At 66.3% G+C, this 230,686-nt stretch carries 210 protein-coding genes, 3 tRNA genes and 2 pseudogenes (2 of these 215 running past the window's edge); 103 read left to right on the top strand and 112 right to left on the bottom strand.

Translation table 11 applies throughout. The features are described 5' to 3' along the window. The 6 genes from MUN23_RS15290 to MUN23_RS15265 all read left to right on the top strand — a co-directional run. Positions 1-655: the 3' portion of an ABC transporter ATP-binding protein gene (locus tag MUN23_RS15290; RefSeq protein WP_248759552.1), read on the top strand. 308 nt of this gene lie to the left of the window's left edge; the window shows 655 of its 963 coding nt (coding positions 309-963); its start codon lies off the left edge, out of view; the stop codon is at positions 653-655. Beyond that, on the top strand, positions 652-1,518 hold the full coding sequence (locus MUN23_RS15285) for an ABC transporter permease (protein WP_248759550.1): 867 nt from the start codon (positions 652-654) through the stop codon (positions 1,516-1,518). Before MUN23_RS15290 ends, MUN23_RS15285 begins: the two co-directional genes overlap by 4 nt. A 64-nt stretch (positions 1,519-1,582) precedes the next feature. After that, a complete protein-coding gene (locus MUN23_RS15280) occupies positions 1,583-2,869 on the top strand; it encodes a sensor histidine kinase (RefSeq protein WP_248759549.1) in 1,287 nt (428 codons plus the stop codon). Then, positions 2,866-3,498, top strand: coding sequence for a response regulator transcription factor (locus MUN23_RS15275; protein WP_248759547.1), 633 nt, complete (start codon positions 2,866-2,868; stop codon positions 3,496-3,498). The genes MUN23_RS15280 and MUN23_RS15275 overlap by 4 nt, the downstream gene beginning before the upstream one ends. Positions 3,499-3,595: 97 nt before the next feature. After that, positions 3,596-4,621: an ATP-dependent 6-phosphofructokinase gene (locus tag MUN23_RS15270; protein ID WP_248759545.1), complete on the top strand. Its 1,026-nt coding sequence runs from the start codon at positions 3,596-3,598 to the stop codon at positions 4,619-4,621. A gap of 87 nt (positions 4,622-4,708) precedes the next feature. Then, on the top strand, positions 4,709-5,425 hold the full coding sequence (locus tag MUN23_RS15265) for a GNAT family N-acetyltransferase (protein ID WP_248759543.1): 717 nt from the start codon (positions 4,709-4,711) through the stop codon (positions 5,423-5,425). Between the two features lie 40 nt (positions 5,426-5,465). Here MUN23_RS15265 and MUN23_RS15260 read toward each other — a convergent pair whose 3' ends face one another. From MUN23_RS15260 to MUN23_RS15235, 6 genes are all read right to left on the bottom strand, one after another. Next, positions 5,466-6,974, bottom strand: a complete 1,509-nt coding sequence (locus MUN23_RS15260) for a DHA2 family efflux MFS transporter permease subunit (protein ID WP_248759541.1) — start codon at positions 6,972-6,974, stop codon at positions 5,466-5,468. Between the two features lie 3 nt (positions 6,975-6,977). Beyond that, on the bottom strand, positions 6,978-7,415 hold the full coding sequence (locus MUN23_RS15255) for an ankyrin repeat domain-containing protein (RefSeq protein ID WP_248759539.1): 438 nt from the start codon (positions 7,413-7,415) through the stop codon (positions 6,978-6,980). After that, on the bottom strand, positions 7,415-8,497 hold the full coding sequence (locus tag MUN23_RS15250; protein ID WP_248759537.1) for a folate-binding protein YgfZ: 1,083 nt from the start codon (positions 8,495-8,497) through the stop codon (positions 7,415-7,417). Before MUN23_RS15250 ends, MUN23_RS15255 begins: the two co-directional genes overlap by 1 nt. Positions 8,498-8,533: 36 nt before the next feature. Further along, entirely contained in the window at positions 8,534-9,256 is a 723-nt protein-coding gene (locus tag MUN23_RS15245; protein WP_248759534.1) for a flavodoxin family protein, read from the bottom strand. A 74-nt stretch (positions 9,257-9,330) separates the two neighbouring features. Then, complete coding sequence (locus tag MUN23_RS15240) at positions 9,331-9,945, bottom strand: FABP family protein (protein WP_248759532.1); 615 nt, start codon at positions 9,943-9,945, stop codon at positions 9,331-9,333. 170 nt (positions 9,946-10,115) lie between these two features. Continuing rightward, complete coding sequence (locus tag MUN23_RS15235) at positions 10,116-10,883, bottom strand: permease (RefSeq protein WP_248759531.1); 768 nt, start codon at positions 10,881-10,883, stop codon at positions 10,116-10,118. A gap of 347 nt (positions 10,884-11,230) precedes the next feature. Between MUN23_RS15235 and MUN23_RS15230 the strand changes: the two genes are divergently transcribed. The 8 genes and pseudogenes from MUN23_RS15230 (at position 11,231) to asd (ending at position 19,510) form a co-directional block, all read left to right on the top strand. After that, positions 11,231-11,929 carry a response regulator transcription factor gene (locus MUN23_RS15230; protein ID WP_056344481.1) on the top strand — a complete coding sequence of 233 codons (699 nt, stop codon included), beginning with the start codon at positions 11,231-11,233 and terminating at the stop codon, positions 11,927-11,929. A 222-nt stretch (positions 11,930-12,151) separates the two neighbouring features. Then, positions 12,152-13,123 (top strand): mycothiol synthase, encoded by a 972-nt coding sequence (gene mshD, locus MUN23_RS15225; RefSeq protein WP_248759530.1) that lies wholly within the window; start codon positions 12,152-12,154, stop codon positions 13,121-13,123. A gap of 148 nt (positions 13,124-13,271) precedes the next feature. Continuing rightward, positions 13,272-15,521, top strand: a complete 2,250-nt coding sequence (locus MUN23_RS15220; protein WP_248759529.1) for an RNA degradosome polyphosphate kinase — start codon at positions 13,272-13,274, stop codon at positions 15,519-15,521. A gap of 10 nt (positions 15,522-15,531) precedes the next feature. Then, positions 15,532-16,501, top strand: a pseudogene (locus MUN23_RS15215) (NUDIX domain-containing protein). 169 nt (positions 16,502-16,670) lie between these two features. Beyond that, positions 16,671-17,474 carry a thymidylate synthase gene (locus MUN23_RS15210; RefSeq protein WP_248759528.1) on the top strand — a complete coding sequence of 268 codons (804 nt, stop codon included), beginning with the start codon at positions 16,671-16,673 and terminating at the stop codon, positions 17,472-17,474. After that, positions 17,471-18,055 (top strand): dihydrofolate reductase, encoded by a 585-nt coding sequence (locus MUN23_RS15205; protein WP_248759527.1) that lies wholly within the window; start codon positions 17,471-17,473, stop codon positions 18,053-18,055. The genes MUN23_RS15210 and MUN23_RS15205 overlap by 4 nt, the downstream gene beginning before the upstream one ends. A gap of 1 nt (position 18,056) precedes the next feature. Beyond that, complete coding sequence (locus tag MUN23_RS15200; protein ID WP_056344500.1) at positions 18,057-18,275, top strand: NF038396 family protein; 219 nt, start codon at positions 18,057-18,059, stop codon at positions 18,273-18,275. 92 nt (positions 18,276-18,367) lie between these two features. Next, positions 18,368-19,510 (top strand): aspartate-semialdehyde dehydrogenase, encoded by a 1,143-nt coding sequence (gene asd, locus MUN23_RS15195; protein WP_248759526.1) that lies wholly within the window; start codon positions 18,368-18,370, stop codon positions 19,508-19,510. Between the two features lie 87 nt (positions 19,511-19,597). On the opposite strand, the gene MUN23_RS15190 is transcribed toward asd, so the two are convergent. Beyond that, positions 19,598-20,695, bottom strand: a complete 1,098-nt coding sequence (locus MUN23_RS15190) for a winged helix DNA-binding domain-containing protein (protein ID WP_248764097.1) — start codon at positions 20,693-20,695, stop codon at positions 19,598-19,600. A gap of 37 nt (positions 20,696-20,732) precedes the next feature. On the opposite strand from MUN23_RS15190, the gene MUN23_RS15185 reads away from it, so the two are divergent. After that, on the top strand, positions 20,733-21,242 hold the full coding sequence (locus MUN23_RS15185) for a hypothetical protein (RefSeq protein ID WP_248759525.1): 510 nt from the start codon (positions 20,733-20,735) through the stop codon (positions 21,240-21,242). Between the two features lie 2 nt (positions 21,243-21,244). On the opposite strand, the gene MUN23_RS15180 is transcribed toward MUN23_RS15185, so the two are convergent. The 12 genes from MUN23_RS15180 to MUN23_RS15125 all read right to left on the bottom strand — a co-directional run bounded on the left by MUN23_RS15180 (position 21,245) and on the right by MUN23_RS15125 (position 30,684). Next, positions 21,245-22,312, bottom strand: a complete 1,068-nt coding sequence (locus MUN23_RS15180) for a UDP-N-acetylmuramate dehydrogenase (RefSeq protein ID WP_248759523.1) — start codon at positions 22,310-22,312, stop codon at positions 21,245-21,247. A 29-nt stretch (positions 22,313-22,341) separates the two neighbouring features. After that, positions 22,342-23,616 carry a sugar MFS transporter gene (locus MUN23_RS15175; protein ID WP_248759521.1) on the bottom strand — a complete coding sequence of 425 codons (1,275 nt, stop codon included), beginning with the start codon at positions 23,614-23,616 and terminating at the stop codon, positions 22,342-22,344. A gap of 4 nt (positions 23,617-23,620) precedes the next feature. After that, positions 23,621-24,058: a MaoC family dehydratase gene (locus MUN23_RS15170; RefSeq protein WP_058931677.1), complete on the bottom strand. Its 438-nt coding sequence runs from the start codon at positions 24,056-24,058 to the stop codon at positions 23,621-23,623. Positions 24,059-24,060: 2 nt separating this feature from the next. Beyond that, entirely contained in the window at positions 24,061-24,528 is a 468-nt protein-coding gene (locus MUN23_RS15165) for a MaoC family dehydratase N-terminal domain-containing protein (protein ID WP_248759519.1), read from the bottom strand. Positions 24,529-24,572: 44 nt separating this feature from the next. Beyond that, on the bottom strand, positions 24,573-24,797 hold the full coding sequence (locus tag MUN23_RS15160; RefSeq protein ID WP_248759517.1) for a DUF3188 domain-containing protein: 225 nt from the start codon (positions 24,795-24,797) through the stop codon (positions 24,573-24,575). A 22-nt stretch (positions 24,798-24,819) separates the two neighbouring features. Continuing rightward, a complete protein-coding gene (locus MUN23_RS15155; RefSeq protein ID WP_248759515.1) occupies positions 24,820-25,791 on the bottom strand; it encodes a DUF2797 domain-containing protein in 972 nt (323 codons plus the stop codon). Positions 25,792-25,823: 32 nt separating this feature from the next. After that, the gene (locus MUN23_RS15150) at positions 25,824-26,687 is read right to left on the bottom strand and encodes a CoA ester lyase (RefSeq protein ID WP_248759513.1); all 864 of its coding nucleotides are present in this window, start codon (positions 26,685-26,687) and stop codon (positions 25,824-25,826) included. A gap of 145 nt (positions 26,688-26,832) precedes the next feature. Continuing rightward, on the bottom strand, positions 26,833-27,255 hold the full coding sequence (locus MUN23_RS15145) for a low molecular weight phosphatase family protein (protein WP_248759511.1): 423 nt from the start codon (positions 27,253-27,255) through the stop codon (positions 26,833-26,835). Beyond that, positions 27,252-27,923 (bottom strand): arsenate reductase ArsC, encoded by a 672-nt coding sequence (locus MUN23_RS15140; RefSeq protein WP_248759509.1) that lies wholly within the window; start codon positions 27,921-27,923, stop codon positions 27,252-27,254. The genes MUN23_RS15145 and MUN23_RS15140 overlap by 4 nt, the downstream gene beginning before the upstream one ends. Positions 27,924-27,975: 52 nt before the next feature. Further along, complete coding sequence (locus MUN23_RS15135) at positions 27,976-29,361, bottom strand: FAD-dependent oxidoreductase (RefSeq protein WP_248759507.1); 1,386 nt, start codon at positions 29,359-29,361, stop codon at positions 27,976-27,978. Positions 29,362-29,436: 75 nt separating this feature from the next. Beyond that, entirely contained in the window at positions 29,437-29,859 is a 423-nt protein-coding gene (locus tag MUN23_RS15130) for an arsenate reductase ArsC (RefSeq protein ID WP_248759505.1), read from the bottom strand. 150 nt (positions 29,860-30,009) lie between these two features. Then, positions 30,010-30,684 carry a helix-turn-helix domain-containing protein gene (locus MUN23_RS15125; RefSeq protein WP_248759503.1) on the bottom strand — a complete coding sequence of 225 codons (675 nt, stop codon included), beginning with the start codon at positions 30,682-30,684 and terminating at the stop codon, positions 30,010-30,012. A 45-nt stretch (positions 30,685-30,729) separates the two neighbouring features. Between MUN23_RS15125 and MUN23_RS15120 the strand changes: the two genes are divergently transcribed. Continuing rightward, the gene (locus tag MUN23_RS15120) at positions 30,730-31,470 is read left to right on the top strand and encodes an MIP/aquaporin family protein (protein WP_248759501.1); all 741 of its coding nucleotides are present in this window, start codon (positions 30,730-30,732) and stop codon (positions 31,468-31,470) included. A 105-nt stretch (positions 31,471-31,575) separates the two neighbouring features. Then, entirely contained in the window at positions 31,576-31,926 is a 351-nt protein-coding gene (locus MUN23_RS15115; RefSeq protein WP_248759500.1) for a metalloregulator ArsR/SmtB family transcription factor, read from the top strand. A 6-nt stretch (positions 31,927-31,932) separates the two neighbouring features. On the opposite strand, the gene MUN23_RS15110 is transcribed toward MUN23_RS15115, so the two are convergent. The 5 genes from MUN23_RS15110 to MUN23_RS15090 all read right to left on the bottom strand — a co-directional run bounded on the left by MUN23_RS15110 (position 31,933) and on the right by MUN23_RS15090 (position 37,917). Then, entirely contained in the window at positions 31,933-32,901 is a 969-nt protein-coding gene (locus MUN23_RS15110) for an aldo/keto reductase family oxidoreductase (RefSeq protein WP_248759499.1), read from the bottom strand. 84 nt (positions 32,902-32,985) lie between these two features. Continuing rightward, positions 32,986-34,698, bottom strand: a complete 1,713-nt coding sequence (locus MUN23_RS15105) for a glycoside hydrolase family 13 protein (RefSeq protein ID WP_248759498.1) — start codon at positions 34,696-34,698, stop codon at positions 32,986-32,988. Positions 34,699-34,751: 53 nt separating this feature from the next. Beyond that, positions 34,752-35,651: a carbohydrate ABC transporter permease gene (locus MUN23_RS15100; RefSeq protein WP_248759497.1), complete on the bottom strand. Its 900-nt coding sequence runs from the start codon at positions 35,649-35,651 to the stop codon at positions 34,752-34,754. Then, positions 35,651-36,589, bottom strand: coding sequence for a carbohydrate ABC transporter permease (locus MUN23_RS15095; protein ID WP_248759496.1), 939 nt, complete (start codon positions 36,587-36,589; stop codon positions 35,651-35,653). The genes MUN23_RS15100 and MUN23_RS15095 overlap by 1 nt, the downstream gene beginning before the upstream one ends. A 26-nt stretch (positions 36,590-36,615) precedes the next feature. After that, positions 36,616-37,917, bottom strand: a complete 1,302-nt coding sequence (locus MUN23_RS15090) for an ABC transporter substrate-binding protein (RefSeq protein WP_248759495.1) — start codon at positions 37,915-37,917, stop codon at positions 36,616-36,618. Positions 37,918-38,142: 225 nt separating this feature from the next. Between MUN23_RS15090 and MUN23_RS15085 the strand changes: the two genes are divergently transcribed. Then, positions 38,143-39,345, top strand: coding sequence for an ROK family transcriptional regulator (locus MUN23_RS15085; RefSeq protein ID WP_248759493.1), 1,203 nt, complete (start codon positions 38,143-38,145; stop codon positions 39,343-39,345). A 55-nt stretch (positions 39,346-39,400) separates the two neighbouring features. Here the strand turns inward: MUN23_RS15085 and MUN23_RS15080 are convergent, their stop codons facing one another. From MUN23_RS15080 to MUN23_RS15050, 7 genes are all read right to left on the bottom strand, one after another. Beyond that, complete coding sequence (locus MUN23_RS15080) at positions 39,401-40,057, bottom strand: SDR family oxidoreductase (RefSeq protein ID WP_248759491.1); 657 nt, start codon at positions 40,055-40,057, stop codon at positions 39,401-39,403. Between the two features lie 16 nt (positions 40,058-40,073). After that, positions 40,074-40,631 (bottom strand): dihydrofolate reductase family protein, encoded by a 558-nt coding sequence (locus tag MUN23_RS15075; protein ID WP_248759489.1) that lies wholly within the window; start codon positions 40,629-40,631, stop codon positions 40,074-40,076. 46 nt (positions 40,632-40,677) lie between these two features. Beyond that, positions 40,678-41,460, bottom strand: coding sequence for a membrane protein insertase YidC (yidC, locus tag MUN23_RS15070; protein WP_248759487.1), 783 nt, complete (start codon positions 41,458-41,460; stop codon positions 40,678-40,680). A gap of 138 nt (positions 41,461-41,598) precedes the next feature. Beyond that, positions 41,599-41,672, bottom strand: a tRNA-Met gene (locus tag MUN23_RS15065). Positions 41,673-41,734: 62 nt separating this feature from the next. Then, positions 41,735-41,806 (bottom strand) — tRNA-Thr (locus MUN23_RS15060). A 235-nt stretch (positions 41,807-42,041) separates the two neighbouring features. Then, positions 42,042-44,315, bottom strand: a complete 2,274-nt coding sequence (locus MUN23_RS15055; RefSeq protein WP_248759485.1) for a DEAD/DEAH box helicase — start codon at positions 44,313-44,315, stop codon at positions 42,042-42,044. Between the two features lie 409 nt (positions 44,316-44,724). Next, complete coding sequence (locus MUN23_RS15050) at positions 44,725-45,378, bottom strand: MOSC domain-containing protein (RefSeq protein WP_248759483.1); 654 nt, start codon at positions 45,376-45,378, stop codon at positions 44,725-44,727. A gap of 172 nt (positions 45,379-45,550) precedes the next feature. Between MUN23_RS15050 and MUN23_RS15045 the strand changes: the two genes are divergently transcribed. From MUN23_RS15045 to MUN23_RS15030, 4 genes are read left to right on the top strand one after another with little or no spacing between them, the layout of a single operon-like run. Next, positions 45,551-46,144 carry a Tat pathway signal protein gene (locus tag MUN23_RS15045; protein WP_248759481.1) on the top strand — a complete coding sequence of 198 codons (594 nt, stop codon included), beginning with the start codon at positions 45,551-45,553 and terminating at the stop codon, positions 46,142-46,144. Between the two features lie 2 nt (positions 46,145-46,146). After that, entirely contained in the window at positions 46,147-47,358 is a 1,212-nt protein-coding gene (locus tag MUN23_RS15040; protein ID WP_248759479.1) for a glutathionylspermidine synthase family protein, read from the top strand. A gap of 31 nt (positions 47,359-47,389) precedes the next feature. Further along, complete coding sequence (locus tag MUN23_RS15035; RefSeq protein ID WP_248759477.1) at positions 47,390-48,916, top strand: APC family permease; 1,527 nt, start codon at positions 47,390-47,392, stop codon at positions 48,914-48,916. A gap of 9 nt (positions 48,917-48,925) precedes the next feature. Continuing rightward, complete coding sequence (locus tag MUN23_RS15030; protein ID WP_248759475.1) at positions 48,926-50,134, top strand: acyl-CoA dehydrogenase family protein; 1,209 nt, start codon at positions 48,926-48,928, stop codon at positions 50,132-50,134. Between the two features lie 20 nt (positions 50,135-50,154). Here the strand turns inward: MUN23_RS15030 and MUN23_RS15025 are convergent, their stop codons facing one another. Further along, positions 50,155-50,787, bottom strand: coding sequence for a TetR/AcrR family transcriptional regulator (locus MUN23_RS15025; RefSeq protein ID WP_248759473.1), 633 nt, complete (start codon positions 50,785-50,787; stop codon positions 50,155-50,157). A 171-nt stretch (positions 50,788-50,958) separates the two neighbouring features. On the opposite strand from MUN23_RS15025, the gene MUN23_RS15020 reads away from it, so the two are divergent. Next, complete coding sequence (locus tag MUN23_RS15020; protein ID WP_248759471.1) at positions 50,959-54,135, top strand: glycoside hydrolase family 2 TIM barrel-domain containing protein; 3,177 nt, start codon at positions 50,959-50,961, stop codon at positions 54,133-54,135. Between the two features lie 78 nt (positions 54,136-54,213). Here the strand turns inward: MUN23_RS15020 and MUN23_RS15015 are convergent, their stop codons facing one another. The 5 genes from MUN23_RS15015 to MUN23_RS14995 all read right to left on the bottom strand — a co-directional run bounded on the left by MUN23_RS15015 (position 54,214) and on the right by MUN23_RS14995 (position 59,138). Beyond that, the gene (locus MUN23_RS15015; protein ID WP_248759470.1) at positions 54,214-55,539 is read right to left on the bottom strand and encodes an MFS transporter; all 1,326 of its coding nucleotides are present in this window, start codon (positions 55,537-55,539) and stop codon (positions 54,214-54,216) included. After that, the gene (locus MUN23_RS15010) at positions 55,536-56,027 is read right to left on the bottom strand and encodes a helix-turn-helix domain-containing protein (protein WP_248759469.1); all 492 of its coding nucleotides are present in this window, start codon (positions 56,025-56,027) and stop codon (positions 55,536-55,538) included. The genes MUN23_RS15015 and MUN23_RS15010 overlap by 4 nt, the downstream gene beginning before the upstream one ends. 59 nt (positions 56,028-56,086) lie before the next feature. Next, the gene (locus MUN23_RS15005) at positions 56,087-57,247 is read right to left on the bottom strand and encodes a cystathionine gamma-synthase (RefSeq protein WP_248759468.1); all 1,161 of its coding nucleotides are present in this window, start codon (positions 57,245-57,247) and stop codon (positions 56,087-56,089) included. 69 nt (positions 57,248-57,316) lie between these two features. After that, a complete protein-coding gene (locus tag MUN23_RS15000; RefSeq protein ID WP_248759467.1) occupies positions 57,317-58,702 on the bottom strand; it encodes a cystathionine beta-synthase in 1,386 nt (461 codons plus the stop codon). A 43-nt stretch (positions 58,703-58,745) separates the two neighbouring features. Further along, positions 58,746-59,138, bottom strand: a complete 393-nt coding sequence (locus tag MUN23_RS14995) for a VOC family protein (protein ID WP_248759466.1) — start codon at positions 59,136-59,138, stop codon at positions 58,746-58,748. A gap of 131 nt (positions 59,139-59,269) precedes the next feature. Between MUN23_RS14995 and MUN23_RS14990 the strand changes: the two genes are divergently transcribed. The 3 genes from MUN23_RS14990 (at position 59,270) to MUN23_RS14980 (ending at position 62,109) form a co-directional block, all read left to right on the top strand. After that, positions 59,270-60,241 carry a DNA-3-methyladenine glycosylase gene (locus MUN23_RS14990; RefSeq protein ID WP_248759465.1) on the top strand — a complete coding sequence of 324 codons (972 nt, stop codon included), beginning with the start codon at positions 59,270-59,272 and terminating at the stop codon, positions 60,239-60,241. Positions 60,242-60,337: 96 nt separating this feature from the next. Then, a complete protein-coding gene (locus tag MUN23_RS14985) occupies positions 60,338-61,306 on the top strand; it encodes an ATP-binding cassette domain-containing protein (protein ID WP_248759464.1) in 969 nt (322 codons plus the stop codon). Next, positions 61,306-62,109 (top strand): ABC transporter permease, encoded by an 804-nt coding sequence (locus MUN23_RS14980; protein ID WP_248759462.1) that lies wholly within the window; start codon positions 61,306-61,308, stop codon positions 62,107-62,109. Before MUN23_RS14985 ends, MUN23_RS14980 begins: the two co-directional genes overlap by 1 nt. Here the strand turns inward: MUN23_RS14980 and MUN23_RS14975 are convergent. Then, a complete protein-coding gene (locus MUN23_RS14975) occupies positions 62,102-63,784 on the bottom strand; it encodes a LuxR C-terminal-related transcriptional regulator (protein WP_248759460.1) in 1,683 nt (560 codons plus the stop codon). The two genes, MUN23_RS14980 and MUN23_RS14975, sit on opposite strands and share 8 nt — an antisense overlap. Positions 63,785-63,976: 192 nt before the next feature. Between MUN23_RS14975 and MUN23_RS14970 the strand changes: the two genes are divergently transcribed. Next, positions 63,977-64,399, top strand: a complete 423-nt coding sequence (locus tag MUN23_RS14970) for an ester cyclase (protein WP_248759458.1) — start codon at positions 63,977-63,979, stop codon at positions 64,397-64,399. A 116-nt stretch (positions 64,400-64,515) separates the two neighbouring features. Here MUN23_RS14970 and MUN23_RS14965 read toward each other — a convergent pair whose 3' ends face one another. Then, entirely contained in the window at positions 64,516-66,192 is a 1,677-nt protein-coding gene (locus tag MUN23_RS14965) for an AMP-binding protein (RefSeq protein ID WP_248759456.1), read from the bottom strand. 115 nt (positions 66,193-66,307) lie between these two features. On the opposite strand from MUN23_RS14965, the gene MUN23_RS14960 reads away from it, so the two are divergent. Then, on the top strand, positions 66,308-66,586 hold the full coding sequence (locus MUN23_RS14960; RefSeq protein ID WP_058931640.1) for a putative quinol monooxygenase: 279 nt from the start codon (positions 66,308-66,310) through the stop codon (positions 66,584-66,586). Between the two features lie 98 nt (positions 66,587-66,684). Here MUN23_RS14960 and MUN23_RS14955 read toward each other — a convergent pair whose 3' ends face one another. Together MUN23_RS14955 and MUN23_RS14950 are read right to left on the bottom strand one after the other, a co-directional pair. Beyond that, positions 66,685-67,128 carry a co-chaperone YbbN gene (locus tag MUN23_RS14955; RefSeq protein ID WP_248759454.1) on the bottom strand — a complete coding sequence of 148 codons (444 nt, stop codon included), beginning with the start codon at positions 67,126-67,128 and terminating at the stop codon, positions 66,685-66,687. Between the two features lie 105 nt (positions 67,129-67,233). Then, positions 67,234-68,451 carry a DDE-type integrase/transposase/recombinase gene (locus tag MUN23_RS14950; protein ID WP_248759452.1) on the bottom strand — a complete coding sequence of 406 codons (1,218 nt, stop codon included), beginning with the start codon at positions 68,449-68,451 and terminating at the stop codon, positions 67,234-67,236. 198 nt (positions 68,452-68,649) lie between these two features. Here MUN23_RS14950 and MUN23_RS14945 point away from each other — a divergent pair, with 198 nt between their 5' ends. Beyond that, positions 68,650-69,603 carry an ABC transporter ATP-binding protein gene (locus tag MUN23_RS14945; protein ID WP_248759450.1) on the top strand — a complete coding sequence of 318 codons (954 nt, stop codon included), beginning with the start codon at positions 68,650-68,652 and terminating at the stop codon, positions 69,601-69,603. Continuing rightward, positions 69,600-70,403 (top strand): ABC transporter permease subunit, encoded by an 804-nt coding sequence (locus MUN23_RS14940; RefSeq protein ID WP_248759448.1) that lies wholly within the window; start codon positions 69,600-69,602, stop codon positions 70,401-70,403. The genes MUN23_RS14945 and MUN23_RS14940 overlap by 4 nt, the downstream gene beginning before the upstream one ends. 18 nt (positions 70,404-70,421) lie before the next feature. Here MUN23_RS14940 and MUN23_RS14935 read toward each other — a convergent pair whose 3' ends face one another. Continuing rightward, positions 70,422-70,991, bottom strand: a complete 570-nt coding sequence (locus MUN23_RS14935; RefSeq protein WP_248759446.1) for a thioesterase family protein — start codon at positions 70,989-70,991, stop codon at positions 70,422-70,424. Positions 70,992-71,061: 70 nt separating this feature from the next. Between MUN23_RS14935 and MUN23_RS14930 the strand changes: the two genes are divergently transcribed. Beyond that, positions 71,062-71,796: a potassium channel family protein gene (locus tag MUN23_RS14930; RefSeq protein WP_248759444.1), complete on the top strand. Its 735-nt coding sequence runs from the start codon at positions 71,062-71,064 to the stop codon at positions 71,794-71,796. 374 nt (positions 71,797-72,170) lie between these two features. Further along, positions 72,171-73,175, top strand: a complete 1,005-nt coding sequence (locus MUN23_RS14925) for a LysM domain-containing protein (protein WP_248759442.1) — start codon at positions 72,171-72,173, stop codon at positions 73,173-73,175. A gap of 107 nt (positions 73,176-73,282) precedes the next feature. Here the strand turns inward: MUN23_RS14925 and MUN23_RS14920 are convergent, their stop codons facing one another. After that, the gene (locus MUN23_RS14920) at positions 73,283-73,714 is read right to left on the bottom strand and encodes a CBS domain-containing protein (RefSeq protein ID WP_248759440.1); all 432 of its coding nucleotides are present in this window, start codon (positions 73,712-73,714) and stop codon (positions 73,283-73,285) included. A 146-nt stretch (positions 73,715-73,860) separates the two neighbouring features. Further along, positions 73,861-74,058, bottom strand: a complete 198-nt coding sequence (locus MUN23_RS14915) for a hypothetical protein (RefSeq protein ID WP_157769009.1) — start codon at positions 74,056-74,058, stop codon at positions 73,861-73,863. A gap of 625 nt (positions 74,059-74,683) precedes the next feature. Here MUN23_RS14915 and MUN23_RS14910 point away from each other — a divergent pair. Then, entirely contained in the window at positions 74,684-74,830 is a 147-nt protein-coding gene (locus MUN23_RS14910; protein WP_248759438.1) for a hypothetical protein, read from the top strand. A gap of 365 nt (positions 74,831-75,195) precedes the next feature. Next, positions 75,196-77,349, top strand: a complete 2,154-nt coding sequence (locus tag MUN23_RS14905) for an acyltransferase family protein (protein ID WP_371875919.1) — start codon at positions 75,196-75,198, stop codon at positions 77,347-77,349. Positions 77,350-77,704: 355 nt separating this feature from the next. On the opposite strand, the gene MUN23_RS14900 is transcribed toward MUN23_RS14905, so the two are convergent. Then, a complete protein-coding gene (locus MUN23_RS14900; RefSeq protein ID WP_248759435.1) occupies positions 77,705-78,094 on the bottom strand; it encodes a hypothetical protein in 390 nt (129 codons plus the stop codon). Between the two features lie 21 nt (positions 78,095-78,115). On the opposite strand from MUN23_RS14900, the gene MUN23_RS14895 reads away from it, so the two are divergent. Continuing rightward, complete coding sequence (locus tag MUN23_RS14895; RefSeq protein WP_248759434.1) at positions 78,116-78,700, top strand: site-specific integrase; 585 nt, start codon at positions 78,116-78,118, stop codon at positions 78,698-78,700. A 65-nt stretch (positions 78,701-78,765) separates the two neighbouring features. Here the strand turns inward: MUN23_RS14895 and MUN23_RS14890 are convergent. Both MUN23_RS14890 and MUN23_RS14885 read right to left on the bottom strand, forming a co-directional pair. Beyond that, positions 78,766-78,847 (bottom strand) — tRNA-Tyr (locus tag MUN23_RS14890). 182 nt (positions 78,848-79,029) lie between these two features. Beyond that, a complete protein-coding gene (locus tag MUN23_RS14885) occupies positions 79,030-79,284 on the bottom strand; it encodes a hypothetical protein (protein ID WP_248759433.1) in 255 nt (84 codons plus the stop codon). Between the two features lie 225 nt (positions 79,285-79,509). Between MUN23_RS14885 and MUN23_RS14880 the strand changes: the two genes are divergently transcribed. Next, a complete protein-coding gene (locus MUN23_RS14880; protein ID WP_248759432.1) occupies positions 79,510-80,001 on the top strand; it encodes a YajQ family cyclic di-GMP-binding protein in 492 nt (163 codons plus the stop codon). Positions 80,002-80,142: 141 nt separating this feature from the next. Here MUN23_RS14880 and htpX read toward each other — a convergent pair whose 3' ends face one another. Both htpX and MUN23_RS14870 read right to left on the bottom strand, forming a co-directional pair. Continuing rightward, positions 80,143-81,009 carry a zinc metalloprotease HtpX gene (htpX, locus tag MUN23_RS14875; protein ID WP_058931627.1) on the bottom strand — a complete coding sequence of 289 codons (867 nt, stop codon included), beginning with the start codon at positions 81,007-81,009 and terminating at the stop codon, positions 80,143-80,145. Positions 81,010-81,072: 63 nt separating this feature from the next. Next, entirely contained in the window at positions 81,073-82,344 is a 1,272-nt protein-coding gene (locus MUN23_RS14870; protein WP_248759431.1) for an MFS transporter, read from the bottom strand. Positions 82,345-82,422: 78 nt separating this feature from the next. On the opposite strand from MUN23_RS14870, the gene MUN23_RS14865 reads away from it, so the two are divergent. The 5 genes from MUN23_RS14865 (at position 82,423) to MUN23_RS14845 (ending at position 86,853) form a co-directional block, all read left to right on the top strand. Beyond that, the gene (locus MUN23_RS14865) at positions 82,423-83,229 is read left to right on the top strand and encodes a hypothetical protein (protein ID WP_248759429.1); all 807 of its coding nucleotides are present in this window, start codon (positions 82,423-82,425) and stop codon (positions 83,227-83,229) included. 30 nt (positions 83,230-83,259) lie between these two features. Then, a complete protein-coding gene (locus MUN23_RS14860; protein ID WP_248759427.1) occupies positions 83,260-83,742 on the top strand; it encodes a Fur family transcriptional regulator in 483 nt (160 codons plus the stop codon). 7 nt (positions 83,743-83,749) lie between these two features. Then, the gene (locus MUN23_RS14855; RefSeq protein ID WP_248759425.1) at positions 83,750-85,237 is read left to right on the top strand and encodes a catalase; all 1,488 of its coding nucleotides are present in this window, start codon (positions 83,750-83,752) and stop codon (positions 85,235-85,237) included. A gap of 153 nt (positions 85,238-85,390) precedes the next feature. After that, positions 85,391-86,026, top strand: a complete 636-nt coding sequence (locus tag MUN23_RS14850; protein WP_248759416.1) for a DUF2461 domain-containing protein — start codon at positions 85,391-85,393, stop codon at positions 86,024-86,026. 53 nt (positions 86,027-86,079) lie between these two features. Beyond that, positions 86,080-86,853 (top strand): IclR family transcriptional regulator, encoded by a 774-nt coding sequence (locus tag MUN23_RS14845; RefSeq protein WP_248759414.1) that lies wholly within the window; start codon positions 86,080-86,082, stop codon positions 86,851-86,853. A gap of 186 nt (positions 86,854-87,039) precedes the next feature. Here MUN23_RS14845 and MUN23_RS14840 read toward each other — a convergent pair whose 3' ends face one another. The 13 genes from MUN23_RS14840 to MUN23_RS14780 all read right to left on the bottom strand — a co-directional run bounded on the left by MUN23_RS14840 (position 87,040) and on the right by MUN23_RS14780 (position 102,093). Then, entirely contained in the window at positions 87,040-87,768 is a 729-nt protein-coding gene (locus MUN23_RS14840; protein ID WP_371875918.1) for a hypothetical protein, read from the bottom strand. 535 nt (positions 87,769-88,303) lie between these two features. Beyond that, positions 88,304-89,254 carry a sugar kinase gene (locus MUN23_RS14835; RefSeq protein WP_248759410.1) on the bottom strand — a complete coding sequence of 317 codons (951 nt, stop codon included), beginning with the start codon at positions 89,252-89,254 and terminating at the stop codon, positions 88,304-88,306. Next, positions 89,251-89,916 (bottom strand): bifunctional 4-hydroxy-2-oxoglutarate aldolase/2-dehydro-3-deoxy-phosphogluconate aldolase, encoded by a 666-nt coding sequence (locus tag MUN23_RS14830; protein WP_248759408.1) that lies wholly within the window; start codon positions 89,914-89,916, stop codon positions 89,251-89,253. Before MUN23_RS14830 ends, MUN23_RS14835 begins: the two co-directional genes overlap by 4 nt. Then, on the bottom strand, positions 89,913-90,683 hold the full coding sequence (locus MUN23_RS14825; protein WP_248759406.1) for an SDR family oxidoreductase: 771 nt from the start codon (positions 90,681-90,683) through the stop codon (positions 89,913-89,915). The genes MUN23_RS14830 and MUN23_RS14825 overlap by 4 nt, the downstream gene beginning before the upstream one ends. After that, complete coding sequence (locus MUN23_RS14820) at positions 90,680-91,747, bottom strand: zinc-binding dehydrogenase (RefSeq protein WP_248759402.1); 1,068 nt, start codon at positions 91,745-91,747, stop codon at positions 90,680-90,682. Before MUN23_RS14820 ends, MUN23_RS14825 begins: the two co-directional genes overlap by 4 nt. Beyond that, on the bottom strand, positions 91,744-92,721 hold the full coding sequence (locus tag MUN23_RS14815; RefSeq protein ID WP_248759401.1) for a C-terminal binding protein: 978 nt from the start codon (positions 92,719-92,721) through the stop codon (positions 91,744-91,746). Before MUN23_RS14815 ends, MUN23_RS14820 begins: the two co-directional genes overlap by 4 nt. Next, positions 92,721-94,094, bottom strand: coding sequence for an MFS transporter (locus MUN23_RS14810; RefSeq protein WP_248759400.1), 1,374 nt, complete (start codon positions 94,092-94,094; stop codon positions 92,721-92,723). Before MUN23_RS14810 ends, MUN23_RS14815 begins: the two co-directional genes overlap by 1 nt. 173 nt (positions 94,095-94,267) lie before the next feature. Continuing rightward, positions 94,268-95,782, bottom strand: a complete 1,515-nt coding sequence (locus MUN23_RS14805; RefSeq protein WP_248759398.1) for an amino acid permease — start codon at positions 95,780-95,782, stop codon at positions 94,268-94,270. 183 nt (positions 95,783-95,965) lie between these two features. Next, complete coding sequence (locus MUN23_RS14800) at positions 95,966-96,373, bottom strand: DUF779 domain-containing protein (RefSeq protein WP_248759396.1); 408 nt, start codon at positions 96,371-96,373, stop codon at positions 95,966-95,968. Then, positions 96,373-97,395 (bottom strand): alcohol dehydrogenase AdhP, encoded by a 1,023-nt coding sequence (gene adhP / locus MUN23_RS14795; RefSeq protein WP_175417318.1) that lies wholly within the window; start codon positions 97,393-97,395, stop codon positions 96,373-96,375. The genes MUN23_RS14800 and adhP overlap by 1 nt, the downstream gene beginning before the upstream one ends. A gap of 125 nt (positions 97,396-97,520) precedes the next feature. Further along, positions 97,521-99,044 carry an aldehyde dehydrogenase family protein gene (locus tag MUN23_RS14790; protein WP_248759394.1) on the bottom strand — a complete coding sequence of 508 codons (1,524 nt, stop codon included), beginning with the start codon at positions 99,042-99,044 and terminating at the stop codon, positions 97,521-97,523. Positions 99,045-99,168: 124 nt separating this feature from the next. Then, positions 99,169-100,557 (bottom strand): helix-turn-helix domain-containing protein, encoded by a 1,389-nt coding sequence (locus MUN23_RS14785; RefSeq protein WP_248759392.1) that lies wholly within the window; start codon positions 100,555-100,557, stop codon positions 99,169-99,171. 81 nt (positions 100,558-100,638) lie between these two features. Next, positions 100,639-102,093 carry an FAD-dependent oxidoreductase gene (locus MUN23_RS14780; protein ID WP_248759391.1) on the bottom strand — a complete coding sequence of 485 codons (1,455 nt, stop codon included), beginning with the start codon at positions 102,091-102,093 and terminating at the stop codon, positions 100,639-100,641. Between the two features lie 115 nt (positions 102,094-102,208). On the opposite strand from MUN23_RS14780, the gene MUN23_RS14775 reads away from it, so the two are divergent. From MUN23_RS14775 to MUN23_RS14730, 10 genes are all read left to right on the top strand, one after another. Continuing rightward, positions 102,209-103,021 (top strand): hypothetical protein, encoded by an 813-nt coding sequence (locus MUN23_RS14775; RefSeq protein WP_248759390.1) that lies wholly within the window; start codon positions 102,209-102,211, stop codon positions 103,019-103,021. 162 nt (positions 103,022-103,183) lie between these two features. Beyond that, entirely contained in the window at positions 103,184-104,302 is a 1,119-nt protein-coding gene (locus tag MUN23_RS14770; RefSeq protein WP_248759388.1) for a hypothetical protein, read from the top strand. A gap of 216 nt (positions 104,303-104,518) precedes the next feature. Further along, positions 104,519-105,754: a hypothetical protein gene (locus MUN23_RS14765; RefSeq protein ID WP_248759387.1), complete on the top strand. Its 1,236-nt coding sequence runs from the start codon at positions 104,519-104,521 to the stop codon at positions 105,752-105,754. Between the two features lie 295 nt (positions 105,755-106,049). Continuing rightward, positions 106,050-108,770: a hypothetical protein gene (locus tag MUN23_RS14760; protein ID WP_248759386.1), complete on the top strand. Its 2,721-nt coding sequence runs from the start codon at positions 106,050-106,052 to the stop codon at positions 108,768-108,770. Next, the gene (pstC, locus tag MUN23_RS14755) at positions 108,767-109,786 is read left to right on the top strand and encodes a phosphate ABC transporter permease subunit PstC (RefSeq protein WP_104061816.1); all 1,020 of its coding nucleotides are present in this window, start codon (positions 108,767-108,769) and stop codon (positions 109,784-109,786) included. Before MUN23_RS14760 ends, pstC begins: the two co-directional genes overlap by 4 nt. 2 nt (positions 109,787-109,788) lie before the next feature. Next, a complete protein-coding gene (locus tag MUN23_RS14750; protein ID WP_248759385.1) occupies positions 109,789-111,069 on the top strand; it encodes a PstA family ABC transporter permease in 1,281 nt (426 codons plus the stop codon). Next, positions 111,066-112,754, top strand: coding sequence for a substrate-binding domain-containing protein (locus MUN23_RS14745; RefSeq protein ID WP_248759384.1), 1,689 nt, complete (start codon positions 111,066-111,068; stop codon positions 112,752-112,754). Before MUN23_RS14750 ends, MUN23_RS14745 begins: the two co-directional genes overlap by 4 nt. Then, positions 112,751-113,719, top strand: coding sequence for a sortase (locus tag MUN23_RS14740; RefSeq protein ID WP_248759380.1), 969 nt, complete (start codon positions 112,751-112,753; stop codon positions 113,717-113,719). Before MUN23_RS14745 ends, MUN23_RS14740 begins: the two co-directional genes overlap by 4 nt. Positions 113,720-113,745: 26 nt before the next feature. Then, positions 113,746-114,609: a phosphate ABC transporter ATP-binding protein gene (locus tag MUN23_RS14735; protein WP_248759379.1), complete on the top strand. Its 864-nt coding sequence runs from the start codon at positions 113,746-113,748 to the stop codon at positions 114,607-114,609. Next, positions 114,610-115,356: a class F sortase gene (locus tag MUN23_RS14730; RefSeq protein ID WP_248759378.1), complete on the top strand. Its 747-nt coding sequence runs from the start codon at positions 114,610-114,612 to the stop codon at positions 115,354-115,356. It abuts the gene before it with no gap. Between the two features lie 33 nt (positions 115,357-115,389). Here MUN23_RS14730 and MUN23_RS14725 read toward each other — a convergent pair whose 3' ends face one another. After that, the gene (locus tag MUN23_RS14725) at positions 115,390-116,388 is read right to left on the bottom strand and encodes a DNA topoisomerase IB (protein ID WP_248759377.1); all 999 of its coding nucleotides are present in this window, start codon (positions 116,386-116,388) and stop codon (positions 115,390-115,392) included. Positions 116,389-116,481: 93 nt separating this feature from the next. On the opposite strand from MUN23_RS14725, the gene rarD reads away from it, so the two are divergent. Continuing rightward, a complete protein-coding gene (gene rarD, locus MUN23_RS14720) occupies positions 116,482-117,468 on the top strand; it encodes an EamA family transporter RarD (RefSeq protein WP_248759376.1) in 987 nt (328 codons plus the stop codon). 102 nt (positions 117,469-117,570) lie between these two features. Here rarD and gabT read toward each other — a convergent pair whose 3' ends face one another. After that, the gene (gene gabT, locus MUN23_RS14715; RefSeq protein ID WP_248759366.1) at positions 117,571-118,941 is read right to left on the bottom strand and encodes a 4-aminobutyrate--2-oxoglutarate transaminase; all 1,371 of its coding nucleotides are present in this window, start codon (positions 118,939-118,941) and stop codon (positions 117,571-117,573) included. Positions 118,942-119,033: 92 nt separating this feature from the next. Continuing rightward, positions 119,034-120,464 (bottom strand): gamma-aminobutyraldehyde dehydrogenase, encoded by a 1,431-nt coding sequence (locus MUN23_RS14710; RefSeq protein WP_248759364.1) that lies wholly within the window; start codon positions 120,462-120,464, stop codon positions 119,034-119,036. Positions 120,465-120,621: 157 nt separating this feature from the next. Here MUN23_RS14710 and MUN23_RS14705 point away from each other — a divergent pair, with 157 nt between their 5' ends. From MUN23_RS14705 to MUN23_RS14675, 7 genes are all read left to right on the top strand, one after another. Beyond that, a complete protein-coding gene (locus MUN23_RS14705) occupies positions 120,622-122,058 on the top strand; it encodes a PucR family transcriptional regulator (protein WP_248759362.1) in 1,437 nt (478 codons plus the stop codon). Between the two features lie 111 nt (positions 122,059-122,169). Continuing rightward, positions 122,170-122,385, top strand: a complete 216-nt coding sequence (locus MUN23_RS14700) for a hypothetical protein (RefSeq protein WP_248759360.1) — start codon at positions 122,170-122,172, stop codon at positions 122,383-122,385. A gap of 179 nt (positions 122,386-122,564) precedes the next feature. After that, positions 122,565-133,247 carry a non-ribosomal peptide synthetase gene (locus MUN23_RS14695; RefSeq protein WP_248759358.1) on the top strand — a complete coding sequence of 3,561 codons (10,683 nt, stop codon included), beginning with the start codon at positions 122,565-122,567 and terminating at the stop codon, positions 133,245-133,247. A gap of 64 nt (positions 133,248-133,311) precedes the next feature. Further along, positions 133,312-133,524: an MbtH family protein gene (locus tag MUN23_RS14690; RefSeq protein WP_248759356.1), complete on the top strand. Its 213-nt coding sequence runs from the start codon at positions 133,312-133,314 to the stop codon at positions 133,522-133,524. Beyond that, complete coding sequence (locus MUN23_RS14685) at positions 133,521-134,513, top strand: ATP-binding cassette domain-containing protein (RefSeq protein WP_248759354.1); 993 nt, start codon at positions 133,521-133,523, stop codon at positions 134,511-134,513. The genes MUN23_RS14690 and MUN23_RS14685 overlap by 4 nt, the downstream gene beginning before the upstream one ends. Next, entirely contained in the window at positions 134,510-135,310 is an 801-nt protein-coding gene (locus MUN23_RS14680; protein WP_248759352.1) for an ABC transporter permease, read from the top strand. The genes MUN23_RS14685 and MUN23_RS14680 overlap by 4 nt, the downstream gene beginning before the upstream one ends. Beyond that, positions 135,307-136,095 (top strand): 4'-phosphopantetheinyl transferase superfamily protein, encoded by a 789-nt coding sequence (locus MUN23_RS14675; protein WP_248759350.1) that lies wholly within the window; start codon positions 135,307-135,309, stop codon positions 136,093-136,095. The genes MUN23_RS14680 and MUN23_RS14675 overlap by 4 nt, the downstream gene beginning before the upstream one ends. Here MUN23_RS14675 and MUN23_RS14670 read toward each other — a convergent pair. Then, complete coding sequence (locus tag MUN23_RS14670) at positions 136,088-137,713, bottom strand: CYTH and CHAD domain-containing protein (RefSeq protein WP_248759348.1); 1,626 nt, start codon at positions 137,711-137,713, stop codon at positions 136,088-136,090. The genes MUN23_RS14675 and MUN23_RS14670 overlap by 8 nt on opposite strands. 167 nt (positions 137,714-137,880) lie before the next feature. On the opposite strand from MUN23_RS14670, the gene MUN23_RS14665 reads away from it, so the two are divergent. Continuing rightward, positions 137,881-139,104, top strand: coding sequence for an MFS transporter (locus MUN23_RS14665; RefSeq protein ID WP_248759346.1), 1,224 nt, complete (start codon positions 137,881-137,883; stop codon positions 139,102-139,104). A 6-nt stretch (positions 139,105-139,110) separates the two neighbouring features. Then, complete coding sequence (locus tag MUN23_RS14660; RefSeq protein WP_056344716.1) at positions 139,111-139,791, top strand: FadR/GntR family transcriptional regulator; 681 nt, start codon at positions 139,111-139,113, stop codon at positions 139,789-139,791. A gap of 193 nt (positions 139,792-139,984) precedes the next feature. Here the strand turns inward: MUN23_RS14660 and MUN23_RS14655 are convergent, their stop codons facing one another. Beyond that, entirely contained in the window at positions 139,985-140,521 is a 537-nt protein-coding gene (locus MUN23_RS14655; protein WP_248759344.1) for a hypothetical protein, read from the bottom strand. A 228-nt stretch (positions 140,522-140,749) separates the two neighbouring features. Here MUN23_RS14655 and MUN23_RS14650 point away from each other — a divergent pair, with 228 nt between their 5' ends. Then, positions 140,750-141,577: a DUF1206 domain-containing protein gene (locus MUN23_RS14650; RefSeq protein ID WP_248759341.1), complete on the top strand. Its 828-nt coding sequence runs from the start codon at positions 140,750-140,752 to the stop codon at positions 141,575-141,577. A 90-nt stretch (positions 141,578-141,667) separates the two neighbouring features. On the opposite strand, the gene MUN23_RS14645 is transcribed toward MUN23_RS14650, so the two are convergent. Next, entirely contained in the window at positions 141,668-142,849 is a 1,182-nt protein-coding gene (locus tag MUN23_RS14645) for an acyl-CoA dehydrogenase family protein (protein WP_248759340.1), read from the bottom strand. A gap of 123 nt (positions 142,850-142,972) precedes the next feature. Continuing rightward, on the bottom strand, positions 142,973-143,884 hold the full coding sequence (locus MUN23_RS14640) for a LysR substrate-binding domain-containing protein (RefSeq protein ID WP_248759339.1): 912 nt from the start codon (positions 143,882-143,884) through the stop codon (positions 142,973-142,975). Between the two features lie 174 nt (positions 143,885-144,058). Between MUN23_RS14640 and MUN23_RS23675 the strand changes: the two genes are divergently transcribed. From MUN23_RS23675 to MUN23_RS14605, 8 genes are all read left to right on the top strand, one after another. Continuing rightward, complete coding sequence (locus MUN23_RS23675; protein WP_371875917.1) at positions 144,059-144,832, top strand: CaiB/BaiF CoA transferase family protein; 774 nt, start codon at positions 144,059-144,061, stop codon at positions 144,830-144,832. Positions 144,833-144,842: 10 nt separating this feature from the next. Next, on the top strand, positions 144,843-145,313 hold the full coding sequence (locus tag MUN23_RS23670; protein WP_371875916.1) for a CoA transferase: 471 nt from the start codon (positions 144,843-144,845) through the stop codon (positions 145,311-145,313). After that, positions 145,306-145,737 (top strand): thioesterase family protein, encoded by a 432-nt coding sequence (locus MUN23_RS14630; RefSeq protein WP_248759338.1) that lies wholly within the window; start codon positions 145,306-145,308, stop codon positions 145,735-145,737. Before MUN23_RS23670 ends, MUN23_RS14630 begins: the two co-directional genes overlap by 8 nt. Before the next feature lie 41 nt (positions 145,738-145,778). Then, on the top strand, positions 145,779-146,933 hold the full coding sequence (locus MUN23_RS14625; RefSeq protein ID WP_248764096.1) for an acyl-CoA dehydrogenase family protein: 1,155 nt from the start codon (positions 145,779-145,781) through the stop codon (positions 146,931-146,933). 31 nt (positions 146,934-146,964) lie between these two features. After that, positions 146,965-147,741, top strand: a complete 777-nt coding sequence (gene fabG, locus MUN23_RS14620) for a 3-oxoacyl-ACP reductase FabG (RefSeq protein WP_248759336.1) — start codon at positions 146,965-146,967, stop codon at positions 147,739-147,741. Beyond that, positions 147,741-148,940 carry an acetyl-CoA C-acyltransferase gene (locus MUN23_RS14615; RefSeq protein ID WP_248759330.1) on the top strand — a complete coding sequence of 400 codons (1,200 nt, stop codon included), beginning with the start codon at positions 147,741-147,743 and terminating at the stop codon, positions 148,938-148,940. Before fabG ends, MUN23_RS14615 begins: the two co-directional genes overlap by 1 nt. Before the next feature lies 1 nt (position 148,941). After that, positions 148,942-149,394: a MaoC family dehydratase gene (locus tag MUN23_RS14610; RefSeq protein WP_248759327.1), complete on the top strand. Its 453-nt coding sequence runs from the start codon at positions 148,942-148,944 to the stop codon at positions 149,392-149,394. Positions 149,395-149,517: 123 nt separating this feature from the next. After that, positions 149,518-150,894, top strand: a complete 1,377-nt coding sequence (locus MUN23_RS14605; protein WP_248759325.1) for an MFS transporter — start codon at positions 149,518-149,520, stop codon at positions 150,892-150,894. 67 nt (positions 150,895-150,961) lie between these two features. On the opposite strand, the gene MUN23_RS14600 is transcribed toward MUN23_RS14605, so the two are convergent. The 3 genes from MUN23_RS14600 to MUN23_RS14590 form a co-directional block, all read right to left on the bottom strand. Beyond that, on the bottom strand, positions 150,962-152,428 hold the full coding sequence (locus MUN23_RS14600; RefSeq protein WP_248759324.1) for an FAD-dependent oxidoreductase: 1,467 nt from the start codon (positions 152,426-152,428) through the stop codon (positions 150,962-150,964). A gap of 113 nt (positions 152,429-152,541) precedes the next feature. After that, positions 152,542-153,810 carry a uroporphyrinogen-III C-methyltransferase gene (gene cobA / locus MUN23_RS14595; RefSeq protein WP_248759323.1) on the bottom strand — a complete coding sequence of 423 codons (1,269 nt, stop codon included), beginning with the start codon at positions 153,808-153,810 and terminating at the stop codon, positions 152,542-152,544. 217 nt (positions 153,811-154,027) lie between these two features. Beyond that, entirely contained in the window at positions 154,028-154,645 is a 618-nt protein-coding gene (locus MUN23_RS14590; RefSeq protein WP_248759322.1) for a TetR/AcrR family transcriptional regulator, read from the bottom strand. A 75-nt stretch (positions 154,646-154,720) separates the two neighbouring features. Here MUN23_RS14590 and MUN23_RS14585 point away from each other — a divergent pair, with 75 nt between their 5' ends. After that, on the top strand, positions 154,721-155,215 hold the full coding sequence (locus MUN23_RS14585; protein ID WP_248759314.1) for a cupin domain-containing protein: 495 nt from the start codon (positions 154,721-154,723) through the stop codon (positions 155,213-155,215). On the opposite strand, the gene MUN23_RS14580 is transcribed toward MUN23_RS14585, so the two are convergent. The 10 genes from MUN23_RS14580 to MUN23_RS14535 form a co-directional block, all read right to left on the bottom strand. Then, positions 155,212-155,955 (bottom strand): DNA alkylation repair protein, encoded by a 744-nt coding sequence (locus MUN23_RS14580; RefSeq protein WP_248759312.1) that lies wholly within the window; start codon positions 155,953-155,955, stop codon positions 155,212-155,214. The genes MUN23_RS14585 and MUN23_RS14580 overlap by 4 nt on opposite strands. Before the next feature lie 214 nt (positions 155,956-156,169). Next, complete coding sequence (locus MUN23_RS14575; protein ID WP_248759310.1) at positions 156,170-157,135, bottom strand: ABC transporter permease; 966 nt, start codon at positions 157,133-157,135, stop codon at positions 156,170-156,172. Then, on the bottom strand, positions 157,125-157,850 hold the full coding sequence (locus MUN23_RS14570; protein ID WP_058931590.1) for an ABC transporter ATP-binding protein: 726 nt from the start codon (positions 157,848-157,850) through the stop codon (positions 157,125-157,127). Before MUN23_RS14570 ends, MUN23_RS14575 begins: the two co-directional genes overlap by 11 nt. 37 nt (positions 157,851-157,887) lie before the next feature. Further along, complete coding sequence (locus MUN23_RS14565) at positions 157,888-159,024, bottom strand: ABC transporter substrate-binding protein (RefSeq protein ID WP_248764095.1); 1,137 nt, start codon at positions 159,022-159,024, stop codon at positions 157,888-157,890. A gap of 112 nt (positions 159,025-159,136) precedes the next feature. Continuing rightward, complete coding sequence (locus MUN23_RS14560) at positions 159,137-160,303, bottom strand: RtcB family protein (protein WP_248759307.1); 1,167 nt, start codon at positions 160,301-160,303, stop codon at positions 159,137-159,139. Between the two features lie 108 nt (positions 160,304-160,411). Continuing rightward, positions 160,412-161,866 carry a sulfate adenylyltransferase subunit 1 gene (locus MUN23_RS14555; protein ID WP_248759305.1) on the bottom strand — a complete coding sequence of 485 codons (1,455 nt, stop codon included), beginning with the start codon at positions 161,864-161,866 and terminating at the stop codon, positions 160,412-160,414. After that, on the bottom strand, positions 161,867-162,889 hold the full coding sequence (gene cysD / locus MUN23_RS14550; protein ID WP_248759303.1) for a sulfate adenylyltransferase subunit CysD: 1,023 nt from the start codon (positions 162,887-162,889) through the stop codon (positions 161,867-161,869). Next, entirely contained in the window at positions 162,886-163,647 is a 762-nt protein-coding gene (locus MUN23_RS14545; protein WP_371875915.1) for a phosphoadenylyl-sulfate reductase, read from the bottom strand. The genes cysD and MUN23_RS14545 overlap by 4 nt, the downstream gene beginning before the upstream one ends. Then, on the bottom strand, positions 163,644-165,389 hold the full coding sequence (locus MUN23_RS14540; protein WP_058931585.1) for a nitrite/sulfite reductase: 1,746 nt from the start codon (positions 165,387-165,389) through the stop codon (positions 163,644-163,646). Before MUN23_RS14540 ends, MUN23_RS14545 begins: the two co-directional genes overlap by 4 nt. Positions 165,390-165,536: 147 nt before the next feature. Beyond that, complete coding sequence (locus MUN23_RS14535; protein WP_248759301.1) at positions 165,537-166,268, bottom strand: sirohydrochlorin chelatase; 732 nt, start codon at positions 166,266-166,268, stop codon at positions 165,537-165,539. A gap of 61 nt (positions 166,269-166,329) precedes the next feature. On the opposite strand from MUN23_RS14535, the gene MUN23_RS14530 reads away from it, so the two are divergent. Further along, a complete protein-coding gene (locus tag MUN23_RS14530; protein ID WP_248759294.1) occupies positions 166,330-167,037 on the top strand; it encodes a trimeric intracellular cation channel family protein in 708 nt (235 codons plus the stop codon). Between the two features lie 13 nt (positions 167,038-167,050). Beyond that, positions 167,051-167,479, top strand: a complete 429-nt coding sequence (locus tag MUN23_RS14525) for a hypothetical protein (RefSeq protein ID WP_056344779.1) — start codon at positions 167,051-167,053, stop codon at positions 167,477-167,479. Between the two features lie 141 nt (positions 167,480-167,620). On the opposite strand, the gene MUN23_RS14520 is transcribed toward MUN23_RS14525, so the two are convergent. From MUN23_RS14520 to MUN23_RS14495, 6 genes are all read right to left on the bottom strand, one after another. After that, complete coding sequence (locus MUN23_RS14520) at positions 167,621-168,460, bottom strand: type IV toxin-antitoxin system AbiEi family antitoxin domain-containing protein (RefSeq protein ID WP_248759291.1); 840 nt, start codon at positions 168,458-168,460, stop codon at positions 167,621-167,623. A gap of 395 nt (positions 168,461-168,855) precedes the next feature. Then, complete coding sequence (locus tag MUN23_RS14515) at positions 168,856-169,956, bottom strand: polyprenyl synthetase family protein (protein WP_058931582.1); 1,101 nt, start codon at positions 169,954-169,956, stop codon at positions 168,856-168,858. After that, positions 169,953-171,284 (bottom strand): geranylgeranyl reductase family protein, encoded by a 1,332-nt coding sequence (locus MUN23_RS14510; RefSeq protein ID WP_248759290.1) that lies wholly within the window; start codon positions 171,282-171,284, stop codon positions 169,953-169,955. The genes MUN23_RS14515 and MUN23_RS14510 overlap by 4 nt, the downstream gene beginning before the upstream one ends. Before the next feature lie 3 nt (positions 171,285-171,287). Beyond that, complete coding sequence (locus tag MUN23_RS14505) at positions 171,288-172,064, bottom strand: demethylmenaquinone methyltransferase (protein ID WP_246848588.1); 777 nt, start codon at positions 172,062-172,064, stop codon at positions 171,288-171,290. 12 nt (positions 172,065-172,076) lie between these two features. Beyond that, positions 172,077-173,093 carry an L-idonate 5-dehydrogenase gene (locus MUN23_RS14500; RefSeq protein WP_248759289.1) on the bottom strand — a complete coding sequence of 339 codons (1,017 nt, stop codon included), beginning with the start codon at positions 173,091-173,093 and terminating at the stop codon, positions 172,077-172,079. After that, positions 173,090-174,463, bottom strand: coding sequence for an MFS transporter (locus tag MUN23_RS14495; protein WP_248759288.1), 1,374 nt, complete (start codon positions 174,461-174,463; stop codon positions 173,090-173,092). The genes MUN23_RS14500 and MUN23_RS14495 overlap by 4 nt, the downstream gene beginning before the upstream one ends. A gap of 197 nt (positions 174,464-174,660) precedes the next feature. Between MUN23_RS14495 and MUN23_RS14490 the strand changes: the two genes are divergently transcribed. The 5 genes from MUN23_RS14490 to MUN23_RS14470 all read left to right on the top strand — a co-directional run bounded on the left by MUN23_RS14490 (position 174,661) and on the right by MUN23_RS14470 (position 179,526). Then, the gene (locus tag MUN23_RS14490) at positions 174,661-175,374 is read left to right on the top strand and encodes a GntR family transcriptional regulator (protein WP_248759287.1); all 714 of its coding nucleotides are present in this window, start codon (positions 174,661-174,663) and stop codon (positions 175,372-175,374) included. A gap of 27 nt (positions 175,375-175,401) precedes the next feature. Then, positions 175,402-176,745: an isochorismate synthase MenF gene (locus tag MUN23_RS14485; RefSeq protein ID WP_248759286.1), complete on the top strand. Its 1,344-nt coding sequence runs from the start codon at positions 175,402-175,404 to the stop codon at positions 176,743-176,745. Between the two features lie 260 nt (positions 176,746-177,005). Beyond that, positions 177,006-177,806: an ABC transporter substrate-binding protein gene (locus MUN23_RS14480; RefSeq protein ID WP_248759278.1), complete on the top strand. Its 801-nt coding sequence runs from the start codon at positions 177,006-177,008 to the stop codon at positions 177,804-177,806. A 113-nt stretch (positions 177,807-177,919) separates the two neighbouring features. Continuing rightward, positions 177,920-178,711, top strand: coding sequence for an amino acid ABC transporter permease (locus MUN23_RS14475; RefSeq protein ID WP_248759276.1), 792 nt, complete (start codon positions 177,920-177,922; stop codon positions 178,709-178,711). Positions 178,712-178,722: 11 nt separating this feature from the next. Beyond that, positions 178,723-179,526 carry an amino acid ABC transporter ATP-binding protein gene (locus MUN23_RS14470; RefSeq protein WP_058931574.1) on the top strand — a complete coding sequence of 268 codons (804 nt, stop codon included), beginning with the start codon at positions 178,723-178,725 and terminating at the stop codon, positions 179,524-179,526. Positions 179,527-179,652: 126 nt separating this feature from the next. On the opposite strand, the gene menD is transcribed toward MUN23_RS14470, so the two are convergent. Then, positions 179,653-181,347 (bottom strand): 2-succinyl-5-enolpyruvyl-6-hydroxy-3-cyclohexene-1-carboxylic-acid synthase, encoded by a 1,695-nt coding sequence (menD, locus tag MUN23_RS14465; RefSeq protein WP_248759274.1) that lies wholly within the window; start codon positions 181,345-181,347, stop codon positions 179,653-179,655. A gap of 93 nt (positions 181,348-181,440) precedes the next feature. Between menD and MUN23_RS14460 the strand changes: the two genes are divergently transcribed. From MUN23_RS14460 to MUN23_RS14435, 6 genes are all read left to right on the top strand, one after another. Then, positions 181,441-182,532, top strand: a complete 1,092-nt coding sequence (locus tag MUN23_RS14460) for a LacI family DNA-binding transcriptional regulator (RefSeq protein ID WP_248759272.1) — start codon at positions 181,441-181,443, stop codon at positions 182,530-182,532. A gap of 315 nt (positions 182,533-182,847) precedes the next feature. After that, positions 182,848-184,122, top strand: a complete 1,275-nt coding sequence (locus MUN23_RS14455) for a sugar ABC transporter substrate-binding protein (protein ID WP_248764093.1) — start codon at positions 182,848-182,850, stop codon at positions 184,120-184,122. A 23-nt stretch (positions 184,123-184,145) separates the two neighbouring features. Further along, entirely contained in the window at positions 184,146-185,087 is a 942-nt protein-coding gene (locus MUN23_RS14450) for a carbohydrate ABC transporter permease (RefSeq protein ID WP_371876041.1), read from the top strand. 4 nt (positions 185,088-185,091) lie between these two features. After that, positions 185,092-186,030 carry a carbohydrate ABC transporter permease gene (locus MUN23_RS14445; protein ID WP_248759269.1) on the top strand — a complete coding sequence of 313 codons (939 nt, stop codon included), beginning with the start codon at positions 185,092-185,094 and terminating at the stop codon, positions 186,028-186,030. 34 nt (positions 186,031-186,064) lie between these two features. Next, positions 186,065-187,966 (top strand): glycoside hydrolase family 3 protein, encoded by a 1,902-nt coding sequence (locus MUN23_RS14440; protein ID WP_248759267.1) that lies wholly within the window; start codon positions 186,065-186,067, stop codon positions 187,964-187,966. Beyond that, complete coding sequence (locus MUN23_RS14435) at positions 187,963-189,603, top strand: glucoamylase family protein (protein ID WP_248759265.1); 1,641 nt, start codon at positions 187,963-187,965, stop codon at positions 189,601-189,603. The genes MUN23_RS14440 and MUN23_RS14435 overlap by 4 nt, the downstream gene beginning before the upstream one ends. A gap of 108 nt (positions 189,604-189,711) precedes the next feature. On the opposite strand, the gene MUN23_RS14430 is transcribed toward MUN23_RS14435, so the two are convergent. The 8 genes from MUN23_RS14430 to MUN23_RS14395 form a co-directional block, all read right to left on the bottom strand. Further along, positions 189,712-191,787 (bottom strand): PhoX family phosphatase, encoded by a 2,076-nt coding sequence (locus tag MUN23_RS14430; RefSeq protein ID WP_248759263.1) that lies wholly within the window; start codon positions 191,785-191,787, stop codon positions 189,712-189,714. A gap of 157 nt (positions 191,788-191,944) precedes the next feature. Beyond that, the gene (locus tag MUN23_RS14425) at positions 191,945-192,961 is read right to left on the bottom strand and encodes an o-succinylbenzoate synthase (RefSeq protein ID WP_248759262.1); all 1,017 of its coding nucleotides are present in this window, start codon (positions 192,959-192,961) and stop codon (positions 191,945-191,947) included. A 45-nt stretch (positions 192,962-193,006) separates the two neighbouring features. After that, positions 193,007-193,237, bottom strand: a complete 231-nt coding sequence (locus tag MUN23_RS14420) for a helix-turn-helix transcriptional regulator (protein WP_248759259.1) — start codon at positions 193,235-193,237, stop codon at positions 193,007-193,009. After that, positions 193,237-193,875 (bottom strand): hypothetical protein, encoded by a 639-nt coding sequence (locus tag MUN23_RS14415; RefSeq protein ID WP_248759258.1) that lies wholly within the window; start codon positions 193,873-193,875, stop codon positions 193,237-193,239. Before MUN23_RS14415 ends, MUN23_RS14420 begins: the two co-directional genes overlap by 1 nt. Before the next feature lie 84 nt (positions 193,876-193,959). Then, complete coding sequence (locus MUN23_RS14410; RefSeq protein ID WP_248759256.1) at positions 193,960-194,976, bottom strand: magnesium and cobalt transport protein CorA; 1,017 nt, start codon at positions 194,974-194,976, stop codon at positions 193,960-193,962. After that, on the bottom strand, positions 194,960-195,472 hold the full coding sequence (locus MUN23_RS14405; protein ID WP_248759254.1) for a GbsR/MarR family transcriptional regulator: 513 nt from the start codon (positions 195,470-195,472) through the stop codon (positions 194,960-194,962). Before MUN23_RS14405 ends, MUN23_RS14410 begins: the two co-directional genes overlap by 17 nt. Next, complete coding sequence (locus MUN23_RS14400; RefSeq protein WP_248759252.1) at positions 195,469-197,100, bottom strand: ABC transporter permease; 1,632 nt, start codon at positions 197,098-197,100, stop codon at positions 195,469-195,471. Before MUN23_RS14400 ends, MUN23_RS14405 begins: the two co-directional genes overlap by 4 nt. After that, positions 197,093-198,130: an ABC transporter ATP-binding protein gene (locus tag MUN23_RS14395; RefSeq protein ID WP_248759250.1), complete on the bottom strand. Its 1,038-nt coding sequence runs from the start codon at positions 198,128-198,130 to the stop codon at positions 197,093-197,095. The genes MUN23_RS14400 and MUN23_RS14395 overlap by 8 nt, the downstream gene beginning before the upstream one ends. 119 nt (positions 198,131-198,249) lie before the next feature. On the opposite strand from MUN23_RS14395, the gene MUN23_RS14390 reads away from it, so the two are divergent. Next, positions 198,250-198,660, top strand: coding sequence for a DUF6855 family protein (locus tag MUN23_RS14390; RefSeq protein WP_248759248.1), 411 nt, complete (start codon positions 198,250-198,252; stop codon positions 198,658-198,660). A gap of 38 nt (positions 198,661-198,698) precedes the next feature. Here MUN23_RS14390 and MUN23_RS14385 read toward each other — a convergent pair whose 3' ends face one another. Then, the gene (locus MUN23_RS14385; protein WP_248759246.1) at positions 198,699-199,100 is read right to left on the bottom strand and encodes an Hpt domain-containing protein; all 402 of its coding nucleotides are present in this window, start codon (positions 199,098-199,100) and stop codon (positions 198,699-198,701) included. Between the two features lie 189 nt (positions 199,101-199,289). On the opposite strand from MUN23_RS14385, the gene MUN23_RS14380 reads away from it, so the two are divergent. From MUN23_RS14380 to MUN23_RS14365, 4 genes are all read left to right on the top strand, one after another. After that, complete coding sequence (locus MUN23_RS14380) at positions 199,290-199,622, top strand: helix-turn-helix transcriptional regulator (RefSeq protein ID WP_058931565.1); 333 nt, start codon at positions 199,290-199,292, stop codon at positions 199,620-199,622. Between the two features lie 14 nt (positions 199,623-199,636). Continuing rightward, positions 199,637-200,143 carry an SRPBCC family protein gene (locus MUN23_RS14375; RefSeq protein ID WP_248759244.1) on the top strand — a complete coding sequence of 169 codons (507 nt, stop codon included), beginning with the start codon at positions 199,637-199,639 and terminating at the stop codon, positions 200,141-200,143. Between the two features lie 145 nt (positions 200,144-200,288). Beyond that, a complete protein-coding gene (locus MUN23_RS14370; protein ID WP_248759242.1) occupies positions 200,289-201,503 on the top strand; it encodes an MFS transporter in 1,215 nt (404 codons plus the stop codon). A gap of 140 nt (positions 201,504-201,643) precedes the next feature. After that, on the top strand, positions 201,644-202,741 hold the full coding sequence (locus MUN23_RS14365) for a LacI family DNA-binding transcriptional regulator (RefSeq protein WP_248759240.1): 1,098 nt from the start codon (positions 201,644-201,646) through the stop codon (positions 202,739-202,741). Positions 202,742-202,845: 104 nt separating this feature from the next. Here MUN23_RS14365 and MUN23_RS14360 read toward each other — a convergent pair whose 3' ends face one another. Genes MUN23_RS14360 through MUN23_RS14345 form a run of 4 tightly spaced genes read right to left on the bottom strand, consistent with a single transcriptional unit; the run spans position 202,846 to position 207,660 of the window. Beyond that, positions 202,846-204,360, bottom strand: a complete 1,515-nt coding sequence (locus MUN23_RS14360) for a glycoside hydrolase family 32 protein (protein ID WP_248759238.1) — start codon at positions 204,358-204,360, stop codon at positions 202,846-202,848. Between the two features lie 26 nt (positions 204,361-204,386). Beyond that, the gene (locus MUN23_RS14355) at positions 204,387-205,268 is read right to left on the bottom strand and encodes a carbohydrate ABC transporter permease (RefSeq protein WP_104061758.1); all 882 of its coding nucleotides are present in this window, start codon (positions 205,266-205,268) and stop codon (positions 204,387-204,389) included. 8 nt (positions 205,269-205,276) lie between these two features. Next, positions 205,277-206,242 (bottom strand): carbohydrate ABC transporter permease, encoded by a 966-nt coding sequence (locus MUN23_RS14350; protein ID WP_248759236.1) that lies wholly within the window; start codon positions 206,240-206,242, stop codon positions 205,277-205,279. Next, complete coding sequence (locus MUN23_RS14345) at positions 206,239-207,660, bottom strand: extracellular solute-binding protein (RefSeq protein WP_248759235.1); 1,422 nt, start codon at positions 207,658-207,660, stop codon at positions 206,239-206,241. Before MUN23_RS14345 ends, MUN23_RS14350 begins: the two co-directional genes overlap by 4 nt. A 191-nt stretch (positions 207,661-207,851) precedes the next feature. Between MUN23_RS14345 and MUN23_RS14340 the strand changes: the two genes are divergently transcribed. Continuing rightward, positions 207,852-208,760 carry a phosphatase PAP2 family protein gene (locus MUN23_RS14340; RefSeq protein WP_248759234.1) on the top strand — a complete coding sequence of 303 codons (909 nt, stop codon included), beginning with the start codon at positions 207,852-207,854 and terminating at the stop codon, positions 208,758-208,760. A gap of 86 nt (positions 208,761-208,846) precedes the next feature. On the opposite strand, the gene MUN23_RS14335 is transcribed toward MUN23_RS14340, so the two are convergent. The 3 genes and pseudogenes from MUN23_RS14335 to MUN23_RS14325 all read right to left on the bottom strand — a co-directional run bounded on the left by MUN23_RS14335 (position 208,847) and on the right by MUN23_RS14325 (position 210,585). Then, a complete protein-coding gene (locus MUN23_RS14335; protein ID WP_248759233.1) occupies positions 208,847-209,035 on the bottom strand; it encodes a hypothetical protein in 189 nt (62 codons plus the stop codon). A 44-nt stretch (positions 209,036-209,079) separates the two neighbouring features. Continuing rightward, positions 209,080-209,778 (bottom strand): annotated as a pseudogene (locus tag MUN23_RS14330) (helix-turn-helix domain-containing protein); the annotation flags it as partial. Positions 209,779-209,844: 66 nt separating this feature from the next. Beyond that, the gene (locus tag MUN23_RS14325) at positions 209,845-210,585 is read right to left on the bottom strand and encodes an alpha/beta fold hydrolase (RefSeq protein ID WP_248759232.1); all 741 of its coding nucleotides are present in this window, start codon (positions 210,583-210,585) and stop codon (positions 209,845-209,847) included. 73 nt (positions 210,586-210,658) lie between these two features. Between MUN23_RS14325 and MUN23_RS14320 the strand changes: the two genes are divergently transcribed. Beyond that, a complete protein-coding gene (locus tag MUN23_RS14320; protein ID WP_256468623.1) occupies positions 210,659-211,357 on the top strand; it encodes a YafY family protein in 699 nt (232 codons plus the stop codon). 43 nt (positions 211,358-211,400) lie between these two features. Beyond that, positions 211,401-211,631, top strand: a complete 231-nt coding sequence (locus tag MUN23_RS14315) for an ATP-binding cassette domain-containing protein (RefSeq protein ID WP_248759230.1) — start codon at positions 211,401-211,403, stop codon at positions 211,629-211,631. A 142-nt stretch (positions 211,632-211,773) separates the two neighbouring features. Here MUN23_RS14315 and MUN23_RS14310 read toward each other — a convergent pair whose 3' ends face one another. Beyond that, a complete protein-coding gene (locus tag MUN23_RS14310; protein ID WP_248759228.1) occupies positions 211,774-212,385 on the bottom strand; it encodes a TetR/AcrR family transcriptional regulator in 612 nt (203 codons plus the stop codon). 111 nt (positions 212,386-212,496) lie between these two features. Between MUN23_RS14310 and MUN23_RS14305 the strand changes: the two genes are divergently transcribed. Beyond that, positions 212,497-213,399, top strand: coding sequence for an MBL fold metallo-hydrolase (locus MUN23_RS14305; RefSeq protein WP_248759227.1), 903 nt, complete (start codon positions 212,497-212,499; stop codon positions 213,397-213,399). 71 nt (positions 213,400-213,470) lie between these two features. Here the strand turns inward: MUN23_RS14305 and MUN23_RS14300 are convergent, their stop codons facing one another. The 5 genes from MUN23_RS14300 to MUN23_RS14280 form a co-directional block, all read right to left on the bottom strand. Then, entirely contained in the window at positions 213,471-213,626 is a 156-nt protein-coding gene (locus MUN23_RS14300) for a zinc transporter permease (RefSeq protein WP_248759226.1), read from the bottom strand. A 437-nt stretch (positions 213,627-214,063) separates the two neighbouring features. Further along, positions 214,064-214,828 (bottom strand): ABC transporter permease, encoded by a 765-nt coding sequence (locus MUN23_RS14295; protein ID WP_248759224.1) that lies wholly within the window; start codon positions 214,826-214,828, stop codon positions 214,064-214,066. Continuing rightward, a complete protein-coding gene (locus MUN23_RS14290; RefSeq protein WP_248759222.1) occupies positions 214,825-215,610 on the bottom strand; it encodes an ABC transporter ATP-binding protein in 786 nt (261 codons plus the stop codon). Before MUN23_RS14290 ends, MUN23_RS14295 begins: the two co-directional genes overlap by 4 nt. Further along, positions 215,607-215,972, bottom strand: a complete 366-nt coding sequence (locus MUN23_RS14285; protein WP_248759220.1) for a DUF1048 domain-containing protein — start codon at positions 215,970-215,972, stop codon at positions 215,607-215,609. Before MUN23_RS14285 ends, MUN23_RS14290 begins: the two co-directional genes overlap by 4 nt. Before the next feature lies 1 nt (position 215,973). Then, a complete protein-coding gene (locus MUN23_RS14280; RefSeq protein ID WP_058931552.1) occupies positions 215,974-216,303 on the bottom strand; it encodes a PadR family transcriptional regulator in 330 nt (109 codons plus the stop codon). A gap of 325 nt (positions 216,304-216,628) precedes the next feature. On the opposite strand from MUN23_RS14280, the gene MUN23_RS14275 reads away from it, so the two are divergent. From MUN23_RS14275 to MUN23_RS14240, 8 genes are all read left to right on the top strand, one after another. Next, entirely contained in the window at positions 216,629-216,727 is a 99-nt protein-coding gene (locus MUN23_RS14275; protein ID WP_248759219.1) for a potassium-transporting ATPase subunit F, read from the top strand. Between the two features lie 7 nt (positions 216,728-216,734). Continuing rightward, positions 216,735-218,402, top strand: a complete 1,668-nt coding sequence (kdpA, locus tag MUN23_RS14270; protein ID WP_248759216.1) for a potassium-transporting ATPase subunit KdpA — start codon at positions 216,735-216,737, stop codon at positions 218,400-218,402. Further along, a complete protein-coding gene (gene kdpB, locus MUN23_RS14265; protein ID WP_248759215.1) occupies positions 218,399-220,528 on the top strand; it encodes a potassium-transporting ATPase subunit KdpB in 2,130 nt (709 codons plus the stop codon). The genes kdpA and kdpB overlap by 4 nt, the downstream gene beginning before the upstream one ends. 9 nt (positions 220,529-220,537) lie before the next feature. After that, a complete protein-coding gene (gene kdpC / locus MUN23_RS14260; protein WP_248759214.1) occupies positions 220,538-221,161 on the top strand; it encodes a K(+)-transporting ATPase subunit C in 624 nt (207 codons plus the stop codon). A gap of 30 nt (positions 221,162-221,191) precedes the next feature. Continuing rightward, positions 221,192-223,882: a DUF4118 domain-containing protein gene (locus MUN23_RS14255; protein ID WP_248759212.1), complete on the top strand. Its 2,691-nt coding sequence runs from the start codon at positions 221,192-221,194 to the stop codon at positions 223,880-223,882. Continuing rightward, a complete protein-coding gene (locus MUN23_RS14250) occupies positions 223,879-224,556 on the top strand; it encodes a response regulator (protein WP_248759211.1) in 678 nt (225 codons plus the stop codon). Before MUN23_RS14255 ends, MUN23_RS14250 begins: the two co-directional genes overlap by 4 nt. A 144-nt stretch (positions 224,557-224,700) precedes the next feature. Continuing rightward, positions 224,701-226,683 (top strand): amino acid transporter, encoded by a 1,983-nt coding sequence (locus MUN23_RS14245; protein WP_248759209.1) that lies wholly within the window; start codon positions 224,701-224,703, stop codon positions 226,681-226,683. An 11-nt stretch (positions 226,684-226,694) separates the two neighbouring features. Then, a complete protein-coding gene (locus tag MUN23_RS14240) occupies positions 226,695-228,164 on the top strand; it encodes a TrkH family potassium uptake protein (RefSeq protein WP_248759206.1) in 1,470 nt (489 codons plus the stop codon). 92 nt (positions 228,165-228,256) lie between these two features. Here MUN23_RS14240 and MUN23_RS14235 read toward each other — a convergent pair whose 3' ends face one another. After that, on the bottom strand, positions 228,257-229,729 hold the full coding sequence (locus MUN23_RS14235) for an APC family permease (RefSeq protein WP_248759205.1): 1,473 nt from the start codon (positions 229,727-229,729) through the stop codon (positions 228,257-228,259). 205 nt (positions 229,730-229,934) lie between these two features. On the opposite strand from MUN23_RS14235, the gene MUN23_RS14230 reads away from it, so the two are divergent. Both MUN23_RS14230 and MUN23_RS14225 read left to right on the top strand, forming a co-directional pair. Beyond that, on the top strand, positions 229,935-230,414 hold the full coding sequence (locus MUN23_RS14230; RefSeq protein ID WP_248759203.1) for a carboxymuconolactone decarboxylase family protein: 480 nt from the start codon (positions 229,935-229,937) through the stop codon (positions 230,412-230,414). Positions 230,415-230,609: 195 nt separating this feature from the next. After that, on the top strand, positions 230,610-230,686 hold the start of the coding sequence (locus MUN23_RS14225; RefSeq protein WP_248759202.1) for a hypothetical protein. Its footprint extends 415 nt past the window's final position; the window shows 77 of its 492 coding nt (coding positions 1-77); the start codon lies at positions 230,610-230,612; its stop codon lies beyond the right edge, outside the window.

The raw sequence follows: 230,686 nt of genomic DNA, 5'->3' as shown, positions 1-230,686 counted from the left end.
CGACTCCGGTGAACTCAGGGTTTCAGAGGCCCTGCGGTCACTGGCTGCCTGTTTCCCGGCGCCCCGGCCGGTGGACGAGGTCATTGAGGCCGTGGGGCTCGGGGGCAAGGGCGGCGTCCGGATCTCAACCCTTTCGGGCGGCCAGCGGCGCCGGCTGGACGTGGCACTGGGGATCATCGGCAACCCGGAGGTCCTGTTCCTGGACGAACCCACCACAGGCTTCGATCCGGAAGCCCGCCGGCAATTCTGGGACCTCATCCGCCGGCTGAGCAGCGGCGGCACCACCATTGTCCTCACCACGCACTACCTGGACGAGGCCGAGCAGCTGGCGGACCGGATCGGCGTCATCAACCACGGGCGTCTTATCGCCGAAGGCAGCCCGCAGGAGATCGGCGGCCCGGGCCTCCGGGTTCCCCGCGTCCGGTGGCAGGATGCTTCCGGCCTTCGCGAAGTGGTGACCGAGCAGCCGGCTTCCCTGGTCGCGTCGCTGTCCGACGGCGGCGCGATAGAGCCGGCGGAGCTCGCCGTCGTCCGTCCCAGCCTTGAGGACATTTACCTCCAGCTCATCGGCGCCGCGGACGGCGCCGAACCCTCTGCCGAACCATCCGCCGCACGATCTACGGAAGCATCGTCCGTTTCAGGAGCCCTCCGATGAGCACAGCAGTCCCCGCATCCGTCTCCCCCGCCACCGGCCGCCCGGCCTGGCGCCCGTCAGTCCTGCGCTTGGGACTTGGCCGGGTCCTGCTGGAGATCAAACTATTTAACCGTGACGTGCTATCTCTGGTCCTGGTTCTCTTCTTCCCGATCCTGATGATGTCCCTGTTCGGGACTGTTTTCGGTGACGAGCCGGTCTTCGGCGCCGGCCCGGACGGCCAGGGCGGCATCACCCCGGCGCACTACTACCTGCCCGGCATGCTTGCGCTGAGCACCATCCTGAGCGGGTTCCAGAACCTCAGCAGCTACGTGGCCACCGAGCGTTTCAACGGCACGGCGAAGCGGCTGGCCGGTACGCCATTGCCCGCAGCCTCGTACTTCATCGGAAAAACAGGCCAGACCCTCTACCTGATCGTGGCCCAGACTGTTCTCCTGCTGCTCGCGGCAGCCGTCCTGTTCGACGTCCCGCTGCCCCGGGACGCCGGGCAGTGGGGCACGGTGGCGCTGCTGATGATCCTGGCCACGGCTGCCTGGGCCACCGTGGCCATCGCGTTCACCGCCTTGCCCAAGTCGGCACAAAGCGCGTCCACCCTGGCCGTCCTGCCGGTACTGCTCCTGTCCTTCACCTCGGGTGTGTACTTCCCGTTCTCGCAGCTTCCGGACTGGCTGCAGTCCGTGACCAATTTCTTCCCCCTCCGCTGGACGGCGAGCGCCTTCAGGTCTGTTTTCCTGCCTGCCGGCTTTGAAGCCGTTGAGCCCGGCGGCACCTACAACCTGCCGCTGACGTTCCTGGTCCTGGGCATCTGGGTGGCCGCGGGTGCCGTGCTTGCCCGGTTGGCATTCAAGTGGCCGCCGCAGAAGTAGCCGGCTCCGTGCCTCACCAATCGTTGACCTTGGTGGCCCGGCGGCACGCGGATAGGGTGCAGCCATGAGCTATATGAGCGGACGGACCGAGCGGCTGCTGCCGGCACGGTCCGTATGGACAACCTCCATGGTCTGGTGGCACGCCGGGTTCTACGCCGCACTGGCCAGCGTGTCGTATTTCGCCATGTTCGGCAACGAGCGAGAGTCCGGGACGCCCCTGGTCATTGGTGCGCTGGTGCTCCTCGGGGCCGCGTACCCTTTCCTGACCCGGACCAAGGATCTCCGGACACTGCGGCCCACCATCTACGTGGCACTGCTGGTGGCTGTGGTGGTGTTCCTGTCCTTTGTGTACGACGGCGCCGGGGTCCTGCTGTTTGTGGCCTTCCCCCAGGTCTGGATGTTCACGTCCTCCCAGCGCCAGGGCGTAGCAGCCACCGCCGTACTCTGCGTCGGCGTGGCCGTTGGCCAGATCAGCCGCTGGGGACTTGCCGGCACGGAGGTGTACGGCATCACGGCCCAGCTGGTGACCTCGTTTGTGGCCAGCTGCATGATCGGACTCTGGATCTCGAAAGTCATTGAGCAAAGCGAACAGCGCGCCGAACTGCTGGCTGAGCTTGAGGCCACCCGCCACGAACTGAACAACGCGGAACAGGCACGCGGTGCATTGGCTGAGCGTGAGCGGATGGCACGGGAAATCCACGACACCCTGGCCCAGGGGTTCACGTCCATCGCCATGCTCTCCGAAGCGGCACAGGCCCAGCTCAGGGCGCAACCCGAGGCCCCCTCCGGACTGGTGCGCAGCCTCACCGCTATTTCGCGGACGGCCCGAGAGAATCTGGCCGAAGCCCGTGCCCTGGTGGCCTCAGGCGTCCCGTCGGATGTCCAGGGCGGAGACCTCCTGGCGGCACTGAAGCGGCTGCCGGACACGCTTCACCTGGACAGCGTCCGGCTGACCGTGGAGCTGCCCGACAGCCTGCCCCCGCTGCCGTCCACGCAGCAGGTGGCACTGCTCCGGACGGCCCAGGAGGCACTCAACAACGTCCGCAGGCATTCCGGAGCCACGGCCGCGGAGGTCCTGATGGATATCCCTGCCGGCGGCCCGCCGCTGCTCCGGCTGACCGTCACGGACAACGGGCAGGGCTTTGACGTCTCGGCGGATCACCAGGGGTTCGGCCTGAAGTCGATGGCTGCCCGGCTGGACGAAATCGGTGGCCGGCTCCAGGTCACTTCCGCGCCGGGCGCCACCCGGCTGCTGGCGGTGGTCCCCACCGGGGCCCTCGGGCCCGGCGGCACGGACACCGGGCCAGGGACCCGCGGTGCGGACGCACCCCTGCCCGGAGCCGTGACATGAGCCTCCCGGAAACTGTGACTGTTGTCCTCGCCGATGACCACCCCGTGGTCCGGAGCGGCCTGGCCGCGCTGCTGGACACCGCGGACGGCATCGACGTGGTGGCCGCCGCGGCCAACGGCCAGGAGGCGGTGGACGCTGTCAGCCGGCTGCGCCCCGCCGTCGTCCTGATGGACCTGCGGATGCCCGTCCTTGACGGCGCCGGCGCCACGGCGCAGATCCGGGACCGGTTTCCCGACACCAAGGTGCTGGTGCTGACCACCTACGACGACGACTCCGACATCATGCGCGCCGTGGAGTCAGGGGCGGTGGGCTATCTCCTGAAGGACACGGCCGGGGACCGCATCATTGAGGCCGTGCGCGCTGCAGCGCGTGGTGAGACGGTTCTCGCTCCGCCGGTGGCGGCACGCCTGGTCTCGCGGATGCGCGCGCCTGAACTGCCGCGGCTGACAGCCCGGGAGGTGGAGGTTCTCCGCTGCGTGGCGCAGGGACTGAGCAATCCCGAGGTGGCCACCGCGCTCCATATCGCCGAGGCGACGGTCAAGACGCACCTGCTGCGGATCTTCAACAAGCTGGACGTGGACGACAGGACCCGTGCCGTGGTCCTGGCCATGGAACGGGGCCTTTTGTAACCGGTTTGTGTCGTAACGCACACCGCCGACTACAATCTAGGTGAGCTCAGCGTGGCGCTCTGCCTGTAAACCTTCACACCAGGATTTGAGCCGAGACATGAAAATTGGAATTCTTACCAGCGGCGGCGACTGCCCCGGACTGAACGCTGTCATCCGCGGAGCCGTCCTCAAGGGCATCGCCATCCACGGCCACGAATTCGTGGGGTTCCTGGACGGCTGGCGGGGTGTCGTCGAAGGCGACATCATCGACATCCCCCGCAGCATGGTCCGCGGCATCGCCAAGCAGGGTGGCACCATCCTGGGCACCTCCCGCACCAACCCCTTTGAAAACGGCGGCGGGCCGGAAGTCATCAAGGCCCACATGGACCGCCTCGGCATCGACGCCATCATCGCTATAGGCGGCGAAGGGACCCTCGCGGCCGCGAAACGCCTTACCGACGTCGGTCTCAAGATCGTGGGTGTCCCCAAGACCGTGGACAACGATCTTGACGCCACCGACTACACCTTCGGTTTTGATACGGCCGTCCAGATCGCCACCGAGGCCATCGACCGGCTCCGGACCACGGGCGAGTCCCACCACCGCTGCATGATCGCCGAGGTCATGGGCCGCCACGTTGGCTGGATTGCCCTGCACGCCGGCATGGCCGCCGGCGCCCACGCCATCCTGATCCCCGAGCAGAAGGTCAGCATCGAGCAGATCACCGAATGGGTCCAGGAAGCCCATGACCGTGGCCGCGCCCCGTTGATTGTTGTTGCCGAGGGCTTTGTTCCGGACCACATGGAATCCCCGCACTCCGAGCGCGGCCTGGACACGTTCGGCCGGCCCCGGCTGGGCGGCATCGCGGACCAGCTCGCCCCCGAGATCGAAGCCCGCACCGGCATCGAGACCCGTGCCACGATCCTGGGGCACATCCAGCGCGGCGGCGTCCCGTCCGCGTTCGACCGTGTGCTCGCCACCCGCCTGGGCATGGCCGCAATCGACTCTGTGGTGGAGGGCTACTGGGGCACCATGGTGGCCCTCAAGGGCACCGACATTGAGCACGTGAGCTTCGACAAAGCCCTGGGCCAGCTGAAGACCGTACCGCAGAACCGCTACGACGAGGCTGCGGTCCTGTTCGGCTAAGCCTGATCAGCGCGAACGGACACTTGAGGCCCCCTTGGGTTCCTCAAGTGTCCGTTCGCGCTTCCCGGTGCTGGGTAGGCTGGGGATATGACTCTTGACCCCGGTTCCGCCGCCATCATCCAGCTCGCTTGGGCCCGGCATTTGGGGCTCGACGACGGCGCTTTCGCTGCGTCGCTGAGTTCCGGTGAGCGGATGGTCCGGGCCGACGCCGCTGCAGAGATTGTGGAGTTCGTCAGGCTGTTCGGCAGCTCGGCGCTGGTGGGGCCCCAATGGGTGATTGACGCCGCCGCGGGAATTCCGGACGAGGAGATGGCCCAGCATGTGACCCTGCTGACCCTGACCAGGGCCCACGGAGGCCACGGCCTGGGTGCGGCGGCCCTGTTCTTCGCCGACGACCTGCCCCTGCGACAGCCCTCCGAAGAGCTCACCGTGTCCCACGGAAACCCGGAGGCGATCGAGCTGGAAGGCCTGTGCCCGCCGGACGACGTCAACGAAGTGCACCTGTCAGAACTCGAGAACCGCTACACGATCCTCCACGAGGTCGACGGGCGCCGCATTCCCGTGGCCTGCGGTGCCTACGGGGAATGGGAAGGGCTTCTCGCGCAGATGGGCGTCCTGGTGGACCCCGGGTGGCGGCGCCGCGGGCTGGGATCTGTGGCGGCATCCATCGCCGCCCACGAAGCCCTCGCGGCAGGCCTCACCGTCCAGTGGCGCGCCGAAGTCAGCAACACCGGCGCCGTGGCCCTGGCGCGGCAGCTGGGCCTGTCCGCCGGCGGCATCCAGACCAGCGTGCTCCTGGGCTGACGCCGCCTCCGACGCCGCCTAGGACGTAGGACACCTGGCCCTAGGACGCCCTGTTGGCTTTGGCGCCCTCTACGGCCGGCGCCGCCGGCTGACCGCTCCAGCCCGCCACCGCCTTGGGCTTGGCGAAGAACAGTGCCACGGCAGCGCCAACCAGGATCACACCGGCAGGAAGCAGGATGGACTGTCCCATCGCCGTCGAGAATCCCTCATGGAGCGACTCAGGCAACTGGCCGGAGAATTCCATTCCGCCCGCCCCGGGACCTTGCGCGGGAAGCTCCGCGGCCAGGCGCGCCTGGATGAGCACGGCGATGGCCGCGCTGCCCAGTACCGCGCCGATCTGGCGGGTGGTGTTGTAGACCCCGGAACCTGCCCCGGCCTGGCGCGGGGGCAGATTGCGCGTGGCCGTGGAGCTCAGGGGCGCCCAGATGCCGGCATTCGCGAACCCCAGGACAGCACTGGGCAGGAGGAAGAGCAGGATGGGGGTATCCGGGTGCATCAGGGCAGAGTTCCAGAACAGCGCCACGGCCATCAGGACCAGCCCGCCGGCAGTGATGAACTTCGGATCGATCCGGTCGATGATCTTGCCCACCACGGGAGCCAGGCCACCGGAGATGAGGGCCATGGGAACCATCATGAGCGCCGATTCGGTGGGCGTCATGCCCCGCACCAGCTGGTAGTAGAAAATTAGCGGCAGCGCGAAGGCGGTCACGGTGAAGCCAACGGTGGTGATGCCGATGTTGGCCAAGGAGAAATTCCGGTCCCGGAACAGGCCCAGCGGCAGGAGCGGCTCGCCCTTGTTGAAGCGCTGCCAGAGAATGAACGCCCCCAGCACCACCACGCCCGTGATGATGAGACCCCAGACGCTGACGAGGCCCACGATGGTCCCCCAGTTGTACGTCTCGCCTTCCTGGATGCCGAACACCAGGAGGAACAGCCCGACGGCGCTGAGCAGCACGCCCGGGATGTCGAACTTATGGGGGTGCGTGCTGAGGGTGGGGACGAACCGCCAGGCGAGGATAAATCCAACGATGCCGACCGGCACGTTGATGAAGAAGATCCACTCCCAGCCGAGGCTGTCCACGAGCAGGCCGCCCAGGATTGGTCCCACCAGCGTTGCCAGGCCCGCGGTGGCGCCCCACAGGCCCATGGCGGCGCCCCTGCGGTCCGGCGGGAAGATCCTGGTGATCACCGCCATGGTCTGCGGCGTCATGATGGCGGCGCCCAGGCCCTGGAAGATCCGCGCCATGATCAGCGTCTGGACGTCACCGGCCAGCCCGCACCAGAGGGAGGCGAGCGTGAAGACCACGAGGCCGGAGAGGTAGAGCTTCTTGGGTCCGAAGCGGTCGCCGAGCCGGCCAGTGATCAGCAGCGGCACGGCGTAGGCCAGCAGGTAGGCGCTGGTCACCCAGATCACGGCGTTGATGTCCGTTCCCAGTCCCTCCATGATGCTGGGGTTGGCCACCGACACGATGGTGGTGTCGATCAGGATCATAAAGAACCCGATGACCAGGGACCAGAGGGCTGGCCAAGGCCGCGCTACATTTTCCAAGCCTCAGTTGCCCAGCAGATCGAGGATGTCCGTGCGGGCGAACATCTGCGCGGCAGCACGGGCGGAGGGGCTGCCGGCGTCGGGATCTGCACCGGCGTCGAGCAACACGCGGGACACGTCCGTATACCCCTTGAATGCTGCACCGGCCAAGGGGGTCTGGCCGCGGTCGTTGGCCGTGTTGGCCTCTCCGCCGTGCTCAAGGATCAGCTGTACCGTCTCAGCGTGGCCGTGGTAGGCGGCCAGCATCAGCAGGGAATCGCCCGCGGTGTTGGTCATGGTGGCGGGCGCCCCGGCCTCAAGATAGGTGCGCAGCAGACCGGTGTCCCCCTCCCGGGCGGCTTGGAAGAGCCGGTGGGCCAGTGCCACGGCTTCGTCGTTGGTCGTGGCCTCGGGTTTGGCGGCGCCGGGCGTAGCGGCGTCGGGTGCGGTGTTCTCGGTCATTAGCGGGTCCCCCTCAGGAATCCAGTCTGGCGCCCCACCACCTGGCCGGCGTCGGGAGCAACAATTACTTCCTGGGCAGCGATGTAAGGCTCCTCGCCGTCCAGCACGGTCAGCATTTCATCCGGTGCGACGGACCGTTTGATGACGGCCAGCGCCACCGGGCCCATTTCGTAGTGCTGGGCAACGGAGGTCACTGTCCCGACCCTCCGCTCGCCCAGCATGACCTGGCTGCCGGGCGCCGGCATGGTGTGCTGCGAACCGTCCAGCTGCAGGAACACCAGGCGCCGCGGCGGATGGCCCAGGTTGTGGACGCGGGCGATGGTCTCCTGGCCTTTGTAGCAGCCCTTGGACAGGTGCACGGCGGTGCGCAGGAGGTCCAGTTCGTGCGGAATGGTTTTGTCGTCGGTTTCGGCGCCCAGCCTGGGGCGCCACGCGGCAATGCGGAGGGCTTCAGCCGCCATTACGCCGGCGAGCGGGCGGTCTGCCAGAGTTTCCTCAAGTTCAGCGGCCGGCACCAGATACTCGATCCAGGGCCGCTCCAACCCCGGGTGTCCTTCTTCCGGAACCACAGCATAGGAGTAGCCGCCGGCGCCCACGTGCGGCCAAGGATCCCGCCAGGCCAGCAGTGCGGACCATTCCTCCACAGTCTTGGTGGACCCGAGAACTGCCCAGTCGGCGGAGACGTCGGTGACCTCGACGCGCAGCATGAACTTCATTTTGTTCAGCCACTCAGCCAGCCGTGCAGCCTCGGCGGCCTCAACAATCAGCCAGGTGGTCCCGCCGTCGTCCACTACACGGGCGTCAAACTCGATGCGGCCCTGGACACTCAACAGCAGCAACTCGCTGGACTCCCCAGGCTGCAGGCCGGTGACCTGCTGGGAAGACAGGGTGTTCAGCCAGGTCAGCCGGTCCGGACCGCTGACCGTCACCACGCCGCGGTGGGAGAGGTCGACGACGGCGGTACCGGCTGCGAGGGCGCGCTGCTCACGCAGCGGCTCACCGTAGTGGGATGCGACGCCGGCGTCCGCGCCGGTGGCCTCGACGGCGCCCGGGCGCGACAGTAGGGGGCTGGGAGTAGTCATACTGGGGGAACGTCCTTAGGTCGGTGGGTATTCCGGTCAGCGGTATTCCGGGTTCTCGAAGTCGAAGCGTGTTCCGGCTTTCCATTCTTCAGGAAGGTTGCCGTAGGCAGGAATTCCGCCGGCGTCCTTAAGCATCCGGGCGAAATGCAGCAGGTTCCATGTCATAAACGTGGTGTTGCGGTTGGTGAAGTCGGATTCGGGGCCGCCGGAGCCTTCGTCAAGATAGCTCGGGCCGGGGCCAACCGGGCCGATCCAGCCGGCGTCGGCCTGGGGAGGGATGGTGAAGCCGACGTGCTGCAGGCTGTACAGCACGTTCATGGAACAGTGCTTGATGCCGTCCTCGTTGCCGGTGATCAGGCAGCCGCCAACTTTGGGGTAAAACACCCATTGGCCCTTGTGGTTGAGTTCCCCGGAATGCGCGTAAAGCCGTTCGATCACCTTCTTGGTCTGGGAGGAGTTGTCGCCCAGCCAGATGGGACCGGCCACCACCACAATGTCGGCCTCTTCAACAGCCGGGTACAGTTCCGGCCACTCATCGGACGGCCAGCCGTGCTCGGTCATGTCCGGGTAAACACCGCTGGCGATGTCGTGATCGACAGTCCTGATCACGCGGGTGCTGACGCCCTGCTTCTCCATGATGAGGCGGCTGACATTGATCAGGCCCTCGGTGTTGCTGGTCTCCGGCGACCGTTTCAGAGTGCCGTTGAAGAACACAGCCTTCAGGTCGCTGTAATCCATGGAGTCCTTCGGTGCAGCCATGATGCTCCCTTGATTCACTCGCCGGTGTTGCCCAGGATGCCCAGTCTACTGATGACCGGTGACACGGCAGGGCGTCAGGAAACCTTTTTCAGGAAGGCCGAGGCGTGCGCTTCGAGGCCCTTGCCGGGCTGCGATGTTCCGCCGGTGGCCACGTCCCAGCGCCAGAGCAGGTTGCCGTCCACCAGTCCGAAGATCCGGGTGGCCGCGCTGTAGTCCTTGGAATGGCTGCCGCGCATCACCATGTCGGTGGTCAGCTGGATCTGCGGGCCCTTGATCTGGCCGTAGTACAGCTCAGAGATCCCGCCGGGATGTGAGATGGACACCGAGATATCGAACCCGCCGTCTTTATTGCGGAGCGCTTCGACTTCATCGGCGCTCTTGAGGGCGGGAACAATATCGGCCGGAATCAGGCCCGGTCCGCCGTCGGCATCAAGCTGTTTGCGCTCCAGCGCCCAGAAACCGGTCTCAACTGTCAGCGGCCGCAGGCGCGTGCCGTCGTCGTCCGTTAACCAGCTCTCCGCGCGGTACTGAAGGTACGGCAGGCCGTTGTGCGTGAAGTTGACATGCTGGAGGAAGTGTTCCGAGTCCTCGTCCCCGCTGCCGAGCCGGCCGCTGCCTTCCCACTCACCAATGAGCCAGGAAAGCGGAACAAGTTCGGGTGTCAGGTCTGTAGGAATTTCTATCGGCACGGCAATAACCTCAGGAAAATGCTAGCTCGTTGAACGGGTTTACTTCTGGCCTTTGAAGAGGCGGTAAACCACAAAGCCGGCGAACCAGGCCATGGACAGGCTGGCGATGCCGAGCAGGACGAGGAAGAAGATTTCAAATGCAAGTACGGACATGATGCCATCCTAACCGGTTAGTAGATGAGTAGTTTGTCTATGAAGTAAGCCAGGGAGCCCACGGCCGAAACCGGCGCAAGGCCCATGCTAACCGCAGCCAAAAGATTCAGCGGACCGCCGCGGAGTGTTACGAGTCGGCGGAAGCTGACCAGCACGGCGCCCACCACAACACCGAAGATCGCCGCCGGCAGAACGGCAATGTCGGAGAAGACCAGTCCGGCGAGCGGCCCGGCAAGGCCTGCCATCACGATGCCGAGGGGGGCCACGATGCTGTCCGGCCAGCGGATCAGGCCGGCCAGCAGCGCCACGGCAGCGCTGATGGCTGCCACCAGGAGCATCTCGCGGACGCCGTTGAAGCGCACGCCGGCGACCCAGCCTGCTCCCAGGCAGGAGAGGAGCACACCGGCGCAGCAGCCCAGGGTGGATTCAAGCCGCTGGGCCTGGCCGGTGCCTCGGATGAGCTGCACCACAAACACGGCCATCATTCCCAGCGCCATAAATGCAGGCGTCCAGTCCAGGAAACCCGGAGCGGGGACAAAGCCGGCCGCGAGCGCGGATCCGACGCCGGGCAGCGCGATGACGGCTGCAAGGGTCTTTTTCGCGGGGATGCGGAGAAAGTGGGGCCAGCCGATGCCTACCGCCACAGCAATCACCGCGGCGACGCCGATGAGTGCCTCTCGTGAGATGTAGACGCCGGCGATGATCGCTACGAGTCCCGCCACCCCGACAACACCGATGACCCACGAGCCCAGTGACTTTGCCGGGGCCTGCACCTCGGCGGTCATCGGGAACCCGGCCGGCCGGTTCGCTTCGGCTTCGACTCTGCACTCAATCTTGGCATCCCATTCTGGCTGTGGACCCGGCGGCTCGGCCTTCGGTGTCAGGGCGTTCTGCCCGACGGTTCAATCCTGCCTTATGTGACCCGGATATGTCGCAAAACGAAGGTTTGACGGGGTGGAATCCGTGCTGTCGCGCAGGCCGGTGGGTATACTCAGAGTTCAGCTACGCTTCCTGCTACGGATGCCGGCCGGATAGATTCTTAGCCGGCCAAGTCCGCTGCAGTGAGATAGTACCGGCCGGTGAAAACCCGGTTCAGTCGCCCGAAGATGCGCGGACGCCCCTTGGAGGAACAATGTCGCACATCCTGCTATTGACGAACAGCACCGGTTCTTCGGTAGACATTCTGCCTGCCCTGGAATTGCTGAACCACCGCGTGCACATTCTCGCCGCGGAACCCACAGCCCTGCTGGAGACCGATCCCTGCGATATTGTGCTTCTCGACGCCCGCAAGGACCTGGTAGGCGCCCGCTCCCTCACCCAGCTGCTCAAGGCCACAGGTCTGAGCGCACCCCTGGTCCTGATCCTGACCGAGGGCGGCATGGCCGCAGTTTCTTCAGCCTGGGCCGTGGATGACATCGTGCTCGATTCAGCCGGTCCCGCCGAAGTGGAGGCCCGCATCAGGCTCTCCGTGGCGCGTGCAGTGCCGGACAAGGATGACGCCCCCACGGAGATCCGGGCGGCAGGCGTGGTCATCGATGAAGCGAGCTACACTGCCCGCGTCAACGGCGCCCCGCTGAACCTGACGTTCAAGGAATTCGAACTCCTCAAATACCTGGCCCAGCACCCCGGCCGGGTCTTCACCCGCCAGCAACTGCTCACCGAGGTGTGGGGCTATGACTACTACGGCGGCACGCGCACCGTGGATGTCCACGTCCGGCGGCTGCGGGCCAAACTCGGTGCGGACCACGAAAACCTGATCAGCACGGTCCGGAACGTCGGCTACCGCCTGACCCTGGTGCGGCAGCAGGAAGACGAACTGACGGAAGCCTGACACCGTTCAGACAGCAACAGCGCCGGACCAGTGGTCCGGGGCTGTTCCTGTATTAGGGTGCTGTATTTGTGGAGGACATACGGGTCGAACGTATCGAGGCCACCCCACTGGTGGATCCCCCTCGTTCCCACCGTTACCGGCGGGTGAGATATCGACTATACGTGCCCGCCCCGGGGCCATCAAATCGGAGCGCCTTCCGGCCGGGGCGTATAGCCTAGCCTCATGAGTCCTGCGCACCCGGAAAAATGGCCCGTCCTTATTGTCCACGGCGGCGTGGAACAACAGCTGCTGAAGGACTGCGTGGCGCTCCTGGCAGCTGCCGAGGAGTCTGACGGCAACCCCTCACTTTCCGAGCAAACAGTGGTGACGCTCCGCGCCGGTGACTCTGCAGAGCATTCCCTCCTGACCCTGGCGCTCTACGCGCCGGACGAGGATTCCGATCCCTCCTCAGGCCAGGACCTGGCCGGGTTTGCCGTTGTTGTGGAGGAGCCGGACGGCAGCGGAGTGCTGGAAATTGCCGTCCACCCCAGCTACCGCAACCAGGGCGTAGCGGACCGGCTTGTCGGCGCACTCCAGTCGGGGCGAGGTCTGGATGGGCTGAAGGCCTGGTCCCACGGCAACCATGAGGCAGCCGCGGACCTCGCCGCCCGCTACGGCTACGGTCCGGTGCGCGAACTTTGGAAGATGAGGCTGACCACCGCCACGGCAGAACTGCCCGACGTCCGCCTGCCGGATGGCGTCACGCTCCGCCCCTTTGTACCGGGCAGGGACGAGGACCGCTGGCTGGCTGCGAACCGCGCCGCATTTGCCCACCACCCCGAGCAGGGATCGATGTCCCGCGCGGACCTGGATGCCCGCATGGCCGAGGACTGGTTTGATCCCGCCGGCTTCCTGTTGGCCGTGGACGCCGAGGACCGGTTGCTGGGATTCCACTGGACCAAGGTGCATCCGCGCCACGGCGCCCACCCGGCGATTGGCGAGGTCTACGCGGTGGGTGTCACACCGGCCGCGCAGGGTATGGGCTTGGGTAAAGCCCTAACGGTGGCTGGCATCAGGCATCTGCAGGGCCTGGGGCTTCACGCCGTCATGCTCTACACGGATGCCGACAACACCGCTGCCGTTTCCCTCTACCGGGGCCTGGGCTTCACACGCTGGGATATGGACGTGATGTACGGACCGCTGGCCTCCGTTTAGTGGCACCCGGGTGAGTTATCCCACTCGTGTGACTAACGACTTCGGGTGGCCCGAAATCTAGGGCTTGTGGACCCTGATTGATTGTAAGGTTGGTAAAGAACCGCGCCGGCCGAGGGCCAGCATCAAGCGCCAGGTAAAAGGAGAGACCATGAAACCGGAACCCGCCGGAACAGTCACGTCCGAGGGCGCTTCAGCGCCGGTGCGCGCGCGCTTCGGCTCATCCGAAGTCCCTGCCTCGCGCGCAACGCAGGACCGGATCGACATCCCCGAGTTTGCGCCCAGCCTTGTGCCCGAAGGGGACATCCGGCCGGACCGTTTCCTGGACCGCGAACTCAGCTGGCTGGCTTTCAACTCCCGCGTCCTGGAACTCGCCGAAGATCCCTCGCTCCACCTCCTGGAACGCGTGGGGTTCCTGTCCATTTTCGCGTCCAACCTGGACGAGTTCTTTATGGTCCGCGTGGCAGGCCTGAAGCGGCGCATCGCCACCAACCTCGCCGTGCCTTCGCCTGCCGGCCTCAGCCCTGTGGAGGTGCTGGAGAAGATCGGCGACGAAGCCCACCGCCTCCAGCAGCGCCATGCCCAGGTCTACGCCGAACAGATCCGCCCCGCCCTGGCCTACGAGCACATCCACCTGATGCACTGGGACGAACTGGACGACGCCGCCAAGCAGCAGCTCAGCGCCATGTTCGCCGAAAAGGTCTTCCCGATCCTGACGCCGCTGGCCGTGGACCCGGCACACCCGTTCCCCTACATTTCGGGCCTCTCCCTCAACCTGGCCGTGGTGGTCCGCAACCCCGTGAGTGACAAGGAACTTTTCGCCCGCCTCAAGGTTCCGGACCAGCTTCCCCGCCTGATCTCCATCGACGGTCCGCGGGCCGGGGCCGTGGCGGGACGCGTGGCGCGTTTCATCGCGTTGGAGGAAGTCATCGCCGTCCACCTGGACAAGCTCTTCGCCGGCATGGAAGTCCTGGAACACCACATCTTCCGCGTCACCCGCAACGAGGACCTCGAAGTGGAAGAGGACGACGCCGAGAACCTCCTGCAGGCGCTGGAGAAGGAACTGCTGCGCCGCCGGTTCGGCCCGCCCGTCCGCCTCGAGGTCACCCACGACATCAACCCGAACATCCGGGCCCTGCTCATCCGTGAGCTCGGAGTGGACGAGTCCGAGGTGTACTCGCTCCCGGCTCCGTTGGACCTCCGCGGCCTGTCCGTCATTGCCGGAATTGACCGTGCCGACCTTCACTACCCCAAGCACATGCCGCACACGTCCCGGTTCCTCAACGAGTCCGAGACGTCCAAGGCCGCCAACGTTTTCTCGGCCATGCGCCGCCGCGACATCCTGCTTCACCACCCGTACGATTCCTTCTCCACCTCCGTTCAGGCGTTCCTGGAACAGGCGGCCGCGGACCCCAAGGTCCAGGCCATCAAGCAGACCCTGTACCGGACCTCGGGCGACTCCCCCATCGTTGACGCCCTGATCGATGCCGCCGAGGCCGGCAAGCAGGTGCTGGCCCTCGTGGAGATCAAGGCCCGGTTCGACGAGCAGGCCAATATCTCCTGGGCCCGCAAGCTGGAACAGGCGGGCGTCCACGTGGTCTACGGCATCGTGGGCCTGAAAACCCACTGCAAGCTGTCGCTGGTGGTCCGCCAGGAAGTGGACGGGCTCCGCCGCTACTGCCACATCGGCACCGGCAACTACCATCCCCGCACGGCCCGCTACTACGAGGACCTTGGCCTGCTGACCGCCAATGACCAGGTGGGCGAGGACCTTTCCAAACTGTTCAACCAGCTCTCCGGCTATGCTCCGAAGTCCACGTTCAAACGGCTCCTGGTTGCTCCGCGCTCTGTCCGCTCCGGGCTGATCGACCGCATCGAGACCGAGATCCGCAACGCCCGGGCCGGACTGGCCGCCAGGGTGCAGATCAAGGTCAACTCCATAGTGGACGAAGCCATCATCGACTCCCTTTACCGCGCGTCCCAGGCCGGCGTGATGGTTGACGTCATTGTGCGCGGCATCTGCTCGCTGCGTCCCGGCGTTCCGGGCCTCAGCGACAACATCACCGTGCGCTCCGTGCTGGGCCGATTCCTGGAACACTCCCGGGTGTTCGCCTTTGCCAACGGCGGCGATCCTGTGGTTTACATCGGCTCGGCGGACATGATGCACCGGAACCTGGACCGCAGGGTCGAGGCCCTGGTCCAGCTGTCCAATCCCGACGACATCAGCTACGTCCTTAACCTGTTGCGCCGCTACATGGATCCGGAGACAGCCAGCTGGCATCTGGATAGCCAGGGCATGTGGAACCGGCACCACATTGCCGACGACGGCAGCCACCTCGACGACATCCAGTCCTGGCTGCTGGCGTCGCGCACCCGCCAGCGCAGCCTGAGCCGGCGGTAGGGCTACGGCGTTGGCGAGCGACATCCTCGTAGCAGACCAAACAGACCATCCCGGCGAGGCAGTCGCCGTCGTCGCGGCCGGGGCACTGCCCTGGCGTATCAACTCCGAAGGTCTCGAAGTCCTGCTGATCCATCGTCCGCGGTATGACGACTGGTCCTGGCCCAAGGGCAAGATCGACGCCGGTGAGACCCTTCCCGAATGCGCGGCCCGTGAGGTGCAGGAGGAGATCGGACTTGATGCGCCCCTGGGCATTCCGCTGCCGCCGATCCACTACCGGGTACCGACGGGACTGAAGGTGGTCCACTATTGGGCGGTCCACGTCAACGGCGCCCGCCTCATTCCCGACGGCAAGGAGGTGGACCGCGTGGTGTGGTGCGCCCCTGAAACGGCCGCGGGGCTGCTGTCCAATCCGACCGACGTCGTTCCCTTGGAGTATCTGCGGGCAGCCCATGGCCGGGGTGACCTCAACACGTGGCCGCTGATTGTGGTGCGGCATGCAAAGGCCAAGCCCCGCTCGTCCTGGTCCAAAGCCGAGGGTGAACGGCCCCTGGCCGCGACGGGAATCAGGCAGGCGCAGGCCGTCAGCCGGCTGCTGCAGGTCTGGAAGCCGCCGCGCGTGGTGACGAGTCCCTGGCAGCGCTGCGTGTCAACCGTGGCCCCATACCTGAGGGCAACAGGGGCCAAGGTCAAAGTGGTGGAAGCGCTGACGGAACACCGGCACGCCAGGACTCCCAAAAAAAACCGCTGCCGCCATTGAGTCGCTCCTGGAGAAGGCACGGCCCGTCGCCGTCTGCACGCACCGCCCCGCCCTGCCCACCATCCTGGGCCAGCTGGGCAAGCACATGCCAGGCCGCGTGCGCGCGCTCCTGCCGGACGCCGATCCGTACCTGTCCCCTGGTGAGCTGGTGGTGTGCCACGTGGCCATCGACAACAGGCGCCGCATCGTGGCAGTGGAGCAGTTCAAGCCCTTCGACGACTAGGTTTTCGGCACGCCCGGCCGCGACGCCCGGCTCACCGATGAACTGCTGCTCGATCTGGTCCGCGGCAAGCTGAGGAAGGGCTGATCCGATGCGCGGCCGGCGGCCAACGCTGAGGCCGGCCGCGGGACGCTTGCGCGGTCGGCAGGGCTTGGCCCGGTAGACTTTAGCCGTGAGCATTCCGACTCCTTATGAAGACCTCCTGCGCGATGTCCTGGCCCATGGCACGCACAAATCCGACCGCACGGGCACCGGAACCACCAGCGTTTTCGGCCGTCAACTGCGCTTTGACCTTGGCCGGAGCTTCCCGCTGATCACCACCAAACGCGTGCATTTCAAGTCCGTGGCGGTGGAACTGCTGTGGTTCCTGCGCGGCGAATCGAACGTCAAATGGATGCAGGACCAGGGCGTGAGCATCTGGAACGAGTGGGCTGACGCAGACGGCGAACTGGGCCCCGTCTACGGCGTCCAGTGGCGCAGCTGGCCCACCCCTGACGGCGGCCATGTTGACCAGATCGCCGAGCTGGTGGAGAACCTCAAAACCAACCCGGACTCCCGCCGGCATATCGTGTCTGCCTGGAACGTCTCGGAGCTCAAGGACATGGCGCTGCCCCCGTGCCACGCGTTCTTCCAGTTCTATGTGGCTGACGGCAAACTGTCCTGCCAGCTGTACCAGCGCTCGGCGGACATGTTCCTGGGCGTGCCCTTCAACATCGCCTCCTACGCCCTGCTCACCTGCATGATTGCGCAGCAGGTGGGGCTGGAGCCTGGCGAGTTTGTCTGGACAGGCGGCGACGTCCACATCTACGAGAACCACATGGACCAGGTCCTGAAGCAGCTGGACCGGGAGCCGTATGAATACCCGCAGCTGAAGATCACCCGGAAGCCGGCGTCGATCTTCGACTACACGCTCGAGGACTTCGAAGTGGTGGGGTACCAGCACCACCCCACAATCAAGGCCCCGATCGCCGTATGAGCACCGAGAACGCAGCAGACCCCCAGGACTTCACGCAGGAACTCGCCGGTTCCGTGACCGGCGTCGGCCTTGTGTGGGCGCAGACGTCCGGCGGTGTGATCGGCAAGGACGGCGACATGCCCTGGCACCTCCCTGAGGACCTCAAGCACTTCAACCGGCTCACCATGGGGCACCCCGTGATCATGGGCCGCAAGACGTGGCTGTCCTTCGCGGACAAGTACCGTCCCCTGCCCGGACGGACGAACATTGTGATCACCCGGCAGAAAAACTGGGGCCAATTGCCCGAGGCGGAGGGCGCCGTCGTGGTCCCCTCCCTGGATGATGCGCTCCTTGAGTCGCAGTTCGTCGACGGCGGCGGGACTGTCTGGATCCTGGGCGGCGGCGAAGTCTTCCGCCAGTCCACTGAACTCGCCAACGTCGCGGTGGTCACCACCATCGATGTGGAGGCCGACGGCGACACGTTCGCTCCGGAGCTCGATGAGACCTGGGAGGCGGCGGCGTCCGTCCCGCCAGACGGGTGGCTGACGGCGGCCAACGGAACGCGCTACAGGTTTACTAAATGGATTAGGACGCAAGGCTGAGATGTTGAAAAAACCGGAAACACTGTTTGTGCTGGGCTACATGCTGCTGCCGCTGCTCGCGCTGCTCTCTGCGATCGTGGGCCTGACCATGATCCTGGGCGGCAACAAGATCGCCGGCGCCATCGTGCTGGTGGTGGTGACGCAGGTGTTTGCCTTCGGTGCCTTCTACGCGTTGCGCCTCCGTAAAGCCGCGGTGCTGGAGGAAACCAACCGCAGCTGACGCCAATTTTCCCCCGCACGCCGTCGTACGCTTCCCCGCGCGAGTGACGTAACCGACTGCGCCCTGCGCGATCCGGCGTCTAAACTGGACGAATGACTACAGCAGCTACCCCCTCCGTCGGCCTGGTCGGATGGCGCGGCATGGTCGGCTCCGTCCTGATGCAGCGCATGCAGGACGAGGGCGACTTCGCCAACATCAACCCGGTGTTCTTCTCCACGTCAAACGCGGGAGGTGCCGCCCCGTCGATTGCCGGTGCTGCCGCTGGCGCCGCCGGCAAGCTTGAGGACGCGTTCGACGTCGACACGCTGGCTAAGCTGCCTATTATTGTGACCGCCCAGGGCGGGGACTACACCAAGCGCGTGCACACCGAGCTGCGGGGCCGCGGCTGGGACGGCCTCTGGATCGACGCCGCCTCGACGCTGCGCATGAACGACGACTCGATCATCGTGCTGGACCCGATCAACCGCGACGTCATCGACAAGGGCCTGGTCAACGGAACGAAGGACTTCATCGGCGGCAACTGCACCGTTTCCTGCATGCTCATGGGCCTCGGCGGGCTGTTCAAGAACGGCCTCGTCGAATGGGGCACGTCCATGACCTACCAGGCTGCCTCCGGCGGCGGCGCGCGGCACATGCGCGAACTGCTCAGCCAGTTCGGCACGCTGAACGCTGAGGTCAGCTCGGAACTGGACGACCCGGCGTCGGCCATCCTGGAAATTGACCGCAAGGTCCTGGCCCACCAGCGCACCGACATCGATGCCTCCCAGTTCGGCGTGCCGCTGGCCGGCTCGCTGATCCCCTGGATCGACGCTGACCTGGGCAACGGGCAGTCCAAGGAAGAGTGGAAGGCCGGGGTTGAGACCAACAAGATCCTGGGCACCTCGGACGAAAACCGGATCGTCATGGACGGCCTGTGCATCCGGATCGGCGCCATGCGCTCCCACTCCCAGGCCCTGACGCTGAAGCTCCGCGAGGACCTCTCCGTGGCCGAGATCGAGAAGCTCCTCGCCGAGGACAACGAGTGGGCCAAGGTCATCCCGAACACCAAGGAAGACTCCATGGCAGGCCTGACCCCCGTGGCCGTGTCCGGCACGCTGGACATCCCCGTGGGCCGCATCCGCAAGATGGAAATGGGCCCGGAGTACATCAGCGCCTTCACCGTGGGCGACCAGCTGCTCTGGGGCGCCGCCGAGCCGCTGCGCCGCATGCTCAACATCGCCACCGGGAACCTGTAACTCTCCCGCTCCTTCAGAACACAGAATCGGTCCGGGGACACCCTGAATTCAGGTATCCCCGGGCCGCTTCTGCGTCTTTCGCCCGGCTCAGCTGTCCAGGAATGCGAGATACTGCCCGGCGGCCTTGCTGAACACGGCCTGCGCAGCGGGTCCAAGTGGCTTGGCTTCGTCGAACAGTTCAGGCACGACGGCGGCGCTGCGGCTGGTGCCGGCCCGCGCCCATGTGCCGGTCACCTCTCCCCCGGCCACGACGGTCTTCTTGAACACTCCGTTGCCGCCCGGGACGATCTTGTTGGCGTGCTCAGGGGCCAGCACCAGGCTCCGGTCCATGTAGCCCAGCACAAACTCGTCGAAGCCCGGCAAGAGGAGGACGGACCGCTGGCCGGGCACACCGTCGTCGAGCATTGACGCAGTCTCCGGTGACATCCAATAGCTGGCACCCCCGAATTCCAGCTCCACCAACTGCCCGCTGACCAGTTCAAACGCCGCACGCACGTCGGTCAGCGGAATCTGCGTCCACCAGGCGAAGTCGCGGACGGTCGCAGGGCCGTGGCTGCGGAAGTAGCGAAACATGAACTCGGCGATCGCTTCCTGCCGCTCAAGGCCCCGCGACACCGGAATCCAGTCATCGAACGCCACCAGCAACTGTTGGTTACCGGCCAATGGCCCTTGAACCAGCCAGGCGTGCCGGCACAGCGTCCCCAGGAGGTGGATCCCCCGCTGGCCGGTGGTGGGCTGCCCGGCTGCCTCAAACACCTCGAAGAGTTCGGTCCGGCTCACGGGACCGCCGGCCGCAATCCGCTCCAAGGCAACGTCGCGGCACTTCTCGATGTCCGCCCAGGTGATGTCCAGTTCCCGATGCCGGCCGGCAATGATGCGGCTAAGACGCTCGGTGGTGAGGTCCAGCATCCAGCGCAGATCCTCTGGAGCCACCAGGTGCAGGGTGCCGCGCATCGGCCAGGACCGGACCACCCTTCCGCTGTCCAGCGCGGCGCGCACGTCAGTCAAACCTGCGTCCGGAACTCGGAGGCCCATGGCCCAGAGCGCGGCCTGCAGGTCCTGAGCCTGCGTGGCCGTCATCCAGCGGACCGCGGCCTCTACGGAGCCGAGTCCGGGACCGAGCAGTCCTTGAGAGGCAAGGCGTAACCTGCCCATCACATTGGGGCTTACGCGGTTCACTGCCATGTCCTCATCGTAGGACCTGGCCCGATAGGGTGTAAGCATGACTTTGGGGAGTTTGTGGCATTTGTTCGCGCGCGGAACACAGGCATGGCTGGTGGCAGGGACCGTATCGGTCCTGGCCGGCGTGGCCATCGGGCTGGTCCCGGCCATTGGTTTCCAGCCCCTGGGATTCCCGGGAGGCGGCGGCGAGGCACCCCTGGAACTCCTCTTGCCTTCCCTGTTCCTCTCGCTCGGCGGAGGGTACGCCGTGCTTTTTCCCGGTATCCGGGTGGGCCGCGGCGAGGTCCGCATTGTCCGTGACTGGAAGCTCTATCCCGTCAGCGGCCGGCTGCTCTGGATCCTCGCCCAGGCCACCGGCGTGATCGGTTTGGTGGTTTGCATCCTCGCAGCCGCGAACCACCCTGCGGTTCCGGGACTTATGGTCTGGCTGTTTATGGGTCCATATTTGGCGCTGACCGGTTGGGCCGCCGCCCTGCTCGGCATGGCCACCAACGTACGGCTGACAGAGGCCTTTGATGGGCCCATGGCGCCGGTGACGCGAGCCAGCTGACCCTAAAGCGTCACGCCGATGAGCAGCGGTTCCGGGTGCAGTTCAATGCCAAAGCGTTCGACGACGCCGGCGCGCACCTCGCGCGCGATGGCCAGCATGTCCTTGGCGCTGGCCGAGCCGCGGTTCGTGATGGCCAGCGTGTGCTTCGTGGACAGTGACGCCCGGCCGCCGGAGGCGCTGCCCTCCTCCAGGCCATAGCCTTTGCCGAATCCTGCCTGGTCGATCAGCCACGCGGCGGACAGCTTCACCAGCCCGTCCGCCCCGGCGGGGTACTGAGGGGCGGACTCCGGCAGCGTTGCCGCCACGTCCACGGGGACTATGGGGTTGGTGAAGAAGGACCCGGTGGAATATGTGTCCCGGTCCTCGGGATCCAGCACCATACCCTTCGAACCCCGCAGCCTCAGGACCTCCCGGCGGACATCGTTGGAGTACGCACGCTTGCCTGCCTCGACGCCCAAGGAGCGGGCCAGTTCGGCGTAGCGGATGGGTGCGCTCATCCGGCCCAGCGGGAGCTGGAATTCCACGGTCAGCACCACGTAGCGCGGTGAGCCCCCGACGGTGGTCTGTTTCAGGATGGAATCGCGGTAGCCGAACTTCAGCTCGGAGTTGGTGAACGTCTGGACCGCGTTCCGGGTCCGGTCCCAGGTGCGGACCGCCGCGATGGTCTGGGAGACATCAGAGCCGTAGGCCCCGACGTTCTGCACGGGCGTGGCGCCCGTGGCGCCCGGGATCCCAGAGAGTGCTTCGATGCCGGACCACGCATGCAGCACCGCATGCTCCACCAGGGCATCCCAGTTGTGGCCGGCCTGGACCACCACCGCCACGCCGCCGCAGGAGTCCTCGGCGTTGACGGTGAACCCTTCCGAGGCGATCCTGATCACGGTGCCGGGGAACCCGTCGTCGGAAATCAGGAGGTTGGAGCCGCCGCCGATGATGAGGACCTGCTCCCCCGCAGCGTCAGCCGTGCGGACGGCGTCGATGATCTCCGCCTCGGTGCTGGCCTCAACATATTTGCCGGCGGGTCCTCCGACGGCGGCCGTGGTCAGGGCAGAAAGCAGGGTGGAAGTCACCAACTTAGACTAACTAACTTCCGTCAACACTATGCAACTCTGCGGGCAACCGGTGAGAGCAGGAAGGTGGCCACCAGCATCACCATCACGGCCAGCAGCGAGTGCAGGATGCCCACGTGTTCGGCCAGCAGCCCCAACAGCGGCGGCCCGCACAGGAAGGCGCCGTAGCCGATGGTGGACACGACGGAGACGCGGGCCGCGGCCTTGGCGGGATCATCCGCGGCGGCGGACATGCCCACCGGGAACCCCAGCGAGGCGCCGAGTCCCCAGATGGCCAGGGCCACAAACGCGAGCCAGGGTACGGGGGCAAACACAAACAGTCCGAGCCCGAACACCGCCAGCGCGGCGCACCAGCGCATCACCGGAACGCGGCCGAAACGGTCCAGGACCACCGTGCCGGCGAACCGTCCGATGGTCATGAAGGTCACGAAGAGCCCGTAGCCGGCGGCTCCGGCGGCGTCGGTCTGGCCGTGCCCGTCGGCAAGGGCCAATGCCACCCAGTCCCCTGCTGCACCTTCGGCCAAGGCTAGCCCCAGGACCATGACCCCGAGCAGCAGCGTGCGTTTGTCGCGCCAGGCCTCCGCGATCTTGCGCTTGTTGTCCAGCGGGGCACCGGCGCTGTCAGCGGGCGCCCCGGCGGTGACAATGGGGATCGGGCCGGTGAACGGGTCCTCGAAGTTGTCCTGTACATACGTCCGCTCCCCCGCGACCGGGGTGACATCCGCACGGAACCAGGCTGCCGCTGTCGTCACCGAGACGGCAACCACGACGCCGGCCGCGGCCAGGTGCCAAAACACCGGGACGGAGGCAGCTGCGGCCCACGCCCCAAGGCCTGCACCTGCCACGGTGCCGAGGCTGAAGGCGCCGTGCAGCCGGGGCATGATGTGCCGGCCCACCGCGCGTTCCACCGAGGCGCCCTCGACGTTGGAGGCCGTGCTCCAGCTGGCGGAGCCGAGCCCGATGACGGCAAGTCCCACGGCCACCGCGAGCGGCGTGGCCAGGACCGACGTTCCAAATCCGGTGATGGCCATGCCGCAGGCCACCATGATGGCGCCGGTGCGGATGGTCCGTTTGGAGCCCAGACGGAGCACGATCAGCCCCGATGCGGACACCGAGACGAACGATCCCAGGGTCATGCACAGCAACAGCAAACCGACCGTGCCGGGGGTCAGGTCCAGCCCGTCGCGGATCGCCGGAAGCCGGGAAACCCAGGACGCGAAGGCCAGTCCGCTGCCGGCGTAGGCAACCACCACGGCATGGCGCCAGGCAGTGACCTCGGCAGCGGCAGCTGCGTTGACGGTCAAAGGATCATGAAAGCCTGACGACGGCCTGGGCCTTCATCAGCACTTTCTGGCCGGCAGCAACCACGGTGAGGTCAACGCGGGCGGTGCCGGCATCGGCGTCGAGCTTTCCAATGGCGCCGCTGACCTCGATGGTGGCTCCGGCGTCCGTGGTTCCGGTGGTGTCCGTGACCAGGACCGGCTTGGTGAAGCGGGTCTGGAAGTCGACGACGGCGGCGGGGTCGCCTGCCCAGTCGGTCACCAGCTGAACGGCGGCACCCATGGTGAACATGCCGTGGGCGATCACACCGGGCAGTTCCACGCCGGTGGCGAAGGCTTCGTTCCAATGGATGGGGTTGAAGTCGCCGGAGGCGCCGGCGTACTTGACCAGGTCCGTGCGGGTGACCTCGATGGTGCGGCTGCCGATGTCCTGGCCGGCGCTGAGTTCGTGGAAGCTGGGGCTCATGGTTACTGTCCCTCTCCGCGGACGAGGATGGATGACGTGGTGGTGGCGACTGCCTCGCGCGGTCCGTTGCCGCCGTCGGTCAGGGCGAAAATTTCCTGGCGGGTGGTGATCATGGCCCCGCCGCCCATGGCACGGACACCGTCAACGTGCAGTTCGGCAACGAGGCGGTCGCCGGCGAAGATGGTGCGGTGGTGGATGAAGCGCTGGTCGGCGTGGACCACGCGAGAGAAGTCGATGCCGGCGTCCGGATCCTCGATCAGCTGGGCATCGGCGCGCTGGGCGATGATGATGGCGAACGTGGGTGGTGCCACCAAATCCTTGTGTCCGAGGGCCTTCGCGGCCTCGACGTCAAAATGGGCTGGGTGCGTGGCCTTGACCGCGCGGGCGAACTCGCGGATCTTCTCGCGGCCGACGTCGTAAACCTCTGCGGCAGGGTAGCTGCGGCCCTGCAGGTCCGGATTGATAGTCATGGCCTCAAGCCTATCGGTCTGCCCCGGGACACCCGGAATTCCGGCTACTTGCGGAGGTTCTTCCGGATGGTCTGGCCCCGCACCACAATCCCTGCGATGTGCAGCAGGAGGCCTAGCCCAATCAGCGGCAGTGACGCAGTGGCGAGGCCCTGGTTTCCGGACGTGTTGCCGATCAGGTTCAGGATGATGCCGACGGCGATGAGGCCCATGGCGCCGAAGACCAGGACTTTGTACGAGGTGGGCGCTGACTCCCAGAATTCTTTGAGCACCGTGACAGTCTACCGAGCAGGTTCAGAACAGCGGTTCCTGCACGGCCGGCACCTCCGAGGCGAAGTCCCCCAGGACGATGGCCCGGGCAGCCAGCCGGCCAAGGTTCACCACAAAGGCCGCGTCCGTTCCGGCCAGGCTGGCGAGGGCGTTGCTCCCGCTCAGCGCGTTGATGCCGAATCCGTGCTTTCCCTGCTCCACCGGATGCGGGTAGGCGTGGCGCGCCGTGGTGGCGCAAAGCCCTGCCGCCTGCGCAGGGCGCACCCACAGTTCGTCCACGATGCTGAAACCTTCTGGGCTGAAACTTTCTGGGGTGAAACCTTCGACGGCGGCCTGGCCCAGCAGCGTGCGGACCGCTGCTGCGTGCCGCTCATTGATGCCGTCCAGGGCGGCCGCCGGCAAGGGCCCCGCGAGGGCTTCGGCTTTGGCGGCGGAGCGGACCTGCTGGGCGAGGCCTGCCTCGCGCGTCACCATGTCCTCGAGGAGCCGCACCACCCGGCCGTCCTCCGCCCTGGCAACGTACCGCGCCACCACCGCGCCCTGTTCCGCGAGCCGGTTCCATTTCCGCAGGTGGGACGCTGTGCCCACCTTACTGGCGCCTCCCGCGAACGTGGCCACGTAGAGCCAATGATCCTGCAGAAGGTACGTGCGCAGCCCGGCCGGGACGCGGCCGCCCCGGTGGAAATCGTGGATGAGGCGGGAATCGTCCATCACAAAGCAGCGTTCGCACTGCTTGCCCTTCACGGCGGGGGCGCTGGCCGGGCCCAGGATGTGGTCGCGGCTGCTGGCTGAGTGGACTTTGTGGTGCCCCAGGCAGAACCTGCCGTGATGGGCCACCGCGAAACCGAGCCTGGCGCCCGCCTCGAGGCTGACCTCGCGGAGATCCACGGACTGTGACTGGAGGCGCAGAACCGGGCTGCCGCCGTCGTGCCTTACCGTCTGCGCCGGGGCGCCATCCCAAAAGACCCCGTGAACCAGATAGCGGGTATCGGTCACGGGGCCTCCTGTGCTTTGGGTAAACGGTGGCGCTACAGCGCGGGCTGCACGCCGAACGCTACCGCGAGCTTCATGATCTTTTCGGCGCGGCCCAGGCGGGGCAGGTCCGAGCCGTCACGGATGACGCGGCCGTTGGCCTCGAAGTCGGACATAAAGTCCGTGGCCCAGGCGACGTCCGACGGGGTGGGGCTGATGACCTCGTTGATGACGTTCGTCTGGTCGATGGCCAGGCACAGCTTGCCGGTCATGCCCATCATCACGGTGATGCCGGTCTGCTCGCGCAGGATGGGGTGGTTGGTGCCGACGGTGGGGCCGTCAATGGGGCCGGGCAGGTTGCCGACGCGGCTGGCAACCACCAGCTTGGCGCGGGGGTAGGCCATGGCCTCCGGGGTGGCCGCCATGCCGGTGTCGCGGCGGAAGTCGCCGGAGCCGAAGGCCAGGCGGAAAGCACCCTGGGCCTTGGCGATGTTGTTGGCTTCCTCGATCCCCAGAGCGGATTCCACGAGCGGGATGACAGGCGTCTTGCCGTCCATCCGGTGGAAACTTTCGGTCACCTGGTCAGCTGATTCGGTCTTGGCGAGCATCACGCCGAGCAGCCCGGGCGTACCGCGCAGCCCTGCAAGGTCATCGGCCCAGAACGCGCTGGTGGCATCGTTGATGCGGACCCAGGCCTGGCCGCCGCCGCTGAGCCAGTCAATCACATGTCCGCGCGCCTCGTCCTTTTGCGACGGGTCCACGGCGTCCTCGATGTCCAGGATTATCGAGTCTGCGCGCGAAACAGCCGACTGGTCAAACAGGTCGGTTTTCATGGCGTTGACCAGAAGCCACGAACGGGCGATTTCTGCTGGGATGTTGCGCTTGGGGCGTAATGTCTCGGTGGCGGTGGGTGACGTCATGCTACTACCGTATCTGCCCGGGCACCGCCAGCGCTAAGCCATGGCGCCGGACGTGCCGAACAATACAGATACGACCGGCCGGAGCCGGTGGTCGAGCCAGTCGAGACCAGGGTTTCGACAAGCTCAACCACCGGTTTGGACAGGCTTAGTTCCCTGTGAGTTCCGCATGGAGCTTTCGGACGCGGGCGTTGATGTCGTCGCGGACGAGGCGCATGCGCTCCGTGCCTTCGATGCCCCGGGTGGAAGGTTCGTCGGTTTCCCAGGTTTCGATGCGCGTGCCTTCGCGGGGTTCGAGCTTGGCTTCGGTGCCCAGAACGATCACGACGTCGACGGCGTCAAGCACCTCGTCGGTGACGGGCTTAGGGTGTTCCCCCGTAATGTCGATGCCGAGTTCGTTCAGGGATTCCACGGCCTCGTTGTTCAGGCAGCTGCCCGGTTTGGTGCCTGCCGAGTAGACGGTGACGTCGTCGCCGGCGAGGTCCCGCATGAGACCGGCCGCGAGTTGGGACTTGCCGCCGTTCTTGCTGCAGACGAACAGGATACGGGGAGTCTTGGTGCTTTCGGTCATGAGTTGGTGTCTTCCTTCTGTTCTGCGGCCATGAGTGAGCCGACGAGGGTTTTGATGCGCGCCTGGATTTCGTCGCGAATGACCCGGACCGTCTCCAGGGACTGACCGGCGGGGTCGGTCAGGTCCCAGTCTTCATAGCGTTTCCCGGGGTAGATGGGGCATGAGTCACCGCAGCCCATGGTGATGACGACGTCAGATGCCCGCACGACGTCGTCCGTGAGTGGCTTCGGATAGTCCTTGCCCAGGTCCAAGCCCATTTCGGACATTACAGTCACAACGGTTGGATCCAGCTCAGCTGCCGGCATGGAGCCTGCCGACCGGACGCGGATCCTGCCCTTGGCTTCAACGTTGAGCAGCGCGGCAGCCATTTGTGACCTTCCGGCGTTCTGCACGCAAACGAAGAGGACCTCCGGGACCTCGGAGACCACCGACCCTTTGGATTTGGCCAGGGCGGCCAGCCGGTCGTTGGCGAAGTGTTCCGTGGTGGCAGGCAGGTAGGCGCTGATCTTCGCTGTCCGGGCCAATGCCGTGTAGGACTCGAAGACGTAGCGTTCGACCGTCTCGACGGCGAACACCCCGGTGAAACGCTCGGCGAGGCGTTCGCTGATCCGGTGCAGGATTTCAGTGTTGTCCTGCAATCCCAGCGTCGTTTTCTGGTGTTCGGTCATGGCATAACTCCCTTGGCGTGCGTCCGGAACGGTGCGTTGTGGTTGGTTGTGGTCAGTGTTCCCCGGAGCGGCCGTGGGCCAGCCCGGTGGGGAATCCAACGAGGACCGGTTCCGGGGCGGCGCAACAGCCGCTCTCCGCCGATCCGTCAGTGTCTGCTGTTGAAGCCGCGGGGACGTCGCAGCTGGTGCCGGCGTCGGTGGAGCATACCCCGGTTTCGGGCAGTTCAAGGTGGACGGTGTCCGCCGCGGCCTGGTCGCCGGAGAGTGCCGCGGCGACGGACCTGACCTGTTCGTAGCCGGTAGCTAGCAGGAAGGTCGGCGCACGGCCATAGGACTTCATGCCGACGATGTAGAAGTCCTTTTCCGGGTGGGCGAGAAGCTTGGCGCCATGCGGCTGGACCGTGCCGCAGGAATGGAATTCGGGGTCGATCAGCGGACCCAGCTCGACCGGCGCCTCGACGGCGGGGTCAAGGTTGAGCCGGAGCTCGCGAAGGATGTCCAAGTCCGGCCGGAAGCCTGTGCAAGGGATGATGACGTCGGCGTCCAGGGTGCGTCCGTCGACGGCTTCGACGCTCACGTGGGTCTCCAGGGTCTTCAGTGAGGAGATGCCAAAGCCGGTGCGCAGTTCGATGGTTCCGGCCTCAACGAGTCGGCGGAGCCGGGCGCCTAGTTGGCCGCGGGCGGGCAGGCCGTCAGCCTCTCCGCCGCCGTAGACCTTTTCAGCAGATGCTCCGCGTACGGCCCACAGGATGGTGGTTCCGGGTTCTTCCTTGGCGAGGTCTGCCAGATTGATCAGTGTGTTCGCGGCCGAGTGCCCGGCTCCCACGACCAGGACGCGGCGGTTCGCGAAGGTGGCCCGGTCCCGCCCTGTGACGTCCGGCAGGGGCGAGGAGATCCGGGCGGCGGCCGCGTCTTCGCCGATGGCGGGCAGCCCGGAGGTTCCGAGCGGGTTGCGGGTGGACCAGGTGCCGGACGCATCGATCACGGCGGCCACGGTGTGGTCGCGCACTTCTCCGCCGTCGTGTTCGACGCGGACGGTAAAGGGTGTGGTTTCGCGGTCCCGGACGTGGGTTTTGTCCATGCCCTGGCGTGTAACGGCGATGACGCGTGCGCTGGTCTGGAGCCGGGAGGAGATCTCCGGGGTTGCGGCCAGCGGGGCGAGGTAATTGTCGATCAGTTCCCCGCCGTACGGGAGTGCCGTCAGGCGGGGGGCCACCCAGCCGGCGCCTTCCAGCAAACGCACGGCCGCGGCGTCGAGGTTGAACCGCCAGGGTGAGAACAGCCGGATGTGGCGCCACTGTTCGATGGCCGATCCCGCCGTCGGGCCTGCCTCGAAGATCAGCGGCTCGAAGCCGCGTTCGAGCAGGTGGGCTGCGGTGGCGAGTCCGATCGGGCCGGCGCCGATGACGGCGACGGGAAAGTTCTTTGCTGGATCCATGCTGTCCTCTGTTTCATCCGTTGGTGTGCGGTTCGATCGGGTGCCTCACCCCCTCTCCCTAACCGCGGGATGTGGTCACTTGGCGGCCGGGATCAGCGAGTCGATGAGCCCTTCGATGCGCGCCTTGATCTCGTCGCGGATGGGGCGGACGGCGTCCACGCCCTGCCCGGCGGGATCCTCCAGGACCCAGTCCTCGTAGCGCTTGCCGGGGAAGTAGGGGCATTCGTCGCCGCAGCCCATGGTGATCACGACGTCGGACTCTTTGACGGCCTCGGTGGTGAGGACCTTCGGGATCTCGGCAGACATATCGATACCCAGTTCGGCCATGGCCTCGACGGCGGCCGGGTTGACCTTATCTGCGGGCTGCGATCCGGCGGAACGAACCTCAATGCCACCCTTCGAAAGGGTGGTCAGGAAGGCGGCTGCCATCTGGGAGCGGCCGGCGTTGTGGACGCAGACGAACAGGACGGAGGGCTTCTTGGCGGTTTCGGTGATCACGTGGTTTCTCCTGGAATCAGTTCGGTGTGAACGGTTTGGTTGAGGTTGTGGCGCCTGTACCGCCCTTGCCAACATCACATTGATGATTGTCGATGCATGCAGTATCGAGCGAAAGATTGATGATTGTCAATATTTGAATCCGCCGGAATATCAGGCAGCGCGCAGGCGGGGCACGAGGTCTTTGACACGATGGAAGATGTCAGCAAAGGCGCCCTCAAAGGCCTCCCTGGTGTTCAGCCGCAGCGGATCCGGGACAGACCAGTGGATACCCCGAAGGCCGGGGAGTTCCTCGTGGGCGTTGTCGCACACAGTCACAACGAAGTCTTCATCGCGCCCCACGTCATCCAGCCGGCGCGGGGAAACGTCCGCGAGAGCGACGCCGTGGCGGCGGGCTACATCAATGGCCCCCCGGGCAATACTGTCCGCGGGATGAGTTCCGGCCGAGATCGAGGGGATTCCGCTGATCTGATTCCAGAGCGCGGCGGCCAGTTGCGACCGGGCGCTGTTCCTCGTGCACACGAAGAGGACGCGACTGGCCCCATACTCAGCCCCCGGCACCAGCCCTTCGAGCGCCCCGGCGGCAAGCCGGAAGTAGCTGCGCCGCCTGTCCGCTTCCGAGCGGTGACGGATGGTCAGCCCGGCACCCTCCAACACGCGCAGGTGGTGGGACAGCAGGTTAGAGGGCATCCCGAGCTCAGCCTGAAGCTCCGTAGGGGCAAGATCCCCCAGCGTCAGCAGGTCCACAATGCGCAGCCGCGCGGGATCTGCGAGGGCGGCATGTTTTGCGACCCGCGCCTGAAAGCCCTCAACTGGGTCAGTATTCATTGATTCAATTTTGACTGAGTTAATTTCTTGCGTCAAGCTGTTGATATGACTTCACATCAGCCGCCGCTGTGGCGCCGCGCCGTCGCCGAACTCCTCGGAACCGGCCTGCTCGTATCCATCGTCGTCGGCTCCGGGATCGCGGCACAGCAACTCTCCCCCAACGACGTCGGCCTGCAGTTGCTCCAGAACAGCACCGCTACCGTCCTGGGTCTGACGGTGCTGATCCTGGTGTTCGGTCCCGTCAGCGGCGCGCATTTCAACCCCGTAATCTCGCTCGTGGACTGGGTCCTGGGCAGGCGCAGCGGAACCGGGCTGACCCTGCCGGACCTCGGTACATACGCGGTTGCCCAAACCGTTGGTGCAATAGGCGGCAGCGTGGTCGCGAACGCCATGTTTGAGGTGGGAACGTCCATCTCCGTCAAGGACCGCGCCACCACAGGGCACCTGCTGGGTGAAGTCGTCGCCACCGCGGGACTCGTCCTGCTGATCTTCGCACTGGCCACCACCAACCGGGGCGTCCTCGCAGCCCCCGCCGTGGGTGCCTACATCGGCGCCGCCTACTGGTTCACGTCCTCGACGTCGTTCGCCAACCCCGCCGTGACGGTAGGCCGCATCTTCAGCGACACCTTCGCCGGGATCGCGCCGGCTTCTGTCCCCGGCTTCGTCGCCGCTCAGCTGATCGGGGCGGCAGTAGGCCTCGGGCTCCTCGTCGTCCTGTTCCCCTCCGCCGCCCGCAGCGCGGACGACGTAGTCCTTGCGCACTCCTCAGAAACGACCACCTCCTAGCACTTAGCAGGCCACGACAGCCCGGCTGTTGCAGTGCTGCCGGACCGTCGTCGACCGCGAAGTCCCATACATTGATGACGGTCAATATTCGGGCATAATGGGTACATGAAAACGCTGCCCGTTCTCGCTCCGATCACGGACGACGCCTGCTGCGCCCCGGCATCGGCGCCGGCCCTTGGCGCAGAAGAGGCCAAGCAGAAGGCCCTGGTCTTCAAAGCCCTGGCCGACCCCAACCGGCTGCGCCTGCTGTCCATTGTCAAGGCCGAATCCTCCGGTGAATCCTGCGTCTGCGACCTGACCGATCCCCTTGACCTGGGCCAGCCCACGGTCTCCCACCACCTGAAAATCCTGGTGGACGCCGGTCTGCTGCACCGCGAAAAGCGCGGAACCTGGGCCTATTACTCCCTGGTTCCCGGGGCCTTGGAGCGGACAGCCGGGCTTCTGGCAACCCTCTGACCGGCCTCAGGGGAGGGTGCCGCCCCTTGCTGCGATCCACAGCCCGTACCAGTCGGCCCGGGTCATGGCCTCCGCCACCCGGGCGGCATCCGCGCAGGCCGCGATTCTCGCCGGATTCACGGTGCCGATCACGGGCGCAATGCCGGCCGGATGCTTCATCAGCCACCCCAGGAGGACGGCCTCCCCCGTGGTGCCGTACCGACCGGCAAGCTCCGCAACCATCGCAGCCGCGGCAGTCTCCGCCGCCGTCGGGTTTTCCGGAACTGCCCCCGTGTACAACCCCTGCGCCAGCGCACCGTAAGCCTGCACGGTAACGCCGTTGCTGCTGCAGTACTCCAGGGTCCCGTGCGGGAAGCTGTAGTCCAGCGACTCCGGATGGTTCACCAGGACCTGGCTCTCCAGCCAGGACCGCTTCAGCAGGCTCATCTCCAGCTGGTTGGCCACCACGGGCACCTCCAGCCGCTCCTGCAGCGCCTTGATCTGCGCGCCGGACATGTTGGACACCCCAAGCGCCCGAACCTTGCCGTCGGCCAGCAGTTGCCCGACGGCGGCCGCCACCTCCGCCAGGTCCGTCAGGGGATCCGGGCGGTGCAGCAGGAGGACGTCCACGTAGTCCGTCCGCAGCCTCTTCAGGCTGCCGTCCACGCGTTCCAGGATGGATTCCCGGCTGAGGTCATAGTGTGTGGCCAGCCCGCGTTCGCGGAGCCGGATCCCGCACTTGGTCTGCAGCCGGATCCGGTCGCGCAGGCCCGGCGAAGACGTAAGGACTTCGCCGAACACCGCCTCGGACTTGCCGCCGCGGTAGATGTCCGCGTGATCGAACAGCGTGATGCCGGCGTCCAGCGCGGCCTCGACGGCGGCAGCGGCCTCGTCCACATGCTGCACCTGATGCGGTTCGTCGGTCCAGCTGCCGCCCAGGCCCATGCAGCCGTAGATGAGTTCCTGCGTGGAGGATGGAACGTTGTTTTCGGTCATTGCTTCACTCTTTCATGAGCCGGGGCAGACACACAGGTGGCGGGGCCTGGCAGGGCCTCGCCACCTGTTTGATCTTGAGTTATGTCAGCGCAGCCAGGCAGTGCTGTTGGCGCCCAGTTTGCCGTCCACCAGCTGGGCACTACTGACCAAGACGGTTCCTGCCGGCAGGTCGACGGCGGCGTCCCCGAAGTTGGTAACGGACTGCCAGCTACCGGGGCGGCGGAAGTGCAGGACCTCCGGGTTGCCGGTCTCCACCCACTCCAGCTCCTCGCCGGCCTGCAGTTCGCGGCGCAGCTTCAGGGCCGTGCGGTACAGCTCCAGGGTGGAGTTTTCGGTGCCGTCCTGCGCCTCCACCGCGTACTTGCTGAACCAGTCCGGCTGCGGCAGGTGCGCGCCGCCGTCGCCAAAGCCGAAGGAGGTCCCTTCAACCTTCCAGGGCAGGGGCACCCGGCAGCCATCACGGCCCACCTCAACGCCCCTGTTCCGGAAGAACGCGGGATCCTGGCGCTCGGAGTCCGGAATCTCCGCCACTTCCTGCAGGCCCAGTTCCTCGCCCTGGTACAGGTAGGCCGAGCCGGGCACAGCGAGCATCAGCAGGGTGGCGGCGCGGGCACGGCGCTCGCCAAGGTCCACGTCGAGTTCCTCCTTGGGGCCGCCGGCCAGCAGCCAGCCCTTCCCGTCCTGGCCCTTTGCGTGCTTCTTGCCCTTGGACGCCTTGGGCAGGCCGTAGCGCGTGGCATGCCGGACGACGTCGTGGTTGGAGAAAACCCAGGTGGAGGACGCACCTGTCGCGGTTGCCTCGGCGAGGTTGCGGGTGATGATTTCGCGGAAATCCTCGGCATCGAAGTCGGCCTGCAGCAGGTCGAAGTTGAAGGCCTGGCCCAGGCCCTCCGGGCTGGCGTAGCGGGCACGGCGGGTAGCGTGCACCCATGCTTCGGCGACGGCGGTGCGGGGCGGGTTGTATTCGTTGAAGACTTCGCGCCATTCGAGGTAGATGTCGTGGACGTCGTCCCGGTCCCAGAAGGGGTGCGAACCGTCGTCGAACCCGTCCGTCCCCGAGTTGGCCTCGGTCAGCTCCAGCTTGGAGAGCAGCGGCTCGGTGAGATCCTTGGTGAGGGCATGCGCCACGTCCACGCGGAAGCCATCCACGCCGCGGTCGGACCAGAAGCGCAGGGTCTTGAGGAAGTCATCGCGGACCTCGCGGCTGGACCAGTTCAGGTCCGGCTGCTCCTTGGCGAAGATGTGCATGTACCACTGGCCGGGGGTGCCGTCCGGCTCGGTGATGCGTTCCCAGGCCGGTCCGCCGAAGACGGAGTCCCAGTCCGACGGCGGGAATTCGCCGTTGGGGCCCTTGCCGTCACGGAAGATGTAGCGCTCACGCGCGGCGGAACCCTTCGGCGAGGCGAGCGCCTCCTTGAACCATTCGTGCCGGTTCGAGGAGTGGTTGGGGACGATGTCGGCGATCAGCTTGATGCCGGCGGCGTGCAGCGCCTTGGCCATCTCGTCGAAGTCCGCCAGCGTGCCCAGCTTGGGGTCCACGTCGCGGTAGTCGTCCACATCGTAGCCGCCGTCAGCCAGGGCTGACGGGTAGAACGGGCTGAGCCATACGGCGTCGATCCCCAGGTCGTTCAGGTACGGGACCTTGGCTGTGATGCCCTTGATGTCACCCATGCCGTCACCGTTTGAATCGGCGAAGCTGCGCGGATAGATCTGGTAGACCGCGGCCTGGCGCCACCAGTTGGGATCGGCCAGACGGTCGGAATCGGACAGGGTTGCCAGCGTGGCAGTGGTGGACAAAGGATGATCCTTTTCTCTTGTTTGGGTTGTTCTTGCTGGGTGGATAAGTCTGGCTATTTAACGGCCCCGCGCATGACTCCGGACAGTACCCAACGTTGGGCCAGGATGTAAACCACCAAGGTGGGTGCCATGGCCATCAGGTATGACGCGAACGCGAGGCTGTAGTTGGTGTTGAACTCGCCCTGGAACAGCATTTGGACCACGGGGAGGGTCTGCAGCGCCGGGTCGGCAATCATCATCTGCGGCAGCAGGAAGTCGTTCCACGAACCCAGGAAGGCGAAGATGCCGACTGTGGCGTTCATGGGGGCCAGCAGCGGGAAGATGATCTTGCGGAACACCTGCCAGGTGGTGGCGCCGTCCATCCGGGCCGATTCCTCCAGTTCCACCGGAATGGAGCGGACGAAGGCGATGTACAGGAGCGCGTTGAACGAGATTCCGCCCAGCACGTGCAGGAATACGACGCCGGCCGGGTTGTCCAGGCCAAGGAGTGCTGTCTGCTTGATCAGGGGAAGGATGATCACCGGAAACGGGATGAACATGGCCGACAGCAGGTACACAAAGGAACCGCGGAAGAACCTGTGGTTCCAGTTCCGTGCGATGGCGTAGGCCACCAGCGAGCTGCAGGCAAGCGAGCCCAGGACGCTGAAGACAGTGACGAAGGCCGTGGACATAAAGGCCCGGGGGAAGTTGGTGGCGACGTACGCCGCTGCGAAGTTCTCCCAGTTCATCGGGTTGGGCCAGGCCAGGCCGGTCCCGGTGCCGATCTGGTCCGGTGACTTCAGTGCCATGGCCACGGTGAAGTACAGCGGCAGCAGGACTGTCAGGGAGGCGACCAGCATCAGGGCGGTGAGCCACCAGTTGATCTTGAAGCCCTCGCGGCTGGACCTGCGGTTCCTGCGGGCTGTTGCCTTCGTTGCGGCGGGCGCTGAGCGGGTGAGAGTTGGTGAAGTCATTAGAGAGATACCCCCCGGCGCTGGATGAGGCGCAGCTGGATGACGGAGATCAGCAAGGTGATCAGGAAGTAGATGACCGCATTGGCCATCTGGTAGGAGTAGTCGCCGCCCGTGAAGCCGGAGAAGATGCGCATGGCCACCGACTGGGTTGCCATGCCGGGCCCGCCGCCAGTGAGGCCCACGATGATCTCGTAGGTTCCCAGGAATCCCTTGAAGCCGAGGATCACATTGATGACGAGATAACCGAGGATGAGGGGCAGTGTGAGGCTGAGGAACTGCCGGAAACTGCCGGCGCCGTCCAGGTCAGCGGCTTCATAGACTTCGGCTGGCACGCTCTGGAGGCCGGCAAGGTAGATGATGGTGGCGCCGGGCGCGGCCTGCCACACGGTGACGAGCACAATGGCCAGCCAGGCGAGGTTTTCGTTGGCCAGGATGCTGGTGGCAAGCGGCGTGAAGCCGAGCCGTTCAGCGAGCACCGGCAGGGTGTTGGAGAACAGGTAGTTGAAGACAAACGACACCACCAGGGCTGAGAGCACCATGGGGATGAAGAACACGGTGCGGATACCGGTGCGCCACTTGATTTTCGCATTCAGTCCAAGGGCGATCGCGAGGGCCACGACATTGACCACTACGGTGGTGGTCAGCGCGAAGACAAACGTGAAGATGTAGGACTGCAGGACAGCCGGGTCCTTGAAGATGTTGACGTAGTTGGACAGGCCGATGAATTTCCAGTCGCCGTAGCCTGCGTAGTTGGTAAGGCTGAAGAACACACCAACCAGCGCCGGCAGGGTGATGAAGAAGGCGAAAAGTGCCAGGACCGGCACCACCATCCAGTAGTAGGTGGAGTCGATCCGGCGCTTGGACCGGATGGCGGGCGCGTGGGACGGGTCCTGTCTCGGGGAGGGGGCTGTCTCGGCCGCCAGGGAGGTTGCGGTCATGGGGGCTCCTGGGATCGGGGTGGGCATCAGACCGCTGTCCGCTCGGCGACGCGGCGCCATTCGTCGTCGACCGTAGTCAGGAACTGTTCACCGTTCTTGTTGAAGACGAAGGACTGGATGTAGTTGTTCATGGGGACGGACGGCGGAAAGTACGTTCCGGCGCCCTGGTAATAGCGGCCTTCGCCCACGTGGGCGGCAACACCGCTGAGATGGGGATTGCTAACGGCAGGGGCGCCCAGCAGCGGCGAGAAGGCGGCGTTCTTCTCGTTGTAGGTGTTGACCACAGACGGTTCCAGGAGGTAGTTGAGGAACCTCTCCGCCGCAGCCCCTTTGCGCGTGTTCCGGGTGATGGAGAGCGCCATGTCCACGTTGACGCGCACCTTTGTCTGGTCCGGGTCATTGGTGACGGGCAGCGGAAAAGTGCCCAGCTTGATGTCCTTGTTGGCTTGCACAAGCTGGGACAGCGCCCACGGCCCCTGCAGGTACATGGCGGCCTGGCCCTTGCCGAATGCGGCATTTCCGTCGGAGTAGTTCTTGCTGGCTGCCCCGTTCTGCGAAAAGGATGCCAGCTGAAGGATTTTCGGCAGCGAGGAGCGGTAGTGATTGCTGAATGACTCGGGGGCGGACGGCGGGATGTTGGCCCCCTTGGCCATCAGGTCCTTGAAGAACCCGCCGACGTCCAGCATTCCGCCGGTGACGTAGTCGAAGGCCCCCTGGCGGAGGGTCCAGGCGTCCTTGAACGTCCCGTAGATGGGCGTGATGCCTGCTGCCTTGAAGGTCTCACACGCGGCTATGAAAGCGTCCCATGTGGTTGGTACAGCCACACCGTGGGCTGCGAAGATGTCCCGGTTGTAGATGACCCCGGCCGCGGCAATGGAAAACGGCAGGGCGCTGGTTTCGTGCCCCTTGTATTGCCCCCAGGAACTGATGAGGTCCTGGAACTTCGGATCGATGGTCTTGGCCACGGGAAGGCCGGACAGGTCGGCGAAGATTCCCTTCCGGACGAACTCGGCCGTTTCGGTGGCGAACCCCCGGGTCACGACGTCCGGCGGATCGTTGCGGACCAGGCCGGGGACGAAGTTGCCCTCATTGAAGTCCTGGATGACCCGGATATCCGGGTTCAGTGCTTCGAAGTCCTTGATCACCTGGTTGAAGTAGTCCACCACCTCAGGCTTGTTCTGCATAAACCGCAGGGTGGTGACGCCAGCCTGCTGCCCTGTGCCGGCGGCGCAGCCGGTGAGGGGAAGGATGGCGGCTGCTCCCGCCAGGCCGGCCGCCCGGAAGAGGGAGCGCCTGCTGGGCAGCGTTGCCGGAACAGCGGCTTTCACAGGGCGGAGCCTGACGTACGGGAATGACGGGCCCGCTGTTTGGGCGGGGGTGGGCAATGCTTCGGGATGCGGTTCACGGTTGCTCCTTTGCAAAGGCTGGGTGAAGGGCTGGGATGCAAGTGGTCGGCGGCCGTCCGGCCCACATAGCCTGGAGTGTATTTATTTGGAATCTAAATTTAGTTCCTCAAGTATTATGTGGTGCAGAGCACAGAGAGGTCAACACCCATGACTGAAATATCCGTGGCAACGCCCCAATTACTACGCCGAGTGAGTGCCGGAGCCGTCCTTGACTTCATGCGCGCCTCAGAAGCGGTGACTGTCACCGAAGTCATGGAGGCCACCGGACTCACGCGGGCCACGGCCATTGCGGTATGCGAGGACCTCATGCACCGAGGCTGGATCCGGGAGCTGGAAAACCAAAGGGCTTTCGGCGGCTACCAGAAAGGCAGGCCGGCGCGGCGGTTCGAGCTCAACGAACGCGCCGGCTACGTGCTGGGCATGGACGTGGGTGTCTCCAAGGCCACCGTGGTGGTGTCCGACCTTCGCGGAAAGGCCCTCGGCAGGTCCAGCCAGCCCTTCGCGGCAGCAGACATCCCGGCCGAGGAACGCATCGCCGTCATTGACCGCACCGCCATGATGGCACTGCACAGCGTGGGCGCGTCGCCGGATTCCGTCCTGGCCGTCTGCGCCGGCATTGCGGCGCCAGTGGACCGTAACGGGGAGGTCCTGGTGACGCAGCACTTCTGGGGACTGTTCGACGTCGGCCTGAAGGCTGCGCTGCGGGACCGGCGGGGCTGGACCGTACTGCTGGAAAACGATGCGAACCTGGCCGCCCTGGGCGACCGCTGGCGCGGCGCCGCTGCCGGGGTGGATGACGTCGTGGTCATCCTCGCGAGTGAGCGCTTCGGCTCGGGAGTGATCGACGGCGGGCGGCTGCTGCACGGCCGGGGCGGAGGCGCCGGCGAGCTCGCCTTCCTCGACATGGTGGAGGGTGTGGGAGATACCTACGGCATCGCCACATTGGCAAGGACGTGGGCGACTGACGCCCTTGCCGGCAAGGCCAAAACATCCCTCCGGGAGTTTGCCGCCGAAGGAGTCGAGGCGGAGCAGGTCTTCGCGGCTGCTGCCGACGGAGATGCCGTGGCGCGGGCGATCCTCGAACGGCTCGCCGACAGGATGGCCAGGGTCATCGGGGCTGTGTCCACCATCATCAACCCGGAACTGGTGGTCATCGGCGGCGCCGTGGCCAAGTCTGCCGGCGTGCTGCTTGGGCCGATCGCCGAACGCCTGAAGGAATACACTGTCACTCCCGCGCGGGTGGCGGTTTCCCCGCTGGGCGATTCGATCGTGACCGTCGGCGCCGTACGGTGCGCCCTCGACTACGTGGAAAGGAACACCCTGGACCTGGAGCTCGCGGTTCCGGACTAAGCTGCGTGCTCCACCGGCGAGCTGTGCTATTCCAGCGTCGCGGCCGGCACCACGGCTACGGCTGCGGCTCCAGGGCGGCGGCAATCGGGAGTGTGCCGTCACGGAATTCGATGGTCCGCCCCGCCGTTTCGGGCAGGTCCAGCACGGCGGCGGCCACACTGGCCGTGTTGCTGCGGGACGTTGCCCTGCTGCCGTCCGTGCCGGGGTCCACTTCGATGAGCCCTGTCCCCGGCTGGTCCGTCAGCGTCCCGGGACCCAGGATGGTCCAGGCCAGTGCGGTGCCGCGCAGGTACTCATCCGCCGCAGCTTTGGCGTCCGCGTAGGCAAAGAAGCTGTTCTCCGCCGGAACGCCATGGTCCGGCCCCGCGCCCAGGTAGGACACCATCACATAACGCCCGACGCCGGACTCCGCCGCCGCGTCCATCGACCGGATGGCCGCGTCACGGTCCACCGCATAAGTGCGCTCCGGGCTTCCTCCCCCGGCCCCGGCGGACCAGACCACGGCGTCATGGCCCCTGAGGGCGTCGGCGATTGCCGCCGTCGTCGAATTCTCAACGTCCAGGACCGACGGCGTAGCGCCGGTAGCCGCGACGTCAGCGGCATGGTCCGGGTTGCGGATGATGGAGGTGACGCTGTGACCTTCGGTTGTAAGAAGCGTGGACAGGTGGAGGGCCACTTTGCCGTGGCCGCCGATGATAACGATGCTGGTCATGCCCCCATTCTGCCCCCTATGCCCGTGTGCGGTAGCGGAGGTAGGCCACGCCGTTTCCAAAGGTGTGCTCTTCGAGGAGGTCCAGCCGCAGGCCCAGCCCGTCCGGGAGGAAGCGCAGGCCTCCTCCCACGGCCACCGGATTGAGGAACACGCGGCATTCGTCCACCAGCCCGGCGGTGAGCGCCGCAGCGGCCAAGGTGGGGCCACCGATGCTGATGTGCGCGTCCGTGGCGTTCTTGAGGTCCCGGACGGCGTCGTGAACAAAGGTCCGCTCGAGCCTGGTCTTGGCCGTGGATGCGGCGGTGAGAGTGGTGGAGTAGACAACCTTGTCTGCCCCTTGCCAGATCCGCGCGAAGTCCCGGATGTAGTCCGGCTGATCGGGGGTATCGAAGGTTTCCCACGCAGACATGACCTGGTACATGCGGCGGCCGAAAAGGTAGGTGCCCACATCGCGCTCGAGATCATTGACGAACGTATGGACTTCCTCGTCCGGCTCGCTCCAGCTGAAGTTACCGTTGCGGTCCGCGACGTATCCGTCCAGTGACGCGATTGCTGAGTAGATGAGCTGGCCCATGCGGCCCATTGTGCCGCCGTCGGCACCGGATGGGTAGGCGCACCCTTCATTTGACGGTGAACTGCTGCGCCATGGTCCAGAGGTTGGTGGTGGTCCAGTAGATCAGGACCCCGATCGGGAAGAGGACGCCGCCAACACCGAAGACGAATGGCAGGGCATACAGGATCACCCTCTGCTGGCGCGCGAGGGGATTGTCTGCGGCCTCGTCAGGCATGGTCCTGGCCATGATGCGCCGTTGCGTGATGAACTGCGCGGCCGTCATGGCCAGGATCATCAGGATGGTCAGTACTGCGACCGCCGCGGGGTCGCCACCACTGCCGTGCAGCACGGACGCTGACAGCGGGGCGCCGACAATGCTTGATTCGTCGAACTGCACAGCCTGTTCGTGGGTCATCGCTCCGATGCCGCGGGCTTCCCTGGCTGCGACTGGGATGCCGGAGAGTACCTGGAAAAGCGCGAAGAAGAACGGCACCTGGATGAGCATCGGCAGGCAGGCGGAGAACGGGTTGGTCCCATGTTCCTTGTAGAGGGCCATCTGTTCCTGGGCCATGGCCTGCCGGGACAGCTGATCGGTCTTGCCCTTGTACTTGTCCTGCAGCCTCTTCAGGTCCGGCTGCAGGAGCCGCATCCGGCGCTGGGCGCTGACCTGCCGCAGGAACACCGGAATCAGGGCGGCACGGATGATCAGCACCAGGCCGATGATGGACAGAGTCCACGTCCAGCCGCTTGCCGCAGGCATGCCCATGCTGCTCAGGACGTCATGGATTCCGACCATGACGGCGGATACAAGCCAATTGAACGGACCCATGATGGTTCCGAAGAAGTCCACTGCAATCCCCCATCGCCACGTGCAGCAAAGCTACGGCGAAAAGGAGCACTTGTCACGGCCTCGCGCCGCCGCAAACACACCGTCGTGCGGGGAAACAGAAAAGCCCCCGGAATCCGTGGATTCCGGGGGCTTAGCCTGTAGCGGTGGGGAGGCTCGATCTCCCGACCTCACGATTATGAGTCGTGCGCTCTAACCAACTGAGCTACACCGCCACGAATGAGAAAAACCTGCGCCAAGCCGGTCAAAAACCGCCTTGACACAGGCCCTCATCCAGAGCCCCCCACCGGAATCGATCCGGTGACCTCGTTCTTACCAAGAACGCGCTCTACCACTGAGCTAGGGGGGCAACGAGTAAATACTCTACCGGAAGATTTGGTCACCAACAAATCGGCTCCAGAACGACGCCCGCGGCGCCAAAAGTGCCGGAAATTCGGGCTTCCTGGGCCCTCCGGACGGCCCATAAATCGGCCCGGAGACGGATCCCTGAAGGGATGTGACCAAGCGAACTTAAGCAGCAACCTTAAAGCAGAACGGGCCGGCAAGAAGCCGGCCCGTTCTCAGTTCACTTTAGGATGCAGTGGTTACCACTTGTTGCGGGGCTTGAAGCCGCCTTCGGTGCGCGGCTTGCGTGCCGCATCGGTGCCCACGCTGCGCTCGTTACGGTCGCTGAAGGAGCGGCCGCCGCGGTCAGCTGAGCTACGCTCGCCGTCCGTCTTGCGGAATTCCTTCTTGAACCCGCCGTTGCCCTTGAAGTTGCCGCCACGGTCGCCGCCACCGGCGCCACCGCCGGAGTAACCACCGCGGTCGCCACCGCCGGAGTAACCGCCGCGATCGCCGCCGCCACGGTTGCCCTGGTAGCCGCCGCGGTCGCCGCCGCCACGGTTGCCCTGGTAGCCGCCACGCTCGCCGTCGCCGGAGGGCTTGCGGCCGTTGTCCAGCTCGAGGTGGATCAGCTCGCCGCCGATCCGGGTGCGGGACAGAGCCTTCAGCTGGTCGGCACTGAGGTCCGCCGGGAGCTCTACGAGGGAGTGGTCGGCCCGGATGTCGATGCCGCCGATGTTGGCCGAGGAGATGCCGCCTTCGTTGGCAATGGCGCCAACGATGGAACCCGGCATGACGCGCTGGCGGCGTCCGACGGCGATCCGGTAGGTGGCGTTGCCCTCAGTGAGCGTACGGGTGGGGCCACGTGAGCCGAAGCCGTCCTTGGAGCGCTCGCGCTTCTGGAAATCGGGAGCTGCAGCCAGTTCCTTGACCAGGAGCGGCTGTCCGCCCTGGGCCATCACGGCCAGCGCGGCAGCGATCTCCGAGGCCGGCACGTTGTGCTCTTCCTCGTAGGAGGAGATGAGGTCGCGGAACGCGGCAACGTCCTCGGACTCGAGGGTCTCCGTGATGCGCTCGGCGAACTTGCCCAGGCGCAGCGTGTTGACGGTCTCGGCCGTGGGCAGGTGCATCTGCTCCACCGGCTGGCGCGTTGCCTTTTCGATGGAACGCAGCAGGTACTTCTCCCGCGGCGTCATAAACAGGATGGCGTCACCCGAACGGCCTGCACGGCCGGTGCGGCCGATGCGGTGGACGTAGGACTCGGTGTCGTGCGGGATGTCGTAGTTGACCACGTGGCTGATGCGCTCAACGTCAAGGCCACGGGCCGCGACGTCGGTGGCCACCAGGATATCGATGCGGCCTTCCTTCAGCGCCTCGACAGTGCGTTCGCGCTGCTGCTGCGGGATGTCGCCGTTGATGGCGGCAGCCTGGAAGCCGCGGGACTTCAGCTTGTCAGCCAGGTCCTCGGTAGCCATCTTGGTGCGCACGAAGGCGATAACGCCGTCGAACTCTTCAACCTCGAGGATGCGGGTCAGGGCGTCGAGCTTGTGCGGGCCCATAACCTGCAGGTACCGCTGGCGGGTGTTGGCGCCGGTGGTGGTCTTGGACTTGACCGAGATCTCGGCCGGGTTGTTCAGGTACTGCTTGGACATCCGGCGGATCTGGCTCGGCATGGTGGCCGAAAACAGTGCCACCTGGCGGTCCGACGGGGTCTGCTGGAAGATCTGCTCCACGTCTTCGGCGAAGCCCATGCGCAGCATTTCGTCGGCCTCATCCAGCACCAGGTACTGGAGCTCGGACAGGTCCAGGGAACCCTTGGAGATGTGGTCGATCACACGGCCGGGAGTACCGACAACAACCTGGGCACCGCGGCGCAGGCCGGCGAGCTGGGGGCCGTAAGCGGAGCCGCCGTAGACGGGGAGGACGGTGAAGTCATCGATGTGCTTGGCGTACGAGGTGAAGGCCTCGGCTACCTGGAGCGCAAGCTCGCGGGTCGGAGCCAGAACCAGGGCCTGGGTCTTGCGGGACGGGCCGTTGAGGTCGTGGAGCTCGGCCAGGCGGGACAGTGCCGGTACTGCGAATGCTGCAGTCTTACCGGTACCGGTCTGGGCGAGGCCCACAACGTCGCGGCCTTCAAGCAGCAGCGGGATGGTTGCTGCCTGGATGGGGGAAGGCTTTTCGTAGCCGACGTCCATCAGGGCGGCGAGGACGCGGGCGTCGATGCCGAGATCGGCGAACTTCACGCCCTCGTCTTCGGTTTCCTCAGCCTTGGCGGGTGCTTCCTCGGTCTTCGCTTCCTCAGCCTTGGCTACGGGAGCTTCTTCAAACTTGGCAGCAGGCGCCTCGGTCTGAGCGGCAGGCGCTTCTTCGACCTTGGCGGGGGCTTCTTCAGCGGGAGCGGCGGGCGCTTCAGCTTCGGTGGCGGCGGGCTCTGCTGCGGGGGCAACGGCCTCGGTGAATTCGACGGCGACGGTTTCGGCAGTTACTGCTTCGGCGGTGATAGCTGTGTCGTCGTTGGTCTGATTTTCAGGCATAGGGAAATTCCTCATCCATAGGGGGCCAGGCGGCACAACCCGAGGTGAGCGGAGCCGCAGTACAATGTGCCGTGGGTGCCGGGCATACATTGACCGGCCGGTCACTTAGAAGTCCGGCGCTTTCGCAATCCCGTGGCAGGACTTCCCGCTGCATCTCTTGGCTGCTATCCCAGCAGTCTGTACAGCGTTTTCTTTAGCCGGCTCTCCCTATGAAAATGCCCGCATCACAATAGCGGGCCCCAACACTTGCCAGTCCTGCCTCAAAAATTGGGCAGGAATAAGGGATTTCCGGAGTGGGGGATGTTTCAAGTGTAAGGTACAGATCCGCTTTGCGGCTAATTGAACGTACGACGGCGGCGGTGAGCTTGCGCACATGGCCGTCGGGTTCCATCCGGCTAAGGCCGTGACGCTACCGTCCCAGCCGCCGCAGCAGCGCCTCAAAGGTGTCGTGGTAGTCGGACTGGAGGCGGATCTCGCCGTCGGCGTCGGCATCCCGCAACGCTTCCATGGCCTCAAGGTCAGGTTCGCTGAACCACTTTCCGATGGTGATGCCGTGGGTCGGCACGAAAAGCTGGTGGATGTGGTCGCCGGCCTGGACGTTTCCGGTGCGGATCACACGCAGGTAGGTACCAATCCGGCCCGCTTCCGTGAAGCGCTTGACCCATTGCGGCTCCCCCATCCGGCGCTGGAAGGCGGCGCACGGGACGCGCGGCGAAGTGACTTCAACTTCGACGTCGAGCCCGATCTTCCAGCGTTCCCCGATCACTGCCCCGGTGGCCTCGATGCCGGACACGCGAAGGTTTTCCCCGAAGATCCCGGGCGGGAGGTCGCGTTGGAGCTCCTTCGCCCAGTAGTCGGCATCATCCTGGGAGTAGGCGTAGATGGCCTGGTCCTCCCCGCCATGGTGGATCCGGCTCGCCTGGACGTCACCGTGGAGGCCGAGTTTGTGGACTTTGACGGGACCTTCCACCGGCCGCTTGTCGATGGCGGTGACTCCCACGCTGCCTTCATCGGGAAGAAGCTGGTGGACACGGCAGACGGCTAGCACTGATGCGGTTTCCATGGCTCCAGTGTAGGGTTCCCGGCGTTACAGCCACCGTTGGAACCGGAGATTGGCAGTTCTCTCCCGTTTCGAGCTCGCAGCCGGACCGGGCAGAGACTACGCTGATTTCAGGATTGAGCTTCCGGCGCACAGCTGCGCCCACATTCAGCATGGACTACCAAGGGGGGACGTCATGGACCCGGAAAAGGACCAAGGCAACGGTCCGGACAAGGACCAGGCCAAAGGCCAGGGCACCGGTCAAGGCAAGGACCAGGGAGCGCCGAAACCGCCCCCGTGGCAGGTTCCCAAACCTGAGCTGCGCCCCGAACTCCTGAACGAACCCATTCCCACGGTTGATCCCTTCGCCCGGGACCGCGAGCGCCAGACCCATGATGCGGCCGCGCGCAAGAAGCGTTCCCAGCGGCGGACCGTTGTGGTGGGGTTGGGAGTCACGGCCCTCCTCGCCGGCACCATCACCGCCGTCGTGGCCAGCAACCAGGATGAACCCGAGTACGCCCAGGTCTGTTTCAACGACGAAACCGGCGAACGCGTCGAGGATACGCAGTGCAACAGCTCGGCCGGCCGGAGCGGCGCACTATTCGCGTGGTACTTCTACTCCCGCGGCGCCAGCGTGCCAGCGGTGGGGCAGAACCGGTCCTCATATCCGAGCTATACCAGCACCATCCCCAGCGGCGCCAAGGCATCCACCGGGTACAGCACCAAGGGCGGCACAGTCAGCAGGGGCGGCTTCGGCAGCAGCTCCAAGGGCTCAAGTACGGGGGGTTAGGCGTGAAGCGGTTGTTATCAGAGCCCAGGCCCGGCTGGAAGCAGAAGATCGAAGAGCAGGGCCTGGTCTTCTCCACCACCACCATGCCCGACGGTAAGAAGATCGAATACTGGAACGAGTCCGCCTACTACGAATTCACCATGGACGAGGTGGAGACGCTGGAGGTCACGGCCGAGGACATGCACAAGATGTGCCTCGAGGCAGCCAAGTTCCTGGCCACGGGCGCCATGGGGAACATCGGCATCGGCCCGCAGGCACTGGAGCTCGCGACGGAGTCGTTGCAGGCCGCGGACATGGATGTCTACGGGCGCTTCGACTTTATCTATGACGGCCAGGGCGGACCGGCCAAGATGCTCGAGTACAACGCCGACACCCCCACCGGCCTGATCGAGGCCGCCGTCGCGCAATGGTTCTGGCTGCAGGACGTGTTCCCGGAGAATGACCAATGGAACGGCATCCACGAGGCCCTGATCCGGCAGTGGAAGAAAATGCAGTACCGCACCGGCATGAGCACGCTCCACATAGCCCATTCCGAGGCTGAGGAGTCCGGCGAGGACTGGATGACGGCCGCGTACATGCGGGACGTGGCCAGCCAGGCGGGCTGGACCACCATCGGCATCAACATGTCCGATATCGGCTGGGATCCCAACCTGAACCGCTTTGTGGACCTGGACAACTTCATGATCAGCACCATGTTCAAGCTGTATCCCTGGGAGCTGATGATGAAGGAGCCGTTCGGGCACCGGCTGCTGCAGCGCGCACACAATCCCCGCTGGGTGGAGCCTGCGTGGAAAATGCTGCTCTCCAACAAGGCCCTGCTGGCTGCTCTGTGGCACCTGTACCCGGACCACCCCAACCTGCTGCCGGCCTACCTCAACGAGCCCGGACCCCTGAAGGAATGGGTGGCCAAGCCGCTGCATGGGCGCGAAGGCGACAACATCAAGATCCATGCGCCGGGCATCAGACTGGAGCAGCCGGGCGGGTACGGCCGTGAGGGCTGGTGCTACCAGCAGTTCCATGCGCTGCCCGACTTCGACGGCAACCACCCCGTCCTCGGCCTCTGGGTGGTGGACGGAGAGTCCGTGGGCTGCGGGATCCGCGAATCGGATGGCCCCATCACCGATTACTTCTGCCGTTTTGTGCCCAACACCATTGACGCCCCGGCGCCGCTTTCAGCGCAGGCCCACTCCAGCAAAGCAGGTATCGCACTATGAGCACCCTGATATTCCAGAGCCCGGTGACCGGATGAGTGCGGAGACGACGACGGCGGGCGGCGCTTCCGGCGGACCGTCCGGCGGTGCCGTCCCCGACAAGGGGCTCCGGGCGGGGATCCTGGACCTCGGCGACTCGGTCATGCTGGGCCTGGCATCCACGGCGCCCGTGTATTCGCTGGCCGCCACGCTGGGCCTGATCGTGGCCGTCAACGGAAACTACACTCCCCTGATCCTGATCCTCGGGTTCATCCCCGTCCTGTTCATCGCGTACGCCTTCCGGGAGCTGAACAGCGCCATGCCGGACTGCGGCACCACGTTCACCTGGTCCCGCCGGGCGTTCGGCCCGTGGGCCGGCTGGCTGGGCGGCTGGGGGGTTGCCCTGGCCGGCATCGTGGTCCTGGCCAACCTGGCACAGGTGGCCGGCCAGTACCTGTGGCTGCTGATCGGCGACGGCTCACTGGCGGAAAACAAGGTGGTGGTCACCGCCACGGGTGTGCTGTTCATTGTCTTTATGACCCTGGTGAACTACCGGGGCATCCGGCTGGGCGAGCATGTCCAGCGGGTTCTGACCTACGTGCAGTATGTCTCGCTGGGCATCTTCGCGCTGGCCATCATTGTGCGGATCGCGGGCGGGGCTCCGGAAGGCCAGGCGTTCGATTTTGAGTGGTTCAACCCGGCCGGCGCCTTCGCGGACCCGTTCGCCGTGGTGCACGGTTCGCTGCTTGCCCTGTTCATCTATTGGGGCTGGGATACCTGCCTGGCTGTGAACGAGGAGACCGAAAACCCGACCACCACGCCGGGGCGCGGCGCCGTCATTTCGGCCTTTGTCCTGGTGGTCATCTACGTCTCGGTGGCCCTCCTGGTCATGATGTACGCCACGGTTGGCACCGAGGGCATTGGCCTGGGCAACGAAGCGAACCAGTCCGACGTCTTCCTGGCCATGAAGGACGTGGTCCTGGGCCCGTGGGGCTGGCTGATTGTAGTGGCCGTACTGGCCTCGGTCCTGTCGTCCACGCAGACCACCATCCTGCCCACGGCTCGCGGCACACTGTCGATGGGCGTGCACGGCGCGCTGCCGCCGAAGTTCGGCGAAGTCCATACCCGGAACCAGACCCCTGGATTCTCCACCCAGGTCATGGGCGCAGCGGCCGTCGTGTACTACGTGGCCATGAGCTTCCTCAGCGAAAACGTGCTCTCCGATTCCATCAGCGCCATCAGCCTGTTCATCGCCTTCTACTACGCACTGACGGGCTTTGCGTGCTTCTGGTATTTCCGGGGCACTTTCCGGGAATCGGCCCGCAACCTCTGGTTCCGGGGCATCCTTCCGCTGCTCGGTGCACTGCTCCTCACTGCGGCGTTCTTCATTTCAGCCGTCCAGATGTGGGATCCGGCCTACGGGGACACGCAGATCTTCGGCGTCGGCGGGGCGTTTGTCAGCGGCGTGGTGCTCCTGGCCCTGGGTGTCGTCCTGGCCGTTGTCTGCCGGTTCCTGCCGTCAACGCGGGAATACTTCACCGGGAAGCCGCCGGCGGCGGCTGCCACACCGACGTCGGCCTAAGATACTCAGATGAGCGACGCTGATGTCACTGCCGAAGTACTTGCCGCACCGGACCCATCGGACATCCTGGCCCTTGATGCGCTGCTGAGCGCTGACGAACGTGCGCTCCGTCAGCGGATCCGCGACTTCACCGACCAGCGGATCAAGCCGAACATCGCCCGCTGGTATGACGACGCCGTTTTTCCGCTGGAGCTCGCTCCCGAACTCGGCGAGCTGGGCGTCCTGGGGATGCACCTGGAAGGCTATGGCTGCCCCGGCCGGTCCGCCGTCGAATACGGCCTGGCCGCGATGGAACTCGAGGCCGGCGATTCCGGGATCCGGACTTTCGTGTCGGTGCAGGGGTCCCTGGCCATGACGGCCATCCACAAATGGGGTTCGGAGGACCAGAAGCAGGAGTGGCTCCCCCGGATGGCCGCCGGCGAGGTGATCGGCTGCTTCGCCCTGACCGAGCCCACGGCAGGCTCCGACCCGTCCTCCATGACCACTTTCGCCCGCCGGGACGGCACCGGGGACAGCGCCGGCTGGGTCCTCGACGGTGCCAAGCGCTGGATCGGACTGGCCTCCGTGGCCGGGGTGATGGTGGTGTGGGCCCAAACCGACGACGGCGTCCGGGGCTTCCTGGTGCCGGCCGGTACGCCGGGCGTGACCGCCACGCCCATCACCCAGAAACTGTCCATGCGCGCTTCCATCCAGTGCGATGTGGTGTTCGACGGCGTCCGGCTGGGACCGGAGGCCATGCTGCCGGCTGCGCTGGGCCTGCGCGGGCCGTTTACGTGCCTGAACGAGGCCCGCTACGGGATCATCTGGGGTGCTATGGGCGCCGCACGTGATTCCTACGAGGCCGCCCTGGCCTATTCCCAGGACCGGCTGCAGTTCGGCAAGCCGCTGGCCGGGTACCAGCTGACGCAGGAGAAGCTGGTGAACATGCTGCTGGAGATCCAGAAGGGCACCATGCTGGCCTTCTATCTGGGGCGCCTCAAAGACGAAAAGAAGCTGCGGCCCGAGCAGATCTCGCTGGGCAAGCTGAACAACGTGCGCGAGGCCATCAAGATCGCCCGCGAAGCCCGTTCCATCCTCGGCGGCAACGGCATCACGCTTGATTATTCGCCGCTCCGGCATGCTGCCAACCTGGAATCAGTCCGCACCTACGAGGGCACCGACGAGGTCCACATGCTCGTCCTGGGTCAGCACATCACCGGCCTTGGCGCGTTCCGGTAAACCCACCCGCCCCTCCCTCCCTAGTTGGGATGATGCGTGGTGCTATTCGGGGAGATGACCAGCTCAAGGTAGCCACGCAGGCACCCGGCCATGTCCACGCTCTCGGGCGATAGCAGCCACTGCGTCTGGATGCCGTCCCACAGCGCAATCAATGATGCCGCCGCGGTTTCCGGTTCGACGCCGTCGCGGAGCCGCCCCTCGTTGGCCAGTTGGGTGAACCGACGCGCGTAGCTCCGCCGCAGCCGTTCAAATCGTTCGGTGAAGAATTCGCGACCCGGGTGGCCGTCCGTGACGGATTCCGCACACAGGACGGTGTACAACTCAATGACGCCCGGGATCTCCTCATTGAAGCGTGCCTGGCGGATCACGGCGTCAACGAGCGTTTCCCCTGGATCGGGAGGCGTTGTGCCATCTCCGGTGATCGAGTCGCGCCAGTTGAGCACGGCCAGCAGCAGATCGCTTTTGGACGGGAAGTAATGCAGGAGGCTCGTCTGGCTCATTCCGACGTGGTCGGCAACGTCCTGCAGGGAGCCTCCGCGGTACCCGTGGGCCGCAAAGACGGCGTGGGCGGCAGCAAGGATCGCGTTCCGGCGTTCCGTCGACTTCGCGTACGGTCCCCGCCGGGAGGGCCTGCCCGACTCGTTTGTGGTCATGGCAAGCCAGTGTACAGCCGGATTTGTGCGACAAACCTAAACTCGAGTGACCACTCGAGTTTTGTGTTAGCCTTTCTCGTATCGGTCCCGGATGTGCCGGACCTCACAGTCTTGCCATGGTGGTCTGCAGCGTTTCCGGCGCGGCGGACTTACAGAAGGAGCAGTTAAGTAATGTCCCAGTCCACAGCATCCGGGCGCACCGCCGATGCCTCCTACATCATCGACCGCGGACCGGGTTCGGGCCGGCGGACAGCCGCCCGTTCCTGGCTCCACAGCAATGCTCCCACCCGCTCGCTCAACGGCAACTGGCGCTTCCGGCTCCTGCCCGGCGCACCGGGAACCCCCGGGGGCCGCGGCGCGCTTCCCGCCGGCGAGGCTGTCGAGGGCATCGCCGAGGAGGCCTTCGATGACTCGTCGTGGGACGAGATCGCCGTCCCGGCGCATTGGGTACTGGAAGGCGACGGTCGCTATGGGCGGCCCATCTACACGAATGTCCGCTTTCCCTTCCCCACCGATGCGCCCAACGTTCCCGACGAGAATCCCACCGGCGACTACCGGCGCACGTTCGACCTGCCGGAGGCATGGACCGAAGCCGAACGGATCCTACTGAGGTTCGACGGCGTCGAGTCGCGGTACAAGGTATGGGTCAACGGGGTGCCGATCGGCGTCGGCGTCGGGAGCCGGCTGGCCCAGGAGTTCGACGTAACCGATGCGGTGCGCCCGGGGACGAATGTGGTGGCGGTCCGTGTGCACCAGTGGTCGGCGTCGAGCTACCTCGAAGACCAGGACCAGTGGTGGCTGCCTGGCATCTTCCGCGACGTGACGCTCCAGGCACGGCCGGCGGGCGGCATCGATGACGTCTGGCTGCGCACCTCGTTCAGCGGCTCCGGTGATTCCGGGACTCGTGATTCGGGCGCCGGCACCATTGACCCTGAAATCACGGCAAACGGTGACGCCTTTCCGGTGACGCTGTCCGTGCCGGAGCTGGGCGTGGACGTCACGTGGAACTCCGCTGCGGACGTCGCCCCGGTGGCGATCGACGCCGTCGAACCCTGGTCTGCCGAGATCCCGCGGCTGTATGACGCAACGGTGAGCAGCGCTGCCGAAACGCTCTCCCTCCGGCTGGGGTTCCGTACCGTGGAAATCGTGGGGGACCGCTTTTTGGTGAACGGCCGGCGGGTGGTGTTCCACGGCATGAACCGCCATGAGACGCATCCCGACCGGGGCCGCGTCTTCGACGAGGAGCTTGCCCGCGCCGATCTGGCCCTTATGAAGCAGTTCAACGTCAATGCGATCCGCACCAGCCACTATCCGCCCCATCCCCGGTTGCTGGACCTGGCCGATGAGATGGGGTTCTGGGTGGTGCTTGAGTGCGACCTCGAAACGCACGGATTCCATGCCCAGCAATGGGCCGGCAATCCCAGCGACGATCCCGCCTGGCATGACGCCTTCGTGGACCGCATCGAGCGAACCGTCGAGCGCGACAAGAACCACCCCTCCATCATCATGTGGTCGCTCGGCAACGAGGCCGGCACGGGCGCCAACCTCGCCGCAATGGCCGCGTGGGCCCATGCCCGCGACACCGGACGCCCGGTCCACTATGAGGGCGATTACAGCGGCGCGTACACGGACATCTATTCGCGGATGTACTCCTCCGTCCCCGAGACCGAGGCGATCGGGCGCGACGATTCCGGCTCGCTGCTGCTGGGCTGTTCCGCCGCAGAGTCCGCACGCCAGCGGACCAAGCCCTTCATCCTGTGCGAGTACGTTCATGCGATGGGCAACGGCCCCGGCGCCATCGACCAGTATGAGGACCTCGTTGACCGCTACCCACGGCTGCACGGTGGGTTCGTTTGGGAATGGCGGGATCACGGCATCCGCACACGCACGGACGACGGAATCGAATTCTTCGCCTATGGCGGCGATTTCAACGAGGTCATCCACGACGGCAACTTCGTGATGGACGGAATGGTCCTCTCCGATTCGACACCGAGCCCGGGACTGTTCGAATACAAGCAGATCGTGGCGCCGATCCGATTGCGCTTCGGCACCAAGGTGCCCAATGGAACAGCGTCCGACGGCGGTGCGCGGCCGTTCATCACAGTCGCCAATCTGCGGCACTCGGCGGACGCCTCCGACGTTGTGCTCCAGTGGCGGACCGAAGTGGACGGCATCCGCAGTGACTCGGGCGAGCTGGCAGTGGCCGGCACGTCCGGCAAGGCCCTCGCGGCCGGAGAGTCGGCGCAGCTGGAGCTACCGGCGTTTGCTTTCTCAGGTAAAGGAGAGCACTGGCTCACCGTTGAAGCCGTGCTCCGCAAAGACACCGACTGGGCTCCGGCCGGGCACGTGATTTCAGCCGCCCAGCTGGATCTCTCGGAGCATGCGGCACCGGTTCAGTCGCCGCGCCCGCTGGCTTCCGCAGGCCGGACCGGCTCCCTGGGGGCCGAGTCTGCGGGTGCCGAATCCTCGGCAACCAGAAAGGTAACCCTCGGACCGGCTGTCTTCGAGGAGGGCCGGCTCGTGTCGCTGGGCGGCTTATCGGTGGCCGGTCCCCGCTTGGAGCTCTGGCGCGCACCGACGGATAACGACGGCGGAGCGGGCCACGGCAGTTACGATCTCGCCGACCCGTGGCTGAACAACGGAAACGGCGTGCCGGCCCCGCCGTCGGCCGAGGTGTGGCGTAAAGCCGGTCTGGACCGTCTGACCGCCCGGGTGGAAAAGATCTCGGCGAACGAATCAGCCGTGGCGGTCCGGACACGGTACGCGCCGGCCGACAGCGCAGACTCCGTGACGGTCGAAGAACAATGGCAGCTCGCCGATGGGGAGCTGTGGCTGCGCCTGGACATCGTCCCCAGTGCCGGTTGGGACATGATCTGGCCGCGCATCGGGGTCAGGTTCGATCTGCCCGGCTCCGTGGACGGCGCCTCCTGGTTTGGTGCCGGGCCCCGGGAATCGTATCCGGACAGCATGCACGCGGCACTGATCGGGCGGTACTCGGCAGCCATCGACGACCTCACGGTGCCGTACGCGAAGCCCCAGGAGAGCGGGCACCGCAGTGCCGTGCGTTCTCTCGAGCTGAACAACGCGGGCGCGCCCTGGCTGAAGATCGAGACGGTGGCGGATGCCCGCGGCCGCCGGCCCGGCTTCACCTTGGCCCGTCACACCGCACAGGAGGTCAGCGCAGCGGCCCATCCCCACGAGTTGCCCCCGAGCGAGCACAGCTACCTCTACCTGGACGCCGCCCAGCATGGGTTGGGTTCACGGGCCTGCGGGCCGGACGTCTGGCCGGACTTCGCTCTTCGTCCGGAGGCCCGCACGCTGACGCTGCGCCTCGGGACGGCCGGGTAGCCGCCGAGATGGCATTTCGCGGCAATGTCAGGCGCCGCGACTGCCGCGAAGTGCCATCTCGACGCGTTCCGGACCGGGTTACGCAGCTCCGACCGGGACGGGTTCCTTGGCGCCTGCGTCCTTGCGGATGGTCGCACTGATCACGGCGGCGATGGTGCACATGGCCGCCGCGCCGAACCAGGCGTAGGTGTACTGGCCGGTGGCGTCCCGGATGGCACCGGCGCCGAGGGCAGCAGCGGCCGCGCCCAGCTGGTGGGCGGCGAACACCCAGCCGAACACCACGCTGCCGTCTGCGCCGAACGTTTTCCGGCAGATTGCCGCGGTGGGCGGTACCGTCGCCACCCAGTCCAGGCCGTAGATCACCACAAAAACGATCATGCTCGGCTGGACGGTGGCGCTCAGGAGCAGCGGCAGCACCAGCAGGCCGATCCCCCGGAACTGGTAGTAGACGGCCAGCAGGATTTTGGGGTTGTATCGGTCGGTCAGCCAGCCGGAGGCGATGGTGCCCAGGATGTCGAAGATCCCGACGACGGCGAGCAGCCCGGCCGCGGTGGTTTCGGGCATGCCGTGGTCGTGGGCTGAGGGGATGAAGTGGGTGCCGATCAGGCCATTAGTGGTTGCCCCGCAGATCGCGAAACCGGCCACGAGCGCCCAGAAGGTCCGCACTTTGCTGGCACGCTTGAGCACCTGAAGGGCGCGCACTGCGGCGTTGCTGCTGCTCCCGCTTTCCACAGGCTCCCCTGCGGCAGCGGTGGACTCAGCCGTTCCCTCCTCAGGTGCCGTTTCACCGTAAGGCAAGGCGCCGACGTCGGCCGGTGAGTTCTTGAGGAACTTCAGCACCAGCGGCACCACCGCGAGCGCGCCGGCGGCGATCAGCAGCGAGGCCTGCCGCCAGCCGGGATCCTGGGCCAGCATCGCGATGAACGGCAGGAAGACCAGCTGGCCCGCGGCGCTGCCGGCGGTCAGGATGCCGATCACCAGGCCCCGGCTCTTGGAGAACCAGGTGTTGGCGATGGTGGCGGCAAAGACGAGCGCCATGGAGCCGGTGCCGAGCCCGATCAGCAGTCCCCACGTCAGGAGGATCTGCCAGGACTGGGTGACAAGGACCGTGAGCGCGCTGCCGGCGCCGATCATCACCAGGGCGGTGGCGGTGACGGCCCGGATCCCGAACCGTTCCATCAGGGCCGCGGCGAAGGGAGCGGTCAGGCCAAACAGCACCAGGTTGATGCTGACGGCTGCGGACAGGACGGTGGTGGACCAGCCGAACTCCTGCTGCAGCGGCACCATCAGCACACCCGGGGCGGCCCGGAATCCGGCGGCTCCCACAAGGGCAAGGAAGGCGACGGCAGCGACGATCCAGGCCGGGTGCAGGCGCCGGCGGCGGCTGGTTTCGGTGGCGCTCATGCGGCGGCCGTTGCGAGTGCGACGGGCGCGTCCGTCCGGGTGAGGCTGTGCCAGCTGGTGTTGGCGGCCGTGAGCCGTTCCCCGCAGCCGGTGCAGGTGTCCGCGGAGCTGGTCCGCTGGCCGCAGCCGGAATGGATCACGAACATGTGGGCCTGTTCGGAAGGTGCCGGGAGGTGCTTTTCCGCCCACATCACCACGGCGTTCAGCACCGGGAGCGCATCCTCACCCTTAGGAGTCAGGACGTACTCCTGGCGCGGGCGCCCGCCGTCGTCGTACGCCTTCTTCTCGAGCAGCCCCGACTCCACCAGACCCGCCAGGCGCCTGGTGAGCACCGAGTCCGCGACGGCGAGCCGGGACTTCATGGCGTCGAAACGCCCGTTGCCGAAAAAGACCTCGCGGAGCACAAGCATGCTCCAGGGGTCACCTAATATGTCGAGACCGCGTGCCATGCTGCAGTTGCGCTGGGACCAGTCGGAGCGGAGTACCATAAAGGCACCCTAGCTAACTTTCTTGAAGAAAGCCAGGGTGCCTTAGATGGAGCGCGGTGCTACTTCAGGAAGGTGAAGGCCCGCTCCAGGTCCGCGATGAGGTCTTCCACGTCCTCGATGCCGCAGGAGAGCCGGATGAGGTTGACGGGAACCGCAAGTTCCGTGCCCTTGACCGATGCGTGGGTCATCTCGGACGGGTAGTTCATCAGCGATTCGATGCCGCCCAGGGATTCCGCCAGCGTGAACACCGACGTGTTTTCCGCGACCGTGCGGGCCGCCGCCTCGCCGCCCTTGAACTGGACGGACACCATGCCGCCGAACTTCTTCATCTGCTTCTTCGCCAGCTCGTGGCCGGGGTGGGAGGGCAGGCCCGGGTACAGGACGGCCTCCACCTCCGGGCGCTCGAGCAGCCATTCGGCCACGGCCTGGCCGTTGTCGCTGTGCCGGTCCATGCGCACGCCGAGTGTCTTCAGGCCGCGGGTGGTGAGGAAGGCGTCCATAGGGCCGGACACCGCACCCACGGCGAACTGCACAAAGCCGATCTTCTCCGCGAGGTCCGCGTCGTTGACCACAATGGCGCCGCCCACCACGTCGGAGTGCCCGCCGATGTACTTCGTGGTGGAGTGAACCACGACGTCGGCACCCAGGGCGAGCGGGGTCTGCAGGTAGGGCGACGCGAAGGTGTTGTCCACCACGAGGAGGGCCCCGGCGTCGTGCGCTACCTCGGCGAGTGCCTCAATATCGGTGATCTTCATCAGCGGGTTGGAGGGGGTTTCCACCCAGACGAAGCGGGTCTTGTTCGCGGCCACGGCTTTGCGGACCGCGTCCAGGTCAGCCATGTCCACGGGGGTGTTGCCGATCCCCCAGTCGCCGAGCACTCGGTCGATGAGCCGGTAGGTGCCGCCGTAGGCGTCGTTGCCGAGCACAATGTGGTCGCCGGGCCGGGTCAGCGCCCGGATCAGGGAGTCCTCCGCCGCGAGGCCGGAGCTGAAGGAGTAGGCGTGGCTTCCGCCTTCGAGCGCGGCGAGCTGCTCCTGCAGGGCATCACGCGTGGGGTTGGTGCCGCGGCCGTATTCGTAACCGTCGCGGAGCCCGCCGATGCCGTCCTGGGCGTACGTGGAGCTGAAGTGCACGGGCGGAACCACGGCGCCGGTGCGGGGCTCGAAGGCCTGGCCGGCGTGGACGGCGCGCGTGTTGAAACCCTGGTTTTCTGCAGACATTGAAGGTCCTTTCATGCGGTGATCGAGCTTGTCGAGATCCTGGTTTCGACAGGCTCAACCACCGGAAAATTAGTTGCTGAGGTAGGCGAGGAGGTCGTGGCGGGTGAGGATTCCCACGGGGGCGCCGACGAACGTCACCATTACGGTGTCCACGTCGGAGAGCAGCTCGCGGGCTGCGGAGATGGTTTCCAGCGAGCCGATGACCGGCATGCGGGGGCCCATGTGCTCGGAGATCTTGTCCGTCAGCTTGGCCTCGCCGCGGAACAGCTTGGAGGTCAACGTGCGCTCGTCCACGGCGCCGAGGACCTCGCCCATCACCACCGGCGGTTCCTGCGAGAGGACCGGGATGTGGCTGACGCCGAACTCGTTCATGATGTTGATGACGTCGCGGACGGTCTCGTTGGGGTGGATGTGGACCAGGTCCGGCAGCTCGCCGGTCTTGGACTTGATGACCTCGCCCACGGACGCTTCCTCGCCGCCGGAGAGGAAGCCGTAGGAACGCATCCACTGGTCGTTGAAGATCTTGGCGAGGTAGCCGCGGCCGGAGTCCGGGAGGATGACCACCACCACGGCGCTTTCCGGGAGGTCGCGGGCGGTCTGCAGCGCAGCCACCACCGCCATGCCGGACGAGCCGCCCACCAGCAGCCCTTCCTCGCGGGCCAACCGCCGGGTCATGGCGAAGGAATCGGCGTCGGTGACGGCAATGACGTCGTCCGGGACGGATTTGTCGTAGTTCGCCGGCCACATGTCCTCGCCCACGCCCTCGACGAAGTACGGGCGCCCGGTGCCGCCGGAGTAGACCGAACCTTCGGGGTCCGCCCCGATCACCTTGACCCGGCCGCCGTCGGCCTCCGGACGGTCCGCCGAGATCTCCTTGAGGAAACGGCCGGTGCCGGTGATGGTGCCGCCGGTGCCGGCGCCGATCACGCAGTGCGTCACGGTGCCGTCGGTGTCCTGCCAGATTTCCGGCCCGGTGGTCTCGTAGTGGCTGCCGGGGGCGGCCGGGTTGGAGAACTGGTCAGGCTTGTAGGCGCCCGGAATTTCCGTCACCAGGCGGTCCGAAACGCTGTAGTAGCTCTGCGGGCTGTCCGGGGCCACGGACGTGGGCGTGACGACGACTTCGGCGCCATAAGCCTGAAGCACGGCGCGCTTGTCCTCGCCAACCTTGTCCGGCACCACAAAAATACACTTGTAGCCCTTTTGCTGGGCCACGAGCGCCAGGCCCACGCCGGTGTTGCCTGACGTCGGCTCAACGATGGTCCCGCCGGGCAGGAGCTTGCCGGTCCGTTCGGCCTCTTCGATCATTTTCACCGCGATGCGGTCTTTGATGGAACCGCCGGGATTGATGTATTCCAGCTTCACCAGGACAGTGGCTTTGAGGCCTTCCGTCACGTGGTTGAGCTTGATGAGCGGCGTGTTTCCGATGAGGTCCAGGACGGACTGCGCGTACTTCATAGGTACAAAGTTACCGCCTGCCACCACAGGTCCTGCCCGGGGCTCAGCTCCCTGCCGAGGAATCTGTGTGCCAGAGGCCCAGGGTGTTGCCTTCGGTGTCCTTGAAATAGGCGTAGTAGCCCATGCCCGGAACGGCGTCCTTTGCCTGGGCGACGGTACCGCCGGCGGATTCGACCTGCGCCAAGGCGGCGTCAACGTCCTCCACATCGATGGTGATGACGGGGGTCTTGAGGTTGTCCGTGCGCGGGGTCAGGGCCCCGTTGATGGCCCCGGGCGCGCTTGGCATGCCTGTCTGCTCGTCCGACGGCGTGGTGATGGCGATGGTGTAGTCCATCTCCTGCATGGGGGTCAGGGTCCAGCCAAACGCACTTTGGTAAAAAGTGTTGGCGCGTTCCTTGTCATCGGAGGGGATCTCGAAATGCACAACTCCAGCCACAGCATGCTCCTTTGAATGCGAGGGGAAGGCGCGGACTCCCCGCGCCACACGATGGAGTCTAGTCCTGGCATCTTCGGTCTGAAAGGGGCTCCGGAAGCGGCGTTGTCAGCCCACCGTGGGACCATGAATACATGACCATCCTTGACGCTCCGGCCCGGCTTGCCGCCGCCGCGGATGCGTCCCTGCGCTGGCATCCGGACGGCCCGTACAGCCTGCACCAGACGCTGGGAACGCTTCTGCGGGGTACCGGAGATCCGTCGTTTTCGTTCCGGCCTGACGGGTTATGGACGGCGTTTACGACGCCGGAGGGCCCGGTCACGCTGCGCCTCACCGCTGCCGCGGATGGGGCTGTTGACGCCCAGGCCTGGGGTCCCGGTTCCGCCGCCGGACTCGCCGGCGTGCCCCGGCTCCTGGGCGCCGGGGACGACTGGTCGGCCTTTGACGAACCGGACTTCCACGCCACGCTCCCCCGGATGGTCCGTGACGCCCGACGCCGGAACCTGACTGTCCGGCTGCCCTCCACCGGGCGGGTGGTTGATTGCCTCGTGCCCACCATCCTCGAGCAGAAGGTCACCGTTATTGAGGCCCGCCGCGGCTACCGGTACCTGATGTACCGGTTCGGCCCGCCGGCTCCGGCGGCCGGAACCGCGGCGCCGGACGGGCTCCGCCTCCAGCCTACGCCTGAGCAGTGGCTGCGCATCCCCTCGTGGGAATGGCACCAGGCCGGCGTTGGACCACAGCGTTCGGCGACCGTCATGCGGGCGCTGCGATCCGCCGTCGCGCTTGAACGGCTGGCCGCCCTGCCGTCCGCGGAGGCGGCAGCAAAACTGCAGGTGATTCCCGGTATCGGGGTGTGGACCGCGGCCGAAGTGGTGCAGCGGACCCACGGCTGCCCGGACTCCATCGCGGTGGGCGACTACCACCTCGCCGCCTATGTGGGCGCCGCGCTGACCGGCCGCCGGACCGACGACGCCGGCATGCTGGCCTTGCTTGAGCCATGGACCGGGCACCGGCAGCGGGTGGTCCGGATGATCGGGCTGAGCGGCTTCCGCAAACCGACGTTTGGGCCGCGGATGACCATCCAGGACCACCGCCGGCACTGACGGTTCCGCCGTGGACTCCAGCTTCAGATGGGTATAGCGTGGCGCCATGGAGCCCGCACCAGAGCCCCGGAATTCCGAAATTCTCTGGAGTCAGCCATGATCCACACTGACAAGCTAACCAAGACATTCACCGTCAAGAAGGAAACGGTAGAAGCCGTCAAGGGAGTCGACATCGATGTTGCCCCGGGCGAGCTTGTGGCGTTCCTTGGCCCGAACGGCGCGGGCAAATCCACCACGCTCCGCATGCTCACCACGCTGCTCCGGCCCACGTCCGGCACGGCAACTGTCGCGGGTGTGGACGTCGCCGCGGATCCGGCCGGGGTACGCGCCCGGATCGGCTATATCGGCCAGGGCAACGGCGGCGGCCACAGCTTCCGGGTCATCGACGAACTCGTGATGCAGGGCCGCTTCTACGGTATGAACTCCACGGATGCCGCCGCCCGGGCGCAGGAGCTGCTGAAATCCCTGGACCTGGCCGACCTCGCCAAGCGCACCGTCATCAAACTGTCCGGCGGGCAGCGGCGGCGGATGGACGTGGCCCTCGGGCTGATGCACTCCCCGCGGCTGCTGTTCCTCGATGAACCGTCCACCGGCATGGACCCGCAGAACCGGGCCAACCTCTGGGAGCACATCATGCGGATGCGCGCCGAGCATGGCACCACCATCGTCCTGACCACGCACTACATGGACGAGGCCGATTTGATGTCCGAGCGAGTGATTGTGATTGACCACGGGCAGATCATCGCCGATGACACAGCCGCCCGGCTGAAGGCCAACCTGGCCGGTGACCTGCTCGCCGTCGAGGTTGCGGCGGATTCCGCCGCGGGCGTGCGCGGGCTGCTGGCGCGGGCCGCCGCGGGCGGTGAGGTCAACGAAAACTTGTACGACGGCGTGGTCCGCTTCCGCCTCCGGCTCACCGAAGGCGCACGGCTGGCACCGGCGCTGTTGCAAGAAATGAACGACGCCGGCGCTCCCGCCCAGTCCCTGGAGCTGAAACCGCCCACCCTGGACGATGTGTTCCTGGAGCTGACCGGCCGCAATCTGCGGGAAGGAGCAAACCGCTGATGGCTGTGCAAAGCACCGAGGTCCTGGAAAAGCCGGGCCTGATCCAGATCCTGCATGACACCAGATTCGTCTTCTGGCGCGAGATGCTGCTGCCCCTGCGGGACCCCTTCTCGCTGGTCTTTTCGCTGCTCCAGCCGCTCGTGTTCCTGGGCCTTTTCGGACCCTTGCTCGGGGCGGCCGTGGGCGCACCGGCATTCGGCGGCCAGTCCACGCTGCAGTGGTTCCTGCCCGGCGTCGTGGTCATGATTGCCCTGTTCGGCACGTCCATGACCGGCTCCAACCTGCAGTACGAACTGATGACCGGTTCCTATGAGCGGATACTGGCCACGCCGCTCTCCCGCTCGTCGCTGATGATCGGGCGGGCGCTGAAGGAGTGGGCGCCGCTGGTGGTGCAGGGCCTGCTGATCGCCCTGGTCTGCATCCCGTTCGGCTTTGTCTTCTATCCGCTGCACGTACTGTTCGGCCTGGTCATCCTGGGCATTTTCGGCATCGGACTCGGCGCCCTCTCCTACGCGCTGGCCCTGGTATCGCAGAACAAGGAGTGGATCTTCTGGGGTGTGCAGCAGACGCTGCTCTTCCCGCTGATGATCCTGTCCGGCATCATGCTGCCCATCGAGGCCGGGCCGGACTGGATGAAGACCGCCAGCCTCTTCAATCCCCTGACTTACCTGGTCAACGCCGAGCGGGAACTGTTTGCCGGCGGCGTCGGGACCGACACGCTCCTGGGCCTCCTCGCCGCATCGGTGACAGCCGCCGTCGGGCTCGTTGTGGGTGTGCGGACCATCAACCGCAACATCAATTAGGGCCCCTGCGGGCGGCGTAAGCAGCGGCTTCAGCACGGTTGCGAAGGCCGAGCTTCTCTAGCACGCTGCTTACATGGTGGGCCACTGTTTTGTGGCTGATGAACAGCTGCACCGCAATTTCAGGATTTGAATAGCCCTCCACCAGCAGCCCCAGGATTTCATGCTCTCGCCGGGTGAGAATGCCTGCCTCGCGGGGAACGGACCGGCCCCCGGCGCCCCACGATCGCAGCAGTGCCGCTGCCGTATCGGCATCGTGGGACGCCCCCAGCTTGTCCAGCGCTGACAGTGCAGCGCGGGCTTCGGAGATGGCGAGCGTGGGCTGGCCTTGGGCTAAAAGACGCGCAAGTTCCAGTCGCGTGCGCGCGGCTTCCAGCGGAAGTTCCAAGTGGCCGAACCACTTGAGGGCGTCCTCAAAATACAACGTGGCAGGCTCCAGCCGGCCCTCGGCGGCTGCAACCCTGCCCCTAGCCAGGGCAGCATGCGCGGACACCAAGCGGACTCCTCCGGCGCTGGCGTCAAGGTCGCCAAGGTGCTCGGCGGCCACTGCAGCGGCAGCGGATTTTCCTGCTGCCAGCTGTGCCTCCACCAGAAGGCTGCGTGCGCCCGCTGTTTCCAGGGAGGTCCGGTGCCCACCGGCGTGCAATGTAGGAACGACCTCGCCGGTACCCTCATTTTCTGAACGAAGCCAACGCTCTGCCAGGGCCACGGCCGCCACGGGTTCGTTGCTTCCGAGGGCCAGGCCCGCCGCCACCAGGCTGGTCTCGACCGGAGCGCCGATCCTCTCGATCAAGGCCCTGGCCTCGTCGAAGTGCCCTTGGCGCACACGGAGCTCGGCGAGGCTCGCGATGGCCCTGTGGAACATGCCGGGGAAGACGTCCCTTGTACTCGCCGCCGCCCGCTGCAGCTCGGCCTCGGCTTCGGCCCAATGACCCGTCAGCAGGAGCACCCGCCCGTGGACCATGCGGCACTGAGCGTATAAGTATGGACAGCCGTAGGTCCTCATATAGTCATCTGCCGCCAGCGACCACTGGGTAGCCCGTCCGAGGTCGCTGAGCAGGTCGCAGACCGTCAGCATCGAGCAACTCGCCATGACCACCGTGTAGAACGTCGTTCCGTCGCCACCCAGGGCGCTGGCCATGGCCTCGTCAACACACCGAAGCCCGGCTTGGACTTCTCCCTCCTTGACCAGGACAACGCCACGCTCGGCCAGGGCACAGACGCCGAGGTCCGGGTCGCCCAATTCATGCGACGTGGCCAGCGCGCGCTCGATCAGGTCGCGGCAGCGATGGGCATCCGTAGCCAGCAGCGCCCCACAGTAATCAACCCACGCAAGGGACAGTCCGTCGTCCGGCCCGGACATGCTCTCCGCGCGGGCAAGCCAGCCCCGCGCCGCCGCCTCGTTGCCGAGGGACATTCCATAGACGAGGCACAGCCACACAGCGGAGTCGATGGCCTCCGGAACATTGCCCGCGCGGCGGCTGGCGGCGTAGGCGCGTTCACGGCAGCGGACGCTTTCACTGAGCTCACCGAGGAAAAAGAGGGCGTCGCCCAGGCCTGCGAGCGCGCCCGACGATCCGGTGCCTGAGAGGACCTCCTCAAAGGCGGCGCGCGCATCCGCCCACCGCCCCGCTTCCAGTGCCGCGTAGCCCCTCGCTGTCACTTCCTCCAGCGTCACGCTTCAATTACAGCACTTCACACTGCCGTTCCCTAGGACGGAACTTCGGGCGCGGCCGAACCGAATCCGCCTGATGGGCGCTGCCGGCATCGGCCACAAAATGGGTCAGTTGACCCATCCGCCCGGCCTTGGAGCCGGGCAGTCTGAAGTTGTCCCGAATAACGGACAACAGGACCGATAAAGGAGCAAACGATGAGCGCGGACGCAATTGCCAAGTCAGTAGAAGCCCTTAACTCTCACGATGCGAAGGCCTTTGCGGCATTCTATGCCGCGGACGCGGTTGTCCACGACCCGAGCTACCCGCAGCCGCTGAAGGGGCGGGACGCTATTGAGCAGGACATGGTGGACCTCCTGCGGGCCTTCCCGGATGTCAGTCTCACCGTGGGGCCCGTGCTCCAGGATGGCGAGACGTTCGCAGCCGAGTACACTCTGCGCGGAACGCACCAGGGACCGTTGGCATCGCCCGGCGGCGAGATTCCCGCCACCGGAAAATCCATAATCAATAACGCCGGCGTCTTCTCGACGTTCAATGCTGACGGGGAAGTCACGGAGGAAAGCCGCTACTACGATGTAGCCGGCCTCATGGCGCAGCTTGGGGTGACCCCGGCAACCTGAGCTCGAAGCCCCGGGCCTCAAGTGTCCCGTTCGCGCTCAACGAGGGGCTCAGACAGCGCGAACGGACACTTGCGGCCCCACGTCGAGGTCTTGCTGCCCACGATCGTCAGACCCTGTCAGAGGCCCAGCCGGGCCACGGCTTCCTCTCGCATCTCGACTTTGCGGATCTTCCCGGAAACGGTCATGGGGAAACTTTCGCGGACGTCCACGTATCGGGGGATCTTGTAGTGGGCCAGTTTCCCGCGGCAGAAGTCGGCGATGGCGGCCACGTCCAGCGGGTCCGCGCCGGGCTTGAGGATGATGCAGGCCATGAGTTCCTCGCCGTACCTGGCATCGGGCACCCCGATCACCTGCACGTCCTGGATGGACGGGTGGCTGTACAGGAACTCCTCGATCTCACGCGGGTAGATGTTTTCGCCGCCGCGGATCACCAGATCCTTGATGCGGCCTTCGATGACCACGTAGCCCTCGTCGTCCATCCGGGCGAGGTCGCCGGTGTGCATCCAGCGTTCGGTGTCGATGGTCTCCGCGGTCTTGTCCGGCTGGTCCCAGTACCCGGCCATGACGGCGTAGCCCCGGGTGCACAGCTCGCCGATCTCGCCGCGCTCCAGCACCTCGCCGGTGCCAGGGTCCACGATCCGGTTTTCCAGCCTGGGCATGGTGCGGCCCACGGTCTCGGTGCGATGCTGCAGCGTGTCACCGTTACGGGTCATGGTGGACACCGGGGAGGTCTCGGTCATGCCGTAGCAGATGGCGACATCCACCATGTGCATCTCCGAGATCACCCGGTTCATCACATCGATGGGGCACACCGATCCCGCCATGACGCCTGTCCTGAGCGTGGCCAGGTCGTAGGAGGAAAAGTCCGGCAGGGCCAGCTCGGCGATGAACATGGTGGGCACACCGTACAGCGATGTCCCGCCAAAGTCCTGGACCGCCTCCAGCGCGGCCGCCGGCGTGAAGCCGCGCCCGGGGATGATGGTGGCCGCACCGTGGCTGAGGGCTGCCAGGTTGCCGATCACCATCCCGAAGCAGTGGTAGAACGGCACCGGAATCACCACCCGGTCGTGCTCGGTGTAGCCCAGCAGCTCACCGATGGAGTAGCCGTTGTTCAGGATGTTGTGGTGCGTCAGCGTGGCACCCTTGGGGAAGCCCGTGGTCCCGGACGTGTACTGCAGGTTAATGGGATCGTGCGGGCCCAGCTCCGCCATGCGGGCCTTCAGTCCGGAATGGCCGACGGCGTCAGCCCGCTTGAGCAGCTCGGCGTACGTCAGCTCACCGTCACTTTGGGGGTCACCGGCGTCGAGCCCGTCCAGGCCATAATCCGGCAGGAACACCAGTTCCCGGAGGTCAGGACAGCCGGCAAGCGCCAGGCGGGCCATCCCCACGTAATCGCTGTTCCGGTCCGACGGTGCCGCCACCAGCATCCGCATGCCGTTCTGCTTCACCACAAACTCCAGCTCGTGGCTCCGGTAGGCCGGGTTCACGTTCACCAGGATGGCACCGGCTTTGGCCGTGGCGTACTGCAGCAGCGTCCACTCGGCGCAGTTCGGGCTCCAGATGCCCACCCGGTCGCCCTTGGCCACCCCCGAGGCGAGCAGTGCACGCGCGAGGCGATCGACGTCGTCGTTCATTTTCGTGTAGCTCCAGCGGCGGGCGTCAGCGCCCGGGACCGGCGCGGCCTCGATCAGCGCGTCGTGGAAGGGGAACCGGGCCACCGCCCGTTCAAAGTTCTGGCCGATGGTTTCCTCGAGGAGCGGGACGTCAGTGTCCCCGGCTGTGTAAGCGCGCATGGTGGCACGCTACCGTCTGGCTCCCGGCAATGAAAGCGCAAGAGAAGCGCAACAGGAGGGTGTCCGCGCGTAAACAGGGCGGGCGTGCATCCCGAGTCCCGGTATTGTGAAATCCATGAGTGCACCCATCGACCTGCAGGCAACGTTCATCCCCAACGACGGCGAGTTCTTCCGTGTGAAGCTCGCCCTGGAAATCGCCATCGACGAGGTGGTCAACGAACCCGGCTGCATCCGCTACGAGCTGACCGAAGCCACCGAAGAGAAGCTGGTCCTCACGGAACAGTGGGAATCCGAGGAACTGCTTGCGAAGCACTCCAAGGGCACCGCGGTCCAGGACCTGAACGAATCCCTGAGCGCGCTGCTGGCCGAGCCCGTGCAGCTGGACCGCCTGTAGCCTTCGCTTTAACCATCGACTGCTCCGTAAGGGCCCTATTGAACGTTCAAAAGGGCCCTTACGGAGCAGTCGATGGTGTTTAAGGGGGCTAGGAGCGCTTACGCCCCGGGGATCTGCGAACCGTCCTGCGGGCCCGAGCTCTTGGTGACGGCCGGGGTGCTTGCCGCGGCCGCTGCCGCTTCTGCCTGCGAGCGCGCCACATGGGCGTGAACCTCGTCCATGTCCAGGGCCTTGACCGCGTCAACAACCTGCTCCAGCTGCTGGGCGTTCAGGGCGCCGGGCTGAGAGAAGACCAGAACTTTTTCGCGGAAGGCCATCAGGGTGGGGATGGACGTGATGCCGGCCTCGGCGGCGAGCTGCTGCTGGGCTTCGGTGTCCACCTTCGTGAACAGGACGTCGGAGTGCTTCTCCGATACGGCGCTGTATGTGGGCCCGAACTGCTTGCAGGGACCGCACCATTCAGCCCAGAAGTCCACCAGGACAATGTCGTTGCCTTCGATGGTCGATGCGAACTGTTCACCTGTGATGTCTACGGTAGCCATGCCTTCAACGGTACGCGAGGCGCAGGCGGATGTCCCAGCCGGGTGCGCCCTGTTCGCTCCCCGCGTCATCGGGAATATCCGCCGGCAGCCGCCCGGGGAATCATGTCAAGATGCCCGCGTAGCCCTTATCGAAGAATCATTTGATTGTGCCCGGATGGTCGGTTGGCTTTTGGGGCCTTGCTTTGTCGTGGTCAAGGTGAGCAGCTCGGAGCAGAGGGCTTGAACTTGACGTTGGATTGCGGCTGGATTCAAGGGCTTGTTCTCCCTCTTCAGCTTGGCCTTCACGACTTTCCGGACGGTGCCCTCGTCGGCCAGGACCCGTTCGTATGGGGTCGCCGGCAGGTCATACTTCTTGGTGATCTTTGGGCCGGTTCGGATCTTCTGGACGAGTTTCTGCTGGGGTCCAAAGTGGTTGGTCAGCTGCCCTTGCAACGCCCAGATCCGGTTCAGCAGCTCCAGCTCCGCCGCTGTGTCGTAGCGGTGATATCCGACGGTTTGCCGGACAACATGCCAGTTCTTCTGTTCCACATGGGCGCCGTCATTTTTGTTCCCGGGCCTGGACCGGGTGAAGGTCAGTTGCTCCTGCTCACACCACCGCAGCAGCTCCCAATTGATGAACTCGCTCCCGTTGTCCGAATCGATCCCGACGATCGGGAACGGGAACGCCGCGGTGGCTTCCTTGATCGCGGCGAACACCCATTTCTGGGCCTTGTTCCTCACCGACCGGGTCTCGGTCCACCCGGTGCAAATGTCAGTGATTGTCAGGGTGAAGCAGAACTCACCCAAGGAATTGCCGCCCTCGTGGCCGACCAGATCAATCTCCACAAAACCGGGCACCGCATCGTCCCATTCGGCCCAGGTCCGCATCGGGATGGAGTCTTTGAGCAGTGTTCCGGGCTTGGTGTGGGAACGGCCCCTTGGGTCGAGTTTCCCCCGGTCTGGCTTGAGCCGGCGGTCGATGGTGGCCGGGGCGATCTTCAGCAACAACGCCGCCGTCCCGTCCTCGATACTCAGCTCCTTGAACCGGCGCAGCCGCGGAACCAAATCCGGCAGCGCTGCTGCCAGCAGACGCCCGCACGGGGTGCCCTGGACGGCCCAGCAGAACCGCAACGCCTCGATCACGTCGTCGCCGTAGACCGGGGCCCTGAGCGGCCGGGCCTTGACCTGTCTGAGCACCAAGGCCTGCCGCAGGGCCTTCCGCGCATGGTCACGGTGCCAAAGCGTCAGGGCGCACAGCTCGTCCAGGATGGTCTTCTTGGCCGCACGGTCCGACCGGGCATATCGGAGGGCAGTGGTCTTCGTGACGGCCTTGCGTTCGCTCATCGAAAGCTCCATGGCTCACAGTGCCGGGCCGGCAGATACCGCCCCAGCAGACGCGCCGCTACGCGGGCATTACCAAATGATTCTTCGATAGCAGCTACGCGGGCATCTTTGATGAGTCAACGCGAGCCGTGTACACCGGGCACGGCGGGGCCTACCCTTGGGGTCATCAGCCGCTGACTGCCGTATACAGGAGGGTTCATGGCCCAGGCTATCTCCACCCGGTCCCTCACCAAAAAGTTCGGCCGGCGCGAGGTGCTCCACGGGGTGGATTTCAGCGTCGAAGCAGGCTCCGTGTTCGGCGTGATCGGCCCCAACGGCGCGGGCAAGACCACCACCATGCGCTGCCTGCTGGACATCATCCGCCCCACGTCCGGGGAGGTCCGCGTCCTGGGCAAGGACCCCCGTGCTGGCGGCCCGGAGCTCCGCCGGCGGATCGGTTACCTTCCCGGCGAGCTGTTCCTCGAGGGCCGTGTCACGGGCCGGACACTCCTGGCGCACTACCAAGCCATCAGTGGTCCAGTGGCCCCGGGCAGGATCGATGGCCTTGCCGAACGGCTTGGCCTGGACCTGGACCGCCACACGCGCAAACTGTCCAAGGGCAACAAGCAGAAGCTCGGCCTGGTCCAGGCGTTTATGCACGATCCCGATCTCCTGGTCCTTGACGAGCCCACCAGCGGCCTGGATCCGCTGGTCCAGCAGGAATTCCATGCGATGGTCCGCGAGGCGCAGCACAACGGCCAGACCATCTTCCTCAGTTCCCACGTCCTTAGCGAGGTCCAGCAGACGGCAGACACTGTGGCGATCCTCCGCGACGGCCGGATCATCGCCGTCGAGTCCGTGAGCGGGCTCCGGGAAGGTGCGGTGCGCCGGGTCCGGTTCACCGCGAACGGAATAACAGCGCACGACGCCGGCGCGCTGCTGGGCCGGGTGCCCGGCGTCGGGCATTTTGAGGTGCTGGAGTCCGACGGCAGCATCACCCTTTCGGCCACCGTGGAGGGGGCCATCCAGCCGCTGGTCAGGGCCCTGGGCACCCTGGAGCTGACCGACCTGGTGCTGGGGGAACCGGACCTTGAGGAGTCTGTGCTCAAGATGTACTCAACTCCCGCAGCCACGGACCCGGCATTGCCCGGCACGGCGGAGGCCGCGCGATGAGCACCACCACCTTGCCGCTGTTCCGCCGGGCCTTCTTTGATTCCTGGCGCTCCACCGTCGCATGGGCCGCGGGCCTGGCCGCCGCCACGTTCCTGTACCTGCCGCTGTACCCGTCCATCGGCGGGAGCGCGCAGATGCAGGACATGATCGACGCCCTCCCGGCCGAGATGACCAAGGCGCTGAACTACGACCAGATCGCCACCGGTCCCGGGTACACCCAGGCCACGCTGTTCGGGCTGATCGGCTTCCTGCTGATGACCATCGCTTCGGTGGGGTGGGGCGCCGCCGCGGTGGGCGGGGACGAGGAATCCGGCCAGCTGGAACTGACCCTCGCGCACGGGGTGACCCGCGTCCAGGTGGTGCTGGAACGAGCGCTGTCCCTGTTCCTGCGGGTAGTGCTGCTCGCGGCCTTCGTTTTTGTGCTGGTCCGGCTGCTCAACGATTCGGCCCAGCTGAATATCCGGCCCGAGAATCTCTTCGGCGCCGCGGTGCTGTTCGCGGGGCTGGCACTGCTGAGCGGAACGGCCGCGCTCTGCGCCGGGGCCGTGTCCGGCAGGCGGACGTTCGGGCTGGCCGCGGGCGCCGCCGTCGGCGTTTTTGGTTACGTCTTCAACGCCGTCGGCCGGCAGAGCGAGGACGTGGAGTGGCTGCTGGACCTGAGCCCTTACCACTGGGCTTACGGAAATTCCCCGATGGCCAACGGCGCGGACTGGGCGGCCGCCGGGTGGCTCTGGGGAATTTCGGCGGCGCTGGTGGCCGTGGCCGCGTTCGCGGTGAACAAGCGCGACGTCGGCACGTAGCTTCCGGGTGACCGGCGCTCAGGCCCTGGTTTCCGGGGTGAGGCTGTCCCAAAGGTGCGGCGCCGGCGTCCGGCTGCCGGGCAGGGCGTTGGTCTCGCGCCATTCGTGGATCCATCCGGGCAGCACCAGGTCCGCCGGGGGCTGGCCGAACTCCCGCAGGATCTCCTCCTGGCTGACCGGTCTGCCCTTGTTGACCAGGCGGGTGGCGATGTAGGCACGCGCGTAAATCTCGCCGTCGGACACCATGCGCTGCTCAAAGTAGATGGCCTTGGCATCCAGGCCGATGATCTTTGATTCGATAGTGTACTGCTGCCACAGCTGCAGCGACTTCCGGAAGGCGATGGTCTCCCCCGCCGCCACCGGGCTCCAGCCGCGTCGGCGCATCGTCTTCCACACGCCGCTGCGGACCATCAGGTCGAACCGGCCCAGGTCCATGAGGGAAAAGTACATGCCGTTGTTGACGTGCATGGCGATGTCGATATCGGTGGGCAGGACGCGCAGCGGCAGGGACGACGCGTCCCAGATTGTCAGTGCGGAGCGGCGGGCGGACGTGAACAGCATCAGGAGGGTTCGCAGAAGCAGGTGCATTCCTCAATGTTACCCATCAGTAACTTGCTGGCAAGTCCGTAGGTCCGGCCCGCCACGTAGGATGTGGCGCATGACGCAACAACGCTACCGGGACCTCGCCGAGTGGCCCCTGATGGGGACTGCACTGGTTTTCCTGGCGGCGTACGCGTGGCAGGTGATTGGCCGCGTCGACGGCAGCGGCGCGGAATGGCTTGAGACGGTGATGTGGCTGACGTGGGGTATTTTCGCCCTTGATTTCGCCGCCAACCTGTGGCTGGCCACGGACCGCCGCCGCTGGTTCCTCTGGAACCTGCACGAACTCCTGATCGTGGCCCTTCCGTTCTTCCGGCCGCTGCGCCTGCTCCGGCTGGTCACGCTGCTTTCGGTGCTGCACAGGACCATCGGCGAGACCCTCAGGGGCCGGGTGGTCACGTACGTGGCCGGGTCAGCGGCGCTGCTGGTCTTTGTGGGTGCGCTGGCTGTGCTGGACGTTGAACAGTCGGCCCCGGACGCCAAGATCCTGACGTTCGGCGATGCTCTCTGGTGGGCCATCACCACCATCACCACGGTGGGTTACGGCGACATGTACCCCGTGACGCCGATCGGCCGGCTGGTGGCCTCGGCGCTGATGATGAGCGGCATTGCCGTGCTGGGTGTGGTCACCGCGTCCATCGCTTCCTGGCTTGTCCAGCGTGTAGAGGAGTCCACGGAAGCCGCCGCGGAGTCCGTGGAGGAACCGTTGCGGGCAGAGCTCGCCGGCCTGGCCACGGAGATCGCTGCGCTGCGGCGCGAAGTGGCCGAGCTCAAGGACCGCCCCTCGTTGTAAGGGATGTCCCGGTAGAAATGTCCAGCGGGGCAGCCGGCTGGACACCGAGTAGTCGCCGCCGCGGGGCCAAGTATTCGGCGGAAAAATTCAGGTAACGCCTACTGGTGCAGTGCCTGGCGCAGCTTCCTAGACTCGAAATTCCTAGGGCCAAAACAAAGTTGCCGGCGCATCCTCCGAGCTGGGGTGGATGATGCCGCTTCATAGCGGGCATCCGTATCTTCTGGGTATGCGGGCGCTCCCATCATGCGCGCTTTCCGTGCGCGGTTCCGTCATAGACCGGCACCGCGCAGCGCATCACTCCTCGATCCGTCCTGCATTGGAACTCGCGGCACCACTGCCGCCCTGTTGCCGGACCGACCTGCGATGGGCCACCCATGTTCCAGTTGACCGCACCTACTCCCGAACCACCCCGCCGAAATTTCGAAACCGATGTCCCGCGGGCCGATCTCCTGACACCGGGGCGCGGGCCGATCAGCAACAAGCTGTGGGCCGGCATGGCCACCGCCGCCGTGATTTCCGCCTTCGGAGTCGGCGCTTTGGCCGGCCCCGTCCCCACGGCAGAGATATCCGCGCCGCCGGAGGCCATCACGACGGCGGCGTCGCCAGTTGTGCGCGTTGCCCGGCCTTTGGCCGCGGTGCCGTTGGATGCGCCCTATGTTGGGTCCGTTGAGTTTGGCAGTGCGGGAGCTGGCACTGCGCAGCCGGAAGTCGCAGAAGCTGCGGTGCCTGCGGCGCCTGCCGAGGCTCCCCCACCACCGCCAGCGCCCGAACCTGCTCCGGCACCCGCCGGCGACCCCAACCTCTACACGGTTGTCCCCGGCGATACCGTGGGTGGGATCGCCGGCCGGTACGGCGTCGACACGAACGCAATGCTGGCCGCCAACGGGCTGGGCCTTTACAGCATCATCGTCCCGGGCCAGACGCTGAAGCTGACGGGGCCCGCCGTCGAGGTTTCCGCCCCGGCACCGGCGCCGGCAGCGGTTGCGGCGGCACCCGCTGCTGCTTCACCGGCCTACATCCCCGCCACGGCGCCGGTCCAGGCCGCGCCCGCTGTCCGCACCATCTATGTCGCGGGCGCTGGCGGACAGGCCATGGTGGACGCGTGCATCGGGCCGATCCACTACACACCCAACGACGGCTACTCGCTGTTCATCACGGAGCACGACTTCTGCGGCGGGTGGGCGCGCTTCTCCGGCATCGGCGTGGGCGAGACCGTCAGCATTCCGGGCTACGGGACATACACCGCGACGGCCCGGGGCCAGGTCCCCAACCCGGGAACCACCAACGATGTCATCGCGGTATTCGGCGGATTCCCCCGGGCCATCCTGCAGACGTGCATCCCGGGGACCAACCAGATGCTCCTGATCGCCCTGAACTAGGCTCTGGTCCGGCCGGGTTTCGCGGTCCAGAGTTTCCAAAGCTTGTTCGCGGTTCCGAACCTACAAGGCAAGGAGCCGCGAACAAGGCCATGCGGAAATTAGTCAGACTATGCAGACATAGGGTGGCGTTCCGAAATGTGCTCCACCAGTTCGCCCACGCGCTCCTCGCTGTAGTTGCGCGCAATGTCACCCTGGCTGATGATGCCGACCATCTTGTGGTCGACGATGACCGGGAGCCGCCGGATCTGGTGCCTCTCCATGATTTCGATGGCTGCGTCAACACTGGCGTCGGCGTCCACCCAGTAGGGCTTGCCGTTGGCCAGTTCGCTGGCCAGCATCTCGCGGGGATCACGATCGGCAGCAACGCACCTGAGCACGATGTCGCGGTCGGTGATCATGCCCTTCAACTTGCCGTCATCGCCGCAGATCGGCAGCGATCCACAATCCAGATCCAACATCATCCGAGCGGCATCTGCGAGGGACTGATGCTCCTTAATACACTGTGCATCCGTGGTCATAAATTCACGTACAACGCTCATGGTTCTCCTTCATCGATTGATGTATCGACGCAGGGCATCGGGGTCACATGCGCCGATGGTGCCAGCCTACGCCGGGCCCAACGCTGATGTCGACGGCGGTTTCTCCCCTTTGGTCAACTCCCCTGCACGCGCGCCAAAGAGTGCCGCTAGTTATGGATATTGGTTTCGATATATCGGGTGAGCCATTCTTGAAGCTGCGCGGTGTCCCAGCTGGGTGTGGCAACGAGGAGTACTTCGCGGTCTTCGCGGACCACGCCGGTGATCCCGTCCTCCTTCGCGAGGGTTTTGACCAGCCGGTCCACCTCCCGGGAGTACTCGTTGGCGATGTCCTCCCGCAAAGACACCTCAAGCTCCCGCCCGCGGAGTGCGTCTTCGCCTAGGTCCTCGACCTCGATAAGCGGTTCGTCCTCAACGACTGTTTCTCGTCATTACCGTTCAGCTGCTTGATGGCGGCGGCTGCCATGCGAGCCAGCTTGTCATCATCTGAGGGGAGCCGCCCGCTTGCCTGTCCTCGGGCAAGGCCTGGAACCAGGTCAGCCAGTGGAACCTCCTGGTTGTCGTGCACGAGCACTGGGTGGTTCTGCCAGATGTAGGACTTGATCCGGTTGTAGCCGACCCGCCATTCCGCTCTGGGTGCTCCTTGCTCCACGACGCTGCACAAGTAGGAGATAACCCCATCGATGATGGCAATTGACTCTGGCGACAGGGTCGGCTCTATGCAAATGTCGTAGCGGAGCCACGACGGGCCGGTCGAGGTATCAGACTCAGCGGTTTCCGCCGTTCGCTCAGGTACTCGACTCGCACCTTCGCTGAGCACGCAACGACGATTCCGTCGCACGAGATATTGAAGTTGCAGGACGCGGTTTCCTTGCAGCGTTTCTCTCCAGGTCCGCAGCTTGCTGGCGGATTCCCTAAGGGACATTTGTTGCCGCAGCTGCACTTAGGAGCCAATGGGCTGAGGTTGCTCCCTTGCACAGCGCCCGCGAGAGCCGCGGTAAGAACGCTGTTCCCCTGAATGCTGCCGCCGCAGATCTGCGTTTGCGCTTCCTGACCCTTGGCAACCGCGTCTCCGGGTGGCGCCGACGACCCGGCTACTCCGACGGCCGCGAGGGCTGAGATAAGAGTTGCTCCCGATGCCAAGCGACGAACACTGTTTATGACTTGCTCACGATTTCCATAGGTCAGACGATAAGGGACCGGGACTCAGTGGGTCCGGTCCACGGGGCGGGTGAGCGTACTGGTATTTACGCCCGCAGCAGCGCGGATTGAAGCGGACTTTCGACGCCGATCGAGGCGAGCAAGTCGGGTCAGCATCAAGCTGGAGGCGCCCGATTTCTGAGAAAATTGCCGGGCGAGGTCAAGAATTTTTGCCCACTTCACGACCGCACGCCTATCTTCGGGGAAATGCATTGATTCTGGCCGCAAAGAGCGCTACTGTCGGCCGCACGAGCCGGTAGGAGACGTCGGGCCAAAGGGGCGACATGATGCATCTGGCCAGTGGATTGCTCAATGGAAACCACCTTGACGCGCGTAAACCCCGACGCCGTCTGCTAACGAGTAAGCGTGCCACGAAGGGAGCCGATCGCTCTTCATCCGTTCCACGCACGTTCCGTCCGGACATAGAGGGTCTTCGCGCGATCGCAGTTCTACTGGTCGTGCTGGACCATGTAGGCGTGCCGGCGCTGCAAGGAGGCTACGTCGGTGTCGACGTCTTCTTCGTGGTCTCCGGCTTCCTCATCACCGGCCTCCTGCTCAAAGAAGCTGAACGGGGTAGGCGGATCTCCCTCTTGTGGTTCTATGCACGACGGGCTCGGCGAATCCTGCCTGCCGCGACTCTTGTCCTCGCCGTCACAGTAGTCTCATCCTTCGCTTTGATCGGCGGTACGAGTGCTGCTCGAACCGCCGAAGACGGGCAATGGGCCGCGCTTTTCGCCAGCAATTTTCGCGAAACCTCACAAGGGACGGACTACTGGGCCAGCGACCTTTCTCCATCCCCGTTACAGCACTATTGGTCACTGGCCATCGAAGAGCAGTTCTACCTGTTATGGCCAGCCTTAATGATGGCGGTCGCTGCGATCGGATGGAGAGCTCCGCTACGCACGCGACTGACGGTTCTCCTCGCTGTCACGATTGCAGTCTCCCTCATGTGGTCGGTGTACGCGACGACGGAGAACGCGAGTGCGGCCTACTTCTCTCCCTTGACGAGGACCTGGGAACTTGCGGCTGGCGCAATTCTTGCCGTGCTCACACCGACGATCATGCGGCTGCCGGTTTTTCTTGCTGCCGTTACGAGTGTGTCCGGACTCATCGCGATTGCGGCAGCAGCGCTCACGCTGGACGAGTACACCAGGTACCCAGGGTCCGCTGCTATTCTTCCGGTTGGCGGAACGGTTCTTGTGATAATCGGCGGGACAATCACACCGAAGCGAGGAGCCGAAGTGCTCCTGCAGTGTCGACCTCTGCAATGGCTTGGCAAGCTCTCTTATTCCCTGTACCTGTGGCACTGGCCCGTGCTGATCCTCCCCGCGGCATCGCTCGGGACCGAACTGGCGATGACCACCAAGCTTGCCTTTGTCGGTGTGGCGCTGGCCTTGTCTGTCGTTACCTTCAAGTATGTGGAATTGCCCGTACGGAACTCCAACTGGCTCAAGGCCCGCCGGCCGTCAGTCAGCGTGGCTTTCGGCGCCGCACTGGTGGCGCTATCACTTGGCCTCACGAGCAATCTGGTGTCGATCCTGCCCAAGCCTTCCCCCACAGACAAAGTAGGCGATTTTGCAGTTGCCCCTGGCAGTGACCTACCGACGGCTGACGAAGTGGCAAAGGCCGTGGCTGACAGCGTAAACGTCGCAGGGTGGCCGCCGGAGCCGCCTGTTGGGAGATTCCTCTTCAACCAACATGCCTGTCTAAGGGGCCTAGATGCCCCAACAGGTAAAGTCACATGCAGTTATGGTGACGCCAGCGGCGGCGAGACAGTCGTGGTTTATGGCGACTCGCACGCTCAGATGTGGGAAAGTCCGCTCGGCGTGACAGCCACTGAACTTGGGCGGCGCTTCGAAGTCTTTTCGATGTTCTCGTGTCCGCCAGCCGACTTTTCGGTCTACAACGCGAAGCGCAAGGGTGATTATCCCGAGTGCAATGCATTCCGTGCTGACTCGCTGGCGAAGATCGAGGCACTTCACCCGAGCGTCGTCCTCATCTCGGGTCAGCGCCAGGGTACTTGGCTTGAGAAGGATGGGCGCCCTGACAAAGAAAACACGGAGGCCGCCTGGGAGGAGGGTCTCGCCTCGACCATAAAGTCATTGAGCGCGATAAGTGGTCGTGTGGTCGTGATCGGGGACATCGCGTACTCGGAAAAGGATCCCGAGGACTGCGTCACATCGAATTCCGACGACGTCCGTCGCTGCCACACTCAGCGGAGTTACGCGGTGGACACCGAACACAATGAGATGGAGAAGCGCGTCGCCGAGGCCGGTGGCGCGGAATACGTGGACGTTGTTCCGTGGTTGTGCGCGGAGGATGTCTGTCCCGCGGTTGTCGCGGGATATGCAACCCATATGGATGCTCAGCACATCTCCACCAACTACGCCCTGTGGTTGCGTCGGTCTCTTGCTGAGGCGGCCGCCTTGCTTCCCTGATGTGGCGTCAGCAGCGTTGTGCGCGCCGCCGGTGGGTTGGCGTTTGGGTGTCAAGCAAGCCTCCGTAACGAAAAGGGCGGCCTGTGACCGATACATGCGTCATCTGAAGGAGCCAAGATCAATATCAACAAAAATCGACTGTAGTCTTTCCATTCGTCCGTTGGTCAGCGGTAGGCAGACGTGGCGGGCTCTAATACTTTCAAAGTGCTTTAAAACCGACGCGACCATTGACTCGGCTTTGTTATTAACAGGGCGGCGTCAGCATGCCCTCGACCCGTCGGCAGGAAGCCAGGGCCAGATGAACAGAGACCAGATGTTGGCCCCAGATGCCGGTTCTTTCCCCAGCGGTGATGGCCTAGGTGCAGCACAATACCAGGAGGGCGCACGGGCGGCACAGCTCGGCTGCCCGTTGCTGGAGACGATGGTCTTCGGCCATCCATTCGGTCCCTCCGTTGCATGGCAGCGTGGCTCGGACCTGGGCGTTCATGAGGGCGCTGAACTCGGGCACGCTGGCCGCGGTGTCCTTGAATCGGCGGGGATTAGTCACGAGGGCCCCGATTGGGTTGTGGCGGGATTCCCGGGCGTGGATGGTGGGGTTGTAGGCGGACCATTCCATCGGCAGTCCGGCGAGGGTTGCCGCTAAGGCGAAGGCGCCGTTGGGTAGGTAGAGTCCTTCGGTGTTCCGCTCGTAGACGTGCTTCCAGTAGTAGGTGGAGCGGTCGTCCTGGACGCCGCCACTGAGCACCGGCTGGGCGCACTGTTTGAGGTGGCCATCCTCTCCGGTATGCGCCGCGGTGAACTGTGCGGCCTCCGCTGGCAGGACGTAGACCTTGCCGCCCGCCGCCTGGTTATCTGTGTGCAGCTTGTACAGGTAGGCAAGGAAGTAGTGGAGGGCACAATCAAAACGGATGCCGGACAGGACCGCGTGGTCGCACTGTCAGACCGGGACGTCGCCGCTCTTCTGACGTGGCAGTTCCAGCAGGGGCAGGAACGCGAGGCATGGGCAGACGCCTATCAGGACTCGGGCCGCGTGTTCACGTACGAGGACGGCAGCCAGCTCCGCCCGGGCTACCCGTCCAAACTCTTCGAGCTGATGGTGGAGAAGCTGGGCCTCCCGCACATGCGCTTCCATGACCTCCGCCACCTCCACGCGTCTCTAATGCTGGCCACGGGGCAGGACATGGCCATTGTGTCCAAGACCATGGGACACAGCAACAGCCAGATCACCCGCGACCTGTACGCGCACATGGTGGGAGACGCCGCCCACAACGCCGCGGAAGGTGCGTCCTCACTGCTGCCGATGTCAAAGAAAAGCCAAGGTGTGCTCACAAGTGTGATCACCGGGAAGTAAAAAAGACCCGCCCGCACCTCCGAAGAGATACGAACGGGTCTAAATTCCCCTAGAATCCGGGGCGGTGGCAGATGAGGGATTCGAACCCCCGTAGGCGTTGCCAGCTGATTTACAGTCAGCCCCCTTTGGCCGCTCGGGTAATCTGCCGAACTTCAAAAGAAGATCACCCCCGGCTGCAGTGGTCAGAACGTTCGTTTCCGGGCCGTTCCGCTTCCAGTAACCGCGGGCAAGACAACTTTACAGAACTTCTGCCGAAACATCGAATCGGGGCTGCGTACGGTCCGAAAGCAGCCCAAAAGGCCCGTGATTCCGGGGATTTCGACGGAGGATCAAGCGTCGCCGAGAATCCGTCCGGCCAGCCGCGCCTCGAACTTCACGGCCTGCTCCTCGGTGATCTGGTTCAGCTGGACCGCCCGCAGCAGGTCCTCGCTCACACCCTCCATGCGGGCCGAGGCATCCGGGACCGGACTGAAGACGATGGAGCCTGCCAGGGCTGCAGCGGCGACTGACGTGGCAGCAGTGGCAACGGCGCCCGCGGCTGCGGCGGTGGTTCGGGTGACATAACGGACGGCTTTGTGTTGCATGGCTTTCCCTTCGGCCTGTTTCCAACTCGTTCAACTCTCGCCTGCCCGGCTTCGTTCCCGCAGTGCGTTCGCTATGAGGGAACTGTGAATCAGTAACAGCGCCGAATCCACGCCAGCGCCACACACGCACCAGCGCCACAGGCGGGCGATCCGTATTAGGCTGGAATGCAGAGATCCACGCCCTGCAGAGCCAATGTCAGGGCAACCACCGGCACAAGGAGAATCATGGCAGGCGAGTCAACGTTCGACGTCGTAAGCAAAGTGGACAAGCAGGAAGTGGCCAACGCGCTGAACCAGGCACAGAAGGAACTCGTCCAGCGCTACGACTTCAAGGGCGTCGGAGCCGAGGTCGACTTCAGCGGCGAGAAGATCCTGATGAAGGCGAACTCGGAGGAACGTGTGCTGGCCGTGCTGGACGTCCTCCAGTCCAAGCTGATCCGCCGCGGCATCTCCCTGAAGTCCCTGGACACCGGCGAGCCTTACCCCTCCGGCAAGGAATTCCGTCTGGAGGCCTCCATCAAGGAAGGCATCGAGCAGGACCTGGCCAAGAAGATCAACAAGCTGATCCGCGACGAAGGCCCCAAGGGCGTCAAGTCCCAGATCCAGGGCGACGAACTCCGCGTCTCCTCCAAGTCCCGCGATGACCTGCAGTCTGTTATGACGCTGCTGAAGGGCTTCGACGAGGCGGACCTGCAGTTCGTCAACTTCCGCAGCTAGCGGACCAAGCGCTCGTTTTCGAGGCGCAAAAATTCTGCCGCTGACAAAAGACGCCGGCGCTACCGGAATACGGGCAGCGCCGGCGTTTTTGCGTGTCCCGGGCGAAAGTACGACGGCGGCACCCGGGTCGGCCAGTCAGCCTCAGTTCAGCGGCCGGCCGGCAATCCGTTCCAGCCGGGCGATCCGCTCCTTCATCGGCGGGTGCGTGGCGAACAGTTTGGTCATCGCCCCGCCCCGGAACGGGTTGGCGATCATGAGGTGCGAGGTGTTGACCAGCTTCTGCTCCTGCGGCAGCGGCGCGATCCGGACTCCCTGCTCAATCTTGCGCAGGGCTGAGGCGAGCGCCAGCGGATCGCCAGTGAGCTGCGAACCGTCCTCGTCGGCGTCGTACTCCCTGGTCCGGGAGATGGCCAGCTGGATGAGCGAGGCGGCAAACGGTGCCAAAAGGGCCATCGCCAGCATGGCCAGCGGGTTGGAGTTGCGCCGGTCGCCGCCGAAGAACAGCAGCATCTGGCCCACGGACGTGATGACGCCGGCCACCGCGGCCGCCACCGAAGACGTCAGGATGTCCCGGTTGTACACGTGCATCAGCTCGTGCCCCAGGACCCCGCGCAGTTCGCGGGCATCGAGCAGCTGCAGAATCCCTTCGGTGCAGCACACGGCGGCGTTTTTGGGATTCCGGCCCGTGGCGAACGCGTTCGGGTTCATGGTGGGTGAGAGGTAAATGCGGGGCATCGGCTGGTTGGCCCGGACGGAGAGCTCCCGGACAATCTGGTAGAGCTGTGGCGCCTGGGCCTCCGTGACGGGGTAGGCCTGCATGGAACGGATGGCGATCTTGTCGCTGTTCCAGTAGCCGTACGCGGTGGTGGCCACGCCGATCAGGGCCATGATCCAGATGGGCGCTGAACTCCGGGTATTGATCCCGATCAGTCCGCCCAGGCCCAAGAGCACCGCCCACAGGACGCCGAAGAGCGCCGCAGTTTTCAGGCCGTTGTAATGCTTGTGCACGTCCACTCCTCCACGTCGCCCTGGCAAAGTTGCCCCGACAAGTTGCCCCAACAAGGCATGGCCCTAAGGCACCGGGTCGCGGGCATCGTACTGCCGGAAGCCCGGCTGCAGCTGTGCCGCCAGCCAGGCCACCGCGATGCACAAAGCCCCGCCCAGAAGCAGGACCCAGCCCTCACTGAGAATCTTAGTCCCGCCGCCTGCCAGCAGGTCACCCACGCGCGGCCCACCGGCCACCACCACAATGAAGACCCCCTGCAGCCGTCCCCGCAGGTGGTCCGGCGCGGCGGCCTGCAGGATGGTGTTGCGGAAGACGGCACTGATGGAGTCGACGATTCCGGCCAGAGCGCAGCACAAAGCCGCCGGGACCAGCCAAACTGTGGCCCCGCCGTCGTCCGTCCGTCCTGCCAGGAGCACCACCACACCGAAACCGGCAATCGAGGCGCCCCAGCCCATCACCGACCAGACCACGGCACTCCCCTGCCACCGGACATGGCCGAGCGGCCCGGAGAACAGGCCGGCCAGGAATGCGCCCACCGCGCTGGAGGCCAGCAGGATGCCCACCGTGGCTTCGCCGCCGCCGATCATCAGCGCACCGATGGCCGGCATCAGCGCGCGCGGCTGGGCCAGGATCATGGCGACGAGGTCGATGATGAAGGTCATCCGCAGGTTGGGCCGGGTGCCCAGGAACCGGAACCCTTCGGCGACGGACCGGATCCCGGCCCGCCCGGCGCTTCCCGACGGCGGCATGGACGGCAGCCGGAAAACGGCCCAGAGCACAAACGCGAAGCTGATGAAGTCGATGGTGTACGTCCAGCCGAAGCCCACCCACGCCACCAGCACCCCCGCCAGCAGGGGTCCCACCGTCAACGCCAACCCGAACGACATCATGCTGAGCGCGTTGGCCGCGGGAAGCAGTTCCTTGCGGATAAGCGTGGGGATAATGGCACTGCGGGCCGGCTGGTTGATGGCCTGGGCACCGCTTTGCAGCGCCACCAGGAGGTAGAGAATCCAGACGTTTCCCAGCTGCAGCCAGGACTGCAGCGCGATCAGGCCGGTGGTCAGCCACAGGACGGAGGTTGCCAGGAGCGCCACCGTGCGGCGGTTGTGGGAGTCGGCGATGGACCCGCCCAGCAGGCCGCCGAACACCAGCGGCACCAGCGCAAACACACCCAACAGACCCACATAGAAACTGTCCTGCGTGAGCCGGTACACCTCCAGGCTCACGGCCACCAGCGTGAGCTGGCTCCCCACGGCCGAGACGGCGGAACCCAGCCAGAGCCGGCGGAAGGCCGGGCTCTCCCGGAGCGGTGTGATATCGGCCAGCAGTTTCCCCACCCTGCAACCCTAATGGCGCAGCAGTGTCCTGTTCTGTCACACGCTTGGTATCCTCAGGCGGGGGAAAGGAGTCGGCTTATGCATGTGTCCAGGCGGCTGCTTTTTGCCTCGGCTTTCTGGGAGATTGCCCGGCCCCGGACCGCCCTGAACGCCGGCCATCTCCTAATCAGGCTCACGAATCCGGCCATGGCGTTCGATCTCCGCTCCGCCACCGACTGGCTCCACTGCCACAACATTGCCCGGCAGGCCCTCGCCGAAGTTCTGGGCGCCGGACGCTGCACCGTGGTGTTTGCGCACCAGTGGCACCCCATCGGAGCGGCCATCGGCGAACCGGAAGCGGAATCCTCCACGCCCACGTTCCACGTCTTCGGGCGCTGGGACGCCGAGCCGGTGACACCCGGCGAACAGCTGCGCCTTCCCATTCAGCGCCGCGTGCCGGCCGCAGCGGAAGAACTCAAAGAGTACGACGGCGGCCTCCGCACCGCCCTGCACCGGCTGGCTTTGGAGCGCCCGGGGGACGCGAGATGGCAGTTCACGGCAGTGTCGGGCGGCGACACTGCCGTGAACTGCCATCTCGCGGAGCCGGACCCCGACATCACGTCCAGGGCCCCGCAGTTCAAGGCCGGGGCGCACCACACCGTGCTCGCGCCGGCGTTGCCGCCGGCGTCGGGCGGTCCCGGCCTGACACCCGGCCACCTGCTGGCGCTGGCCGCCGCCGTCGAGAGCCAGGCAACCCGCCCCGGCGTGACCGGGCTGAGCTGCGTTGTGCCGGAGCCCGGACCCGGCGGCCTGGAAGTCCATGCCATGGGCCGCTCGGCAGGAGAATCCCGCAACCCCATGCAGGAATTCCTGGATCTGCCGAAGGTAAGCCAAGCCTTATTGTGATCGACTCATAATAAGTGCTTCAATAGAGGCATGACGGAACACTTTGGCGGCCACGATGCATGGGCTGCCGCCCTGCGCGCCCACGGCCGCCGGGTGACCAAGCAGCGGCTCGCCGTGCTGACCGCCGTCGAACATCATCCGCACTCCCCTGCGGAGAGCATCCTGGCCGCCGCGCGCACCGAACTTCCGGAGCTGACCGCGCAATCGGTATACGTGGTCCTCGGCGACCTGACCGATCTGCACATGCTGCGCCGCTTCGAGCCACCGCATTCCCCCGCCCTGTACGAGACCCGCGTCGGTGACAACCACCACCACGCCATCTGCATCAGCTGCGGCCGCGTGGAGGACGTCGAATGCGCCGTCGGGCACGCCCCCTGCCTCACCCCGCACTGGGATGAGAACTCCAAGCCGATGACCATCCAGATCGCCGACGTGATGTACCAGGGCATCTGCCAGGACTGCCAAGCATCCCAAAAACTTCCTTCTAAAACATCCCAAGTAATCGAGAAATAGGAGAAAAATGACTGCGAACATCTCTACAACCCAGTCCGGCGCGCCCGTCACCTCTGACGCGCACGCACAGTCCGTCGGCGCCGACGGCGCCATCATCCTCACGGACCACTACCTGATCGAAAAGCTCGCCCAGTTCAACCGCGAGCGCGTGCCGGAGCGCGTAGTGCACGCCAAGGGCGGCGGCGCGTTCGGTACGTTCAAGGCCACCTCGGACATCTCCAAGTACACCAGGGCCGCGTTCCTGCAGCCGGGCGTTGAGACCGAGATGCTGATCCGCTTCTCCTCCGTCGCCGGCGAGAACGGCTCCCCGGACACCTGGCGCGACCCCCGCGGTTTCGCCGTCAAGTTCTACACCTCCGAGGGCAACTACGACCTCGTGGGCAACAACACCCCCGTCTTCTTCATCCGCGACGGCATCAAGTTCCCGGACTTCATCCACTCCCAGAAGCGCCTCCCGGGCACCCATCTGCGCGACGCCGACATGCAGTGGGACTTCTGGACCCTGTCCCCCGAATCCGCACACCAGGTCACCTGGCTCATGGGCGACCGCGGCCTGCCGGCCTCCTGGCGTGAAATGCAGGGCTACGGCTCGCACACCTACCAGTGGATCAATGCCGCGGGCGAGCGCTTCTGGGTCAAGTACCACTTCAAGTCCAACCAGGGCGTCAAGACGATCTCCGGTGACCAGGCTGAAGAGCTGGCCGGCTCGGACGCGGACTTCTACATCCGCGACCTGCAGGACAACATCGCCGAGGGCAACTTCCCGTCCTGGGAACTGCACGTCCAGGTCATGCCGTACGAAGACGCCAAGGGCTACCGCTTCAACCCGTTCGACCTCACCAAGGTGTGGCCGCACTCGGACTACCCGCTGATCCACGTGGGCACCATGGAGCTGAACAAGAACCCGGAGAACTACTTCGCGCAGATCGAGCAGGCCACCTTCGCGCCGTCGAACTTCGTGCCGGGCATCGCCGCTTCCCCGGACAAGATGCTGCAGGCCCGCATCTTCTCCTACGCCGACGCACACCGCTACCGCGTGGGCACCAACCACGCGCAGATCCCGGTGAACCAGCCCAAGAACCAAGTCAACAACTACAGCCAGGACGGCGCCGGGCGGTACCACTTCAACGCCCCGTCCGTACCGGTTTACGCCCCCAACTCCTTCAACGGCCCTGCAGCCGTTGAGCCGGCCTCCCCGGCCGGCGGCTGGGAGAACGACGGCGAGCTCACGCTCTCCGCACACTCCCTGCACGCCGAGGACGGCGACTTCGGCCAGGCCGGCACCCTGTACCGCGAGGTGTTCGACGACGGCGCCAAGGCCCGCCTGCTGGACACCATCACCGGTGCGGTGGGCGGCGTAAAGAACGCCGAAATCAAGGAACGCGCCATCCAGTACTGGACCAACGTGGACGCCGAACTCGGCGCCAAGCTGCGCGCCAACCTGGGCACCGGCTCCGCTGACTCCGACGCCGAGGCTGCCAACAAGATCGGCTAGTTCCTCTGCCCCTGTGGTGCAAGGTCCGCCCCGTCACGGTTTCCGTGGCGGGGCGGGCTTGTTTCCACATAGCTCTTGTTCCACACAGCTCTTGTTTCCACATACGAGCCTGCCGCTCTGGCCGGGCTGCCCGGTGGTCCCTAGGATCACTGCATGAGTACATTCCAGGGCATCCCTGCAGGGGCATTCGCGTTCTATGCCGAACTTGAGCACAACAACAACCGGGAGTGGTGGCTGGAGCACAAGGACAACTACAACACCTTGGTGCGGGATCCGGTCACGGCCCTGCTGGCCGAACTGGAGCCGCGGTTCGGCCCGGGCAAGATCTTCCGTCCCAACCGGGACATCAGGTTCTCCCCGGACAAATCGCCCTACAAGACTGCCCAGGGAGCGTTCGCGTCGTCCCAGGAAGGCGTGGGGTATTACGTCCAGGTGAGCGCCGAGGGGCTGCTGGTGGGCGGCGGCTGCCACACCAGTTCGCCGGCCCAGCTGGCCCGCTTCCGGAACTCCGTGGATGCGTCCGGGACCGGCGAATCGCTGCGGCACATCGTGGAGACCGTGGCTGCCGCGGGCTTTGCCGTGGAGGGCGAAAAACTCAAAACCGTGCCGCGCGGTTTCGACAAGGACCATCCCCGGGCGGAGCTGCTGAAGCACAAGTCGCTGTCCGCCGGCATCGAACTGGGCCAGCCGGAGTGGCTGGATTCGCCGGCGGCCGTGCAGGAAATCGAGGCGCTGTGGGACAAGCTGCGGCCCTTGGTGGACTGGGTGGGCCGGCATGCGGCCCCGTGATGCCGTACTTCCTGTAGATGGGATTGCTCCCTATACGTGGGATAATTGGGGGCATGGAAGCTAATCCCGCAGGGGCCCGCACGCTGGAGCGCGGACTCAGCCTGCTCGACCATGTCGCTGCGGGCGCCCACCGGCTCGAAGACATCACCCAGGCCTCGGGTCTCAGCCGCTCGGCGACCCACCGCATGCTGACCACACTCGTGGCAGGCCGGTATCTCAGCCAGCAGCCGGACCACAGTTACCACCTGGGCATCAAACTGCTGGAGCTCGGCACCAAGGCGGAGGCTAAGATCAGCCTCCCCGACACCGTGCAGACCATCCTCGCCGGGATCGCCAAAACCACGCAGGACACCACACACCTGGGCATCCTCAGCGGCGACGATGTCCTGTACCTGGCCAAGGCCCGCGGCCATCGCGGCATTGAAATGGCGTCCCGCCCCGGGGCACGGTTGCGGGCGCAGAACACGGCGATGGGCAAGGCCCTGCTGGCAGCCCAGTATGGAAATGACGAGGCCGTCCGCGCCTTCGATACGGCGGCGATCGCCACACCCCGCTCCATCCAGGATGTTGACGCGTTCCGGGCGGTGCTGGACGGGGCCAGGGCTGACGGCTACGCGCTGGATGACCAGGAGAACGAACTCGGCATCACCTGCGTCGCCATCGCCATCCCGGACCTCCTCGGCAGGGTCGCGGCCGCTGTCTCCATCTCAGCCCCCAGCGTTCACATGACCCAGGAACGGATTGAATTACTCGTGGCGCTGCTCCAGGACGTGCAGCCTGAGCTCAGCCGCTGCCTGCCGCCAGGATTTGAAAGGGCCTGGATCTAGCGCCCACGCGGCGATCCAGGCCATTTCTCGCGGGTCGACTCGTCATGGGTCGGCCCGCGAGGTTGTTCGCGTCTGGGGCGGGTCTCAAAACCCTAGCGTTTCGAGACACTGAGGCTATGAGACACCCAGGTGGGTTCAGAGAAGGAGTCGGCGCCCGCTGGCTGGCTCATCTATCGCATCAGCTGGTCACTTGCCGGACCTAAACACTATCGAGTCGAAGACGGCGCGTGCCTCGCTCGTCAACTCCGGATTGATCGATTCGTGGAATTGGACCACCCAGATCACACCGCGCTGGCCGTTGAAGTCGACCACCCGGTAGGTTTCGCGCTCAGCGGCGCTCGAGTACCAGCGTGTGCATTCGTTTGAGAGATCTGAGTGGATGCAGAACGTGCCGCGGTCGCAGGCTGCGATGTCCACGTCGCCTTCGACGGAGTGGTCGAACTCGAAGCCGGAGTAATCGCCCAACATGACCTCGACGGGAGGAGTGCTCGCCGTTGACGTCTGCGCCGTCATCGCGTCAACGAAGACCTCAGGCGACGGACCGACCTCGACGAGCGCGTCCTGCCACGCGCATGCGTCCGTCGGCACATATTTGGCGGGCCACCAACCCACGAAGACCCCCCATTCATCAGGGTGATCCGGGTCGTCCTTGGCCAGACCTTCGCCGTCGGTGCTCGACCAGCCGTCTGGGACGGTGATCTCGAAAAGCGCCGTGAAGCCGGTGGCGGGGACGAGGTATGTGCCGGCGGCGATGTCGCCATTCTCCGGCAGTGGTGGGACCCTGCCGGTGTCGCCGCCGTCCGGCAGCGGTGGGACCGTGCGAGCCTCCGTAGTCGGCGAACTGGCGGACGGGAGCGAGACATCATTGGACTCATACTCGCATCCGCCGAGACATCCAATCAGTGCGATAGCCACAAGGGACAAGAGATAACGCGACCGCTGAGCGGCCTTTCCTAGGGGTGCCATGGAGCTCATCGATCCACCAAGCCGCGACAGGGTACTGTGAGGCCCCGCAGCCAGGTGGCCCCGCGGGCGGCTCGAGATGGGATGCCGTCGCCTCAAGTCTCCTCCGGCGCAGAAACCGTGACAATGATGAGTTGTACGGCGATCAGTTTCGACTCAAGTAACCTCCCATATGGCAGGAGCGCGCTGAAGCAGTGTTAAAGAAACGCCGAATTTTGGGAAGCTTTTCACCGCCCTGGGTTTAAGTAGCCCGAGAGATCCGGCGGTACCCTACGTGTCGTAACCCCTGGGATACGAGACGTCTCACCGACTGAGCGACCACGGCGACAGGAATGCCTTGATTTTCGTGGGATCGTTTGTCACTTTCAGAAGCTGATTGCGCAAAGCTCCCCGTGTTTTCGGGGTTGTGCAGATGGCTTGTGAAAGTGACACAGGCTGCGGGTTTCAGTTCCGGTTAGGCTTAGCCCCGGCTGCCGTCAACCCCGGCTCAGCGTGCCACCGGTTCCGTGGCGTCCAGCATGGCCAGCTCGTGCCGGCGCGGCATGCCTTCCCAGTCGCCGGGGACCAGGCAGGCAAAGGCTCCCGTGCGGACCGCGGTCAGCAAACGCTCCTGCACCGAGGCGCCGGCCAGCAGGTCCGAGATGTAGCCGGCCACAAAGGCATCGCCGGCCCCCACGGTGTCGATGGCGTTGACGCGGACGGCGTCCTGCACGTATTCCACTCCGTCGATCACCGCGGCACAGCCGGCGGCACCGCGCTTGATGACCGTCTGGCTTGGCCCGAGGGCCGCGACCCGGCGGGCAAGCTCCAGGGAGTCGTCGGACTTTCCCACCGCGATGGCGGCTTCGTCGTCCCCGGCGAACACGATGTCCGCCTGGGCAATGAAGTTCCGGAAAACGTCGCGGGCGTCGTCGGCGGACCACAGCGCGGCGCGGTAGTTGAGGTCGAACGAGACCAGGACGCCTGCCTCACGGGCAACGTCCAGCGCATATTGCGCCGCCCGGGCTGCCTCCGGTGACAGCGCGGGAGTGATGCCCGTGAGGTGCAGCAGACGGGCGTTGGAAATCCGCTCGGCCGGGATGTCCTCCCGGGACAGCCGGGAGCCCGCGCTGCCGGCCCGGTAGTACCAGACCTTGAGCTGGTCCATGGTGCGCCGCTCTTTGATCATGAGGCCGGTGGGTGCCGACTCGTCCCGCAGCGGGTCAACCACGATCCCCTCCGCGGCGAGCTCGCGCAGGACGAGTTCACCAAGGCTGTCGTTGCCGACGCGTCCCACCCAGGTCACCGAGGTGCCCAGGCGCCGCAGCGCGATGGCAAAGTTGCTCTCGGAGCCGCCCATGCCCAGGCTGAGCGAGGACACCTGGGCCAGCGGGCCGGGCGTCTCGGCCTTCATTAGGCCCATCGTTTCGCCGAGGGTCACGACGTCGGTGAAGGTCACCGGGAACCCCTCGCCCGGACGGCGTCCGCCACCACGGAGCTCAGCTGCCGGGCGCGGGCGGTGAGGGCGGAGAGGTCGCCGCCGGAGAACGCATCACGGAGCAGCGGTCCGCCCAGGCTGACGGCAAGCGCCCCTGCGGCGATCCAGTCCGCGGCGTCATCGATGCCGATGCCGCCGGACGGAATGACCCGCATGTCCGGAAAGGGCCCGCGCAGCTGCCCGATGTAGCCCGGGCCCACGGTGGAGGCGGGAAACAGCTTCACGGCCGTTGCCCCCGCCTGCATGCCGGTCAGCAGTTCGGTGGGCGTCAGGCCTCCGGGGAACACCGGAACGCCGGCCGCAACCGCGGCGCGGATCACATCCGTCACCATGGCGGGCGTCACCAGGTAGTCCGCGCCGCCGTCGAGCGCCTGCGCGGCCTGGTCACCGGAGGTGACGGTGCCGACGCCGATTTCCGCGTCGGCGCCGAACTGCCGTTTGATGTCCGGCAGGAAGTCGAAGACACCATCGGTGCTGAGCGTCAGTTCGATGGACCGGACGCCGCCCTTGACCAGGGCGTCGATGACCGGCGCATATTCCCGGGCATGCCGGGCACGGAGGACGGCCACCACAGGGTTCTCCTGCAGGATGGCGGAAACGGGAGGGCTCTGGAGCTCGCTCATCGGGCCAGCCACCCGCCGTCGACCGGCAGTACAACGCCGTGGATGTAGTCCGCGGCCGGGGAGGCCAGGAACACCACCGCGCCGGCGAGGTCGCCGCCGGTGCCCCAGCGTGCCGCCGGGATCCGCACGGAAATCTGTTCATGGCGCTGGGCGTCTGCCAGCAGCGCCTCGTTCATGTCAGTGGCGATGTAGCCCGGCGCAACCGCATTGACGTTCACGCCGCGGGCCGCCCATTCGTTGCACAACGCCTTGGTCAGCTGCGCCACGGCGCCCTTTGACGCCGCGTAGGCCGGAACGCGCAGGCCGCCCTGGAACGTCAGGAGGGAAGCCATGTTGATGATCTTGCCGCCACCCCGCTCCACCATGGGGGTGCCGAAGCCCTGGCACAGCTGGAACACGGCACGGGTGTTGATGGCCATCACACGGTCGAAGTCTGACAGCGGGAACTCGGTCGCGTCGTGCCGGATCTGGGTTCCGGCGTTGTTGACCAGGATGTCGATCCGGTGTCCCGCGAGGGTTTCGGCTGTGGCGGCTGCTACGGATTCTTCGCTGGCCAGGTCCACGTGGACCGCGTCGGCGCTGACGCCCGCCTTGTCCGCGGCGGCGGCCAGTTCCGGGGCCAAGGGGCCGCGCTGGAGTGCCACAACGCTGGCGCCAGCGTTGACCAGCCCGAGCGCGATACCCAGGCCGATCCCGCGCGAGGCGCCGGTCACGGCTGCGGTTTTGCCGCTGAGGTCAAACGGCGATTTCTCTGCTGTGGGGTTCATGAGCTTTCCTGGGTTGTCGCGGCGGGCGCCGCGGCTGGGCTGACAAAGACTTTGAGGACGCGTCCGGACGCCATCGCCTGGTCAAAGGCCTGACGAGTGTCTTCCAGGGCGAACACCTGGGTGGGAATGCGGTCCAGCCCCAGCTCACGGCTCTCGATGAGTTCTACTGCTCGTTCCACGGCGGCCCTGGTGTAGACCCGGACGCCCACCACGGTGTTCTCGGCGAACGTCAGGGCCTGGAGGTCGACTTCGACGGGCTTTTTGTAGACGCCGACCAGGACGATGGTGCCACGGACACGGACGGCCCTGGGCAGCATCGCCGCGACCGAGGGGTGGGCGGCGGAGTCGAAGACGATGTCCGCGCCGTCCCCGCCGGTGGCGGCAAGGATGGCATGGATGGGGTCGTCCCCGGGTGCCACCGTGGCGAATCCCAGTTCTTCGGCCACCTGGCGGCGGGCCTCGGAGGGCTCCGAAATGAGCACGCTGCCGGCTCCGTGGTGGCGGGCCACCAGGGCTGTCAGGATGCCGATGGGCCCGGCGCCGAAGATCACCACCCGCTCGCCGCCGGTCAGGCCGGCCCGGGAAACCGCGTGGACGGCCACGGCCAGGGGTTCGGCGAGGGCGGCCTCCTGGAGGGGCACGGCGTTGCTGACCGGGATGAGCGCGGAGGCAGGCAGGGCCACGTATTCGGCGAGGGAGCCGGCGACGTCGATCCCGTACAGTTTCAGCGCCCGGCAGACGTGGGTGTCCCCGCCGCTGCACGGGTGGCATTCGCCGCAGTGGATGAGGGGCTCCACGGTGACCCGGGTGCCCGCTGCCGGACCGGTCTCCGCCGCGACCTCCACGATGCCGGTGATCTCATGGCCCATGACCAGGGGAGCTTCGGCGCGGGGGTGCGTTCCGTGCAGGATGGAAAAATCGGAGCCGCACAGTCCGGTCATTTCCGTCCGGATCAGGGCCCAGCCGGCGGGGATTTCAGGCACGGGCAACTGCCGCGGTTCAATCGTGTCCGGCGCCGTCCATACGGCGGCGCGCATGGTGCTGTTCAGGAGTGCTGCGCTCATACCAGCACCCCTGCGTTCATCACGTTGCGCGGCATGCGTCCGGCGCATACCTCGAGGACGTTTTCGAGGGTGCGGCGCTTCAGTTCCGCATAGGATTCCTCGCTGTACCAGGCAGCGTGCGGTGTCAGCACGGCGTTTTCGCAGCCGATCAGCGGGCTGGTCAGAGCCAGGGGTTCCTCTTCGAAGACGTCCAGCCCGGCGCCGTAGAGCTGGCCGCTGGCCAAGGCGTCGGCAACTGCAGCGGTGTCCACCACTCCCCCGCGGCAGGTGTTGACCAGCACTGCGCCGCGTTTCATCTGCGCGAGCACGCCGGCGTTGATCAGGTGGTGTGTATGGGAGTTGAGCGGAACGTGGAGGGACACCACGTCTGCCCGGGAAATCACTTCCTCAAACCCGACGACGGCGACTCCCTCCGCCGTCGTCGTACCGATTTCAGCGAGCGGGTCAGATCCGATCACCGTGTAGCCCAGCCCCTTGGCCTTGCGGGCGGTGGCCGCACCGATCAGGCCCAAGCCCACCACGCCGAACACCCTGGTGGACATCCGGTGCAGTGGCTGGACCGGGAGCAGCGAGTGTTCCCCGCGCCGCAGGCCGCGGTCCAGCCGGGTGATTCCGCGGGCCAGGCTGACGGCCAGGGCAATGGCGTGGTCGCTGACATCCTCGGTGCCGTAGTCCGGCACATTGCAGACGGCAACGCCGCGCGAGGTGGCTGCGTCGACGTCGAGCGTGTCCACGCCCACGCCGTACCGGCCGATCGCCTTCAGCTGCGGCAGGGCCGCGAGGACGCGGTCCGTGATGGGGGCGTACTGGACCACGATGGCGTCGGCACCGGCAGCGGCGGCAATAACGTCCTCTTCGGTCCGGCACTGGGCAAGGACCAGTTCCACACCGGCGGCGTCGGCAACGGCCTGCTCGATGGCGATGGAGTCGTGGTCGCAGTCGGTGATGACGATGCGGGCGGGCGTGGCTGGCATTACTTGGCGTCCTCTTCTGTGAGCAGGTCACGATCGACGGTTTCGGGGGCTTTGATGGTGGTGACCAGGCTGATGCCCATCATGGCCATCATGTAGAGGGCAACGGGGATCCAGGAGCCGCTGAACGCGGTGACCAGCGCCGAGCAGATGAGCGGGGCGATGCCGCCGCCGAAGACGGAGGAGAACTCCCGGCCAAGGGCGACGCCGGCGTAGCGGTAGCGGGACCCGAACAGTTCGGGGAAGTACGCTGCCTGGACGCCCACGGAGCCCTGCGCGGCGAAGATGAAGCCGAGCACGATCACGAGCGAGATCAGGAACAGGTTTCCGGTGTTCAGCAGCAGGAAGGCCGGAACGGGGAAGACAAACAGGAATGCCGTGATGATGAGGTACATCCGGCGGCGGCCGAAGCGGTCGGACAGGGTGCCGAAGGCGTAGGCCGAGACGCAGGCGAAGAGCGCACCGACAAGCAGGACCTTGGGAATGAAGGTCGCGTCAATCTTGAGCTGCGTGATCAGGTAGGAGCCCAGGAAGACCTGGAAGATGTACGAGTGCGCGTTGGCGCCCACGTTCATGAAGAAGACCCGGAACAGGCCCGCCCGGCCGTTCTTGACGACGTCGGCCACGGGGGTGGCGCGGATGACGCCGGCGATCTCTTCCTTCTTTTCCTCAAAGACCGGTGATTCCTTCAGCTTGCGGCGGATCACGTAGGCGGCGATGGTGACGAAGATCGACGAGAAGAACACAAGCCGCCAGCCATAGGCTTCCAGGGCTTCGCGGGGCATCATCTGCACCAGGATCCAGACAACGGCGCCCATCGCGGTGCCGGCGGCGGCACCAACGAAGACGAGCGAGGCATAGCGTCCGCGGCTGCCCTTGGGCGCAGTTTCCGCCACCAGGACCACGCCGCCGGCCTGTTCAGCGCCGGCGCCGAATCCCTGGAGGAAGCGGCAGGCAACCAGCAGCACCGGGGCCCAGATGCCCGCCTGCTCGTAGGTGGGCAGCAGGCCGATGGCAAATGTGGCGATGCCCATCAGGAAGAGCGTGGCAACCAGCACCCACTTGCGTCCCAGCCGGTCACCGTACTTGGAGAAGAAGAGGCCACCGAGGGGGCGTGCCCCGAAGCCGACGGCGTAGGCACCGAAGGCGGCGATGATGCCGATGGCGGGGTCGATGTTCGGGAAGAAGATCTTGTTGAAGATGATCGCCGATGCGGTTCCGTAGATCACAAAGTCGTACTGTTCGAGCGCGGTGCCGATCAGGCCGGCCCAGGCGGCCCTGCGGACGGGCCCCCTGTCCGCGCTTCCGTTTGCTGCCTCATTGCCTTGGGGGTCCAGGACCGCCGACTTACTGCGAACAACATCGTTCTCAGCCACAGTTCACCATTTCTCTTTGGTGCCGAAGCACATTCCGATTATCGGGACGCTATCCCGAAAACTTCAAGCACGACTATATAGGTCTTATCGGCCAGATCACAAAAGGCGGCTTAAACGGCAGAGGCACCCGGCCACCAAAGGGGTGGACGGGTGCCTCTGTCTTGTTTGCAGGCCTAGGAGAGCGCGGGCTCCTTGGCCTCCACGGCGGACTTGGCTTCGGCGAACTTTTCGTTCAGGCGGGAGTGCCGCTGGCCGTAGGCGAAGTAGATCACGACGCCGATGACCAGCCAGCCGGCGAAGAAGATCCACGTCTCCACGGCGAGGTTCGTCATCAGGTACAGGCACAGGACGGCCGAAACCACCGGGAGGACCTTGCCGAACGGGACGCGGAAGGACGGCTTCAGGTCCGGGCGCTTCTTGCGCAGCACCAGGATGCCCAGGCTCACCACCACAAACGCCGACAGCGTGCCGATGTTGATCATTTCTTCCAGCAGGTCCACGTTGGTCAGGCCGGCCACAAGGGCTACGGCGGCGCCGCAGATGATCTGGAGGCGGACCGGCGTCGAACGTTTTTCGCTGGTCTTGGACAGTGAGCGGGGCAGCAGTCCGTCGCGGCTCATGGCCAGCACCACGCGGGACAGTCCCATCAGCAGCACCATGATGACGGTGGTGAGGCCGATCAGGGAGCCGAAGGCGATGACCTTGGCCGCGGTCGTGTTGCCGACGGCCTCGAACGCGGTGGTGAGGGTGGGCGTTTCTGCTGCCGCGAGGTCCGTGTAGGACACCATGCCGGTGAGCGCGAGGGACACCAGGATATAGAGCAGTGTCACCACGGCCAGGCCGCCGAAGATGCCGCGCGGCAGGGTCTTCTGCGGGTTCTTGACTTCCTCCGCGGACGTGGCCACGACGTCAAAGCCGATGAAGGCGAAGAACACCAGGGCCGCGCCGGCGAAGATCCCCAGGGTGCCGTACTGGGCAGGCGCGGCGCCGGTGAGGAAGCCGAAGAATGACTGCTTCATGACGTCCGCGGCGCCGCCGGCGGTGGGTTCCGCGGCAGGCACGAACGGCGTGTAGTTCTCGAACTTCACGTAGGTGAAGCCCACCACGATCACGAACAGCACCACGGCGATTTTGATCAGGGTGAAGATGTTGCCCACGCGGGCGGAGAGCTTGGTGCCCAGCACCAGGAGCACGGTAAAGACGGCAACGATCAGGAACGCGCCCCAGTAGAGGTCCACACCGCCGAGCGACAGCGCCGGCGGCACGTCGGCCCCCATCAGCGCAAACACCTTGCTGAGGTAGATGCCCCAGTACTTGGCGATCACGGCCGCGGCGGTGAACAGTTCCAGGATCAGGTTCCAGCCGATGATCCACGCCAGCAGTTCGCCCATGGTGGCGTACGTAAAGACGTAGGCCGACCCGGCGACCGGAATGGCGGTGGCAAACTCGGCGTAGCACATGATGGCCAGGGCACACGTAACGGCGGCAATGGCGAAGGACAACGTCACGGCGGGGCCGGAGAAGTTGGCCGCAGCCTTGGCGCCGACCGAGAAGATGCCGGCGCCGACAGCGACGGCGACACCCATGATCATCAGGTCCCAGCTGCTGAGCGACCGCTTGAGCTTGCGTCCGGGTTCATCGGCGTCGGCGATGGACTGCTCGATGGATTTGGTCCGGAGAAGGTTCATAAGGTTCCACAATCCTGATTTGTGTTGGAAACAGACCCATCAACGATACTCGTCCACCCACTGGACGTTCACACCCGTCCCGCATGGTGAGACTTTCCGCCCGCCCCGGTTAAGCGCGAACGGACACTTGGGGCCCTCGCCGGGAGGGCCTCAAGTGTCCGTTCGCGCTGGTGGTTCGGGTGCCTAGCCGGGCCAGTCCATCAGCTTTGACCGGATCAGGAACCGCTTGCCTTCCGGCGACTCAACCGAGAACCCGCTCCCCCGGCCCTGGACCACGTCCACGGTCAGATGGGTGTGGCTCCAGTAGTTGAACTGCTCCTTGGACATCCAGAACTCAAGGGGCTGCGGCTTCAGGCCTTCGGCGATGTCGAACAGCCCCAGGAGGACGTCCGCTTCCGCGGTGATGAACTCCCCGGCCGGATAACACATAGGCGAGGACCCGTCGCAGCAGCCGCCGGACTGGTGGAACATCAGGGGCCCGTGCTGCCCCCACAACTTCCTGAGCAGTCCCAGGGCCTCGGCGGTGAGAGCCACGCGGGAGATGTCCTCCCCGGGCAGCGTCACCGCCGCGTCAAGCCTCGCCTCCATCATCAGTACTTGATAACGACGCGGCCGTCGATCTTGGCGTGTTTCATCTCGTCAAGAACGGCGTTGACCTCGGAGAGTTCCCGGGTGGAGACCGTGGGGTGGATCTTGCCCTCGGCGTAGAATTCGAGGGCTTCCTCCAGGTCCTGCCGTGTCCCCACGATCGAGCCCCGGACGGTCAAGCCCTTGAGCACAATCTCGAAGATCGGTGCCGGGAAGTCGCCCGGCGGCAGGCCGTTGAACACAATCGTCCCGCCCCTGCGGGCCATGCCGATCGCCTGGCCAAAAGCAGACGGGTGTACTGCGGTGACCAGGACTCCATGGCAACCTCCGGTTTCGCGTTGGATGACTTCGACGGGATCCTCGTGCAGCGCGTTGACGGTGAGCTCGGCGCCGTGCTTCTTGGCCAGGGCGAGTTTGTCGTCCGCGATGTCCACGGCAGCAACCCGCAGTCCCATGGCAACCGCGTACTGGACGGCAATGTGCCCGAGTCCGCCGATGCCGGAAATGGTGACCCACTGTCCGGGCCTGGCTTCGGTCATCTTCAGGCCTTTGTAGACCGTGACGCCGGCGCAAAGCACCGGGGCGACTTCTACGGGGTCCGAGCCCGCCGGGATGCGGGCGGCAAAGCGCGTGTCCACGAGCATGTACTCCCCGAAGGAGCCGTCCACACTGTAGCCGGCGTTCTTCTGTGCTTCGCAGAGTGTCTCCCAGCCGGTGCGGCAGTACTGGCAGTCGCCGCAGGCGGACCAGAGCCAGGCGTTGCCGACGAGGTCGCCGACGGCCAGGTCAGTGACACCTTCGCCCAGGGCAACCACTTCGCCTACGCCTTCGTGGCCGGGGATGAACGGCGGAGTCGGCTTGACCGGCCAGTCGCCCTCAGCCGCGTGGAGGTCCGTGTGGCAGACGCCGGTGGTGATGACCTTGACCAGCGCCTCACCCCGGCCCGGCGTGGGAATGGGGAGGGTCTGGATCTGAAGATCCTTGCCGAATTCGGTTACTACTGCTGCTTGCATTGTCGTCGTCATTGGCGAAATCCTTGCGTAGATAAAGCGTTCGTGCGGTGGAGGTGGTGCTGCCTTCCTGAGGGGTGGCCAGGACGGTGCAGGCGGGGACGGACCAGTGCTGATCCGTCCCCGCCCGGGCTAAGGGCTTAGAAGAAGCCGAGCTTGTTCTCGTTGTAGCTGACCAGGAGGTTCTTGGTCTGCTGGTAGTGGTCCAGCATCATGGAGTGGTTTTCACGTCCGATGCCTGAGGACTTGTAGCCGCCGAACGCGGCACCAGCCGGGTAGGCGTGGTAGTTGTTGACCCAGACGCGGCCGGCCTGGATCTCGCGGCCGGCACGGTAGGCCACGTTGCCGTTACGCGACCAGACGCCGGCGCCGAGGCCGTAGAGGGTGTCGTTGGCGATGCCCATCGCGTCGTTGTAGTCGCTGAAGCGGGTCACGGAAACAACCGGGCCGAAGATTTCCTCCTGGAAGATCCGCATCTTGTTGTGGCCTTCGAAGATGGTCGGCTGGACGTAGTATCCGCCCGCCAGGTCTCCGGGCATGTCGGCCCGGGCGCCGCCGGTGAGCACCTTGGCGCCCTCCTGCTTGCCGATGTCGATGTAGGAGAGGATCTTTTCCAGCTGGTCATTGGAGGCCTGGGCGCCAAGCTGGGTGTCGGTGTCCAGCGGGTTGCCCTGGATGATTTTCTCCACCCGGGCAACGGCGTCGGCCATGAAGGAATCGTAGATGTCCTCCTGGACCAGGGCGCGGGACGGGCACGTGCAGACTTCACCCTGGTTGAAGGCGAAGAGCGTAAAGCCCTCCTGCGCCTTGTCGTAGAACGCGTCGTTGGTGTCCGCGACGTCGTTGAAGAAGATGTTCGGGCTCTTGCCGCCGAGCTCCAGGGTGACCGGAATCAGGTTCTGGCTGGCGTACTGGCTGATCAGGCGTCCCGTGGAGGTTTCGCCGGTGAAGGCGATCTTACGGATCCGCGGGCTGGAGGCGAGCGGCTTGCCGGCCTCGACGCCGAAGCCGTTGACCACATTGAGGACACCTGCCGGCAGGAGGTCGCCGATAAGCTCCATCAACACAAGGATGGACGACGGCGTCTGCTCGGCTGGCTTGAGGACCACGGCGTTGCCGGCGGCGAGGGCCGGGGCAAGCTTCCAGACGGCCATCAGGATGGGGAAGTTCCACGGGATGATCTGGCCCACGACGCCGAGCGGCTCGTGGTAGTGGTAGGCGGTGGTGTCGTCGTCGAGCTGGGACAGCCGGCCTTCCTGGGCGCGGACGGCCGAGGCAAAGTAGCGGAAGTGGTCCGCAGCGAGCGGAATGTCCGCGTTCAGGGTTTCGCGGATGGGCTTGCCGTTGTCCCAGGATTCGGCGACGGCCAGCATTTCAAGGTTTTCGTCGATGCGGTCGGCGATCTTGTTCAGGATGGCGGCGCGCTCGGCGACGGAGGTCTTGCCCCAGGAAGGTGCGATCTTGTGGGCGGCGTCCAGGGCCAGCTCGATGTCTTCCGCGGTGCCGCGGGCCACTTCGCAGAAGACCTTGCCGGTGACGGGTGTGATGTTCTCGAAGTACTGGCCCTTGACGGGGGCAACCCACTCGCCGCCGATCCAGTTCTCGTAGCGGTCCTTGAACGTGACCTTCGAACCCTCGGTACCGGGCTGTGCGTAAACAGTCATTGCTAGCTCCTTTGCTGTGCATGAAAGGTGGCGCCTGATGATGGCGGCCGCCGTTGGTTTCAGCGTAGGAGGGTGAAGGTTGCAGTCAGGTTGCGCCGCTGTGAGCGGGATCACGTCCCGGCGGCTAGGCGCTCAGTTCCGCTTCCAGCCGCTCAAGATCGGCGACGACGGCGGCCCGCTTGGGCGAGCGCGCCGGCAGCAGCTTCAGGGCGACGGTCCGGACGTCGACGTCGTCCTTCGCCTCCGGCAGGGCCGCGTACTTGAGCAGCGTCTCGGCGCTGCCGTCCGTCAGGACCGCTTCGCGCATGAGCGAGGAGACCCTGTCGCGGAGGTCGATGATGCCCGGCGCTTCGGAGCGCGGCAGCACCGCGCCGCGGTAGATTTCCAGGGCGATGCGGTGGGCGCCGCGCTGCAGGCAGTTCAGCACCTGCCCGCTGTCCGGGACCAGGTTCATGGTGAGTTTGTATGGCCGGGATTCGGGGACGGCGGCCGGGTTGAGCTGCTGGAGTATCTTGCGCAGCCGGACCATTTCCGCGCGGAGCGTCATGGTGGGGCCGTCGCCCGGGTAGAGCAGGACACTGAGCTCCTCGGCGCTCAGCCCGTCCGGGTGGGTGCTGAGCAGGGCGAGGATTTCACTGTGCCGGGCGGACAGCGCCACCGTTTTGCCTTCGATGCTGAGCAACGCCTGGTCACGGCCCAGAAGCTGCAGGCTGTTGCGGTACAGGCTACCTTCCTTCGCGCCGCCGGCTCCCCCGGCCCGCGCCGAATCCGACCTGGCCGCCGAACTGGCGTTCCGCCGTCGGGCCGGCCGGCTGGCAAGGGTCGCCGCCAGCTGAAGCCGCTCAACACGGAGCTGCGCCTGGGCGGCAGCGACGGTCGCCTCGACGAGCGACAGCGTGTGGGGCGCCACCGCGCTGGCTTTGCCCGTGATGTCCACAACGCCCAGCAGCGCACCGGAATCCGGGTCGTGGAACGGGACGGCGGTGCAGCTCCACGCGTGCACGGACCGCTGGTAATGCTCGGCCCCGGAAATCTGGATGCCGCGGCCCAGGGCCAGGGCAGTGCCGGGAGCGCTGGTGCCCACGGTGGCCTCTGACCAGTCGGCGCCCGGCACGAACATCATGCCTTCGGCACGGCGCTGCAGGGCCGGATCGCCTTCCACCCAGAGCAGCCGGCCCACTTCATCACCCACGGCAACGAGCAGGCCGCTGTCGTGGCTGGGCTGGACCAGGAGTTTGTGGATCACGGGCATGATGCTGGCCAGGGGGTGCTGCCGCCGGTATTCCTCGAGCTCGTCAGTGTCCAGGGCAAGGGGCGCTTCGGGGTTGTCAGGATTGGCTTTCAACCGGGCGGACCGCTGCCAGGATTCCCGGATCAGCCGCCGCAGGCCGGGCAGTTCCGGCGCGTCTGGAAACGCATGGGCATCGAGTTGCTCATGGGCGGCCAGGGCATGCCGCTGTGCCAGCGCAGTAGCTTCGCCGCCGGACGTCGGCGGCAGGATCAGGTTCCTCATCGAACTCCCATCGGTCCTGCAAGTCTACTGGCCGCCGGCGCGAACCCTCCAGCCAGCCCCACTTGCGTGGGTGACGCTGGGTCAGGCGCGGGAGATGCTGATCATTTCCTCGCGCGGGACTACTTTGATGCGTTCACGCACGACGGCGGCGGTTCCGTCGGCGCCGACCTCGCCTTCTGTCCACGCGGCGCCGAGGGCTGCTTCGTGCGCGTCCAGCTTGATCCAGCCCTCCCAGGTGGTGAACTCGATGCCGCGCTCCTGCAGGAGGTTGATGATGGCCTGCGGGTCAGGGTTCTGGGCGGGTGGCAGGGTGAGCCGGTCCTCGAGCAGGAAGCCGATGGTCTCCAGGGCGTCGCCCTTGGTGTGTCCGATCAGTCCGACCGGGCCGCGCTTGATCCAGCCGGTGGCGTAGATTCCGGGGACGGGAGTGCCGTCGGCGCCGAGGACGCGACCGCCCTCGTTGGGAATCACTCCGCGTTTGGCGTTGTATTCCAGCTCGTCCAGGGGCGAACCGTGGTAGCCGATGGCGCGGTACACGGCCTGGACGGGGTAGTCCACAAACTCGCCGGTGCCCTTGACGTTGCCGGTGCCGTCCAGCTCCATGCGCTCAAACTTGATGCCGGCCACCCGGCCGGAGCCGCCGTCGTCGGGGTCCTGGTAGATCTCCACCGGGCTGTGCAGAAAGTGCAGGTGCAGGCGGCGGGAGGACGGCTCTTCCGCTTCGGCGTGCTCCTCCACGAGCCAGTTGGTCAGCGTGTTCACCATGGTTTTGATCTGGTTGTTGCTGCGGATGGCGTCATCGGAGGCTTCGTCGAACTCGAAGTCCTCCGGGTACAGGACAATGTCCACGTCCTTCATGTGGCTCAGCTCGCGCAGTTCCAGCGGCGTGAACTTGACCTGTGCCGGGCCGCGGCGGCCGAAGACGTGGACGTCCGTGACCGGGGAGTTCTTCAGGCCCTGGTAGACGTTGTCCGGGATCTCGGTGGTGAGGAGTTCATCGGGGTGCTTGACCAGCATCCGGGCCACGTCCAGCGCCACGTTGCCGTTGCCGATCACGGCGATTTCCTTGGCATCCAGCGGCCAGTCGCGGGGCACGTCCGGGTGGCCGTCGTACCAGGACACAAAGTCGGCGCCGCCGAACGAACCGCCGAGATCAATGCCAGGGATGGCCAGGTTCGCGTCCTTGATGGCGCCGGTGGAGAAGATCACGGCGTCGTAGAAGGCCCGGAAGTCATGGAGGGTGAGATCGCGGCCGTACGTGACGTTGCCCAGGAAGCGGATGTCGCCGCGGTCCAGGACCTTGTGCAGCGCGTTCACGATCCCCTTGATGCGCGGGTGGTCAGGGGCCACGCCGTAGCGGATCAGGCCGTACGGGGCGGGGTAGGCCTCAAAAAGGTCGATACTGACCTCAAAATCGCCGTCCTTGACGCCGTTGGACTTGGTCAGGATATCCGCCGCGTAAACACCTGCCGGTCCCGCACCCACAATGGCAACGCGGAGTGGACGCTTGGAGGTGGTTTCGCCTGGGTTGGACACCGGGAGCCCTTCTGGAAGGAGGATTTCGCGCCGGAGGCGCTTAGTGCAGTGCACAGTGCAGTTGCGCACAATGTCCCATTCTAAATGTGCCCACCGCCGGACGCGGCATCGTGCGATGCCAGACGTTCAGCTGCCCGTCACTCTTCCTTTACCTGTGCCACCCCGGCTGGCAACCATCCGGCTTGAGCCTTATCACGACCGCATGGGCGGCGTCCAGTCACAGGATCCCTGGGGAGCCATCATTTCCAATGAACGCATTTCCTTCACCTCTCTTGTCAGTCAGGCCCTTCCTGCGGCGACCCGCTGGAAGGAGCGCGAACTCGCCGTCTTCAGCGCTGGCGTTCAGCACGGCCATGTTTCCGCGCTGCCACCACTTAACGTGCGGCAACGGTTGACCAATCCCGTTGAACAGCCAACCGAAGTCCTGGCACAGGCAGTCCGCCTGCCGGCCATCCACCAACTGGTGCGCCGGATGGATCACTTCAACCAGCCACTGGTCGTCTGGCGCCTGATCTCGGGCAACCACCGGGAACTCGGCCGGGGGGTTGGCCTCTTCCCGAGCTATGCGGTGGCGGCCGCGAATGCGACGGCCGCTCAGAAGGCCGCCCAGGACCTAACCATTACCTTCGTCCAGAACCAGCAGGCCCGGGACTACGGGTGGTACGTCAGCCTGCGCGGACGCCCCGTGTTGATGGCCAGCGCCTGGTACCCCACCATCCGGGACCGGGACCGCAGCGCCCTGGCGGCACTGGACCTGCTCGGCGGCGCACGCCTGCTGGAAACAGTGATCCGCCACGGACACCGGCATCTTCCGGTTGAGTTCCCGCCCGAGCTCCTGCGTGCGGGAGCTCCCGGCGTGGAACGGCTGCCCGAAGCCCCTTTGCCGGCGCTTTCACCAAACGTTCACCTGATCGCAGGTTCTTCTTAGCCAAGCAATTCGAAATGCCGGGCAGCGCCGCCGCAGACTCATAGCGGCAGGCACTGTCCTGACTACTCCGGCAGCCGCAGACCGCAGCGGCAGTGCCCGCACTGCGCCGTGGCCCACCTGCACCAGCTAATCCACTCGGTACCTAAGATGGGGAATCTTGACATGAAATTGAAGTCCTTCCAGGCTGTCGGCGCTATCTGCGTGACCGCCTTGGCACTCGGCCTGATCAGCTCAGCCAGCGCGTCTGCGGAGCCCACGACGCCGGACCGCCCGCTTGCGGCCGTTGGTTCCGACACCATCCAGGATGTCTGGAACGCCCTGACCAACGCGGGCCCCATCAGGACAGTGGCCTCCTACGACGCCTTCGGCACGCCGGCGACGATCGTGACCAAGACCGGCGTCACCGCGTTTACGCGTCCCAACGGTTCCGGTGCCGGCGTCAAGGCCCTGAGCGCCAGCCTGAACCCGCTGAACCATGTTTACAAGGACTCGGCCAACAACACCTTCACGCTGAAAAGGAACGACGTCGACATCGCCCGGTCCTCTTCCTCACCCAGCGTGACGGGCACCGACCTGACGTTCCTGCCGTTCGCACGCGACGCAGTGACCGTGGCCGTCAAGGACTCCACGAACACGGCGCTGAACCTGACCACCCAGCAGATCGCCAACATCTTCAGCTGCACGGCGGGCGACGGCGTCACCATTGACGGCACCACCGGAAAGCCCGTCATCGGAACCATGACCTTCACGCCCAAGCTGCCCCAGGCCGCTTCGGGCACCCGCGCTTTCTTCCTGAAGGCCATTGGCGTCACCCCGAACACCACCTGCATCCCCAACGTCGAGCAGAACTACCCCGAAAACTCAGGCGCAGCCCTCATCAATGACGGCGACATCATCCCCTTCTCCGCCGCACAGTGGATCGCCCAGAAGAACGGCGCCATGAACAACACCACCGCTGACGGTCAGGTGCTGGCGAACATCGATGGACTCAAGGCCATTGACCCGGCCACCACGGCTCCGGCCCTGGCCCCCGGCGACCTCTACGGCAACGCTGCCGTGGCTCCCGCCAGCGGCAAGGGCACCTTCGCACGCGACACCTACAACGTGGTCGCCAGCTCCACCCAGACCAGCAAGCTCATCTACAGCCTGGTCCTGAGCAACGCCGTGACCACCAACCTGAAGACGATTGGCAGCAAGGTCATCATCAACAAGTTCGGTTTCAAGACGCTCTCCTACGTGGGCGACTGGACGATGGGCAAGAAGTCGGGTTACACCAACTAACAATTCCTCCGGCCGGGTCCTGAATTCCGTTCATAAAGAATTTACTTTCAGTACCGGCCTGCTTTACTTTGCCACGCGCGCAGAATTCGACTGATGACCCAGACTGATCGGTAATTCTTCGCAGCGATTTTCGCTGGTTGGCCGGTGGATTTAATTTCCCGGCGCCGGTCAACACCGCAGCAGTAGACACGTTTACCTGAGAAAGAAGAAATGATTATGGCTAACGCCACGACAATGAAATCCCGCTGGGGCCTGAACGCCACGGCCGCCGTTGCCGGAACCGCCCTCCTGCTGGGCGGTGGAATCGCTGTTGCCAACGCGGCCCTCCCGGCTGGCTCGGCAGGAACCGTCACGGCCAACCCGACCAGCGGCAACTGGAGCGCCCTGAGCCTGTCCGTGCTGAAGCTGCACAGCGACATGGTCTGCCCCACCACCGGCAACATCCTCGAGGGCGCGCTGATCTTTATCTCCGAGCCCGGGCAGGAAATCCAGCCGGCGCTGAGCAGCACCGTGGAAGCGCAGACGGTCTACCCCCTGACGCAGGATCCCCAGTACGCGATGTCCCTGAATGCCAACGGCACGATTGCTGACGACAACACGCTGGAATCCGGTTTTGTGAACAGCAGCAAGGCACCCATTGCTGACATGACAGCCGTGGTACAGGCCAACCACACGTACAGCATTGGTTACGTCTGCACCGTCTCGAACGAGAGCGTCACCACCGCCAAGATCAACCCGGTCGCGGGCAAGTCCGTAGCGTCGTGGGCCACGCTCACCACCGACGCGTCGAAGAACTGGACCATCAGCCAGCCGGTGGTGGCCACCCCGACGGCGACCGCCACGCCGACTGCCACGGAGACCTCAACGCCGTCACCCAGCGCCACGCCCACCGAGACGGAAACGGCCACCCCGACGCCGACCGCCACGGAGACCCCGTCGGCCACGCCGTCGGCGAGCGCAACGGAAACGGCAAATCTGCCGGCCACCGGCAAGGGCCGGGCGACCAGCGGTTCAGGCGTCCAGCCGCTGACCGCCGGTCAGGAACTCGTCGAAGGCCAGAAGCACATGGTCACTGCCCCCGCCGGCACTTTCGTGGCCGGTGAGACGGTCTCCGGTGAGATCCACTCCGAGCCGGTTGTCCTGGCCGAAACCGCTGTGGCAAACCCCGACGGTTCCGTCAGCTACGCCTTCACCGTTCCCGCAGGCCTGCCGGCCGGAACGCACACCCTGATCCTCAAGGGTGCAGCCGGCGCAACGTTCGAGGTCACCGGCCTGACCGTGACCGCCGGATCCAACGCTCCGTTCCTCGCTGACACCAACTGGTTCGGCGCTGCCGCGGCCAACCCGGCCAGCACTGCGGGGCTGGCCGCCATGGTCATTGGCGGACTGACCCTCATGGGTGTAGGCGGCGGGATCTACATTTCCCGGCGCCGCAAGGCCACCCGCGCCTGATTCACCAGGAATTGCCCGGATCCCGCTGGGGTCCGGGCAATTTCGCTTTCAACGCCAATTCCTTTTGTTCACCTCCCGGAAATCCCTCCTTAGTCAGGCCACAGAGGATCCGGGACGGTTTAGGGAAATAATAGTCCAGCAGCTTCCGCTGCCACCCGGCTGGACCTTCCACTGACAGGTCTGAACAATCGGCCCGCAGGTTTGATGACCGACCCGGAATATTGAAAAGAAAGAATTCATGCCGCTTCCATGGAATACCCGACAGGCCGGCGCCAGGCCCCGACAGCGACACGGCGTGCGGTGGGCTTCCCCTTTGGCCGCTGCGGCCGCTGTGGGCGCCCTCCTGCTGGTCTCCCTTCCGCCCAGCTCGGCAGATCAGACCCTTCCGGGCTCCGACTGGGGGCCGCGCGGCTCCATGGTCAGCGACACCGCGGCGACCGTCACGTGGGCCAACACTGACAATGCCCCCGAGAGCACGGTTCACCGCGGAAACCAGCAGCAGCTGCCGCACACTGCCGGGAAGACGTACGACGACGTCGATCAGCGGCTGCGCGATTCAGCGACCCGTGCCTTCGGCCCGGGCAACGGGCTGGGCGGCCTGTCCGTGAGCGTCTCCCAGACCAGGAACCTGCAGAACCAGTCAGTGACCGTCAGCTTCACCGGAGCGGATCCCGCCGCCGGCAGCAACGGTGCCAGCACGTCCTATCTGCAGGTGTTCCAGTGCTGGGGCAAACCGGGCACGGACAACAAGCCTGACCCCGCGGCCACCGAGCCCGACCCCTCCACCTGCCAGTTCGGCGCGACCGGACTGGACGGCGATATCTCCAGCACGGCCCACCAGCGTTCACTGCTCAACGATCCCCTGGTCCGCGGCGGGGACTGGGAATCCCAGGATCCCTCCTCCCCCACCATGAACCTTCCGGCCCCCTTCCAGGCTGTCACCGGTGAACAAACGCGGATCACGGACGGGTTCAACCTCAGCGAATACCGCAACCCCTTCTTCAGCCGGACCAGCACCAACGAGTTCTCCCGCTTTATGTCCTCCGAACAGGGCGCAGGCTCGCGCACCTTCGAGGTTCAGAGCGGCGCAGAAGCCTCCGGAATGGGCTGCGGCTACCGCCCGGATGCACCCAGCGTGGCCAAATGCTGGCTGGTTGCCGTACCGCGGACAGCCGCGATGGACGCCATTCTGCCGGCCGGACCGCTGGCCCCCAGCCTGTGGGCGATGCGCCTGCAGGTCCCGCTCTACTTCCAGGACGTCGCGGCAGTTTGCCCCACCGATCAGGCGGCAACCCTCAGCGTCGGCTCCGAAGCCCTCAGCGCGGCGATGAAATCCTGGATTCCCGCCGTGTGCGACACGAAGAAGTTCACGCTGGGCTTCTCACCGCTGGCTGACCTGCAGGCCCGCACGCAGCTGCAGCAGCCCGACACCCTCGCTTTCATCACCCGCCCCGCCGCCGGTGACCTCAACGCCCTCTATGTGCCGACGGCGCTGGCCGGGGTGGTCGTCGCCATGACCATTGACAATGCCTGCACGGCAGCGTTCACGCAATACACCCTGGCCGACTGCGGTTACCAGGACAAGGCAGAGTGGGAGGCCGACAAGGCACGCAGCGCCGGTCTGGTGCGCGACCTGAAACTCAATGCCAGGCTGCTGGCCAAGCTGCTCACGCAGAGCTACGTGCAGCACACTGCCCCGGCTTCCGCCGTTGAGGCCCCCTTCACGAAGCCCGGCACCACGGCCTATGGCCAGCCTATGACGTATTCCATCCAGAATGATCCGGAGTTCAGGGCCCTGAACCCGAAGGGCCTGGGTTCGTCCGGCAACCTCAGCCCACCCGTGGTGGAGGGCCTGCGCTCCGATGCCGCGTCCGCTGTCTGGGACTGGCTGCTCAACGACAAGGATTCCCGGGCCTTCCTGAACGGTTGCCCGGATCCGTCCGGCATGACCATCAACCCGTTCTACTCGACGCGGACCTACAGCGAATGCCAGGAAAAGGCCACCGAACTGGACCAGCAGGCCGCCCGGAAGGTCGCCGAGACCAAAACTCCTGACGGGTTCACGTACGCCCGCCAGTCCTACCCCTCCGAAGGGGCGGCGTACCCGCAGGTCTACTGGGCGCAGAAGCAGGCCGTTATGGCCGGCGACGGTTCCATCGCCGAGCCGGCCCTGACCGTAGGCGACCAGTATTCCCGCGTCCAGGACATGGCCGCGGCGGCCCAGAACACCGTGCGCGCCCAGCCGGCGTCCACCACGTCCTGGTGCGCCGACTGCAGCCCGCCCGCGTACAAATCCGTGGCGCGTCAGGGCTACGGCAGCCGCAGCGTCCTGTCCATTACGGACGCGGCCTCGGCAGCGAAGTTCCAGCTGCCCACCGCGCAGCTGTGCAACGTCAGCGGCTCACAGTGCATTGGCGCCACGGCCAGCAGCCTGCAGGCAGCAGCCAGCCAGTTCGAACCCACCGGTACCCCCGGCGCCATGCAGCCTGCCAGTGTCCCGGACTACACCACCGCGTATCCGCTGACCCTGCCGATCTACGGCGTGGTGAACCTTGCCTCGGTCAGCCAGACCCAGGCCGCAACGTTCGCCCAGCTTTTCTCGTACATCAGCACCGAAGGCCAGAAGACCGGCTTCAGGAGCGGGATGCTGCCACCTGGCTACGCGCCACTCACACCGGCGCTGCTGCAGTTGGCCGCCGCCGGCATCCAGACCCTGCAGGGAATCCAAGGGCCGCAGCAAGCCGCGGCCGCCACCACCGACCTGATGCCGATGGAGTCCGTGTCCGGTGAAAACGTGGTGCCCGCAGTCCTGGCACCGGCCGCACCGGCCGCTGCCGCAGCAGAAGTCGTCCCGGCGGCAGCACCTGCGGCTGCCCCCGCGGCCGCCGCTGCGGTGCCCAGCCGGACCGCGGCCACCAGCAGCGCCTGGCCCCAGTACACGCTGGTGATCGGACTCGTGGCAGCATTGGCAAGCGCTGCCGCCGCGCCGCTGCTGGCACGGGGGCGGCGTCGATGAGCACGGTACTGCCCCGTTCCCGCGCCGATGAAGCGCAGGACACTCCCCGCACCCTCCACCAGCAGCTGGAACAACAGGACTACCTGTTCCGGACCGTCACCCGGATCGGCGGCGGAATCGTCCTGGCCATCATGGTCCTGGTGGGCCTCTTCCTGGCCGGCAACGGCGTCGGCGCCATCAGCGAGGTGGGGCTGGGAAAATTCCTGACCACCCAGAACTGGGCGCCGGAAACCAACGACTTCGGCATCGCCGCTGTTCTGTGGGGCACCGTGCAGATCGCCACGGTTGCCTTGGCCATCGCCATGCCGCTGGCCCTGGGGACGGCACTGTTCATCACCGAAGTCGCCACCGGCTGGATGCAGAAGGCACTGACCAGCCTGATTGACCTCCTGGCCGCCGTGCCGTCGGTGGTCTTCGGCCTGTGGGGCGCCTACATGCTGCAGCCCAACGTGGTGGACTTCAGCAAGTGGCTGTCCACGTGGTTCGGCTGGATACCGTTCCTGCAGGTGGACGGCGTTGATCCGGGCAGTCCGCTCCGGGACACCGTGCCGTTCACGGCCTCCGCCTTCATCGCCGGTCTGGTGGTGGCCATGATGATCGTCCCCATCCAGACCTCCATCATGACGGAGTCCTTCCGGCGTGCACCAACGGGTGAGCGTGAGGGCGCCTACGCCCTGGGCGCCACCCGGCTGGGCATGATCCGGACCGTGGTGCTGCCCTTCGGACGCGGCGGCATCATCGGCGGCACCATGCTCGGGCTGGGACGGGCGCTCGGCGAAACCATCGCCATCTACCTGATCATCAGCCCGGTCTATGCCATCAATTTCCATGTACTGGAAAAGGGCGCCAACTCGATCGCCGCCATGATTGCCCTGAAGTACTCCGAATCCAACGAATCTGCGATGAGCGCGCTGATGGCCGCGGGACTGACGCTGTTCGTGATCACCATGCTGGTCAACATCACGGCCTCAGCCATCATGGCGAGGTCCCGGTCCGGCGCAGAAAGCGAGGGCTGACCATGACTACCACCGACGACGGACCCGCCACCTTCGAAGTGACCGATCTGCCTGCCGATCCCGGGCCACGTCGCCCGGCCACTGAGCTTCCGCAGCTGCCCAACACTCCGGGCGCCCCGGACGAAGTCCGGGTACGGCTTGGCGTTGGGCGCAACCACGTCCTGTCGATGGCCGGCGCGGCCGCCGGCGGGCTGGCCATGGGACTCTTGCTGACCGTTGCCCTGGGACTGATCCCCCTGGGCTGGCTGTTCATCGTCTCCTACCTATGGTTCCTGCTGTTGTACACCGCCCTGACACACCTGCGGCAGCCGGCCCCGGCAGTCCGCAACGGACTGGTGACGGTCCTGCTCAGCTCGGCGGGCGCCGCCGTCGCCGGCACCCTTGGCCTGGTGGTCATGTTCACGTTCGCCCGCGGCCAGGAAGCGCTGTTCCACCTCAACTTCTTCACCACCGACATGACCGGCGCCGGGCCCCTGTCCGGCCTGGACCAGGGCGGCGTGCTGCATGCCCTGGTGGGAACGCTGGAACAGATCGGCATCGCCCTGGCCATCACCATTCCGCTGGGAATGACGACGGCGGTATTCCTCAACGAGGTGGGCGGGCGCCTGGCCCGCATCGTGCGCACAGTCGTGGAAGCAATGACGGCGTTGCCGTCCGTTGTGGCGGGCCTGTTCATCTACGCGGCGGTGGTTATGGCCATCACGCATCAGACCAATGGTTTTGCCGCTTCGCTGGCCATCACCGTCCTGATGCTGCCGATCATGATCCGTTCGGCCGACGTCGTCCTCCGGCTGGTGCCCGGAAACCTGCGCGAGGCAGGCCTGGCCCTGGGCGCCGGCCAATGGCGCGTGGTGTGGCACATTGTGCTGCCCACAGTCCGCTCCGGCCTGACCACCGGCGTCATCCTGGCCACTGCCCACGGCATCGGGGAGACCGCCCCGGTCCTGCTGACGTCCGGCTTTACCGGCGTGATGAATGCCAATCCGTTCTCGGGTCCGCAGACACCGCTTCCGCTGGCTGCCCTGGACTACGTCCGCTCCCCGGTGCCGGAGATGGTGGCTCGCGGCTTCGCCACCGCGGCGTTCCTGCTGTTCGTGGTCCTGGTGTTGTTCATCATCGCCCGCATCATCGGCGGCCAGGACGCCGGCAAGCAGACACAGGCCCAGGCACGGCGCGCGGCCGCCAGGTCCCGGCGCGACCTGCCCCGCATTGAACGCAACCACGCCCAACTGCTGGCGAGCCTGGGCGCAGCACCTACCGACAACATGCAGGAGAAACCATGATCCGCCCCCTTTCCAAGCGACGGACCGTTCCGGCGGTCCTGGGAATCCTGCTGTCACTCGGTATGGTGCTGGCTGGCCTGGCGCCTGCCCAGGCGGCCAACTACCTGCGCATCGGCGGCTCCGGATCTTCCTGGGCGGGCAACGCGCTGCAGGACTGGATTGCACGGGTCGGCGCCCAGGGCGTGACCGTGGACTACGAGAACAAGGGTTCCTCCACGGGGCGCAAGGAATTCGCCGACCAGATGAAGCAGTTCGCCGTCTCGGAAATCCCCTACACCGGGGACACCGCCGACCCGCGCGACAACAGCATGCCCGGCTTCGCCTACGGCATGCTGCCCGTGGTGGCCGGCGGTACCGCCTTTATGTACAACCTGAAGGCCGGCAGCTCACGGATGACCAGCCTCAAACTCTCGCAGCCGGCCATCGCCAAGATCTTCACCGGCCAGGTCACCCGCTGGAACGATCCGATCATCACCGCCGACAACCCCAGCGTTGCCCTGCCGGACGCCACCATCAACGTGGTGGTCCGCTCCGACGGCTCCGGCGCCACGGCCCAGTTCACGCTCTGGCTGCTGCGCCAGTACCCTGCCGACTACGCCAAGCTGTGCGCCGTCACCGGCTGCGATCCGCAGCACGCCACGTCCTTCTACCCCACCCAGGGGCTCAAGAACTTCGTCGCCCAGAACGGGTCCCAGGGCGTCACCACGTACTCTGCGAACAACCAGTTCACCATCAACTACGACGAGTACTCCTACGCCCAGGGCATCGGCTTCCCGGTGGCACAGGTCAAGAACGCTGCCGGCTTCTACACGCTGCCCACGGAGCACGCCGTGGCGGTGGCGCTGACCCAGGCGAGCATCAACCAGGACAAGGGGTCCGCGAACTACCTGTCCCAGGACCTCTCCAAGGTGTACGGCTACAAGGACCCCCGCACGTATCCCATGTCGGCGTACTCGTACATGATCGTCCCGACCCAGGCCACCAATGCCCTGAACCCGGCGCAGGGAGCCACCCTGGGCTTCTTCGCGAACTACGCCCTGTGCGAGGGCCAGCGCCCCATGGGCCAACTCGGATACTCGCCGCTGCCCATGAACCTGGTCCTCGCCGGGATGGAACAGATCCGCAAGATACCGGGCGTGGACCAGGACACCATCCGCAAGATGGACCAGACCCGCGACAGTGTGTCCGGCGGTTCGGCGCCCGCCTGCAACAACCCCACGTTCAAGCCGGGCGACTCACCTTCGGCCAACCAACTCGTGCGGAGCGCACCGTTCGACAAGGCCTGCGACGCTGCCTGCCAGGTACCCTGGCGCGGTGCCGACGCAGCCGTCAACCAGGGCCCGGCAGGGGCCCCGGCCGCAGCAGGAGCCGAAGTTCCGGCTGGCACCGCCGAAGTGACTGACCTGGCCGACGCCGGAGCGGCCGCCGTCGATCCGGCCAGCGAAGCGGCAGCCTGTGACCCCGACAGCGGCACCTGCACAGCCGTTGCGGCCGGGACCGCCGTCGGCGTCGCCGGGCCGCTGACGCCCGTCACCACCACGCTGGCGTCCAGCCGCGGCTGGGGCCAACCGCAGAACCTCCTGCTGATCATCGGCGGCCTCGTGGGCCTTCTGGTCCTCGTCCCGCCACTGACCGCCGGCGCCCTGGCCAGGCGTGCGGGGAGCAAGCGCGGCACAAAACCATGACCGCGACACTCACCGGCCGGCGCCAGACCGGCCCCAGTTTCCTGCACCGCGGCGCGCTCGCGTGGCTCCGCCGTACGGCACGGAACAGGCGCCGGGCCACCCCCGTCAGGCTCCCGCCGTCGCCCACGAACAAGGCGATTTCGCTGGGTCTGGCGATGGTCTCGGTGATCCTCTTCGGCCAGATCATCAACATTGTGATCATCTCGCACGTGCAGCACGCCACCACACAGACCCGGCTGTTTGAAGAGCTCCGGACCGGCCTGGCGGAAGGCTCCGCACCCCTCGGCCAGACTGACCACACGGGCGCGCTGGTGGCCCCGGGAACACCGCTGGCCCTGCTTTCGATTCCCGCCCTAAACCTCCAGGAAACGGTAGTGGAGGGAACCACGTCCCGGGAACTGATGGACGGCGTCGGCCACCGGCGGGACACTCCCCTGCCAGGCCAGAGCGGCACCAGCGTCCTGATGGGCAGGGCCGCCGCCTACGGTGGCCCTATGGGCCAGCTGACCCGCCTCGCACCGGGCGAGCGGTTTACGGTGACCACCGGGCTGGGCGTGGCCGAGTTCGAGGTGACCGGCCACCGCCGCGCCGGCGACCCTGGCCCGTCCATCCCCACCGGCGACGAAGGGCGCCTGACCCTGACCACCGCCGCCGGCGCCGCCTTCCTTCCCGACGGCGTGCTGCGGGTCGACGCCAAGCTGGTGTCCAGGGCTTTCCCGAAGGCCACACCGGTCCTGTATCCGGCATCCCTGGAGGCCGCCGAGCTGCCCCTGGGATCTGACACCTCGGACCTGGTGGGACTCCTGGTGTGCCTGGAACTGCTGATCCTGGCCGCCATGGCCGCCGTCTGGTCGTGGTACCGCTGGGGTCAACGCGAGACCTGGCTGGTGTTCCTGCCGATGCTGGGCGCGCTGTCAGTCCTGACCGGTACGCAGGTCAGCCTCCTGCTGCCCAACCTGCTTTAGTGAAAATCTCCACAGAAGGAACCCTGATGACCACGCAATCATCCTCCGGCCACGCACTGGCCGTGTTCGATCCGCCCGAGGGCGAGGGCTTCCCGGACCCGTTCGCCGGGAGCGAGGCGGCCGAGCTCGACGCCAGGGCGGTCAGCGCCTGGTTCGGCGAGCGCAAGGTCCTGGACCGTGTCTCGCTGACCATGGAAGCGGGACAGGTCACGGCCCTGATCGGCCCTTCGGGCTGCGGCAAGTCCACGTTCCTGCGGATCCTCAACCGGATGCACGAAATGGTGCCAACCGCGTCGCTGGCGGGGCAGGTGCTGCTTGACGGGGCCGACATCTACGATCCGGGCCGGCGCGTGACCCTGGCGCGCCGCAACATCGGCATGGTCTTCCAGAAAGCCAACCCCTTCCCGGCCATGTCCATCTACGAAAATACCGTCGCCGGCCTGAAGCTCGCGGGCATCAAGGCCAGCCGGCTGGAGAAGGACTTCCTGGTGGAGGATTCACTCCGCAAGGCATCCCTGTGGGACGAAGTCAAGGACCGGCTGCACCAGCCGGGCGGCGGACTGTCAGGCGGCCAGCAGCAGCGGCTGTGCATCGCCCGATCCCTGGCGGTTTCCCCCCGTGTACTGCTGATGGACGAGCCATGCTCCGCCCTGGACCCAACGTCCACCCGCCGCGTCGAGGAGACCATCGCGTCGCTGCGCGGACTTGTCACGATCGTCATCGTCACCCACAACATGCAGCAGGCCGCGCGTATCTCGGACACGTGTGCCTTCTTCCTGGCGGCACACAACGCGCCCGGGGCGATCGTTGAGCACGGCCCCACTGACGCCATGTTCCAGTACCCGCAGGACCAGCGCACCAGCGACTACGTCAACGGACGCTTCGGGTAAATGCGACGGGCCCCCAAATCCGCCGCCCGCAGGCGCCGCCGCTTTCGTAACCTTGCCGCCGTCGGTCTGACCGGGCTGGGCCTTGCCGTGGTGCTGGTGTACGGAATCCCGCTCCTGACGGGGGCCCAGCCGCTCCTGGCAGTCCCCGGGCAGGCCACGGAATCTGCGCCGCAACGGCCGGACTCCGCCGCCACGCCAGGCGCCGGCGCCGGCGCCGGCGCCCCGCTGGTGGTGGAGACGCCGGCAGAGGCTGAGGCGGTGGCCGGCCGGGAACTGGCCCGGACTCCTGCGGGGCCAGGCCAGCCGGTGCGGGTGCAAGTGCCGCGGCTCGGCATGGACATCCCCGTGTTGCCGATGGCCCTCCCGGCCGACCGCCGGGTCAACCCGCCGTCCAATGGATTCGCGTACTGGATCAGCGACTACGGACCGGCCGGCGCCGGGGCCACCAACACCACGTACCTGGCCGCCCACTCCTGGAACCTCGGCTACTCGGCATTCAACGGTCTGATGGACATCCAGGCCGGCACGGGCCGGGCACAGCCGGGCGACGCGGTGCTGGTCACCACGCCGCAGGGCGTCACGAGATACACGGTCACGGGGGCGGCCGGCTATGCGAAGACCAGTCTCGGGCAGCGGGATGACCTGTGGGCTGCCGTGCCCGGGCGGCTGGTGCTGGTGACGTGCTTCCAGCTGAACGACGCCGGCGCCACCGAGAACTACGTTGTGTACGCCGAGCAAACGGGCTGAGCAGGCGGCAACAACCGGCAGCAACGACGGGCCTCAGCCGCCCTGGCGCAGCGGCACCACGTCGCCTTCCCGGTACAGCAGGGCCCGGAGCTCGGCTTCCGCGGAGTCCAGGCGTTTGGGGTCGATGGTCTCCCCCGCGGCAAAGTGGTCCAGCAGCCGGGGATCAACATAGCTTTTCCGGGCGATCGACGGCGTGTTCCCCAGCACCGCAGCAGCCTCCAGCATGGCCACGCTGATGGCGCCCTTCCGCGCGGCAACGGTCGGTTGCGGGCCACTGCGCGCCAGGCTGACGGCGGCCGCCACCGTCCCGTGCAGCGTGCGGAAGTCCTTGGCGGTGAAGTCCAGGCCCGTCCGCTCCTTGACGTAGGCATTGATGTCCGCGCTGGTGACCGGCCGCCAGGTCCGGCCCTCCTTGAACGCCAGGAGCCTGGCATTTCCACCGCGGCGCTTAAGCGTCCGCACCAGGGCGGCCAGGTCGGCGTCGTAAATTTCCGACTCCCAGTCCTTGCCGCTCTTGGCCGGGAACTTCAGCTCCAGGCACTCCTTCCGGACGTGGACATGCGCACACAGGAGCGTGGCCAGGCCGCGGCTGCCGTTCTCGTTGGTGTAGCGCTCGGAACCCACGCGCAGGGACCCGCTGTCCAGCATCCGGAAGGCCGCCGCCAGGACGCGTTCACGGCCGGGACCGTCGCTGCGCAGGTCCAGGGTGACCAGCCGGCGGGCGGTGGGCAGCGACTCGGCCAGCTGCAGGGCGCGGCTGAACTTCACGCGGTCTTTCCGTTCGCGCCAGGCGGGGTGGTAGATGTACTGCCGCCGGCCCACCGCATCGAGGCCGGTCGCCTGGATGTGCCCGTTGTCGAACGGCGCAATCCAGACGTCGGTCCAGGCCGGCGGGATGCCGATGCTTTCCAGCCGGTCCCGGACCGGCCCCGGCGGCAGCGTGGAGCCGTCCAGGTCCCGGTAGCTGAACCCCGTCCCGGCGGGCACTCGACGGTAGCCGCGGCCGTTCGCGTTGCTGCGGCGGAGCCTCACGGGACGGCAACCTGCGGGGTCTTCGGTTCCATGAAGGAAAGCGTACTGACTCTTGACTGGAATACGCGTCCAGCACCTGGTGTTAATGGTTAGGTGCCTACTCCCCCTGAAACTACTGCCTTACCCACAACCGCCGTTACCGCGCCAGCAGGCCCCAAGGCTGTGGACAAGGAGACGACGGCGGGAGTCCTGTTCGGTTTCGGCGCGTACGGGTTGTGGGGGCTGCTCCCCCTGTACTTCTTCGCGCTGATGCCCGCCGGTGCGGTGGAGATCGTGGCCAACCGGGTGGTGTGGTCGCTGATTTTCTGCGTCCTCCTGATCACGGTCACCCGGTCCTGGCGTGCACTGGCCGCAGCGTTCCGCGACCGTTCGGTGTTCGGCACCCTCGCCATCGCCGCGGCCCTCATTGCGGTGAACTGGCTGACATATACCTACGGCGTCACCACCGGCCAGGCCGTCGAAGCCGCACTGGGCTACTTCATCAACCCCTTGGTCTCGGTCCTCCTGGGTGTGTTCGTCCTCAAGGAGAAGCTGCGTCCCCTCCAGTGGGCCGCCGTCGGAATCGGTTTTGTAGCGGTGGGCGTGCTCACGGTGAGCTACGGCAAACTGCCGTGGATCGCCCTGACCCTGGCCTTCAGCTTCGGGCTGTACGGGTTCGTGAAGAAACGCGTTGGGCCGAAGGCGGACGCGGTGACCAGCCTCAGCGTGGAGACCATGGTGCTGGCACCGATCGCGGCGGCCACCATGGTGTTCCTCGGCGTCAGCGGCTCGGCCACCCTGGCCAGCCAGGGCCCCGGACACTTCTGGCTCCTGGTGGCCTCCGGCGTGATCACCGCGGTGCCGCTGCTGTTCTTCGGCGCGTCGGCCCGCCGGCTGCCCATGACCACCATCGGGCTGCTGCAGTACGTTGCCCCGCTCCTGCAGTTCATCGTGGCCTTGGTGGTGTTCCAGGAAGCCATGACCACCAGCCGCTGGATCGGCTTCGGTGTGGTGTGGCTGGCCCTGCTGGTGCTGACTGTCGATATGCTGCGGATGGCAGGCAAGAAATCGAGGGCAAGGAAGCGCGCCCGCACCTCATAAACGAGCACCTTAAAAACCAAGCGCGAACTGGCAGCTAATGACGTCAAATCCGGGATTTGAGGTCATTAACTGCCAGTTCGCGCTGTGCTGTGTGGCGGCGTCCTAGGCGTTGGCCTTGATGGCCGCGGCCAGGACGTCCAGGCCGTCGTTCAGCAGGTCGTCGGTGATGACCAGCGGGGGCAGCAGGCGGATGACGTTGCCGTAAGTGCCGCAGGTAAGGATGATGACACCCTCCTTGAGACAGGCAGCGGCCACGGCCTTGGTCAGCTCAGGGTTCGGTTCCTTGGAACCGGCCTGGACCAGTTCGATGGCCAGCATGGCGCCGCGTCCGCGGATGTCGCCGATCACGGGCTTTCCGGCGCCGGCCAGTTCCGTCTGCAGTTCCTGCAGGCGGCCGGTGGCGAGCGCTTCGATGTGGCGGGCGCGGCCGGCGAGGTTGTATTCCTCCATGGAGCCAATCGCGGCCAGTGCGGCAGCGCACGCCACCGGGTTGCCGCCGTAGGTGCCGCCAAGGCCGCCCGGGTGGACGGCGTCGAGCAGGTCCGCGCGGCCGGTGATCGCGGACAGCGGCATGCCGCCCGCGATGCCCTTGGCCATGGTGATGATGTCCGGGACAACGTCCTCGTGGTTGACGGCGAACCATTCGCCGGTGCGGCAGAAACCGGACTGGACCTCGTCGGCGATGAACACCACGCCGTTCGTCTTGGCCCAGGCGGCCAGTGCCGGCAGGAAGCCCTCGGCGGGGACAATGAAGCCGCCCTCGCCTTGGATGGGTTCGATGATGATCGCGGCAACCTGGTCGCCGCCGATCTGCTTCTCGATCATGGTGATGGCGCGCTTGGCGGCCTCGGCACCGGTGATCGAGGGGTTCTCCTCGCGGTACGGGTAGCTCATGGGCATGCGGTAGACCTCGGGCGCAAACGGGCCGAAGTTGGTCTTGTACGGCATGGCCTTCGCGGTCAGCGCCATGGTCAGGTTGGTGCGGCCGTGGTAAGCGTGGTCAAAGGCGACGACGGCGTCACGCCCGGTGGCGAGGCGTGCCACCTTGACGGCGTTCTCCACTGCCTCGGCGCCGGAGTTGAACAGCACGGTCCGCTTCTCGTGGTCGCCCGGGGTCAGGCGGTTGAGCTGCTCCGCGAGTGCCACGTAGCTTTCGTACGGGGTGACCATAAAGCAGGTGTGCGTGAAGTGCTCCACGGCTTCCTTCACGGCTCCGACGACGGCGGGATCGGACGCGCCGACGCTGGTCACCGCGATGCCCGAGCCGAGGTCGATGAAGGAGTTGCCGTCGACGTCGTGGATGATGCCGCCGTCGGCGTCCGCAACGTAGACCGGAACGGCGGAGGCGACACCCGCGGCGACCACTGCCTTGCGGCGCTCGGTCAGGGCGATGGACTTGGGGCCCGGGAAGTCAGCCTGGACACGGCGCTTCTGTTCCAGGCGGAAGGTGATTTCACTTGCTGTGGTGCTCATGGGAGGGCCTTTCTTGAAAGCGTGGCGGGGTCTCGGTGATTGAGCTTGTCGAAATCTGGTTTCGACAAGCTCAACCACCGACAGGAGTGTATTTAAGCGTCGAGAGCGCTCATGACGTGCTTGATGCGGGTGTAGTCCTCGACGCCGTACATGGAGAGGTCCTTGCCGTAGCCGGACTGCTTGAAGCCGCCGTGCGGCATTTCGGCCGTCAGGAGGATGTGCGTGTTGATCCACACCGCGCCGAAGTCCAGGTCGCGGCTCATCCGCATGGCGGTGCCGTGGTCGGATGTCCAGACGCTGGAGGCGAGGGCGTATTCGACGTCGTTCGCCAGCTCGAGCGCCTCCGCCTCGGAGGAGAACTTCTGCACCGTGATGACCGGGCCGAAGGTTTCCTGCTGGACGACGTCGTCCGTCTGCTTGGCGCCGGTGACGATGGTGGGTTCGAAGAAGAAGCCCTTGTCCCCGGCGCGGTGGCCACCGGTGACAACCTTGCAGTTTTCCGGCAGGTGCTCCACCACGGAGGTGACGGCGTTGAAGTGGTTCACGTTGTTCAGCGGGCCGAAGTAGTTGTCTTCGTCGTTCTGCGAGCCGGTGTGCAGGGTCTTGGTGTGCTCCACCATGGCCGCCACGACGTCGTCGTGGACTGAATCCTCCACCAGCACGCGCGTGATGGCGGTGCAGTCCTGGCCGGCGTTGAAGAAGGCGAACTCGGCGATTGCCGCGGCACTCTTCTTGATGTCGGCGTCCTTGAACACGATGGCCGGGGCCTTGCCGCCGAGCTCCAGGTGGGCGCGCTTGAGGCCCTTCGCCGCTCCGGAGGCCACGGCGATGCCGGCCCTGACGGAACCCGTGATGGAGACCAGGCCGGGGACCCGGTGTTCCACCATCATGGCGCCGGTTTCGCCGGTTCCCAGCACCACGTTCAGCACGCCGGCAGGCAGGATGTCGCCGGCCAGGCGGGCCAGCACCAGGGTGGATTCGGGGGTGGTGTCGGAAGGCTTGAGGACCACGGTGTTGCCGGCCGCGAGCGCCGGGCCGATCTTCCAGATGGCCATCAGGAACGGGTAGTTCCAGGGCGCAACCTGGGCCACAACACCGATGGGTTCGCGGCGTACGTAGGAGGTGTGGCCTTCGAAGTACTCGCCCGCGGACTTGCCTTCCAGGATGCGTGCGGCACCGGCGAAGAAGCGGAGCTGGTCGGCGCCGGCGGCAATTTCCTCGGAGGCAATCAGGGAGCGGACCTGCCCGGTGTTGCGGTGCTGGGCCTCCACAAGTTCGTCGCTGTTGGCTTCAACGGCGTCCGCGAGCTTGAGCAGCATCAGCTGGCGCTGCCCGGGGGTGACGTGCTTCCAGGTCTTGAAAGCGTCCTTGGCCGCGGTCATAGCGGCGTCGACGTCGGCCTGGACGGAGACGGGAGACTGCGCCACTACCTCGCCGTTGGTGGGATTGACGATGTCCAGCAGAGCGGTGCCCGCGGGCGTGACGAACTCACCATTGATGAAGTTCTGCAAGGTATGAACCACGGTGTACAACCTCTTTCATAGGGAACATCAGCTGCGAAGCGGATGGTTGCGACTGCCTTGAGCCTATGCCAGCACCTTCCCCCCGGGGAATAGCCACCTGCACACCCTTGGCCGCAATGTTTAGTGCGGTTGACCAGCGTCCGTCTATCCTTGGACCATGGCCATTTCCCTCGCCACCCTGCTCGGCGTGCACTCCCTCCACCTGTCCAATGCAGGCCTTGCCGAGACCACCTGGCACGAGGACATCAACTGGGTTGCCGTCACGGAACTGGAGGACCCGCAGCGTTTCCTCAGCGGCGGCGAACTGGTGCTCACCACCGGCATGCGCCTGCGGTCCGCGCCCGAGCAGCGGCGCTTCGTCCGGCAGGTCCAGCGTGCCGGAGCCGTGGGCATTGGTTTCGGGACAGGTCTGACGCACGACACCGTCCCGCCGGCCCTGATTGCCGAGGCCAACCGCTGGGGGCTGCCGATCGTCCAGGTGCCTTACGAGACTCCGTTCATTGCCATCGGCAAGCTGGTGGCGGAAGCGCAGGCCGCTGATCATGTCTCCAAGCTGGAGCGCCTGATCGCGGGCCACCAGATCCTGGCCCGCGCCCTGCTCACCGGCGGTGGCCTCACCCAGCTCCTGAAGCATCTGGGCGGGATGCTGCGGACTGAGATTGCCCTCACCCAGTTCACCGCCCACCTGTACAACAGCGGCGCCGAACTCCCCTCCGCTGACACGTGGGCGTCCTACCCCATCCCCACCGGCCGCCGCGATGCCTGCACGCTGTGGGTCCGCCAGCCGTTCGAGGATTCGGGCATCATCGGCTACGCCCAGAACCTGATCAGCGTGGAGCTGAACAACATGGTCAAGCAGCGCCAGGCCCAGCGTGCCCTGTGCGGCCAGGTGCTGGAGGACGTCATCCACGGGGCCCTGGAGACCAGCGAGGCCCAACGCCGGCTCGCCGGTGTGGGCCTGAACAGCACACGCAAAAACGTGGTGCTGCTGGCGGTGTCCGCCGCCCATCACAAGGCCCTGGTGAGCACCTCGGTGCCGCAGCCGCTGGAGAAGGCGGTGGCCGCCGTCGTCGGGAAGGACCTGGTGGTGGTAATTAACGACGACGGCGGCGCGGCACCTGCGCTGGCCAGGCGTCTCAGCGACCACCTGGCTGAGGCCGGGATCCACGCCACGATCGGCATCGGCGGCGCGTACACCAAGCCGAACGGCCTGCGCTGGAGCTACTTCGAGGCCCGCGACGCGGCCAGCCACGGGCTCCCGGTGAACGAGCCGGAACGCCTGAGCCTGACCTCCCTGCTGCTGGCCAGCGAAGACGTTCCCCTGGCCGACATGGCCCACGAGTCGCTGAACCCGCTGCGCGCGTTCGACGCCGCCCACGGCGCGGAACTGGTGACCACCCTGGAAAGCTACCTGAACAACAACGGTTCCGTGGCCGCCGTCGCCGAAGCCCTGACACTGCACCGGAACACCGTGAGGTACCGGCTGGCGCAGATCACCGAGCTGACCGGCTACGATCCTTCGGTCACGGCGGACCGTGTGCAGCTGTGGCTGGCGCTCGCCGTGTCGCGGCTCGGGGCGCGGCAGGCCAGATAAGCCAGGCCAGGTAAGCCAGGCAGGCCCATCCGGATTCCGAACAGGTCCGAATACTCCTATGACACCTTCGTGGTGCGTGGAAACTATTTGGCTACCTAACTGGAGATGAACGTGAATAAGACCTTCAAGACCGCAACCCGGATCGCCGCAGGATCAGCACTGGCACTCTCTGCCTTCGCCGTGAGCTCCCTGCCTGCCCATGCCGCCGGGAACGAACCCACTTTCGGACCGCTGGTTGACGGCGGCGTGGTCAACGGCCCCGTCGTCGATGGCCCCCTGGTGGACATGAGCGACACCGGCCCGTTCCAGTTCGGCCAGTTCCAGTAATCCTCAGCTGACAATCCTGTCCTGATCCTCCCGCAGGCCGGCCGCGACGGCCGGCCTGCGGGAGCCCCTTTTATGCCCCGCCCCGCCATGCGGGTCCATTTGGCGTGCCCGGATGTTCCCGTCCGGATGCTTTGGCGTGCCCGGATACCTTTCCCTGCAGCAGAAACCCGAGAAGGAACATGTCCCCGAACTCCTTGAACTCCCCCACCCACGACGCCGAGGCAAGGCTGGAACTGACCCCGGCCCAGCGCGGCATCTGGTACGCCCAGCAGCTGGCACCGGAGAACCCGATGTTCCAGATCGGGCAGTTCATTGAAATCCTCGGACCATTGGACGTGGAGGTGCTGGCCGACGCGCTGCACCAGGCGGTATCCGAAACCGACGCCCTCAACATGGCCTTCGCCGAGGATGACCGCGGGCCGTTCCAGTACCCCCAGCGCAAAGCGGCGGCACTGGACATCACCGATCTGGGCAAGGCCAACGATCCGGAGGCCGAGGCCAGGTCGCTGATGGACTCCGATCTGGGTCTTCCCCGCAACGCCGCCACGGATGAGCTGCTGCACACCGAGCTGATCAGGCTCTCTGCGGAACGCCATTTCTTCTACCAGCGGGTGCACCACCTAATGCTGGACGGCTACTCGGCCGTGCTGGTCCTCAAGCGCGTGGCCGGGCTCTACAACGAACTGCTGGACGCACAACCGGACAGCGCACGGCTGGCCGGTCCCGGTTCCGGTACCGGTACCGGTACCACTGACAGCGAGCCCCGCTTCGGGCCGCTGGATGAACTCCTCGCCGCCGAAGGCAGCTACCCGGAATCCTCCGCCGCCGCGGCAGACCGCACCTATTGGGACGCGCATCTGGCCGATGCCACGCCAGCGGCCGGGCTGGCCGGCAGGCCCGACGCCGCCGCCACGTCACTGGTGCGCGCCAGGCGGGCGTTGCCCGCGTCAGCCGCTGCCGCCCTGGCGTCGGCAGCCGGCAGCGCACCCGCGTTGGTCCTCACCGCGGCGGCACTTTACCTGCACCGGATCACCGGCGAACGCGACGTTTCCGTGGCCCTGCCGGTGACCGCGCGACGCGGCAAACTGGCCAAGTCCACGCCGTCCATGCTGTCCAACATCGTGCCCGTCCGGCTGGGCGTGGATCCCGGAGCGACGGTGCGGGGAACCATCGAGGCAGTCGGCGCAACGTTGCGCCGCGCCCTCGTCCACCAGCGCTTCCGCTATGAAGACCTTGGCTCCCAGGGCGGCTACCTTGGCCCGTCGGTGAATATCCTGCCGGTCCTTGACGAGATCAGCTTCGGCGCCGCCCGGGGCACCATGAATATCCTCTCCACTGGCCCCATCGATGACCTTTCGATCGTTATCCACGGGCTGGGCGCCAGCGCCGGCGCAACCCAGGCGACCGTCCAGTTCGAAGGCAACGCCGCCCTCTACGGCACCCGCCGGCTCGAGGACCACCTGGACCGGTTTATCCGGCTCCTGGAGCACGTGGCCACCCAGCCTGACGCCCGGCTGGCCGATCTGGCCGTGACCACCGAGTCGGAGGAACGCGCGCTGCTGGCCGCCGGGGAAGCGGCTGACCTGGCCCTGCCGCGGCACACCATCGTGGAGGAGTTCCAGCTCAACGCCGCAGTGGACGGCGCCCGGACCGCCGTCGTGGCTCCCGACGGCGAGCTCAGCTTCGCCGAACTGGAGGCGCATTCCAACCAGCTCGCCAGGTTCCTCCGCGGCCACGGCGCGGGCCCGGGAAGCACCGTTGCGGTCCGGCTGGACCGCGGTGTCCTGCTGCCGGTCGCCATCATAGCGATCCTGAAGTCAGGTGCCGCGTACCTTCCGCTGGACCCGGACTACCCGGCCGGCCGGGTTGAGGGAATGCTCGACGACGCCGCCCCGGTCCGCCTGCTGACCACCTCCGCATTCGTCGGAGAAGGCTCCAGCCACGAGGAGCTCAGCACCGACGTGCCCGTCACTGTCCTGGACTCGGCCCTGATGGCCGCCTGTCTGGACGGCAAGGACGCCTCCGCGGTTGCCCAAACCGCGGGCCAGCAGGACCTTGCCTACGTGATCTTCACGTCCGGTTCCACCGGGCGGCCCAAGGGCGTCGGCGTCGAACACCTCGCCTTGCTGAACCTCTACACCTCCCAACGGGACAGCATCTTCCTCCCGGCGGAAGCGCGGCTGGGCCGGAAACTGCGGGTGGCGCACACCGCCGGGCTGTCCTTCGACGCCTCGTGGGACCCCATCCTGTGGCTCATCGCCGGGCACGAACTCCACCTCGTGGACAACCAGACCCGCCGCGATCCCGAAGCGCTCAGCAGCTACCTGGCCGGCACCGGCATCGACTCGATCGAAACCACGCCGTCCTTCGCCAAGGTGCTGCTGGCCGGCGGCCTGTTCGACCAGGACATCCACCCGTCAGTGGTGGCCCTCGGCGGCGAGGCCGTCGATGCCCCGCTTTGGAGCGCCCTGGCCGAGAAGGACGGGGTGGTGGCCTACAACTTCTATGGCCCCACCGAGACCACCGTGGATTCGCTCACCGCCGTGATGGAGCCCGGCACCGAACCAACCCTGGGCGGCTCGGTCAACAACAGCCGCCACTACATCCTGGACTCGGGCCTGAACCCCGTGCCCGTCAGCGCCGTCGGCGAACTGTACGTCGCCGGCGTCAACCTGGCCCGCGGCTACCTCGACCAGCCCGGCCTCAGCTCCGAACGTTTTGTGGCCGACCCGTTCGCGCTGGACGGTTCGCGCATGTACCGGACGGGCGACGTCGTCCGCCGCCTCCCGAACGGCACCCTTGAGTTCCGGGGGCGCATGGATGCCCAGGTCAAGATCCGCGGTTTCCGCATCGAGCTCGCCGAAATCGAGGAGGTCCTCCGCGCCCTGGACGGCGTAGAACACGCGGCCGTGGCGGTGAGCAAGAACCGCGCCGGCTACGACCAGCTGCTGGGTTACGTCACCGCGGGCAACCCCGACAAGTCACTGGACGCGGTGGAACTCCGCAAGCAGGCGCGCCGGCAGCTGCCGGACTACATGGTGCCTGCGGCGATCCAGCAGATCCCGGCAATCCCGCTGACGCCGAACGGCAAACTGGACACGCGCGCACTGCCCGCCCCGGCCCAGGAAGCCGCCGCCACCGAACCGCGGAACCGCCGTGAGCGGATCGTGGCCGACGCCTTCAGGGAAGTCCTGGGGCTCCAGGCCGTGGGGCTAGACGATGACTTCTTTGACCTCGGCGGGCACTCATTGCTGGCCACCCGGCTCGTGGCGCTCCTGCGGGACAGGACAGGTGTGGCACCGGCGCTCCGCACCGTGTTTGAAAAGCCCACGGTGGCGGCGCTGGCTGAATCGCTTGAGCTGGGCGCCGGAAACGCCCATCCGCTCGAACCGGCGGAACGCCCGGCCGTGGTGCCGCTGTCTTTCGCCCAGCGGCGCCTGTGGTTCCTGAACCGGTTCGACCCCGAATCCGGTGCCTACAACATCCCGGTGGTGCTGGACCTCAAGGGTTCCCTGGATGTGACGGCGCTGGAAGCAGCCATCGGCCGCGTGGCCGGGCGCCACGAGACCCTGCGGACCATCTTCCCGCTGGTGGACGGCGAACCCGCGCAGCAGATCCTGCCCGCCGGCGCCCGCCCGCCCGCAATACTGGCCGTGCAGTGCACCGCGGATAGCCTGGCCGGCGCCCTCGAGGCGGAAACCAACCGCGGCTTTGACCTCAGCCGCGAACTGCCGCTGCGCGCTGTCCTGTTCCAGCTGGCCCCGGACCACCACGTGCTGGCCATTACCCTGCACCATATTGCCGCCGATGGCTGGTCCCTTGCCCCGCTGGCACGGGACCTTTCCGAGGCCTACAACGGCCTGGCCTCCGGCAAGGACATCCCAACAGCTCCCCTGCCGGTCCAATACGCCGACTACACCCTCTGGCAGCGCGCCGAGCTGGGCAGCGAGGATGACCCGGAGAGTGCCATCTCCCGGCAGCTCGACTTCTGGACCCGCGAACTGCGCGGCGCCCCCGAGGAACTCCGGCTCCCGTTCGACTACAGCCGCGGCGCACTCGGCGCAACAGGGCCGGCGTCGTCCGTTCCCCTGGCCATCCCGCCGGAAACCAGCACCCGGCTGAACGCCCTGGCCCGGCAGCACAACGCCAGCCTCTTTATGGTCCTGCAGGCAGCGCTCGCGGCCCTGCTCACGAAGTCCGGCGCCGGTGACGACATCCCGCTAGGCACGCCCGTGGCCGGCCGGACGGACACCCAGCTCAACGACCTGGTGGGCTTCTTCGTCAACACCCTGGTACTGCGAACGAACACCTCCGGCAACCCCACGGCCGCCGAGCTGGTGGAGAGCGTCCGGTACACCAACCTGCACGCCTACGCCAACCAGGATGCGCCCTTTGAACGCGTGGTGGAGGAACTCAACCCGGCCCGTTCCCAGCACCGCCACCCGCTCTTCCAGGTCATGCTCACCCTGCAGAACACCGCCGCAGCCGGACTCGCCATGGACGGGCCGGAGGCCACCGCTGACCTCAGCCAGGAGCCCGGCGGGGCCAAGTTCGACCTGCTCCTGGACCTTGCCGAACTCCTGGACCTTGCCGAAACAGAAGGATCCTCGGCAATCCGCGGCTCCCTCGCCTACAACCCGGCACTGTTCACCCGTGCCACGGCCGAGCAGCTGGTGGAAGGCTACCTTGCCGTCGTCGAGCAGTTCGCAGCGGACCCCGGCATCACGCTGGACCGCCTCCGGATCCAGTCGCCCGGCAAGCAGCAAATCGCCGTGGAGCAGAGCCTCCGCACCATCGTCAAGGCCCCCGGCTCGGAGGCCGAGCAGCCTGGGACCGTGGTCGATGCGTTCTTTGCCACGGCGGCACGGACGCCCAGGGCGTCGGCGCTCATCGATGCGTCAGGGCCGGACCACGGCATCAGCTTCGGCGAGCTCCACAGCCTGGTGGCCTCCGCTGCCAAGGGGCTCGTGGCCTCGGGGGTGGAACCGGGCGACCGTGTTGCCGTCCTGCTGCCCCGCACCGCCGACGTTGTGGTTGCGGCCCTGGCCGTCCTGGCCGCCGGGGCCGTCTACATTCCGGTGGACCTGAGCTATCCGGCGGAACGGATCGGCATGATCCTGGCCGACGGCGCCCCGGCAGTGGTGATCGCCGCGCCTGACAGCCGGGGCGCCGGAGCCGCGGGAACGGACGCAGGGCCGGACGCCTTTGGTTCCGGCGGGCGGCGGACCTTCAGCATGCAGATGCTGCACGACGCCGGCAGGGACGTCCCGGACGCGGCGCTTGAACAGCTGCTCCCGGCAGCAACGGACCTGGCCTACGTGCTCTACACATCGGGCTCAACCGGGCGCCCCAAGGGCGTGGCCGTGGAGCACAGCGCCCTCGCCAACCTCTACTTCCACCATCACCGCACGCTGTACACCCCGCGGTTCAGGGCGGCAGGCGCTGGCCCGGTGTCCGTGGCGCACATCGCCGGCCTGGGCTTCGACGCCGCCTGGGACCCGATGCTCTGGCTGGTGGCCGGGGCGGAACTCCACGTGGTGGCGGACGAGGTCCGCAGCGATGCGGAAGCGCTGAGCGGCTACTGCCGCGAGCACGCCATCGACGTCCTGGAGACAACCCCGTCCTACGCCGCCCAGCTCCTCCAGAGCGGCCTGCTCGACGCCGGACGGGACCAGCCTCTGCTGCTCGCCCTCGGCGGCGAAGCGGTCCCGGCGGAGCTCTGGACCCTGCTCGCGTCCACGCCACAGGTGGAAGCCCACAACTTCTACGGCCCCACCGAGTTCACCGTGGATTCCCTCACGGCAAGGGTCATCGGAGACGCACCCAGCATCGGCCGCGGCATCGCCAATACGGATACGTTTGTGCTGGACCAGTACCTGGCACTGGTTCCGGCCGGCATCCCCGGTGAGCTGTACCTCGCCGGACCTGGCATGGCACGCGGCTACGACCAGCGCCTCGCCGAAACCGCGTCCCGCTTTGTGGCCAATCCGTTCGCGGCCGACGGCAGCCGGATGTACCGCACCGGGGACCTGGTCCGGCGCGCCCCCGACGGCTCGCTGGAGTTCCTCTCACGCACGGACGAGCAGGTCAAAATCCGCGGGTTCCGGATCGAACTCGGCGAGATTGAAGCCGTGCTTTCCGCGCACCCCGGCGTTGAGCGGGCCGTTGCCCTTCCCGACGGCGAACCGGCCCACCGCGTGGTGGCCTACTACACGGGAACCACAGCTCCCGAGGACCTCCGACGCCTGGCCGCGGACAGGTTGCCGGACTACATGGTCCCGGCCGTCCTGATGCAGATCCCCGCGATGCCGCTGACGCCGCACGGCAAGCTGGACCGCAGGGCCCTTCCCGCCCCGGTCGCCTCCGGCAGCGGCCTGGGCATCGCGCCGGCCACCGTTGACGAGCGCACCATGTGCGGGATCTTCGCCGAAATCCTGGGCGTGGAGAACGTCTCCATGGCGGACGACTTCTTCGTCCTGGGCGGCCACTCCCTGCTGGCCATCTCCATGATGGGCCGGATCAGGGCTGAATTCGGCACTGAGTTGCCGCTGCGCACCCTCTTTGACGAGCCCACCCCTGCGGGGCTGCTCGGTGCCGTGCGCGGGCCGGTACGGACCGCAGCTTCCACGCGGTCCGCCGGGTCCGCCGCATCCGGGGCATCCGGGGCATCCGCAGCATCTGTCGCAACGGAGAGCGGCCTCGAAAAGCAGGACCTGCCCACTCCCCTCCCGGACTGGCTGGTCGGCCCCGACGCCGTCCGTCCCGGCCGCCTGGAACTGTCCTATGCCCAGTCCCGGATGTGGTTCCTGAACCAGCTGGATCCGGGCTCCGCCGACTACAACATCTCGCTGGCGGTCCGCCTGTCCGGTGAGCTTAACGATCCGGCCCTGGCCGCCGCCGTCGAGTCCTTGTTCCAGCGGCACGAAGTCCTCCGGACCGTCTACCCGGCGACCGGCGGCGTTCCGGAGCAACTCATCCTGGACCCGGAAACGAACACCGCCGGCATGGGCCTCGCCGTCAGCACCGCGGCCTCGGACCACGAAGTCCGGCAGCTCCTGCGGGACGACGCCGAACGCGGCTTTGATGTCCGCACCGACCTGCCGCTGCGTGCCCGGCTGATCCGGGTCGGGCCCGACGGCGGTGCGCCCAACGGCGGTCCGTCCCAGTGGGTCCTGCACCTGGTGATGCACCACATCGCCAGCGACGGAGCCTCCCTGGCCCCGCTGGCACGTGACCTCACTACCGCATACGAGGCCGCGCTCGGCACGGGTCCCGTGGCTGGCAACGGTCCGGCGGTTGGCACGGGTCCGGCGGCCGGACCTGCCCCGCTTCCCCTGCAGTACGCGGACTTCAGCACCTGGCAGCGCCAGCAGCTCGACGGTACAGCCCTCGCATCCAGGCTGGAACACAGGCGGCGCACGCTGGCCGGGATCCCGGCCGAGCTCACGCTGCCCGCGGACAACCGCCGCCCCCGCGAATCGCGCCAACCCGGCGCACAGCTGGGGTTCCGGATCAGTTCCGCCAGCGTCACGGCCCTCAACACCCTGGCCTCGGCGTCGAACGCTTCCCTCTTTATGGCGCTCCACGCCGGACTCGCCTCCTTCCTGCACCGCACCGGCGCCGGCGACGATCTGGTAATCGGCTCCCCCACCGCCGGCAGGACGGATCCTGCCCTGGCCCAGCTTGTGGGGTTCTTCGTGAACACCCTGCCGCTGCGGGTCACTGCCGCCGGGGATCCCAGCCTCCGGACCATGCTCGGCCGGTCGAGGGAGAGCATCCTTGATGCCTTCGACCACGACGACGTCCCCTTCGAACGGCTCGTCGAGGCCGTGAACCCGGAGCGGGAACTCGGCCGGCACCCCCTGTTCCAGACCATGCTCACGGTGGACAACGAGGCGCCGCCCGTCCCGCAGCTGCCGGGCGTCACCGTGACCCCGGAACCGGAGACCGCGTCCGGGGAGGCCAAGTTCGATCTGGCCTTCACCTTCCGGCCCGAGGACGACGGCGGCCTGGCCGCCACCGTTGACTACAACGCCGCCATGTTCAGCACCGAAACGGCCCAACGGCTTGTGGAAGACTTCGGCCGGCTGCTTTACCTCGCGTCCATGTCCCCCGACGTCCCTGTTTCCGCGCTCCCACTGGTCGGGGAAGCGGAAGCGGCCCTCCTCATGGCCGCCACCGCCGGGTCCCGCTCGGACTCTGCCACTGCGGCTGCGTTGTGGGACGACGAACCCGGAATCCTGGCTGCCTTCGCCGCAACTGTCAGGGCCACGCCCGACGCCACCGCGCTGGTCGCCGCGGGTGCGGACGGTCCAGGAAAAGAGCCCGACGGCGGGACCTTGAGTTTCGCGGGCCTGGCCGCATCGGCGACCCGGATCGCCGTCGGGCTTGCAGCAGCGGGAGTCAGCCGCGGCGACGTAGTCTCCGTCATGCTGCCGCGCTCGCTGGGAACGGTGCAAAGCCTGCTGGGTGTCCTGTCCGCGGGGGCCGTCTACAACCCCATCGATACCGAATACCCGGACGATCGCGCCGGGGCCATCGTTGAGGATGCCGCACCGCAGGCAATCCTGACCACCGAGGCGCTGGCTGGCAGGGTGGCGGGGATCCTTGACGGCCTCACCGTCCGGCCCCGAGTCCTCCTCCTTGATGAGCTGGCCGCCGAAGGAGGGCACGGCGAGGTTCCGGTCCACCACCCCGACCCACGGGACCTGGCCTACGTGATTTTCACGTCGGGCTCCACGGGCCGCCCCAAGGGCGTGGAAGTCAGCCACGGCGCCTTGGCCGCGCTGCTCGCCTCCCACCGGGAGACGCTGCTGCGGGGAATTGGCCGCCGGCGCGTGGCCCACACCACGGGCGTCGGCTTCGACGCGTCCTGGGATCCGATTCTGTGGATGGTGGCGGGCCACGAGCTGTACGTCATCTCCGACGACACCCGCCGGGACTCCCGGCAGCTCGCCGGCTACTTCGCCAGGCACCGCATCAACGCCTGGGAAACCACCCCCGGCTACCTGCGCCAGCTCCTCACCGAGCCGGAGTTCGCGAGTCTCCTGGCCGGACACGCCGGCGGCGCGGATGCCTTCAGCCTGGCCCTCGGCGGGGAAGCGTTCGACGCCGGGCTCTGGGCAACCGTCGCGGCGCACCCGGGCGTCCGGGCCTGGAACCTGTACGGACCTACCGAGGCCGCCGTGGACACCGTGGTGGCGCGGGTGGGTGACACGGAGGCACCCGTCCTGGGCCTGCCCACCGCCGGAACACGGCTGTACGTCCTCGATGCCAGGCTGCAGCACACCCTGCCCGGCGCGGCCGGCGAGCTCTACGTTGCCGGCAGCCAGCTGGCCCGCGGCTACCGCGGCATGCCCGGACTGACCGCCGAAAGGTTCGTGGCCGACCCCTTCGCGGGCGGCGGCGACCGCATGTACCGCACCGGCGACGTGGTCTTCCGGCACGCCGACGGCCGGCTCGTTTTTGGCGGCCGCAACGATGACCAGCTGAAGATCCGCGGCTTCCGGGTGGAACCCGGAGAGGTGGAGAACGCACTGCGCAGCGCGCCCGGCGTCGGCGAGGCGGTGGTCCGCGCTGTCGGGAACAACGACGACGGCGGCCTCCGCCTGATTGCCTACGTGGTGCCGGCGGCCGGTGCGGAACCCGGCGGCGGTGCCCTGCCCGACGTCGTCCGCCACCACGTGCGGGGGCTGCTGCCGGACTACATGGTGCCCGCCGCCGTCGTGGTTATTCCTGACGTGCCGCTGACACCGCACGGCAAGGTGGACACCGCCGCGCTCCCGGATCCCGGCACCGCAACGCGAAGCGCGGGGCGGAGTCCGCGGACCCCGCGGGAAGCGGCCGTGGCCGGCATCTTCGCCGAGGTGCTGTCCCTGGACCGTGCCGGAGTGGACGAATCGTTCTTCGAGCTGGGCGGCCATTCATTCCTGGCGCAGCCGCTGGTTGCCAAGGTCAACGCCGCGCTGGGGACGGAACTGCAGGTCCAGTCGCTGTTCCGGGCCCCCACCGTGGAGGGGCTGCTCCTGGAGGCCTCGAAGGGGGCCGGAGAGAGCGCTGCGGACAGCCTCCGGCAGCTGCTGCCGCTGCGCACCACGGGAACCAAGCAGCCGCTTTTTGCCGTGCACCCGGCGTCCGGCATCAGCTGGGGCTATGCCTCGATGCTGGGCCGGCTGGATCCGGAACGCCCCCTGATCGGGCTGCAGATGCCCGGGATGGAGCCGGGCCGGACCCACCCGGTCCAGGCGGCGACGCTGACCGGGCTGGCCGATGACTACATCGCGCAGATCCGCTCCGTACAGCCCGCGGGCCCCTACCACCTGATGGGCTACTCGTTCGGCGGGTCCCTGGTCCACCGGCTTGCCACCAGGCTGCAGGAGCTCGGCGAGGAGGTGGCGTTCCTGGCCATCCTGGACGCTTTCCCCGGCCAGCAGGACAACGCCGACGTCGGGACAGGACCGGCGCTGTGGGCCAGCTATCTCGACGCGCAGGGCTACGATCTGTCCGGTGAGGACCTGCAGGCCCTCGACGCCGAACGCACCCAGGAAATCCTGCGCGAAAACCACAATCCGCTGGGCAACGTGCCGCTGGATTCGGTCGGGGCCATGGCGGGCAACTTCCCGGCGCTGGCCGGGCTGATCCGCCAGGATCTGCCCCAGGTGTTCGCTGGTGACCTGTTGTTCTTCCGTGCCACCGACGACGTGCCGGCAGGCACGCCCGGAAGCGCGGCGTGGGCGCCCTACATCACCGGGACCATCACCGATGTGGCTGTGGACACGCGCCATTCGGAGCTCTTAAGTGACCGGGCTCTCAGCACAATCATGCCCGCGTTGGCCATCCGGCTGGGCAGCGGAGCCGAATAACCAGTGATGCTCCTGTTACACAAGGGGAGCCCATCCACCCGACAGAACAGACAGGAAAGTCACCATGACGAATCCATTCGATGACAAGTCCGCAACGTTCTCCGTCCTGGTCAACGACTATCAGCAGCACTCGCTCTGGCCGGCCTTCGCCGCCGTTCCGCAGGGCTGGGTCACCATGTTCGGCCCGGACAACCGCGAGGCCTGCCTGAACTACGTATCCCGCACCTGGACTGACATGGCTCCGCGCAAGGTCGCCGAGCTCGCCGCCGCGCATTGATCCGGGTCGAGAACGTCACCAAGAGTTTCGGCAGCTTCAAAGCCCTGGACGGACTCTCCCTGCACGCCCGGGAGGGGACCGTCCTGGGGCTGCTGGGACCCAACGGTTCCGGCAAAACCACTACCGTCAAAGTGCTCACCACCCTGCTGTCCCCGGACGGCGGCGACGCGCGGGTGGCCGGCCACTCGGTGCTGGCGGACCCGGACCTCGTCCGCCGGAACCTGGGCCTGTCCGGCCAGTACGCCGCCGTCGACGAGAAACTCACCGCCTTCGAAAACCTGCACATGGTGGGCCGGCTCTATGGCATGAACAGGCGCACCGCCTCGGCCCGGGCCAACGAACTGCTGGAAAACTTCAGGCTGACCGACGTCGCCGGAAAACGTTCCGGCACCTTTTCCGGCGGCATGCGCCGGCGGCTGGACCTTGCCGGTGCCATCGTGGCCCGGCCCAAGGTAGTGGTGCTGGATGAGCCCACCACCGGGCTGGACCCGCGCGGCCGGCTGGACACCTGGGACGTCGTGTCCCGCCTTGTGGCGGACGGCACCACCGTGCTGCTGACCACCCAATACCTGGAGGAAGCGGACCGGCTGGCAGACCACATCGCCGTCATCAACCACGGCCGCGTCATCGCCGAGGGGACCGCCACGGAACTGAAGCAGAACGCCGGATCGGAACGGATCGACGTCGTCATGCGCAACGCGGCGGACCTCACCGCCGCAGCCGCAGTGCTGGAACAGGCGGCGGGGCCGGACTGCCGCCCCGAACTGGATCCGCAGAACCTGCGCGTCTCCGTCGCCACCGCCGGCGGCCACCGCCTTCTGGTCCGGGTCCTCTCGGAACTTGATGCCCGCTCGCTGCCTGTGGAGGAAGCATCCCTGCGCCGCCCCACCCTGGACGATGTGTTCCTGCAGCTCACCGGCCACGCGGCCGCCGAGAACGAGGCGGCCACCAACGAAGCCGCCACCCAGACGGAAGGGGTGCCCGCATGAGCGCCATCACCGCAGCCGCCCGGGACAGTTCAGTCATTGCCCGGCGCAACCTCCTCAACGTTCTGCGCACACCCGGCGCGCTGGTCACTGGAATCGTGCAGCCCGTCATGTTTGTCCTGTTGCTGGGCTTCGTCTTCGGCGGAACCCTCGGCGGGGACCAGTACCGCAGTTTCCTGAACGGCGGCATCCTCGCCCAGACCCTGACGTTCAACGCCTCGTTCACGGCCGTGTACCTGGCCAAGGACCTGCAGCTCGGGCTGATCGACCGGTTCCGGTCCCTGCCGATGTCCCGCGTGGCCGTCATCCTGGGCCGCACCTCCTCGGACCTGTTCACCAGCGTGCTGTCCGTGCTGGTGACCATGGCCTGCGGCCTCGCCATCGGCTGGCGGATCACCACCGGTCCGGCCCCGGCGCTGGCGGCTCTCGCGCTGCTGCTGCTGTTCGCCTTCGCAGTCTCGTGGATCGGGGCCGTGATTGCCCTGACAGCCCGCAGCGTCGAGGTGGCGCAGAGCCTGGGCCTCGTCTGGCTGTTCCCGGTCACGTTCGTTTCCGGCGCCTTTGTGTCCGTGAACTCCTTGCCCGGCCCGCTGCGCACCATTGCCGAGTGGAACCCCGTAACCGCGGTGGCGAGTGCCGCCCGCGAGCTGTTCGGCAATCCTGCCCCCGCCGGCTTCGGTGTGCCGAGCGGCTGGCCCGCGGAGAATGCCGTGCTGTACTCGGTGCTGTGCAGTGTGGGCATCATTGCCGTCTTCGCCCCGTTGGCGATCGCCCAGTACCGGCGCATCAGCAAACGGTGACGGCCGACGACGACGGCGCGGGCCGCGGCGTCGGCGCCCGGACCGTCGTCGGCAGCGGCGCCCTGACCGGCGTAGTGTTCCTCAGCGTCCTGTCCAGGAAGCTGGAGTCGGGGTGCGCGCCGGCGGGCGGGCTTGGAGCGTTTCTGTCCCCCGCGGAAGTCACCGCCGCTGGCCGGTTCCGGCGCGTGGAGGACCGGCTGGATTATGCCGCGTCCCATGTCCTGTTCAGGCTGCTGGCGGCGCGGTGGCTGGGCCTGCCTCCGCTCGCCGCCGCCGGTTTGGGGGTGACCCGCCTCTGTTCCGGCTGCGGCAGCACCCAGCACGGGAAACCGGCGGTGGAGGGCGTCAGCCTCAGCCTGTCCCGCAGCCACGGTGCCATGATTGCCGCCGCGGGACCGGCCCGAACACCGGTCGGCGCGGACATCGAACGGCTTCCGGACAGGCTGTTCGACGGGTTCGACGAGTTTGTGGCAGCGCCCGGCGAGCGCGGGCAGCTCCCAACTCATGATGTAGCCGGCCGCCTGCGGCTGTGGGTTGCCAAGGAAGCCGTCCTCAAGGCGGCCGGGCTGGGCCTGGCCGTCGAGCCCTCCTCCGTGCACCTCACCCCGGCCGGCTGCTCCCTGTTCGTGGCCGATTGCCCCGGACAACCCAAAGTCCATGGCCTGACGGTTGGCCCGGTTCCGGTGCCGGAGGGTTACCTGGCTGCCGTGTCCGCGGGCTCTGGACTGCCGCCGGTTTCGCTCTCCCTGGCCGACGTGTTTGGTGCCGGTCGGCTGCCTAGATGACCTTCCCCCGGAGGACCTTGAGGGACTTCTTGCGTTCCTTCAGGTACTCAGCTTCGGCGTCGGCCGCGAGCTGCACCTGCCGGGTATGCAGCGTGACGTAGGCTGACGCGACGGCCTCGGGCAGGTCCGGCGCCGCCGCCAGCTTGGCCAGCAGGTCCCGGGCCACCACGCTGTCGTGGAAACCGCCGAGGATCTGCTGCTGGCGGCGCGCGGCCTTGGCGATTTTCGTGGCGTGCTTGCCGTGGACCGGCTCCACGGACTCCGCCACGTGCCGCAGCCGCTTGGCGTCCTTGCGCACCTGGTGCAGCGCCGTCTCGTGCTCGGCTCCCCTGTGTGTCCGCTTGGCTGTCCTGGCTGCGCGCTCCAGCCTCTTGGCTGCCTTTGCCACCAGCTTGCCGGCCGCCTTGCGGGCGGGGGCTGCGGCGCCCGGGCGGACCGGCGGGTTGTCAAGGAAAGCCTCGAGGCCGTCCAGGAGTTGGAAATAGCGCGCGGAAACCATCGCCATCTGGAGTTTCCGGTGGGCTGCGTCCCGGCTCGCTCCCAGGTCATCCTCCAGCCGGTCCTTCACCGCCGAGGCCAGTACCGGGGGCAGCTCCGCTATATGCCCGCGCAGGCGGTCCAGCATAACTTCAGCGTCCCGCGGCACGCCCAGCACGCGGCCAAGCCATTTGAGCTCGGTACCGAGGTGCCGCACAGCCAGGGCATTGTAGAACCGCCGGTAGGCTTGCAGCGCCGAACGGGCCCGGCGGGTGGCCGACCGCAGGTCGTGCACAGCCTCGGGTTCCTCCAGGCGGACGCCGGGATCGTGCGCCAGGATCTCCCTGGTCTGCTCAGCCAGGTAGGCGGTCAGGAGGTCCGACACAGGCCCCTTTTTGCCAGGACTTTTTGGGCCCGCAGCGGCACCGGACCCCCTGGCCGGCAGTGCCAGGACTTTTGCCAGCTTGGACCCGTGCTTGGCCGGGAGCGCCCCGGCGGCCGCCAGGATTTCCTCAGCGGCCGGGAACAGTTCAGGACTCCCGTGCACCAGCTCGAGCTCCCATTCACGCCACTGCCGCGTCCGGGCCTCTCCCCCGGGCGCTGCCGCGTCCCCCGCCGCGGCGTCACCCGCGCCGCCCGCAGCGCCGAGCATCTCTGCGCTCACGCGGTCATCCGCCAGGTCCGCCAGATGGACACCGTCCTCGCCATATAACGCATAGGTGGTCCGCTGGGTTTTCAGCCGGACCACCGGGGCTGCATCCTCGCCGCGGAGGTAGGCCAGCACGTGCGCCAACAGGCTGTCAGGAACGACGCCGGGCTGGCCCAGCGGGGCGTGCAGCTCGCGGCGCCGCCGGGGTTCCGAGCCGGAGCCGCCGGCTGCGTCGCCAGACTCCTCGTCGGGTCCGGGGCCCTCCGCGGTCAGCTTCAGGTGCCAGCCAGCGTCGACTCCGCCGGTGCGGCGGCGAAGCGTGATGTCACGGGAGGCGAGCGTGTGGGTTTGCGTGTCGAAGTACACCGCTTCCAGGGTGTCCACGTGGGGCTCCCCTACCCGGGTGACCCCGGGGATCTCCGCGAGCGACGGCACCTCGGCGTCCTGACCGACGTCGTACTTCTTTTCGACCTCAACTGCCTGCGAAGCCATGACCGGCCGTCCTTCCACGTTGATGGGCGCCAGATCCTGCCGGGCGAGTTCCCGTGAGCCCGTGGGCTGAACTCTGGTGGCCCGAGTCTATGCCCGCAACATTAACGGCCGCGAGAGGTTCACCACAGAACCCTAGACATCAAACGTCAAACGTCTAACCTTAAGACATGACTGTTGCCCCTTCAGATGCCCCGATGCTGTCCGACGCGCCGCCCAAACCGCGCTCCGCCGTCGTCTTCGGAGTCATTGCGCTGGTGCTGATTGGGCTGAACCTGCGGGCGGGGATCGCGGGCGCGTCTGCCCTCCTCCATGATTTTCAGCAGGTCCTGGGCTACGGACCGCTGGTGGCGGCGATCATTCCGTCCATCCCGACGCTCTGTTTTGCGGTGGCGGGCGCGGCGACGTCGTGGCTGACCGGACGGCTCGGCGTCGAGAAGGCCATCCTGCTGGCACTTGGATTCCTGGCCGGCGGGCTGCTGCTCCGCGGGATCCCGGCAACGGGCATGCTGGTGGCGGGCACCGTGGTGGGGATGTCCGGCCTGGCGGTCTGCAACGTGGCCATGCCGTCATTCATCCGCGAGCATTTTGCCCACCGGACGTCGGCGATGACGGCGCTGTATACCGTCACCATGACCACCGGCGCCACTGTCACCGCCGTCGCCGTGGTCCCGCTGGCCCTGACGCTCGGCTCGCCGTCCGCCGCGGTGGGCGCGATCGGATTCCTGGCAGTGGCTGCTTTCCTGGGCTTCCTGCCCGTCGTTCTGCATGCGCACCGCAACAGCGTCCGGAGCACGGCGCCCCGCATCTCCCCGTGGCCACTGCTGCGTACCCGGAAGGGCCAGCTGCTTACCGCCATTTTTGCCCTCCAGGCGCTGCTCGCCTACTCGCTGATCAGCTGGTTCCCGTCGATGCTGATCGGCATGGGCCTCAGCTCAGCGGACAGCGGCCTGATGTACGGGCTGATGCAGCTGGTGTCCGTGCCTGCCGGCATGGTGCTGCTCGCCATCGGCTCGCGGCCCCGGATGCTCCGGCCGGCGCTGTATCTGGTCAGCGTCACCATGGTGGCCGGCCTGGCGTCACTGCTGGTGGTGCCGGTGGGCCTGGCCATCATTCCCACCGTCCTGCTCGGTTTCGGCCTGGGCATTTTCCCGCTGGTGATGGTGATGATCAGCCGGAGCGGGACAAGCACCGCCGAGACCACGGCCCTGTCCACCCTGGCGCAGTCCACCGGCTACTTGCTGGCCACGGCAGGCCCCTTCGGCGCCGGCCTGCTGTTCAGCGGCACTGGCGGCTGGTCGCTTCCCGTGGCACTCCTGCTGGGCCTTGCCGTGGCCCAAGTGGTGGTGGCCCACCTGATCTCACATGCCCCCTTGTCCGGCCTGAAGAAGTAGGACGCCATGACCCTGAGCACCTCACACCGCCAGCCCCTCGCCGACGAGGTCACCGCCAAACTCCGGCAGATGATCCACTCCGGCGAGTGGCCCCTTGACCAGCGCATCCCCGCCGAGCCGGAACTCATGCAGGGCCTGGGCGTCTCGCGCGGCACGTTGCGCGAGGCCATCAGGGCCCTGGCCCACAGCGGGATGCTGGAGGTCCGCCGGGGCGACGGCACCTACGTCCGCGCCACCAGCGAAATGTCCGGCGCCGCCCGGCGCATGTACCAGGACCACTCGGACGAACACATCCTCGAGGTCCGGCTGGGGCTGGACACCCAGGCCGCGCGCCTGGCCGCCCGGAACGCAACGGCCGACGACGTCGCCGCCCTGCGTGCCGTGCTCGCCACCCGGGAGGTCGCCTGGAACGCCGCGGACTTCGAGGGGTGGGCCCGGGCGGACTGGGACTTCCACGCGCGCGTGGCCCAGGCCACCGGGAACCCGCTGCTGCACGAGCTCTACGTCAGTTTCGGCGACGTGTTCCACCAGGACCTGCTCAAGCAGCAACGCAAGGGCCGGCTGGACGGCCTCACGTACGAGGGCCACGGCGCCCTGGTGGACGCGATCGAGGCCCACGACGCCGACGCCGCGGTGGCCAGCGTCAACCAGAACCTGAACACCTGCGCGGAGTGGCTGCGGGCGTAGGTTGTGGCCGTCAACGCGCAAAGCCATTTTCGAGGCGCAAAGTCGCTGGCGCGCTGGAAATATCGGGTGCGCCAGCTCTTCTGCGCGTCGCCAGCCGCTTTGCGCGTCGCAACAACAGCGCCCGACGACGGTCCGGCACCTGGGTGCCGAACCGCCGTCGGGCGTTACCGCGTCTTAGTGCTGCCGCTGCCGCTTAGGGGCGGAGGCCCTGGAACACGTTCTTGGGCCGCTGCATCTCGCCGTGCTTCGCGCCGAGGATAATCACGGCCGCGGCGAAGGCGGGAATGGCCCACTGCAGCACCTTGAGCTGCTCCTGCGCTGACTTCAACTCCTCCGAGGCTCCCGGCCTGGGTTCGGTGGCGCCCTCGCTGCCCTGGTCCGCGAGCTTCTCCACCTTCTTGCCAAGGATGCCGGCGTAGAGCGTCACGGCGGCGCCGGCGACCGTCACGGCAGTCTTGATGGCGGTGTCGCGCGCCACTCCGTCCTGCTTGGCGATGCGTCCCTTGTTCTCCCATGCGATGGCGAGGTCAGCCACCAGGTGGGAGGCGAAAGCCGCCGTCTGGACCGGAGCCCACTTCATCCAGCCCGCACTGGAAAGTCGGGTGCGTTCCGTCGGATCCTTGGCCTCCGCCGTCGCCCCGTTCAGGCCGATGGCGCCCATCAGCGCGCCGCCGAACCATGCCGCAGCGCTCAGATCGTGAATGGACCGGGCAAAAAGATTTCCTGCCATGTTGTGGCTTCCTAACGTCGAACTTGCTTCCGAGATGCCGCTGGTGCGGTCTGTACTGGCCTTTGTCCCATCGAAGTCATGGTTGTGCCATCGTAAGCACACTTAGTAATATTGCGAAAGCCCGACTTTCAGCTGGGCTGCGCGTAATATCGTCGCCATGCATGACGCACATGACCTGGCCGCGTGTGCAGGCACCGTGCGAGCCAGGAAGCCGGCGAACCGCTAGCCATGGCAGACGGGGAATCAGCCATCGGCGAGGCCGCGGATGCCGTCGAGGAGGCGTCGGACACCAAGGCGCTGGACGTTGTGGCGCGCTCGGGATTCGGTGTGATGGCCCTGCTGCACATCATTGTTGGTGCCATTGCCATCGCCGTGGCCTTCGGTCAGCCGGGGCAGGCGGAAGCCACCGGTGCCATCGAGCAACTGGGCGCCAACCCGTGGGGACCGGCTGTGCTGTGGTCCTGTGTGGTGGCGTGCACCGGCCTGGCGTTGTGGCAGCTTAGTGAAGCCACCCTGCGTGCCCGGCACCTGCCCAGTGCGAAACGCTGGGGAAAACTGATCTCGTCAGGATGCCTGGCCGTTGCCTACGGAAGCGTGGGGCTCAGCTTCACAGGATTCGCCGTGGGAATTCGCGCGGACTCCGGAGATACCACCCGGGATGTCAGCACCGCGCTGCTTGCTGCCCCGTTCGGGCTGCCCGTGCTGGTGGCGGTGGGCCTGACCACGATGGGCGTGGGCGTCTACTTCGTAGTCAAGGGGCTGCGGCGCGGGTTCAAGGACGAACTTTTCCGGTTCGAGGGCACCCGCCGCGGCAAGCTCATCGACGCCCTCGGCGTCACGGGGCACGTGGCTAAAGGAATCGCCCTGAACCTGGCCGGACTGCTGTTTGTTATCGCCGCCGGGAAGCAGAGTCCCGAGGAATCCACCGGTCTGGACGGCAGCCTGAAGGCGCTCCGCGACCATCCGTTCGGCCCGCACCTGCTCGTCGCCATCGGGGCGGGCTTCATCTGCTACGGCCTGTTCGCGCTGGTCCGGGCCCGGTTTGGCCGGATGTAACCACCAAGGAAAAGGAAAGCCATGTCAATCGTGAGCCAACTGGTCAACTCCCCGGCAGAGGACGTCTGGAACGTGGTCGCCGACTGGTGGCTAGCGGAACGCTGACACGCCCGTAATGTGGTTGCCAAGAATCAGTGTGTGCACTTCGTCTGTTCCCTCGTAGGTGCGGACAGATTCGAGATTGTTGGCATGCCGCAGCGGTGAATAGTCCAGGGTGATGCCGTTGCCTCCGAGAATGGTCCGCGCCTCCCGGCAGATGGCAATGGCTTCGCGGACGTTGTTCAGCTTCCCCACGGAGACCTGGACCGGTTCCAGCGCTCCCGCATCCTTCAGCCGGCCGGTGTGAATGGCCAGCAGCGTGCCCTTCTGGATTTCCAGCAGCATGTTCACCAGCTTCTCCTGCGTAAGTTGGTAGCCGGCCAGCGGCTTGCCGAACTGCATTCGCTCTTGCGAGTAGCCCAAGGCGACTTCGTAGGCATCGCGGGCAGCACCCAAGGCGCCCCAGATGATTCCGTAGCGCGCCTCGTTGAGGCAGGAAAAAGGCCCCCTGAGTCCCTTGGCTCCCGGCAGTATTGCCGTTCCCGGCAGCCGAACGTCTTCGAGGGTGATGTCGCATTGGATCGAGGCCCGCATGGAGAGCTTCGACCCAATGGCGGTGGCGGTAAACCCGGCCGTGTCCGTGGGTACGATGAACCCGCGGATCCCGTCGTCGGTATTAGCCCAGATGACAGCAATCTGAGCCACGGACGCGAGGCCAATCCAGCGCTTTGCACCGTTGATGATCCATCCGCCGTGACCGTCCGGCCGGGCCACGGTGGCCATGCTGGAAGGATCCGAACCTGCCGTGGGTTCGGTAAGTCCGAAGCAGCCGATCACTTCACCGCGGGCCATCGGCGGCAGGTGCTCGTTCTTCTGCTCCTCGGATCCCCACTTATGGATGGCGGTCATGGCCAGGGATCCCTGGACGCTGACGAAGGTTCGCAGACCGGAATCGCCGGCTTCCAGCTCCATCGCGGCGAGACCGTATTCGACGGCGGTCCGGCCGGGACATCCGTACCCTTTCAGATGCATGCCCAGGACGCCGAGCTCTCCCAGCTCAGGCACAAGGTCCAGCGGGAAATGGGCGTCTTCGTACCAGGCGTTGATGTTGGGTCGGATGCGCTCTGCCACAAAACCGCGGACTTTGCGGCGGAGTGCCAGCTCGTCAGTGGTCAGCAAGCTGTCCAGGTTGAGGACGTCATCGTTCAGCGTTGCGGTCGCAGCTGTGGTCACAGAATTCTCCTGGGGTGGGGCGGCAACCCGGTCGACTCCGGGTAGCCAGCGAGTGCTCACCACTGTGCCAGCCGAATTACTGCGGATCCAATACTTAATGGGACATCTACTGATACCGCGAAGTCATGAACGGGGTGACGACCCGGGTGTCGGCAGCACTTCTTCCGAGAGCCTCAGCACTTCGCGCAGCGCGGGGCTGTTATTGTCTTTGCGCCAGGCCAGCCTCAGCTGGATGGGTTCCACGGGGTCGTCCAGCGGCAGGAACACCACCCCTGGGTATTGGAAATTATCCGGAACCGAGGAAACCGTCAGCGCCACTCCGATTTCTGCGGCCACAAGTGCCATCAGCGTTTGGGAATCCGGGGCCATATGCACTATTGCCGGAGCGTAGCCGGCGCCATTGGCCAGGCGGTGGAGAAAGTCGTGCAGGATGGCTCCCGGGTGCTGGGGCAGCGTGACAAAAGGCTGTCCCTCCAGGTCAGACATCAGCAGCGAAGTACGCTGGCTCAGCGGGTGCGCCGCGTGCAGGGCAATGACCAGCCGTTCGTTGGCCACGATCCGTGATTCCAGGGCTGCCGGAATGAAGTTCCACCGGCCGAGTCCAACTTCCATGGCGCCACTAATCACTTTGTCCATGGCCGGCAACGCGAAATTTGAACTGTAGAGCTGAAACTCGATGCCGGGATGGGTCTCCCGGACGAGCTTGGCGAGTTTGCCAATCAAAACGTGCGATGAAACTCCTGCGAACGCCACCCGCACGCGTCCCGTTTCACCCTTGCCCACCGATGCCACCGCAACGGCGGATCTCCGGCAGGCATCCAAGATGTCCCGGGCAGGTGCCAGCAGGGCCTCCCCTGCCGCCGTTAAATGGACGGTCCGGGTGCTGCGGATAAAAAGTGGGGCCTTGAGCTCGTGCTCCAGCCGCTGGATTGCGCGGCTCAGGGGCGGCTGCGCCATGTGCAGTTTCGCTGCGGCTCGGCCAAAGTGCAGCTCTTCGGCGACGGCCAGGAAGGCCCGGATTTGGTGTAATTCCACTGCCTGGCTAGCTCCGGGCCCGGCAAACGACATTGTTCATGTGCCCAACATACCCAACAGTCCGCCGTCGTCGTAATGACCCTGGGGTATCAATTCAACACTGAATACGTATTGGACGTGCATCAATAGTCTTGCGAGGGTTGGGTGACGTAGACCACACACCGTAGGAGACAGATGAAACAGCCGATCACCGACCCAACGAGCCGCGAAGGTGCCGGCCGTGGGGGCTCGCGAAGCAGACGGGGAGTTGATGAGGTTTTCGGCCGGTCAGGTTCCGGTCCGCTCAGCGGGATCGTCATCGCGGATTTCAGCCGCGTGCTGGCAGGCCCATACGCCACCATGCTCCTGGCAGACATGGGGGCAACAGTGATCAAAGTCGAGGGCGCGGATGGTGATGACACCCGCACATACATGCCACCGGTACGCGATGGTGAAGCCACCTTCTTCCTCTCCGTAAACCGCAACAAGCACTCCATTGCCCTTGACCTGAAGGACCCCAAAGACCTTGAGGTTGCACGGGATCTGGTGAGGGCCTCGGATGTGATGATTGAAAACTTCAAGCCCGGAAATATGGAACGGCTTGGGCTGGACTATGCTATAGCGGCGGAGCTGAACCCGGAGATCATCTACACGTCGATTACCGGCTTCGGCACTGGCGCCGGAGCCCACATCCCCGGCTACGACCTGCTGGTGCAGGCAGCCTCGGGCATGATGAGCCTCACCGGGGATCAGGACACGCAACCGTTTCGTGCTGGAGTGGCTCTCTTCGACGTCATCACGGGCCTGCACGCGGCTATCGGAATTCTGGGCGCCCTGCACCACAAGGACCAGACAGGCGAAGGCCAACTGGTGGAACTGAACCTCCTGAACTCCGCCCTTTCCGGCATGGTGAACCAGTCCGCGGCCTACGTCACGGGGGGGCGTGGTGCCAACCCGGATGGGAAATGAGCACCCCAGCATGTACCCATACGCGCCTATGCAGACGGGCGACGGCATGATCATCATTGCCACCGGCAATGACGCCCAGTTCGCGAGACTCTGTGCAGCGTTGGCAATGCCGGAAGTGGCCACGGACCCGAAGTTCGCCAAGACGCTGCAGCGCAATGCCAACCGGGACGAGCTCCGCGACATGCTCCACAGCCGGCTGGCCTCCCAGTCTGCCGATCAGTGGTTCACGCAGCTCTCCGACGCAGGGCTGCCGTGTGCCCCCATTCAGGATGTCCGCGGCGGCATCGAATTTGCCGAGCGGCTCGGCCTGGAACCGGTGGTTTTGGCGGGTACGGGATCGCGCAAGATTCCAACGGTCCGGCATCCAGTGGCCTACTCCCGCACACCCGTTGACTATGAGCTGGCGCCGCCGGAGCTGAACAACGGCTCGGAACTGATCCGCGGCTGGCTCCAGTCGCAGAAAGCCCTGGCCCATGCCTGAACCGTTCCGAACGAAGGTCTGCCCGCGCTGGTCTGACCAGGATCTCAACGGCCATGTTAACCATGCCGCCGTCGTCACACTCCTGGAGGAATCGCGGATTCGCTGGCGGTCGGGGCATCCGTGGCCGGCGGGCGCTCCCACAGTGGTGGCCGCGCTTGAGCTGAACTACCGCAGACCCGTGACCCATGGCGAGGACCTGACCGTGGACCTTTGGGTTACCAGGATCGGTTCGTCTTCCTTCACCCTCAACTGCGAAGCCAGGCAAAACGGCCTGCTTGCTGTCGACGGACGGACTGTACTCGTTTCGGTCACCCCGGAAAACGGAGCTCCGCGGCCGCTTGAGGAACCGGAACGCCGCTGGCTTGAAGACTTCCAAACCGAAGCGCACCAGCATTCCACCCGCAAACCAATGGAGCAGATGTGATCACACCCGACCAAGCCGACAGCGGCACGGATTTCTACCTGATGGACGAGTTCCTCACCGCCGAAGAGCGCGAGCTGAGGAGCCGGGTCCGGAATTTTGTGGACAAGGATCTGCTGCCTGTCATCAATGGCTACTGGGAACGGGCAGAGTTCCCGTTCGAACTCATACCCAAACTGGCGGCGCTCGGAATCATCGGGTCCACCATCCAGGGCTTCGGCTGCCCAGGACTTAGCCGGCTCGCCGCCGGCATGGTGGCCACCGAAATTTCACGCGGTGACGGGTCCGTTAACACCTTCCTTGGAGTCCAGTCCGGTCTGGCCATGGGCACAATCAACATGCTGGGCAGCCAGGAACAGAAGGAGCGCTGGCTCCCGGAAATGGCTGCGCTGGGAAAGATCGGCGCCTTCGCGCTGACCGAGCCGGACCACGGGTCAGATTCGGTGGCCCTGGAAACGAGCGCCCGGCGCGAGGGCGACAGCTACATCATCTCCGGGCGCAAACGCTGGATCGGCAACGCCAGCATGGCCGACGTCGTGATTATTTTTGCCCGCGATGAGGACGACTCGAAGGTCAAGGCCTTTGTGATGGAAAGGAACGACGACGGCACATACCCTGCGGGGTACAGCACCGAGTTGATCACCGGCAAGATCGGCAAGCGCGCCGTCCTGCAGCCGGACATCACCCTGGACAACCTCAGGGTGCCCGCGCGGAACCGGCTGACTGAATGCCACTCCTTCAAGGACGTGACCCGGGTGCTGACGTCCACCCGCAGCGGGGCCTCCTGGGAATCGCTTGGTCACGCAATTGCGGCATACGAAGCGGCCGTGGCGTATTCAAAATCCCGCCATCAGTTCGGCCGGCCCATTGCCAGTTTCCAGCTCGTGCAGAACAAACTGGCCAACATGCTGGCCGAGCTCACTGCCATGCAGCTGATCTGCTTTCGGTTGGCGGTGCTGGCCGAGGACGGCCGCATGACCGGCCCGATGGCCTCGCTGGCCAAGATGCACACGGCACAAAAGGCACGGTGGATCTGCTCGGAAGCAAGGGACATGCTGGGCGGAAACGGTGTGCTGCTGGAAAACCACGTGGCGCGGCATATGACGGACATGGAAGTGGTCTCCACGTATGAGGGCACCGATTCCATCCAGTCCCTCTTGGTGGGCCGTGAAATCACCGGGATCTCAGCTTTCAGCTAGGCCCCGTCCAAACGCAAACAAAGGAAAAGCCATGAGCAGATTCAAGAACAGGGTGGCAATTGTCACCGGCGGCGCGCAGGGAATCGGCGCCGCCACCGCACTGAGGCTCGCCGCCGAGGGCGGCACCGTAGTGGTTTTGGACCTCAACGAGGACGGTGCCAAGGCAACAGCGCAACAGATTTCCGCCCACCAGGAGGTGGTGACAGCGGGCGGCCAGGCCGTTGCCGCCGTCTGCGACGTAACGGATGAACTTGCCGTTGAACGGGTTTTTGAAGAAATCCACAACGAGTTCGGCCGCCTGGACATCCTGGTGAACAATGCCGGCATCACCCGCGACAATCTCTTCTTCAAGATGAACCTCTCCGAATGGGACGCCGTGGTCACCACGAACCTGACCAGCGCCTACCTCTGCTCACGGGCCGCGCAGCGTTACATGGTGCCGGCCAAATACGGCAAGATCGTCTGCCTGAGCAGCCGCAGCGCACTGGGAAACCGCGGACAGGCCAACTATGCCGCGGCCAAGGCCGGCATCCAGGGCCTGACGTCAACGCTTGCCATTGAGCTGGGCCCGTTCAACATCAATGTCAATGCGGTGGCCCCCGGCTACATTGCCACGTCCATGACCGCGGCAACAGCGGAGCGCGTTGGCAGCAGCCCGGCCCAGCACCAGGAAGAGGTGGCCGCCCGGACTCCCCTGGGACGCGTCGGCCAGCCCGGGGAGATAGCGTCAGCCGTCGCCTTCTTTGCCAGCGACGACTCCTCCTACGTTTCGGGGCAGACCCTCTATATCAATGGCGGTGCCCGCTGATGACGGAAGCCTTTCTCATCGGCGGCGCCCGCACGCCTGTTGGCCGCTACGGAGGCGCCCTCTCCGCAGTCCGGCCGGACGATCTGGCCGCCCTGGTGCTTCGGGCGGCCGTCGCCAGGGCCGGATTGGATGCGTCATGCGTCGATGAAGTCATCCTCGGGTGTGTGAACCAGGCGGGAGAGGACAACAGGAACGTCGCCCGGATGGCCTTGCTGCTGGCCGGATTCCCGGACACGGTCCCCGCCGTGACCGTCAATCGTCTCTGCGCCTCCGGACTGACCGCCATCAGCATGGCCGCCCAGTCTGTGCGCAACGGTGACGCAGACATCGTGGTGGCCGACGGTGTGGAATCCATGACCCGGGCACCCTGGGTGCTGGCCAAACCAGAGAAGCCCTTCGCCAAACCCGGTGAACTCGCGGATACCTCCATCGGTGCACGGTTCGTCAATCCGCGGATGAAGGAGCGGCCCAACGCCACCATGACGATGCCGGAAACAGCTGAGGAAGTGGCGGCACGGGAGCGCATCTCCCGGGCGGACGCGGACGCCTTTGCGTTGCGCTCCCATGACCGGGCGCACGCCGCGATCGACGCCGGCCGGTTCCAGGATGAGATTGTGCCCGTACCCGTACCTGGCCACCGAGGTGGGCCCTCGCTGGTTGATAGGGATGAGGGGCCGCGGCGCGGTTCCGACCTGGATGCCCTCTCCGCGCTGCGGCCGATCGTGAAGCCTGGCGGCATTGTGACGGCCGGGAATTCGAGTTCCCTCAACGATGGCGCGTCGGCCATTGTGGTGGCCAGCGGCGAGGCTGTTGCACGCTGGGGGCTGACGCCGAGGGCAAGAATAGTCACCAGCCAGGTGGCGGGCGTTGCCCCGGAAGTGATGGGCATCGGGCCGGTACCGGCAACACAGAAGGCACTCGCGAAGGCGGGGTGGACGCTTGACGGTATTGGCGCCGTCGAACTTAATGAGGCTTTTGCCTCCCAGTCGTTGGCCTGCATGCGTTTGCTGGGGCTGGATGAAGGAACTGTAAATAACGACGGCGGCGCGATCGCTCTGGGGCATCCGCTGGGTTCCTCCGGATCACGGATCGTGGTTACGCTGCTGGGCCGGATGGAACGCGAAGGCTCCTCCCGGGGCCTGGCCACGATGTGCGTGGGCCTTGGCCAGGGCGTGGCTATGCTGCTGGAAAGGGTATGAGATGAGGATTTTCGAGAACGCCGCGGAGCTTGAGGACGCGGCGGGACAGGAGCTCGGGGTTAGCGGCTGGCACCAGCTGCAACAGGAACAGATCCAGGCGTTTGCGGATGCCACGCTGGACCATCAGTGGATACACGTTGATGCTGAGCGCGCAGCCAGCGGACCCTTCGGTGCCACAGTGGCACACGGGTACCTGAGCCTGTCCATGCTTCCGTATCTTGCGGCCCAGGTGTACAGAGTCCAGGGCGCGGCGATGGTGATCAATTACGGGCTGAACAAAGTCAGGTTCCCTGCTCCGGCCACGGTCAATTCGCGTATCCGGGACCGGCTCACGTTGAAATCCGTGACCGCCACAGAGCATGGGCGGCAGCTGGTCTTCCTGCATGAGATCGACCTTGAAGGCTCGGCCAAACCTGCCTGCATCGCGGAGACCGTTGCCCTGCTGAGGCGCTGACCCGGCGGCAGGACCGCAAGACATTACTGCCCGCGAGGTGGATTTTCCGCTCGCCCGGGCCACATCCGAACAATGACGTTACGGCAGAGCCTGCTAACTGGCTCGTCGCTAAGGAGAACCTTCGTGGCTACAGAAAACCTGCAGTTAAGAAATGCGGCCTCACTACCGCAGACCACCGTCCAGGAACCGAACGTGCCTCCGGCTGAACTTCGCCGCACCTCCATCTCCTCGTGGCTTGGCTCGGCGCTGGAGTACATGGACTTCACGCTCTACACGCTGGCGGCAGCCCTGGTTTTCGGGCCGCTGTTCTTTCCGAACGCGGACCCGGCCATGGCGTTGCTGGCCAGTTTTGCCGCCTACGGTTCAGGATTCCTGGTCCGGCCCCTCGGTGGCATTTACTTTGGCTATCTGGGTGACAGGTACGGCCGGAAGTTCGTCCTGATCATCACGCTGGCCATGATGGGAGTGGCCACCCTGGGCATGGGCCTGTTGCCAACGTACGCCCAGATCGGCGTCGGGGCGCCGATCATGCTGGTGTTGCTGCGTTTGATCCAGGGGTTCGGTGCGGGCGCGGAGCTCTCCGGCGCTTCACTGCTGCTGGTGGAGTCCGCGCCCAACGGACGCCGCGGCTTTTATGGTGCTGTGGTGGCCATGGGGACCGCCACCGGTGTCCTGCTGGCCAGCTCCATGTGGCTGTTACTTTCACAACTGCCCAAAGACCAGTTCCTGAGCTGGGGCTGGCGCATTCCGTTCCTGCTGAGCATCGTCACTACCCTGATGGCCCTGTACCTGCGGCGCTCCATCAGTGAATCCCCGGTCTTCGAGATAATCAAAAAACGCAGGGCGGCGCTGCGTGCGGAAGAAAAGCAGCAGGGCGTGTGGCGGGATGTGGCGGATGCCCGGAAACCGTTCCTCGTGTCCTTGGGCATCAAGCTGGGTGAGAACGGCTCGGTGTACCTGGTAAAGGGCTTCCTGATCGGATGGACCGTGTCTGTGGTCAAGATGGACGCCAACGTCGTCACCACGGGCGTGATGCTCGGTTCGATAATGGGCATCGCCACGGTCCTGCTGACAGGCAAGCTCACGGACAGGTTCGGCCGCAGAAAAGTATGGCTATGGCTTTCAGCGTTCCAGTTTGCGTTCACCATTCCGGCCATGCTCCTCATTGAAACCCGGAACCCCATACTCGTGGCACTTGTGTTCGTGATCTACGTTGGCGGCCCCCTTCCCAATATGTACGGCGTGGAGTCCACGTGGCTGGTGGAAATGTTCGGTTCCAAGCGCAGGTTCTCCTTCATGACCACAGTCAAAGAAGTGGGATCAGTGCTCTCCGGCGGGCTTGGCCCCATCATTGCCGCGGCTGTGGTGGCCGCCACCGGCCCCGGCTGGCTTCCGGTTGCCGCCATACTCATGAGCTACGCCGCCATCGGCTGGATTTCCGGGTACTTTGCACCGGAGACCAGAGGGCGGGACCTCAACTCGGAAGCGGATGCCTGCTGACGCCGTCGACGGTTAAACGAAGCAGCGCGGGGCCGGTGTGGCCCCGCGCTGCTTGCTTGTTCAGAAACTAGACGTTCGCGGCTACGCCGTCGCGGGAGATGGCAACCATGTCCTCGCGCGGCACTACCTTGATGCGCTCACGCTTGACCTCAACACCGTGCGAACCGCCGGCCTCCGTCGCCGCGGCACCAAGGGCGAGCTCGTGCGCGTCCAGCGCCAGCCAGCCTTCCCAGCTGGTGAACTTCACGCCGCGGGCGTCGAGCAGTTCGACGACGGCGTCCGCCTCGGGAACAGCGGCGACCGGCAGGTTTTCGCGGTCCTCCAGCAGGTACGTCACGGTCTCGAGGGCGTCGCCCTTGGTGTGGCCGATGAGGCCCACCGGTCCGCGTTTGATCCAGCCGGTGGCGTAGATGCCCGGCACGTGGGTGCCGGCGGCGTCCAGGACGCGGCCGCCGTCGTTCGGTACCACGCCCTTCTTGTGGTCGAACTCGATCTCCGGCAGCGCCGAACCGAAGTAGCCGATCGAGCGGTAGACGGCCTGGACGGGGTAGTCCACGAACTCGCCGGTGCCGCGGGCGTTGCCGGTGCCGTCCAGATCGGTGCGCTCGAACTTCATGCCGGCCACCTTGCCCGGCGTCGCGGCGTCGTCAAAGATTTCCACCGGGCTGTGCAGGAAGTGCAGGTGCAGGCGGCGGGAGGCGGTCAGCTCGGAGAGGTCCTCAGGCTGCTCGGCGATCCAGTTGGTGAGCGTGCCCACCATGGTCTTGACCTGGTTGTTGCTCTGGATCAGGCGGTCCGATTCCTCGTCGAACTCGAAGTCCTCGGCGTAAAGGATGATGTCCACGTCCTTGGAGTGGGACAGCTCGCGGAGCTCCAGCGGGGTGAACTTCACCTGAGCCGGGCCGCGGCGGCCGAAGACGTGCACGTCCGTGACGGGCGAGTCCTTCAGGCCGGCGTAGACGTTGTCCGGGATTTCGGAGACCAGCAGGTCATCGGCGTGCTTGGACAGGACACGGGCCACGTCCAGGGCCACGTTGCCGTTGCCGATCACGGCGATTTCCTTGGCGTCCAGCGGCCATTCGCGGGCGACGTCGGGGTGGCCGTCGTACCAGGAGACGAAGTCCGCGCCGCCGTAGGAGCCGTCCAGCTCGATGCCCGGGATGTTCAGGTCCGCGTCCTTGATGGCGCCGGTGGCGAAGATGACGGCGTCGTAGTGCGTGCGGAGGTCCTCGATGGAGATGTCGGTGCCGTAGTCCACGTTGCCGAAGAAGCGGATGTCGCCGCGGTCCAGGACCTTGTGCAGGGCGTTGACGATGCCCTTGATGCGCGGGTGGTCCGGGGCCACTCCGTAGCGGATCAGGCCGTAGGGTGCCGGGTAGCGGTCAAAGAGGTCGATGCTCACGGTCAGCTCGCCGCTCTTGACGGCTTCGCTCTTGGTGAGGATGTCCGCGGCGTAGACGCCGGCCGGGCCGGAGCCCACAACGGCAACGCGCAGCGGACGCTCGGCAGATCCTACGGAGGTGCTTGATGACACGGCTGTGTTCCTTTATCTTCTGCATCGATTGCTCCGTAGGTGCCCTTTTGAGCCTTCATAAGGGCAGTTGCGGAGCAATCGATGGGTTTAAGGGGTTAAACGTGGGTGGGTGGCTAGGTGGTGAGGGCTCTTGCGGTGGTGCGGGGGCTGTTCGGGGTGGTGGTGCTGTAGTCCGCTGTCCTGAAGTGCGACGGCGCGAACGGGCTGACGCGGACAACGTCACCGATCACAATCACGGCAGGATTTGCGACGCCGGTGGCTTCCGCCTGGTCGGCGATGGAACCGAGCGTGCCGATCGTCACGCGCTGATTCGGCAGATAGCCGTTCTCAACGATGCCAACTGGAGTGTCCTGAGGCAAACCGGCGCCGGCCAGGGCAGCGGCCGAATCCCGAAGTGCGGCCACGCCCATCAGCAGGATGATGGTGTGATCTGCCCGGGCGGGGACCTCGGACAGCTCCTCATGGCCGGTGACCACACTGAAGCCCTTGGCCAGGCCGCGGTGCGTCACCGGGATGCCGGCGGCGGCCGGGACGGAGATCGCGGACGTCACGCCGGAAACCACTTCCACCTCGACGCCGTGCTGCCGGCAGTATTCGGCCTCCTCGCCGCCGCGGCCCAGGACGTACGGATCGCCGCCCTTGAGCCGGACCACGCGGTGCCCCTCCAGGGCTTCGTCCACAAGGATGCGGTTGATCTCGGACTGCGGAACGGGATGATGGCCGGGGGTCTTGCCCACCTCGATGACGCGGACGTCGGGCGCAAGTTCGTTAAGCAGTTCGCGCGGGCCGAGGCGGTCTGCCACTACGACGTCGGCCTGGCCCAGGAGCCGGCGGCCGCGGACGGTGATGAGGCCGGTGTCGCCGGGCCCGCCACCCACCAGGGCCACGGAGCCGCGGTGGGCACGCTTCCGGCGGAGCGGGAGGTCCCCGGTTTCGAGTGCGGTGGCAACGGCGTTGCGCAGGGCCATGGCGCGGCGCGGGTCTCCCCCGGCGTTCACGGCGATCTGTACGTCATCCACCACGGCGACGGCGGGCGTCCACGCGGCTGAGGCTTCATGGTCGGAGGCGTTGACGCACCAGATGCGCTGCGCCTCGGCGTCGGCCGACACCTGGGTGTCCACGGCGGGATCGCCGGTGGCCGTCTGGACGAACCAGACGCCGTCGACGTCGGACGGAAGGTAGGTGCGCGGCGCCCAGGTGAGGAGGCCGGCGTCGGCCAGTTCGCGGAGCGCGGCGGAGGCAACGGGAGCCACGACGGTGACCCGCGCACCGGCGTCGAGCAGGCCCTTGGCGCGGCGGGCTGCCACGGGGCCGCCGCCCACCACCAGCACGGGACGGCCGAGCAGCCGCAGTGCTGTGGGGTAAATATCCTGAATTGCCATGAATCAACGGTAGGGCCGCGCCGTTTCACCAACAACGGCAGCGGAAACACCAGTTCACGTAAGGTAACCCTGCGTCACATATGCTCGGGCCGCCGCGGGCCGCCATCGTGGGGCCGCGGGCCGCCATCGTGGGGCACATTGGCCGCGATAAAGGCCATACCCGGCTCGATCGCCGGCGCGTCCGTGTCAAAGTGCCCCACGACGGCGGCTGGCGGGGCTAGTCCTCAGCGGGCGGAGCTCCGTGCTGCAAAGCCTGCTGGAGAAGGGCTCGGGCGGTCCAACGCTGGGAGGCCACGGCCTCGTCGCGGCTCAGGCCGCCGATGTCCGTCAGCCAGACCAGCGATTCGATGCCGGTGGCGCTGCGGATTGCCAGGATCAGCCGATGGATGTCCTTCTCCGCCATCTGACCCTGGAGCGGCGACAGTGCCTCGGCGATCCAAACGATGGCCCGGCCCTGGCGCAGGGGCAGGCTGCGGCGCTCGTCAGCCGTCTGCTCCAGTGAGAGCCTCAGCATGGTCCGCTGCTGCGCTTCAGTCTCGAGGATCATCCGGGTGAACTCCCCCACGACGGCGTCCAGCCGCTCCGCGACGTCGGCCGGCGGATTCTCGGGCAGCAACGACGTGGCGGCGGTTTCCGGATGGGCGGCGGCCAGCAGCTCCCGCTGCCCCGGAAAGTACCGGTACGCCGTGCTGCGGGCAACCCCGGCCAACAGCGCGGCGTCGTCCACTGTAGGCGCGGCGCCATCCGCCACTAGCTGGCGCGCCGCAGCAACCAGCGCATCAAGGGTGCGGCGTTTCTGGCCCGTGCGGCCGACGTCTGCGTAGGGTCTTGACATGCTCTTCATGGTACCCCAGTCTTGTTATGAGACAGCAGTCCCATAAGTCTTCCGACCACTCTCGAGGCGACCCCCATGAAGACGAAGAACTCAGCATCCGCCGTTGTCCTGCAGCCCGGCGAAGGGGCCAGACGCTGGTTCTTCGGCGGCGGAGTGCAGACCTGGAAGGCCACGGAGGAAGACACCGCCGGGGCGTTCCTGCTCTTCGAAGATGAGATGGCCTTGAACAAAGTAACGCCGATGCACACCCATCCGGACTCCGACGAGACGATGTACATCCTCGCCGGCGAGATCCTGATGAACATGGACGACACGGAGCACCGGGTCGCGGCGGGTGGCGTGACCATTGCGCCGAGGGGTGTCCCGCACGCGTTCAAAGTCCTCCAGGAGGGGACCCGCGTGCTCTGCCTGCACACCCCCGGCGGGGCCCAGGCCTTCTACTTCGGCGCCAGCGAACCGCTCAATGACGGCGAAGGAACAGGACTTGTGGACTTTGACCGCATCCGTGAATCAGGGCAGCTGAACGGCGGCATCGAGATCGTCGGGCCACCGCCGTTCCCGGAGGGTTAAGCCTTCTTCAGCCGCAGGTAGTGTTCCCGCGCCGGCTTGTCCAGGTGTTCTATCGCGTAGCGCAACGCCGTCCGCGGCATCGTGGCCGCGTGAACGTCGAGGAATTCCAGCAGCCGGGGCCGGTCGCTCCTGCCGGCGTCGCGGAGCCAGCCACCAGTAGCCTTGTGGATCAGATCCTCTTTGTCGTCCACGAGTAACTCAGCGATGGCGAACGTATCGTCCACGTCGCCGGTCCGCAGAAACCACGACGTCGCCACAATGGCCGTCCGCCGCTCCCACAGGTTTGCCGAGCGGGCCATTTTGTAGAGGATGTCGCGGGGCTTGTCGACGAGCCACCCGCCTACAACCCGTCCGGCGCCCAGGTCCACGAGGTCCCAGTTGTTGATCCGGTCGTGTCGGCGCAGGTACAGCTCATAGAGACTCCGGCGGAGGTCCTCGCTGGCCTTTTTGCCCGACGCCTGGAGTGCCATGATCTTGACGGCGCCGGCCCTCGCCTCATGGATGTCCTGGTCCAGGAGTGCCTCGATCTGCGGCAGATCCATCGCGACGAACTCCTTGCCGAGGTCGAAGACCTGTCCCATCCGCACGCCCATGAAAAAGTCGCCTTCGGCGTAGTCTCCCGGGCCCATCCTGAAGTAGCGCCCATACTTCCGTTGTTCGGCGTCGGACCGCAGCTCCTGGAGCCGAGCCAGGAACGCGGCGGCGGCAAAGTGGGCGGGCGCTGGAGATCCGGAGGCCATGGCGCCAGTCTGCCAGACGCGGTGCCACGCCGTCGTGGGGCACATTGGCCGGGATTCAGGCGCAGACCATCCCAGACCGCGGCGTGTCCGTGTCAATGTGCCCCATTTCGGAGGGTCGCGCCAACAAAATAGCCGCCAGACAGCAGAGCCCGACGGCGGGACTCGCCGTCGGGCTCTGCTGACAGTTTTCTGCCGCTTGAGGATGCTGCCTGGGCTAGCGGGTGCTCCCGGCCAGCAGGCCGCGGCTGCGCAGGAGGCGCTTCTCGATCGGCCCGAACACCAGCAGTTCGATGAGGATGCCGACGGCCAGGATCAGCAGGATCGCGGCCATGACAACCGTCATGTCGGACAGGACCCGGCCCTGGTCAAGCAGCGAGCCGAGTCCGAAGCCGATGGTGCCGCCCACGGCGATGATTTCCGCGGCCATGAGCGACCGCCAGGAGAATGCCCAGCCCTGTTTGAGCCCGCCCAGGTATCCGGGAAGTGCGGCAGGCAGGACAATCTGCACGGCCATCTGGAAACGGTTGGCACCCAGGACCGTGCCCACGCGGCGGTACTGCGGCGGGATCTGGTCCACGCCGGAGATCAGCCCGTTGATGATCGAGGGGATCGCACCCATAAAGACCACGAAGTAGACGGTGGCATCAGTGAGGCCGAACCAAATGATGGCCGCAGGCACCCAGGCTACGGACGGCAGCACCTGAAGGCCGGAAATCAGAGGCCCGAAGGCACGGCGCAGCGGCGCAACCTGGGCCAGCAGCAGCCCCACCGGCGTGGCGATGGCAACGCTGATCAGGAACCCGACCAGCCCGCGCTGCAGCGAGGTCCACACCGCTTCCTGCAGCTTGGCCTCGCCCCAAAGCACGCCGATCTGGCCCAGGACGTCCAGCGGACCGGGGACCAGGTCGCGGCGCTTCACGCCAAGGGAAACGTAGAACTGCCAGATCAGGACCAGGACCACCAGGGCGGCCACCGGCAACAGGATGCGGCTCCAGTCGATCCGGTGCTTGCGCGCGGCGTCGGACTGGAGCGAATCCAGCCCGGCCTCGAGCTCTCGCAGGTCCTCATGCCCGGTGGAAGTTCGGGTCAGGGCGGCGTGGACTTTGCGGGTTTCCGGCTTGGCCTCGACCGGTTCGGCCACCGGTTCGGTCTCGGCGAGGGGCGTGGGGTTATTTGGCATGGCGGCGAATCTCCTCCCGCAGCCGGGCGGTGATGACCCCGGTCAGCTGTCCGGCCAGGCCGGCGTCGGTTCGGTGTTCCTCGGTGACGGCCCATTCCTGGACCACGCGGCCGGGCCGGGACGACAGCAGCAGCACACGCTGGCCCAGCCGCACGGCCTCGCGGACGTTGTGGGTCACAAAAACGATGGTGCGCCCGGTTTCCTTCCAGATGCGTTCCAGCTCGTCGTGCAGCAGGTCGCGGGTGATGGCGTCCAGGGCCGCAAACGGCTCATCCATCAGCAGCAGCTGCCGGTCCTGCGACAGGGCACGGGCCAGTGCCACGCGCTGGCGCATGCCGCCGGACAGCTCGTGTGGGCGCTTGTCCCCAGCCTCGCCGAGGTGCACCAACTCGAGCAGCTCGTTGGCCTTGATCCGGCGTTCAGCTTTGCCCACACCGCGCAGCTTCAGGGCCAGCTCGATGTTCTCCCGCGCCGTCAGCCAGGGGAAGAGGGCAGCGTCCTGGAACATAAAGGCTGCTCCGTCGCTGGGCACTTCGAGGGCGCCCGACGTCGGGACCTCCAGTCCCGCCATGATGTTCAGCAGGGTGGATTTGCCGCAGCCGGAGGCACCGAGGAGGGCTACGAATTCGCCCGCGCCGATGGTGGCGTTGACGTCGTCCAGCACCGGGGCGCCGTCGCCGAAGCGCTTGCCCAGGTTTTCCAGTACGACTGGCATGGTCCCGTCCTTAGGTAGGTGGTGCGGTAGGTGGCGGTCAGTCCTGGCCGAGGCCGGCGGCAGAGACCCGTTCGGCGGTCCCGGTGACTTCGTTCAGGGCACGGAGGTCGAACAGTCCGGTGATGTCCGCCTGCTTGGTGGTGCCGGCTTTCACCCCGTCTTCGAGGAGCTTGGGGTAGGTTCCCGCGAGCGGATCCACCGTGAACACCACGTTCTGCAGGGCCCGGTCAAGGACGTCGGCGGGTAGCGCCGCGCCAGCCGATTCCTGCAGGGCGCCGTTGATGACGCTTGTTTTCTCGGCGGCGGGTGCTTCATTCAGCCACGCCACGGACTCCACGTGGCCGCGCAGCAGAGCCTTCACGGTGTCCGGGTGCGCGGCGGCAAACTTCTTGTTCACAATCAGAATGGTGGTGGGAAACTCGCCGGCTTTGCCGGAGAGCGATCCGTCCCAGAGATCCTTTTCGTCCACCAGGACCTTGGCTCCGGCGGTGAGCACCAAACGGGACGCCCACGGCTCAGGCAACCACGCGCCGTCGAGCTTTCCATCCTGGAACAGTTTCAGCGTCTGGGCGTTTTCCGTGGGGTTGATGGAAACGTCGCCGCTGCCGTCCACGTTGGTTTTGTAGCCCTGCGAGCCGAGCCAGGCGCGGAGCGCCACGTCCTGCGTGCCGCCCAGCTGAGGCGAGGCCAGGGTCTTGCCCTTCAAGTCCGACGCCGAGGTGATCTCTGGACGCACAACCAACTGCGCCCCACCCGCTGCGGCGCCCGCGATGACGCTGACGGACTCCCCCTCGCTCTTGACAAACGAGTTGATCGCGGGATTTGGGCCGATGTAGGCCGCGTCGATGGCGCCGGCGTTCAGTGCCTCGATCGCGGCTGGCCCGGCGTTGAAAGTTTCGGTGCTGAGCTTGGTGTTGCCCAGGTTCCGGGCGAGGATCCCCTGCTTCACCCCCACCAGGGCGGGGGCGTGGGTCAGGTTTCCGAAGTAGCCCAGCTTCAGTTCTGCGGCCGGAGTGGGCGCGGGGATGGATGCCTCTGCCGCCGTATTACGGGAAATGGACGACGCCACAACGGCACCGGCGGCGATCAGGAACACGAGCCCGATGGCCAGGGCCGCCTCGATGGCACGCTTGCGCTTGGGTTCTGCGCTTTCGCCTGCCACGATGCGGGTCATCCCGGGCTTGGAACTAGTCATTGTTTCACCATAGGGAGTGACCTAAACCCATTCAATGAAGCAGAAACGGGGGGTCACGCGGGTTCATGCAACGTCACATTCCGGGCCCGGCTCAGTCCCCCTTGACGTTGACCAGCTGCCGCAGTTTGTGCCGCACCCTGACAAGGTCAGCAGCGTCCCGCATCACCACATCGATGGGCTTGTACGCCGCCGGAATCTCGTCGATGAACGCCTCGGTGGCCCGGAACTCAATGCCCTGCATGGCCGTCTTCAGCTCGGCCATTGTGAACGTTTTGCGGGCAGCCGTCCGGGAGTACTCGCGCCCGGCCCCGTGCGGGGATGAGTTCAGCGAGACGGGATTCCCCAGCCCCTCCACCACGTACGACGCCGTCCCCATGGACCCGGGGATAAGTCCCGGATCGCCGTTCTCGGCTCTGATCGCCCCCTTCCGCGATACCCACACGGACTTGCCGTAATGGGTCTCCTGCTGTGTGAAGTTGTGGTGGCAGTTGATCCGCTCGCGCTCCTTGACATGGCCGCCCACCCAGTGCCCGAACTGAGTAATGACGCGGTCCATCATTTCCTCGCGGTTCAGGAGGGCGAAGTGTTGCGCCCAGCGTAGTTCCTTGATGTAGCGGGCGAACTCGCTGGTACCCTCCTCCAGGTAGGCGAGGTCCGGGTCGGGCAGCCTCGTCCCGCGTTTGCGGGTCACCTGCTGGGCGACGCCGATGTGGTGCTGCGCGATCTTGTTGCCCACGCCCCGCGAGCCCGAGTGCAGGAACAGCCAGACGGCGTCGGTTTCGTCGGCGGAGACCTCGATGAAGTGGTTGCCCGATCCCAGCGAGCCCAGCTGAAGTTCCCACTTGGCCAGATACTGGGCCGGGTTGAAGCCGGCCTGCCCCGCCAGCTTCCGGAGCTCGGCAAGGCGCGGCTCGGCAGTGGCCATGACCCGCCGGTTGTTGTGCCCGGCGGACAACGGAATGGCCCGTTCGAGGTCCTCGCGCAGCCGTTTGCGGTCTTTGGGCAGGTCCTTGACCGAGTACTGGGTCCGCACGGCGATCATGCCGCAGCCGATATCCACACCGACGGCGGCCGGGATGATCGCGCGCAGGGTGGGAATCACCGAGCCGACGGTGGCGCCCTTGCCGAGGTGCGCGTCCGGCATCAGCGCCAGGTGCGGGTAGATGAACGGCAGCGTGGACGTGGCAAGAGCCTGGTCAAGGGTCTTGGCATCCAGGATCGAGGCCCAGCTGATGAGCTTGGGGTTGATGGTTTCCACGCTTCGCCTCCCACTGTTAAGGATACGAAAACGACGAAACCGCGGCTTGTTCGCAATCCGGCCCGTGAAGGCCAGGATCTGCGAACAAGCCGCGGTTTCGGCAGAAACTCAGATGGAGTAGCGCTCGTCCTCATGGTCGCCCGGGTGGTCCTTGACCAGGCCCGCGGCCAGCGTGTTGCCGTCCAGGGGGTCGATGACGAGGAACGCGCCGGTGCGGCGGTGGTGCAGGTAGTTCTCCAGCGGCAGCGGCGCGGCGAGCCGGAGCTGCGCGTGGCCGATGTCGTTCAGCTCCAGGCTGGACGCGCCTTCGAGCTTGAAGGTGGCCAGGTCCAGCTTGCCGCTGACGCTGCGGACCAGAGCCTGGACCGTGCGGGTGCCGTGCTTGACCAGCACCTTGGCACCTTCCCGCAGCGGCTTCGGCGAGAGCCAGCACAGCGCGGCGTACAAGTCGGCGGTGGACTCGCGGACAGTGCCGGCGGCGGCGATGGTGTCACCACGGGCGACGTCGAACTCCTCCGCCAGGCGGAGCGCCACGGACTGCGGCGCGAACGCTTCCTGCAGGGACTCGCCGGCGAAATCAATGCCGGTCACCGTGGTGGTGCGGGCGGCCTGGCCGGGGGTCAGCACTGACACGCAGTCCCCCACCTTCACCGACCCCTCGGTGATCTGGCCGGCATACGCCCGGTAATCGCGGTAGGCCTCCACGTCCAGGCCACCGGCCACGGCGTCGGGAGCCAGCGCACCCTGCGGCCGGATGACCAGCTGCACGGGGAAACGGAAGCTCTCCAGCTGCGTGTCGATCTCGTCCGCGGCCGGCAGGGTCTCGAGGACCTCCAGCAGGGCCGGGCCGTCATACCAGGGGGTGCGCTCGGACCGGTCCACCACGTTGTCGCCGTCGAGGGCGGACACCGGGATCACCAGCAGGTCATCGATGTGGTCCGCGCTGCCGAGCTCGGCGGAGCCGATGCCCAGTTCGCGGGCCACCTGCTGCACGTCGGCCTGGATCTCGCGGAACACGGACTCGCTGAAGTCCACCAGGTCGATCTTGTTCACGGCCACAATCACGTGCGCCACCCGCAGCAGCTGCAGCACGGACAGGTGCCGGCGCGTCTGCTCCAGGACACCCTTGCGGGCGTCAATGAGTACGACGACGGCATCCGCCGTGGACGCGCCGGTCACCGTGTTTTTGGTGTACTGGACGTGCCCGGGGCAGTCCGCCAGGATGAAGCTGCGGCGGTCCGTGGCGAAGTAGCGGTAGGCCACGTCGATGGTGATGCCCTGCTCCCGCTCGGCGCGCAGGCCGTCGGTCAGCAGCGCCAGGTCAATGCCGCCAGCAGAGCCGCCGAAGCCGCGGTCCGCGGAGGTGCGGGCGACGGCGTCGAGCGTGTCCGCGAGGATCGCCTTGGAATCGTGCAGGAGGCGGCCCACCAAAGTGGACTTCCCGTCGTCGACCGATCCGGCGGTGGCGAAACGGAACAGGGTGGTAGGCAATGCCTCGTTGATTGAGCCTGTCGAAATCAGGGTTTCGACAGGCTCAACCACCGGCGTATTAAGAGTGCTCATTTAGAAGTAACCATCCTTCTTGCGGTCTTCCATGGCTGCCTCGGAGATGCGGTCATCTGCACGGGTGGCGCCACGTTCGGTGATGGTGGAGGCGGCAACTTCGATCACAACGTCGCTCACGGTGGCTGCGTCCGACTCAACGGCACCGGTGCAGGACATGTCGCCCACGGTGCGGTAGCGGACGGTTTTGACGATGACTTCCTCGTGCGGCAGCGGCTGGGAAACCTCGCCCACCGCACGCCACATGCCGTCGCGGGCAAACACTTCGCGGTCGTGGGCGTAGTACAGGCCCGGCAGCTCGATGTTCTCGCGTTCGATGTAGCGCCAGATGTCCAGCTCGGTCCAGTTGCTGATGGGGAACGCGCGGACATGCTGGCCCACGGTGTGGCGGCCGTTGTAGAGGTTCCACAGCTCGGGGCGCTGGTTGCGCGGATCCCACTGGCCGAATTCGTCGCGGAGGCTCAGGATGCGCTCCTTGGCGCGGGCCTTGTCCTCGTCACGGCGGCCGCCGCCGAAGACGGCGTCGAACTTGTTCTGCGAGATGGCGTCCAGCAGCGGGACGGTCTGCAGCGGGTTGCGGGTGCCGTCGGCACGCTCGGCCAGCTCGCCGCGGTCGATGAACTCCTGGACGCTCCCGACGACGAGCTTAAGTCCCAGCCGCTCCACCGTCCGGTCGCGGAAGTCGATGACCTCGGGGAAGTTGTGGCCGGTATCCACGTGCAGCACGGGGAACGGGACCTTGCCCGGCCAGAACGCCTTGGTGGCCAGGTGCAGCATCACCACGGAGTCCTTGCCGCCGGAGAACAGCAGCGCAGGCTTCTCGAACTCGGCCACAACTTCGCGGATGATGTGGATCGCTTCGGACTCGAGTGCGTCCAGGCTGGAAAGCCTTGTCACTGCTTCTCCACGCGGCTTAGACACACTCGCTCGTTCCTCGCTCGCGCGATGCGCCGCTTTCGGAGAATCAGCGTCAAGTTCCAGCACAGACAGCTCCAGGTCCTCGTTGGTGGTTTCGATGCTCATACGTGTAGTCCGCATTCTGTCTTGTCGGTGCCTGCCCAGCGGCCGGCGCGGGGGTCGTCTCCGGGTGCCACCTTGCGGGTGCAGGGCTGGCAGCCGATGGAGGGGTAACCCTGGGAAAGCAGCGGGTTGACGGGCAGGAGGTTGTCATCGGAGTACTGGACCAGCTGGTCGAACGTCCATGCGGCCACGGGGTTGACCTTGACCAGGCCGTTGACCTCGTCCCAGGTCACCAGCGGGGTGTTGGTCCGGGTGGGGGCCTCGTCGCGGCGGACGCCCGTGAACCAGAGTTCGTAGCCGGCCAGGGTGCGGCGCAGCGGGGCCACCTTGCGGAGGGCGCAGCACTGGGCGGCGTCGCGGGCAAAGAGGTCCTTGCCCAGGAGCCGGTCCTGCTGTTCCACGGTGTTCTCGGGAAGCACGTCCACCACGTTGACGCGGAGGTTCGCGGCCACCTCATCACGCGTGGCGTAGGTTTCCGGGAAGTGGTAGCCGGTCTCCAGGAACAGGACGTCGACGCCGGGCATCTGGTCCGCGACCAGCGCCGGCAGGACGGCGTCGGCCATGGAGCACGCGACGGCCACCGCTGACAGGTCGAAGTTGCGCTCCACCCAGGCGATCACGTCGCGGGCCGGGGCGTCCCAGCCAAGCTCGGCGGCGCCGGACTCGGCGATGGCCTTGAGCTCGTCGTGGGTGCGGAGGGTGGCAGGCGATGCGGCGACCGGGGTCTCGACAGGCTCGACCACCGGGTCGGTGTTGCTCACTGGAGGGCCTCCTCGTCTGCTGCGTGGGCCCACTCGGCGAAGGTCTGGCCTTCGGCGCGCTGGGCCACGAACGTGCGGACGACGCGTTCCACGTAGTCCGGCAGGTCCTCGACGTACACCTTCAGGCCGCGGACAGTGCGTCCCAAACCTGCCTCTTCGCGGCTGTTGGAAGCCAGCCCGCCGCCCAGGTGGACCTGGAAACCCGGGGAGGGGTCGCCGTCGGGCGTTGGAAGCATCATGCCCTTCAGACCGATGTCCGCGGTCTGGATGCGGGCGCAGGAGTTGGGGCAGCCGTTGATGTGCAGGGACAGCGCGTGCGGCAGTTCGCCGGACTCCGCGAGGTCCGCCAGGCGGCGTTCCAGGTCAGCGACGGCGGTGGCGGCCGTGACCTTGGTTTCCACGATGGCCAGCTTGCAGTATTCGATGCCGGTGCAGGCGATGGTGCCGCGGCGGAACACGGACGGGCGGGCGGAGAGGCCCAGGGCATCCAGCTCGGCAACCAGCGGTTCCACGTGATCCTTGGCAACGTCCAGCACTACGAGTTTCTGGTGCGGCGTGGTGCGCAGGCGGTAGGAGCCGCGGGCCTCGAGGGTGTCCGCGAGCTTGATCAACTGAGCGCCGGACAGGCGGCCGGCCAGCGGGGTGGCGCCGATGAAGAACTTGCCGTCCTTCTGCTCGTGCACACCGATGTGGTCGCCCGGAGTGGTGGGCTTGGGCGCGGCGGGACCGTCGGCCAGCTTGTAGCCCAGGTATTCGTCCTCGAGGATCTGGCGGAATTTCGCCGGTCCCCAGTCGGCCATCAGGAACTTCAGGCGGGCCTTGGTGCGCATGCGCCGGTAGCCGTAGTCGCGGAAGATGCTGGTGACGCCGAGCCAGACTTCGGCGGCTTCCTCGGGCTTCACGAAGGCACCGAGGCGCTTGCCGAGCATCGGGTTGGTGGACAGCGCGCCGCCTGCCCAGAGGTCGTAGCCGACGCCGAGTTCGGGGTGGCGGACGCCCACCAGGGCGAAGTCGTTGATCTCGTGGACCACGTCCTGGCTGGGGTGGCCGGTGATGGCGGTCTTGTACTTGCGCGGCAGGTTGGACAGCAGCGGGTTCCCGATGAATCGCTCGCCCAGCTCCGCGATGAGCGGCGTGGGGTCGATGATCTCATCCTTGGCGATGCCAGCCACGGGCGAGCCCAGGATGACGCGGGGCACGTCGCCGCAGGCCTCGGTGGTGGACAGGCCAACACCCTCAAGCCGGTTCCAGATCTCGGGGATGTCCTCCACGCGGATCCAGTGCAGCTGGATGTTCTGGCGGTCCGTGAGGTCGGCGGAATCCCGGCCGAAATCAACGGAAATCTGGCCGATGACGCGCAGCTGCTCGGTGGTCAGCGCACCGCCGTCGATCCTGACCCGGAGCATGAAGTACTTGTCTTCCAGCTCGTGCGGCTCGAGCGTGGCGGTCTTGCCGCCGTCGATCCCGGGCTTGCGCTGGGTGTACAGGCCCCACCAGCGGAAGCGGCCGTGGAGGTCCTGGCTGGGGATGGCGTCGAAGCCGTCCTTGGAGTAGATGGTCTCGATACGCTCACGCACGTTGAGGCCGTCGTCTTCCTGTTTCCAGGTTTCGTTGGCGTTTAGCGGGGTTTTGCCGTCCACTTTCCACTGCCCGTGCGGCTTTGCAGCGGGGCGGGAGGCACGCGCGGGGCGCTTGGCGGCGGCAGGGTCCACGGACGCTCCGGCTAGAGCTGTATCAGTCATGCATCGACTGTAGGTGCCCGCCGAACCGCGTCACAAAGGTCCGGAAACGGGAGGTCACCTAGGGAAACAATTCGTCACGAACCGCCGGAGAGCCTTGAAGATGCCCGCCCGCTGTGCTTGGTTCCTGGTGCCCGGGCGGGGCGGCTATTAACCGCGTACGACGGCGGCGTCGAACCGTTCCAGCGCGATCTCGGCGAGGACCGGCGACGGCAGCAGTGGTTCCGTCACGAGATCGGCACCGGCTTTGGCCAGCTGGTCGTGGAAGAACCCCGGCGCGAGGAGGTAGGAGGCAATCACCACGCGGCCGCCGTCGTCCACGGCCCCCGCGGACTCCCCCGCCCCGGCGCCTCCTGCCAGTTCCAGCCGAAGGATGGCGACGGCGTCAGGCACCGACGGCTGGGCCGAGGCACCGTAAGCGGGCAGAATCCGGTTGCGCCGCAGCGCCCTGAGCTGGTCGGCGAGCTCTTCCACGCTGACGGCGGCATTGGGATTGGAGGACCCGGCGGCGGCGAGGACAATCGCGTCGCGGTCCGTGACGCCGGCCTCCCGGAGGCGCTGGTCCAGCAGGGCAGCGAGCCGCGGGTCCGGGCCGAGCGGCGCTGCGGCGAGGCTGCCCGGCCGGCTCTTCACAGCCCGGGCGATGTCCACCTTGACGTGATATCCGACGCTCAGCAGCAGAGGGACAACGACGGCCTTGTCCTCTTCGGGCAGGCCTTCCACCACGTCCACGAGGTCCGGCTGCTGGACGTCCACGTAGGCCTCGCGAACGTCAAGGCCCGGGCGCAGGGCAGCGATGGCTGCGCGCAGGGCGTTGACCTCCGCGGCGCCTTGAGTGCTGGACGTCCCGTGGGCGCAGGCGATCATGATCGGGTTGTTCATAGGGGCTAGCGTAACGTTGGAGCCGCCCTGTCCGCCCACCATGAAACCGCCGGGACGCCACATGACATCGCCGTTCGACACTTTGCCGTTCGACATCGACCTGGTGTGGCTGGACCTGGCCGGAGTGTTCTTCTTCGCCGTCTCCGGATCGTTGTTGGCGGCACGGAAACAGTTCGACCTGGTGGGCTCGCTGCTGCTGGCGTCCCTGGTTTCCCTCGGCGGCGGCGTCATCCGCGACATCATCCTCAACACCGCGCCGGCAGCCTTCTCCAACCCTGCCTACCTGGTTCCCCCGGTGCTGGCCGCCGTCCTGGTGTATTTCCTGTACTCCAGCGTGCAGCGGTACACCTCGCTGCTGGTGCTGTTCGACGCCGGCGGGCTGGCCCTGTTCTGCATCACCGGAACGCTGAAGGCCCTGGCGCTGGGGATGAATCCGGTGGCTGCCGTGCTGCTCGGCGTGACCACCGCGGTGGGCGGCGGCCTGCTGCGGGACATCACCGCCAACGAGGTGCCCCAACTGTTCAACCCCCGCGACCTCTACGCGCTGCCGGCTTTCAGCGGGGCGGCTTTGACCGCGCTGCTGTGGGTCACCGGGGCATTCAACGTGCTGACGGCGTGCGCCGTGGCGTCCGTCGTGTTCGCTTTCCGGGTGGTTGCCTGGCGCCGGTCCTGGTATGTTCCGCTCGCCGTGCACGGCTTGCACCGACAGGGCCCCGGTGGCGGTGGGGCTGATGGGGCTGGCAGCGGCTCGGGAGCAGGCCGCAGTTAGCTAGGATATGAGCATGACTGACATGTTCCTCGAGAAGTTCCGCGCGCTTGTTCCGACCTATCTCGAGGACGAATGGCAGGAAGAAGACGGCCTGCCCGCAGACGAACTGGACGCGGCCCTCGCCGAACACCAGTTCCAGGTACCCCTGGTCCTCCGCGAGTTCTACCTGGCGGTGGGCGGCTGCGAGGACATCATGGAGGCCTACCACTACTTCTGGGATCCCGAAGAGCTGGAAGTGGATGACGAAGGCTTCCTGATGTTCCTCGAGGACGAGGAAGAACAGTTCACCTGGGGCTTCCGCGTCGGCGACCTCGGCATCCCGGACCCCATCGTGTACCGCCGCAACAACGCCCGCGGACAGTGGAAGAGCGAAGAAGGCACCTTCTCCGAGTTCGTCTTCGACATGTTCGAGTGGGCCTTCAACGACGAGGAAGAAAACTAGGGTCCTCCCTGCCGGCTTGTCGTTCCACCGCCCGCCTTCTGTGGTTTGCTCAGCCAAAACGGGGCACTTCGACACGAACACGTCGTGCACCGAGCCTGTTTCGCCGGTTACGTCGCGCAAAGTGGCCCACGACGGCGCGACTTAGCTCCCGCCGAAGGCTCCCTGTCGGCACAGCTCCAGTACCGCCAACACTTGGCTCACCATCCGCTCAGGGTGATGGACAACGTCGTCATAGCCGAATCTGAGGCCAAGCCGTCCGCCGATGACTGTGGCATTGTTGCGCTTTCGGTCCTTTTTTACTTGCCGTGGTTCCAGATGCGTACTGCCGTCGGTTTCCACCACGAGCCACTCCTCAATAAGGAAGTCCACTTCTCCCACTCCCGGAAGCTCAACATGCCTTCGGACATGGAGGCCCGCTCGCCGGAAGTGGTAGTTGGCCAGCACCTCCAGGATGGAATCCGCCCTGGGGACCACGCTGTCGAGGACGGACCTGGCGCGGGCGTTCCGGTTTCCGGGGAGCTTCCGCCGCAGGAAGTCCATGCTGATGTCGCCCCGCTGTGCTGCGCACTGAAGCATGACCAGCGATTCCACGTCGGGCAGGCACCGCAACGCATGAATCAGGACGTCGGCCAAGCCTGCCACTGGCAGCCACGGAAGGTGCGGGTGGGGGCATCGGCCATGGGTCAGCGTCCCCGGCGGTGTCTTCTTGTGCCCTGGACTCAGGTGCACGGAACTTGGTTCATAAAGCGTCCACAGCCGGTACGTGGGGGCGGCCGACAAGCACGTCAGCAGAGCGTTGTGCTGAAGCGCCAGGGCTAACACGCCTGCCTCACGCGGCATGCTGTAGATGCCTCGTCGAATCCGCACAATTCGCCCGGCCGCCAGTGCTTTGTCGAGGGAAGTTCGGGAAAATCCGGCCTCTCGGAGCGTCGAGGCCCGGGCTACGCCTGCCCGCGCGCCGAGAAAAGTCTCAATATCCATTACTCCACGGTGCACGTGGACCACAGCAAAGGGCAGACCCAAGATGCCGCATGTGGACAACCGGGCCGTCGTGGGGCACTGCGACTCGGACACGCCGTCTCTGCAGCCCGGAAGGGCCCTCGGATGCCTCAATGTGCCCCACGAAGGAGATGGAGCAGGACGGGAGGGATGTGACACGCGCAGTAACAGCAGGTTTGCATCCTGTGACAAACCTGTCATAGACTGTTCACGGATCCGCTAAACGCCTCCGGCGGGTCTGATGCGAACGGAGATATAGCCCCGGTTCGACGCAACGTGTGACTCGTAACGTTGCTGAGAACCGGGGCTATTGCATTTAACGAGCGAGGGCCCCGGCCAGGTTCACCCCGCCGAGGCCCCGCTCCCAAAGAAGAGAATCAGCTGGCGCGGTCCACCACAGCCAGGGCGAAGTTGGACAGCGAGGACTTCACAACACCCTCAGGAAGCGGCGCCAGTGCGGCAATGGCTTCGTCGGCCCAGCGGCGGGCAACCACCCAGGACTCAGCGGTGACGGGGTGCTCGCGGAGCCCGGCCACGGCGGCAGCCAAGGCAGCGTCGGAGGTCAGGTCCCCATCAATGAGCTTCAAGAGTTCGACGGCGGACTGGTCACCGGCCGCAGCATCGCGCCGCAGGAACAGAACGGGCAGCGTGGGCACACCCTCGCGGAGATCCGTGCCTGGGGACTTGCCGGACTTCACCTTGACGCCGGTGACATCAATGACGTCGTCGGCGAGCTGGAAGGCCACGCCCACCTTCTCGCCGTACTCCACCAGGAGGTCCTCGTAAGCCTCGTCGGCACCGGCGAAGATGGCACCGAGCTGGCCGGAGGCGGCCACCAGGGAACCGGTCTTGTCCGCGATGACGGACAGGTAGTGCTCCACCGGATCCTCGTCCGGACGCGGGCCTACAGTCTCGTGCAGTTGGCCCAGGCACAGCCGCTCGAACGTCCGGGCCTGGATGCCCAGCGCCCGGGAACCAAGCTCGGACACCAGGATGGACGCGCGGGCAAAGATGAGGTCGCCGGTGAGGACAGCCACGGAGTTTCCCCAGACCTCGTGGGCCGTGGGGGCGCCGCGGCGGAACGGGGCCGAGTCCATGACGTCGTCGTGGTACAGAGTTGCCAGGTGGGTCAGTTCCACCACCACGGCCGCCTGCACCACGGCGGGAAGCGAGGCGTCGCCAAGGTGGGCGCACAGCAGCGTCAGCAGCGGCCGGATGCGCTTGCCGCCGGCTTCCACGAGGTGACGCGACGTTGCGTCAGCCAGGGGGTCCGAGTTGGCAATGGCTTCGCGCAGCTTCTTTTCCACCCGCGCCAGGTTGTTGGTGATGGCGGGGCCCAGCTCGGCGTCCTCCGCGATGGCCGCAAAGCCTGCGGGCAGCTGCAGTCCCGTGGCAATGGCAGTGGTATTGAGGCTGGGTTCGGAGTCCGGCAGGCCGTGCCCGGCGTGCGTCCAGCTGTGGTCTGCGGAGTTAGTCACTGGTTAACCCTAACTTTTTGTTGCGGATACCGCTGGTTCGTTGCCGGTGGGGTGTTGGAGGTGGCGGGAACCAGCGATTCCAGGACGCGGATAACCCGGTCCTCGAAGCCTTTCGCGGCCGGGTCGGTCAGGTTTGCGAGCAGCCGCACCACAAAGCGCATGAGCACGGGAATGGGCATCCCGGTCCGCAGCGCGAGCTTCATGACGGCGGGTTTTCCGATCAGCGCGGCAAATGCCCGTCCCAGCGTGAAGTGCGATCCCCATTGGCCCCGCACATAGTCCGCGTACCCCGCGAGGTGCGCGTCGGCGTCGTACATTGCCCCCGCAGCAGAGGAACGGGCGGACGCGTCAATGATGAACTCCGCCGCGAACCGTGCCGATTCCATCGCGTAGGAGATGCCCTCGCCGTTGAACGGGGAGACCATGCCGCCGGCGTCGCCCAGGAGCAGGAGGCCGGGCGAGTAGTGCGGGGTGCGGTTGAAGCCCATGGGCAACGCGGCGCCGCGGATTTCGCCCACCTGGTTCTCCGGGGTGAAGCCCCATTCGACGGGCATGGCGGCGGTCCATTCGCGCAGGACCTGCTTGTAGTCGAGCTTGCCGAATTCCTTGGATGAGTTCAGGATGCCGAGGCCCACGTTGGACGTGCCGTCGCCGACGCCGAACACCCAGCCGTAGCCGGGGAGCAGTTTTCCGTCGCGGCCGGGGAGCTCCAGCCAGCCTTCCATCCAGTCGTCATCGTGCCGGGGGGACGTGAAGTAGGTGCGGACGGCGACGCCGAGGGGGCGGTCGTCGCGCTTGTGGATGCCCAGCGACACGGCGGTTCGCGTGGAGTTGCCGTCTGCGGCGAGTACGACGTCGGCGCTGAAGTCGCGTGACTCCCCCGTCTTGCGTCCGGACTCGTCCAGGAGCGCTGCGCGGACACCGGTCACGCGGCCGTCTTCAGACCGCAGGGCTTCGGTGACGCTGTGCCGCTCGAGGATTTCGGCGCCGGCGGCCTGGGCGTGGCGGGCCAGTTCCTCGTCGAAGCCCAGGCGGGTGCGGATCAGGCCGTACTGCGGGAAGTCGGAGACCTCGGGCCAAGGCAGTTCGATGGTGCGGCCGCCGGCAATGAGGCGGAGGCCCTTGTTCCGGCGCCAGCCGTCGGCTTCAGGGTGCGGCAGGCCGAGCTTCTGGATTTCGCGGACCGCCCGCGGAGTGAGGCCGTCACCACAGACCTTCTCGCGCGGGAAGCTGGTTTTCTCCAGGACGGTCACGCTGATGCCGGCCTTGGCAAGGTAATACGCGGCGGTGGAACCGGCTGGCCCCGCGCCGACAATCAGAACATTCACAGGTCAGCGCTGGATGTTTCGTCGGAGTTTGGCCACGGGGCCCTTGTGCGCGGCGATGGCCTCCGCTGCGCCCTCCGGCGTGGATTCCAGCGGCTTCGTGGCACGGTGCACGGCCACGATCCCGCCGGTCAGGTTGCGGTACGTGACCTTTTCCCAGCCGGATTCCTGCAGCCAGGCGGCCAGGTGGTCCTGGTCCGGCCAGGCGCGGATGGATTCGGCGAGGTAGACGTAGGCGTCCGGGTTGGAGGCCACCTTGACAGCGATGGCCGGCAAGGCCCGCATGAGGTATTCCGTATACATGGTGCGCCACAGCGGCACCACGGGCTGGGAAAACTCGGCGATGACCAGCTTGCCGCCGGGCTTGGTGACGCGGAGCATCTCGGCCAGCGCCTTCTTGGGCTCATTGACATTTCGGAGGCCGAACGAAATGGTGCTGGCGTCGAAGCTGTTGTCCGCGAACGGCAGGTTGGTGGCGTCGCCGGCAACGAAGTTGATGTCCGGGCGGCGGCGCTTGCCCACCTTGAGCATGCCGAGGGAGAAATCGCAGGCGATGACATCTATGCCTGCATCGGCATATGGCTCGCTGGAGGTGCCGGTTCCCGCGGCCAGGTCCAGCACCCGCTGGCCCCGCTTCATGTCCATGGCGTCCACCACGATCCTGCGCCAACGGCGGGTTTGCCCCATGGAGAGGACATCGTTGACGACGTCGTACTTAGGTGCGACGTCGTCAAACATCGTGGCTACTTCGTCCGGACGCTTTTCCAAGGATGCTCGGTTCACCATGCAATTGTCTCAGACAAACTTGAGAAGGACTTTCGACGAGCCCGTCCGGCGGTCCGAAGCCACGGCAAACGCCTCGGCCACGTCACCGGCGTCGAACGTGTGCGTCAGCAGCGGCTCAACGTCCAGCCCGTCCGCCAGGTACGCGAGGGCGTCATCCAGTTCGTCCGCGAAACGGAAGGTCCCGCGGTAATCAATCTCCCGGAAAACGAGTGCGGCGAGCTCGGCCGTCACGGGACCGGCTGGCAGGTTGCCCACCTGGACCACGACGCCGCCGCGGCGCACGGCCGCGAGGACACCGCCCAGGGCACGGGCAGCGCCGGAGGCCTCGAACGCAACATCCACCTCGGGAAGCTGCGCGCCGGAACCCACCAGCACAACGCCGTCGGCTCCCATCCGCTTGGCGATCGCCAGCGAAGTCTCCGAGAGGTCACTGGCGACGACGCTGGCCGCGCCGGCGCGCCGGGCGGCGGCCACCAGCAGCGCGCCGATGGGCCCGGCGCCGTTGACCAGAACGTCCTTGCCGGCGAGGCTGCCGGCCCGGCCGACGGCGTGGATCGCCACAGCGAGCGGCTCGGCGACGGCGGCCTGCCGGGTGGTGACGCCGTCGGGCAGGCGCCGGAGCTGGCCCGCCGGGACGGCCTTGCGGGAGGCGAAGGCGCCGTCCGTGTGCGGCCGGTGCGCGGCGCTGCCGTAGTACGTAACCTGCGGGCAGAGGTTGGTGCGTCCGGCGAGACAGTCGGTGCAGTCGCCGCAGTACACGGCCGGGTGGACGGTCACGGCTTCGCCCACTGCGAAGCCAATGACGCCGTCACCCAGAAGGGAAATCCGGCCGGCCACCTCATGGCCCAGCACCATGGGGTCGGCCAGGAGGCTCAGCCCGGAGGCGCCGTGGGCGACGTAGTGCAGGTCCGAGCCGCATATCCCGCCGTATTCGACGTCGACGATCACCGAGCCCGCCGGGCAGGACGGGTCAGTGCGGTCCTCGAGGCGCAGGTCTCCGGCGGAATGGACAACTACGGCTTTCATACGGCGTCCTCCACGAGGGTCAGGTCGCGTCCCTTGGTTTCAGGGGCGAAGAACGTGGCCACAAAAGCGATGGCGGAGTAAAGGACCATCATTCCGGCCACCGGCCACCAGGAATTGGTGAACAGGGCCAGCAGGCCGGCGGCGATGATAGGAGCCAGGCCGCCGGATAGCACACCGCCGATTTCCTTGGCCATAGCCAGCTGGGTGTAGCGGTTGCGGGAGCCGAAGAGTTCGTTCACGTAGGCGGACTGGACCGAGAACATGCCCAGCACGGAGACGGACAGGCCGATGATCAGGGCCAGCGAGACGAGGAACGGGTCGCGGGACTGCATCATCAGCAGGGCCGGGATGGCGAAGCACATCTGGAAGCCGGACAGGGCGCGGTACATGCTGCGGCGACCGAACTTGTCGGAGAGCCAGCCGGCCAGCGGAACCGTGGCAAAGCCGAGGAACGAGCCGATCAGCAGCGCGAAGGTGCCCACGCTCTTGTCCATGCTCAGGCCGGTGACGATGTAGCCGATGAGGAAGGTCTGGATCATGGCCGAGTTGCCGGATTCGCCGATCCGCAGGGCCATCGCCAGGAAGAAGGCCTTGCCCTTGCGCTTGGTTTTGGCGGCCGGGACGGACTGCCCGACGGCGGTGCCGGACTCAGCGGCGAAGGCGGCGGCAGCAGCGGCGTCGGCGATTTCCTGCGCACGGGCGGCCTCGAAAACGGGGCTTTCTTTCAGGTTGCGGCGCATCCAGAGGGCGTAAAGCGTGATGCCAATGCTGGCGATGAACGGCAGGCGCCAGCCCCAGCTCACGAGTGCTTCCTCGGGCAGGAGCGTCAGCAGGACCCACAGGCCGGAGGCCAGAAGGGTGCCGGAGTTGGTGCCGAGGCAGACGAAGGAGGCGATCAGGCCGCGTTTCTTCGGCGGCGCATATTCGGCCAGCATGACCGATGCGCCGGAGAGCTCAGCGCCGGCGCCGAAGCCCTGGGCGAGGCGGAGGAACACGAGGATGATCGGCGCGGCGAGGCCGATCTGGGCGTAGCCGGGCAGGAACCCGATGAGCATCGTGGACACGCCCATCATCATGATGGTGATGACCAGGACCTTCTTGCGGCCCACGCGGTCACCCATGCGGCCGAAGAACCAGGCGCCCACCGGGCGGGCCAGGAAGCCCACGCCGTAGGTCATGAAGGCGATCAGCAGGCCCACTACAGGGTCGAAGTTGGGGAAGAAGATTTTGGGGAAGATGATGGCGGCTGCCAGCGAATAGAGCTGGAAGTCCATGTATTCCATGGCAGTTCCGAGCCAGCCGGATACTGCAGTCCTGATCAGGTCCTTGGATGAGCGCTGGGTGGCGCCTACCTGGATTGTTGCCGTCATGAACCCCTCTGTTCTACGGGTCTGGCGGATGCACAGCTTCAATGATGCGGCATGGCCAGACGTCTTTTCTTGTCCCTTCATCGGGACAACGACTGCCATTCAAGCACTGCCATACCAGAGTGTCAACAGATGACGGCTTCATTCCTGGACCCTTGTGGACTGTGCCCGAGGCCAGGCGGCGCGGCTACTGTGGAAGCATGGCCGCCCCCGACACCACCCCGCGCATCTCCGCCCGGATGATGGCGTATGCGCAGATCCGCGAGCGCATCATCTCCGGCGAGGACGCGCCCGGGACCCTCCTCTCCGAGAACGAGCTCGCGCACCACCTGGGCACCAGCCGCCAGCCCATCCGCGAGGCACTGATGCTCATCGCGCAGGAAGGGCTCGTGGAGATCCGCCCGCAGAGCGGCACCTACGTGACCTACCTCGACCCGGATATCGTGGCGCAGGCACAGTTCATCCGCGAGGCCATCGAGGTGGCGTCGCTGGCTGACTGCGCCCGCAACATCACCCCTGAAAACGCAGCCGCGCTCTACGAACTCCTGGACCGGCAGGACGCCTGCACCACCCGCGAGGAGTTCTACCCGCTGGACGAGGACTTCCACCGGACCCTGCTGGCCATCGCCGGCCACGAAACAGCCTGGGCCACAGTTTCCAACGCCAAAGGCCACCTGGACCGCGCCCGTTATCTGGGGCTCAGCGGCTACCGCGGCATCACGGAGTACGCCGCCGACCACCGCCACGTGCTGGACGCGATCCTCGCCGGTGACCTGTCGGCTGCGGAAGACGGGCTGCGCAGCCACCTGCGCTTCATCCTGGACGACGTCGCGAGCATGCGCGCCGCACGGCCGGACCTGTTCTCCGCCCCTGCCGTGCCCGAGCGGCGCACGGGGCGTCCGGCCCGGGTCTGACACACGCGGGAGTAGTGTTGTCTCATCATGACGAGCACGTTCCGCACCCTCACAGTCCCCCTGGATGGCAACGCAACTGCCGGCGGACTGCCGCAGTTCCTGGTCCGGGACGACGTCCTCTGCTGGACCCGCCGCGAAGCCGGCCTGGTGGGGTTCGGCGAGATCGCCCGCTTCACGGCCACCGGCCCCGAGCGCTTCCTCGAAGCGGACATCTGGTGGCGCCACCTGGTACTCGAAGCGGACATCACCGACTCCGTGGAGCTGCCCGGCACCGGCCCGGTGGCTTTCGGCTCCTTCGCGTTTTCCAAGAAGTCCGCCCACGTATCGCGGCTGATAGTGCCGGAGATCGTGGTGGGTGTCCGCGACGGCCGGTACTGGCTCACCCAGTTGACGGTCGACGACGGCGAACTCACCGAAGTGGGCGCCCTCGCCGCCCTGGCCGGCTGGCTGAGCGGTGGCAGCACCTCCGATGACGTCCCCGCCGAACCGGCCGGCGCCGTCATGCGTCCTTTGCCTTCCGCCGACGGGGCCACCCTGCACACCGGCTCGCTCAGCGAGGAGGACTGGATGGCCGCCGTCGCCGCCGGCGTGGCGGAGATCCGGACCGGTGCGCTGGAGAAACTGGTGCTGGCGCGGGACATTGTGGCCACGGTGCCGTCGGGCGTGAACGCCGCGCAGGTGCTGCGCGAGCTCGCCGTGCGGTACCGCGAATGCTGGACGTATGGCGTGGACGGGCTCGTGGGCGCCACCCCGGAGATGCTCATCCAGGTGGAAGGCCGCACCGCCCAGGCGCGCGTGCTGGCCGGGACGCTGGACCGCCGCGACGCGCACGGCGAGTCCGGGATTCCCATGGATTACGCCGAGCGGGTGCTGGCCGGATCCGAGAAGCAGCGGCACGAGCACGAGATCGCGATCCAGTCGCTGACGTCGCAGCTGGCACCGTTTTCCGAGGCCATGAACGCGCACGACGAGCCGTTCATCCTGGAGCTGCCCAACGTGTGGCACCTGGCGTCGGACGTCAAGGCGGAGCTCGCCGAGGTGGAGGGCCATGTGCCCACGTGCCTCGCGCTGATCAACGCACTGCATCCCACGGCCGCGGTCTGCGGTACGCCCACGCTGGTGGCGGGCGCCCTGATCCGCAAGCTTGAACACTTGGACCGCGGCCCGTACGCGGGGCCGGTGGGCTGGCTCGACGCTGCCGGAAATGGCGAATGGGGCATCGCCCTGCGTGGCGCAGTGATTGAGGATCCGCATACCGTGCGGTTATATGCCGGTTGCGGCATAGTGGATGGCTCCCAACCGGAGGCCGAGCTGGCGGAGACGTGGGCGAAGTTCCGGCCGATGCTGGAGTCGCTGGGGATTTCCAACTAGGGTCACCATCCCATCCACCTGACTGGCACTTAAACGTCATGGAACCGTGTCGTGAAACCGCGTTTTCACGACGCTGTCTGCGAGCTAGATTGGTAGTGTGTCCGGAATTCCAGACACAGGCCGCCTCCCGGGTCTTGATTTAGCCTGTGATTTAGTTATCCAATAGTGAAACTAAGTTTCATGTGATGCACATCTCTCGTTCGGCGATACACTATGAACCGATTTAGTACCGCACACCCCTGCAACAAAAGGTAAAGAACATGCAGCTCAAGTCCCTGGCCCAGGCCAAGATCGCCGCCAAGGCAGCCGCAATCCTGGCCGCCGGCGCGCTCACCCTCACTGCCTGCGGCGGCAGCACCACCCCGGCTGCGACCGAGGGCGGCATCCAGCTCATCAACGCCGGCAAGCTCACTGTCTGCTCCGACGTCCCCTACGAACCCTTCGAATTCCAGAAGGACGGCCAGATCGTTGGCTTCGACATCGACATCGCCAATGAAGTAGCCAAGGACCTCGGCGCCGAACTGAGCATCGTGGATAGCTCCTTCGAGGCCATCGAGACCGGAACCGCCCTCACCGGCTGCGACGTCTCCATCTCCTCGATTTCCATCACGGATGTCCGCAAGTCGGTCATGGACTTCTCCGACCCGTACATGGACGATGACCTCACCCTCGTGGCCACCACGGCGTCCGGGATCACGGACATCAACAGCGCCAAGGGCAAGAAGGTGGGTGTCCAGCAGGCCACCACCGGCGCAAAGTACGCGGCGGAGAACGGCATCGACGCCCAGCAGTTCGAGGACAGCGGCCTCCTGGTCCAGGCTCTCCAGGCCGGCACCATCGACGCTGCCCTGGGCAACCAGTCGATCCTGGCCTACGCCATCAAGGATGACGCCAAGTTCGAGCGTGTAGATGACTACGCCACGGGCGAGAAGCTGGGCATCTCCATCAAGAAGGGCAACACCGCCATGGCCGAGAAGGTCAACGGAACCCTGAAGCGCCTGACCGACGACGGCAGCCTGACGAAGTTCGAAACCACCTGGTTCGGCGAGACCGCCAAGTAGCCGGCACCCCGGACTGACCTTCACAGCCCTGAGAACCACGCCGCTGGGGCCCCGCACGGACTGCGCTGCAGCCCGTCCGGGGCCTCAGCCACGCAAATGAATGTGAGCACCCCATGGCAATGACCGCACGTCAACGGGCCAAAGTGAGCCTGTATGTCCAGATCGGCATCTTCGTCGTGGCAGTGGCCGCGCTGGTCCTGGCCACCGACTGGAAGACAATCGGCAACAGCGTCTTCAACTTCGCCAAGATCGGCCCGATGTTCCCGGACATCTTCCTTATTGGCCTCAAAAACACCCTGGTTTATACGTTCCTCGGCTTCGTGGTGGGCCTTTCCGGCGGCCTCCTGCTGGCCCTGATGAAGCTCTCCACATTCCCGCTTTACCGCTGGATCGCCACCGGCTACATCGAATTCTTCCGCGGAGTTCCGGCGCTGCTGGTGTTCATCGCGTTCGGCTACGGTGTCCCGCTCGCGTTTGGAGTTCAGTGGAACGTTACCCTTATCGTCATGATTTCGCTGGGTATGGTGGCCTCGGCATATATCGCCGAAACCCTCCGCGCCGGACTGCAGGCTGTGCCCAAGGGACAGCTCGAAGCCGCACGTTCGCTGGGCATGCCGCAGTGGCGGGCCATGGTGTCCATCGTGATTCCGCAGGCGTTCAAGATTGTGCTCCCGCCCCTGACCAACGAGGTCATCCTGCTGACCAAGGACTCCTCGCTGATCTACGTCCTGGGCCTGACCGCCTCGCAGTATGAGCTCACCAAGTTCGGCCGCGACGGCATCTCCAGCCTGGGTGCCGGCCTGACGCCGCTCCTCGTAGCCGGCGCCTTCTACCTGGTCATCACCATCCCGCTGAGCCTCCTGGCCCGGAAGTTCGAAAGCCGCTCCGCGCGGACCAAGCGATAGGCAGGGAAGCCATGAACGACGTCGTAAATTCCTCCGCCGGCAACACCGGCACCATCAACGCGGCCGGAGTGTCCATCAAGGACCTCCGCAAGTCCTACGGCAGCAACGAGGTCCTCAAGGGCATCAGCCTGGACGTTGCCCCCGGCGAAGTGGTGTGCCTGATCGGCCCGTCCGGCTCCGGCAAATCCACCCTCCTGCGCTGCGTCAACCTCCTCGAGCAGCCCAACAAGGGCGCCATCCACGTGGGCGGCTTCGAAGCTACAGACCCCGACGTGGACATCGACAAAATGCGCCGCAAGGTGGGCATGGTTTTCCAGCAGTTCAACCTGTTCCCGCACCTGGATGCCAAGCGGAACTGCACCATCGCGCAGACGAAGGTCCTGAAGCGGTCCCAGGAAGAGGCCGACAAGGTGGCCCAGCACAACCTGGACCGCGTGGGCTTGGGGCACCTGTCCGACCGTTTCCCGGACCAGCTTTCGGGCGGCCAGCAGCAGCGTGTTGCGATCGCCCGGGCGCTGAGCATGAACCCCGAACTGATGCTCTTTGACGAGCCCACCTCCGCGCTGGACCCCGAGACCGTGGGCGATGTCCTCTCGGTCATGCGGAACCTGGCCAAGGAGGGCATGACCATGCTGGTGGTGACCCACGAGATGGGCTTCGCCCGCGAGGTAGCCGACCGCGTGGTGTTCATGGACGGCGGCGTGGTGGTGGAGGAAGGTGTGGCCGAGCAGGTCATTTCCGCACCCACCCAAGCCCGCACCAAGGAGTTCCTGCGCCGGGTCCTGGACCCGACGCACATCGAGATCGAGGAGTAGCCGCTTTCGACGCGGCGCCTGCCTGTCGACGCGCATATGCCCTGTCGCTATCGGAAATTCCGGTAGCGACAGGGCATATGCGCGTCATAGGGTCTTCCGCGCGTCAGCTAGCCGATAGCCCGGACCCTACGCTCCGACTGCGGACACTGCGGCGGCCACGGCGGCCTTGATGCGCGTGTGGAGGGCGCGGAGGCCAACACGGTCGGTGCGGACTTCGATGATGCTGCGCCCCGTCAACGGTGCGGCGAGCGCCTCGGCCAGTCCCGCCGTCGTACCTACCGAGCAATGCCCGACGCCGTACGCTGCGGCGAGTGCCGCGATGTCCACGCTGTGGGGGGTGCCGAAGAGCCGCTCGACGGCGTCCGTGTAGCGTCCGGATTCACGCACAGCCCCGTGCTCCAGCAGATCAAAGATGGCCCCGCCGGCGTCGTTCAGCACCACGATCCGCAGGTCCGGCGAAGGTTCGCCGGACCCCAGGAGCAGGCCGCCGGCGTCATGCAGGAAGGTGACGTCGCCCAGCAGCAGCGTGGTGTACTGGCGGCCGCCGATGGCAATCCCGGTGGCAGTGGAGATGGTGCCGTCGATCCCGGCGAGGCCGCGGTTGGCGTAGACAGTGGCGGCTGGCTCGGCGGCGGGCAGGCCAGCCAGGTCAACATCGCGGATGCCGTTGGAGGATCCCAGCATCAACTGGCCTCGGGCGTGCTGCCAGACCTGGGCGCCCACGGAGGGTCCGGAAGCGGCGGGCTCGGCGGCCAGGACGCCGTCGAGGGCGTGCTGTGCGGCGGCCCCGGCCAGCAGCCAGGTATCCAGCCAGTCGGACGGGCCGCGGCCGGCGAAATCGGCGAGATCGGCCAGGTTCTCCAGCGGAAGTTCAGTGCGCCGGCCGGGCTGGTACCAGGCCACGGGAACCGGCTGGTACAGCGCGGACGGCACGTCGGCACGCTCCAAAAGCGCGGCAACCGGACGGGACAGCGTGGGCCGGCCGAACATCACCACCCGTTCGATAGGCAGCGCGGACGACGTTCCGAAGTGTTCCAGCAACAGCCGGTACGGGCCCACGGCGTTGGGGCCGAAGCGGGCGTTTGAGGATGGCTCCGCGAGCAGCGGCAGGCCGTGAGCGCGGGCAAACGCCTCGGCGACCGGCCCGGCGTCGTGCCCTGCCAGCACCACGGTGCGCCTTTCCTCCAGCGAGGCAGGGGCGGGCGGCAGGTTCATGGTGAGCGGGTCGGTGCCGATCCGGAACCTGGGATGCCCGGCCGCCGTCGGAAGCCCCTCCCCCGGCGCGGGAAACAGCGGGTCGCGGAACGCCAGGTTCAGCTGGACGGGCCCGGGTGCGAGGTCGGAAAACGCTCCGGTGGCCGCGGCCAGCGCCGTTTCCACCGCGCGCAGCGGGTTGCTGCCGGCCGGGACGTCGGCGGCGAAGCGCACGTGCTCGCCGAACAGGTCCAGCTGGATGGTGGTCTGGTTGGCGCCGGTCCCTTGCAGCTCTTCGGGCCGGTCGGCTGACACCACCACCAGCGGAACGGCGGCGTGGTTGGCCTCCATCACGGCGGGCATAAGATTCCCGACGGCGGTGCCTGAGGTGGTGAGGACGGCCGCCGGAGAGCCGGTGGACAAGGCCAGGCCCAGGGCGGTGAAGCCGGCGGAGCGTTCGTCGATGCGGACCAGGAGGTCCACGCGGCCGGCCGCTTCGGCCTCGGCCAGGGCGTAGGCCATGGGGGCGGAACGCGATCCGGGCGAGACCACCACGTACTGGACGCCGCCGTCGATCAGGGCGTCGACGGCGATCCGCGCGGCGGCGAGGGAGTTCAGGGAAGTCACCGAACCAGTTTGCCATCCTGCGGACGCCCGCCTGTCCCGGGACTCCCGTGCGCAGGTACTAAGCGCATAGACTCGGACCAGAAGGAGAATCACATGGCAAAGGGCCCCACTGTTTACCACGTCGCCGAACGCGCGGGCGTCTCCATCGCAACCGTCTCGTTTACCTTCCGGCAGCCGGAGAAGGTCAAGGCGTCCACCCGCGAACTGGTGCTCGCGGCTGCCGACGAATTGGGCTATGTGCCCAGTGCCAGCGCCCGCGGACTCGCACGCGGCAGGACCGGCGCCTTGGGCCTATTCGCCTACGACTACCTGTTGGATCCGTCGGGAGGCCCCGGCGCCCACGGCGGGTTGTCGCAAGAAGTGGACGCAGCGGGTGACCGCGAGGAAGGAAACCTCCGCCTGTTCCCGTTGTACGTGGACGAGGTCCAGCGCGGCGTTGAACTCGAGTGCTGGCGCCGTGGGCAGGCGCTGCTGGTTGGCGGCGGCAATCCCGCCAACAACGAGGCGGTGCTGTCCGATATTGCCGGCAGGGTTGACGGGCTGGCCGTTTTTCCGCGCTCGGTTCCCGTCGAAGCCCTGGCCCGCATAGCCCGCCTCATCCCCGTGGTGGAGGTCTCGGAGAGCCTGCGCAACCGGGGTATGGATCATGTGACCGTGGACAACGCTTCCGGAGCGCGTGCAATCACGGAGCACCTGATCAACGTGCACGGACTGACCGAGCTGATGTTCATCGGCGCCATGCCGTCATCGGACAATGACGAACGGCTAGAGGCATTCCGGGGCGCCCTTGCCGCTGCGGGCGCGAAGATGAGGCACGAGCCCCGGTATCCATCGGGCGGCGAGCTCACTGTCGCAGAAACGGTCCGGACCATCTGCCAGCAGGGCTCCCTGCCGCAGGCCTTTGTCTGCGCCACCGACCAGGATGCGCTGGTTGTTATGGATGTGCTGGCTGCGTGCGGCGTTAATGTGCCGAAACACGTGGCCGTGACCGGCTTCGACGGCATCGCCGCGGGGCGGGTCATCCGGCCCTCCCTGACCACAGTGCGGCAGCCCATGGAACGGATGGGCCGCACCATGGTGGAGCTACTCCTGGACAGGCTCGACCACCCGGACAAGCCTCCGGTGGACCTGAAACTTCCCGTGCGAGTGGTGCTGCGCGAAAGCTGCGGCTGCCGGCCAGTCTAGACCTGCGAGCCAGGAGCGCCAGCACCGCCACCGCACGACGGCGGGGCCTCAAGTGTCCGCTCGCGCAGGTGGCGCCACAAGCACACACGGGGCCTCAAGTGTCCGTTCGGGAGAGGGGCCTCAAGTGTTCGTTCGCGCCCAAACAGTTGAAGAAACTTAGCGCCAGCTGTTGCCAACATCACATTCAATGCGCTTAGATTGACCTTACGAACCGAATCAAAGCGCTTAGATATTTCCTCGCGGGATGGCTCCACCTCTCCTGCTCCCTCCGCGCCGTGCCACTTACAGGCCCGCGGAACCACGAAAGGAACAATGATGATCCATCCGAATGCCAAGAAGGCAGCAGCCGTAGGCATCGCCGCCGCACTGCTCCTGACCGCCTGCGGCAGGGACTCCGCCGGCCCCGCCGCATCGTCCCCGGCCGAAGCCATTGCCTCCGGACCGGCGTCGGGCACCATCACCTTGTGGGCGCAAGGCAGCGAAGGCGAGGCACTGCCCGCACTGCTGAAGGAATTCGAATCAGAAAACCCCGGCGTCAAGGTCAACGTCACGGCCATCCCCTGGGACGCCGCCCTGAGCAAGTACCAGACCGCCATCGCAGGCGGCACCACACCGGACGTCGCCCAAATGGGCACCACCTGGATGGGCGACTTCGCCGACTCCTTCGACGCCACACCGAAGGAGATCGACGCCAGCGACTTCTTCCCCGGATCGGTGAAGTCCACCGAAGTCGAAGGAACCACCTACGGCGTGCCCTGGTATGTCGACACCCGAGTGGTCTACTACCGCAGCGACCTCGCGGAGAAGGCCGGCATCACCAAGGCGCCCGAAACCTGGGATGACTTCAAAACCCTTGCCACGGCACTCAAGGAAAAGGCCGGGGCAAAATACGGAGTCCAGCTGCCCGCCGGCGTCGCCGGCTCCTACCTGGACACCCTCCCCTTCCAGTGGTCCAACGGCGCGAAGCTGATGAACGACGACGGCACCAAGTGGACCCTCGACACCCCGGAAGCGGCTGAGGCGCTGAAGTACTACGCCAGCTTCTTCGCTGACGGGCTCGCCTCCAAGGCCGTGTCCACCGGAACTACTGCCGAAGCATCCTTCGTGGACGGTTCCGCCCCCATGATGATGAGCGGCCCGTGGCACGTCGGCCTGCTCAACAAGGCCGGCGGCCCAGGCTTTGAGGACAAGTACAAGGTTGCCCCGATGCCCAAGGAGAAGACCTCAACGTCCTTCGTGGGCGGCTCCAACCTGGTGGTCTTCAAGAAGTCCGAGAACCGCGATTCGTCCTGGAAGCTTCTCCAGTGGCTGTCCAAGCCCGAGGTCCAGCTCAAGTGGTACAAGGCCACCGGTGACCTTCCCTCGCAGCAGAGCGCCTGGAAGGACCCGTCCCTGGCCGACGACAACAAGCTCTCCGTCTTCGGCGAGCAGCTGAAGACCACCAACAACCCACCGGCCGTTTCCACCTGGACCCAGGTTGCGGCAGCCGCGGACAGCGAAATCGAACAGATCGTCAAGGCCGGCAAGGACCCCGCCGAAGCCCTGAAGTCGCTGCAGCAGGCCGCAGATTCGATCGGCACCGGGAAGTAATAGTGGCTGCCACCACCAACCCGATGCCTGCCGGCACCTCAAGGGGTGCCGGCAGGCCTCCGGCCCGCGCAAAGGCCAGACCAGGCGGCTCGCGCCGGCGACGCAACGCCGTAACGGCATGGCTGTTCGCCGCACCGTTCGTCCTCATCTTCGGCGTGTTTATGCTGGGCCCGCTGGTGTCGTCGTTCCTGATGTCCTTCACGGATTTCACCAGCCGCGACATCGGCAACCCGCTATCTGTGGGATTCGTAGGACTTGACCAGTACGTTGCCCTCTTCAAGAATCCGCAGTTCCTGCACTCCGTCCTGAACACGGCCTACTTCGTGCTGGCCGGCATCCCCCTCACCACTGTCCTGGCGCTGGCCCTCGCGGTCGCCCTGAACAACGGGATCACCCGCTTCCGCACGGCCTTCCGCGTGGGCTTCTACACTCCCGTGGTCACCAGCATCGTGGCCGTGGCCGTGGTGTGGCGCTTCATCCTCCAGCCGGACGGCCTGCTGAACCTCATGCTCAGCTGGGTGGGCATCGCGGGCCCGGACTGGCTCAACAGCACCACCTGGTCCATGCCGGCCCTGATCCTGCTGGCCGTGTGGCGCAACCTCGGCACCCTGATGATCATCTTCCTGGCCGGGCTCCAGACGGTCCCCACGGACATCCTGGAGGCCGCCGAAGTGGACGGCGCCAGCCCCTGGCAGCGGTTCATGAAGATCACCCTGCCCATGCTCCGCCCCACCCTGCTCCTCGGCACGGTCCTGCTCTCGGTGGGCTTCCTCCAGTTCTTCGAGGAGCCGTTCGTGATGACCAAGGGCGGCCCGCTGGACTCCACCCTGTCGGTGAGCTACTTCACGTTCAACCAGTTCGGGTTCGGCAAATACGGGCTCGCCTCGGCCGCCAGCTATGTGCTCTTCGTGGCCATCGCACTGTTGAGCCTGATCCAATTCCGTGCCCTGCGATCCAAGGACTGAGGCCATGACCATCCCGGAAACCGCACCCACCATCCCACGCGAAAAAGCGGAACGCACGACGGCGGGAGGCACCCAGGTGCCGGCGTCGCCGCCCGCCCCGGCCCGCCGCCGTCGTACTGGCCGCCGGCTGTCCACGCGCCGGGCGCTGATCTACGCGGCCCTCCTGGTGGCCGTGACCGCCACGCTGCTGCCGTTTGCCTGGATGCTGCTCGGCGCGTTCAAGACCCAGGGCGAGCTGCTCCGCCGGCCCATCACCTGGTGGCCGGAGCAGCCCACGCTCGAGAACTTCGTGGCCTGGTTCACCGAGCTGCAGATCGGCACGTTCTTCCTTAACAGCGTTGTGGTGGCCGTGTTCACGGTGCTCGGCAACCTGCTGTTCTGCTCGATGGTGGGCTATGCGCTGGCGAAGATGGATTTCCCCGGCAAACGTTTCCTGTTCCTGCTGGTGATGGTCATGCTGATGGTCCCGGGCGTGGTGACGTTTGTGCCGCTGTTTGTCCTGGTCAGCAAGCTGGGAATGGTCAGCACGTACCCGGCCCTGATCCTGCCGTTCCTCGCCGCGCCGATGGGGGTGTTCCTGATGCGGCAGTTCATCGCGGGGATCCCGGATTCGCTCATCGAGGCCGCCCGGATCGACGGCGCCGGCGAGCTGCGCACCTTCCTGCGGATTGTGATGCCGCTGTGCGGACCGCCGCTGGCGACGCTCGGCATCCTGACCTTCCTCGGTTCCTGGAACAACTTCCTGTGGCCGCTGGTGGTGGCGCAGAGCGAGGACATGTACACCCTGCCCGTGGCCCTTTCCCTCTACTCCACAGGCCAGAACGCCACGGACTACGGCCTGCTCCTGGCCGGCTCGGTGCTGGTGATCACGCCCATCATCCTGCTGTTCGTTGCCCTCCAGAAGTACTTCGTCCAGGGCGTCGCGGCCACCGGCATCAAGTAGCCGCTCCCCTGCCCAACCTCTCCGAGAGAGCCCCATGACTGCACAAACCCAGAATCAAGCACGCCCCGGGACGTCCGTCGCCGACGGAAAAGCGTTCCGGGACCTCAACGGCAACGGGATCATGGATCCCTTCGAAAACCCGGAACTCAGTCCGCAGGAACGCGCTGCAGACCTGGTGGGCCGCCTCAGCCTTGAGGAAAAAGCCGGGCTGATGTTCCACACCGTGATCGAAACCGGCCCGGACGGATCCCTCCTCGAGCAACCGGGCAACATCAGCAAATCGCCCACCAGCACCGTGATCCATGCCAAGTTCATGAACCACTTCAACATCCATGCCCTCGGCACCGCCCGGGAGGCCGCCCGCTGGAGCAACGCCCTGCAGGAGCTGGCCGCGCAGACCCCGCACGGCATCCCCGTGACCATTTCCACGGACCCGCGGCATGCCTTCATCGAAAACTCCGGGGTCTCGTTCACCGCCGCCCACTTTTCCCAGTGGCCCGAGCCGATCGGCCTGGCCGCAGTGGGCAGCGCCGACCTGATCCGCCGCTTCGCCGGGATCGCACGGCAGGAGTACACCGCCGTCGGGATCCGCGCGGCCCTGCACCCCACCGTTGACCTGGCCACCGAACCGCGGTGGTGCCGGCAGGCCGGGACCTTCGGACAGGACTCGGAGCTCAGCTCGAAATACGTGGTGGAGTACCTCCAGGGGTTCCAGGGCGCGGAACTGGGGCCGGACAGCGTTGCCTGCACCACCAAGCACTTCCCCGGCGGCGGTCCGCAGCGTGACGGCGAGGATGCGCACTTCCCGTACGGCCGCGAACAGGTCTACCCCGGCGGCCGCTTCGACGAGCACCTGGCCCCGTTCCGGGCCGCGATCGCCGAAAATACCAGCGCCATCATGCCCTACTACGGCATGCCCGTGGGCGTGGAACTCGACGGCGAACCCGTGGAGGAGGTCGGTTTCGGCTACAACCGGCAGATCATCACCAACCTGCTCCGGGACAAGCTCGGCTACGACGGCGTGGTCCTCAGCGACTGGGAACTGGTCAACGACAACATCGTGGGCGACCAGGTCCTGCCGGCCCGGGCCTGGGGCGTTGAACAGCTCACCGCGCCCGAGCGCATGCTGAAGATCCTCAACGCCGGCGTGGACCAGTTCGGCGGCGAGGAATGCACCGAACTGCTCATCGGCCTGGTCCGGGACGGGCTGGTCAGCGAGTCACGTTTGGACGAGTCCGCCCGGCGGCTGCTGCTGGTGAAGTTCCAGTTGGGCCTCTTCGACAACCCGTTCGTGGACGAGGATGCCGCGGCCAGCATCGTGGGGAATGCCGAATTCCGGCGCGAAGGACACCGCGCCCAATCCCGGTCCGTCACGGTGCTCACCAACGGAACGTCCGACGTCGGGACCTCCCTTCCGCTTTCCGGCTCACCGGCCGTCTACCTTGAGGGCCTGGACCCGCAGAGTCTCGAGGGTTTCGGCACTGTGGTGCAGGACCCTTCAGCGGCCGATGTCGCGATCATCCGGCTGCACTCGCCGTGGGACCACCGGGACGATCTGTTCCTGGAGCAGCATTTCCATGCGGGGAGCCTGGATTTCCCGCCCGGGCTGGTCTCCCGGCTCCGCACCCTGGCCGAAAAGGTACCGCTGGTCATTGACGTACGGCTGGACCGCCCGGCAATCCTCACACCCCTGACCGGCTTCGCGTCCGCCGTGGTGGGCACGTTCGGCGTATCGGACACGGCACTCCTGGACGCTGTGTTCGGACGCATCGCTCCCGAAGGACGCCTGCCGTTCGAAATCCCGCGGTCGATGGATGCCGTGCGGGCATCCCGGCCCGATGTCCCCGGCGATACCGCCGATGCCCTTTTCCCGTTCGGGCACGGCCTCAGCCTGCCGGCGACACTAACAACGGACACGTTAGGACAGAACTCATGAACCAGCACGTTGAGCCGAACCCCAGAATCTCCAGCGCCACCCGCCGTCAGCTTCTGGCCGGTGCGGCAGCGTTCGCCGTCTCTGGCATCGCCGCGGCCACCGCGGCACCGGGCTACGCCGCCCAGCTTGCGGCGTCGGCGACGTCCGGCGGGGTATCGCCGCTGTCGCGTCCCCGGAACAAGGAGGGCATCGACCGGAAGATCATCAACCGCTGGGCGCACGACACCTGGCAGTCCCTGGTTGCGATGACCGATCCCGCAACAGGCCTGCCGGCGGACTACATCGGCGAGTCCATCACCGCACCCAAGCGCAGCGGTTTTACGTCGCCCACCAACATCGGCGGCTACATGTGGAGCACCGTGGTGGCCCGGGAACTGAACATCATCAGCGCCCACGAGTGCCGCGAGCGGCTGACGCGCACACTCACCACGTTGGTGGGACTGAAGCACCACGAGCCCAGCGGCATGCTTTACAACTGGTACGACGAAGCCACCGGTGAGGTCATCACCGTCTGGCCGGAGAACGGGAACCCTGTGGCGCCGTTTATGTCCAGCGTGGACAACGGCTGGTTCGCCGCCGCCCTCATGACGGTTCGCAACGCCGAGCCGCAGGTGGCCGGCCTGGCGAACACCATCCTTGGCAGGATGGATTTCGGGATTTTCTACAACAAGGACGCCCGGCCCGGGGTGGCCGCCGGCCTGCTGCGCGGCGGGTTCTACGACGTCAAACCGCCGGTGGAAACCGTCCAGGGCAATTACCTCGGCAAGGGCCCCGACGTTTTCTACACGATGAACCACTACGACGTCACCAACTCCGAGCCGCGCATCGCCACCTACATCGGCATCGCCCTGGGCCAGCTTCCGCCCGCGCACTACTTCGCCACCATGCGGGTCTTCCCGGACACCTGCGACTGGTCCTGGCAGGAGCAGAAGCCCATCGGCGAGCACCGGACGTACCACGGCATCGACGTCTTCGAGGGCGCCTACACCTACCGCGGCATGCGGATCGTGCCGAGCTGGGGCGGGGACATGTTTGAGTCGCTGATGCCAGATCTCTTCGTCCCGGAATCCGACTGGGCGCCGAAGGCCTGGGGTGTCAACCACCCCCTGACCGTCCGGGCGCAGCGCGAGTTCGGCCTGGACGACGCCAAGTACGGCTACTGGGGCTTCTCCCCCGCCAGCCACCCCAACGGTGGGTACTCCGAGTGGGGCATGGACATCCTGGGCATGAGCAGCGACGGCTACCCGTCCGACGTCGAACGCACCAGCGTGGACGTCGGCTTCGAGGGCTGCCGGCCGGCCACGAACCCGACGCCGGCCTGGGGCGACGGCGTGGTGACGCCCCATGCGGCGTTCCTCGCCATGGAATACGAACCCCGTGAGGCCTACGACAACCTGGTGAAGATCGAGAACAACCTCGGCGCCTACGGCCAAGGCGGATTCTTTGATGCCGTGGCCGTGAAGTCCGGCACCATCGCCCGGCGGTACCTCTCGCTGGACCAGGCCATGGTGCTGGGCGCCATCGGCAACGTGTTCGGCAACAACGTGATCCGCCGCAACTTCGTCCAGGGCGAAGTGGAGGCGGTCATCAGGCCGCTCATCGCCGAAGAGGAGTTCGGCGCCGGCCTGATCGCCTAGGACGCTCTCTCCCGTTTCCCACGTGTTGCTCTATCACTTACAGTCCCTAAAAGGCCGGCAAAGGGACCAAAAGTGATAGAGCAACGGGTCAGTAGGAGGGACGCGGACTTAGCCGCGGAACACCTGGACCACTGACGGACGGGGCGCGCGCGCCTGGCCGCGGGCCGGCGTCGTGCCTTCCGCAACATAGTCCGGGAAGAAGGAGTGCTGGTCCGCGAACGAGCCTTCCTCACCCGGGTGCTGCACGGACACGAACACGTTGTTCTCGTCGTCGTGGACGATCGGTCCGCAGGTTTCGCCTTCCTTGGGCACGGCCAGGAACTGCTCCACCTTGCCGCGCTCGGCGCCTTCGAGGGTGACCTTGAAGAGGCCGTCAGCCTTGCCGATGCCGGCGGGGGCGCCGTCGGTGGAGATCCACAGGTTGCCCACGGAGTCGAAGGCGAGGTTGTCCGGGCAGGAGATGGGCGAGACCTTGTCCACCGGGAAGCCGGAGAAGTACGTGACGTCGCCGGTGGAGGGATCGCCGCAGACCATCAGCAGGTTCCACGTAAAGGCAGTGGAGGTCTGGTCCCCGGTTTCGGTGATTTCCACGATGTGGCCGTCGCGGTTGGCGTTGCGGGGGTTGACCTCGGTGGCGCCTTCCTTGCCAATCTTGCCGCGGTCCGAGTTGTTGGTGCAGGCCACGTAAACCTTGCCGGTGTGCAGGCTGGGCTCAACGTCCTCGCAGCGGTCCATCTTGGTGGGGCCAACCTTGTCGGCGGCGAGGCGGGTGTAGACCAGGACCTCTTCCACGGTCATGCCGTCGACGACAGACTCGCCGTTGACCACCAGGGGCAGCCACTCGCCCGTACCGTCGAACGAACCGTCAGCGGGAACGTTGCCAACCCCGGTGATTTCAGCTATGGGCGAGTTGCCCTTGAACTTGGCTACAAACAGGTCGCCGGCGGAGAGCAGCGTCATGTTGTGCGCCCGGTCGCCCTCTTTGTAGTAGTCCTTCGAGACGAACTTGTACAGGTAGTCGAAGCGCTCGTCGTCGCCGGAATAGGCCACCACCTTGCCCGACTCGGCAACGATGACGTTGGCGCCCTCGTGCTTGAAACGGCCCAGCGAGGAGTGCTTCTTCGGGGTGGACGTGGGATCGAACGGGTCAACTTCCACGATCCAGCCGAAGCGGTTGGCTTCGTTTTCGTAGCCGGCGTTGCGGGTGTCGAAGCGCTTGTCATCAATTTCCCACTGGCGTGCTGTGGCCTTGTTGGTGAGGCCGTAGCGCTTGTCGCCGGCGGACGTGCCCGGGGAGACGAAGTAGCCGTTGAAGTTTTCCTCGCCGGACAGGATGGTGCCCCACGGCGTGGTGCCGCCGGCGCAGTTGCCCAGGGTGCCCTTGATCTTGCGGCCGCTCGGGTCCGCGACGGTCTTGACCAGGGCGGAACCCGCGACGGGCCCAGTCAGTTCGTAGACCGTGTTGTTCAGGTACCGGCGGTTCAGCGGCGCGCCCTTGACGTACGTCCACGGCTTGGTGGTGTTCTTGCGCTCCAGCTCGACGACGGTCAGCCCGTGCGCAGCGGCCCCCACCGCGCGGACGTCGGCAGCCGGCATGGTGGCCGGGAACATGATGTTCTCGTTCGTGTATTCGTGGTTGGCGAACAGCACGGCGCGGCGGCCCTTGGTGTTCGGAATCTCCAGGATGTCCGTGTAGTCGTTGTTGTAGCCGAACTGCTTCTCCTGCGCGGCGGCCGTCTGGTTGTTCAGATCGAAGTCCGGCGTGCCGTTGAAGATCGGGTCGCCCCAGCGGATCACGGGCTGCCAGGTGAAGCCTTCCGGCACGGTGAACGCGTCGACGGCGGCATCCACCGGAGCGATCGGCGTGAACTTCAGCTTCGACTTCGCGAAGCCTTCCTTCGCGGCGGGGGCCAGCCCGGGGCCGCCGGCAAGTGCCGGTTCCGCGGAGGTAATGGCGCTGCCAAGTACGACGGCGAGCGCACCGGCGGCGCCGAAGCCCAGGGCGGCGCGGCGCGACATGGTGGCGGACGCGATGTCCCGGAAATAGCTGTTGGAGCTGGTGTTGCAGACATCGCCGGCGCAGGCGTTGTCGCACTTCAAGGCGCACGTGACTGCGCTGCGCTTGCCCTTGGTGTGGCCGAGCATGGGCAGCAGGGTGAACTTGCGGGCTGTCGTTTCAGACAAGGGGTGCCTCCAAATTTACGATCGGGTCCCGGCCACCCTTTCAGCCGCTTCCGACGCCCAGCCGTCAGCCGGGTGAAGTTCCGGTTAACCCGCGGTGACCTGCAGGGATTCCCATCGATTGCTCCGTAAGCGCCCTTTTCAGCCCGCAAAAGGGCCGTTACGGAGCAGTCGATGCTGCCAGGAGGGCGTGGACCCTGGCGAGGCGGGCCAGCCACCAGTCGCGGCGTTCCGGGGAAGCCGCATACTGCTCCAGCAGCCCGGCGTCGGCGGTGACCTCGCGGAGGCGGATGGCGCCGTCGTCGGCCACCAACGGATCCAGCGTGATGTCCGAGGTGAACAGCGACACCGTCCCCAGCCCGCACGCATACGGCAGCTCGGGCAGGGCAGCGGCCAGAGCCAGCCCGGCGCGGATGCCTACGGAGGTGTCCAGCGCGGAACTGACGACGGCGGGGAGCCCAGCCTGCGCCACGATGTCCAGCGCACGCCGCACTCCGCCGAGCGGCGCGACCTTTACAACCAGCAGATCCGCCGCGCCTGCCCGCGCCACCTTGAGCGGATCGGATTCCTTGCGCACGCTTTCGTCGGCCGCGATCAGCACCGGCGTTCCCGCGGCGCGCAGCTGCCGCCGCACCTCGGCGAGCCCCTCAATCGACGGCACCGGTTGCTCGGCGTATTCAAGTCCGACGGCGGCGAGCCGGGTGAGTGCCTTCACTGCGGTAGGCACGTCCCAACCCCCGTTGGCGTCGACCCTGATGGCGGCGTCCGGCAATGCGGAACGGACGGCGGCCACCCGGGCGGCGTCGTCGTCGAGCGTCTGCCCGCGCTCGGCCACCTTGACCTTGACGGCGTCCACCCGGCCGAACCGTGCCAGGACCTCCGGCACCCGGTCCGCGGAAACGGCCGGAACGGTGGCGTTGACGGGGATCACGGAACGGACCGGTGACGGGAAGCCGTGCCAGCCGGCCTCGATGGTGGCGGCGAGCCAGCGGGAGGCCTCGGCGTCGGCGTATTCGGGGAACGGGCAGAACTCGCCCCAGCCGAGTGGGCCGCGCAGCAGCAGCGTTTCGCGTTCCATGATGCCGCGGAACTTCACCCGCATGGGCAGGCTCACCACGTGGGCCGTGGCGAGCAACTCGTCAAGGGAAGGGAAGGCGGGCGGGACTGAAGGAGGCATGCGTTCACTGTACAAGCGGGCACCGACAGGTCAGGAGTCAGCGCGTCAGGGCCTAGCTCGCGGGACAACTACCAGCAGGTCCCCCACCTGGCAGCCCAGGGCGTCGCAGATCGCTGTCAGCGTGGAGAACCTAATGGCCCTCGCGCGGTCGTTCTTGAGCACGGACAAATTCACCAGGCTGACTCCGACGGTCTTGCTGAGTTCGGTCAACGTCATCCCCCGTGCTTCGAGGAGTTCATCGAGCCGGCAGTGGATGTCCGAGTCTTCGGCTGGCATCAGACCAGCCCCTCCGTGTCTGCCTGGAGCCGGCGGCCGTACTGGAAGACGCCTGCCACCAGCACCAGGACCAAGCCAACCGCCAAGGGCCAGAGATCGAACTCGCCCGTGTAGATGTAGAGCTCCCCAGATGTGGGTCCGTTCGCCACGATCATGTCCGCCAGCCGGGTCCGTCCCCACCCGTCGAGGACCTGGCCCACTGACCCTGCTACCGCCAGCACTGCGCCACAGGCACCCACGATCCGCTCGGAACCTGACGTGAACAATGTCGCACTGTGGAGCCGGTAGGCCAGCAGAAAAAGCAGCGTCAGGATGGCCAGGATACCCACCAGGTTCAGGGCGGCTCCCCAGCCCAGGAACGCTGCCGGACCGTCCGAAATGTCAGGAATGGTGGCTTCCAGCGACGTGAAGTGCCCGGTGGATTCCAACTCCAGCCCGCTGACAGTCCGCCGTGCCGTGGAAATGGGAAGCACCAGGGTCGCAGGTCCAGTGAAATATCCGACGATCCCAGTCACGGACCAAACGGTTGTTATCACCGCCGCGGCCGCCGACATAATCATCAGAAGGACGGCGTCCGCCCTGGAGACGAACTTCTTCCCGCTAGTCTCCGGCCCGGCAGTGTCCTTGGTCAGTTTCATGGCTCCCCCAAAAAAAGCATTATCGATATTCGTTAATAACGACAATCGATAAGCTACCCGGCACCACACTGCCCGTCAATGCCCTTAGATCCATTTGTTGCGCTTGAAGGTCCAGTAGAGCCCCAGCCCCATGGCAACCATCAGGCCCAGGGCAAACGGGTAGCCGAAGACCCAGTTCAGCTCGGGCATGCTGGTGAAATTCATGCCGTAAATGGTGCCTACCAGCGTGGGCGCAAACAGGATGGCCGCCCACGACGAAATGCGTTTCACCTGCTCGCTCTGGGCGAAGCTGGATTCCGTGAGCCGGCGCATTTCGTCGTTCTGCCGCTGCGCCACCAACGCCGCATTAACAGCCAGGGCGTTCTGCAGCAGTGCGCGGAAGGACGCCACCCGTTCATTCAGCCGGATCACGTGGTCCAGCACGTCGCGGAAATGGTCCTGCAGCTCGGGACCCGGTTGGTGCTCCGGTGTTCCGGCCGCGAGGGCCTGGAGGATGCCAACCAACGGGCTGGTGGCGCGCTGGAAGGTGATGACCTGGCGGGAGAGCTCGTAGATCCGGCGCGACACGTCCGGATCGGCGCCGAAGAGGTCGTCCTCGATCTCGTCCACATCGTTCTCCAGCCCCGCGGCCACGGGTTCGTACTCGTCCACCACCTGGTCCAGGATCCCGTACAGCACAGCCTCCGGGCCCAGGGCGAGGAACTCCGGCGTGGATTCCATCCGCTGGCGCACCCTTGCCAGGTCCGGAGATTCGGCGTGGCGGACGGTGATCACATAATCGGCGCCGACAAAAACGTGGATCTCGCCGAAGTCCACTTTCTCCACGTCGTCGAGGTAGCGGGCGGGGCGGAGCACCAGGAAGACGCATTCGCCGTAGTGCTCCAGCTTGGCCCGCTGGTGTCCGGCCAGGGCGTCCTCCACCGCGAGGGGGCTCAGGTCGAATTCCTCGGCCACCGACCTGATTTCCTTGGCGTCCGGGCGGTACAGTCCGATCCACGCCATTCCTTCGCGCTGCCTCAGGGCGAAGTACGTCTCGTCCAGGCCGTCGGGGTCCGCCGTCCTGACCCCGTCCACGTACACCGCGTTATCGATGATGGTCATGGCCGGGCCTCCTTGTCGGAACATCGCTGGACCCAGTGTTCCTTTCGCGCTCCCAGTCGTCCAGGAGTGCGGGCATCCTGGCGGCGAGGAAGCGGTAGAAGCGGCCCATCTCCGTCACCCGGGACCGGGCTGCGGATCCTGCCGGCAGGGCCTCGGCGGTTGCATCCGTCAGGGCGGCGAGGCTTTGGTAGGTGGGGCTCTTCCGCATGGAGACGATGTACCACTCATCGTCGTAGAGGGCGTACAGGTCGCGGCGGCTGCCGGGCTGCGAGACCCGGTGGACGAAGCCCACGGTCTGCAGGTACCGGACGGCGCCGGACACCGCGGCGGCGCTCACCCCCAGTTTCTCCGCAAGCTCGGCTGCCGTGAGGCTCCCGTCCTCGGAGGAGACCAGGGCCATCAGGGCCCGGGCAGGCATCTTGGGGAAGCCCGCCGAGGCGAAGCCTGCTGCGGCCTTTTCCGCCGCGGCGTTGACCGCAGCCGCGTCCGCCGTCATGCTGTACCCGTTTCCCGCCGCCGCATAACAACGACGGCCACGGCGCCGGTGAGCACTGCGATGGCGAGCATCCACCACGCACCGCTCCAGTCCGTCGTCGTACCGTTCGGCACGGGCGTGTGGGAGAACGGTGAGATGTTGCGGACGTCCTGGTTCAGGCCCACCATGCCGCCGAAGATGCCCAGGACCACGCCGGCGGCCAGGAGCGCCCAGCCGACGGCGATCGTCGCCAAGGGCCAGAGGACGAACACCAGCGCAGGCACAGCAAGATAGATGAGTGCCGCGGGAAGCTGGGCCGCGGCGGTCTGCCACACCGCCCACCCGTCCACGGACGTGTCGCCCGATCCGGTCAGGGAAACCCAGGCGCCCAGCCCCGCGAGGAACATGACCATCAATACCGAGGACGCGCCCAGCACCAAGTAGCTGACCAGCCACCGGATCCTGCTGACGGGGGCGGCCAGCAGGAGTTCCGCGGTACCGGCCGCCTCCTCCTGGCGCAGCCGGAGGATAGCCTGGAGTCCGCAGGCGGCGGCCAGAACCCCGACGATCGAAAACAGGACCGAGATCATGAGCTGGGTCAGCGACGCGCCTTGGGACTGGATGAAGGCACGAAGCACCGCGGTGACGTTGCTGTCGGCCAGGTCAACGGCGGCGATCGCGCTACCGAGCGAGCCGGCCAGGAGTCCCCCCGCCAGTCCGCCCAGGCTCCAGCCGATGATCGAACCGGCCTGCAGCCGCAGAGCGAGTGCAAAGGGGCTGTTCAGTCCGCGACGCGCGGCTGCCCGGCCGGGAAGCGCTCCCCAGACGCTTGCGCCGCTGTCCCGCCTTTCCAGGAACAGCCAGGCCGCGGCCAGGCATACGACGGCGAGCCCCACCGGCAGGAGCAGCGGCCACCACCGGTCACCCGTATAGGCGAAGGTTTGCTGACCCCAGCCGATCGGGGAGAACCAGCTGGCCGCCCCGGCTGTCATCACTGTTCCGTCGGCGTTCGGCGTGCCCGTAGCGTCCCCGATACCCCGCAGGACGTACGCCAGGACAACCAGCGCCGCGGAGGACCCGTTCGCGCCGCGGGATGTGCCCATCAGCTGGGCCATGAGAAGGCCCACCCCCAGGAATGCCACGCCGACGGCGCCCGTTGCCGCGCCCGCCACCAGGGAACCGGCAGGATCAAGCCCCGCTGCCGCGAAGCCGGCAAATACCGCCAGTGCCACCAGGACGTTGGCCACGGTGCCGTGCAGGAACGTGGCCGCTGCAGGGGTCAGGCGGCCGGCGGGGGTGGCCGCGATGAGCTCGGCACTGCCGCTTTCCTCCTCGGCCCGGGAATGGCGCACAGCCAGGAAGGTGCTCATGAGGCCGGCCAGCAAGGCAAGGAAGGAGTAGATCTGGAAGAACGTGAAGGCTCCCAGGTCAGGCCCGCGTGCCAGGCCGCGGAGCATCAGGATGGCAGGAGTGGCGATGGCCACCTGCAGGATCTCCGCGCGGCCGGCCTGGTCGCCGTAGGTTCGGAGGATGGCGGCCGCAGCGAACATGGCCAGGGCGCCGATGCCCAGCACCCAGATGGCGAGCTGCCAGCGGTCGCGGCGCAGTCGTTGGCCCCAAAGGACCCGGAGCGTGTACACCTCAGCCACGGCCCCGCGCGCCGAGCAGGTGCCGCCGCTGGCCGGGCTCGGCCTCGGCATGCTTGCCGTGAGCGGACACGGACGTGTCGCCGTAGTGGCGAAGGAATAGCTCCTCGAGCGACGGCGGGGTGATGATCAGTCCCTGCACTCCCAGGGCACCGAGCACCGGGAGCACCTCGGCGATCCGGTCCGAGTCGGCACCAAACTTGACCCTGCCGCCGTCGGCCGTCAATCCATGGACGGCGCCGAGCTCCCCCAGGGCACGGGTGTCCACGCCGTCCGCCGCGAAGGAGACCTCCGTGCGGGTGAGGTGGCGAAGGGAATCCAGCGTGCCGCCGTCCACGATCCTGCCTGCACGGATGATGCTCACGCGCTGGCACAGCGCCTCCACCTCGGACAGGATGTGGCTGGAGAGGAGCACAGTGGCACCGCGTTCGACGACGGCCAGCGTCTCCCGCCGGAACACCGCCTCCATGAGCGGGTCAAGTCCGCTCGTGGGTTCGTCGAAGAGGTACAGCTCCGCGTCCGTGGCCAGGGCCGCGATCAGCGCCACCTTCTGCCGGTTGCCCTTCGAATAGGCGCGGCCCTTCTTGCCGGGATCGAAGTCGAAGGCCTCGCAGAGACGTGCCTTGCGCTGGAGGTAGGCCTTGCCGTCCGCAGCGCGGCCGGAGGTGCCGCCGTCGGACGTGCCGCCGTCGGAGGTGCCGCCGTCGGAGGTGCCGCCGCGCAGGCGCGAGAGCAGGTCGATGGTCTCGCCGCCGGACAGGTTGGGCCAAAGCCGCACGTCGCCGGGAACGTAGGCCAGGCTCCGGTGCAGCTGAACGGACTGCGTCCACGGGTCAAGCCCCAAAACGCTGGCCGTGCCGGACGTGGCCTTGGCCAGGCCCAGCAGGATGCGGAGGGTGGTGGACTTCCCGGCGCCGTTGGGTCCGAGGAATCCATGGATTTCGCCGCGCTGGACTTCTAGGTTGAGCCCGTCAAGTGCCCGGACCCTGCCGAAGTGCTTGTGCAATTCAACGGTCTGGATGATGGTGTCCATAGGCGGAACATTACTCAGTTTTACTAATTTGTGAATACTGCAAATTTCCGCTGTTTACGCGTGGTGTTGCTGCCCATAGGCTGGAGTTCCGGGTGGCATCCAGGAAGGTGGGAATGGGCGTGGCTGAAGGAACGAAGGCTGATCCTTGGGAGCTGGTGACGGCTCCGGGATCATCTGGGTACACCATGTACGGGGACCCGGACGCGGACCCTCCGGCGCTGGTCTGCCAGGTCGGCTCGACCACGTTGAAGTACCATCTTCAGGCCATAGAGGATCTCCACTCCTGGCTGCTGGAGCAAGGCGACTGGGTTCCGCTGGGGGCCGCCGATGAAAGCAAACCCGCGCCGGAGGACAGCGTCGAGGCCTGGGGCCGCGACCCCGCCAACCCCATGGGCGGCTGGTACGGATTGCGGAAGGGTTATCGCGGCCGGTTTGGCATGTATCTCCCGCCGCTCCTGGAAGCCCTGGGCCTGGCCGAACTCACGCACGAGAAGCGGAACAACACAGTACGGGCCCTGCCGAAACCCTGACCTCTCGCTCCCGAACCCCGGGGTCGTCTTTTACGGCCTCACCCGGAGTGCAGGTACTTCTGCAGGATGTTAGTGGTCTGCCGGGCGCAGCGAATGATCTGGCGCAGACGGTCCGCTGCCAACCGGGGCAGGACGCGGGCGGGTTCAGAGTCGAGAGTCTCGTGGCGCAGGGCCCGTTCCAGGTCCATGGCAAGTCCGGCGAGGCGCTCCGCGCCCACCATCTGGCTGGAGGTCTTGAGGCTGAGGACCGCGTCCATCGCACCGGCCAGGTCGCCGGTGGTCAGGGTCAGACGCAGCTTTTCAGTCCTGTGGGGCAGGTATTCGATGAAGTTCTGCACGAAGACTTTCCACACGCCGTCATCGTCCTCGAGCTCTGTCCGCAACCTGTCCAGGACATCCGGATCCAGGAGGGGAAGGGCGTTGCCCTCTTCCGGCGCCATTCTTGTCCTTCCTGCCCCCAGAAGCGGTGTACCGATGGACGTCTCGCAGGTCCCCCATACGACGCTATGCGGCCGGGGATGCCGAAAGCATCAGTAGTAGGTACTCGACTTTTCAACTCATCGGCACTGCGTGGCAGATTAGCTGCCCGTCCCTTCCAATGCATATCCATATGGGTATACAATTGCGGTATGGCACGGGCAGCAACAACGGCAGATACGTTCAATGCGGTGGCTGAGCCCCGCCGTCGGGAAATCCTGGACGCCCTCACGCAAGGCGAGCGCCCGGTCAACGAGCTGGTGACCCTTTTGGGCCTGGCGCAGCCGCACGTGTCACGGCACTTGCGGGTGCTGCGCGAGGTGGGCGCCGTCGTCGTGCGTGACGAAGGCCGGCAGCGGCTCTACCGGCTCAATCCGCAAGCCCTCAAGCCCATCCACGACTGGGTGGCCAGCTACCAGCACCTCTGGGAGGAGCGCTTCGATCTTCTCGAGGACGTGCTGGAGGATCTCAAAGAAGAGCACTGAAAAGGAGCAGGACAATGGCACAGGCAAGCAGCAGCACCATGGATGTGACGTTCCCCAGCGACACGGAAATCCTGATCACGCGGACCCTCAACGCACCCGCGCACCTCGTTTACCGGGCCTGGACCACGCCGGAACTCGTCAAGAAATGGTGGCCGGGCCGGCGCGGTGAGATGACCGTGGCGGCGATGGACTTCCGCGTCGGCGGCGCGTGGCGGTACGTCATGGTGGCGCACGGCGAATTCCAGGTGGCCTTCCACGGCACGTACCGCGAGATTGTGCCCAACGAGCGGATCGTCCACACGGAGGTCATGGAGATGCCGGGCACCGCGCCGGACAGCGAGGAAGGCGCCGTGCTTAATACGGTCACCTTTGACGGGGCCGACGGCGGCGCCACCACCGTGCGGATCCGCACCGATGCGGGGAGCAAGGAAGTCCGGGACATGATTGCGCAGTCCGGCATGGAAGGCGGCGTGCGGGAGCAGTTCGAGATCATCGAGGAGCTGGCGGCGTCCCTCACCTAACGCCTCCCCTCCCCTCCCCCAAGTAAGTAGCAGCAGATGTCGGTTTGAGCCCGGCAAACCGACATCTGCTGCTACTCAGTTCGGCTGTTGTTACGCTTTGCGGTGTGATTTCCCTAAAACAGGCGCCCTGTCTCGAAGTGCACGCGTGAGCGCCCCGGCACAGGTGGTGGACGCCCGTGCGTCCACCGTCCCCCTGTACGCGGCCGGCTTCGTCACCGCGTTCGGCGCCCACAGCATCGCCGCCGGAATGGGCGCGCAGAGCGAGAACATCGGCCTGACGCTGCTCAACCTGGGCATCCTACTGGCCCTCTATGACGTTTCCGAGGTCTTCCTCAAGCCGGTCTTCGGCGCCCTGAGCGACAGGATCGGAACCAAGCCCGTCATCGTCGGCGGCCTCCTGGCGTTCGCGGTGCTGTCGCTGATCGGCCTCTGGGCGGCGAATCCGCTGATGCTTGGACTCGCGCGGCTGGGGCAGGGCGCAGCGGCTTCGGCGTTCTCGCCGGCGTCGTCCGCGATGGTTGCGCGGCTGGCGGGAGGCAAGAAGGCCGGGACCTACTTCGGCCGGTACGGTTCATGGAAGAGCCTGGGGTACGTCATCGGTCCGCTGCTGGGGGCGGGACTGATCCTTGCGGGCGGGTTTGCCCTGCTGTTCGGCGCCCTGTCGGTGCTGGCGGCGGCCACCGCCGCGTGGGTGCTGGTGTCCGTTCCCCACCTGGCGCCGCTCCCCCGGCAGCGATACACAGTGCTCGATCTCGCCCGTCAGGTCACTGAGCGGCGTTTCCTGGTGCCGACGCTGGTGCTGGCGGCCTCCACCGGGGCGCTCGGCGCGGCGATCGGATTCATTCCCGCCCTCGCCACCCGGCACGGCCTTGGCCCGGTTGCCGGCACGGCCGCGGTCAGCGTTCTGGCCATCACATCGGTGCTCACGCAGCCCTGGATCGGCAGGCTGCGGGACGCGCACCGCATCAGCGATAACAAAGGGACGACGGCGGGACTCCTCCTTACCGCCGCGGGCGTCGCACTCATCGCCCTCACTCCGGGTCCGGTCACGCTGTTCATTGCCGCGGCAGCCATTGGCGCCGGCGTCGGCCTGGCCACGCCGCTCGGCTTCGCGCATCTGGCCGACACCACGCCGCCGGAGCGGATGGGCCGGACCATGGGTTCGGCGGAACTCGGCCGGGAACTCGGTGACGCCGGCGGGCCGCTGCTGGTGGGAGGCATCGCCACCCTCACCGCCCTGCCGCTTGGCCTCGGGGCCCTGGCGCTGCTGGTCGCGGCGGCCAGCCTGCCGCGCCTGCCTGAAGCGCACCTCCCGAACCCGCCCCGGCCCAACCACCTGACCCCGGGCCCAACTAGGTAGCAGCACGTGTCGTAATGAGCCTTCATAACGACACCTGCTGCTACCCAGTTGGGGGAAAAGCGCCGCCGCGCCAGGTCCGGGCGCACCTCACACGCGTTAGGTAGACTGCAGGAAATACCGCACGCGGGAGGAAACCCAGTATGAACCGCAAAGCCACAGCGCTCGACGTCGCCAAGCTCGCCGGGGTGTCCCGAAGCGCGGTGTCGCTGGTCCTGAACGGGCGCGGCGACGGGAACGTGGCCAAGGAGAGCCAGGTCCGGATCCGTGAAGCGGCGGCCACGCTGAACTACACGCCCAACGCCATTGCCGTGAGCCTGCGCAACCGCCGGTCGCGGATCATCGGGATCGTCTCGGACCAGGTGGTCACCAGCCCGTTCGACGGCAATATCATCGCCGGCGCGGACGCCGTGGCCAGATCCCAGGGTTTTGTCACCGTGGTGATGGATACGGAGCTGGACGCGACCCGTGACGAAAGTGCGGTGGCCACGCTGCTGGACCGCCAGGTGGACGGGCTGATGTATGTCACCGTGGGCCTGCGCCCCCTGCATGTCCCGCTCAACATGCTGCGCGTGCCGTCGGTGCTGGCCAACTGCTTCGATGACCGTCCCGAGGCAGGCGTTCCGGCCGTCATCCCGGACGAGGTCCGCGGCGGCCGGGAGGCGGCAACGCACCTGCTGGAGCTAGGCCACCGGGACATCGCCGTCCTCGCCGGTGACGGCCTCACGCCCGCCGCGCCGCGCCGGATCCAGGGCCACCGGGATGCCTTTGAAGCCGCCGGATTGCCGGTGCGGCCGGGCCGGATCCTCGAGGCAGGCTGGGACATCGACGCCGGCTTCCACAGTGCCATGAAGCTCCTGGACGGCGTCGCTGCGCCGGACCGGCCCACCGCAATCGTGTGCGCGAACGACCGCCTGGCCATCGGCGTGGTGCTCGCGGCCAACCGGCTGGGCCTGGCCATCCCGCAGGACCTCTCCATCATGGGATACGACGACGAATTCCGCATCGCCTCCACCATGGTCCCTGCGCTCACCACTATGGCCCTCCCGCTGCGGGAGATGGGTGCCGCCGCCATGACCGGGCTCCTCCGGGAACTGTCGGAGGAGCCGGACGATAACGAGGATTACGAGGATTACGACGGCGGCGCCCCCGCCGAACACGGCCGTCCCGGCCAGACGCTGGTCCCGTGCCGGCTCGTGGTGCGCGAGTCAACCGGCCCGGTCCCCGCCGGCCAGGCCTGACCACCAGCGCGAAAGGACACTTGAGGCCCTCGCCAACAGCGCGAACGGACACTTGAGGCCCCGGCCTGGGGGGCCTCAAGTGTCCGTTCGCGCCAGACGCTCCCCTACTGAGGCTGTTCCAGCTGCCAGACGTCGGCAGCCGCACCCTCGGGAAGCCGCAGCACCCACCGCTCGCCGGGCGCGGGATAGGCGCGCAGCGTGGTGGCCACCGAACCGCTCCGGTACACCTCCACCAGCGACGCGTCCACAAACACACGCAGCTCCTCCCCCGCAGCCAGTGTCCCGCTGAACACCACTTGCCCGGCGTCCTGCGAACCATCGGCCACCAGGGAAAGTTCGACGACGGCGTCCGCGGCCAGCGCTGCCAGCCCACCGGAGCGGGCGGTCACCACAGCTTCGGCATACGCCGGCAGCTCAACGCTCCCGGCAGCCTGCGCAGCCAGCTGCGCGCCACGGTAGGCATCCACCTCCGGCGCGGGTGCCACGGCCAGGGAACCGTCCACCACGGACAGCAGGCGCGGATGGGTGAGCACTCCGGCCCAGCCCGCGGCGTCGATCTCGGCCTGGCTGCGGCCGCGGCGGCCGTCCCGCCCCGGCCCTTCATTGGCCCAGCCCCACAGCAGCGCCTTGGGCTCCGCGAGGGCAGCGAGGGCTGAGGAAGAAGCAGGAACACCGGGAGCACCGGCGCCGGCACCGTCCTGCAGCTGCACGATCTGCGGCGCGTAGAAGTCGCGGCCCAGGTCGGACTTGCCGCCGGTCTCCGGGGAGAACACCGGCAGCCCGGTGGCGGGGTCCTCGGCCAGGGAGCCGATGAGGTGGCCCACCCCGTTGGCGTGCTCGTGGTCATCGCCGGAGAGCCACAGGGAGAACATCATGACCCACGCGTCGCCGTCGGAGGGGGATTCAACGGAGGCAACGGACGGGGATTCAACGGAGGAAACGGCCGGCACGCGCACCAGCTGCGGGCACTCCCAGATCTCGGCCGGCGTCCGGGCAGCAGCGACCGGGTTCTCGGAGGTGAGCCAGATGCCCTGGTACTTCCAGTCAGCCAGGTCCTCAACCGTGTAGAGCAGGAGCGCCGCGTGGCCGGAGGCCAGACCCGCGCCCTGCATGGCGTAGCGCTTGCCGTTGAAGCGGAAGATGAAGGGGTCGCGGACGGCCGTGACCATGGGATCGGCCGGCATGGACGCCGCGACGTGCCCATCCTGGGTCCAGGAAACAAGGTCCGCGGAACCGCGGGAGATGACCACCTGGGAGTGGCCGCCGTCGCCGCGGACACCGGAGTACGCGGCGGTGGGGACGCCGCCGTCGTCCGTCACCACACCGGTCCAGCAGCCGTACTCGTCCGGCCCGCCGTCCTGCGGCCTCAAAGCCACGGGGTGTTCCTCCCAGCGGACCAGGTCCGCGGAGCTGAGGTGGCCCCATGCGATCTTGTGGTGGCGGGCGGACGCGGGGTTGTACTGGAAGAAGACGTGGTACCGGCCGTTGAGGTGGCTGATGCCGTTGGGGTCGTTGATCCAGCCCTGGGCGGGGCGGGGGTGGAAGTGCGGGAACGCGGGGTCGGGGTGCGCGGCGGCCAGGCTGGCGAAGTCGGTGGCGGCGAGGTCCGGGGATGACATGGAAGTAAGCCTTTCAGAGGTGTGGGCTATTTGCCGCTGCCGGCGGTGAGGCCGTCCTGCAGCGCGCGCTGGCCGAAGAAGAAGACCACCAGGGCGGGGATCATGGACAGGACCACGCCGGCCAGCACCACGGAGATGCTGCCGGTGCCCAGGTTGCCCTGCAGGGAGACGAGGCCCAGCGGCAGGGTGAAGTTCTGTTCCGAGATGGTCATGATGAGCGGCCGGAAAAACTCGTTCCAGTGGAAATTGAAGGCGAGGATGCCCACGATCGCCATCCCCGGAATGGCCAGCGGCGCGTAGACCGAGCGGAAGGTCCGCCACGGCGAGGCGCCGTCGATCGACGCCGCCTCCGCGAGGTCGGTGGGCAGCCCCATGAAGTACTGCCGCATCAGGAAGGTGCCGAACGCCGTCGGGATGGCCGGCAGGATCAGCGCCAGGAGGGTGTCTGAAAGTCCCATGCCGCGGATCAGCATAAACACGGGCACGATGGTCACCTGCACCGGCACCATCATGGTGGCCAGCACGATGGAGAACAGGGCCCCGCGGCCGCGGAACTTCAGGTTGGCGAAGGCGTAGCCGGCCATCGCGGCGGTGACCATCTGTCCGACGGCGATGAGCCCGGTGACCAGCGCGCTGTTCAGCACCAGGAGGACGATGTCCAGCTGCTGGAAGACCTGCGCGTACGACGTGAAGTCCGGGTTCCAGGGGAAGAACGACGGCGGCAGCTTGAACGATTCCGACGGCGACCGCAGCGAGGTGGACAGGGTCCACATCACCGGCCCTAGGGTCAGGACCGCCGCGATCATCAGCAGGACAATTCGGAGGACCAGGTTCCAGTTCGGCTTCCGCCGGGACCGGGCAGGCACGGCAGGGGTGCGGGTTGAGACACGCTCTGTAGTGGTAGTCATGGCTGGCCTTACTGGTAGAAGACGAATCGTTTGCTGAGCCGGAACTGCGCGGCGGTGATGGCCATGATGATGAGGGTCAGGATCACGCCGATGGCCGAGGCCTCACCGAATTCGAGGCGCTGGAACGCGGATTCGAAGATCACCATCACGGCGGTGCGGGTGGAGTCCCCGGGCCCGCCGCGGGTCAGGACGTACGGCTGGTCGAACACCTGGAGGGCGCTGATGATAGCCATCACGGATGCCAGCAGGGTGGTGGGGCTGAGCAGCGGCAGGGTGACGTAAACGTGCTTGCGCCAGCCGGTGGCGCCGTCCAGCGAGGCGGCCTCATAGGTTTCCACGGGGATCGACGCCAGCCCGCCGATGAACAGCAGGAAGGAGAACCCGAAGTTCTGCCAGACATAAACCAGGATGACGACGGCGGCGGACCCGCCGGGGGTGGTCAGCCACGGCACCGCGGGGATGCCGGCGAGGGACAGGAACCAGTTGACCACGCCGAACTGCTCGTTGAAGAGGTACCGCATAAAGATGGACACCGAGGCGGCGGAGAGGATCAGCGGGAAGAAGAACGCCGAGCGGAAGAAGGTCCGCAGCCAGGCCGGCATCTTCTCCTGCACCATCACGGCGAGCGCCAGGGCCAGGCCGAGCTGGAATGCCACCGCCACAATCACAAACACAATGGTGTTCAGGAAGGACACGCGGACCGTGGGGTCCTGGACCACTTCGGCGAAGTTGTCGAAGCCCACGAACGTCGGGGCGGAGATGATGTCCCAGCGGAAGAACGCCAGGACCACCGACGCCGCGATGGGCACCAGCGTGAACAGGCCCATGCCCACAATAGTGGGGGCAAGGAAAATCCAGGCAAGCCAGCGCTGGCTGTGCCGGCCGGACGAGGTCTGGGAAGTGGCGGGCGTTCCGGGCTTCACGGCCTTGGCGGCCTGCTTCGGCCGGTCCCGGCGAGGGGTGGTGGTGCTCATGACTGCCTCCTCAGGGCCAGTTCAAGATCGCGCTGCATGGACTCGAGGGCCTGCTTGAGCTGGCGCTCATCGCCGCTGACGGCCAGCGAGACGTTTTTCATCAGGGCCGTTTCGACGGCGGCCTGCTGGGGCGGCGCGGGGATGGGGCCGGTGGTGGGGTACTTGTCCAGGGTGTCGTAGAAGACCTTCCAGTGCGCGGGGCCTTTCCCGGCGTACAGCGCCTCGTTGACCATGGAGCGGCGGGCCGGGGTGGTTATGGGGTTGGGGAAGATCAGCTCCATGGCTTCACGGCTGGCACTGAACTTGATCCATTCCCAGGCGGCGTCCTTGTCCTTGGCGGTTTTCATGATGGCGTAGCCGGCCGTGCCGAACTGGTGCCGCTGGCTCCGCCACTTGGGGAAGAACGCGACGTCGTAGTCGTTCTCCTTCATGCCGGCCTCGTGCAGGCCCTGGACCCAGTAGCCGCCGGCCGGGGTGGTGCCGATCCGGTTGGAGGCGAAGAGCCCCACCAGGGAACTGCCGCCGCCTTCTTCGGGCCGGACGCCGAGGCCGTCCTTGACGAGGCCACGGAGGTAGTCGAAGGTCTCGAACACACGGGGGTCATCGGCGTTGGGTTCCAGCCACTGGTACCCGCCGGAGCGCAGGTTGCGGGAGGGATCGTTGGCGTAGAAGGAGTCCCAGAGCCAGTCCCCGCCGGTGGACCGGGTCTCCTTCAGGAAGCTGGTGTCGTTGGCGTAGAGCCAGGGCACCACGCCGCCGAAGAGCCGGTTGGTCCAGTAGTACGGGGTGAAGTCGGACGGCCGGGCCTTGCGCATCGCGGCGAGGCTGTTGCGGAAGTCCACGTTGGTCCAGTCGTCCGCCGGGCGTTCCAGCCCGGCCTGCGCGAAGGCGGTGGTGTTGTAGTACATGTTGGCGGCGTTCCAGTCCATGGGGAGCTGGAAGAGGCTGCCCTTGTACATAAAGGCCTCCACCAGGCTGGGGTGGACGTCGGCGAAGAACTCGGCCATGTCCGCGGCGTCGCGGCGCAGGTATTCGTCCAGCGGGTGGGCCAGCTTGTCCGCGAAGAGCTGCGCGCCCTCGGTGGCGACGTAGACGACGTCGGGCGGGGTTCCCGCGGCCACCATGGTGAGGATCTTGGTGAAGAAGTCTTTCCAGTCCACGGCCTGGATGGCCTGGACCTTGACCCGGATGTCCGGGTGGAGTCGGGTGAACGCGTCGATGGCGCGCTGGCGCGCTGCGGCATCGGCGGCTGTCCCCATGATGGCAATGCTGAGGCTGTTGTCGCCCCGCCCGGGAATATCGGATCCGGAGAGCCGGGGCCACGATGCCACCGTTGCTCCCACAATTCCTGCTCCCAGGGCACCCAGGACGGTCCGGCGCGAGAATTCACGCAGGCGGCCAGTTGTGGCACCGGTCATATCAATTTCCTTCCTAACACGTGTGAGGTAGCTTATGGCGCCGACCTAACACGTGTCAAGTGTCACATTCAGCTTGCCGCGACCCCACCCAAGTAGGTAGCAATAGATGTCGTTCTGAGCGTCCATAACGACATCTACTGCTACCCAGTTGGGTGAAAGCGCCTCCCAGTTTTCTGTGACACCCTTAACCGATGACCATTCCACGCCAGGCACCACCGCGGACCCCGGCCCGACCCTCCCCGGGCTCCGGCTTTATGTTCGCGTTCGCCTGGCTCGCCTGCGTCGTCGGCCTGATCGCCACGTACTACTACTTCGTCCAGACCACCACGGGCCAGTTCATCGATGAATCCGCGCTGGTTGAAGCCGTGGACATCCACGGGCCTGCGGGCAAGGCAGCCACCGAGTTCCTGGACTGGCTGCCCACCATCTCGCTGGTGGTGGCCGCCGTCGTGGTCCTGTTTGTCACGGTGATCCGACGGCGGTGGTCGGCCGCCGGGATCGCAGTCACCGCGTGCATCGGTGCGAACATCGCCACGCAGGTCCTGAAGGAAGTGCTGCCCGCCCGCCCGGACAAGGGTGTGGTGACGCTGGAGCTGAACTCGCTGCCGTCCGGGCATACCACGCTGGCGGCGTCGGCTGCGGCGGCGGTGTTCCTGATGGCCTCGCCGCGGTGGCGTCCGCTGGCCGGTTTTGTGGGCGGCACCTTCGCCATCGCTTCGGGAGTCTCCACCCTGATCAACCAGTGGCACCGCCCGGCCGACGTCGTCGCAGCCTTCCTCCTGGTCGGCGCGTTTATGATCCCCGCCGGCTGGCTGATCATGCGGAACGGCGCCGAGTGGAACGTGTGGGACGGCTTCGACAGGCACGTGGGCTCGGCAAAGATCTGGCTCACGCTGCCGGTGGTGATCGGGCTGGCTTCCGCGGGCGTGGCCGTGTATTCGCTGGCCAAGATCGCCCCGGGGCCGCTCCAGGATGACAGCACCACCAACTACTTCTGCGCCGGGATCTCGCTCATCGTGATCGCCGGGTACCTGGCCACCGTGGCCACCACGTCGCTGTTCGCATATGCCGCACGACGGCGGGACGCATCCACGCGGTGAGCGCGCCAGCCGCCTGACGCCTGACGCCTGACGCTATCCGCGGACCCGGAATGCCGACCCGCGGTTGCACCACCGACGCACTAGAGTTACTGAGAATTATTCTCAGGATGGACCTCTCGCACTGCATCGCCTACCGGATCCTGGCGGCGCTGCGGATGGCGCTCTTCGACGGCTTTGCCCGGGGCGTGCCGGCCCGGCAACGCGGGCATCACACCGGCAAGCTCGCCGCCACGGCCATGGGCGACGTCGAAAAGCTGGAGTTCTTCTATGCGCACACCGTGGCGCAGCTTGCCGGCGCCGCTGCGCTCCTGCTGGGCGGCTCAGACAGAACCCGCTCGACGGTGATGCCCCGCTGGTTGAACCACTCGACAGCACGAACGAGCACCGCTGTGGCAGTTTGGGCGGTTTCGTCATCGTGGATTTCGGCGTAGGCGACGCGGGAATGATCGTCGATGACGGTGTGGACGTAGGCGTAGCCCAGAAGTGGGTCGCCGTTTTTATTGCGCGGCTTGCCGGGTGTCTTGGCGCGGTTCTTCTCGCCTTGTCGGTGGCCGACGTCGCGCCAGCCTCCGCCGTCGGGGATGTTGCCGAGCTTTTTCACATCTACATGGATCATGGAGCCGGGATGGTCGTGCTCGTATCGACGGATGGGTTCGCCGGTAGCACGGTCGACATGCGACAGGCGGTTCAAGTGAACCGAGGTGAGGATGCGATGAACCGTCGACGGGGCAATTCCCAAACGGAAAGCCAATTGAACGGGTCCCTCGCGGAGACGCAAACGAAGGGTGATGCAACGGCGACTGGTCTTCGCGCTGGTTTTGTTCGGCGAGTGGTGTGGAAGCGAGGATCGGTCTTGCATCGACTGGCCTACCCGGTATCGCTCGACCCATCTCTTGACTGTGGGCCACGAGACCTGGAATCGGGCGGCAACTTCGCTGATCGGCCAACCGTCATCGACGACGTGGCGGGCGACCTTCAGCCGGTGGCGTGGTGTGAGAGCAGCGTTTGGGCGTGTCATGAATTCCCTCGGAGACGGAAAGGGGCCAGCCGGATTCGGGTGACCCCTTCAGGTTGTACGTGCAGTTCAGTTAGTTCGAGAAGCCGCTGACTGAATGGCCTTGGCGAGGTCGCGGGGACGGCTCCACATAGGCCAATGCCCCGTCGGGAGGTCAATGACGTCGAGGTGCTCGATGTTCGCGACTTCGGCAAACATGGCATGGCCTGCGCGGGCCAGCTCCAGCACCTGCGCGCTCGGGATCGAGCAGCACACCAGGGTGGTCCGGACCTTGCGGCGGGCATCGTTCGTGAGCTCGACGGGCTGACGAAGCACGGGGCCGGGCTCAGGGACGGCCCGGGCCCGAAAACGCTCGAGGACCTCTGCGCTCAGGCCTTCGAGGCTCGCCTGCTGTGCGAGGACGTCGAGGGACGGCAGCGGAAGCTCCTCCAACTCCTCCGGGATGTCTGGGGCGAAGGCGCTTCCCGTCGCCACAGGGCCGGAGTCGACCCACACCACTCGATGGACAAGCTCAGGGTGTCGGTCAAGGACGAGGCTGACGGGGGCGTTCGCCCCACTGTGAGCGACGAGAGTTGCGGGCTGATCCTCGGAAACCCCGAGTTGAGTGATGACGTCTAGGACCGCTGCGGCTTGATCGTCGAGAGTCTTCGCCGCACGCTCGGGATCGTCCCCGTCGAGACCGGGCAGTGTCATCGCGATTGCACGAGAGTGGTCGGTTGTCAGGTGTTCAAGGACTTCATCCCACGCCCAAGCGCCCAGCCAGTGGCCGGCGATGAGAATGATGATCGGACTGCTTGTAGTAGTTGGCATGTCACTACCCTCGCAGGCCCTACGGACAAGGGTATGTCACTATTTATGTCATGAATTTGTCGGGGTCTGACCTGTGAAGCGAGTCGAACGGCTCCATGCTCTATCCGAGATGTTGCGCCGCAGCGGCGCGCGGGGGGTTTCCGCCGAACGGTTGGCGAGAGAGTTTGAGGTATCCGTGCGCACAATTAAGAGAGACCTCGATGCGTTAGAGAACAGCGGTGCGCCTATATGGTCTCGCCCAGGTCCGGGCGGTGGCTACGGATTGGCTATAGGCGCGTCCCTGCCGCCTGTCAGCCTGTCCCCAGCGCAGGCCGTGGCGCTCATGGCAGCCGTGTCCGCTGCACCCGATGCCCCCTACGCCGATCTGGCAGCAGCAGGTATCCAGAAGATCCTGGACGTCCTCGATCCCAAAACCCGAGCACGAGCCGACGAGCTGGCCCACCGCGTCTGGGTCAACGCGCTTCCCTCCTCTTCGCGCGCAATCAAGTCGGCACTGGAGGAGGCGATGGCCGAGCAGCGAGTGATCCGCATTCGCTACACATCGAGAGACGAGACCACGACCACCCGCGACGTTGAGCCAGTGCTGTTCGCCTCCACGAACGGCCAGTGGTACCTAGTTGGGTGGTGCCGACTGCGCAACGCAATGCGATGGTTCACCGTGTCGCGCATCGAGCGAGCCAGCGTAACCAAGACGGCTTGCGGCGGCCATACCATCCACGAGGTCGGAGAACCCCCAGCGAACGCCAGACCGGTGCACGGTCGGGGCGAGTGAGTCACTCAATCAACCTCTCCGGTCAGTGCACCTAGGGGTGGAAGTGCGGGACGTAGCGTTCACCTACGACGGCGGCGCGCCAGCTTTGCGTCCCACCTCGCTGTCCGTAGCGCCCGGCAAACACCTCGGGATCAGCGGCCGTTCCGGGGCCGGGAAGTCCACGCTGGCCCGGCTGCTGCTACGGCTGTGGGCGCCCGATGCCGCAAGCATCTCCTTGGTAACCGTTGACGGGAAGGCCATGAACGTTCAGAACCTGGACGAATCCGGCACGTGAAGTCGAGCGCTGGCCCGAGGGTGTGCACACAGTGATCGGCGAAGACGGCATGAACATGCGACCGGAGGCTGGTGCTCGGCGACTAGGCCGAGGGCGCGCCCCGCGAAACTCACTCTCCACTTGGGCATCGGTACTGGAACGTTTACCCTCGGGGGGCGGCGTTTAAGGCCAAGTCCAGTAGCGTCTTGGCAGCTCGCCGGGCATCCGTGAACACCTGCGCGTTGTTGGTGGAGGCTGCCAGCGCATTAGCGCCCTCGAAGATCACAGCGAATTGCCTACCGAGCATCTCCGGGTCGGCTGCTCCGGCTTCAGCAGCGGTGGACACGAGGCGATCGCGGAAGGATTGCTTGTGTCGCTGCGCCAGGCCGGCGACTTCCGGGAGTTCTCCGGCGCCCTCGACGACGGCGTTGTGGAAGGGGCATCCGCGGATGAGCGCCGGCGAGTCCCCCTCGAAGGGGGCGAAGATCGCCAACAGTCGTTGAGCCGGGGTCAAGTCGCCGCGCTCCAGCTCTGCTTCGGCGGCGATCGGCTTCTCCAACTCGAACCGGCGAAGATACTCCTCCACCAGCGCAATTTTGGTCGGGAAGTGCACATAGAAGGTCCTGGGCGAGACGTGCGCAGCCTCGATAAGAGCGGCCACGCCGGTGGCGTGAATACCTCGTGCGTAGAAGAGCTCCTCCGCCGCTTGCAGGATGCGCTCGCGTGCGCCGCGTCCGCCGCGGGCCGCCCTAGTGGTTGATGTCACTGCCCCCATACGCACAAGTATATCGAACGCTTTACATCTGCCATGGAGGAGCGTAGCTTGGGCGCAAGGTAAAGCGATCGCTATACCTTACTGGCCCTCAGTGATTGACGGGAGAAAATCATGTCCACCAACACCAACACCGACATCGGCTATGACGTGTTCGGCGCAGACCCGCTGCCGATGGACAGTCCCGGGCCGCTGCCCAACGGACAGCCCCGAGCCTTCCAGCCCATCGCGGTCACCCTTGTCCATGGCCGGCAGGACGCCGTGCTCGTCGACCCGCCGCTGACCCTCCGGCAGGCGGAGAAGGTCGGAGACTGGGTCGCGGCGAGCGGTAAGCAGCTGACGCACATCGTCGCCACCCACGGACACGGCGACCACTGGTTCACCGCTGGGGTGCTCGCCGACCGCTTCGGCGCCCAGGTGGTCACTTCTGCAGGCGCCATCGCACAGATGCACAACAACGTGTATGCCCGGGAGGTGCTGTGGGACGCGATGTGGCCGGGCCAGATCCCCCCATCCCCCGTCACGGCCGTCACTGTGCCAGGCAATCGCATCACCCTCGAAGGACACGACCTCAACATCGTCGAAGTGGGGCACGCAGACAGCGACGACAGCGCGGTGCTGCACGTGCCGGACCTCGATCTGGTGGTGGCCGGCGACGTGATCTACAACGGGGTGCACATGTACCTCGCTGAGTCAGCCGACGGCAACCTCGGCCACTGGCGCGAGGCCATCGACATCGTCGCCGCACTGGAACCGCACCGAATCGTGGCAAGCCACCAGAACAAGAACCTCGACGACAACGCGGCACGGCTCATCGCCGAGACCCGCCGATACCTCGACGACGCCGAGGCTGCCCTGGCCACGCACGACACCCCGGTCGAGTTCTTCCACGCGATGCTCAAGCAATACCCGGAACATCTCGGTCCGACCGTTTTGTGGGTCAGCTCCCGCGCCCTCTACCTCGCGCGTGAGGGCGGCGACCCGGTGCAGAACCTCGTAGCAGCCTGGCGACTGTAAGCCAATCCGAAGCCGCCGCCAGGGCGCGTTCGGGACTCGGGCAAACACCGGAGCCCCCGTCACCGCGGAGGTCAGTGTTCGTCGTAGTGGCCTTCATGCTCGGCATGGCGGTGGCCGTCGTGAACGTAGTCCACGTGGTCGCCGTGCTGGACTGTAACGTGCGTACAGTCCGGGCCGCCGTGCTGGTGCTCGGCGAGCGTATGTTCAGCCGTGACTTCCTCGGTCATGATGCTCTCCTTCGCGGGCGCCGGAGCGAGAGCGGCGCCTGGCTTTCCTGGCGGTCGGCGGTGGCGTGCCTTGAACAGCTCTGCCGCCCCAGTGAGGGGCTCCTCGCCAACCATCACAGGGAGATATAAGCATGCTCACCCGTGTCTGGCAATGACTTTCCAAAGTACAGCGGGCAGCGAAGAGCCCCGGCCGGAATGGTCCGGCCGGGGCTCGTCGCTTGTGTACCCGGTTGCTGTTGGATCCTAGAAAGCGTCGGGGTGCAATGCCTTGGCGATCTGCCCCACGGCGCGAATATTGCCCAAGGTGCCGGGCATAACGTCGTCGGAATCGATGGCCACCAGCCTGCCGTTCTTCACGGCGGGAAACATTCACCCGCGCGGTTGCGGGCCGGCGGCAGCCTCCTCACTGAGCCCGCCGCCGGCGGCGGATCGGCGCCCTAGGTGATCTTGCGCCGGTAGGCGGCCATGGCGAACACGTAGGCGAGTGCGAGGATGCCGACGCACCAGGCCAGTGCGATCCAGATGTCGTTCCCAACCGGCTGCTGCGCGAACAGCGCGCGGATAGAGTTCACGATCGAGGTCACCGGCTGGTTCTCAGCGAACCAGGCCACCGGGCCCGGCATTGTCGCCGTCGGAACGAACGCCGAGCTGATGAACGGCAGGAAGATCAGCGGGTAGCTGAACGCGCTGGCGCCGTCGACGGTGTTCGCGGAGAGCCCCGCGATCACGGCCAGCCAGGTCAGGGCGAGCGTGAACAGGACCAGGATGCCGGCGATTGCAAGCCAGGCGCCCACGGATGCTCCGGTGCGGAACCCCATGAGGAGGGCCACGCCGACGACGACCGCGACCGAGACGAGGTTGGCCACCAGCGAGGTGAGCACGTGCGCCCAGAGCACGCTCGACCGCGCGATCGGCATGGACTGGAAGCGCTCGAAGATGCCGCCCTGCATGTCGAGGAACAGGCGGTAGGCGGTGTAGGCGATGCCGGAGGCAATCGTGATCAGCAGGATGCCGGGGAGCATGTAGTTGACGTACGACTCGTCGGATCCGGTATTGATCGCGCCGCCAAGCACATACACGAAAAGCAGCATCAGCGCGATCGGCGTGACCGCGGTGGTGATGATCGTGTCCGGGCTGCGCAGGATGTGGCGCAGCGAGCGGCCGGTGAGGACGCCGGTATCGCTGAGGACGTGGGTGCTCATCGGGATGCCTCCTTCTCTTCCTGCTCTTCAGCCGTCTCACCGACGAGCGCCAGGAAGACGTCTTCGAGTGAGGGCTGCTTCTCGACGTACTCGATCTCGGCCGGCGGCAACAGCCGCTTGAGCTCGTCGAGCGTGCCGTTCTGGATGATCGTGCCCTTGTGCAGGATCGCGATGCGGTCGGCGAGGTGCTCGGCCTCGTCGAGGTATTGGGTGGTGAGCAGCACTGTCGTGCCGTTCTGGGCGAGATCCTTGACGGTCTGCCACACGTCGATGCGCGCCTGCGGGTCGAGCCCGGTGGTCGGCTCGTCGAGGAAGATCACCTTCGGCTCGCCGATCAGGCTCATCGCGATGTCGAGCCGGCGGCGCATGCCGCCCGAGTACTCGGCTGCCTTGCGGCCGCCGGCCTCGGTGAGCGAGAAGCGCCCGAGCAACTCGTCCGCGATCGCCCCCGGGTTCTTCAGGTGCCGGAGCTTCGCGACCAGCACCAGGTTCTCCCGGCCCGTGAGCACTTCGTCAACGGCGGCGAACTGCCCGGTCAGGCTGATCGACTCGCGCACATCGCCGGGGTTAGCGGCGACGTCGAAGCCGTGCACCGTCGCGGTTCCCGCGTCGGCCTTCAGCAGCGTCGAGAGGATGCGCACGAGCGTGGTCTTCCCTGCCCCGTTGGAGCCGAGGAGCGCGAAGATGCTGCCCGCCGCCACCTCGAAGTCCACGCCGCGCAGCACGTGCAGGTCCTTGAAGGACTTCTCCATGCCCTGCACCCGGATTGCTGTCGCGGTCATGATTCCGCCTCCTTCGCCTTGTCGACCGCCTCGTTGAGACGGGCCCGTTCCTTGTCGATCCATCGCTTTCCGCCGTATGCCTGGGCGAAGCTCTCCGCGAATTCGATGGGATCTTCGCCCACGATCTCGCTCACAGGCGTGCCGTCTATGGCCGCGCGTTCCCACAGGTCCGCGAGGTCCGAGAACATCTGCACCATCGTGTCCCCCTCGGTGACCCCGCCGTAGTACATGAAGTACCGGTTGAAGGCCTTCGCCACGGTGAGGTAGGGCTCAGGCATGGCATCCAGCCGCGCCTTGGCCTGCTTGTACTGCTTCTTCTGCTCGAGCGAGCCGGTCACCAGCTCGATCCACTTCGCTGCCATATCACTTTCCTCCCTTGCGGAGCTCTTCAAGCCGTTCGGACAGGAAGCTCCATGTGTTCCAGAATTCGTCCAGTTCCTTCGTGCCCTGAGCGTTGAGCGTGTACACCTTGCGGGGCGGCCCCTTCTCGGACGGCCGCTTCTCGACGTCCACCAGGCCTTTCTGCTCGATCCTGACGAGCAGCGCGTACACGGTGCCCTCAGCGATGTCGGGGAAGCCCTGGGCCCGGAGCAGCGTGGTGATTTCGTACCCGTACGCCGGGTTCCCGGTCAGGAGGGCAAGAACGATGCCCTCCAGTGTGCCTTTGAGCATCTCTGTCATCTGCTTGCCCATCGGACACCTCCTCCACTACTCAGTGTTACTAGCTACTAGTACATAGTAGCGCTAAGTAGTGGAAGCGCAAGCCCTCAATCGTTGCCGTTAAAACCGCGTCAAGATTTTGTGCCAGCGCATTAAGGATTCGTCAGGAACGCCTTTCCTGCCGTTTCGCGGGGGTTGACTGGGATCAGCCCTGGATGGGGTGCGTTCGAAAGGAACTTGCAATGGCCGACGCGGCTGTAATTGGAATCCTCATGGTGTCCATGGGATTCGTGATGTGGATCGGTCACCTTCTGGCCGGAGTGGTCAGCGGTGCAAATGATGGAGGCGAGGACGGACTATGAGCCTGGACGCGATCATATGGTTGGTGCTGTTGATTGCCGGCCTGGGCCTCTCCGGGTACTTGCTGGCAGCCCTCATCCACCCCGAGAAGTGGTGACCCGGCCATGACGTTCAACACCGCGTCCTTCCTGATCCAGGTGTCGGCGCTGCTGCTGGCCCTGGCCACCCTGCACAAGCCGCTGGGGCTCTACCTTGCCCGCGTGTTTGAGGGCACCACCTCCACCCGGCCGGAGCGTCTGTTCTACCGGCTCGCCGGGGTCGACGCCGGTACTGAACAGACCTGGGCCGTTTACCTCCGCAGCGTGCTGGCTTTCTCCGCAGTGTCCATCCTGGTGGTGTTCCTGCTCCAGCGCCTCCAAGGCGTGCTTCCCGGCAGCGGGGCACTGACAGGGGTGGACCCCTGGGTGGCCATGAACACGGCCATCTCGTTTGTCACCAACACGAACTGGCAGACCTACGTGCCGGAAACCACCGTCGGCATCTTTGTACAGATGGCCCTGCTCGCGGTGCAGAATTTTCTGTCCGCGGCCGTCGGCATCGTCGTCGCCGTCGCCCTGATCCGCGGCATCGCCCGGACAAAAACCGACAGGCTCGGAAACTTCTGGGTGGACCTGGCCCGGACAACCTTCCGCATCCTGTTGCCGCTGGCCCTGGTCGCGGCCATCGTGATGGTCATTGGCGGTGTTGTCCAGAATTTCTGGCCCACCGACGTCATCAACCAGGCAACCGGCGCAACGCAGAGCATTCCGGGCGGTCCCGTGGCCTCCCAGGAAGCGATCAAAGTCCTGGGCACCAACGGGGGCGGCTATTTCAACGCCAACTCGGCCCACCCCTTCGAAAATCCCAACGTTTTCATCAGCCTGTTCCAGGTGTTCCTCCTGCTGCTGATCCCCTCGGCCCTCCCCTACGCGTTCGGCCGGATGGTGGGTGACCAAAAGCAGGGCTACACCGTAGCCGCCGTCATGGGAACACTCTGGCTGACCTCCGTTTCCCTGACGGGATGGGCCGTCGCCGCCGCGCAGGGAACAGCGACCGCGGCTGCCGGCGGACTCGGCGAAGGGTTCGAGCAGCGCTTCGGCGCCGCTCCGAGCGCCATCTTTGCCGCCTCCACGACGCTGACCTCAACGGGCGCCGTCAATGTCGCCCACGATTCCCTGCCGCCGCTGGCGGGTGGGGTAACCATGGTGAACATGATGCTCGGCGAAGTGGCCCCCGGCGGAACCGGATCCGGGCTGTACGGGATGCTGATCCTCTCCATCATCTCCGTCTTCATCGCCGGGCTGATGGTCGGCCGGACACCCGAGTACCTGGGCAAGAAAATCGGCCCACGCCAGATGAAGCTCGCCGCCATGTACATCCTGGTCACCCCCATCCTGGTTCTCACGTTGGCGGGCATCACCGTCCTGCTCCCGGACGTAATGGCCAACGTGCCCGCGTCCGGGCCGCACCAGTTCAGCGAACTGCTCTACGCCTTCACGTCCGGGGCGAACAACAACGGCTCGGCGTTCGGCGGCATCACCAGCTCGGGCCCGTACCTCTCGGCCATGCTCGGCATCGCCATGCTGCTGGGGCGGTTCCTGCCGATCGTCCTGGTTCTGGCTTTGGCCGGATCGTTCGCCCGGCAAGGCAAAATCCCCTTATCCGCCGGGACGGTACCCACCCATGGGCCCCTGTTCGGCGCGCTGCTGCTGGGCGTGACCGTCATCCTGACTGCCCTCAGCTATTTTCCCGCCCTTGCCTTGGGCCCCCTCGCAGAAGGACTCCTCCAATGACCCGCACCCCGACGGCCCTCGCCACCGTCCCCGAAACCCTCGCCGACGGCAACCCACTCGGCACCCCCGGCGAACATAAACACCACACCAAGGCCCCGGCGAAACTGACGGCCTCCAGCGTGGCGGCCGCCCTTCCGGTGGCCGTCCGCAAACTCGCACCGCGCCAGATGATTCATTCACCGGTCATGTTTACGGTGCTGGTGGGGGCGGGTTTGTGCACGGCGATCTGCGTGGTCCGGCCGTCGGTGTTCAGCATCGCCGTGACGGCTTGGCTGTGGCTGACCGTGCTGTTTGGCACTCTTGCGGAAGCCATCGCGGAGGGCCGCGGCAAGGCCCAGGCCGACAGCCTTCGGGCCAGCCGCCAGGGTGTCCGGGCGAAGCTCCGGCTGGACGGCGGCGCGATCAAGGAAGTCCCCGGTACCGAACTGCGCCGGAACGACTTGGTGGTCTGCGAGCCCGGGGACGTGATCCCGTCCGACGGCGAGATCATCGAGGGCCTGGCCAGCGTTGACGAATCAACCATCACCGGCGAGTCGGCCCCGGTCATCCGCGAATCCGGCGGGGACCGTTCCTCGGTGACGGGCGGCACGAGGGTCCTCTCCGACCGGATCGTCGTCCGTATCACAGCCGAACCCGGGCAGACCTTTATCGACCGGATGATCAAACTCGTCGAGGGTGCCGTGCGGCAGAAGACCCCCAACGAGATTGCCCTGCACGTGCTGCTCGTCTCCCTGACCATCGTGTTCCTGGTTGTCACGATGTCCCTGGCACCCTTCGCGTCCCTCGCCGGGGCAACACCCTCGCCCATCGTGCTCGTGGCGCTGCTCGTGTGCCTGATCCCAACCACCATCGGGGCCCTGGTCCCGGCCATCGGCATCGCCGGAATGGACCGCCTCGTCCAGCACAACGTCCTGGCCACCTCCGGGCGGGCCGTCGAAACCGCCGGTGACATCACCACGCTGCTGCTGGATAAGACCGGAACCATCACCTACGGCAACCGCCGCGCCGTCAACTTCTTCCCGGCCAACTCGGTCGGCATGAGCGAACTCATTGAAGCGGCGCGCCTCTCCAGCCTCGCCGATGACACCCCCGAAGGGCGGTCAGTGGTGGACCTGGCGGCCGAAAGGGGTGTGCGCGGACCTGATCTGGCGGATCTGGGACGGGGCACGGAACAGTTCAGCGTCGTCGAATTCAGCGCCAGCACGCGGATGAGCGGCCTGGACACGGACGGCCGCCGGATCCGCAAGGGGGCGGCCGCCGCGGTAACCGCTTTTGTGGCCGATCTGGGTGGCCACACCCCGGCCGAGGTGAAGCACCGTGTGCAGGAAATCTCGGCGCAGGGCGGCACGCCGCTGCTGGTTGCCACGGCAACCAGGGACGGCGCCCGGATCCTTGGCACCATCCACCTGGCCGACGTCGTCAAGCCAGGCATGCAGGCCCGCTTCGCCGAGCTGCGGAAAATGGGAATTCGGACGGTGATGGTCACCGGCGACAACCCCGTCACCGCCAAAGCGATCGCTGCCGAGGCCGGCGTCGATGATTTCCTCGCCGAAGCCACCCCCGAGGACAAGCTCGCCGTCATCAAAAAGGAGCAGGCCGCCGGACGCCTCGTGGCCATGACCGGGGACGGCACCAACGACGCCCCCGCACTGGCCGCCGCGGACGTCGGCGTCGCCATGAACTCCGGCACCCCGGCCGCCAAGGAGGCCGCCAACATGGTGGACCTCGACTCCGACCCGACGAAGCTCATCAACATTGTGGGCATCGGAAAGCAGCTGCTGATCACCCGGGGTGCACTCACGACGTTCTCCATCGCCAACGACGTCGCGAAATACTTCGCCATCGTCCCTGCCCTGTTCACGGCGGCTTTTCCGGGCCTCGGGCTGCTGAACATCATGGGACTCACTAGCCCTGCCTCAGCCATCCTGTCCGCCGTCATCTTCAACGCGCTGATCATCATCGCCCTGATTCCGCTGGCGCTCCGCGGCGTAAAATACCGGGCCGTGTCCGCCAATCAGGCGCTGGGCCGGAACCTGCTCGTCTACGGCCTCGGCGGGCTCATCGCACCGTTCATCGGCATCAAACTCATTGACCTGATCATTTCCGTGATCCCCGGCATCGGCTAGGAACATTCCATGAATACGCTCACAGGCTACCTCCGCCAGGCCGGAACCGCCGCCAGATTCCTGCTCCTTGCAACCGTGGTCCTCGGACTGGCGTACCCGCTTGCCGTCTTCGGCGTCGGACAGCTGGCCGCCCCGTACCAGGCCAACGGCTCCATTATTAGGAACGACGGCGGTGCTCCCGCGGCGTCGGCCCTCATCGCCCAGACGGTGGCCAACGAGGAAGGGGTCCAGGATCCGGCCTGGTTCCACGCCCGGCCCTCGGCGGTCAGCTGGGACCCGGCGTCGTCATCGGCCAGCAACCTCGGCCCCAATGAGCCGAAACTCCTTGACGCTGTGACGGCCGCCCGCAGTGCCGTGGCGGCCACCGAAGGTGTCAGTGAAGCCGACGTGCCTGCCGACGCCGTGACCGCCTCCGGGTCCGGGCTGGACCCGGACATCTCCCCGGCCTACGCCAAGCTCCAGGTGGCCAGGGTCGCGGCAGCCCACGGGCTCAGCGCCGACACGGTCCAGGACCTCGTGGACCGGAACACCGCCGACGGCCTCGAAGCGTTCCTGGGCCAGCCCTCCGTCAATGTCACCGCCCTGAACCTGGATATTGCCGCCGCCGCGCCCGGCCCGGCGCCGCAGCAGTGACCGGGCCCCTCCCAGTGAAAGAATGACGGCATGGCACGTGGAACGCTGCGCATCTTCCTCGGGGCCGCGCCCGGAGTCGGCAAGACGTACGAAATGCTCGAAGAGGCCCACCGCCTCGGCACCCGGGGCGAGGACGTCGTCGTCGCGTTCGCCCTGGACCACGGCCGCGCCGAGACGCGGGCGCTGCTGGACGGGCTCGAGGTCATCCCGCCCCGGCGCCTCGCGTACCGGGGCACCGAGTTCGACGAGATGGATCTCGACGCCGTCCTCCACCGTGCACCGGCGACCGCCGTCGTGGACGAATACGCACACTCAAACATCCCCGGCAGCCGGCACGCCAAACGCTGGGAGGACATCGATGAACTGCTCGACGCCGGCATCAATGTCCTCTCCACCGTCAACATCCAGCACCTGGCGTCCCTGGGGGACGTCGTCAGCGCCGTCACCGAGGTGCGGCAGGCCGAAACGGTGCCGGACGACGTCGTACGCCGGGCAGACCAGATCCACCTGGTCGATATTTCCCCGGAACTGCTGCGCCAGCGCCTGAGCGATGGAAAAATCTATGCCTGGGACAAGATCGACGCCGCACTCTCGAACTACTTCCGGCTCGGCAACCTCACAGCGCTGCGTGAACTGGCGCTCCTCTGGCTCGCGGACCGCGTGGATGAAGGCCTGGCCAGGTACCGGGCAGAGAACGATATCCAGGCCACCTGGCCGGCCCGCGAGCGCATCGTCATCGGACTGACCGGCGGCCCTGAAGGCGAAATCCTGATCCGGCGCGGCGCAAGGATCCTGAACCGCGTCAGCGGCGGCGATCTGCTCGCCGTCCATGTCCGCGCCACGGACGGTGTTGCCTCCGAATCACCACAGGCCCTGGAAGCCCAGCGCCGCCTGATCCAGGACCTCGGCGGCAGCTACCACATCGTGGCAGGCGAAGACCCGGCAACGGCGCTGCTGGACTTTGCCCGGAGCGTCAACGCAACCCAGATCGTCGTCGGCATCTCGCGCCGCGGCAAGCTCGCCGGACTCCTCGGCGCGCTGCTCGGCGGCGGCATCGGCACCAGGGTGGTCCGGGACTCGGGCGACATCGACGTCCACATGGTCTCCCACCCCCTCGGAGGAGGCGCGGCCCAGTCCCGCCGCCGACGGGATCTCGGACGGATCCGTGTGGCGGCCGGCTTCGTCCTCGCGATCCTGCTGCCCGTTCTCCTCCAGTTTCTGCTGGCCCTGAATCCGGACCAGAACGTCGCCACAGCCGTGCTGGTCCAGCTCGCCGGATCAGTCACGGTGGCGCTGGTGGGCGGGTTCTGGCCAGCCATCCTCGCTTCGCTCTGGAGCAGCCTCCTGGTCAACTACTTCTCCACCCCGCCGGTGGGGACCCTGACCATCAACGACCCCCAAAATGTGCTCGCCCTCCTGGTATTTGTCGGCGTGTCTGCCGCCGTTGCCGTGGTGGTGGACGTCTCCGCCCGGCGCTCCAAGGAGGCCGCGCGGGCCCGCGCCGAAGCGACCACCCTCTCAGATCTCACCCGCGGCGCTGCCAGCTCGGAGGACACCGTCCAGGACCTGCTGCAACAGGCACTTGCCGTGTTCAACGTCCGTGGCGCAGCCCTCTTCGGCCTGGCCGAACCCGGCAACGGCGGCCACCGGGAAAAATGGGCACCCCTCACCCATGCCGGCGAACTCCCCGACGCCGGCACGGCCCACCAGCTGACACCTGGTCAGCCTTCACCTGGCCAGCCGGACTTCCCAACGGAGAATACCGAACAGATCGATGCAACCACCCGGCTGGTACTTTTCGGCCGGGCCCTGCCGGCCAGCGACCGGCGGCTGCTCGGGGCCTTCGGCGTGCACCTCGCCGCCCAGCTTGAACGACAGCAGTTGGCCGTCAGCCGCCGCGAAGTCCTCCGCCTCGCTGAAGGCAACACCATGCGCACCTCCATCCTGCGTGCCGTCTCCCACGACCTCCGCACACCCCTGGCCAGCATCAAACTCGCTGTCGGGAGCCTCCTGCAGAAAGATGTTCACTACGGCCCGAAGCTTGCCCACGAACTGCTCCTGGCAATTGATGAATCCTCGGACCGGCTGGACCTGCTGGTGGGGAACCTGCTCGACATGTCCCGGATCACCACCGACGCCGCCAAGCCACTGCTGAAACCGGTGCGCTGGAGCGAGGTCATCCCGGCCGCCCTCCACGGCATCCCCGCCGGCAGCGCCCGTGTGGAACTGCCCCCGAACATGCCCGAAATCGAGGCGGACCCGGGTATGCTCGAGCGCGTCATAGCCAACATCGTCGAAAACGCCGTCAAGTACGCGCCCGGATCCGACGTGGTTCTGGTGGGAACAGCCGGTGGACTCAGCAACGAAACGCTGGCGGGCCAGCCCGCGGGTGAACTGCGCATTATCGACCACGGCCGGGGCGTCCCTGCGGAAAACGTGGTTGAAATGTTCCGGCCTTTCCAGCGGCTCACCGATGTACCGCAAACTACGGGAGTCGGCCTGGGACTGGCCGTCGCGAAAGGATTCACCGAAGCAATGGGTGGCACACTGACTGCAGAACAAACCCCTGGAGGAGGTCTCACCATGGTCATCAGGCTTCCACTGTCCACCGGCGCACCCGCCCACTTCATGACAGCCCAAGCACCTGTGAAACCCCAGTCCCTCCTGTCCGGAGGGACTCCCAAACAGCGCCATCGGCCCTCCACGCAGGAAAAGCCATGACCGCCGTCCTCGTGGTTGACGATGACCCGCACCTGCTCAAAGTCCTCAACATCGCCCTCCAGGCCAACGGCTACACCGTCATTACTGCCACAGACGGCCAGTCGGCCCTTCTCTCCGCTACCCAACACGCCCTTGCCGTCATCATCCTGGACCTCGGCCTGCCGGACATCGACGGCACGGACGTGATCAAACAACTCCGGACCTGGAACGAGGTCCCCATCCTTGTGCTCTCGGCCCGCCACACCTCCGATGACAAAGTCGAGGCATTGGACGCCGGCGCCGACGACTACCTCACCAAGCCCTTCGGCCCGGACGAACTCCTGGCCCGTCTCCGCGCCCTGCTCCGCCGGACCAACGATCACAAGACATCCGAGCCCATCGTCACCACGGACAGCTTCGAAATCGACCTTGCCAAACATCGCGTCACCCGCGAGGGCGCCGACGTCCGCCTGACACCCACCGAGTGGAACATCCTGGAGATCCTGGTCAGAAACCCCGAAAAACTCATCACCCAACGCCAGCTGCTGACCGAGGTCTGGGGACCGGCCTACGCCAAGGACGCCAACTACCTCCGCGTCTACATGGCCCAGCTCCGCCGCAAACTCGAACCCGATACCGGAAACCCCCGCCACCTCCTCACCGAAGCCGGCATCGGCTACAGATTCCAGCCGTAGTGTGCAGTCATAACGAACGTGTCAGGCAGGCGTTAAGGATGCGTTAAGATCCCGCGTTTTCCCGCAGAGGGCCCTCGGCCCGGTGCTACGCTCCGTTGGTTATTCACCCCAATCCCGCCTGCGCGGGGTACAGAAAGTAACCCGTTGACTGCACCCACCCGCTTCTCCATTCCTGCCAGCGTTCCCAACCCAGAACGCGACGGCGGACCCGGAAACCGGCTCACCCGGTGGCTGCTCGAACACACGGTCCCCCAGCCGGTGGGCCCGGAAACTGCTGAGGACCACGCCCCCACGCAGAGCTGGTGGAAGGTCATGTGCCTCACCGGGGTGGACTACTTTTCCACCCTCTCCTACCTGCCCGGCATCGCCGCCCTCGCCGCCGGGGCGCTCTCCCCGCTGGCCACCCTGCTGATTGTCGGCCTGACCCTGCTGGGCATGCTGCCGATGTACCGAAGGGTGGCCTACGAAAGCCCGCACGGACAGGGATCGGTGGCCATGCTGGAAAAGCTCCTGCCGTTCTGGCGCGGCAAGATTTTTGTGCTGATCCTGCTCGGCTTCGTCGCCACGTCCTGGATCATCACCATCACCCTCTCCGCCGCCGACGCCACCGTCCACATGCTGGAGAACCCCTACCTGCCGCACTTCCTCGAAGGCCAGGCGGTTGTCATCACCGTGGTGCTCCTGCTCATTCTGGGCGGGGTGTTCCTGCTCGGCTTCTCCGAAGCGGTGGCCGTCGCCATCCCCCTGGTGGCCATCTTCCTGGTGCTGAACGCGGTCATCATCGGAGTGGGACTGTACGACGCCGTCACCCAGCCTGGTGCCATAGCTGACTGGACCGCGGCGCTCACCTCCTCAGGTACCGGCTTCGGCGACATCGCCGGACCCGCCCTGCTCGCCTTCCCGCTGCTGGTCCTGGGCCTGTCCGGTTTCGAGACCGGCGTCAGCATGATGCCACTGGTCGCGGCCAACGGCGCCACCGCCGAGGAACGCCTGGCCGCCCGCGTCCGCAACACCCGGAAACTCCTCACTGCAGCCGCCCTGATCATGAGCGTGTACCTTCTGGGCAGCAGTTTCGTGACGACGGTACTGATCCCCGCCGAGGCCTTCCAGGCAGGCGGCGAGGCCAACGGCCGCGCCCTCGCCTACCTGGCCCACGAGCTGCTCGGCAACGGCTTCGGCTCCGTCTACGACGTCAGCAGCATCCTGATCCTGTGGTTCGCCGGCGCCTCCGCCATGGCAGGGCTGATCAACATCGTTCCCCGCTACCTGCCGTCCTACGGCATGGCCCCGGACTGGTCCCGGGCCGTGCGCCCGGTGGTGCTGGTGTACACCGCCATCAGCATCCTGATCACCATCGGCTTCAACGCCGACGTCAACGCCCAGGCCGGCGCGTACGCCACCGGCATCCTGGCCATGATGGTCTCCGGCGCCGTTGCGGTCAGCATCTCCGCCGCCCGCAACAAGAGGCGGCGCGCCGCCGTCGGCTTCACCATCCTGACCCTGATCCTGCTCTATGCGCTGGGGGCCAACGTCATCGCCAAGCCGGACGGCATCGCAATATCCGGCTTCTTCATCCTGGGCATCATTGTGGTTTCCCTCGTCTCCCGGGTCAGCCGCACCACCGAACTCCGGGTCCACAACATCGAATTCGACGACGAAGCCCGCCGCTTCATCACCGACACGCTCGACTTTGACGGTCGGATAAACCTGATCGCGAACCGCCCGCAGGCCCGCGATGCCGCAGAATACCGTGAGAAGGAAGCCGAGCAGCGGGAGAACAACCCCGTGCCCGGAACCGCCGACGTGATCTTCCTTGAAATCGAGGTCACCGACCCCTCGGGATTCAGCGACGTCCTTGAGGTGCGCGGAATCGAAGTGGACGGACACCGCGTGCTCCGCGCCGACAGCCCGGCCGCACCCAACGCCATCGCCGCCATCCTGCTGGCCCTCCGCGACGCCACCGGTGTCAGGCCGCACGCGTACTTCGAATGGGCTGAAGGCAACCCCCTGGCGCACCTCATGCGCTACCTGCTGCTGGGACGGGGCGACACCGCCCCCGTGGTCCGCGAAATCATCAGGGAAAACGAGCCCGATCCTGCCCGCCGCCCCGGCATCCACGTGGGCTGACGGGCAGTCCAATGACCGCACGTGGCGACACCGCACGGGGCGACACCGCCGGGGTGAAGGGTCCGGGGCCGGGGCGCTGGACAGGCAAGGCAGGCAAGGCAGGCAAGGCAGCCAAAACGGCCAGGGCCCGCAAGGAGAGCGCCATCCGGCGGGCCCTCTCGCACCCCGTCCGGTCGGTGCCCCTAGCGTTCCTGGCCGTCATCATCCTGGGCGCAGCCCTGCTGATGCTGCCCGTTGCCCGGACCGGCAGCGACCCCGGGGCCGACCCCCTGCTGGCCGCCCTGTTCACGTCCGTGTCGGCTGTCTGCGTTACGGGGCTGATCACCGTGGACACGGCCACGTACTGGACCCCCTTCGGGCAGACCGTGATTCTGGGACTGATCCAGGTGGGCGGGTTCGGCATCATGACGCTGGCGACGCTCCTGGCCCTGCTGGTCCGGAAAAGCATCGGGCTCCGCGGCCAGCTCGTGGCGCAGTCCGAAACGCACACGCTCAACCTGGGCGACGTCAGCGCCGTGCTGCTCCGCGTGGCCCGGCTCATGGTGGGCATTGAAGCAGCCATCGCGGCGGTGCTGACCGGACGCTTCTGGCTGGCCTACGACCAGAACCCCGGCACGGCGCTGTGGCACGGGGTGTTCCACGCCGTCTCGTCGTTCAACAACGCCGGGTTCGCGCTCTACAGCGACAACCTCATCGGCTTCGCGGAGGATCCCTGGATCATCGTCCCCATCTGCCTGTCGATCATCGCAGGCGGCCTCGGATTCCCGGTGATCATCCAGCTGCTCCGGGGAAACCTCAAGGCCCGGAACTGGAGCGTCCACCTCCGCCTGACCATCTACGGCACGCTGGTGCTCCTGGCGCTTGGCATCACGCTCTTCGCCGCGTTCGAATGGAACAGGGACGAAACCCTCGGCGGACTATCCCTGACCGGCAAGCTGTTGGGTTCCCTGGCTGGCGGCGTCTTCCCCCGTACTGCCGGCTTCAACAGCATCGACTACGGGGTGGCGGCACCGGAAACCCTTATGGTCACCAACATCCTGATGTTCATCGGCGGCGGCAGCGCCGGCACTGCCGGCGGCATCAAGATCACCACGTTCCTGGTCCTCGGTTTCTCCATCTGGAACGAGGTCCGCGGCCGGGACGAGGTGACCATAGCCCACCGTTCCATCAGCGCCTCGTCGCAGCGCCAGGCCCTGTCCGTCGCGCTGCTCGGGGTGGCAGCGGTGGTGGCCGGCACGCTGGCGCTGCTGATGGTGACCGACTACAGCCTGGAGAAGGTGCTGTTCGAATCCATCTCCGCGTTCGCCACCGTCGGGATGAGCACCGGCATCACGTACAACCTCCCGCCGGCGGCGGAATGGGTGCTCATGGCCCTCATGTTCCTCGGCAGAATCGGCACCGTGACGGTCGCGTCCGCTCTCGCGTTGTCCTCCCGGCCCCGCCTTTACAGCCTGCCGGAGGAACGCCCCATCATCGGCTAGCACCGCCGTCGTCGGACGTTCTGGAAAGTACGACGGCGGGACTCGCCAAGGCGCAGAACGCGCCAGCCGCCGTCGGGCACCGTTAGCGGCGTCTAAGCGTCATCCTTGCCGATGTTCTGGGTCCCTACCGGCTCGCCTTCCGCCCTGTTCGTCCGCCTGTTGATCAGCCAGGTGATAAACCAGAGCACCACCCCGATCGCCATCAGTCCCCCGGCGATCTGGTACTGGATGACGTTGCGGCCAACCCACGGGCCGGCGAGGAAGGCACACAGCAGGGCGGCGAGCAGCGGCAGTTGCCCCGGGGAGGTGAAGAACACCTTGCGGTTGAGGTCCCTCTTGCGGCGAAGCACCAGGCAGGCCACGTTCACTACGGTGAAGACGCACAGCAGCAGGAACGCCGTCGTCCCGGAGAGGTTGGCCACGATGTTGCTCTTGGGGTCGCTGGTGACGTACCAGATGAGGCCAAGGGCGAGGACGGTGGAGAACAGGATGCCGGCCCACGGGGTGCGGCGGCCCGGCAGGACCTTGCCCAGGGCGGGCGGCAGGACGTTCTGGCGTGCCATGCCGTAGATCAGCCGGCTCGCCATCAGCATGTTGATCAGCGCGGTGTTGGCAACGGCGAACACGGCGAGGAACGGGAAGACCCTGTCTATGGGGAAGTCCGGCGAGCCCTTGTGCACTACCTCCAGCAGCGCGGCGCCTTCTGCCTCCCGGATGTTCTCCAGCTCGGTGGGCGACAGCACGCTGACCACGGACACGGCCACCAGCATGTAAAGAAGAACGGCGATGCCGAGGCCCGTCAGCATGGTCCGCGGGAAAATCTTCTCGGGGTGCTTGGTCTCCTCCACCATGTTCACCGAGTCTTCAAAGCCCACCATGGCGAAGAAGGCGATGGAGGTTGCCGCCGTGACCGCCAGGAACAGGCCCTTGTCCTGGTAATCGTTGAAGACGAAGATTTCCCCGGCGTTCCCGGTGCCCTGCGTCATGACGTAGAAGCCGACGCCGATCACGATGGACAGTGCAATTACCTCCACCAGTGTGAGGACCACGTTGAACTTCACGCTCTCCCCCACGCCGCGCAGATTGATCGCGGCCAGCAAGACCATGAAGCCCATGGCCACGGCGGTGATCACGCCCTGGGCGGGCATCTCCATCCAGCCGTTGATCCTCAGGCCGCCGAAGAAGTTCTGGGCGAGGACGTTCGCGGAGGTGGAGGCGCTGGTGACGCCGGAGCAGACCACGGCGAATGCCACCAGGAACGTGACGAAGTGGATGCCGAACGCCTTGTGGGTATAGAGCGCCGCCCCTGCCGCCTGCGGGTATTGCGTGACGAGCTCAAGGTAGGAAAACGCGGTCAGCGTCGCGACGACGAACGCAAGCAGGAACGGCAGCCACACGATGCCGCCCACCGTCCCGGCCATGGTTCCGGTGACTGCGTACACGCCGGCGCCGAGGATGTCGCCGACGATGAACAGCAGGAGGAGCTTGGGGCCAAGGACCCGCTTGAGCTCGTGTGTCTCCGCCTCCGGTTTTGCCGGAAACAGGTCATCTGAAGTGGTGCTCATGGCTCTGACCTCCACACACTCTAAATATCAACGCGGCCTAATTCAGGGTGATCCTTTCGCGCCACTTTGGCAACAGGTCAGGTTGGGCGCTCGGCCGCCCGGATTCTCCGCTTGCGGCGCCTTTTGCGCAGGGCCACAATGGGCGGATCACCGTTGCGACGACGACACTCGTTCACTCGGTTACGTCACCTCCCAAACGAAGGCCATGGCGATCAACCCCGAAGCCTTCCAGGCCTTCGAATCCATGCTGCACTTCATCACGGCTTCGATGGACCTGCGCCGCTATGAGCTCATCACCCTTGCGGCGGCGCAGGCTATTGGATCCACGCATTGCCGCCTGGCCCACGGGGCCAAGTCGCTGCGGGCGTTTACGGAAGACGAACTCAGCGCCGTCGCCCGGGATTTCCGCAATGCGGGGCTGACCCCGGCCGAAGTAACGATGATGGAGTACGCCGAAAAGCTCAGCCTGGACGCGACGGCCATGGCCGAGGCCGACACCTTGGAACTGCGAAGCCACGGCTTCACGGACCGCGAAATCATGGACATCACCCTGGTGGCGAGCGCGCGAAACTTCCTGAGCCGCACGCTCCTTGCCTTGGCCGTAGACGTCGATGTTCCGCCAACCCTCAGCCCGGAACTTCAGGACGCTCAACTGGCACCGCTGGCCTCCCGCCGCCCCATGTAGCTCGCATTTAATGTCCTGGCATTAATCCATCAAATGGAAGGCATTATGCCCTGACCTGCGCAAACGTCGAGAACCTTGACAAATCTTGAGGAATTACCCGGGCATAAGTTGCGTCTGGTCCGGGAAGGTATCCATATCAGAGCCTGGGGGCTCGCAAGGTCGGCGGAATACCGCACAAATTCTTAGGGGTCTCACATGAGCAAAGTAATCGGACGTAAGAAGCGCATCATCATCACCACTGCTGCAATGCTGGCCATCGGCGGCGGCGCAGC

It is taken from the genome of Pseudarthrobacter sp. SSS035 (assembly GCF_023273875.1).
GTDB lineage: Bacteria > Actinomycetota > Actinomycetes > Actinomycetales > Micrococcaceae > Arthrobacter.
This window is presented reverse-complemented; position numbering and strand designations above follow the sequence as displayed.

Coding starts and splice junctions, on each gene's coding strand:
- MUN23_RS15285 (WP_248759550.1), top strand. CDS start 652: ATGAGCACAGCAGTCCCCGCATCCGTCTCCCCCGCCACCGGCCGCCCG.
- MUN23_RS15280 (WP_248759549.1), top strand. CDS start 1,583: ATGAGCTATATGAGCGGACGGACCGAGCGGCTGCTGCCGGCACGGTCC.
- MUN23_RS15275 (WP_248759547.1), top strand. CDS start 2,866: ATGAGCCTCCCGGAAACTGTGACTGTTGTCCTCGCCGATGACCACCCC.
- MUN23_RS15270 (WP_248759545.1), top strand. CDS start 3,596: ATGAAAATTGGAATTCTTACCAGCGGCGGCGACTGCCCCGGACTGAAC.
- MUN23_RS15265 (WP_248759543.1), top strand. CDS start 4,709: ATGACTCTTGACCCCGGTTCCGCCGCCATCATCCAGCTCGCTTGGGCC.
- MUN23_RS15255 (WP_248759539.1), bottom strand. CDS start 7,415: ATGACCGAGAACACCGCACCCGACGCCGCTACGCCCGGCGCCGCCAAA.
- MUN23_RS15250 (WP_248759537.1), bottom strand. CDS start 8,497: ATGACTACTCCCAGCCCCCTACTGTCGCGCCCGGGCGCCGTCGAGGCC.
- MUN23_RS15245 (WP_248759534.1), bottom strand. CDS start 9,256: ATGGCTGCACCGAAGGACTCCATGGATTACAGCGACCTGAAGGCTGTG.
- MUN23_RS15235 (WP_248759531.1), bottom strand. CDS start 10,883: ATGACCGCCGAGGTGCAGGCCCCGGCAAAGTCACTGGGCTCGTGGGTC.
- MUN23_RS15230 (WP_056344481.1), top strand. CDS start 11,231: ATGTCGCACATCCTGCTATTGACGAACAGCACCGGTTCTTCGGTAGAC.
- mshD (WP_248759530.1), top strand. CDS start 12,152: ATGAGTCCTGCGCACCCGGAAAAATGGCCCGTCCTTATTGTCCACGGC.
- MUN23_RS15220 (WP_248759529.1), top strand. CDS start 13,272: ATGAAACCGGAACCCGCCGGAACAGTCACGTCCGAGGGCGCTTCAGCG.
- MUN23_RS15205 (WP_248759527.1), top strand. CDS start 17,471: ATGAGCACCGAGAACGCAGCAGACCCCCAGGACTTCACGCAGGAACTC.
- MUN23_RS15200 (WP_056344500.1), top strand. CDS start 18,057: ATGTTGAAAAAACCGGAAACACTGTTTGTGCTGGGCTACATGCTGCTG.
- asd (WP_248759526.1), top strand. CDS start 18,368: ATGACTACAGCAGCTACCCCCTCCGTCGGCCTGGTCGGATGGCGCGGC.
- MUN23_RS15190 (WP_248764097.1), bottom strand. CDS start 20,695: ATGGCAGTGAACCGCGTAAGCCCCAATGTGATGGGCAGGTTACGCCTT.
- MUN23_RS15185 (WP_248759525.1), top strand. CDS start 20,733: ATGACTTTGGGGAGTTTGTGGCATTTGTTCGCGCGCGGAACACAGGCA.
- MUN23_RS15170 (WP_058931677.1), bottom strand. CDS start 24,058: ATGAGCCCCAGCTTCCACGAACTCAGCGCCGGCCAGGACATCGGCAGC.
- MUN23_RS15165 (WP_248759519.1), bottom strand. CDS start 24,528: ATGACTATCAATCCGGACCTGCAGGGCCGCAGCTACCCTGCCGCAGAG.
- MUN23_RS15150 (WP_248759513.1), bottom strand. CDS start 26,687: ATGACGTCACCCACCGCCACCGAGACATTACGCCCCAAGCGCAACATC.
- MUN23_RS15145 (WP_248759511.1), bottom strand. CDS start 27,255: ATGACCGAAAGCACCAAGACTCCCCGTATCCTGTTCGTCTGCAGCAAG.
- MUN23_RS15140 (WP_248759509.1), bottom strand. CDS start 27,923: ATGACCGAACACCAGAAAACGACGCTGGGATTGCAGGACAACACTGAA.
- MUN23_RS15135 (WP_248759507.1), bottom strand. CDS start 29,361: ATGGATCCAGCAAAGAACTTTCCCGTCGCCGTCATCGGCGCCGGCCCG.
- MUN23_RS15125 (WP_248759503.1), bottom strand. CDS start 30,684: ATGAATACTGACCCAGTTGAGGGCTTTCAGGCGCGGGTCGCAAAACAT.
- MUN23_RS15120 (WP_248759501.1), top strand. CDS start 30,730: ATGACTTCACATCAGCCGCCGCTGTGGCGCCGCGCCGTCGCCGAACTC.
- MUN23_RS15115 (WP_248759500.1), top strand. CDS start 31,576: ATGAAAACGCTGCCCGTTCTCGCTCCGATCACGGACGACGCCTGCTGC.
- MUN23_RS15110 (WP_248759499.1), bottom strand. CDS start 32,901: ATGACCGAAAACAACGTTCCATCCTCCACGCAGGAACTCATCTACGGC.
- MUN23_RS15100 (WP_248759497.1), bottom strand. CDS start 35,651: ATGACTTCACCAACTCTCACCCGCTCAGCGCCCGCCGCAACGAAGGCA.
- MUN23_RS15095 (WP_248759496.1), bottom strand. CDS start 36,589: ATGACCGCAACCTCCCTGGCGGCCGAGACAGCCCCCTCCCCGAGACAG.
- MUN23_RS15085 (WP_248759493.1), top strand. CDS start 38,143: ATGACTGAAATATCCGTGGCAACGCCCCAATTACTACGCCGAGTGAGT.
- MUN23_RS15080 (WP_248759491.1), bottom strand. CDS start 40,057: ATGACCAGCATCGTTATCATCGGCGGCCACGGCAAAGTGGCCCTCCAC.
- MUN23_RS15075 (WP_248759489.1), bottom strand. CDS start 40,631: ATGGGCCAGCTCATCTACTCAGCAATCGCGTCACTGGACGGATACGTC.
- MUN23_RS15055 (WP_248759485.1), bottom strand. CDS start 44,315: ATGCCTGAAAATCAGACCAACGACGACACAGCTATCACCGCCGAAGCA.
- MUN23_RS15050 (WP_248759483.1), bottom strand. CDS start 45,378: ATGGAAACCGCATCAGTGCTAGCCGTCTGCCGTGTCCACCAGCTTCTT.
- MUN23_RS15045 (WP_248759481.1), top strand. CDS start 45,551: ATGGACCCGGAAAAGGACCAAGGCAACGGTCCGGACAAGGACCAGGCC.
- MUN23_RS15035 (WP_248759477.1), top strand. CDS start 47,390: ATGAGTGCGGAGACGACGACGGCGGGCGGCGCTTCCGGCGGACCGTCC.
- MUN23_RS15030 (WP_248759475.1), top strand. CDS start 48,926: ATGAGCGACGCTGATGTCACTGCCGAAGTACTTGCCGCACCGGACCCA.
- MUN23_RS15025 (WP_248759473.1), bottom strand. CDS start 50,787: ATGACCACAAACGAGTCGGGCAGGCCCTCCCGGCGGGGACCGTACGCG.
- MUN23_RS15020 (WP_248759471.1), top strand. CDS start 50,959: ATGTCCCAGTCCACAGCATCCGGGCGCACCGCCGATGCCTCCTACATC.
- MUN23_RS15015 (WP_248759470.1), bottom strand. CDS start 55,539: ATGAGCGCCACCGAAACCAGCCGCCGCCGGCGCCTGCACCCGGCCTGG.
- MUN23_RS15010 (WP_248759469.1), bottom strand. CDS start 56,027: ATGGTACTCCGCTCCGACTGGTCCCAGCGCAACTGCAGCATGGCACGC.
- MUN23_RS15005 (WP_248759468.1), bottom strand. CDS start 57,247: ATGTCTGCAGAAAACCAGGGTTTCAACACGCGCGCCGTCCACGCCGGC.
- MUN23_RS15000 (WP_248759467.1), bottom strand. CDS start 58,702: ATGAAGTACGCGCAGTCCGTCCTGGACCTCATCGGAAACACGCCGCTC.
- MUN23_RS14990 (WP_248759465.1), top strand. CDS start 59,270: ATGACCATCCTTGACGCTCCGGCCCGGCTTGCCGCCGCCGCGGATGCG.
- MUN23_RS14985 (WP_248759464.1), top strand. CDS start 60,338: ATGATCCACACTGACAAGCTAACCAAGACATTCACCGTCAAGAAGGAA.
- MUN23_RS14980 (WP_248759462.1), top strand. CDS start 61,306: ATGGCTGTGCAAAGCACCGAGGTCCTGGAAAAGCCGGGCCTGATCCAG.
- MUN23_RS14970 (WP_248759458.1), top strand. CDS start 63,977: ATGAGCGCGGACGCAATTGCCAAGTCAGTAGAAGCCCTTAACTCTCAC.
- MUN23_RS14965 (WP_248759456.1), bottom strand. CDS start 66,192: ATGCGCGCTTACACAGCCGGGGACACTGACGTCCCGCTCCTCGAGGAA.
- MUN23_RS14960 (WP_058931640.1), top strand. CDS start 66,308: ATGAGTGCACCCATCGACCTGCAGGCAACGTTCATCCCCAACGACGGC.
- MUN23_RS14955 (WP_248759454.1), bottom strand. CDS start 67,128: ATGGCTACCGTAGACATCACAGGTGAACAGTTCGCATCGACCATCGAA.
- MUN23_RS14950 (WP_248759452.1), bottom strand. CDS start 68,451: ATGAGCGAACGCAAGGCCGTCACGAAGACCACTGCCCTCCGATATGCC.
- MUN23_RS14945 (WP_248759450.1), top strand. CDS start 68,650: ATGGCCCAGGCTATCTCCACCCGGTCCCTCACCAAAAAGTTCGGCCGG.
- MUN23_RS14940 (WP_248759448.1), top strand. CDS start 69,600: ATGAGCACCACCACCTTGCCGCTGTTCCGCCGGGCCTTCTTTGATTCC.
- MUN23_RS14935 (WP_248759446.1), bottom strand. CDS start 70,991: ATGCACCTGCTTCTGCGAACCCTCCTGATGCTGTTCACGTCCGCCCGC.
- MUN23_RS14930 (WP_248759444.1), top strand. CDS start 71,062: ATGACGCAACAACGCTACCGGGACCTCGCCGAGTGGCCCCTGATGGGG.
- MUN23_RS14925 (WP_248759442.1), top strand. CDS start 72,171: ATGTTCCAGTTGACCGCACCTACTCCCGAACCACCCCGCCGAAATTTC.
- MUN23_RS14920 (WP_248759440.1), bottom strand. CDS start 73,714: ATGAGCGTTGTACGTGAATTTATGACCACGGATGCACAGTGTATTAAG.
- MUN23_RS14905 (WP_371875919.1), top strand. CDS start 75,196: ATGATGCATCTGGCCAGTGGATTGCTCAATGGAAACCACCTTGACGCG.
- MUN23_RS14885 (WP_248759433.1), bottom strand. CDS start 79,284: ATGCAACACAAAGCCGTCCGTTATGTCACCCGAACCACCGCCGCAGCC.
- MUN23_RS14880 (WP_248759432.1), top strand. CDS start 79,510: ATGGCAGGCGAGTCAACGTTCGACGTCGTAAGCAAAGTGGACAAGCAG.
- MUN23_RS14865 (WP_248759429.1), top strand. CDS start 82,423: ATGCATGTGTCCAGGCGGCTGCTTTTTGCCTCGGCTTTCTGGGAGATT.
- MUN23_RS14860 (WP_248759427.1), top strand. CDS start 83,260: ATGACGGAACACTTTGGCGGCCACGATGCATGGGCTGCCGCCCTGCGC.
- MUN23_RS14855 (WP_248759425.1), top strand. CDS start 83,750: ATGACTGCGAACATCTCTACAACCCAGTCCGGCGCGCCCGTCACCTCT.
- MUN23_RS14850 (WP_248759416.1), top strand. CDS start 85,391: ATGAGTACATTCCAGGGCATCCCTGCAGGGGCATTCGCGTTCTATGCC.
- MUN23_RS14845 (WP_248759414.1), top strand. CDS start 86,080: ATGGAAGCTAATCCCGCAGGGGCCCGCACGCTGGAGCGCGGACTCAGC.
- MUN23_RS14830 (WP_248759408.1), bottom strand. CDS start 89,916: ATGAGCGAGCTCCAGAGCCCTCCCGTTTCCGCCATCCTGCAGGAGAAC.
- MUN23_RS14825 (WP_248759406.1), bottom strand. CDS start 90,683: ATGAACCCCACAGCAGAGAAATCGCCGTTTGACCTCAGCGGCAAAACC.
- MUN23_RS14820 (WP_248759402.1), bottom strand. CDS start 91,747: ATGAGCGCAGCACTCCTGAACAGCACCATGCGCGCCGCCGTATGGACG.
- MUN23_RS14815 (WP_248759401.1), bottom strand. CDS start 92,721: ATGCCAGCCACGCCCGCCCGCATCGTCATCACCGACTGCGACCACGAC.
- MUN23_RS14805 (WP_248759398.1), bottom strand. CDS start 95,782: ATGAACCTTCTCCGGACCAAATCCATCGAGCAGTCCATCGCCGACGCC.
- MUN23_RS14800 (WP_248759396.1), bottom strand. CDS start 96,373: ATGATGGAGGCGAGGCTTGACGCGGCGGTGACGCTGCCCGGGGAGGAC.
- adhP (WP_175417318.1), bottom strand. CDS start 97,395: ATGACGACGACAATGCAAGCAGCAGTAGTAACCGAATTCGGCAAGGAT.
- MUN23_RS14790 (WP_248759394.1), bottom strand. CDS start 99,044: ATGACTGTTTACGCACAGCCCGGTACCGAGGGTTCGAAGGTCACGTTC.
- MUN23_RS14785 (WP_248759392.1), bottom strand. CDS start 100,557: ATGAGGAACCTGATCCTGCCGCCGACGTCCGGCGGCGAAGCTACTGCG.
- MUN23_RS14775 (WP_248759390.1), top strand. CDS start 102,209: ATGCCAGACGTTCAGCTGCCCGTCACTCTTCCTTTACCTGTGCCACCC.
- MUN23_RS14770 (WP_248759388.1), top strand. CDS start 103,184: ATGAAATTGAAGTCCTTCCAGGCTGTCGGCGCTATCTGCGTGACCGCC.
- MUN23_RS14765 (WP_248759387.1), top strand. CDS start 104,519: ATGGCTAACGCCACGACAATGAAATCCCGCTGGGGCCTGAACGCCACG.
- pstC (WP_104061816.1), top strand. CDS start 108,767: ATGAGCACGGTACTGCCCCGTTCCCGCGCCGATGAAGCGCAGGACACT.
- MUN23_RS14750 (WP_248759385.1), top strand. CDS start 109,789: ATGACTACCACCGACGACGGACCCGCCACCTTCGAAGTGACCGATCTG.
- MUN23_RS14745 (WP_248759384.1), top strand. CDS start 111,066: ATGATCCGCCCCCTTTCCAAGCGACGGACCGTTCCGGCGGTCCTGGGA.
- MUN23_RS14740 (WP_248759380.1), top strand. CDS start 112,751: ATGACCGCGACACTCACCGGCCGGCGCCAGACCGGCCCCAGTTTCCTG.
- MUN23_RS14735 (WP_248759379.1), top strand. CDS start 113,746: ATGACCACGCAATCATCCTCCGGCCACGCACTGGCCGTGTTCGATCCG.
- MUN23_RS14730 (WP_248759378.1), top strand. CDS start 114,610: ATGCGACGGGCCCCCAAATCCGCCGCCCGCAGGCGCCGCCGCTTTCGT.
- gabT (WP_248759366.1), bottom strand. CDS start 118,941: ATGAGCACCACAGCAAGTGAAATCACCTTCCGCCTGGAACAGAAGCGC.
- MUN23_RS14705 (WP_248759362.1), top strand. CDS start 120,622: ATGGCCATTTCCCTCGCCACCCTGCTCGGCGTGCACTCCCTCCACCTG.
- MUN23_RS14695 (WP_248759358.1), top strand. CDS start 122,565: ATGTCCCCGAACTCCTTGAACTCCCCCACCCACGACGCCGAGGCAAGG.
- MUN23_RS14690 (WP_248759356.1), top strand. CDS start 133,312: ATGACGAATCCATTCGATGACAAGTCCGCAACGTTCTCCGTCCTGGTC.
- MUN23_RS14680 (WP_248759352.1), top strand. CDS start 134,510: ATGAGCGCCATCACCGCAGCCGCCCGGGACAGTTCAGTCATTGCCCGG.
- MUN23_RS14670 (WP_248759348.1), bottom strand. CDS start 137,713: ATGGCTTCGCAGGCAGTTGAGGTCGAAAAGAAGTACGACGTCGGTCAG.
- MUN23_RS14665 (WP_248759346.1), top strand. CDS start 137,881: ATGACTGTTGCCCCTTCAGATGCCCCGATGCTGTCCGACGCGCCGCCC.
- MUN23_RS14660 (WP_056344716.1), top strand. CDS start 139,111: ATGACCCTGAGCACCTCACACCGCCAGCCCCTCGCCGACGAGGTCACC.
- MUN23_RS14655 (WP_248759344.1), bottom strand. CDS start 140,521: ATGGCAGGAAATCTTTTTGCCCGGTCCATTCACGATCTGAGCGCTGCG.
- MUN23_RS14650 (WP_248759341.1), top strand. CDS start 140,750: ATGGCAGACGGGGAATCAGCCATCGGCGAGGCCGCGGATGCCGTCGAG.
- MUN23_RS23675 (WP_371875917.1), top strand. CDS start 144,059: ATGAAACAGCCGATCACCGACCCAACGAGCCGCGAAGGTGCCGGCCGT.
- MUN23_RS23670 (WP_371875916.1), top strand. CDS start 144,843: ATGTACCCATACGCGCCTATGCAGACGGGCGACGGCATGATCATCATT.
- MUN23_RS14630 (WP_248759338.1), top strand. CDS start 145,306: ATGCCTGAACCGTTCCGAACGAAGGTCTGCCCGCGCTGGTCTGACCAG.
- MUN23_RS14625 (WP_248764096.1), top strand. CDS start 145,779: ATGGACGAGTTCCTCACCGCCGAAGAGCGCGAGCTGAGGAGCCGGGTC.
- fabG (WP_248759336.1), top strand. CDS start 146,965: ATGAGCAGATTCAAGAACAGGGTGGCAATTGTCACCGGCGGCGCGCAG.
- MUN23_RS14615 (WP_248759330.1), top strand. CDS start 147,741: ATGACGGAAGCCTTTCTCATCGGCGGCGCCCGCACGCCTGTTGGCCGC.
- MUN23_RS14610 (WP_248759327.1), top strand. CDS start 148,942: ATGAGGATTTTCGAGAACGCCGCGGAGCTTGAGGACGCGGCGGGACAG.
- cobA (WP_248759323.1), bottom strand. CDS start 153,810: ATGGCAATTCAGGATATTTACCCCACAGCACTGCGGCTGCTCGGCCGT.
- MUN23_RS14590 (WP_248759322.1), bottom strand. CDS start 154,645: ATGTCAAGACCCTACGCAGACGTCGGCCGCACGGGCCAGAAACGCCGC.
- MUN23_RS14585 (WP_248759314.1), top strand. CDS start 154,721: ATGAAGACGAAGAACTCAGCATCCGCCGTTGTCCTGCAGCCCGGCGAA.
- MUN23_RS14580 (WP_248759312.1), bottom strand. CDS start 155,955: ATGGCCTCCGGATCTCCAGCGCCCGCCCACTTTGCCGCCGCCGCGTTC.
- MUN23_RS14575 (WP_248759310.1), bottom strand. CDS start 157,135: ATGCCAAATAACCCCACGCCCCTCGCCGAGACCGAACCGGTGGCCGAA.
- MUN23_RS14570 (WP_058931590.1), bottom strand. CDS start 157,850: ATGCCAGTCGTACTGGAAAACCTGGGCAAGCGCTTCGGCGACGGCGCC.
- MUN23_RS14565 (WP_248764095.1), bottom strand. CDS start 159,024: ATGACCCGCATCGTGGCAGGCGAAAGCGCAGAACCCAAGCGCAAGCGT.
- MUN23_RS14555 (WP_248759305.1), bottom strand. CDS start 161,866: ATGAGCACTCTTAATACGCCGGTGGTTGAGCCTGTCGAAACCCTGATT.
- cysD (WP_248759303.1), bottom strand. CDS start 162,889: ATGAGCATCGAAACCACCAACGAGGACCTGGAGCTGTCTGTGCTGGAA.
- MUN23_RS14540 (WP_058931585.1), bottom strand. CDS start 165,389: ATGACTGATACAGCTCTAGCCGGAGCGTCCGTGGACCCTGCCGCCGCC.
- MUN23_RS14535 (WP_248759301.1), bottom strand. CDS start 166,268: ATGAACAACCCGATCATGATCGCCTGCGCCCACGGGACGTCCAGCACT.
- MUN23_RS14530 (WP_248759294.1), top strand. CDS start 166,330: ATGACATCGCCGTTCGACACTTTGCCGTTCGACATCGACCTGGTGTGG.
- MUN23_RS14525 (WP_056344779.1), top strand. CDS start 167,051: ATGACTGACATGTTCCTCGAGAAGTTCCGCGCGCTTGTTCCGACCTAT.
- MUN23_RS14520 (WP_248759291.1), bottom strand. CDS start 168,460: ATGGATATTGAGACTTTTCTCGGCGCGCGGGCAGGCGTAGCCCGGGCC.
- MUN23_RS14500 (WP_248759289.1), bottom strand. CDS start 173,093: ATGAAAGCCGTAGTTGTCCATTCCGCCGGAGACCTGCGCCTCGAGGAC.
- MUN23_RS14495 (WP_248759288.1), bottom strand. CDS start 174,463: ATGACGGCAACAATCCAGGTAGGCGCCACCCAGCGCTCATCCAAGGAC.
- MUN23_RS14490 (WP_248759287.1), top strand. CDS start 174,661: ATGGCCGCCCCCGACACCACCCCGCGCATCTCCGCCCGGATGATGGCG.
- MUN23_RS14485 (WP_248759286.1), top strand. CDS start 175,402: ATGACGAGCACGTTCCGCACCCTCACAGTCCCCCTGGATGGCAACGCA.
- MUN23_RS14480 (WP_248759278.1), top strand. CDS start 177,006: ATGCAGCTCAAGTCCCTGGCCCAGGCCAAGATCGCCGCCAAGGCAGCC.
- MUN23_RS14475 (WP_248759276.1), top strand. CDS start 177,920: ATGGCAATGACCGCACGTCAACGGGCCAAAGTGAGCCTGTATGTCCAG.
- MUN23_RS14470 (WP_058931574.1), top strand. CDS start 178,723: ATGAACGACGTCGTAAATTCCTCCGCCGGCAACACCGGCACCATCAAC.
- MUN23_RS14460 (WP_248759272.1), top strand. CDS start 181,441: ATGGCAAAGGGCCCCACTGTTTACCACGTCGCCGAACGCGCGGGCGTC.
- MUN23_RS14455 (WP_248764093.1), top strand. CDS start 182,848: ATGATCCATCCGAATGCCAAGAAGGCAGCAGCCGTAGGCATCGCCGCC.
- MUN23_RS14450 (WP_371876041.1), top strand. CDS start 184,146: ATGCCTGCCGGCACCTCAAGGGGTGCCGGCAGGCCTCCGGCCCGCGCA.
- MUN23_RS14445 (WP_248759269.1), top strand. CDS start 185,092: ATGACCATCCCGGAAACCGCACCCACCATCCCACGCGAAAAAGCGGAA.
- MUN23_RS14440 (WP_248759267.1), top strand. CDS start 186,065: ATGACTGCACAAACCCAGAATCAAGCACGCCCCGGGACGTCCGTCGCC.
- MUN23_RS14435 (WP_248759265.1), top strand. CDS start 187,963: ATGAACCAGCACGTTGAGCCGAACCCCAGAATCTCCAGCGCCACCCGC.
- MUN23_RS14425 (WP_248759262.1), bottom strand. CDS start 192,961: ATGCCTCCTTCAGTCCCGCCCGCCTTCCCTTCCCTTGACGAGTTGCTC.
- MUN23_RS14420 (WP_248759259.1), bottom strand. CDS start 193,237: ATGCCAGCCGAAGACTCGGACATCCACTGCCGGCTCGATGAACTCCTC.
- MUN23_RS14415 (WP_248759258.1), bottom strand. CDS start 193,875: ATGAAACTGACCAAGGACACTGCCGGGCCGGAGACTAGCGGGAAGAAG.
- MUN23_RS14410 (WP_248759256.1), bottom strand. CDS start 194,976: ATGACCATCATCGATAACGCGGTGTACGTGGACGGGGTCAGGACGGCG.
- MUN23_RS14405 (WP_248759254.1), bottom strand. CDS start 195,472: ATGACGGCGGACGCGGCTGCGGTCAACGCCGCGGCGGAAAAGGCCGCA.
- MUN23_RS14395 (WP_248759250.1), bottom strand. CDS start 198,130: ATGGACACCATCATCCAGACCGTTGAATTGCACAAGCACTTCGGCAGG.
- MUN23_RS14385 (WP_248759246.1), bottom strand. CDS start 199,100: ATGGCGCCGGAAGAGGGCAACGCCCTTCCCCTCCTGGATCCGGATGTC.
- MUN23_RS14380 (WP_058931565.1), top strand. CDS start 199,290: ATGGCACGGGCAGCAACAACGGCAGATACGTTCAATGCGGTGGCTGAG.
- MUN23_RS14375 (WP_248759244.1), top strand. CDS start 199,637: ATGGCACAGGCAAGCAGCAGCACCATGGATGTGACGTTCCCCAGCGAC.
- MUN23_RS14365 (WP_248759240.1), top strand. CDS start 201,644: ATGAACCGCAAAGCCACAGCGCTCGACGTCGCCAAGCTCGCCGGGGTG.
- MUN23_RS14360 (WP_248759238.1), bottom strand. CDS start 204,360: ATGTCATCCCCGGACCTCGCCGCCACCGACTTCGCCAGCCTGGCCGCC.
- MUN23_RS14355 (WP_104061758.1), bottom strand. CDS start 205,268: ATGACTACCACTACAGAGCGTGTCTCAACCCGCACCCCTGCCGTGCCT.
- MUN23_RS14350 (WP_248759236.1), bottom strand. CDS start 206,242: ATGAGCACCACCACCCCTCGCCGGGACCGGCCGAAGCAGGCCGCCAAG.
- MUN23_RS14345 (WP_248759235.1), bottom strand. CDS start 207,660: ATGACCGGTGCCACAACTGGCCGCCTGCGTGAATTCTCGCGCCGGACC.
- MUN23_RS14340 (WP_248759234.1), top strand. CDS start 207,852: ATGACCATTCCACGCCAGGCACCACCGCGGACCCCGGCCCGACCCTCC.
- MUN23_RS14325 (WP_248759232.1), bottom strand. CDS start 210,585: ATGCCAACTACTACAAGCAGTCCGATCATCATTCTCATCGCCGGCCAC.
- MUN23_RS14310 (WP_248759228.1), bottom strand. CDS start 212,385: ATGGGGGCAGTGACATCAACCACTAGGGCGGCCCGCGGCGGACGCGGC.
- MUN23_RS14305 (WP_248759227.1), top strand. CDS start 212,497: ATGTCCACCAACACCAACACCGACATCGGCTATGACGTGTTCGGCGCA.
- MUN23_RS14300 (WP_248759226.1), bottom strand. CDS start 213,626: ATGACCGAGGAAGTCACGGCTGAACATACGCTCGCCGAGCACCAGCAC.
- MUN23_RS14295 (WP_248759224.1), bottom strand. CDS start 214,828: ATGAGCACCCACGTCCTCAGCGATACCGGCGTCCTCACCGGCCGCTCG.
- MUN23_RS14290 (WP_248759222.1), bottom strand. CDS start 215,610: ATGACCGCGACAGCAATCCGGGTGCAGGGCATGGAGAAGTCCTTCAAG.
- MUN23_RS14285 (WP_248759220.1), bottom strand. CDS start 215,972: ATGGCAGCGAAGTGGATCGAGCTGGTGACCGGCTCGCTCGAGCAGAAG.
- MUN23_RS14280 (WP_058931552.1), bottom strand. CDS start 216,303: ATGGGCAAGCAGATGACAGAGATGCTCAAAGGCACACTGGAGGGCATC.
- MUN23_RS14275 (WP_248759219.1), top strand. CDS start 216,629: ATGAGCCTGGACGCGATCATATGGTTGGTGCTGTTGATTGCCGGCCTG.
- kdpA (WP_248759216.1), top strand. CDS start 216,735: ATGACGTTCAACACCGCGTCCTTCCTGATCCAGGTGTCGGCGCTGCTG.
- kdpB (WP_248759215.1), top strand. CDS start 218,399: ATGACCCGCACCCCGACGGCCCTCGCCACCGTCCCCGAAACCCTCGCC.
- kdpC (WP_248759214.1), top strand. CDS start 220,538: ATGAATACGCTCACAGGCTACCTCCGCCAGGCCGGAACCGCCGCCAGA.
- MUN23_RS14255 (WP_248759212.1), top strand. CDS start 221,192: ATGGCACGTGGAACGCTGCGCATCTTCCTCGGGGCCGCGCCCGGAGTC.
- MUN23_RS14250 (WP_248759211.1), top strand. CDS start 223,879: ATGACCGCCGTCCTCGTGGTTGACGATGACCCGCACCTGCTCAAAGTC.
- MUN23_RS14240 (WP_248759206.1), top strand. CDS start 226,695: ATGACCGCACGTGGCGACACCGCACGGGGCGACACCGCCGGGGTGAAG.
- MUN23_RS14235 (WP_248759205.1), bottom strand. CDS start 229,729: ATGAGCACCACTTCAGATGACCTGTTTCCGGCAAAACCGGAGGCGGAG.
- MUN23_RS14230 (WP_248759203.1), top strand. CDS start 229,935: ATGGCGATCAACCCCGAAGCCTTCCAGGCCTTCGAATCCATGCTGCAC.